Source organism: Deinococcus rubellus (genome assembly GCF_025244745.1).
Classification (GTDB): domain Bacteria; phylum Deinococcota; class Deinococci; order Deinococcales; family Deinococcaceae; genus Deinococcus; species Deinococcus rubellus.
Genome location: NZ_CP104213.1, coordinates 865,377 through 1,091,122, shown reverse-complemented (window position 1 = coordinate 1,091,122; position 225,746 = coordinate 865,377). Strand labels below are relative to the sequence as shown.

Here is a 225,746-nt window from a genome sequence, read left to right as displayed (position 1 = left end):
CCAGATGTTCCTTCTCCTTGACGACCCAGGCATACGGGCTGCTGAGCGGGTGAATGGTGTCGGAAAATTCATGCCCGTAGAGCGGAAAGCCCGCTTCCAGCCGCAAAGTATCACGTGCGCCCAGGCCCGCCGGAACCAGCCCGATGCCCAGCAGCTTGTCCCACATCTTCTCGGCCTCATCCGCCGCCACAAAGATTTCAAAGCCGTCCTCGCCGGTATAGCCGGTGCGGGCCAGCCACACGTCGAAGCCGAACAGTCGGGCGGCAAAATAACTGTTCTTCTTGGCCGCGCTCAAATCTGTAGCGGTGTGCGGCTGCAACTTCTCCTCGCTGAGCGGTCCCTGCACCGCAATCAGCCCCCAGGCGTCCGATTCGTCGGTGAGCTGGGCGTGGTGCTGGCCGAGTTGAGCCTGAAGGTGCGCCCAATCTTTAGCGATGTTGGAGGCGTTGACCACCATAAAAAACTCCTCGGCACCCACGCGGTAGATGTAGATGTCGTCCACCAGGCCGCCCGATTCGCCCGGCAACCAGTTGTAGTGGGCGCGGCCAGCTTTGAGTTTGCTCACATCGTTGGTCGTCACATGCTGGAGGAACTTCTCGGCGTCCGGCCCCGTCACCCGGAATTCGCCCATGTGCGACACGTCGAACATCCCAGCTTGCTCGCGCACTGCCTGATGCTCGGCCTTGAGTCCGGCGTACTGGACCGGCATGTCCCAGCCGCCGAACTCCACCATCCTGGCCCCGGCCCGCAGGTGGGCGGCGTGCAGGGGTGTGCGCTTGAGAACCGGTTGAGCCGCTTGTTGGGCATTGTCCATAGCGCCATGCTAGCGCCGCCAACGGCTTAGTCCACGTTCAGGGGTGGGCGCTATGCTACTTCTCATATGCGCGTTTTCCTCAGAATCCTAACGCTGCTGCTGGTGCTCACCGGCCTGGCGGGAGCCGGGATGTGGTACGCCTGGGGCCGCGACCTGCCCAGCGTGAACGACCTCGACATGCTGGAATTCAGCGGCACCACCCGCGTCTATGACCGCCAGAACAAGCTGGTCGCCACCCTGACACCCACCCTGAGTAGCGGCCAGAGCGTCAACCGCGACCTGCTGCCGCTCACGCAGATCAGCTCCTGGGCACGCTGGGCAGTTATCACCAGCGAGGACCGGAGATTTTACGATCACGGCGGCGTGGACCTCATCGGCATCGGGCGCGGCCTCCTGAAAGGGCTTCTCCAGAACGACCTGGAAGGCGGATCGAGCATCACCCAGCAGGTTGTCAAGAACACCCTGCTGAGTAACCTCAAGAGCGCCCGCACGCCAGAGCGCAAGTTCAAGGAAGCCGTGCTCGCCTACCAGCTCGAAAACCAGTTCACCAAGGACCAGATTCTCAACGCCTACCTCAACGTCATCTACTGGGGCGACGGCGGCAAGACCGACATCATCGGTATCGGAACGGCGGCGCAGGCGTACTTTCGCAAGAGCGCCGTGCAGCTCAACCTGGCCGAGAGTGTGTACCTGGCGACCCTGATCCCTGCGCCCAACACCCGCTACAAGGACTTTCTCGGCTACCGCCCGCTGATGAAAGACTTGCTGGAGCGCATGGTGCAAGATGGCCGCGCCACCCAGTCGCAGGCCGACGCGGCGTGGCGGCAACCGATCTATCCCTCGGGCTGGCGCATCAACTGGGGAAAGAATGGTCAGGTGCTCTCGGCCAGTCTGGAGCGGCCCCAGAGCCTTGCCGACAACACCCCGGCAGCGCCGCTTCCCCCTGCCTTTCACTTCATGCAGGCACTGGAGCAGGAACTCATCCAGCAGATTGGCCGCAAAGCGCTCTACGGCGGCGGCAAGGTGTACGCCACCATTGATCTCACCGACCAGCAGGCCGCCGAGCGTGCCAGCCTCAACGCCCAGCTGCCCGACGGCGCGACATTGGGCATTGCCCTGCTCGACCCGAGTAGCGGCGAGGTGCGCGCGCTGGTGGGTCAGAAACTGACCGGCAGCCGCCCCTCCGACTGGAACAACGCGGTGCAGGCGCGGCGGCAGGTCGGAAGCAGCATCAAGCCGCTCCTCTACACGCTGGCGCTCTCGCAGGGCTGGCAGCAGTCGGACACGGTACTGGACTCGCCACTGACCGGGGAATACCAGCCCCAGAACTACGACAGGCACTGGACCGGGCAGCAGGTCACGCTTCGGTATGCCCTCGACCATTCATTGAACCTGCCCACCGTGCGGCTGGGGCAGCAGGTCGGCATGGACAAGTTCATGGACAAGCTGCGCGCCCTCGGCATGACGCCGCCCACCGACGCCGGACTCTCGCTGAGCATCGGCACGCTGGAAGCCAGCCCGCTGCAAATGGCCGCCGCCTACGCCCCGTTCGCCAATGGAGGCAACTACTTCGCGCCGAGCCTGGTGCGCCGGGTGGAAGACGCGCGCGGCGCGGTCCTCTATTCCCGCCCCGCACCGACGCCTGTGCGGGTCTGGGATGCCCAGAGCGCCTGGCTGGGCCTGGACATGATCCGGGGCGTGGTGAACGACCTCAACCGCTTTCAGGGCGGCCTCGGCTACAACGCCCGCATCGAGGGCCGTCAGGTGGCGGGCAAAACTGGCACCACCAACGACATCAAGGATCTGTGGTTCGTCGGTACCACGCCCACCCTCACCGGAGCCGTCTGGGTCGGCAAGCAGGCGGGCGGCTCGCTCCCGGCCTGGGCCTACAGCGGCACCATTCCCGCACCCATCTGGCAGCAGGCAGTCGCCGGGTCACTGGAAGGCACCCCCGCCGCCACCTTCAAGGAGCCGCCGGGCATCAAGTACGACGTGGTGCGGCGCATCAATATGGCCTTCCGGACGCAGCCGGTGGCAAAGCAGGACGCCCAGCAGCAGCCAGCCCCAGCGCCGACCGTCCAGCCCCAGCAACCCGCAACACAGCAACCCGCCCAGACCGAACCCAACACCGCCGCCAGCCCCCAGACCCAGCAGGCCTACCCGCAGCCCGAAGACCTCGTGCCCGCGACCCCGGACGGCACAGCCGGTCCGGGCGTGGACTTCCAGGGCAACCAGGGCGAGGTGCAGATCGTGCCGCAAACCCAACCCGGCCCGCCCGAGACGACACCAGCTCAGGACAATTCCACCCAGGGTGACCCGAATCAGAGTGCCCCAGTTCAGGGGGCTTCGGCCACCCAGGACCAGCCTGCTCCGGTGGCCCCGCCGGAAGCGCCGCCCAGCAACTGACCTGCCGAACTGACCGTCCTATATCAGCTCCCTCAGCACTGCCGCAGGGCCAGCCCGCGAACCCAGCAGCGGCACCCCACTGTTGACAAGCACCGCCGCCACCCGGCCCGTGTCGGGCGAGAAGCCCAGCGCCGCCCGCGTGCCCCGCGCCACACCGTCGTGCCACCACACCGCTTCCCGCTGCCAGCGCACCACGAACCAGCCGCCTGCCACGCCCAGCAAGTCAGGCGGCAACCCCGGCGGACGACTCAGGCTGCCCCAACCGCGCACCTGACTGCCGAGGTGCGCCTCCCCGAAGCTCAGCAGATCGTGGCCGGTGCTGTAGAGGCCGCCCGCTCCCAGCAGGCCACCGAACCCGCTGACCCGACCACCACCCAGCAAACCATGCGGGGTGGCCAGCGGGGTTAGCGGGCTGAAGCCGGTGTGACGCAGGGCCAGGGGTTTGAGCACCCACGCTTGCAGCGCAGCCGGATACGCTCCGCCCGCCGCCTCTGCAAGTGCCAGGGCCAGCAGCCCGTAACCGAGATTGGAATAGGCGAGCCGCCCCGCTCGCTCACGCCCCAGCCAGCTCCACCGGCGGCCCGAGGCCAGCACCGCCGCCGCACTGAGACGGCCATACGGATCATGAAAATCGCGCAGGGTGCCGAGCGAGCCGCGCAGTGGTTGCAGCGGTAGCCCCGCCGTGTGCGTCAGTAGCGCGCGGGCAGTCAGATGCGGCGGGTAGCCACGGAAACTGGCGAGCTGGCGCGAGAGCGGAGCGTCAAGATCGAGGCGGCCCTGTTCGGCCAGAGCGAAGGCCAGGGCCGCCGTGAACGGCTTGGTCACGCTGGCGATCTCGAAGCTTTGCCCAGGCTGCTGATGCAGGCCCAGCACCAGCCGCGCCCGGCCCTGCGAGATGGCCACCACCCCGCCTGGCCGCAGCACCCGCCGCAGCGCCGCAGCCAGGCGGCGGGTGTCCAGATCAGCAAACGTCTGGGCCAATTGTTGGGCCACCCGACTGGCCTCGTCGGAGTGCAGCACGGTTCAGCGCCGGGAAAACAGGTGGGGAGCTTCGAGCGGCGCAGGTCGGCGGTCTTCCATGCCATCAGCATAAACGGCGCGGGCAGCCCCCATCAGAGCAATTCTGACAGGCCAAAAAAATCCGCCCTCGTCAGGCGGTTATAAAAAGAGCATAGCGCGGTATGCGGGCGAAGTCAAATTCATGCACTGCGTGTTTCGGAGGCGGCGCTCCATACCCGGTGTGAGACAGATGTCTGGAGTCTGGGGTTCAATCAACCCATGCAAGTCGACCCCAGACATCTGACCGTTCTCGCTGTCGGGCCAGTCCGCAGCGCCGAGAAAGGCGGTGAATACCTGGAGTGCGAAACCTCGCTGGGCAAAGTCGCCATCCTGGGATCTGAGCGCAGCCACTGGAACATCGGCGTGGTGCAGCCGGAGGGGCTACCCTTCGAGGCGGTGATGTTCTGTGTGCCCGGCACAGACGCCGCACACGCCTACTGGGTGCTGGAAGACACCAGACTGCTTTTTCCGGCGCTCTGAGGAATGGACCAGCAGGCCGACTCAGAACCAGTCTTTCTTGCCGATCAGGTAAGTCTGGTTGAATTCCTCGTCGCTGCGGGTCAGGTAGACAACGCCTTCGATCAGGCCGACGATGCACAGCGCCGAGGCCACCAGCCCCATCAGCGGCACCAGAATGATGGCCCCCAGACCCAGCGTGAGGATGCTCAGCACCAGCGTCACGAACCAGCCGCCGAGGTGGGTCAGCAAGACGATCAGGCCCGGCGTGGTGCGGCCCAGGTAGAATTTGTGCGCTCCGAACGCACCCAGGAAAATTGCCAGCAGTCCGGCCACCAGCTTACGGGTACCGATTTCGCCCTGCGGCACGATGCTGAGGGGCAAGGCGTCGCCAGTCACGCGTGCGGCAGGCTGGCGGGCGTTGAAGTCGGGCTGCGGCTCAGGCACGCGGGGCAAAGGTGTTGGCGAGGTCTGGGTCTGCCGGGTCGCCTCGTCCACCCAGTTCGGCACGTCATGGGACTGCGCCTGGGTGTGGGGCGGGTCGATACGCAGTTCGTTGGACGGGTCTGACTTGTTGAGGTTGATACCGTTACCTTCGGAATCAGGCTGGGTCATGGTGGAGCCTCCTTATGCAAGAAGGTTAGTGGAAGCTCCTGCACGCCGCGTCCATCCAAAGTTGCAGCTTCTAGAGTGGCACGGACCTGCCGGATACGGGCGGTCAGCTCTCCCCCGACTTCGTGGGAACGAACGCCCCGCGTCGCCATATCCTGCATGATGAACGCCTGCTGAACGGTGCGAACCTCGGTATTGCTGCGCCAGCCGTCCTGCTCGTGCGCTAAATCGTCAGCACACAGAAAGGTGTGAGAGTAACGACACCTGGCATCGTCGGCCAGGGCATGCAGTTCGGGCAGGGCCGTGCGGCACAGCAGATACGACCACATCAGGGTGGTGGCGGCGGTGGTGTCCACGAACAGGTAGCGGTTCAGGCCCGGCATGCGGGCGGCCTCGTCTTCCAGGGCGCGGTGGCTGAGGGCAATTTCCAGAAAATGTTCAGGCGTCAGTTTGCCGTCCTCGCGCTCGTAAACCTCGCGGCCATATTCGCGGACGAAATGGGTGCCGAAGTCGCCTGCCAGCACTGCTGTCAGGGTGCTCTTTCCCGTGCTTTCCGCGCCGACCAGGGCGACCCGCTCGACGAAATGCGCGTAGACCAGCGGGTTCAGGAAGTGGCGCGAAGCGTGAATGTCGGCGCGAATGGCCGTGCCGCTGATCGGCGTCTGGCGGCGTTCGGGGTCGAATGGAAGGTGGGCAATGTTGAGGCGCTCGGCCAGCAGGGGGCCATAGGCTTCGCTGGTCACCACCACGTCGGGGCGCACATTCCAGGCGTCCAGCACAGTCTTGACATACTGCTGATGCTCGGCGTCGGGCGCATTGTTGAGGGGCGGATTGGGCGCGTCGGGGAGCAGGATCAGTTGCGGGAACAGGTGGGCCGGGAACACCTCGCGCAGCCAGTTGCGGCGCACAGGCGAGGGCATGGCCGGGAAGTCGGGGCGGCTGTAGACCCACACGCTGACCCGTTCGCAGCGCGACAAGGCAAAGCGGATCAGCGCTTCGTGTCCGGCGTGCAGCGGGGCGAACTTGCCGACGATCAGGCCGTGGCGGAAGTGTTGAGACTCAGGCAAACTCGACCACGCGCCTTTCGTCTTTCCTCCAGGCAAAGTAGCCGTAGACGCTCATGGCTCCCAGAATAAATTGCAGGCCGAACAGGGCCCAGTACGCCGTGTGGAAAAAGTAAATCGCCTGCACCGCGTTGACCGTGACCCACACCGGCCAGCTCCAGGCCCATTTGCGGGTGGTGGCGAAGTTGGCGATGAGGGCCAGCGTGACCGCCGCGAACTGCACCCAGTTCCAGGATTCTGCAAAGTCGGTGGCGATGGTGGTGTAGGCGAAGATGGCGAGGCTCGCCACCCAGGTCACGCCGTACCACAGCGGCTCGTTGAAGGTCAGCTCTCCCCTGTCGCGCCGCGCCTCCAAGTGCCAGAGATAGAGGCCGTGAATGCCGAACAGCAGATACGTGACTTGCAAGCCCGCCAGCATCCACTGGCCGCCGCCGACAAACAGCAGGAAGTACGGCAGCAGCGAGGCGTTTGACCAGTGCCAGTACGCCCGCGCCTTGGCGAAGAGAAAGTAGAGGGAGACGAGAACGGCTGCCGCACCGGAAAGGTCAAGGAGGAGGGGCGGGAGAGTGGTGAGCCAGTTGATATTCACGATTCCTCAAATCCCACGCGGCTCAGTGTGGCAACCTGCCGCGCTAAGCCTGTGAGTTGCCACGCGAAACCTTTACCCGCTGAAACTTCTGGACTAAACCAGTCGCCATCGCGATCAGTAACACGTTGCATCGTGAAGAGCCCCAGCTGCTTTAGCCCCATCAGAGCGCCAATGAACTCATGCCGAGTGATATTAGGAATGGACACCTGACTATCAACTGGAATTAAATCTCGGTAAGGGTCAATAGGGTCGAGAATCTTGAAATACTCAATAAACACCCGTCGTTCCCGATCTGACATGCTCTCAATAATCCGCATCGTTTGAAACTTATCCAGTTGAGGGCGCGGAAAACTCAGCGAGCATCCAGCCAGAGCGCGGGCAATAAACCGCAACTTATCTTCCGTCTCGGCAACTTCTGCGGCCCTGACAGCTTGAATGACATTGGCCGTGAAGGAGTCGGATTTGACATATTCCCTGTCCAGAGTGAGCTGCCCAGCCATAACTTTCTGATTGAGCAGGCCAACTTCATATCTCAATGCCCCCTCAAGCTGTTCTATTTTCTTCTGGCTGGCAGCAATGTAAACGCCTTGAAGAATCGTCACGGGAATGTTGACGCCGGGAATGGTTGACAGGATTGGCAAAAGCCGCTCCAGGTGTTGACTCACGCCCGCCCCCTCACCACATCCAACGTCTCTTCCACCAGCAGTTCGCCGTCGCGGTACACCACACGCATCACGCTGTCTGGGTACTCGGTGTCGAAGGTCTGGTACTGCCTGGTCACCAGGCGCTGGCCTTCGCGCACCAGATCGAGCACGCCGTCCTTGCTGCGCTTGCCGGGGTCGGTCACCGGGTCTTTGTAAATCGGCTGGAAGTACTGCCCGTCAGGGCCGTCGATCAGCGCGGCGCTGGCCTTGTAAGCAAAGCGCTGGGTGTCGCGGTCCACCTTTTGCAGCAGCGCACCGCCCATGCCGAAGGTGACGTTCTCGGTGCTGAAGCCGTCCACGATCAGGTTCTGCAAAATCTCGCGGATAGAGTTTTCGTCCACGCCGTCGCCCTGAATGACCCGCACATGATTCAGAAGCATGAAGCCCTTACTGTTGGTGGTCGTGCCGAATTTGGCCGCCAGAGCGCGAACCGCCAGACGCACCATCGAGGCTGGGTCGCCGCTGTCGGGCCGCACCACCAGGGTTCCGCCGCTGTCGATGACCTGCTGGCGCAAGGTTTCGCCCCAGTGCACGTTGATGGCGTATTTGAGGTCGTAACTGTCGCTCACCACCGCGTAGACGCCGCCGGGCTTGCCGAACTTTTCCACCATGTTGCGGTAGGCGTTGACCTCGTGTTCCTTGCCCCAACTGGTGATGGTGCTGTGCTCGGCGGCGGGAATGGAGAAGGCGGCAATGTCGGCCCCGTAATAGTTGCGCCCGGTGCGGAGGGCTTCCAGCGTGTCGCTGCCCTGAAAGTTGATCAGGTGCGCCAGCCCGCCCAGGCCCGCGCTCTCGCGGCTGCTCACGCCACGGCTGCCGAAGTCGTGCAGTTTGAACGGCAGTTCCTCGGCGGCCCGGTCGGAGGTCTGCTCCAGGGCAGCTTTCAGAATCTCGCGCAGGAAGTAACTCTGGGTGGCGACAGTGGTGGTGTACCAGACGCGCATCAGTGACGTTTCAAACCAGCCGGGCAGCCAGGGCACGGCGGGGTCAGTGTTGGTGACAGTCATCAGGGCGTTATGAACGGGGACGAGCATCCCTTCCGGCACGGCGCGAATCTCCAGCGGCAAGCGCCCGCCGTGCGCGGTGACGATGTGCATCCAGCCGTCATACGGAAACGGCTCGCCGTGCGCGGTGATGAGCGCTCTGGCCTCCTCCACCATCTCGGCGGTGACGCGCACGCTCAGGTAACGCTTGAGGATGTACTGCAACCCGAAAAACCGGGTGGCCGGATAGCGCCCACCGCGCGATTCCAGGTAGGAAAACAGTTTGCGGGTACCGGGAGGGTACTGCAAGAAGTGGCTGGACTTGTAGCTGTCGGTGTCCAGAATAATGTTGTTGTCGTTTAAGAGGTTCATGGTGTGACTCCTTATTCATGTTGTGGATTATGAAGAGAGCGGACAGGTTCCCTGATGTTCAAACGCTGAAGTTCTGCACGTATTCCTGTAGCTATTTCAGTTGCTTGACTTCAAACGCCGCCGAGCAGCGCCTCAACTCTTCTGCGTACTCAATCTGCCCTCGCCACTGCGCCGGAAACGCCCCCAGCCCCAGGTAAGCCCCGGCAAACGCTCCGGCGAGACAGGCCAGCGAGTCGCTGTCGCCCTTCGTGACGGCAGCACGGCGCAGGCTTTCTACCGGGTCAGTCGGCGTCAGCAGGAAGCACAGCAGCCCGGTGGCGAACGCTTCCTCGGCAATCCAGCCTTCCCCGGTCAAGTCGCAGGGGTCGGCGTCGTCATGAATGTCGGAAGTGAGCGCGGCCTCCAGGCGGCCCAGCACGCCCAGGCACTCGTCCCAGCCTTCCGAGATGTAGTGTTGCGGATCAGACGCGCCGTAATACTGCCAGACATCGCCCAGCCAGTCGGCACGGTAGACCTCGCGCTGGGCCTGGGCGTGGGCGGTCAGTGCCTGGGCCAACTGCGGCGGCGCAGTGCCCGAAATCAGCAACCAGATCGCCTGTGCGGTCAGGTCGGCGGCGGCCAGAGCGGTGGGGTGGCCGTGCGTCAGGGCGGCTTGCAGTTGGGCTGCGCCCGCACGGGTGGCGTCGTCAGCGATCAAGCCCACCGGCTGCACGCGCATGTTCGCCCCGCAGCCCTTGCTCCGGGTCACGGTGGCCGCCTGCCAAGCGCCGCCCCGCTGCAAGTTCCGGCAGGCGGTCAGGCAGGTGTGGCCGGGGGCGCGGTTGTTTTCGGGGTCGTGGAGCCACAAGGTGAATTCAGCCCTCAGCGTGGTTTCCAGCGCCGCCGGGATGAGTTCCGGTGCGTCCAGCAGGGCGCGGGCCACCGTCAGCATCATCTGGGTATCGTCGGTGACGCGGCCCCCGTGAAGGTCAGTCGGGCCGTTCGGCGCAAACGACTGCCGGATGTACGCCAGGCTGTGTATGAACTCGGTGGGCGCGGCCAGCGCGTCGCCGTAGGCCGAGCCGAAGAGAACACCGCCGATCTGATCTGGGGTGGGCGAAGTGAACATAAAGCCTCCTGGGATGAACCTGTCGTGTGTGGCCTGCGGCGAATGGGCGGGGGCGTTTATCCCCGCAGCTATCCCCGCATCAAGAAGTGCTCGATGATGGCGTGGTGGTCTTCGAAGAACAGCTCCGGTGAAGCCAGCGCTTCGCTGAGCGGCAACCAGAAGGCGTCGGCAGCATCACTGCCCGGCCTCAGCACCGGCAGTTGCCCGATGCCCAGATCGAACTGGAAGGCGTGAGAGACGGTGCGTCCGCGCAGGCTGCGTCCCGGATAATCGAACACCGCCTGCGAGCGCTGATACGCCGCCAGATCGCTGATTTGCAGCCCGGTTTCCTCCACCACCTCGCGGATACAGGAAGCCAGCAGCGTTTCGGCAGTGTTCAGGAATCCGCCCGGCATTGCCAGCCGCCCGCGTCCCGGATGCTCGGCGCGGCGCACCACCAGCACGTGCCCGCTGCGAATCACCACCGCGTCGGTGGTCACGAACACCACCGGATACGGCGTGCCCTGCCAGGCCGACCGGTAGTCCTGCACATAGCGGTACTCGGCCTGCAACTCGGCGAAGTCGGGGGTCTGCCGGAAGCGCTCCAGAAACACCCACACGGCGGGCGGCACGATGCTTCGCACCCGTTCCAGATCGTCTTCGAAATAGGCGCGGCGCACCTCGGTGGCGCTGAGATTGCTGACCACATGCGTCGGCAGGAATTCCCAGGCCGGAAACGATCTCAGGTAATAACTGCTCTCGTCCTTGAGATGCCCGATCAGCGCCACGTCGCTGCTGCCGTGGGTGTGGGCCGCCACGCCGCGCTGCACCTCGCTGAGCCACAGCGATTCGTTGTAGTAGTAATCGCGCACATGCACGAACAGCACCCGGCTGGATTTGATGCCCGCCTCGCGCAGCAGGTCCAGAATGACCGCCTGGCGCTCCTCGGCAGTGAACGGGTTCTTGGCGTTGCGCGCCGCCCTGGCCGAGCCGATCACCACGATCAGCTTCTGCACCTGCATCAGCGCTTCTCGCATCACTTCCAGGTGCGCGGCGTGGGGCGGCTCAAAGCGCCCGATATAGACACCAAAGGTGCGTCTGCGGGTCCGGTTGATCGGCTCTGGCTGAGACATACTCATAAACTACGCTTGAGTTTATTAGATTAATGAGTCCGTTCGGATGATTCCACGTCCGGCCCTCTGCCATCTGGCGCATTCTGCCCTGACCTAAATTTGATAGCCTGATCGGATGCAAAGGCCCAGAGCCGCCCTGACCTTCATCCTCATCACCGCGCTGATCGACATCATGGGCATCGGGTTGATCATTCCGGTGCTGCCGCTGCTGATCAAGGAACTGGCCGGGTCGGCGGCGGCGGGGGCGCGCTATATCGGGATTTTTACCGCCATCTACGCGGTGATGCAGTTTGTCTTCGCGCCGATTCTGGGCACCCTTTCAGACCGCTATGGCCGCCGCCCGGTGCTGCTGCTGAGCCTACTGGGCATCGGGCTGGATTACCTCTTGCTGGCGTTTGCACCCACGCTGTGGTGGCTCTTTCTGGGCCGGGTCATCGCCGGGATCACCGGGGCCAGCCTGACCGTCGCCAACGCCTACATCGCCGACGTCTCCGCACCCGAGGACCGCGCCAAGAACTTCGGCAAGCTGGGCGCGACCTTCGGGGTCGGCTTCATTCTGGGACCGGCGCTGGGCGGCCTGCTGGGCGACTACGGACTGCGGGTGCCGTTCATGTTCGCCGCCGGACTGGCGCTGCTCAACATGTTCTACGGCTATTTTGTGCTGCCGGAATCGCTGCCGCCCGAGTTGCGCGGCGTCCGGCTCAGCCGCCAGGACCTCAATCCGTTCAGGCCACTCGCGGCGCTGGCCCGCTACCCGCTGATTCTGAAAATGGCCGGTGCTTTGATCGCGCTGGGGCTGGCCGGACAGGTCATCTTCTCCACCTGGGTGCTGTACACCGAGGGCGTGCTGGGCTGGACCCCCCTGCAAAACGGCCTGGCGCTGGCGGTCTTCGGCCTGATGACGGCCATCGTGCAGGGCGGCCTGATCAGCATTTCGGTCAGGTGGCTGGGCGAGCGCCGGGCCATCCTGCTGGGCCTGACGATGGGCCTGATCGAGATGCTGGTGCTGGCCTTCGCCAAAACCTCGCTGCTGCTCTACATCTCGCTGGTGGCAGGCGCGTTCGGCGGGCTGGCTGGCCCCACCTTGCAGGGCATCATCAGCCGCCAGGTCAGCGAATCCGAGCAGGGCAAGGTGCAGGGGGCACTCACCGCCGTCAACAGCCTGGTCGGCGTCGTCGGGCCGCTGCTGGCCACCTGGATCTACGCCTACTTCAACGGCGGCGGCGCGAGCATCAAGCTGCCGGGCGCGGCGTTTCTGATGGGCGCGGTCTTCTCATTGATCGGGGTGTTGCTGGCCTGGAACGCCCTGCGGAACATCCCCGCCCAGCCAGTCACAGTGGGCACCGAGGCCGCCCCTGCCAACACGGTCTAACGCGGGTGAAGCGGCGGCGGCTTCTCATGGCCGCGCCCTACACTCAGCCCCGATGACCCGCTTCTGGCGCACCCGCTTCTGGAAGGAGGCTGCCCTGCCGCTGCTGGTGTTGTGGTTCCTGTCCACCTTCGGCCTGACGATTGCCCGCGTGGACGGCAACAGCATGAACCCCAGCCTGCATACGGGGCAGGTCATGTTGCTGCTCAAATTCCCGCGCTGGGGCCACGCCTGGCATCTGACGGCCCTGCCCTACCGGCGCGGCGACGTGGTGATCTTCAAGGCCCCGCCCGAGAGCGAGTACGCCTGGGAAACGCTGAACGTGCTGGGCCTGGGCCTGCGCCACCGACCCTACAACATCAAGCGGGTGGTGGGTCTGCCCGGCGACGTAGTGGAACTTCGCGGGGGCCAGTTACGCGTGAACGGGCAGGCGGTGGCCGACCCCCACGCCAGTGGCCCCGCCGCGCAGGACGAGCCGCCCAGCCAGGTGCCGCCGAACACGGTCTATGTGCTGGGCGACAACAGGGTGCTGGCCGAGAGCGTGGACTCGCGCTTCTACGGGCCAGTGTACGTGGGCGATGTGGCGGGCACGGCGAATATCAGTCTGTGGCCTCCAGAGCGGGTGGGCGGGCCGTAACCCAGCGCCTCAGCTTGAGCCGCCCGAACTGGCCGCCGCCGCGTCGTTCTGCTCGTCTTCCAGCGCCTTGTAAGCGCAGGCTGCCGCCAGTGCTGCCAGGGCGAGTGGCACGCTGCCGACCTCAATGTTCACGTCCTTGCCGTCGAAGGTGCCGCCGATGCGCCCGGTCAGGTGCTGGCCGCTGAGGGTCAGGTCCAGGTCCTTGCCGTTCAGGCGGCCCGAGAAGCGGCCCTGGGCGCGGTTGCCGCTGATATCGAGCCGCACGTCGTCGCCGTTGATGCGCCCGCCGAGCCGCACCTGCACATACGAAGCGCTCACCTCACCGTCGGCATCGAAGCCGCCGAAATGACCGCCAATGCGCCCGCTGACCTGATCACCCTTGAGCCGCAAATCAATATCCTTGCCGTTGAAGGTGCCGCCGATGCGCCCGTGCAGTCGCTCATCCTGCCAGTCGGCGTGAATGTCGTAGCCCGCCGTGATTCCGCCGATGCGTCCGTTGAAGTCTGCCATGCCCGCAGTCTGTCAAGCGGCAGGCTCCGGCAGGGAAGGAGGACCTGAAGCGAGTCTGAATCGTCGCGCCGCCAGCGGGCAAAACCTGTCAGCGGGCAAAACTCAGCGGTGGGTACGGCACCACCTCGGCAATGCCCTGCTCGTCGAGACGGGTGATGAAACCCGCGCCGGGGATATAGGCCATCGCACTGTCAATGTCGAGACACAGCCGACCCGCGTAGGGCAGCGGCGCACCGGGTTCCTCGCCCTGGGTGCCGAGCAGCAGGTTAATGGGCGTGTGGCCATGCACGATCCGCTCACTGCCGAAGGTGTCCAGCGCTCGCCGGATGAGCGGGCCGCCGTCCTGGCTGGCGAAGGCGAGGCGCGCGGCGAAGGCGCTCAGGAATTCCTGCCAGACTTTCGGATCGTTGGAGGCGAGTTTGGCCGCCACCCTGGCATTGACTTCCGGCACGCTGCTGCCCAGTTTGAGGTACATGGCGCTGTCGGCGTGCTGCATCAGCCAGGGACCGACCCGCAGCATGGCCGGGCGCTCGGCGAGCCAGCCCAGGTCGCTGGGTTCGATCAGGGCCATATCGCGCGGCTGGCCGCCGTTGCTGTGCCAATAATCGTAAAAGCCCAGATCGTCGCGGCGGTCTTTTTGGCGAAACAGCAGCGCCGCCAGAAACATCACCTCATGGTTGCCCAGCAGCGCGTCCACCCGGCCCCCCACCAGCGGAGCCTGACGCTGCAAGGTGCGGACCAGCCGCAGCACACCCGCACCGTCCTCGCCCCGGTCGAGGTAATCGCCCAGAAACACCAGATGGGCCTTGCCACCGCGCCAGGAGCCGTCGAAATCGGTGAGGCCCGCCCGTAGCAGCAGCAGCCTAAGCTTGCCGAGTGCGCCGTGAATATCGCCCACCACCCAGAGGGTCTGCGACATCGGCAGGAGGTTGGGCGGTCTGGTCACGGTCATCTTCTAGTCACTGGCGTCTTCCGGCCCGGAAGGGGCAGGCAGCTCACGCCAGCGGGTCATACGCTCGGTGATGTCCTGCTGAATGTCGGCGATGCGGTGCTCCAGGCGGCCCCGGTTGGCGTCGAGTTCAAAGCGCAGCCGCATGATCTCCTCGACGCCCGCCAAATTGACGCCGAGTTCCTGGGTCAGGCGGCGGATCTCGCGCAGGTGCTCGATATCGCGCTCGGAGTACAGCCGGGTCTTGCCGCTGCTGCGCCCCGGACGAATCAGTCCCTTGCGCTCGTAGAGCCGCAACGTCTGCGGGTGCATGTCCACCAGTTCGGCGGCAATGCTGATCACATACACGGGCCGGTCCTGGGCGCTCAGCACTTGGCCCGGCGCAGGCAGTGGCTGGGCCACCTGGGCGCGGATCTCGTTCTCAATGCGCTCGATCTCCTGCTCAAACTCGTCTTGCATGTCGTCGAGCTCGTGTTGAAGCCGCATGACTTCTTCCACACCCGCCAGGTTGACGCCGAGTTCCTGGGTTAGGCGGCGGATCTCGCGCAGGTGCTCGATATCGCGCTCGGAGTACAGCCGGGTCTTGCCGCTGCTGCGCCCCGGACGAATCAGTCCCTTGCGCTCGTAGAGCCGCAACGTCTGCGGGTGCATGTCCACCAGTTCGGCGGCAATGCTGATCACATACACGGGACGCTGCTTGGTGTCGGAGGCCATCGGTTCCTTGAGTATACGTCAGGCAGATTCTGTGATTGGGACGAAGTGTGTCATCTGCCGGTGGGGGGGATGGGCCGGGCCGGGCCGCTAGACTGCCCACATGATCGGAATCATTGGCGCGATGCAGGAAGAGGTGGCGCTGCTCATCAGCGACCTGGAAGACCACCGGCAGCAGATTTCGCCGGGCGTGACGCTGCACAGCGGCGTGCTGGACGGCCATCCGGTGCTGATCACCGAGGGCGGCATCGGCAAGGTCAACGCGGCCATGACGACGGCGGCACTCATCGCGGCGGGGGCCAGCCAGGTCATCTTCACCGGCGTGGCGGGCGGCGTGCACCCCGAGTTGCGGGTGGGCGACATCGTGGTGAGTACCGATTGCCTCCAGCACGACGTGGACGTGACGGCGCTGGGCTACGAGCTGGGCGTGGTGCCGGGCGAGTCGCTGAGCTGGGCCGCGGACGCCGCCCTGCGCGACCTGGCACTGGAAGCCGCCCGCGAACTGGAGGGCATCCGGGCGGTGGAGGGGCGCATTGCCAGCGGCGATCAGTTCGTGGCCTCGCGCGAAAAGGTGCAGTGGCTGTGGCAGACCTTCGGGGCCGCCTGCGCCGAGATGGAGGGTGCGGCGGTGGCCCAGGTCTGCGCCAAGCACGGCGTGCCATTCGTGGTGATCCGCTCGGTGAGCGACACTGCCGACCACGACGCCCAGGTGGATTACCGCGAGTTCATGCCGCTGGTGGCCCGTCACGCCAAGCAGGTGGTACGCGGCATGCTTGCGCGCCTGAGCGTTCAGTCGAGCGCTTGAGCGGCCCGCAGTCGCCGGTACCGCTCAGCCAGGCTCCCGCCCTCCCACCGCTGGCCGCCTGGCTGCTGGGACTGGGCCTGCTGCTGGGTTTTTCGGCGCTGGGCGAGGGCCTGGCCCGGCTCCTCAGGTTGCCGGTGCCCGGCTCGGTGCTGGGGCTGCTGCTGCTGTGGCTCGCGCTGGGGCTGGGGGTGGTGCGGCTGAGCTGGCTGGAGCGGGCGGCAGATCACCTGCTGGGGGTGCTGGGGCTGCTGTTTGTTCCGGCGACGGTGGGCTTTACCAATTACCTTAGCGCCGGAGCGGCCTGGGGGCTGTGGCTGCTGGTGATGCTGGCCGGGCTGCTGGCCGGGGCGGGCGTCACCGGGCTGATCGCCTCGCGCTGGCTCCGGCCGGAGCACCCGGCGTGAGCTGGCTGGCCCTGACCATTACAGCGTTCGTGCTGGGCCTGTGGGCGCAGACCCGTTACCGCAATTCGCTGATCAACCCCACCCTGATCGCCACCCTGATCGTCGCCCTGGCGCTGCTGCTCAGCCGCACGCCCTACGCCGAGTACAGGGCGCAGGCCCGGCCCCTCTCGCTGCTACTGTCTCCAGCAGTGGTCGCGCTGGCCGTGCCGCTCTACCGCCAGCGGGCGCTGCTGGCCCGCCAGGGACCGGCACTGATTCTCGGTAGCCTGGCCGGAACGCTGACAGCAGTGGGGCTGGACATTCTGCTGCCGCGCCTGCTGCACCTGAGCACCGAGGCGCAGCGGGCGCTGATCACCGCGCCCGCGACCAGTGCGGTGGCGGTGGGGCTGGCCGAGTACACCAGAGCGCCGCCCACCCTGGCCGCCACCCTGGCGGTGCTCTCGGGCCTGATGGGCGCGGTGGTGCTGCCACCCTTCCTGACGTTGCTCGGGGTGCGCCGTCCGCTGGCACGCGGCATCGCCCTGGGCAGCGTGGCGCACGGCATCGGCACCGCCCGTGCCCGCGAGGAGAGCGAGCAGGTGGGCGTGGCCAGCAGCATCGGCATGGGCCTGGCGGCGCTGCTGGTCAGCTTGCTGGTGGCGCTGCTGAGCTGATCAAGGAGCCGTTCAAAGTTGCGCCCGCCTTGAAGTCTCCTTTAACCGCTTCCAATCTTTTCCAGACCCGGTCTGCCGGGCCAGCGCACTAGCTTACGGCTCATGAAGATTGCAGTGATCGGAGCGGCGGGCGGCGTGGGGCGGCATGTGGTGAGTCAACTGAGTCAGGCGGGCCACGAGGTCCGGGCGCTGGTGCGAACCCAGGAACAGGCCGACATGCTCACCCTGCACGGTGCGAACCCGGTGATGGGCGACCTGACGGGCGAGTGGACGCAGGTCCTGGACGGTGCGGACGCGGTGGTGTGGGCGGCGGGCGCGGGCACCAGCGGCAACTACCAGGCGATTGACGGCGACGCCCTGAAGAACGTGGCCGACACCCTGGCCCAGCAGGGACCGAAGCGCTTTGTGGTGGTGTCGAGCATGGGCGTGGACCGCCCCGAGCAGATGCCGCCGTTTCTGATTCAGGTACTCAAGGTCAAGGCCGTCTCAGACGCCCACGTGCAAAAAAGCGGGCTGGACTTCACCATCGTGCGCCCCGGCGGGCTGAGTAACCAGCCGGGCAGCGGGCAGATCACCCTCGGCCGTCAGGTTCAGGGCGGCCAGATTCCCCGTGAGGACGTGGCCCGCGTGGTCGTGGCCGCTCTAAACGAGCCGCGCAGCATCGGTCAGACCTTCGAGATCATTGGCGGTCAGACCTCGGTGGGCGAGGCGGTGGCGTCGCTCCCAGTCTCCTCCTAAACTGGGCACATGCCCTCGCCGCTCATCAGCCCACTCGTCAACGCGACCGAACTGCTCCAGCGCCTCGGTGATCCGGCCCTGCGCGTTCTCGACACCCGTTACGCCCTGGCCGACCCACTCTCCGGGCGGCTGGCTTACCTGGGCGGGCATGTGCCGGGAGCCGTCTTCGCCGATCTGGAAACCGACCTCAGCGGAGAGGCGCAGCCCAACGGAGCAGGGGGCCGTCACCCCTTGCCCGACCCTGAGACGCTGGCCCGCTGGCTGGGCGAGCAGGGCATCGGAAATGGACACACAGTGGTGGTGTACGACGACCCCAGCACCGGCCAGGGCTTTTACGCCGCGCACGCCTGGTGGCTGCTCAGATGGCTGGGGCACGAACGGGTGCAGGTGCTCGACGGCGGCTGGCCCGCGTATCTGGCAGCGGGGGGCGAGGCCACTACCAACGAAGCCGTGGCCTCGCCCGCCACTTTCACGCCCCAGGTGCAGGAAGGCTGGCTGACGAGTGCCGACGAGGTGGCCGCCCTGCCCGAGACGGTTTCCCTGATCGACTCGCGCGCAGCTGGCCGCTACCGGGGCGAGACGGAACCCATCGACAGAAAAGCTGGCCACATTCCCGGCGCAGGCAACCTCGACTGGGTGGGCAGCCTGAATCCGGACGGCACCTTCAGGGCAGCAGCTGAGCAGGCCGGGCGCTTTCCGGCAGGCGACGTGGTGCTCTACTGCGGCAGCGGCGTCTCGGCCTCGGCCAATCTGTTGGCGCTGGCACTGGCCGGGCGAGAACCGGGGCCGGGTACGCGCCTCTACGCCGGGTCGTGGAGCGACTGGGTCAGCGACGATACGCGGCCTGTGGCAACAGGTGAGAGCTGACTTTCGCCGGGCCTTACTGCCAGCTTTCCAGCACTGCCCGCAGGGCCCCGGCCACCTCCACCGGGCGGCGCGTCTGCCGGTCTACGTAGACATGCACGAAATGGGCCGCTGCCGAGGCCGTCTCCTCACCCTCGCGGAATACCGCCAGTTCGTATCGCACGCTGCTGCGGCCCAGATGGGCCACCCGCAGGCCCACGTTGAGCAGGTCCGGAAAAGCCGCCGCCTGAAAGTAGGTGCAGCCGGTCTCCACGACCAGCCCGATGGTGGTCCCCGTCTGGATATCCAGCACCCCGGCCCCGATCAGGTGGGCGTTGACCGCCGTGTCGAAATAGTTGTAATAGGTGGCGTTGTTGACATGACCGTACACGTCGTTGTCGGCCCAACGGGTCTGGACCGCTGTGAACACCCGGTAATCAGCGCGGCTGGGCGGTGGGCGAGTTGGCATGGCTGGAGTCTAATCCGCCGCGCACCTGACAGCCCGGTGAGAAAACAGCCGGGGCGGCCTGCATCCGGCCCCGAACTGCCCGCCACCCGGCGCGTGCTACTCCTGAAGGGTGACGCGCCCCAGCTTCCTCCTCACCGCCCTGCTGTTCGTGACTGGCTGGCTGCCTGGCGTGCTCGCCTCCAACCTGCCACCCGCCTCAGCCAATACCAGCGCCGCCAGCGATTCGCCGCTCTCCGGTGTGCCGACGCCCGCCGACATTGACGCTGCTGCCACGAAGGTGGCTGAAACCCTCGACGGCGTGCTGCGAAACTGCCCCGCCGCCTACGCCGCCATCGGCACGCCGGGCAAGCGCTGCGTAGGCGCGGCGGGCGATGTGGAGACGGTACGCTCCCAGCTCGGTGCGGCCCTGAGTGCAGACCTCTACGGCGTCTGGCGCAGCCGCGACGACCAGCGCACAGTCTTTAACTGGATCAAGATGCCAAGCGGCACGGTCTACCTGCGAATTGCCAGCGACGAGGCGGCCAGCGGGCGCAGTCTGGTCTACCTCGATGCGCCCACCGTGCCCGCTGCCGCCATAACCACCCAAACGACGGCCCAGACAACAACCCAAACGACAACACAGACGACGACCCCAGCCCCGGCAGCAGCCAGTCCCAGTCAGTCCATACCCGCCAGATCTGCCAGCCCCACTGCGCCGCCAGCGGCCAAAACGCCCACCTTTCAAGCCGCCTCGCCCAGCGCCGACGGCACTGCTCTTAGCAGGAGCGTACCTGCGCCCTCCACTGCCAGTGGCCCGGCTTTCAGCCGCACGCTGCAACTGGCGGCCCCGCGCCTGAACGGCCCCGACGTGCGGGCTGCCCAGAACCGCTTGATCGCCCTGACGCTCGGCGGCCAGGGCGGCCAGGGCGACGGCTGGTACGGCCCCAACACTGCCAAGACAGTGCGCGATTTTCAGATCGCCAACAAACTCAAGGCGACGGGCATCATTGACCGCGCCACCTGGAGCGCCCTCTTCTCGCCGGACGCCAGGAAGTTCAGGGCAGCAGGGAAGTAACACCGGAGCGCTTGGCCTGACGGCCCGGCACAGGTGCGCTACACTCCCTTTCCGATGTTCAAGCCTTCTTCAACTCCCCGCAGCCAGCCGCAGCCGGGCCACCGCTACGACGTGGCCGTTGTCGGCGCGGGCCTGGCAGGCACCGAACTGAGCTGGCGACTGGCAAACGCGGGCCGCGACGTGCTGCTGGTCTCGCAGGCGCTCGACCACCTCGGCAATCTGTATCAGCCGGACGTGGCCGCCGCCGTCTTTCCGGCGGGCAGTTTGTTTGGCCAGGTGCAGCAGGCGATGGATCCCGACACCGACGGCTGGATCTTTCACCGTCGCCTCAAGGCCGAGATCGAGGGCACGTCCGGCATTCACCTGCTGCAGTCCTGCGTCACCGAACTCAACGAGGTGCCGGGCGAGATGCAGCTCTCCACCTGGGAGGGGCCGGGGCTGCGGGCCGGGGCGGTGGTGCTGGCCGTGGGCGCGTTTCTCAAGGGCCGCTTGCTGATCGGTGAGACGATGGAGGAAGCCGGGCGGCTCAGCGAGGTGGCCTACGACTTTCTGGCCGACGATCTGGCCGCCCACGGCATTTACCTGACCTACGCTTCCGGCGAGGCCCAGGGGAAGGGAGACGCGCCCGGCTACGAGGTGAGGTTCCAGATTCTCGCGCCGGGTGAGCTGGACGGCTTCCGGGTGCGGCGCATCGACAACGCGTATGCGCTGGGCCGCTGCACGCCGGGCGACCACAGCTACGCCTCGGTGCTGGAAGATGCGGCGCGGCTGGCCGCCGAGCTGCTGCGGGGTGGGCCGTGATCATGCGTCTGGGTGAGTTCCAGTTTCCCGACGCGGCCCGCCGACTGTATCCCGAGACGCCGACTCTGCCCTGGGTGCTGGAAATCGGCTTCGGCGACGGGCGTTTCTGGCCCGAGTACGCCCGCACCTTTGGGAGCGTGCCGAATTACCTGGGGGCCGAACTCAGCGGCCAGAGCTTGCTGAAGGCGGCGCGGCGACTGCGGCAGGCCAACCTCGGCAACGCCCACCTCACCAAGCTGCCTGCCCTGCCGCTGCTGCGCGAGGTCGTTCCGGCGGGCGCACTCAGCTCCATCATCGTCAACTTCCCCGATCCCTGGCCCAAGGCCGAACACGAGGACCACCGATTGCTGCGCGCCGGATTTTTCCGTCTGGCCGCCAGCCGCCTGAAACCCGGCGGGGCCGTGCTGCTGACCACCGACCACGACGAGTATTTCGACTTCGCCGTGCGGGAAGCCCAGGCCAGCGGCGTGATGCGCCCGGAGCAGGGCGAGCCGCCCGCCGCCGCCCTGCACACCAAGTACGCCCTCAAGTGGCAGGGGCTGGGGTTGCGCGCGCAGCACGTCCGCTTCGTGGCGACGGCCCAGCCGGACGTGCCGCACGGCGACCTCACCCACTTTCCCCAGGACCCGTTGTCTCAGGACCTGCCCCACTCCCCGGAGGACGCCCGCGTGCCCCACGCCATTCTAGAAAGCCTGCCTGTCGGCACCGACTTCAGCGCCCTTTTCGCCACCTTCGAGCGCCGGGCGGTGCGCGGCCCCGAGGCCGCCACCGCCGTCCTGCTCGACGCCTACCGCAGCCTCAGACGCGACGAATTCACGGTGCTGGCACACGTGGTGGAAGGCGAGCTGACCCAGGAAGTGCTGATCAACGTGACGCTGCGTGGTGACGGCTCGGTGCTGGTGCGACTCGGCAAATTCGGCGGCCCGATCATCACCCCCGGCGTCAAGGCGGCGGTGGGCGCGCTCACCGACTGGCTGGTGGAGCAGGGCAGCGTGGTACGGCACCTGGGGTACTGAGTCGCCGGATGATTGCTCCGGCTTTAGGTTCAATCAGATTCAGGTATACTGATTCTGTGATCAGCTTAGCGCCGTCCGGTTCACCGATTCTCCCCTGCCCCTCCAGCCGGAAGCGCTCCGCATGACAGAGGCCAAAGTCAGCAGCGAAAAAAGCCAATCCAGGCGTCCGGCCCGGCCCCGCTCCAAGCAGGCTGATACGGCGGCGGGCGCAGTCCAGACAGCAGAGCCGAAAGCCCCTGGCCCGTCCAGAGCGAAGGGGGTGAAGGCGGCGGCTTCCAGCCCGTCTTCCCCGGCGGGCACACGGCCCAGATCGGCCAGCGCCAAACAAGCCAGCCGCAGCCGCGCCGCCACCGGCCCTGGCCTGAGCGACTGGCTGAGCCTGGGCCTGACCCTGCTGCTGGTCACGGCTGCCGCCGCGCTCTACCAGTGGCGGGGCGAGGCGCGGCTGAGTCCTGTGCCAGCGGCCCACAGCCAGCCAGCCCCCGGCACACGGTGAGGCGCGAGTCTGCCTTCCCTCACTGCGCTGCCCACCCCAAGCGCCGTAAGCTAAACGCGTGAGCGCCATTTATCAGCGGGCCAGACCCATCAACTGGGAACAGGTGGTGGGCCAGGAACATGTCAAGGACGTGCTGCGCTCGGCGCTGGAAGCGGGCCGGGTCGGGCACGCCTACCTGTTCTCGGGGCCGCGCGGCGTGGGCAAGACCACCACCGCCCGCCTGATCGCCATGACCGCCAATTGCCAGAGCAGCGGCAAGAAGCCCTGCGGCGAGTGCGAGAGCTGCCTGAGTGTGCGGGCCGGGAACCATCCCGATGTGCTGGAAATCGACGCGGCCAGCAACAACAGCGTGGACGACGTGCGTGATCTGCGCGAGAAGGTAAACCTGAGCGCCATGCGCGGCGGCAAGAAGATCTACATCCTCGATGAAGCGCACATGATGTCGCGGGCCGCTTTCAACGCCCTGCTCAAGACGCTGGAGGAGCCGCCCGAACACGTCGTCTTCATTCTGGCGACCACCGAGCCGGAAAAGATCATCCCGACCATTCTGTCGCGCTGCCAGCACTACCGCTTTCGCCGCCTGACCGCCGAGGAGATCGCCGGGAAGCTGGCCGGACTGGTGGTGCAGGAAGGCGCGCAGGCCGACCCCGACGCCCTGAACCTGATCGGGCGGCTGGCCGACGGGGCCATGCGCGACGGCGAGAGCCTGCTGGAACGGATGCTGGCTGCCGGGCAGTCCATTACCCGCAGCGGGGTGGAGGCGGCGCTGGGCCTGCCGCCTTCCGAGCGGGTGCGCGAGATGACCCGCTCACTGATCAACCTCGACGCCGGGCCGCTGCTGTCGGGTGCGGCGGCGCTCTACCGCGACGGCTACGCGGCCCGCACGGTGGTCGAGGGCCTGGTCGCGGCGCTGGGCGAGGCCCTGCACGCCGAACTGGGACTGGGTGGTGAGCAGTTGGAGGGAGCCGAGGTGCCGCGCCTGCTGAGACTCCAGGCCGCGCTGGACGCCCAGGAAGCCAGATTTAGCCGGGGAGCCGACCTGCTCAGCCTGGAACTGGCACTGACCCACGCCCTGATCGCGGGCGAGGGGAGCCAGGGCAGCGCCGCGCCAGTGGCCCAGGCCAGAAGCAACGTAACCGGACTCACCACCGCCGACGTGGCCCGCCTCTCCCGGCTCGAACAGGAGGTTCGGGCGCTACAGGCGGGCGGGATCAGTACTGCGAGCCGCACGCCGCTGGCCGACTCACCAGAGTCGAGTTCGGGCAGCCGCGCGCCCGCTTCTCCTGGCCCTTCAGCCCCAGTTGCGGCCCGCACCCCCGTGCCCAGTCTCCCAGCTTCACCCGCCGCGCCGGGGGGCGGCAACTGGGCCGATGTGATTAACCTCGCCAAGCTGCAGATGCGGGCCTTTCTCAAGCCCGCCCGGATGCATGCCGAGGCTGGATATGTCAGCCTCAGCTACGACACGCGCGGCAAGTTTCACGCCACCCAGGTCTACCAGAAGTTCGACGAGGTCGGCGCGCTGGTCTTGCGTGTGTTTGGCCCGGTGGTCTTCGAGTTGATCTCACCCGACCACAACCGCAAACTGAAATTGGGCGGGCCGGACAGTCAGGCGGTTCAGCAGACGGCCAGTGCTGCTCCTGAAAGTGCCGTGCCCGCCGCCCAGCGCCCCTTGTCTGCCGAAACCCTGCCGGACGACATTCCCGACTTCGCGCCCAGCGGACGCCGCAGCCCTGCCGCGAGCACCCGCAGCGCCACGCTGACCGCACCCGAGCCAACCGTGCAGGCCGACCCGGTTCCTGATCTGCCCGACTTCGAGCCGAGCGCCCGCGCCCCGCGCCCCGCACCCGCCAAGGCCGAAATCGCCCGGCCTGATCCGGTCCGCCCCGAACCCTTCCCGCCCTCGCCGGACGACGCCGCCCCCGCACCGCTGCCGGACCCGGCCCGGCCCACCCAGCACCATGCCGCCGACCCAGTGGCCGCGCCGCGCCGCACCAATCCCCTGCCAGAAACGGCAGCGCCCGGACGCGAACTCTACATTCCGCTGGAGCCGATCAGCCAGGAACCCGACTGGGACGATCTGGGCGGACCCACCGGGCCGACCGCCCAGGCCAGCGCGGCAGTTCAGCCCGCCGCCCAGCCTGCCACCTGGTCCCAGCCGACACAGCAACTCCAGCCAGCCCAGACCGTTCGGGCGGCCCAACCAACCCAGGCCGCACCTGAACGCACCACCGCGCCCACCCGAGCGGCGGCCAGCGCCCCGGCGGGCGACGTACGTGCCCACCCCAACTACCTGGAGGTCACGCGACTCTTTTCAGGGCGGGTCAAGGAGATCGGCAAGGTCAAGAAGGTGACGGTGGCCGAGAATGACGCCGGGAGCGAGGACGCGGTGGACGAGGCGGACGACGTTCCAGGCACGGCGGGAAGCACGGCGCAGGCTTGAAACAATGATTCGGGCAGAGTCCGGCCCCCTTCATTTCCTCTTGGTCTGTGCCGGTTTGTGTGCTTTCCTCGCCCTTCCCTCATCGCCCGGCGTCGTACCGTGGGGGCATGACGTTTCCGCCTGAGTCGCCTGCCCCCACCGCTTCTCTCACGGCCCGCTCGGACGCCCTCTTCAAGCGCGCCCAGCAGGTCATTCCCGGCGGGGTCAACTCGCCGGTGAGGGCCTTCAAATCGGTGGGCGGCAGTCCGCGCTTCATCGCCCGCGCCGACGGCGCAACGCTGACGGACGCCGACGGCCAGAATTACCTCGACTACATCGGCTCATGGGGACCGATGATCCTGGGCCACAACCACCCGGCAGTGCGCCAGGCCATTCAGGACGCCCTGCCCTTCGGGACCAGCTTCGGCGCACCGAACGAGCGCGAGGTGCTGCTGGCCGAACTCGTCACCCGCCTGACCGGCACCGAGAAGGTCCGGTTTGTCAGCAGCGGCACCGAGGCGACCATGAGCGCTTTGCGGCTGGCGCGCGGCTTCGTCGGTCAGACCGAGCCAGGGCGCAAATACACCCTCAAGTTCCGGGGCAACTATCACGGTCACGCCGACGCCCTGCTGGTGGAGGCGGGCAGCGGCCTGATGACCAATGCGACTTCGCTGGGCGGGGCCGCACCGAGCAGCGCCGGGGTGCCACCCGAGTACGCCGCACTGACCCTGGTGGCCGAATATAACGACGCGGCGGGCCTGGACGACCTGATGGCCCAGCGCGGCCATGAAATCGCTGCCGTGATCTTCGAGCCGGTGGTGGGCAACGCGGGCGTCCTGATTCCCAGCGCCGACTTTCTGGCGGCCCTGCACAGGGTCAGGGGAGCGGGCGCGCTGCTAATCGCCGACGAGGTGATGACCGGCTTCCGGCTCTCGCTGAGCGGCGCGACAGGGCTACTGGGTCTGGAGCCGGACCTGACCTGCTGGGGCAAGATCATCGGCGGCGGCCTCCCGGTGGGTGCGTACGGCGGCAGAAGCGAGATCATGGACTTCGTTTCTCCCCTCGGCCCGGTGTATCAGGCAGGCACGCTGAGCGGCAACCCGCTGGCGATGGCAGCGGGGCTGGCCACCCTGACCGAGCTGGAGCGCGACCCCGGCATCTACACCCAGCTGGAGCGCTACACCGCCGCGCTGGGCGCTGGGCTGAGCGACCTGGCGGCGCAGGCGGGCGTGCCGATCACTGTCAATACCATCGGCAGCATGCTCACCGCCTTTTTTCTGGAAGGCGACGTGCAGCACTACGGGCAGGCGGCCCGCGCCGACACTGCCGCCTTCAGCCAGTGGTTCCGGGCCATGCTCGCCGGTGGCGTCTACTGGGCACCCTCGCAGTTCGAGAGCATCTTCGTCTCGGCGGCCCACACCCCCGCCGACCTCGACTTCACGCTGAGTGCTGCCCAGAGTGCCTTCACCCATCTCAAGGAGCCTGCATGACCATCCTGACCGACCCCAAAGACATCGTGCGGGTCCTGGAAGAAAGCAAGTCGGTGGCCGTCATCGGCTTTCACCCTGACGAGGTGAAGGCGGCCCACTACGTCCCAGAGTACCTGGACCGTCAGGGCTACAAGGTCTACGGCGTCAATCCGGCGCTGGCCTCGCGCCGCGTCTCGGCCTTCGGGCATCCGGTGGTCGGCAGCCTCGCCGAGCTGAACGTGCCGGTGGACGTGGTGGAAGTGTTCCGCCGCAGCGACAAGGTGCGCGAACACCTGCCGGACATTCTGAGCATGAACCCGCTGCCCAGAACGGTCTGGTTGCAACTTGGCATCCGCGACGACGCGGTGGCCGCTGAGCTGAGCGCGCGCGGCATCACGGTGATTCAGGACCGGTGCATGCTGAGCGACCACCGACAGTATTTGTAGCGCTTGGACGGCGCGGTGCAGCCAGCTCAGAGCAGCCCGGTGCGCGTACCTTTGGCCCGGCGGTAGAGCTGCGCCGGGCGGCCCACCCCGCTGCGGCGCTCGCCGCTGGGCGTCAGGATGCCCTGGGCCAGCAGGCGCTTGCGGAAGTTACGCTTGTCGAGTGCCTTGTCCAGAATCGCCTCGTGGACGCCCTGCAACTCCGGCAGGGTGAAGGTTTCCGGCAGAAATTCCAGCGCCAGATTGGCGTACTCCAGCCTGAGTTGCAGCCGCTTGATGGCCCGGCCCAGAATGACCGCGTGATCAAAAGCCAGCGGCGGCGGCGCGTGGGCCGGAAACCAGTCGGCGTGCAGGGTGGTGGCCCCGCCCATCACGTGCACGGTGCCGTGCGGCAGCACCGCCAGATGCGCCACGCTGACGATGCGCCCGCGCGGGTCGCGGCCAATCGCCCCGAAGGTGTAGAACTGCTCGAGGTGGCGCGGCTCCAGCTCGATGCTGGTCTCGTCGCGCAACTCGCGTAGGGCCGCCTCGTGCAGTTCCTCGCCGACATGCACAAAACCGCCGGGCAGCGCCCAGGTTTGCATATGCGGCAGGGTGGCGCGCTCGATGAGCAGGGCGTGCAGGCTACCCTCATGGATGGCGAAGGCCGCCACGTCCACCGCCAGCCCGACCTGGGTGGCCTGCGGCGGCAGACTCAGTGTCACGGCCCGTCCGGGGGCGGCGCGAACTGAACGGCGGGCCGGGCCTGCGGCGCAGCGAGGATAAGTGTATCCATGACACCTTCACTCTAGACGCCCGGACGCGGCACGTCAAACCTCAGCCGCGTCTGAGCGGACAAGTCGGCGGGCTAGGTCAGCGGCTCAATCACGTCTGGGTCTTCCACGCTCAGGGCCGGGGTGGGCAAAAGTGGCGGTCTGGGTACCCGGGAAGCCGGAGCCGGAAGGTCAAAACCCGTCAGCGCAGGCATGATCAAGCTCGGGTCGTCCTGTAACGTGGGCGGCAGGGGGCTGGCAGGGAGTTCGTCCGCCGCGTCCACTGGCCCAGTCAGGCTCAGCCCCCGCACTTCCGGGAACGTCCCCAGCAAGCCTGCCGACCCCAGCAGTCCGGCACTCAGACCAGACGGACCGAGGCTGGAGCCGCCGATGACGCCGCCCGGCGGCAGGCTGGTGGGTCGGGCGTTGCTGGCGCGGGGCGAGCGGCGCGGGGTGGGCGTGGCCACTGTCGGTAGACCTGCCGGACCGATCCCCACCGGACCTGGAGCGGGAAGCGGACCGGGGCCAGCGTCTTCAGTCCGCATACTCAGGTCCCTGGGCACGCTGAGAGCGCGCTCGGCCCGGCTGACGGCGATGTGGGCGCGCAGCAGCTCGGCCACGCTCCACGCCTGGAATGGGCAGCCGCCCGGCGTCAGGTCGGCAGGACTGATCACCTCGCTGACCGATCCCAGCCCCGCTTCCCAGAGGTGGCCGCGCAGCCCGCTGAGCGCAGCGCGCGCCTCGGCCACCCGACCCCGCGCCAGCAGCAGATCGGTGTAGGCCCCCATCAACCAGGGCCAGACGCTGCCCTGGTGGTAGGCCGCGTCGCGCACCAGCTGGTCGCCACCGTAGTTGGCGAGGTAGGCCGGGTCGAGCGGACTGAGGGTCCGCAGCCCCAGTGGAGTCAGCAGTTCGCGGGCCGCCACGTCCAGTGCCGCGTCCATCTGAGCCGGGGTGGCCGGGGTGTCGCGCAGGGCCAGAGCGATCAGCGCGTTGGGCCGCACCTGGGCATTTGAATCGGGACCGCCCAGCCCATCACCCAGGACATCGTAGAGGTAACCATTTGCGGTGTTCCAGAACGCCGAGAACGATGAGCGGGCCAGGCCCAGCACTTCCCCGAACTGGGCCGCCTCGCCCAGCGAGCGCGACAGCCGGGACTCCGCGCCGAGGGCCGCCAGCCACAGCGCCTGAATCTCGACGGCCTTGCCGTGCCGGGGCGTCACCACCCAGTCGTGAATCTTGACGTCCATCCAGGTGAGCTGGGTGCCGGGCAGGCCCGCTAGCAGCAGGCCGTCTTCCCGGTCCAGAGCGATGCCGTACTCGGTGCCGCGCGCGTACTCGCCCACCACCGTGCGGATAATGCCCAGCGCCAGCCGGGTCAGGTCGGCGTTTGCGGCGCGGCGCACCAGCTTTTCCAGGCTGACAATCAGCCACAGCGCGCCGTCCACGGTGTTGTAGTCCGCGCCCTGCCCGTCGTCGAAGAAATTATTGGGAGTCAGGCCGCCGCGCAGCGACGCCGCGAAGGTATCGAGCACGCCCAGCCCTTCCTCGATGCGCCCGGTGCTGAGCATCAGGCCCGGCAGGGCGATCAGGCTGTCGCGGCCCCAGTCGGCGAACCAGGGATACCCGGCGATCACGCTGAGGCTGTCAGTGCTGGCCCGGCGCACCACAAAGGCGTCAGCGGCCACCGCCAGGGTCGCCACCACCTCGTCGGTCACGCCGGACGCCTGCCAGGCCTGCTCGACCAGCCCGGCGCGGCGCTGCGCCTCGGCGGCGTAGGCGGCCCAGGGGTCGTCAATCTGGGTCTCCAGCCCCTCAACGACCAGCGCCAGTCGGTTGAGGCCGGGCCGCAGCCCGATCTCCCAGAAGTCGGTGCGCACCGCCCGCTCGGTGTCGGGCGCGCCGCGCGCTGTATCGAGCCGGAAGTGCAGACGCTGCGGCAGCGGATGCGGGGTCAGGGCGGTCACGGCTGCGCCCCCGGCATGCAGGCGCAGCCGGGTCTGGTGGGCCTCGCCGCGCACCCGCACCTCGTGGCCCAGGCACTCGAATCCAAGTTCGGGGGTCCGGGTATGCACCTGGTGCATGTCGCGGTCCACCAGCACCCCGCCGAGGGTCAGGGTCGCCGTCTGGCCTTCCCGGAGGTGCGGGGCGTCAATCTCGTAGAGCAGCACCAGCGCACCGGAATGCCGGGGCACCAGGCTGCGCCGCCGGATAGTCATTCCCAGGACCAGCTGCTCGCGCTCAGGCAGCAGGTCACGCAGGGTCACGCCGCTGAGCACGCTCAGGCCCTGGCCCTCCAGTGTGCCGGGAGCCACCTCGAAAGCGTGCAGGTCGCTGCGCTGCTCGTCCACCTGAAGGCCTTCCAGGGCCGTCACGAACATCACGCGGCGCTCGCCCGGCGGGCGGTGCGAGACGCTCAGGCCCGAGTAGCAACGGGTCGGCACCCCGGCGGGGCTGCTGAGGGCGAATCCGCCCAGGCCATCGGGCAGCAGCACCTCGCGCGAAAGGTCACGGGCCGCCTGTGGTCCCAGCCGGTAGGTAAAGCGGGGAGCAGTCTCGGCCATCAGTGCGACCAGAGTAGCGCGGAAGGCGCGAGCGGATGTCGGAACCGCCGCCGAAGCGTGGGTTACCTCGCTGCGCTCCGGTAGCGCCGTGCTAAAATAAGGCGTCTGATGAGTCTTCGTGGTTGCCTGGGTGATGATGTCGCCCACACGACGAGACCACCGTTTCAAGACAAGCCGCCCCGCTCGCCACGCAGACAGCGCGGAAGGTAGCAGGGCGCGGCGGAGGTGATGCGCTATAGCGAAAGATCATAAAGTCAACGACCAGATCCGGGTTCGCCAGATTCGCCTGATTGGGGCCGAGGGAGAGCAGATCGGCATCATCGACACCAGAGAAGCCGTGACCATGGCGCGCGAGCAGAATTTAGACCTGGTGATGGTCAGTCCTCAGGCCGTGCCGCCCGTCTGCAAGTTGCTCGACTATGGTCGCTTCCGCTTCGAGCAGCAGCAAAACGAGAAAGACACCCGCAAGCGCGCCCGCTCGCAGGAAGTCAAGGCCATCAAGTTCCGCGTCAAGATCGATGCCAACGATTTCAAGACCAAGACCAACCACGTCAAGCGCTTCCTCGAGGAAGGCCACAAGGTCAAGGTCACGATCATGTTCCGTGGCCGCGAGCGCACCCACCCGGAGCTGGGCGAGCGCATCCTGCACCGGGTCGCCGACACCCTCGCGGAAGTCGGGCAGCCGGAAAGCCCCCCCAACATGATGGGCATGGACATGAACATGATCATGATTCCCAAGGTGGTTCGCAAACCTCTTGAGACTGCTGATCATGAGACGGAGCAGGCCGCTCCAGTAGCTACCGATATGTTGGCTACCGATACGGTCGCCGCCGACATGACTCTCACCAACCCGGCCCCCGCCGAGAACGTGGCCGCACCCGAGCCAGTGAATACTGCACCCGAGCCGGTCACCACCGCGCCCGCCAACGCCTGATTCACACAACCAAGTGAGGTTACAGAAGTCCATCCTGCGGGGTGGGCTTTTTTAGTGGCCTGACTGCGCGGCGGGGGTCTGGAGCAGCACGCTTCTCCCTGACCCCCGCCGTGCGCCTACACCTCCAGCGGCACGTCCACACCCAGTTCGGCCAGCACCGTGCGAATGGCCTGGGCGTCCATGCCCGACAGCGCGTGCACCCGCTCCACGCTGGCGTGTTCCTGGAACTCGTCGGGCACGCCCAGCACCCGCACCGGCACACTGAGGTTCAGGCGGCTGAGTTCTTCCAGCACCGCCGCGCCGAAGCCGCCGACCACGCTGTTGTCCTCCACCGTGATGATGGCGCGGGCCGACATCGCCACCTCGCGCAGCATGGCGGTGTCGAGCGGCTTGACGAAGCGGGCGTTGATCAGGCCCACGTCCGGCAAGTCCTTGAGGGCGCTCTGGGCATACTCCAGTGCCTTGCCCGCCGCCAGCACCACCACTTCATTGCCGCCCTGCAAGCGCTCCCAGGTGCCCCAGGCCAGATCGGGCCAGGTGCCTTCCGGCACGCAGGGGGTGTTGCCGCGCGGGTAGCGGATCGCCACCGGGCCGCCCACCCGCACCGCTTCCTTGAGCATCCCGCGCAGCTCGAAAGCGTCTTTGGGCAGGCCAATCTTCATGCCCGGAATGCTGCGCAGAAACGACAGGTCAAACACACCGTTGTGGGTGGCCCCGTCTGCGCCGACCACGCCTGCCCGGTCAATGGCGAAGATGACCGGCACGTGCTCGATGGCGACGTCGTGCACAACCTGATCGTAGGCCCGCTGGAGAAAGCTGGAGTAAATCGCCACGATGGGCCGCAGCCCCTGAAGGCCCATGCCCGCCGCCGCCGTGACCGCCACTTCCTCGGCAATACCGACGTCGAGGTAGCGCTTGGGATGAACGCGGCTGTATTCCACCAGCCCCGAGCCTTCGCGCATAGCCGGGGTAATCACAAAAATGCGCGGGTCCTGGCTGGCCAGCTCGGTGGCGGCGTCACCGAAAGCATTGCTCCACGAATAGGTTTTCTTGCCTGCCGCGAACTCGTGCGTTACCGGATCGAACTTGGCCGGACCGTGCCACTTGATCGGGTCGGCCTCGGCAAAATCCAAGCCCTTGCCTTTCTTGGTCACCACGTGCAGCAGGGTGGGGCCGTCGAGGTCGAGCAGCTTTTCCATCAGCCAGGCCATTTCGATGACGTCGTGGCCGTCCACTGGCCCCACATAACGCAGCCCCATCGCCGCGAACGGGTTGATGCTGGCCGGGTCGAAGAAATGCCGGGTGCTGCTCTTGGCACGGCTCATCAGCTCGGCCAGCGGCTTGCTGATGGCGCTGACCGCTTTCTTGCCCGCGCCCTCGCCCTCCTGAAACCACTTCTGGACTTGCAGGCCACGCATGAAGCGGTTAATGGCCCCGACATTCTCCGAGATGCTCATCTCGTTGTCGTTGAGCACGATCAGCATGTCGGGTTGTTTGTCGCCGATGGTATTGAGTGCCGCCAGCGCCATGCCGCCAGTCAGCGCGCCGTCACCGATCACGGCGGCCACCTTGTAGTCCTGTCCCAGCGCGTCGCGGGCCATCGCCATGCCCAGCGCGTTGGCCAGACTGGTGCTGGCATGTCCCACCGTGATGGCGTCGTGCGGCGACTCGGACACGCGGGTAAAGCCGGACAGCCCACCTTCTTTTTTGAGGGTATGCATCAGGTGGCGGCGTCCGGTCAGAATCTTGTGGGCGTAGGCCTGGTGGCCCACGTCGAACAGCAACTTGTCGCGCGGCGAGTCGAGCACATAGTGCAGGGCCACGATCAGGTCAGTGGCTCCCAGCGAGGAGGCCAGGTGCAACCCGCCCACGCTGCACACCCGCACGATCTCGTCTCTGAGTTCCTGGGTGAGCTGCGGGAGATGATCCATACTCAGACGCTTGAGGTCTTCAGGCGAAGACACCATGTCGAGCAGCGGCGTGGCGCTGCCCACCGGACCACTCCCTGCCGGACGCAGCCCGGCCAGCGTTGCGGACGCTTTGATCGTCCGGTTCAGCTCGGCGCGGCTGATACCAGAACCGGGCAGCGGGCGCGGCGACTGCAAAGACTGGGGCGACTGGGGGTGGGGCAATTGAAAACTGGGTTTTCTGGCGCTCATCTTGGCCCTCCTGCGGCTAGCCGCCATCAGTTGTTCTTGAAGTTGCGTCCGGTCAGCAGCAGCGCCTCGGCGGTTCGCACGTCGCCCACGTAGGGCGTAAACCAGATGGTCTCAGACGCCGGAAACAGCCCGCCGAGGGTGTCACTGATCTGGCGGTTGACCACCCAGACGCGGTAGGCCTGCCCCGCCACCGTGACCTGGCGCTGGTCGAGCACCTCATAACGGTAAGTAATGGTGCCGGACTGATCGACGGTGCCGTCGTCCGAGCGCAGACGGGCCGTGGTGGTTCCGTTCCAGCTCAACCCCAGTTTCCAGGCGCTCTCGGCGGGCCATTCCTGCCAGGCGGGCGCGAGGGTAACGTTGAGGCCGGGTTTGCGAAAGCCCAGCAGTTTCTGACCGCTGGCGTCGATCTGGCGGTAGGAGGTCTGCTGCGCGCCGCGCCCGGTCAGCTCGAAAGCCGAGACCGGCGCGTCACCGAACACCGTGGGGCCGAGCGCCCTCAGACTGTAGGGCACGCCGCCACTCTCACCTTCCGGCAGGTAGCTCCAGGCCAGCCCGGTTTCCTTCGGGTAAAACGACACGCTGCTGACCGGCGTCTGGGCCGTGATGGGAGCTGCCGCCACCGTCTGCCGGGGCGCGCAACTGCTAAGCAGCGCCCCGGTCAGCAGCGGCGCGAGAATGAAGAGGGGTGGGCGCATCATGCCCTCTAGCATAGCGGGGCCAGCGGCAGCCATTTGTCAGGGTTGTTGAGATATTCTCAAGGCCTCAGACCCAGGGTCGAGATCACCCAGCCCTCCGCCTTCCAGCAGTTCGGGCGGCAGCGGGGGCCAGTCCAGGGTCTGCTCAGCTTGCCCGGCCCAGTTTTCCTTGCCGCTCCACCGCTCGATCCTGAGGGCATAGACGCTGGTGCGCGCGAGTTGCTCGTCGCTGATCGGCTGCATCTCGGCTCCGGGGCGGACCCTGGGAAAGATATGGGCGCACAGACGGTAGAGGGCCTGCCTGGCCTCCTCGCCTTCCAGTTGCCGCGCCTCACCGAACGCAATCACGCTGCGGTACTGCACGCTGAATTCCAGCGGATCGTTGCTCGGCAGAAAACGCCCTATTTCTGAGGTCTCGAAGGTGGCGCGCGCCGAGTTTTCGGTGTTGGCCCTGAGCCGTCCGGCCAGGTTGGAGTGGTAGACGATGTCATGCGTCTCGGGCCGGTAAACGAAACTGGTGGGATTGATAAAGGGAAACGCCTCGCCGTCCTCACCCACCCACAGCGTGCTGATCCGGCAGAGCTGGAGGCGCGCGAGCAGGGCGCGAATCCATTCGTCGTCCCGGCGGTTGAGCGGGCGGCGGCTGGTGGCCGGGTCGCGGACACGCGGGTCGTAGTAAGTCACAGCAGACTCCGGGCGAAATGGTGCGCCGTGATGTCCATACCGGTGCCCAGATACAGCCGGTGGGCCGGGAACCGCTGCACGCCCGAATCGAGGTGCAGGCTCTCGCAGCCGAGCCGCCGCGCCTCGGCCTCAGCCCAGGCCAGCAGGGCGCGGGCATGGCCCCGGCCCCGTGCGGCGGGCACAGTACTCAGATCGTCGATGTAAAGCTGGCGGCCCGAATATAAGAAGTTCAGCACCCGGAAACCACACACCGCCTGCGCCTCCCCTGTCCCGTCGAACGAGGCGGCCAGACGGTAGCCCTGACTGGCCTGTTCGCTCACCCAGGCCTGAAAGCTCTCCGGTGAGGCGAGCGGCGGGCGCTGGCCGCGCAGCTCGAACATGGCGGCGTAGCTGAGTCGAATATCGTTGCCCTGAAGTTCACGAATCGTCATGCGGCAAGTATGGGGTTTGACCAGATCGGAGGTTCAGCCGCCCGGATCGCCGACCAGCCCACAGCTTACCGCCCACGCATCCGCCATCATCGGAGCATGACGTCTTCACCCCGCACGGCCAATGTGGTGGGCAGCGGCCCCAATGGGCTGGCTGCCGCCATCCTGCTGGCCCAAGCTGGCCTGCGCGTGCGCCTGTGGGAAGGCGCGAACACGGCGGGCGGCTCGGTTCGCAACGCTGCACTTACCCTGCCGGGCTTCACCCACGACCTGGGCAGCGCCATTCACCCGCTGGCCGTCAGCAGTCCGTTTTTCCAGACCCTGCCGCTGCACGCCTTCGGGCTGCGCTGGATACAGCCGGAGTTGCCGCTGGCCCATCCGCTGCCCGCTGGGGCGGCGCTGCTTCACCGCAGCCTCGACGAGACTGCCGAGAGCCTGGGCGTCGACGGCCCGCTGTACCACCGCCTGATGGCTCCGCTGGTTGAGCACTGGGACGACCTGATGGGCGAATTTCTCAGGCCGCTGCTGCACCTGCCAGCCCACCCGGTGTTGCTGGCCCGCTTCGGCATTCGCGCTTTGCCGCCCGTGACACTGCTGGCACACCTTTTCCAGACTGAGAAGGCCCGCGCCCTGCTGGGTGGACTGGCGGCCCACAGCGCCCTGCCGCTGACGAGTCCGGCCACCACCGCCTTCGCGCTGATGCTGGGCGGCGCGGCCCACGCGCGCGGCTGGCCGTTTCCGCAGGGCGGGGCACAGTCGCTCGCGGACGCGCTGACCGGGTATTTCAAGTTTCTGGGCGGCGAGGTCACGCTGAACCATCCCGTTCATCACCTGCGCGAGTTACCACCCACCGACCTGACCCTGCTGGACGTAGGGCCGAGAGCGCTGCTGGGCCTGGCCGACTGGCCGGAGCAGTATGCCCGGCGGCTAACTCAGTTTCGCTCCGGCCCCGGAGCCTTCAAGGTGGACTACGCCCTCAGCGGCCCGCTGCCCTGGACCGACCCGCTGGTGGGCCGCGCCGGAACGGTGCATCTGGGCGGCGACCTCGCCAGCCTCACCCGCGCCGAGGCCGCGCCGGGGCAGGGCCGGGTGGCGGCTGAGCCCTATGTGCTGCTGGCCCAGCACACCCCCTTCGACCCCAGCCGCGCCCCGGCGGGCCAGCACACCGTCTGGGCCTACACGCATGTGCCCAACGCCAGCACCGCTGACGCCCTGCCGCAGCTCGAAGCCCAGATCGAGCGTACGGCCCCCGGCTTCTCACGGCTGATCCTGAAGCGGGCCGTCAGTACCCCGGCCACCTTGCAGGCCTGGAATCCCAATCTGGTCGGCGGCGACGTGGGCGGCGGTGCCAACGACCTCTGGCAACTGCTGGCCCGCCCGGTGCTGAGCGCCCAGCCGTACCGCACGCCGGTCAGGGGCGTTTACCTGTGTAGCGCCAGCACCCCGCCGGGCGGGGGCGTTCACGGTATGGCCGGGTACTGGGCGGCGCGGCTGGCGCTGCGGGAACTGCGTTAAGTAGAACAACGTTTATCTTTAGACCCGGTTTAGGGGTTGAGAAAGCGCCAGTTGTGTGCAAGGACAGTCAGAGCCACCTTGAGGCGGAGTGAGGTGAGCGTTTTGATCTGTCCCCAGCGAATTCCAGCGCGCGTCAACGAGGAAAAAACCGTCTCGATCATGTTCCGCGCGGCCCCATATTCCTTCTTCCAGCGCGGGTCGAGTGTTCTGGCATTTTTCTTGGGTGGGGTGAGGTTGACCCCATCCAGGTCGGCTTTGTCCCCGATGATTCTGGGTGCGCCGTAGGCGACCCAGTCAGCGTTGAGGTCATAGCCCGCGATCAGATCATGCTGGTTGGCTGGACGAATGACGTACTGCGCCAGTTTGCCGTTCAGTGTGCTCCAGGCATGACATTTGAATCCGTAGACGCTGCCTTGCGTCCCAAAGCCCATGGTGGCTTCCCGCACCTTGCAACGGGACGCTCGCTTTGATCGACAGACGGGGAGTGGCAGCGAATCAATCAGGCAGAAGTCGAGGTCTTCAACCTCGACGCACACGGCCTCAATGGTAGGGAGGAGCCGATTGAGCCGAACGCTGGCCTGCGTCAAACTCGGGAGATGGCCACAGAAGTTGAGCTTGACAAAGCGCCACCAACAACTGAAGTACAGCTGATGATGGAATTTTTGCAGGACGGCAATCGACACCAGTTCGGCGTCACTGGCTTTTTCGTTGGGCTGCCGAACTTTGGGCGGCATCTTTGGGTCGAGCCACTTCTGGAGGACGTGCAGCGCCTCTGAGACGGGTAATAATCTGAGGTCGGGGCGGCTCATTGCATCGTCCCTCTATCATTTTCCGCGCTCTCCAGCAACCCCTAGAGCATTTGTCACAATAGAATCTGGGGATGGGCGTGTTTAAACCAGTGTTCGATCTCTAACCGCTTCACGGCGTCCAGGGCGTTGCCAATGGCATTGAGAAGATCTTGGACGACCCGCCAGGCACCACCGCGCACCAGGGCTTTCATTTTGGAGAACATCAGCTCAATCGGGTTGAAATCTGGACTGTACGGTGAGGTGAACAGCATCTCGCAGCCCTGGGCTTCGATGAGCGTCCGAATGGACGCTCGGTGGTGCGAGGAGAGGTTGTCCAGCACCACGACCTGTCCCTTTTGAAGTGTGGGGCAGAGGATGTCTCTGACGTACCACTCGAACGTTGCCCCATCCAAAGCGCCATCGATCACGATGGCGGCTTGCGGCCCGGCCAAGCTCAGTGCGCAGATCAAGGTTTGATTTCGCCCATGATTTCTCGGCACTTGATCAACGGCACGCTCATGGCTGGGGGCACGCCCATACCTCCGCGTCATCGCGATGTGAAAGCCGCTCTCGTCGAGAAACACCAGACGCTCAGGACGTTGGAGATAGGGTGCAAGGTCATTGAGGAACTGCTTACGTCGTTCCTCACAGCGTTCTCTGGCGACCAGCGTTTTTTTTATGGGTGATCTTGTGACGGCGAAACACCCGGTCGACTGTTTTGAAACTGACCCTCAGCCCGGTGGCGGCTTCCAGCAGGTCCGCGTGCTCTTGCAGGGTCGCGTCTTGGTGTGTTTCAAGCTGCGCTAAGAGCTGTTGCTCATGGTGGGTCGTCACCGTGCGGTGACGACCCGTCGGCCGAGCCACGACGTGCAGAGTGTTCTGGCGATGCCGCTCCAGATAGCTTTTGACCGTGTCGACATGCACAGAAAAGTGCTTTGCCGCTTCGTTCGGCGAAGCGCCGCCCAGGACCAGCGCGACAATCCGAGTCCGAAGCTCCAAGCTGTACCCACGTACCCCGGCTGTATTCACGAATTTATTATGGCAAATGCTCTAAACCAGGTTTTAGGTAAACCGAGCGGAGCGAGAAGGTGCAAAAGTACGGCCAGACTGCCGTTTCGGGATTGCGCAAAAAACGCTTCATCCCTACACTCTCGTCTGGCCGTACTTAGCCGAGTTGCCGAATCTGGTCGCGCAGTCCGCTGAGGTCCAACGGTTCCGTCAGCAGCTCCATGTACACCTCGTCGAAGCGCTCCTGGCCCAACCGAACCGCTCCGCTGCGACGCCCAATCTCACGGAAGCCCACCTTCTGATACGCCCGGATGGCCCGCTCGTTGAAGGCAAAGACCTTGAGCATGATGTTAAAGAGGCCCAGGTGGAACGTGCCGTACTGACAGATCAGCCGGGTGGCCCCGGAGCCGTAGCCCTGGCCCCACAGGGCCGAATCGTAGACGGCGACGCCCAGTTCGGCAGTGCCGCTGCGGTGGTCGATATCGCGCAGGACCACGCTGCCGATCAGGGTTTCGGCCGCGTTATAGATGCCGAACATCACCTGGGTGGGTGTGTCCCTGAGATTGGCCTCCAGCCACTCGGCCTGCTCGACCTCGCTGGCACTGAAGCCGAAGCCGCGCAGATAGGTGGTCAATTCCAGGTTGTGAAACGCCTCGACGATCTGCGGCAGGTCCTGGCGGCGCAGGCGCGACAGCACGAAGGGCGCTCCGCTGGCCGCCACGCCGGACATCACGGGAAAAAGGGTCATGCTTCCGAGGATAGAGGCCCGGCCACCCCCCGCAGCCACAGGTCGCGCTCACGCGGACTTCGCAGCCGGACGACCCGCAGGTGTGGATACCGGGCGAGCAGGTGCGGGGTGGTGCGTCGGCGCTGCCAGTGGGTCTTGAAAAACCACAGCAGAATATTATTGCCGCTCAGGAAGGTGCGCCAGGTTTCACGGTTGCCGTTCCAGAGTTCCTCGCGGCTGGACATTCGCCGCAGCGTACGCCGCAGCAGTTGCCAGAACACCACGCCCGCCGAATAGTCCAGCCAGATCAGGGTGTCGGCCCGCGCCAGGCTGAGATCCTGGGCCTTGGTGTAATTACCGTCCAGCACCCAGGCGGGACCGGCGGTGAAGGCGTCCACTTGCGCCCGGAACTCCTTCAGCGGGGCTTCCTGCCAGCCGGGGAGGTGGTTCCAGGCGTCCTGCTCGGCGTGCGGCACACCCAGGCGGGCGGCGACGGCGCGGGCCAACGTGGTCTTGCCGCAGCCGGTGGTGCCGATGACAAGGGTGCGCTGAAACATGCAAGCGGGCATTGACCCAGCCTGCCGCCCACGCCCCGCTTTGACATCCGCTGAATGACGTACCCCAGACCCCGGCGCGGCATACTACTTTCATGACCCTTCCATTAAGCTCCGCACCGGGAGCCGGGCTGCCCCAGCCCAGGTTGCCGAGTCCCTGGACCCTCTCGGCGTTCTGGTTCGGCACGGCCTTCATGTGGCTGCTGCTGCTGCTGATTCTGATGCCCGCCGAGGTGGTGCGCTTCGTGGGCGACGCCGACAAGGGCAAATACCTGGGCCTGCTGGGCGGCATCGGGGCGATTGTGGCGCTGGTCTTGCCACCGATTATCGGCAATTACTCGGACCGCATCGGCAAGCGGCTGCCACTGATCCGGCTGGGTCTGATCGTCAATCTGGCGGGCCTGGCCGTCATGGGCTACGCGGCGGCAGCCATGGGCGGCCTGGCCGGATTCTGGGTCTACGTGATCGGCTTTCTGCTGGTGCAGTTCGGCAACAACTACGCCACCGCGCCTTACAGCGCCCTGGTGCCGGAACTGGTGCCCACCGAGCAGCGCGGGCGCTACAGCGGCGTCATGGGCATGCTCCAGGCGGGTGGGCAACTGCTCGGCGGCGTGGGGGCACTCGTCATCGGCCTGCTGAAGTTGCCGGACGTCCTGAGCTACGGCCTGATCGCGGGCGTGCTGCTGATCAGTGCCCTGATTACCCTACGCGGTGTGCCGGAAACCCAGATCAAACCCAACCCGGAAGCGCGTGCCCAGCGGCCCAGCATTGCCCAACTGTTCGCCTACCAACCGTTTCTGTGGGTCTTCGTCACGCGGGCGCTGTTTGCGCTGGGCCAGTACAGCGTGCAGCCGTTCTTGCAGTTCTACGCGGGCGACGTCCTGAAGCAGGCCAACCCCGGCACCGCCACCAGTATTCTGCTGATGGCGATCATCGCCGCGTCCATCGTCACGGCGCTGATCGGCGGGCGGGTCTCGGACCGGATCGGGCGCAAGCCGGTGATCTATCTGGCGGGCACCATCATGGCGGTCATGGCGATTGCCCTGCTGTTCGCCCCGAATTTTTACGTGGCGGTGGGCATCGCACTTGTCTTTGGGCTGGGCTTCGGGGCCTTTTCCAGCGTGGACTGGGCGCTGGGCAGCGACGCCATGCCGAGCAGCAGCAGCTACGCCCGCGACATGGGCATCTGGCATGTGGCCTTCGTGGGGCCGCAACTCATCGAGACGCCGCAGGGCGCGCTGCTCGACTGGGGCAACCACCAGGGCGGCAATCTGGGCTACTCGCTGGTGTTCGGCATCGCCGCCGCCTGCTTCGTACTGGGCGTGTTGCTGGTCCGCAATGTGCCGGAAACGGTAAGAGCTGTTCGCAGTAAAGCCGTTACCTAGTCTGAACGCGGCCTGAAGCGGACCTTTATCCGGTGGGCCAGCTTGCAAAGTCAGCCGCCGCGCAGAGGCCAGAATCGGTCCATGACCACTTCACAAAACGATCAGGGCCACAATCAGCCGAGCCGCGAGGAAGGCATCAAGACGATTGCCAAGCTCATCAAGGGCATCAAATTCGCCATGATGACCTTTACCACCGAGTCGGGCCACCTGCACTCGCAGCCGATGACCACCCAGGAGCAGGACTTCGGCGGTGACGTGTGGTTTATCGGCAGCAAGGCGTCCGATCTGGTGCGCAGTGTCGCCAAAAAGGCGCAGGTCAACCTGTCGTATTCCGAGTCCGGCAAGGGCTACGTCAGTCTGTACGGCGACGCCGAACTGATTGAGGACGCGGCCAAGCTCGACGAGTTGTGGAGCGACTTCTACAAGGCGTACTTCCCGCAGGGCAAGACCGACCCCAACATCCAGCTGATCAAAGTAGAGGCCAACGGCGCGCACTACTGGGAGAGCGACGGCAAGTTGCAGGGCCTCTTTCAGATGGCCAAGGCCGCCGTCACAGGCAGCCAGCCCAACCACGGCGACAGCGACAGCGTCAAGTTGTAATACCGCACCAGTCAACGAAAAAGCCCCGCTTGCACTGGCCGGGGCTTTTTCGTTGACTGGCGGCAGTTTAGGCCAGGCCTGCCTGACTCAAAAAGGCGTTCATCTTGACGATGGAGAATCCACTGAGGCTGGCGGCGGTGTCACCGTAAACCAGGGTGGGCACGCTGCGCTTGCCGCCGTTGACACGCATCACGATTTCAGCGGCGTTCTCGACTTCCTCGATGTTGACTTCGGTGTAGGGCAGTCCCTTGCTGTCGAGGGCGCGCTTGGCGGCCTTGCAATCAGGGCACCAGGTGGTCGTGTACATGGTGATCGGGGTGGAGGGAATGGTCATGACCTGACTCTAGAGGCTCACGGCCCAGCGTGTAAGGACAGCCCTTACAAAGAGGGGGGCGTCTGCTGCTGATAGGCCCGCCACTTGATCAACAGCTGAGGCAGCTCGGCGCGCATGAATTCAAAGAACTGCCGCGTCTCTTCCAGGCGTTGGCCCGCCGACGACGCCTCACCCAGCGCCGCGATGCCCTCGCCGAGCGCGTCGATCCAGCGCGTCAACTGCTCCTCGCGGTTGGTCATCGGCTCATACCACAGATCATTCTGCACCCGGTAATGGTCGCGTCGCTGGCCCGGTTCACGCTCCCGGACGACCAGGCCGACCTGCGTCAGGTAACGCACTGCGCCCGAAATGGCCGCCGGGCTGACCTTGAGCTGCTCGCTGAGTTCGGCTGCCGTGAGCTGCCCCTGCGGTGAGACCAGCAACCCGACAAAAATCCGGGCGGGCATTCTGGGTACGCCCGCCTCGCTGAAAATCAGGGCGAAGCGCTCCACGAAACGGGCGACGGCAGCGGGGGGCAGCTCAGCTTGATCCGGCATCTGCACGGCAGTATAGCGGCTTCGGGGGCTGGGCATTTACAAGTTTCACAAAGTTGTGAAAAGAGTGTAGAGTCTGGATATGGACGCCGCGATTGAAGTGTCGGACCTGCACAAGTGGTTTGGCCGCGTTCCCGCGCTGGTGGGCCTTGATCTGCGCGTAGAGCGCGGCGAGGTTCACGGTTTTCTGGGGCCGAACGGCGCGGGCAAAACCACCACGCTGCGGGTGCTGCTGGGCCTACTCCGGGCAGACCGGGGCCGGGTCAGGCTGCTGGGCGGCGATCCCTGGACAGACGCGGTGGCCCTGCACCGCCGCCTCGCCTACGTTCCCGGTGACGTGACGCTGTGGCCGAACCTGACCGGCGGCGAAACCATTGATCTGCTCGGCAAACTGCACGGCGGCCTCGCCAGCGCCAAACGCAAAGTCTTGCTGGAGCGCTTCGAGCTTGATCCACGCAAATACGGGCGAAGTTATTCCAGGGGCAACCGCCAGAAAGTCGCTTTGATCGCCGCGCTCGCCAGTGACGCCGAGTTGCTGCTGCTCGACGAACCCACGGCGGGTCTCGACCCTCTGATGGAAGCCGAATTTCAGCACTGCATCCAGGAGGAGCAGCGCTCCGGGCGCACCGTGCTGCTTTCCAGCCATATTCTGGCCGAGGTGGAGGCGCTGTGCGACCGCCTCAGCATCATCCGGGCGGGCCGCACGGTGGAAACCGGCACACTGGCCGGGCTGCGCCACCTGACCCGCACGGCTGTTCAGGCCGAGCTGACCTGCGCGCCCGACACGCTCATTCACGATCTGGCCCAGCTCGGCGGCGTGACCGACCTCAAGCTGGACGGCCTGACGCTGACCTGCCAGGTGGAAGGCGAGCAGGTGGGGCCGCTTCTCTCGGCGCTGACGCCGCTGGGCCTGCGGGCGCTGACCGCCCAGCCGCCCACGCTGGAAGCGCTGTTCTTGCGGCACTACCAGACCGACCAGACCCAGCGCGGGGAGCGTCCGGCATGAACGGGTTGGGGGTGCTGCTGAAACTGATGCTGCGCCGCGAACGGCTGGCCCTGCCGCTGTGGCTGCTGGCCTTTCCACTGGTCATGGTCGCCAACCTGATGAGCACCCACAAGCTGTACGCTACGCCCGAAGCGCTGGCCGCCCTGGCCGCGCAGATCAACGGCTCGCCCGCCGAGGTGGCGCTCTACGGACAGGTCTGGACCCCGACGCTGGCAGGCCTGGCGGAGTGGAAACTGAGCGGCACCCTGGGCGTGCTGGCGGGTCTGCTGAACCTGCTGCTGGTCACGCGCCACACCAGGGGCGAGGAGGAAGACGGGCGCAGCGAGCTGCTGCTTTCCGGCGCGGTGGGCCGCTCAGTGCCACTGGGGGCGGCGCTGCTGCTGGTCCTGGGTGTCAATGCGCTCCTGGCGCTCCTGCTGTTCACGGCGCAGGTGTCGCAGGGTCTGGAGGCGGGCGGGGCACTGGCCCTCAGCCTCGGCGTGGCGGGCAACGGTCTGGTCTTCGCGGGCGCGGGAGCGCTGCTCTCGCAGGTGTTCCCGAATGCCCGCACCGTCAATCTGCTGGGCGGCGGGCTGCTGGGCCTGGCCTTTGCGCTGCGGGTACTGGGCAATGCTGGGGCAGCAGCGCTGGGCTGGCTCTCGCCGCTGACCTGGGGCCACGCACTGAGGCCATTTGCAGACGAACGGTGGAGCGTGCTGCTCCTGTTCGTTTTGCTCAGCGCCGTTTTGATGGCACTGGCAGTAGGGCTGAATCGGCGGCGCGATCTGGGCGCAGGACTGCTGCCTGCCCGACTTGGCCCAGCACAGGCTTCGGCAGGGCTGGGTGGACTTTGGGCGCTGGCCTGGCGCACCCAGCGCGGGCTGATCTGGTTCTGGACAGTGGCGCTGGGATTGCTCGGCGCGTTGCTGGGCGGCGTGGCGGTGAGCGCCGCCGGGCAGATTCCGCTGGGTCAGGTCTTCGCTGCTCAGGGCGCAGGCCCGCTGCCCCCCGCCACCGACATTCTGCTCACACTCTCGCTGGTCATTTTCGGCGGCCTGGTTCCAGCGGCGCTGGCCCTGCAACTGGCGCTGCGCCCCCGCCGCGAGGAGGTCAGCGGCCTCGCCGAGACGCTGCTGAGCCTGCCCGTCGCGCGGCAGCGCTGGCTTGCCCCCCACCTGACACTGATGCTGCTCGGCCCCGCGCTGGCCCTCAGCGCTTTTGCGCTGGCGGCTGGCCTGACAGGCGGCGACAACTGGACGCACATGCAGCGGCTGTGGCTGGCGGCACTCGCCTACCTGCCCGCCGTGTGGCTGCTGGGCGCAGCGGCGCTGGCTCTGTTCGGCTGGTGGCCGCACCTCGCCGGGCTGAGCTGGGTCCTGCTGGGACTGACAGCGCTGGCCGAGGTGCTCGGCGACCTGCATGTCTTCGGCGCGGCGCTCACCCTCTCGCCATTTGCCTACGTTCCCAAACTGCTGCTGGGCGAACAACCGGGTGCGGCGCTCTGGACCGAACTGGCACTGGCCACTGCGTTAATCGGGGCCACTTTCGCCGGGCTGCGGCGGCGCGACGTGAGAGAATGACCGGGAGAGCTGGTGTTGCGGGACTTACACCCGCACCGTCACCCGCGCCCCGTCGTCTTCCAGATGCACCGAGTCGATGAAGCGCACCACGCGGGTGGCGTAGCCCATCACCAGGGTATGGGTGCGCGCCCCACCGCCGAAGCGCCGCACGCCGCTGAGCAGTTCGCCGTGCGTGATGCCGGTACCGGAAAAGACAATTTGCTTTCCCGGCGCGAGTTCCTCGGTCTTGTAGACCCGGCCTTCCTCAACGCCCATCAATTTGAAGCGCTCACGCTGCTCGTCGTTCTCGGCGATCAAGCGGCCCTGAATTTCCGCGCCCAGGCATTTCATGGCCGCCGCCGTGATGACCCCTTCCGGCGCGCCACCCAGCCCCATCAGCGCGTGAATGCCAGTGCCGCGCACACCCACCGCCAAGCTGGAAATCACGTCGCCGCTGGTGATCAGGTTGACCCTTGCCCCGGCCCGCCGCACCCGTGCGATCAACTCGGCGTGGCGCTCACGGTCAAGAATGCTGATCAGCAAATCGCCGGGCTTGCGGCTCAGTGCCTGGGCCAGCGCGGCGATATTGGCCTCCACCGGCCAGTCGAGATGCACCCGTCCGGCGGCAGGCGGCGGCACCACGAGTTTCTCCATGTAGCAGTCGGGGGCCTTCATCAACCCGCCCTTCTCGCTGAGCGCGATGACGGCCAGGCCGTTGGGCAGGCCGTTGGCCGTGACCTCGGTGCCCTCCACCGGATCGACGGCGATATCGACCTGATACTGCCCGTGCCCGAGTTGCTCGCCGATGTAGAGCATCGGGGCCTCATCCATCTCGCCCTCACCGATCACGACCTCGCCCTGAATATCCATTTCATTGAGCACGTCGCGCATGGCCTGGGTGCCCGCATCGTCCACGGCGTGCTTGTCGCCCATGCCGACAAAGCGGCTGGCGGCCAGCGCGGCGGCCTCGGTAACGCGGGCCGTTTCCAGCACCAGGGCGTGTTCCAGGTTCGACTGCTGTCGGGTGAGGGTCATATCTTGCACCGTAGCATAGAACTTAGACGTCTAAGTATTGGGAGCGCTTCCAACCAACGCCGGGGCGGTTTGCCTGAACGCCCTTATTTATTTGAACACCCCGGCCCACAGCAGCAGCAAGTACAGCACCAGCGGAATGGCCACCACGCCCCCGATCAGCTTGAAGAGCCGCCACCAGTAATCCCAGAACTCGCGCATGGGTTCAGGCTAACAAACCTCCACGCGGCGCTTTGGATGCAGGCTGACAACAGCAAGGAGAGGAGGCCCCCTGAAGACTCTCCTCAACCCGAACGGAAGCTGACCCCGTTAAACTGAGGCACGGAGGCACCACATGGCGATTTCTGAACTGGCGGGCAAGCTGGCCCCCGAGGCAATCCTGACCAACATCCCGCTGCTGCTGACCCGCTACTACGAGGTCGCGCCCGACATGAGCGACCCGGCCCAGCAGGTCAGTTTCGGCACCAGCGGCCACCGGGGCAGTAGTCTCGACGGCTCGTTTACCCAGGCGCATATCTTTGCCATCTCGCAGGCGGTGGCCGAGTACCGCGCCTCAGCGGGCATTCACGGACCGCTGTTTATCGGGGCCGATACCCACGCCCTCAGCGAACCGGCGCTGGCCTCGGCGCTGCGGGTGCTGGTGGCCAACGGCGTGGACGTGCGCCGCAGCCAGGGCGGGGCCTACACGCCCACGCCGCTGATCAGCCGCGCCATTCTGGACTACAACCGGGGCGAGGAGCACCACATCGGCCAGGCCGACGGCATCGTCATCACGCCCAGCCACAACCCCCCGCAGGACGGCGGCTTCAAGTACAACCCCCCCAGCGGCGGCCCCGCCGACACCGACATCACCAGAGGGGTGCAGAACCGTGCCAACGAACTGCTGCGGGAAGGAAATAAAAGCGTCAAGAAAGTCAGCTACGTCGAAGCCTTGCAGCAGGCTGCTGAGTTCGACTTCATCACGCCTTACGTGGAGGGTCTGCCCGGCATCGTCGATCTGGACGCCATCCGGGAAGCGGGCGTCGACATCGGCGTCGATCCGCTGGGCGGCAGCAGTTTGCCGGTCTGGGAAGCCATTCAGGAAAGATGGAACCTCAAGCTGACCATCGTGAACCGCAAGGTGGACCCGATGTTCGCCTTCATGACCGTCGACAAGGACGGCAAGATCAGGATGGACTGCTCCAGCCCCTACGCGATGGCGAGCTTGCTGGCCCTCAAGGATGATTTCGACGTGGCCATCGGCAACGACCCCGACGCGGACCGGCACGGCATCGTGACCCCAGACGGCCTGATGAACCCCAACCACTACCTGGCCGTCGCCATCAGCTACCTGTTCGCCCACCGCCCCCACTGGCCGACCTCTGCGGGCGTGGGCAAGACGCTGGTCAGCAGCAGCCTGATCGACAAGGTGGCGCAGGATCTGGGACGCAAACTGGTGGAAGTCCCGGTGGGCTTCAAGTACTTCGTGGAGGGTCTGCTGACCGGCACGCTGGGCTTCGGCGGCGAAGAATCGGCGGGCGCGAGCTTTCTGAAAATGGACGGCAGTCCCTGGAGCACCGATAAGGACGGCGTGATCATGGGCCTGCTGGCCGCCGAGATCACGGCGAAAACCGGCAAGACGCCCAGCCAGCACTTCGCCGACCTGAGCCAGAAGTTCGGCGTCAGCGCCTACAGCCGCGCCGACGCTCCGGCCAGCGCAGCGGCCAAGAAGGTCCTCTCCAACCTCAGTCCCGAGCAGGTCACGGCGAAGACGCTGGCGGGCGACCCGATCACCGCCAAGCTGACCCGCGCGCCCGGCAACGACGAGCCGATCGGCGGCCTGAAGGTGACGACGGACTTCGCCTGGTTCGCGGCCCGGCCCAGCGGTACCGAGGACATCTACAAAATCTACGCCGAGAGCTGGAAGGGCGAGGCACACCTTCAGGAAGTCATGCGCGAGGCCGAGCAGGTGGTCAACGCCGCGCTGGGAGCCGGGCAGTGACTGAGACCGTTCAACACACCATCATCACGCGGGAGGAAATCCGGGGGGTGGAGTTCGACTGGTTTGCCCGCGACGAAGCCGGGCACATCGCTCAGTTTCTGGCGGCGGGCGACGATACCGTGCCGTCAGCGGCGCTCGCCAGCGAGGAACTGCTCGAAGCCCTGCACGTCTCCATCGACACCCTGCCGGAGAGCGAGCCGGTCAACGCTCCGGCGGGCGGCTTCGACGCGCATCTGGCCGGGCCACAGCAGCGCGGGGCCTTCGTGTACGACGCGGTGCCGGGCGAGGCAGGCTTGTACCGCCTGGCCGCCCTGCCAGTCAGGCCGCTGAAGGTGGACACACTGCCGGAGCGGTTGCAGGTCTACCTGGGCACCCTGATCCTGACTGCGCCGCTGGGGTCGCCGCTGCTCCGGATTGACCCGCAGGGACAGGCGGCGGCCGAATAGCGCGAGCAGTCCAGATGAGCGCGCGTGAGCAACTGCATTGCATCTCACCAAAAGGCCGCCCATAGTGACCTCGGCCAACCGGTCAAGGACAGCGGCCCCCGCTTGAATCGTCCGTCCGCCGCACCGTGTGTCAAGCGTCCTCAAGGAGTTCCTTTGAAACGCACCCTGACCAGACCTGCCGCCGCGTTGCTCACCGTCCTGGCTGCCGCCCTCACCCCGGTGGCGCTGGCCCAGCAGATGACGCCCGCGCAACTGATGGCCGACCAGCAGAAGATGATGGCCCCACTTTCGTGGATGAACGGCGAGTGGCGCGGCCCGGCGACCATTCTCCTGCCAGATGGTAAAACCCACATCATCACCCAGCCGGAGAAGATCGGTCCGATGCAAGACGGCACATTAAAAATTCTGCATGGCCGTGGGTATGAGGCTGACGGCACGGCCAGCTTTGATGCGTTTGCCGTCGTTGCTTACGACTCTTATGACAAGACCTTCAATATCACGTCGTTCTCGGGGGGCAACGCGGGCAAGTTCACGTTCAAGCCAACCGCTGACGGCTACATCTGGGACGTTCCAGAAGGGCCAGTGACCCTGCGCTACACCGCCGTATTCAAGGACGGCACCTGGACAGAAACCGGCGAGAACATCGCCGAAGGCAAGCCACCAGTGAAGAACTTTCAGATGGTCCTGAATCGTATCGGCGACACCGACTGGCCCAATGCCGATCTGGTGCCGATGAAATGACCTGATGAAGTGGCACTGACGCAACCAGGAAGTGCCCGCCTCCCCTGTTTGGAAGGCGGGGGCTCCTGGTGATAAGGGGCAGTCATCCCAGAAATCAGTCGCCCCGGAAGATCTTGCCGATCTTGTCGAAGAAGCCGTGCTGCTCCGGCACTTCCTCACCGGTGGCGCGGGCATAGGCAGCCAGCGCCTCACGGGCCTCGGGCGCGATGGTCTTGGGCACCACCACCTCGTAGACAACCACCAGATCGCCCGTGCCGCTGCCCTGGAGCCTCGGCATGCCCTGGCCGCGCAGGCGGTGGAGTTCGCCGTGCTGGGTGCCGGGCTTGACGTCCACCGTCTGCGGGCCGTCTAAAGTCGGCACCGTGATCTGGCCGCCCAGCGCCGCCCTGGGAAAGCTGATCTTGGCTGGGAAGATCAGATGCTCGGCCTCGCGCTGGAGGTCACTGTGCTTGGCCATCTCGATATGCACGTAGAGGTCGCCTGCGCCGCCCGGTCCCTCGTGGCCCATGCCCGCCACCCGGATGCGGTAGCCCTCGTCGATGCCCTTGGGCAAGGCCACCTTCACCACTTCGGACTTGAGGGTGCGCCCGCGTCCCCGGCAGACCTTGCAGGGTTCCTCGATGAGCTGTCCCTCGCCCCGGCAGGTGGGGCAGGGCTGCTGGGTCATGATATTGCCGAAAATGGTGCGTGCCTGGGCCTGCACCTGCCCGGCCCCCTTGCAGGTGGGGCAGGTCTTGGGCGGCTTGCCGCCGGGTTCGGACTTCTGGCCGTGGCAGTGCTCGCACTCGCTGAGGCGGTCGACCTGTACCGGCACCTCCGCGCCGACGCGGGCCTGCTCCAGCGTGACGGTGATCTCGGTTTCGATGTCGTCGCCGCGTGCCGGACCCCGGCGGCCACCGCGCCCGCCCACCGCACCGCCGAAGAGCTGCTCGAAGATGTCCATCGGGTCGAAGCCCGCGCCGCCGAACGGATCGCCGCCGGGCATCCCCGAGGCACTCGGCGCGCTGCCGAAGCGGTCATAGTGGGCGCGCTTGTCGGCGTCACTCAGTACCGCGTAGGCCTCGTTGATCCTGGCAAACTGGTGGGCCGCACCCTCTTCCTTGTTGCGGTCCGGGTGAAACTTCAGGGCCAGCTTGCGGTAGGAACTCTTGATCTCATCGCCGCTGGCGCTGCGCGTAACCTCCAGCAGTTCGTAATAATCCACGTTCATAGCACCTCGTTCATATCATTTCAGGCCAACACAAAATTTGCGGGGCCAGGTCTGAAAAGGGCCGCCGCGTTGCCCATAATCCTAACACGGGGGCACTCAGGAAAGGTGACTTGTTTGGGGAAGTCGCCTCTTCCAGGACCGACTCTCTAGACTGACACCATTCCCGACCTGCACCCCGGTGAGAAGCGCCTCCTGACCCAGACCCAGCTTAAGTTGCGTGTGCAACACGACCTGCCGGGCCTCGATCTGAGCCTCTTCGCGCTGGACGGCGAGCGCCAGATGGCCACAGACGAGAGCATCGTCTTCCATAACAACCCGGCCCTGCCCGGCAGCGGGGTCACAGGCCGCTTCAGCCAGTACGAGGCGCAGTTCAGCATTGACCTGGCCTGGCTCGGCAACGTCGAGCGCCTGATGTCGACGGCCAGCCACGACGAGTGGCCGCTCAAGCGGGCGGGGCGGCTGCGGGCCGAGGTCGCGGGCCTGGCTTTCGAGCCGCTCTCCGCTCTCCAGAGCGAGAAGGCCGCCATGCTGCTGGAGTTCTACCGCTACCGGGGCGAGTGGCGCGTCGCCGCCGTCGGGCAGGGGTTTGCAGGCGGGCTGGCCGAGCTGATCGCCCTGTTCGGCAGCGAGGTGGCCCAGCCCCCACATCTGCGCCCACACCTGCCACTGCCCGTTCCATCGCCATACCCACCCCCGCAGCGCCCACCAGTCTCAGTCCTGCCAACATCAGTCTGGTCAAAGTGGTCAGCCTCAACCAGTCACTGAGCCTAGAGAAAGGCGAGCGGGTTTCGCTGCACAAGGAGGACGGCGCACCCGAACTCCGCCGCGTCAGCATGGGCCTCGGCTGGGACGCGGCCAGCGGCAGGAGCATCGATCTGGACGCGGGCTGCCTGCTGTTCGACAGGCAGTTCAAGCACCTGGAAACCGTCTTTTTCATGCACCTGAGCAGCAGCGATCAATCGGTCAAGCACTCCGGCGACAACCTGACCGGCGAGGGCGAGGGCGACGACGAGGTGATCGAGGTTGACCTGACGGGTGTGCCGCAGAGGGCCGCCCACCTGGTCTTCGTGGTCAATTCGTTTTCGGGCCACAAGTTCAGCGACGTGAAGCAGGCCTGTGCCGCCTGTTCGTCAGCGGATCGGGGCAGGAACTCGCCCGCTTCGACCTCAGCGGATTCGAGGCCACCACCAACATGCTGATGGTCCGCCTGAGCCGCTCAAGCACCAGCGGGAAGTCCGGGGGCTGGCAGATGACCGCGCTGGGCCTCAGTGCGCCGGGCATGACCGCCCGAGGCAGCATCAAACGGGCGCAGCAGGAACTGCGAGGCCCAGCACTTGTAGCGCTCCTCAGCGGCTGGCCCACAGTTCCACCAGCCCGCGTAGGGTCAGGGTGTCGTCGTAGTGATTGATCTCGGTGCAGATCCCCTCGACAGTGCGGGCAAAGCCGCCGGTGGCCACTGTCACGGCAGGAGACGGTAACTCGGCGCGGATGCGGCGCAGCAGGCCGTCCACCATCTCGGCGTAACCGAACACCAGGCCCGATTGCAGGGCGTGGACCGTGTTCTTGCCGATGGCGCTCGCAGGCGCTTGCAGATTGATGCGCGGCAACTTGGCAGCGCGGGCAAACAGCGCGTCCGCCGACACCTGAGCGCCTGTCGCCAGCACCCCACCGACAAAGCGCCGACCGCGCCCGATCACGTCAAAATTGGTGCTGGTGCCGAAATCCACGACCACGGCGTATTCGCTCGTGCCGAGGTAGCGCTCGGCCCCGAAGAGGTTACACAGCCGGTCCGCGCCCAGACTGCCCGGCTGGTCGAGTTCCACAGTCACGTCCGGCAGGTTGGCGGTGCTGACCTCGAACGGCTCAATACCGAAGTGGTGGCGCAGCGCCAGCAGATAGTTCTCACCCACCGGCGGGGCCACGCTGCTCAGCACCGCGCTGCGCGGCCAGCGCTGGTCACCCGGCCCAAGCTGGGCACCCAGACCAAACAGCCCGCTCAGTTGCAAGGCCAGATCGTCGGGGAGCAGTTCACGGTTGGTCCGCACCCGCCAGGTCCGGACCAGTCTCAGGGTCTCGTCGGCCAGACCCAGCACCGTGCTGGTGTTGCCGATGTCGATGGCCAGCAGCGGAAAGCGGGCGGTCTGAAGCACAGAGAGCATGCAGGCAGTCTAGAGCCGCTGGCGCAGGGTCACACGGGGGCCATCAGGCCGCGAAAGAAGTTTCGGCATATCCCTCCCAGCTGATCTCAAGAGAGACGTGACCGCTCCAGGTTATTGTCCGCCGGACCTTTCGATACTGCGCTTGCCCTCGCGGCGCGGGTGCTCGTTGAGACGCGTCCAGAACTCGGAGGTGGCACTGAGGGTACTCAGGAACTGCTCGAATTCGACGGGCTTGACCACGTAGGCGCTCGCGCCGCGCGCATAGCAGGCGCGGATGTCGCGCTCCTCACGGCTGGTCGAGAGAATCACCACCGGCAGTCCGGCCAGATGCGGCTGCTCGCGGATGGCTTCCAGCACTGCCAGGCCGTCCATATGCGGCATGTTGAGGTCGAGCAGCACCACGTCCGGCAACTGCTCGCTGGTGACCTGCCCCAGGAGCCGCATGGCTTCCTGACCGCTACGGGCCACCGTCACCTCCGGCGAGCGCCCGGCCTTCTCGAAGGCGATCAGGGCCAGTTCCAGATCATTTGGATTGTCGTCCACCAGTAAAATTCGTCCACGCCCCTGCATCGTCCCCCCACTCCGCTCGGTTCCCTGGTTTCTCACCAACCTTCACGTGTCCTTAAAGTTTAGCTGACCTTTATGATGAAAATGTACCTGCCTATCACTCTCTGCAATCTGATGGGCCTTCGGAACCGCTGCAGATCAGCCTGGAGATGAGGCTGTAGGCAGGTGGGCAGCACGCCAGCGGCTGAATAGACAAGCGCGGCGCAGCAGCAAGCCGAACCGGGGGCCGCCGCACGCTGGGGCAGTTGTCCGTTGCCATTGATGTAGAACAGCGCTCCACCAATTCCACTGTCTTGGATAGAACGGACGCCGATGAGGACGCCTGCCCGCTTCCATCTCCTCCAGCACATGTTTCGCCCACTCTCCTCAATCATAAAAACCCTGCGATTTTTATGACGAATGCTTTAGACTCTGGAGATGCTTGCCAAACGCATCATTCCCTGCCTGGATGTTCAGAATGGCCGGGTGGTCAAGAACGTCCGGTTTTTCGAGGACCACCGCGACGCGGGCGACCCCCTGGTGCTGGCCCAGCGCTACGAGGCCCAGCAGGCCGACGAACTGGTCTTCTACGACATCACCGCCAGCCATGAGGGCCGCCAGCTGATGCTGGACGTGGCTGCCCGCGTGGCCGAGCAGGTCATGATGCCGCTGACGGTGGGCGGCGGGGTCAGCACCCTGGGCGACTTCCGGCAGTTGCTGCTGGCCGGGGCCGACAAGATCAGCGTCAACAGCGCTGCTGTCCGCACGCCGCAGCTGATCCGCGAGGCCAGCGACCACCACGGCGCGCAGTGCGTGATGCTCAGCATCGATGCCAAGCGCCGCCCAGACCATTCCGGCTGGAATGTCTTCGTGGGCGGCGGGCGCGTCGATACTGGCCTCGACCTGCTGCGCTGGGCCGAGGAAGGGCAGCGACTGGGTGCGGGCGAGATCTGTCTGAACGTGATGGACGCCGACGGCACCCGCGCGGGCTTCGATCTGGCCGCGACCCGCGCGGTGGCGCAGATCGTAGACCTGCCGGTGATCGCCTCGGGCGGGGCGGGAAGCCTCGAAGACTTCCGCGACGTGCTGCTGGGCGGCGTGGCGGGCGGGCAGGCCGACGCCGCGCTGGCGGCCAGCGTGTTTCACTTCGGCGAACTGAGCGTGCCGCAGGTCAAGGCTTATTTGCATGCCCAGGGCATCGCGGTGCGCCCCGAATGGCATGACCCCGCGTTGCAGGGCGGGGGAGCAGCATGATGACCGAAACATTGAACCTGGACGCCGTGAAGTTCGGTTCCGATGGGCTGGTGCCGGTGGTGGTGCAAGACGCCCAGACCGGCGCAGTGCTGATGCAGGCGTATGCCGACCGGGCAGCCCTTGAACACGCGCTGGCCACCCGGCAGGGCACCTACTTCTCGCGCTCACGCGGCGAGCAGTGGATCAAGGGGCTGACCAGTGGCCACCTCCAGCACATCGAGAGCGTGTCCCTCGACTGTGACGGTGACAGCGTGCTCTACCGGGTGCAGCAGACGGGCCCGGCCTGCCATACCGGCGAGTACAGCTGCTTTCACCGGCCCCTGCTGACAGAAACGCAGACCGCCGTTTCAGAGGAAAATGGTCTGGACGGCACGCTGGAGCGGGTCTACGCCACCATCCGCGAGCGGCTCACGACCCTGCCGGAGCAGAGCTACGTGGCGCGGCTGCACGCGGGCGGCCTGGACCGGGTGCTCAAGAAGATCAGCGAGGAGGCCGGGGAAGTGCTGCTGGCCGCCAAGAACGGAGACCGGGCCGAACTCGCCACCGAGACCGCCGATCTGCTGTTTCATACCCTGTTCGCGCTGGCCGAGGTCGGTGTGACGCCCGGCGACGTGGCCCGCGTGTTGCAGGCGCGCGAGGGCCGCACCGGGTTGAAGGGACCCAAGGAGATCGGCTGAGTAGAAATGAGTCTGACCCCTGGTGTCACCCACCGGGGAACGCTGAACCAGTTGATGCTCGGATCCCACGTTTCCTGGCCCGGCCCGCTTACAATAAGCCAGCACTCACCCGCCGCCCACTGGCCCTTTGCCCGGTATTCCGTCTCCCGGAGGACTTCTTCCATGCCAATTAACCGTGGGCCTTTGATGGTCTTTTCCGGTCAGAGTAACCGCCCTCTCGCGCAGGCCATCTGCGACAACCTGGGCATTCCGCTGGGCCACTCCAAGACCGAGAAATTCACCAACGAGAACATCATCGTTCATTTCGAGGATTCGCTGCGCGAGGGCGACGTGTTTATCGTGCAGAGCTTCTCAAACCCGGTCAGCGACTCGATTCTGGAACTCTTCTTGATGCTCGACGCCGCCAAGAGCGCCTCTGCCGGGCGCGTCACCGCCGTGATTCCGTATTACAGCTACGCTCGCAGCGACAAGAAGGACGCGCCGCGCATCAGCATCGCCGGGCGGCTGATGGCTGACCTCTTGCAGGAAGCCGGAGCGGACCGGGTGCTGACCATGACCCTGCACTCGCCGCAGGTTCACGGCTTTTTCAAGGTGCCGGTGGACCACCTCTCGGCGGACGTGGTGATCAGCGAGCACCTCAAGTCGCGGGTGCCCAATGCCCACGAGGGCGTGGTGCTGGCTCCCGACGCGGGCAGCATCAAGCGGGCCTCGGCGATTGCCCGCCGCCTGGACTCGGGCCTGGCCTTCATCGACAAGCAGCGCGTCTCCGACACCGCCGTCGATCCGCGCGCCCTGATCGGCGACGTGGCGGGCAAGACGGTCTTTATCGTGGACGACGAAATCGCCACCGCTGGCTCACTGGTGGAGGCCGTCAATTTCTCCAAGAACATGGGCGCGAAAGAAGTCTACGTGGCCGTTTCGCACGGCGTTTACAGCGGCCCGGCCATCGAGCGCATCGCGGGCCTGGACGCGGTGGAGGTCGCCAGCACCAACACCGTCTACGTCTCGGAGGACAAGATCGCGCGGGCGAACGGTAAGCTGGCCCTGCTGAACGTGGCCCCGCTGTTCGCCAACGCCATCAGCAACATCCACACCGGCGAGAGCGTCAGCACGCTGTTCGAGTAAATCCAGACAAAGACGAGACGTGAGCGGCCCCCCTGCCCGGGGACCGCTCACGTCTTTTGCGCTGCATCAGGCTCAAGCTTTCAGGCTTTGACTTCCACACCTTTCCAAAACGCCAGATGATCGGTGATCTCCCTGGCGGCGTCCTTGGGCTGCGGGTAGTACCAGGCGGCGTCGGGGTTGTTCTTGCCGCCCACTGTCAGGGTGTAGTAGCTGGCCGTGCCTTTCCAGGGGCACACCGAATGCGTCTGGCTGCTGGTCAAGTACTCGCTCTTGACGCTGCTGCGTGGAAAGTAATGGTTGCCTTCCACGACCACCGTATTGTCACTCTCGGCAATGACCTGATTGTTCCAGATGGCTTTCATACGGCTCAGTCTAGGAGCGTGGGGCTGCCGGGTGTGTCGGGAAGCAGACGGTTGAGCGCGCTCACTGACCGGGCTGCTCGATCACGTTGGGGAACTCCCTGACGGGCCGGATCGGCAGCAGCCCCGGCAGATCGAGCTTGAAGCTGAGCGCCGCCTGGTTGCCGAGTTGCAGGCTGTAGACCCCAGCGACGTACCGGTTGACGCCCGCCACGCCCCCGACCTTGAGGCGCTCCAGATCGGCCAGGGCCAGCCAGGCACCGCGCTGGGGGCCGCTGCCCAGCCAGTGCAGCGGCAGGGTACTGGTGTCCTTGCCCCGCTGCACCGTGACACTGCGCGGCGTCTGCACCATGACGCTGGCCCCCAGTGCGCCCAGCACTTCCGGCAGCGGCACAACGATCTGGCCGTGATCGGCTATGGCCCGCGCACCCGCTGCCTGGGCCAGCGCGTCGGGATCGGGAGCGGGCGGCGGCTTGACGGCGACGGGTGTGGACGGTTTGACTGGAGCAGTCACGGGCGGGGTCGGCGCTTGGACAGGCGACTGGGCGACTGGTTGTTGAGCGGCTGGGGACTGTGCAACGGGCGGCTTGACCGCAGGGGACTGTCCAGCAGGGGATTGTCCAGCGGGTGCCTGGGCCACCACCGCCTGCTGAGCGGCCACCGCCAGCGCTTTCAGGGCGGCGGGGCGCTTGAGGACCGTCAGGCGGGCGGCCTCCGTCTCGCTGAGGCGGCGGCCCGCGCCCGAGGCAATACTGCGGTAGTAGGTCCAGGGGCCGTCAGCCAGCGGCGCGAGGCCCGATACCGCGCTGAGCTGGCCACTGGCGGTGGCAAAGTACAGCGTTCCGGCTGGGCTGGCATTCACGCTGGTGTCCATCCGCTCGCCCACCTTGAGGGTCCACAGCGCCTGACCATTCGGGCCGATGGCGTGGAGGTTGCCGCCCATATCGCCCACCAGCAGCGTGCCGCCTGCGAGTTCGGCGACCGGGGCCGCCACCGCCGCGCCCGCCGGATACACCCAGGCGTCCTTGCCCTCGGTGCTCAGGGCATAGACGTTACCGTCGTAGCTGCCCACCACCACCAGGTTCTGCGAGGTGATGATCGGGCTGGCATTCACGAACGAGGCGGTGGCCCGCGACCACCTCAGCTCGCCACCGGGGGTCAGGCTATAGATTTTCTTGTCGCCAGAGCCGAAATACAGGTTACCCGCCGCGTCCAGCGCAGGGCTGCTGAACACCGTGCCGCCGGTACGGAAGCGCCAGCTCAACTGACCGTCTGCTGTCAGGGCCACGACCTGGTTGCCCTGGGTACCGAACACGACGCTGCCGTCCGGGGTGATGACCGGCGAACTGAAGACCGGCGCGCCGACCTTGTACTTCCAGAGCTGGCCACCCTGGGCGTTCAGGGCATACACCGTGCCGCCGCTGCTGGCCACAATGATGCTGCCGTCACTACGCAGGGTGGGCGAGGCGTAGAGGTCACCGTCGAGGCGCACGCTCCAGAGCTTCTGGCCTTTCGGGTCAATGGCATAGACGGTGTCGTCGTAGGCCACTGCCAGCGTCACGTCCTGCATCGTGATGACCGGCGCAGCACGGCCAATGTCGCCGAGCGCGAAGGCCCACAACTCCTTGCCAGTGCTGTCAAAGCGGTGCAGCTTGGCGTCCGAGCCGATCAGAAGCACGTCGCCGTTGTCGGCCACGCTCAGCGCACCGAGGGCCTTGACATTTCTGGACCAGCTCAGGGTCGGCGCGGCGGCCTGGGCGGCAGGCAGCGCGGCGGCAGCGATCAGCAGCGATGAGAACAGCAGCACGCGGGGTGCAAAACGGGTCAGCAACAAAATGGATTCTCCTTTACATTCTCTTAAAGCAGCCGCCTCACACATGGCAAATCGTAGACGCCCGCACACTAGCGTCTTAAGATGGGCATTGATATGAAAAAGATTCTCATCTTGACCGCTTTTGCTCTGGCTGGTCTGGCCGCCGCGCAAGATACCACCACCGACACCATGACCGGCAACGCCCCGATGACGGCGGCCGACCACTTCACCCGCGCCAGCGAGCTGGCCGTGCAGGCCGACGTGGCCTACCCCGCCGCCTTCTATGACCGCACCCTCTGGAAAGCGGCTGTGGATCAGGCCTACACCGCCTCGACCCTGAGCACGGACCGCGCCTACGGCGCTTACCTGGCGCAGCTCTACACCAAGACCCAGTGGTGGATCAACGCCTACAACGGCTGGTCGAACCTCAACGACCTGAGCGACACCGAGAAGCAGTGGGCCTCGCTGAGTGCGGCCAAGCTGGCCTACATCGCCCTGCAACGCGGTGACCGCGACAGCGCCATGACCTACGCGCAGGCTGGGATGGCCTGGGCCGACTCGCAGAGCCTGCAAGACATCATGAAGCGCTTGCAGTAAGCGCCACCGCACGAAGATACCCAAACGAACAGAAGCCGCCCGAATCATCCGGGCGGCCCATTTTATTTGGCCTGTTTTATTTGAAGGTTACTTGAGGCTGCTCAGGCGCAGCTTGGTGTATTTGCCGTCCTGAATGAACCCGGCCAGTACGTCGGCGTCCATGTGGCCCTGGGCCGTCACGCTCTTGAGGCTGTAGACGGTCTTGTTGCGCGGCAGCGAAGTGGCCGCCTGGCCCAGCTTGGCGCGAATCGCCATTGGGTCGTCGGTGGTTCCAGCCAGTTCCATCGCCTTGGCGACCACGTTCATGCCCATGTAGTTGAGGGCCGCCTCGCTGGTGGGAATTTTCTTGTAGAGGCGCTGGTACTGGGCACTGAAGACCTGGGTGCCGGGGAATTCAGCCACCGGCATCACCCCGACCGAGCCGTTGAGGTACGAGATGGGGATGATGCTGCCCATCTGCTCAAACTTGGCCTGATCCATCACGATGAAGCCGCCCTTGAAGCCCTGTTCGCGGGCCGCTTTGATGACCAGCGCAGTGGGCTGCGACGGCCCGCCGATAAACAGCACATCGGGCTTCTCCGAGAGCGCTTTGGTGACAGCGCTGGAGTAGTCCACGGTGGTGCCGTAATCCACGCCGTTGTTGGTGCCGATGGTGCCGCCCTGCTTTTTCCACTCTGCCGACACCACGTCGCCCCAGGCTTTGCCGTAAGCCGAGGTCGTGCCGACCATGCCCAGCTTCTTGCCGAAGGTGGTCATTTCCTTTTTCACGAACGGCGCGACGTACACGTCGTAGCGCGGCGGCAGCATGAAGGTGAGCGGGTTGTTGGCCTCCAGGATCTTGGGTTCGGAGGAGTAGGCCACCAGCAAGAACTGCGGATCGCGGGTGTTGAGGGCCTGCGCCACCTGAATACCACCGGCGTGCGGCACGACAATCACGTCAATCCCCTGTGAGGTCAGGCGCTTGACGTTGGTGCCGGTCTCGTTGGGCAGGTACTTGTCGTCAAGAGCCGCCAGCTTGAAGGTGACCTTCTCGCCCTTGACCGTGATGCCGCCCGCCTTGTTGATCTCATCAATCGCCATGTCCAGACCCGACTGCACGTCCTTGCCGTAGAATGCTGCGCCGCCGGAAAGGGGGCCACTGTAACCGATGCTGACCACCTTATCGGCCAGAGCCGCGCCGAGCAGGGAGAAACCGAGGAGCGCGAGGGTGGTGGAGCGAAGTCGCTGATTCATAAGGAACCTCCAAAGAAAAAACTCACCCGCCGCTCCCAGAAACCCTGAACAGAAAACGGCGATATTGAACGATGTGGGTGAGTCATGGTGGCACGCGCGCCGCACCCTGTCAAATCACCAGGTTACGGAAGCTCGACACCGTGCTAGACGGAATTTTTTTGTTGCACAATAAGGGAGACGGGGTTCCTGCTCAGTCACCGTTTTCGTGGGCCGTCTCAAGCGCTCGCAATTCGGCGGCAATCTGCGCAGCCACCACCGCATTGTTCTTGACCAGGGCGATATTGGCCGTCAGGCTGCGGCCCCCGGTGATCTCCACGATGCGGCCCAGCAGGTACGGGGTAGTGTCTTTCCCCTTGATGCCCTGCGCGGCCATATCGGCGAGGGCCTGCTCAATGACCGGGTCAATCTCGGCACGGCCGATCTCAGCTTCCTGAGGAATGGGATTGGCGATCAGCGCGCCGCCCGCCGTCCGGCCCGGCAGGGACAGCGACCACTGGGCGAAGAGGGCGCGGGCCACTGCCAGAGCGCTCTCGGCCACCAGCGGCGCGGCGAAGCCCGACTCGCGGCTGTAGAAGGCGGGGAACCCAGCCGCGCCGAAGCCGATGACCGGCACGCCCTGGGTCTCCAGGTATTCCAGCGTCAGACTGATGTCGAGAATGCTCTTGACCCCGGCGCTGACCACCGCGACGGGCGTGCGGGCCAGTTCCATCAGGTCGGCACTGATGTCGAAGGTCTGCCCGGCCCCCCGGTGCACCCCCCCGGTGCCGCCGGTGGCAAACACCCGGATACCTGCCAGCGCCGCAATCCGCATGGTGGTGGCGACGGTGGTCGCACCGTGTCCGCCTGTCGCCACCGTCATGGGCAGATCGCGCACGCTGATCTTCTGCACGGACTTGTCGGTGCCGAGGATTTCGAGTTCGTCATCACTCAGGCCCGCCTTGAGCCGCCCACCGATCACGGCGATGGTGGCGGGCACGGCCCCGGCCAGGCGAATCAGGCTTTCGACCTCGCGGGCCGTCTCGACGTTTTGCGGGTAAGGCATACCGTGACTGATGATGGTGCTTTCCAGGGCCACCAGCGGGCGGCGGTCCTGAATGGCCTGGGCCACTTCGGGCGCAAAATCGAGCAGGGGATGAGACATGCTGCCCAGGGTAACGGGTTTGCGGGACCGAGAGGCTAGAAGGCTGAGGAGAGCAAAAGCACGGGGCGGCCCCACTCAGCCAGCAGCCGTTCCGACGACAGGTCAGCGCGCACCGCCCCCAGCGCTTCGATGGTCAGGGCGGCGCAGAGATGGGCCTGTCTGAGCGCGTCGGGCCAGCCCTGGCCGTACCAGCGGGCGGCGATCAGCCCGGCGAGCAGGGCGTCTCCGGCCCCGGTCACGTCGAGCACCTGCGCCTGCCGGGCGGGCGTGTGAATGGGAAGCCCCTCCCCCACCAGCCAGCTGCCGCGCTGGCCGAGGGTGATCAGCACGAAGTCAGCCCCGCGCTGCCGGAGTTGCTGGGCTGCATCCAGGAGGGCAGCGTCGTCAGCCGCAGTCAGGTTCTGTTCCGTCAGTGCGGCGAGTTCGGCCCGGTCTGGGCTGAGCAGCCACACCGGACGCGCAGGTGAGAGCAGCGGGCGCAGTCGCCCAGCTTTGGGCGCGCTGACCGGCTCCAGCACACTGGGCACGCCGCGCCGGGCCGCCTCGTCCAGCAGCCGGGCCACCACCTCGGGCGGCAGGTTGGCGTCCACAATCAGGGCGCTGGCGGTGTCCAGATGCCCGGCCCAGCGCTGCGCCTCAGCGTCCGTCAGGGCAGCGGTCAGGGCCATGCTGCTCAGCCCCGCGTGAAGTTCACCGTCCTCAGTCAGCACCGCCAGATAGCTGCCGCTGGGGCCCGCCCGCCGCAGCACCCCTGACACGTCCACCCCGCTGGCGGCGGTCAGGTTCAGCAGACTCTCGCCGAAGGCGTCGTCGCCCACCACCCCCAGCAGCCGGGTGGGCACGCCGAGCTGAGCCAGATTCTGGGCCAGGTTGCGGCCCACCCCGCCGGGCGAGAAGGTCGTGTGGGCGGGGTTGCTGGTGCCCAGCCGCAGCGGCGCGGGCAGGCGACTGAGAATGTCGGTGTTGAGGCCGCCTGCCACCACCACCGGCCCCGACTTCATTGCCTGTCTCCTAACATCATCTGTCTCATATTCTGCGCGGCAGCCACCGCCGCACAATACAGGGATGAAGCTGCCCGACGCCCTTGCCCGTGAGATCATCAGCTCGCACCAGCAGCGCCCGCGCAATGTCGGCACGCTGCCGGACGCTGCCCACGCCGAGCGCCAGAATCCCGGCTGCGGCGATCAGATCACGGTCTGGGTGCAGCTCAGCGGCGAACACCTCCGGCTGAGCTTTGAGGGCAAAGGCTGCGCCATCTCACAGGCCAGCGCCAGCCTCATGACCGAGCGTCTCGGCGGCCTGACCCGTCAGGAAGCGGCAGACGTGGCTGCGCAGTTCCGGGCGATGGTGCAGGGTGAGCCGCCCGCCGAGACGCTGGGCGAACTGGCAGCCCTGGCAGGCGTCAGCAAGCTGCTGGCCCGCCGCCGCTGCGCCCTGCTGGCCTGGGACGCGCTGCAAGAAGCACTGGACTGAGTCGGTTGAGTCTAGAACCAAACACGCTCAGACCTACACTTCCCTCCCCTATTTCGTAAATAGCAGAATTGAGCTACACTGGAACCATGTCGCAGTCCGAGAACACCGACGCCGCCCTGCGGCCCAAGACCCTGGCCGAATACGTGGGGCAGGTCAAGCTCAAAGACAAGCTGAGCGTCTATCTCCAGGCTGCCAGGGGCCGCCGCGAGGCGCTCGACCATACCCTGCTGTTCGGGCCGCCGGGTCTGGGCAAAACCACCCTGGCGCACATTATCGCTTATGAGCTCGGCGTCAATATCCGGGTCACGTCCGGCCCGGCCATCGAGAAACCCGGTGACCTGGCTGCCATTCTGACCAACAGTCTGGAAGAGGGCGACGTGCTGTTTATCGACGAGATTCACCGCCTGGGCCGCGTCGCCGAGGAGCACCTCTATCCGGCGATGGAGGACTACAAACTCGACATCGTGCTGGGGCAGGGACCGGCGGCGCGCACCATCGAGCTGCCGCTGCCGCGCTTTACCCTGGTCGGCGCGACCACCCGCCCCGGTCTGATCAGCGCGCCGATGCGCAGCCGCTTCGGGATCATGGAGCATCTGGAGTACTACACGCCGCAGGAAATCGCCATCAACCTGCTGCGCGACGCCCGGCTGTTGGGCTTCGGACTGGAAGAGGAAGCGGCCCTGGAAATCGGCGCACGCTCACGCGGCACCATGCGGATCGCCAAGAGACTGCTGCGGCGGGTGCGCGACTACGCCGAGGTGGCGGGCGAGAAGGTCATCGGCCTGGAGCGCACCTTCAGCGCCCTCGACAAGCTCGGCCTCGACGCGGCAGGCCTGGATGACCGCGACAAGAAGTACCTGGAGACCCTGATTCACCGCTTCGCAGGCGGCCCAGTGGGCGTGGACACCCTGGCCACCGCCATCAGCGAGGATGGACTGACCCTGGAAGACGTGTACGAGCCGTACCTGATCCAGCTCGGCTTCATCAAGCGCACGCCCAGGGGCCGGGTCGCCACCGCGCACGCCTATCAGCACCTGGGCCTGCCCATCTCGGGCCACCCGGACGACGAGCTGCCACTGTTTATCAACTAAATTGAACCAATAAAACGGGCCGCCTCGGTTAAGAAGCGGCCCGTTTTATTGTGAAGATCAGGCGCTGGGAATCTTGATGACCTGCCCCGCCTGAATAGCGTCAGGGTCGGAGATGTTATTGAAGTGAGCGATGTCCTTATAGCGCATGGCGTCTCCGAAATACTTCTCGGCGATGGCGCTGAGAGTATCGCCCGACTTGATGGTGTAAGTGGCGTCACCACTCTTCTCGTCGCGGTCCTTGTGCATTTCCTTGGCCTGAGCGACCACCTTGAGGCCGCTCACGTCCACGCCCGCCACGCCCGCCACGCCGCGCGCGACCTGCTCGGCCAGACGCTGCTCATGGTCGCTGTCCACCGCGCCGCGCAGAATGACGCTCTTGCCGCTTTGCAGCACGTCGATCGGGTCGTCGGCGAGTTCGCCGTTGCTGCGGATGGCATGGTAGACCGCCTTGGCGATCTTGCTGCTTTCCACGGCCTGGGCGATGGCGTCGTCGGCGCTTGTACTGGCCGGGCTGGGAACAGGATCACTCTGCATCACGCTGCCGCCCTGCGAGCCGGTCTCGGTGACGCTGCTGGCATCGTCTTGCGAGCCACCGACCTCAACGCTGGGTGTGGGCGCACTGACCTGCACCTCGGCGGGTGCCTGGGCCACCAGCCCACTGATATCCACGTTCTTGACGCCGTTGATGCCTTCGGCGATCACCGTGACAAGCTGGCCGTAGCGGTCATTGGGCACCATGCCCGCCACCGTGACGTTGCCGCCGCTTTCGCTGACCTGCAAGCCCAGGTCCTTGAGCTGCGGCTGAGCGTTGAGGGCTTCCTTAACACGGTCTGCTGTCGATTTTCCAAAGGGCCACATGTGTTCAAGGGTACCGCCCCGGCAGCTCAAAATGTAAGCAAATTACTTTTAATGAAGGATTTGTCGAGGCGCTCCTCATCTCACCGGGTTCAGGGCACGATGAAATCCAGAAGACTCCTTCTGGTGAAATATGCGACTTGCTTCTCATCTGATAACCATTCTGCCTTGTTCTGAAGGAGCGAGTCGGCAGCTAGAAACCACGACTGCAGCCAGCAACAGATGAGAAAAGTCAGGATTTTCCGGACATTCTGAAAAAAGGAGCTTGCCATTCTGCCCAAGGCATAATACAATCGACAAAGTTATGACGTATGCCCTTCAGACTGCGGCCCGCCAGCACATCGAAAGTCGGTTCCGGGCCGCCATTGATCGCGATATCAGCGGGGTGGCCGCCGACGAGTGCCTGCGGCGCGAACTGATGACGCCCGACGGCACCCCGGCGGCGCGGCTGTGCCTGGGCAGCCACCCCGCTGTGGCCGACCTGCTGTTCCGTCGGCTGGCCTTCGACTGGGACACGGTGGTCTATGTCTATGACGGCACGCGCGGCGAGCAGTCGCGCTACCTCAAGGCCAAGCTCGACCTCACGGTGGCGCTGGCCGAGAGCGGCGACGAGCTGACGGCCGCCGTCGAGCATCGCCTGGACGCAGCACACCAGGCGCTGGAACAATTGTGGCGGGCGTGGGCCGGGTATCAGGCGACCACCACCGACGATCTGGCGCAGGCGGTGGACGAGTTCGGGGGAGTGGGCTAACTGGGAAAGAAGTTCAGCTTCACAGCCCGAAGCGCCCGTAGATGTGGTCCACCTCGCGCAGATACCAGGCCAGATCGAAGGCCTCACCGAGTTCCTGGTCACTCAGCGGGTTCTCGGGGTCGGCGGCCAGCAGCTCGCGCAGGCCCTCGCCAGTTTCCCAGCTCCGCAGGGCACTACGCTGCACGATCTCGTAGGCGGCCTCGCGGGAGAGCTGCTTGTCGTCGATCAAGAGGTGCAGCACCCGCTGGCTGAAGACCAGCCCGCCCAGATCATTGAGGTTTTTCAGCATCCGGTCGGGGAACACCACCAGGTCCTCCAGCACCCCGGCCAGGCGGCGGGTGGCGTAACTGGCGAGCGCGGTGGCGTCCGGCAGAATGACGCGCTCGGCGCTCGAATGGCTGATGTCGCGCTCGTGCCACAGCGGCACATTCTCCAGCGCCGTCACCAGGTAGCCGCGCAGCAGCCGGGCCATGCCGGTCACGTTCTCGGTCAGGATCGGGTTTTTCTTGTGGGGCATGGACGAGCTGCCTTTCTGGCCCTTGCCGAACGGCTCCATCGCCTCGCGCACTTCCGAGCGCTGAAGGTGACGGATTTCCACTGAGATCTTTTCCAGGGTGGTGCCGAAAATCGCCAGGGCCGACAGCACCTCGGCGTGGCGGTCACGGGCCAGCGTCTGGTTGGTGACCGGGGCGGGCTGCCAGCCCCAGGCCGCCGCCACCTGTTCTTCCACCTGCGGGCTGACGTGGGCGTAGGTGCCCACCGAGCCGGAGAGCATCACCACCCGCACCCGTCCACGGGCCGCACTCAGGCGCTCCAGATCGCGGTCCAGGGTGGTCATCCAGTTGAGAAACTTGAGGCCGAAGGTCATCGGCTCGGCGTGAATGCCGTGGGTGCGGCCAATCGTGGGCGTGTGTTTGTAGGTCACGGCCTGGGCGCGGCAGACAGCCCGCAGTGCCTCGGCGTCAGCCATGACGGTGGTCAGCGCCTCGTCGAGCAGCAGGTTCTGGGCGGTGTCTACCACGTCGGTGCTGGTCAGACCGTGGTGAATGAAGCGGGCCGGGTCGCCGTAGCGTTCGGTCAGGGCGGTGGTAAAGGCCACGATGTCGTGGCGGGTCACGCTCTCGATCTCGGCCACCCGCACGGCGAAGGCTTCGTCGAGCGGGTCGGCCTCACTCAGCGGCAGCAAATCTTGGTAAGCGCTGGGCGGCACCTCGCCGATCTCAGCCTGCACCCTGAGGGCGCTCAGCTCGACCTTGAGCCAGGCCCGGTAACGGCTGGCCTCGCTCCACAACTCTTTCATGTCGGGGGTCAGGTAACGGTCAATCATCAGTGCTCAGCCTACACGTTGAACCCGGCCCCAGCAGGTCTAAGTACGTCTTTGACACCATTTCAGGCTTTCGCGTCTTGGGCAGAGCGGCTTCTTGACCAAGACAGCGCCGATGACGATGCTTGGTCGCAGCTATCGGACCTGCCCGCAAAAAGAGCTCCATCCCTATCGTCGTGAGCAGCACCTGTATCGGGCCATTCCTCCCCTTGAGGACGCCACTCCTCCACTCTCGCCACGACGTACTTTCTTCATGACTCGCTGTGCTCGGTGAAACTCAAACTTTCCAAGGAGATACTCAATACTCAGGCCCTGGCCGCCTCGTTGACGCCCACCCACAACACCCTGACGCCCGGCACCTTGAGGGCATCAGACGGCAACAGGGCGTTCCAGGCTGCATTGAACGGCACCGCGTCGGGCAGCCCCAGCGTCCGCTGCAAGTCGTTCTGGTAATCCGAGCAGTAGCTGGCATTGGGCGCGCCGCTGAGGCTATACATCTGGCCCTTGAGCTGCTGCACCCTGGTTTCCAGCGCCGCGAACTGGGCGGGCCGCACGCCCACGTCCAGCACGATCACGGCGTAGCGGGGCAGCAACGAGTCGGTGGGGCGCGTTCCCGCCACCTGGGTAATGCCCGGCTGATCGGCCATCTGGCCCGGCCCCAGCTTACGGGCCAGGTGCGAGCACGGTCCCCAGAAGTTGGTGAGGCTGGTGGTGCGCCAGCAGGGCAGCAGCAGACTCCCCTCCGGCGCGCGCGCCAGCGCCTCGGGAATGCTCACGAGTTTGTCCGCAGGCACCAGGCCACTTTCCAGCAGATCGGCGGGCCGGAGTTCGCTCCCCGCCGGGGCTACCCGGAAATCGAGGGTGCGCGGCAAGATGGCCGGGAGACGCAGGCAGCTGGAGAGTAGAAGTCCCAGGAGCGGCAGGGCGAGCAGGCGGGCAGCGGGCATGGCTCAGTCTGGGGGCAGGCCCGTCAGGGGAAAGTGAAGCCGTGCGCCGTCTCTGCCTCGCCGCCTACTTTTCAGTGGTGGGGCAGCGGCGGCTACACTGAGCGGCATGACCCTGCCGCCCACCGCTTTCTCCCCCGCCGACCTGACCACCTTTCTGGATACGGCCACCACCGCCGCCCTGGCCGCCGGGGCGATTCAGCTTGCCCGCACCGACCTGCTGCACGAGGTGCGCGCCAAGTCCACCTTCAGCGACCTGGTAACCGAGGTGGACGCACTGTGCGAGGCCGAGATCCGGCGCATCATCCTGGCCGCCTACCCGGCGCACGCGGTGCTGGGCGAGGAGGAGGGCCAGGCCGGGGAAGGCGAATACCTGTGGATCGTCGATCCACTGGACGGCACCGTCAACTACGCGCGCGGCTACCCGGTCTACTGCGCCTCGGTGGCGCTGGAAGTGCGCGGCGTGCGGGTGGTGGGAGCCGTCTACGACCCGAGTCGGCGCGAACTGTTCACCGCCTCACTGGGCAGTGGGGCTTTTCTCAACGGCGCGCGCATCCAGCCCTCCACCACCCCCCGGCTGCAAAGCCCAGCGCTGATCTCCACTGGATTCCCCTACAGCGTGGCCGACGACGCCAGCAACCTGACTTACCTGGGCAAGCTGCTGGCCCTGGGCGTACCGGTACGGCGGCCCGGCGCGGCAGCACTCGATCTGTGCAACGTGGCCTGCGGGCGCATGGACGGCTACTGGGAACTGGGCCTCAAGCGGTGGGACTCGGCGGCAGGCAGCCTGATCATCGAGGAGGCGGGCGGCGTCGTCAGTGATATGGACGGCTTGCCGACCCCCTACGGCCCGGGCATCGTGGCGGCCAATCCTGCTCTGCACCCCGAACTGCTCACGGTGCTGAGCGGTGGGGTCCTGGGGAGCAGTGTGAGGGGCAGCCCAGACCAGCCTCGGTGAACAACCGCGTCGTGGGCCTGATGGTGGCCCTGCTGGTGCTGCTCAACGTGGGCGGCGTCATCGTGGTGATGCTGAGCCTGGGGCGCGGCGACTGGCGTGGGCTGGGCACCCTGGCCTGGGTGCTGGGGCTGGACCTGGCCGGGTTCTGGCTGCTGCGCCAGCTCAGAAAATAGCCAGTTAGGGCAGTTGCGGAAACTGCTGGGGCGTAACGCCCAGGGCGACCAGCACCAGCGCCGCCACGAAGCCCGCGCAGATGAGCGCGATCAAGAGCATGGCCCCGCCCAGCAGCACGCTCAGCGCCGATTTGAGCAGGGTCAGGCGCTGCGCGGCGGCCAGCGACTGCACCAGCAGCAGCAGCGTCCAGCCGCTGAGCAGCAGACTCAGACTGCTCAGCAGCGCTGCGCCCACCGATTCCCCGTTCATCAGCGGGGCAAGCAGGTAGGAGACGATGACTGGCAAGCTGCTCCAGGCCGCCGCCAGCCGCGAGGCCCGCAGGCTGCCCTGGCCGCCCAGAAGCCGGGCCGCGCCCTGCAACATCAGTGGCCAGCCCAGCGCTTGCAAGGTTCCCAGCACCAGCCCGCTGATAACCGCCACATTCAGCACGTTGGTGCCCGCCGGGAGAAGCTGGGCCAGCGCTTCGCGGACCTGCGGTGCAAGCGATGAGAGCAGCCCCGCACCGAGCAGCAGTGGCCGTGCCCAGGTGTCGCCCTGGCCGAACTGGAGCATGTTGAGCAGGGTGGGGGCCGGGGCCGTCCACATGCGCTGCCAGGGATTGACCGGACCGGAGGACGGCGCGGGAGCAGAGGGAGAAACGGGCATCCGGATATTTTGACACGGCCCACCGCCCGGCCAACGTCAGGGGCTGCCGACCCGCTGTGCGGCGCTGAGCGGCGAGGCTACCCCCGCAAAACGCAGCGACCCGGCCAGCGGCCCCGCCAGCGTTCGCAGCGCAGCGGGCGACAGCACCGCGTCCTGAAAGGCCTGAACCAGCGGGTGCCGACTGGCCTGCATCGTCGCCACGCTGCCGATCCAGCGCCACAGTGGGGTGGGCAGCGAATAGGCTTGTAGGCCCGGCGGCAGCGGCCACACCACCGAGCTGGTCAGCACCGTGAAGCCGTGTCCCTCGGCCACCATCCCCAGCGCCACCTGCGCGTCTTTGAGGCGCACAGCGGGCGCGGGCGGACGCGAATGAAGGGCGATGTGGGCCGCGATATAAGGCGCGCAGTCTTCCTCGCAGACGATGTAGGCGGCGCGGTGAAAGGCGTTCCAGGTCTTCAGGCGCAGTTGCCCGGCGGCGGCGACGATCAGGTACTCGTCGGCAAACAGCGGCTGGCTGCACAGATCGGGGCGCATCGGCAGGCGGCCCAGCCCCAGGTCGGCCTCGCCAGAAGCCACCATCCGCTCGATATCGTCGTGCTCACCGCTGGTGTCGTGCAAGATGACCTGCGCCTGCGGGTAGCGGCGCTGAAAGCCGCCCAGGGCCGGGGTCAGGAAATGCCGGATGACGCTGCGGCACGACACGACATGGAGCGGCCCCGAGAGCACCCCGGACGACCCGCCTCCTGCCGGGTCTCCTGCCAGCGTCATGCCCCGCAGTGCGGCGGCAGCGAGGCGGGCCTGCTCCAACACCCGCCGCCCAGCGGGAGTCAGGAACGCGCCGTGACGGCCCCGTTCAAAGAGGCGCACGCCGAGTTCCTTTTCCGCCGCCTGCACCGCCTGGCTGACAGTGGACTGCGCCACACCCAGCCGCAGGGCCGCCTCACTGAAGCTGCCGGTGTCGGCCACCCCGATCAGCGCGGCCAGATGGCTGCTGCCCAGCGCAGGCAAGCGCCCCGGCAAGGGTCCGGCTCTGGCTTCGGGCGCGGGCAGACCCAACCGCAGCATGCCTGGCCCAGACGCGGTATCGGGCACGGCACCAGGCCCGGACAGCGAAACAACTTGGAGGTCAACGCTCACCACCTCAGTCTAGTGCCCGGCGTCCATAGACAGAACCGATATAACCCCACTCCTCGCATCGGCCCCGTGCTTTGTTTCTCTGGAGAAAGCGGGCCAGAATGGCTGCAGGACCCATTTGCAACTCTCCGCACCAAAAGGAAGGCCCCATGCGCCAAGACCGCCGACCCGATGACCACCCCTCAGACACTGGCCGCCAACATCTCCAACGCGGTCCGCTTCCCGGCCTGACCGCCTGGCTCCTGGTGAAGCTGAGCGGGGCGCTGCTCACCGGCCTGCTGCTCTCTGCGGCGCTGGCAGGCGGAGCCGCTGGACCGCCGCTACCCAGGGCCGCTGCCCTTTCTGCGCCTGCAAATCTGACCCAGCCGGTGCGCGAACTGCAACTCGCCGCCACCCCGGACGGCAGCCTGGTGCTGGCGGCACTCAGCGACTCGGGCGAGTTTTTCAGCGGGCGCGGCTGGTTCACGGGCCGCAACCTGACGGCCTGGAGCTACGGCAGCGGCGCGTGGCAGCAACTCGGCGGGGTGCTCAACTACGACGTGCCGCGCCCCGCCTCCACCCTCAACCTGGCACTCGACGAGCAGGGTCAGCCGCTGCTGGTCTGGAACGAGAACTACGGCGACAACGATGTGGTGGTGATGCGGGCCTTCCTGGGCGGCGCGTGGACCAACTGGCACATTCGCTACCTGGGCGACGACCTGCCCTATGCCGCCCGCACCAGGGCCGTGGCCATGCACAGTGGAGAGCCGCAGATCGCCTGGGGCGAGTACCTCCGCAAGCCGTATGGCAGCCGCCTGACCGTGCGCAACTGGGACGGGAAAACGTCGTGGGTACGCAGCCCAGCCTTCAACGACATCAATGCCTTCTCGCGCACGCCCGCGCTGGTGCTGAACGCTGAAGGGCAACCCACGGTGGCGTGGCTACAAGGCGAGGTGCTGGGTAGTAACGTCTACGCCTCACGCTGGACCGGCACGGGCTGGCAGGCGCTGGGGGCTTCGCTCAACCGCCATCCCAACAGCTACGTGGCCTCCACCCAGATGGTTATGGACAATAGAGGACACCCCAGCGTCGCCTGGCTGGAAGACCTGGGCGGGCAGGACACCCTCTACGCCTCGCACTGGAACGGCCAGCAGTGGCAGGCGCTGGGCGGCCCTGTCAACCAGCATTTCGCCTCGGCCCCCAGCCTGGCCCTCAGCCCTGACGGTCATCCGGTGCTGGCCTGGGTGGAGGAGCGCGGCGGTCTCGGTCAGATCCGGCTCGCCCGCTGGACGGGCGCGGCGTGGCAAGATTTCGGGGTGCAGAACCTCAGTGCCCGCAAAGACGCCCGCTCGCCCACCGTGGCAGTAAAACCGGACGGCACGCTGGCGCTGGCCTGGCGCGAGGATGTGAACGGGATTTATCAGGTGCAGGTACGTCAGTTCGGGCCGTGAGTCGGTAAGCCAGTCAACTGAAGTCCAGATCAATTGCCCTTTTTATGCAAGCCTGTATCGCCGATTTCAAACTTCGCCGGATCGATCTTAAAATTGATCAGTAACTTGCTGACATAATCTTTGACCGCGTCCATCGTGTATCCCTTGGCTCCTGCCCTGGCCTGAGTCACGTCGTTGTCTTCAAAAGCGGCCATCCACATCAGCGATTCGGCGGCTTTTTGCTTCCTGGCATCGGTCAATTTGACGACCTCAGGCGAGTTGCTGTAGGCCACCTGAAGCTGCTTGAGCAACGCGTTGTTCTGGATGTCCGTATTGAGCTGACCATCGTTCATGATCTGAAACGAAACGGCCACCCACAGCGCGGTGGCGGTTGCCAGGCTGTTCATCTTGTAGCCCTTGGGTTCAAGTTGCGCCCCCCAGAGCTTGACCACATCGGCCTTGTCAAACGCGGCTCGGAGTTGCTTTTCTTTGTCAGGCGTCATCATCCCCCTGGCCTGACCCTGTTTGACCAGTTCATTGATGAATAGGGTTCTGGTATCGCTGCTGACCCTGGCCGACGGCGTGTACTCAAAGGCTTTCAGGGTGACCGGGCCGTTTGCTGGTGCGTTGACTGCCTTGGCTGCCGCCGCGCCGATGGTACTGGTGTCCACGCTGGAAAACAGGCTGGCAAAACTATCGTCCGCCGAAGCAATGGAGGCGAGCAGCAACAGGGTGCTGAGGACAGCAGACAGCAAAAACTTGTTCATGGTTGCACCTTTCACCTTTCATGAATGCCTTCAAGGGACGCACATCAATCTTTACTTGTCTACCGCATAGCGGTTGCCCAGCAGATAGAACGCACCCCCATTCGGATCTAGAAGAAACGAGTAGCGCAGCTTGAGACCCGTATTGAAGCTCAGCACGATGCTGTAGCCACTCAGCGTGTACGTTCCGGCATTGGGATTTTGACCCTTAAACACAGCAGTGGTGAAATTCCCCATCCCACTCACAGCCAGATAACTGTCTTTGGAGAAGCTGAACTTACCGTCTTTGCTCAGAATCAGGCGCTGGGTTCCACTCGCGGAACTGCCGCCGCTGAAATTGCTCCACGAATAACTGTAACTGCCGTCCAGCCACACATTTTTCATGGGCGTAATCGGCACGTACACGCTGTCGCCCCAGACCAGTTCGCCATTGGAACGCTTCTGGAAGAACAGGGTTTTCGGCTCCTTGCCTCTATTCAAGGTCACAGTCTGCCCTTTGATCTGGTAGGTGCCGCACTTCTGGAGTGGCCCGCCCGGCAGCCCAACCCGGCTGCAATCCAGCGTGTCAAAGCCCCAGCGCCAGCCATCCGAGACATAGCCTGTTTTGCTCAGGTACAGCGGGCTGTCTCCCAGATAGACCCCGGAGAGGCCGCCCGAACCTGCTGGAGGCGGCGCGGCCTTCACGGCTCTTGGTTGCAGGTACGTTTCGGCGTTCTCGGCGATCTGCATCATCTGGGTGGGCGTCTTGCGGGCATTGACCCCCCGACGTGAACACTCGATCTTGGTGGTGGAAAATCCGCCGTCCTCGGCGTTGAGGACGATCACCGGATTCCCGCTCTTGCCGATCACGTAATAGGTCGGGCGATCTGTGGTCTCTATATAATCGTAGGATTTGGGATCTATTTTGCCCGTGTACTGGGTATAGTCACCCGTTTGCCAGTCAATCTGATTGAGTCTGGCATCCTGATTATAATACATGGCATAGCGCCCCATCGTTTTCGGCCAATCCAGAATGTTGCTGGGCAAAGAGATTGTCGACTTGGTTTCGTAAGAATACTCGCCATTTTCAAACAAGTCCATACTTCCCCAGTCTTCCTGGGTGTCTTTCCAACCGAATTGTTTCTTATCGGCTTCACTATTGTAATTTTTATACTTCGTACAGCCGTATGTACCAGGTTCGAGTTTGAATGCACCCTGGGGAGGCGCAGACGCAGTTGGGTTTGCCGCAGTGGGCTTGGCCGTCATCAGCGATAGCATCTGGGAAATTTCAGTCTTGTACTTCTGACCAACCTGCGTAGCCGGGTTCTTGAGCAGAGCCGGAAATTCACCACAGAACTTGGTTTCCTGGCCTGCTGCTGAGGCCCGAATCTGCCCCAGAATAGAAGTTTTCACTTTATCCAGCGCTGCCTGAACATTGGGCTGCTTCTGCACAAAGAACCTGGTTATCTGTTCGATCTGCGTGATGTTGTTTGCCGCCTTCCAGGTGTCCAACGCGGCGGTGCTGGCGGCTTTGCTGGCGGGCACGGCATTATCACAGAACCCCTTCTCCGTCGCCACATAGCTCACCACAAGAAACACTTTGGTGAAATTGCCAGAGATGAGCACAGGATCTGGAGTGTTCTGGGCCTGAGCAAACGATGTTGCGGCCAGCAGCAAACTGGAGGTGCAGCGCATTGCCTTCATGGAAGTCGCTCCCTGTAAGGCAACCTGAGCCGATGTCGACTCATCGCCCGTTCGCTGTATTGAAGCCGGATATAGGTCGCACCAACATCAATCGGCGAAAAGTTGACCCGCAGCAAAACGCTCCACGTTGAAGTCACCGCAGTTTGCAAATCACGAAACATAGACAGCCTCCTGTCTGGGATTGATGTTTCACTCTCTGACCGGACGGCTTTGATCTTAAGCCTCGACGCAAGGCCTGTCCAGAAAGTGGTGCATCCAGGCGCAGACGTACCTCAGCAAGCCAGCTTCCAGCACAGGATTTCGGCAGCCTGTTTCTCTCCTCTTCATCCGACTGCTAAGCTCCCCCAATGTCTCCTACGCCGCCCGAAGAGTGGTTCCAGATTCCCACCCTGAGCGGTGAGGTCGTGCGGCTGGAAGCCCTCACCACCGCCCACGCCGCTGGCATCACCCGCCACGCCACACCTGAAACAGTGGCCTTTCTGTCGCGTGGCGGGCCAGCCGAGAACACGCCGCAGGAGTGGGCCGCTTACATCGAGCACCTCAATGCCCTGCCCAACCGCCTCAATTTCGCGGTGCTGGTCGGCAGTGAAGTGGCGGGCCGAATCAGTTACAGCGAAGTCAGGCCCGCTGATCTGTGGGTGGAGATCGGCACCATGCTGACCCCACCGTTTCAGGGCACGGCGGCCAATCCGGGGGCCAAATTGCTGCTGCTCACGCGGGCCTTCGAGGTACTGGGCGCAAACCGGGTCCACTTCAAGGTGGATGAGCGCAACGCCCGCAGTTTGAGGGCGCTTGAGAAACTCGGAGCCGTGCGGGAAGGCACCCTACGCCAGTATCAGATGCGGCCCGACGGCTACGCCCGCGACAGCGTGATGTTCAGCATTCTGCGCAGCGAGTGGCCAGATGTGCGGGCGGGGCTCACCAAACATCTAGAAGCGCTCACGCCGCAGCCGTTAAGCTAGAGCCATGCGCCTTTCGATTGCCCGTCTGCTGACCTCCTGCGCCCTGCTCAGCGGCGCGGCGTTCGCTCTCACACCGCCGACAGGCTGGGTGCAGGCTGGCCCCAACTTCTGGCGCGATACCAGCGGCGCGTGCGTGCTGCGCGAGCAGGCGTATCCGCAGGACTTCGCGCCGATTCAGAGTCAGCAAGACGCCCTGAGCCTCGGTAACAAGCTGCAAAAGACCCTCGCCAAGGAGGGCATGACCAGTCTCAGCATGCAGCCGGTGTCGCAGCAGAGCGACTGGAGCGTACTGCTGGCCTACACCTACACCCAGAGCGGCGTGAAGTACCAGATCGCCCAGCTTTACCTGTCGCAGGGCGGCAAGCTGCACACCATCAGCGGCAGCAACGCCGAGGGCGAGGCCAGCCCCTGCGTGGGCGTGATGCGGAATTTTCTGAAGGGAAAGTAACCCAGAAGGTGAGTTGATCGGCAAGGGGGCTACGCCGAGCCTCTAAGCTGGACCGAGATGCCACCCCGCGCCTTGCCTGCACCCACCCGCGCCGCTGACGCCCTGCGCGATCTGGCGCTGGATCTCGGCTTCGACGTGGCGGGCTGGGCCTCCGGGCAGGTGCCGAGGGATGCCTGGCACAACTACGGCGAGTGGCTGGCCAGCGGAAGGCAAGCGGGCATGACCTACCTGGAAACCGGCGCGTGGCGGCGGGCCGACCTCTCCGCGTCGCTGCGAGCCGCGCCGCGCGTGGGCCGGGTGCTGGCGCTGGGTATCAGCCACGCCTTCGGGGAGATGACGGTGCCTGCGGGCGGTCTGCGGGCCGGGCGGGTGGCCCGCTACGCCTGGACGCCGGATTACCACGCCCAGATCGAGCCGCTGCTGGCCCGGCTGGTGAGTGAGGCCGCCTCGCTGGGCCTCCGGGCGCGCGGCTACGTTGATCACGGCCCCATCATGGAGCGCGATCTGGGCGGGCGGGCTTTTCTGGGCTGGCACGCCAAGTCGGGAATGCTGGTCAGCACCGAGCTGGGCGCGTTCGTGACGCTGGCCGCCGTGCTCACCGATTTACCCGACGAGCCGGACGGCCCGGTTCACCCTGACCGCTGCGGCACATGTATGCGCTGCGTTTCGGCCTGCCCCACCGGGGCGATTGACGCTGACCGGGCTATCGACGCCCGCAAGTGCGTGTCGTACTTGACCATTGAGCACCGGGGGCCAGTGGACTGGGCGATGCGCCCCGGCATCGGGGAGTGGTTGCTGGGCTGCGACGTGTGCTGCGCGGTGTGTCCCTGGAGCGTGAAGGCGGGAGCGCTGGCCCGGAGTCTCAATCCCGACCCAGAGCTGGCCCACCCCGATCTGCTGGGCTTCTTCGGCGTCTCGGAGCGCGAATTTCTGCGGCGCTACGGCCATGCTGCCCACGCCCGCCCGCGCCGCAAGGGCATGGCCCGCAACGCCGTCACGCTGGCCGGGAACCTCCGAGAAGACCGGCTGCGCCCCGTCCTTGATCTGGCGCTCAGCGATCCGGTCTGGGAAGTCCGCGAGGCCGCCGCCTACGCCCTGCGGTGTTGGGAAGACCGCCCAGGGCTGGACCGCTTGCGCCGCGACCCACATCCCGAAGTCCGGGCCGGGGCCGAACGCGGACTGGCCGAACTGGGTTAGAACGGGGCAATTGCGAGCCGCCGGGCCAACCGCCTGCACCCGACCCACTAGAATGCCCCACGTGCGCCTCGCCTTTATCGCTGACATTCACGGCAATCAGGACGCTCTGGAAGCGGTGCTCGGTGATCTTCAGGAGCAGGGGGCCGAGCGGCTCTACGTCAACGGCGACGTGGTCAACCGGGGGCCGGACAGCGTGCAGGCCCTGGAAACGCTGCTGGCCCTGACGCCGCAGCCGACCTTTGTGCTGGGCAACCACGACGACCTGATGCGGCTGTGGCTGACCCGCGACGGTGCGCTGCCCGGCGACTGGTTCGAGGACCCCTTCTGGGCCGCCACCGCCTGGAGCGCTGGGCAGCTCGATCAGGCCGGGCTGCTTGACGCCATCCTGAGCTGGCCGCTGACGCAGCGCCTGCGCTGGGGCGGGCTGCCCACCATCGAGCTGGCGCACGGCACCGCCGCCCATTACCGCGAGAGCCTCAGCCCCCACACCCCCGAGAGCCGCCTCACCGAGCTGCTCGACGAATCGGGCGCGGGCCTGCTGATCGGCTCGCACACCCACAAACCGATGGTGCGGGCGGTGGAGGGCGGGCGGCTGGTCCTCAATACCGGCGCAGTGGGCGCACCCTTCAATGAGGACCCACGCGCCCAGTATCTGCTGCTCGACAGTGCCCAGGGCCGCTGGGAAGCCACCTTGCGCGCCGTGCCGTATGACCGCTCGGGGGTGCTTGCCCGCTTCGAAAGCAGCGGCCTACTCGACAGGGGCGGCGTGAGCGCCGAGATCTTCCGCGAGGAAGTGAGGCTGGCCCGCAGCCTGTACACGCCCTACTGGATGTGGACCGAGGACGCCGGAAAACCCCGCACGCCGGAAACCTGGGGCCAGTTTCGGGCCGAGTTTCCCGAACGCTTCATGTAAGGGCGCTCAGGAGTTCCTGTAGGCGACGGGAACCGATAAACACCTGCTGGCCGCCCACGAGTTCGAGCTGAACGCCCGCCGTGCCGTCTACCAGATAAACGCGCTTGTTGCCGGGCGCGAGGCGAAAGCCCCAGCCACCGTATTCTGCAAATGGATCGCTGGTTCTGACCGACGCCCGCAAAATCTGCGCTCTGGGCACCCTGCGGCGCGGCAGCAGCCCGAAGGCGAGGCGCACGCCCTGAGCATCCACTTCCGTTTTCAGCGAGGTCAGCAGCAGCAGGGCGGGCAGGGCCACGCCGACGCCGAGCCACAGCAGCAGCGTCACCACATTTGAAACGGGCCGGGTGCCCACGGGCAGCCCCAGGACGAGTTGCATGAACGCCAGTACCCAGAACAGCAGGGCGAAGGGAACGATCAGCCACACCGCCGGATTGCGCCGGAGCGGCTGGAGTTCTCTGAAGACGGTTCGGTTCACGCGCTCCTGCACGCTCACTCCTTTATTCCAGCACGTAGCGCAATCCTTCCTCGAAGCCCACCTTGGCCCACTCCCCCCTACTCAGCACCACGTTGCGCCGCCAGGGCATCCACTCGGTCTGTCCGGTTACCGACCGTAGGAATCCGCGTAGGCCGATCTCGATGCGGGTCGCGTCACCACTCTCCAGCAGGGCGCGGAGCTGCTCAGATGCCAGCCCGCGCTCCACCTGCCCAGTGACGCGCGCGCCGCGCACTTCCTCGGTGCCGTACGGCTCGACGTGAGCGCTGAAACCGCGCAGTAAACTCCGCACCTCCCCAGCAGGGCGCGGACGGCTGAGCGTGATGTGGGCGTCGAACTCGAAGCCCCGCACCCCTTTGGAGGGCGGCTCAGTGCTCAAGCGCCAACCTCCACAATACCAGTCTCGGGCGTGCCAGCCTCGAGCATGCTGAGGCCCACGTCCAGCAGCTTGCGGTGGTGGCGAACGTGATAAGCCGCCATCCGGAGCCAGTCGAGCGCCGTCAGCTCGCCCATCGCGCCATGCCAGAATTTGCGCTCGGAACCGTCCTGTGCCCGCAACGCCGCACTTTGCAGAGCGGATAGCGAAGCCGTGTAGCGCGGTTCCAGTTCCGTCCAGGCCTGTCCCCCGCCGGGCACGGTGCCGGGGGGAGCCTGGCGGCGGCCCTGCGCGTCAGGTTCAATCACCTGCTGCGGCGTGGGCCTCAGCGGCTTGTCGGAGAGCAGCAACGCGGCCACCTTGGCACTGCCCTCGCTCACTAGGATGGTGTGCTCGACTTCCTGCGCGGGCGTCCAAGTGCGCTCCGGCAACTGGGTGTGCCAGTGCGGCTGGGCGCGGGCCACCACCGCCGTGAATAGGCTGGACTCGTGCTCCAGGCGCTCGGACACTTCCGCAGGCGTCTTGCCGAAAGCCCGCAGCCAGGCGAGGCGCTGATCGTATTCGGTCTGGGTCATGCGGGCAGTCTAGAGCAGTTCACCGCTGCCAGACTTACTTCTGGGGCCGTCACCCCTGGTCGCGGGCCGCGCGCTTGGCCGCATACATCCGCCCGTCGGCTTGCCGCAGGCCGTTGAGTAATACGAATTCCGATTGGATCGTGTTCAGCATCTGTGTGCTGGACGCGATCTAATCCGACCAACGTGAGTAGGACAAGATACTGGTTCTGAGTTGTGGAAGTGCATCCCGCGCTTTTTGCGGGGTGTACTGAAATTAAGCGGAATCAGTATAAGGTCTCACCCCTGGGCCTGAAGGTCGGTGTCGCCCAGGCGTTGCCCCAGACCGAGCTGCTCTTTCAGGCATCTGCTGGACCGCTCCGCCTGACCGATGTCCGCGCAGGTGACGCTCAGCATATTGAGGGTGCGGGCCAGCCATCCGCAGCGCCCAGGCAGACTCGGCCCGCTGCGGAGACGCTCGCTGGGCCAGCGGTCGAGCGGGGCTCTTCGTCACTTGCCAGCAAATATTGCCGCTGCCGCCTGACAGAAGATGAACAACTGCGAGGTAGACCGTGCCGACCAGGCAATACCCCCGACCACCGAAAGGGCAACCAGGGACAGACCCTCGCTGTGCTGTTCGTTCAGTCTCATCCCGACTCCGATTGAACGGTAACGCAACGGTTTCGGGGGGAGGCCCGCAGCCATAAGCGCAATTCTTTGCGACAAAGCAAAGCGCAGGCTCAGCCCGCGCTCCCTTACCGCTTCTTAAATTGTGATGCTCAGGCTGGAACGGCTCTAGGGGTCTGTCTGGCTGAGTTTTCAGAGCCAGAGGACAATGCACGCAACGTGTACAACGGCTAAAAACTGATGTCCACGTTTTTCGTAGCGGGTGGCGAGTGCTCTAAAATCCTTGAGCCGATTGATGTTGCATTCCACCACCTGGCGGCCCTTGTCGGCTTCAGCGTCGAATTTCGGGGGCCGACCTCCACGACTGCCCTTCTTCAACCGCGCTTTCTTGGCATCCTTGCGTTCAGGACAAACACAGACGATCTTGCGGCTCCGCAGTTGCTGACGGTACTTCCGTGCACCGTACGCACGATCTACGCGCACCATCGGCAGACGCTTCCGAGGGCGGCCCGGACCGGGCCGCCGGATGCAGACCTCGTCAAGGAGGGGAAGCAGGTAGGTCGGGTCGCTGGCCTGACCCTCCGACACCAGCACGGCCAACGGGCGGCGTTTTCCCTCGGTCAGCACGTGGATCTTGCTGTTTCGTCCTCCACGGCTGATGCCGAGCCACTCATCGTTGAGTGCCCCCTTTTTTCCAGCTTAGCTGGCTGTTTTCGTGCGCCCACCGCAGCGCGGTGGGCTTTACAACTGGTGCTATCCAGGGACGCGCCGTCCCAATCAATCTTTCCCTGAGCATCTTCCTTGACCTGGAGGGCCACGAGGACGCGTTTCCAGGTGCCATCGCGTGACCAGCGGGTGAAGCGATCCCAACACGTTTCCCAGGGGCCATACCGTTCTGGGATGTCCCGCCACGGTGCTCCCGTCTTCAGCCGCCAGAGAATGCCATTGATGACCGGCAGATGCGGCTTGTAGGCATGTCCGTGCCGGGGGTTACCTGGCCATTCAGGCTCCAGTTTTGCCCATTGTTCCGGCGTGAGATCTGTTCTGCCCATGACAGACGACTCTATCAAACTTAGCCAGACAGACCCTAGCGGCGTCCGGCAGGCACGTAGAGTTCGGCGGGCGAGGCCAGGAACCGGCCCAGCAGGCCACCGAGCACACCGCCGACAAGCGGGGCGACGATATACAGCAGACCGTGACTCACGCTGATCAGGCCGCCGAACATGAGTGACAGGGCGATGGCCGGATTGAGGACACCGCCGCTGAAGGCCCCAGCCACGCCAATTCCAATCGCCAGTGCCAGCCCGATGGCCAGGGCTGCCGCCGCGTCTGTGGCTTTGCTGACCACCACCCGCGTGACGGTGAAGGTGAGGATCAAGGCCCCCAGCAGTTCGGCCAGCCAGTACCCCGTGTTGGCGGGCACCGCACCTGCCGGATGGCCCAGGCCCCTCAGCAAGCTGGTCTGGAGCAGCATGGCCAGCGTGGCACCGATAATCTGCGCCACCATGTATTGCAGCCCGTCTCGCAGTGGAAACTGACGGGCGACAATCAATGCGGTGGTCACGGCAGGATTGATCTGCGCGCCCGAGACCTTGCCGATGGCAATGACCATCACGCCCAACGTCAGGCCGACGACGGCGAAGGTGGTGCCAGCGGGCGCGAGCAGCGCCGAGGTGACCAGCAGGAAAGTGCCGATGGCCTCGGCAGTGAGGCGCTGAAGGAGTGTATGCGCGGCATCTGGCAGTTGTTCGGTGGTCATCGGTTCGGTGGTCATCCGTCTCCTCGTATGGCTCCAGGCGAGCGCCTTTGGGTTGATGGTGCCGACTTGCGTGAAGAGTCCTTCGTTTTATGCGTGGTGGCCCAGAACGCCAAGCTATAAAGACGCTTTCTTCCACTCATCCCATCCACTCTAGCAGAATTATTTAGCCATCTAATTAACTACCGGCCCTCGTCTGACCTTCCCACTCAACTCAGCCCTTGACCAGCTCGATGTCCGCCAGCTCGTCCACCTTGAGGCCCCAGCGGTTCATCTCGGCCACGAACGGATCGGGGTCGAACTCCTCGACGTTGTGAACGCCAACTTTTTTCCAGACGCCTGTGAGCATCAGCGCCGCGCCGATCATGGCCGGAACGCCCGTGGTGTAGCTGACGCCCTGGGCCTGCACTTCCTTGTAGGTCTCGGCATGGTCACAGACGTTGTAGACGAAATGGACCTTCGGCTGGCCGTCGAGCCCCAGTCCTTTGGCCTGCACGCCGATGCAGGTCTGCCCGGTGTAGTTCTCGGCCAGCGATTCGGGGACAGGCAGCACGGCCTTGAGGAACTCGATCGGCGCGATTTTCTGGCCCCGGAAGTCGATCGGCACGATGCTGGTCATGCCGATCCCTTCCAGCACGCTCAGGTGCTTGATGTAGCTCTCGCCGAAGGTCATCCAGAAGCGGGCGCGCTTGATGGTCGGGAAGTTGAGCACCAGCGATTCGAGTTCCTCGTGATACAGCACGAAGCTTTTGCGGGTGGCGACTTTGGGGTAATAGATGTCCTGCGAGATTTCCAGCGGGGCCGTCTCGACCCACTCGCCGTTCTCGTAGTAGCGCCCGTTGGCTGTGATCTCACGGATGTTGATTTCCGGGTTGAAGTTGGTAGCGAACGCCTTACCATGATCGCCGTTGTTGCAGTCCACGATATCCAGGTAGTGAATCTCGGAGAAGTGGTGCTTGGCGTGCCAGGCGGTGAACACGTTGGTCGCGCCGGGATCGAAGCCGCAGCCGAGCAGCGCCATCAGCCCGGCTTCCTCGAAGCGCTGGCGGTAGGCCCACTGCCAGGAATACTCGAACTTGGCCACGTCCAGCGGCTCGTAGTTGGCGGTGTCGAGGTAATGCACGCCGGTTTCCAGGCAGGCGTCCATGATGGTGAGGTCTTGGTAGGGCAGCGCCACATTGATGACCAGTTCGGGCTTGAATGCATTAAACAGTTCCACCAGCGCCGGAACATTGTCGGCGTCCACGCTGACGGTGCTGAAGCGGGTCTGCGAGTTCGGCAGATGCTGGTGAATCTCGGCCACGATCTTGTCGGCCTTGCTGACAGTGCGGGTGGCGATCAGCACTTCGGTAAACACGCTGTCGTTCTGGGCGCACTTCTTGGCGACGACGTTGCCCACGCCGCCCGCGCCGATGATGATGATTCTGCTCATGCCAGGCAGTCTAAGGGATTCTGGAAGAATGGACGACCCGTCAATCAAGCAAAACGCCCCCGCCGAGGGGAGCGCCATGCTGAGCTGATTTCTGCTGGGCTGATTTCTGACGTGCCGTTACTTGCTGAGATTCAGGCCCACCAGCACCGGGTCGTGGTCGCTGGCGCGGAAGGGGCCGGGACCGTAGAGGTCCTGACCGGTGCAGGTGTTGCCCTTGGGCGTGTTGAGGGCGCAGCCGGGGACGCTCTTGAACTCGAAGTTGTAGTCGGCCACCGTCGGCTCGTCACTGTTGATGTGCCACTCGGTGATGCCGGTCACCTGGGCGCTCAGGCTGGTGCTGGCGAGCGCGTGGTCGAGGTAGCCAAACTGTCCGCTGAACTGGTAGCTGTAGCGGTCAGCGGCGGGAATGCGCTTGTTGAGGCTCTCGAAGCCGCCCTGGGTCAGCGCCTGAACCGGGTCCTCGTTGCCGTAGGCGTTGAGATCGCCCATCACCAGCACGTCGGGGTCACCGCTGAGGGTCTTGAGTCTGTCCACGAAGGCCAGCAGCGCTGTGGCCTGCTGCACCCGCAGCTTGTTCCAGCAGCCCTGGCCCAGATCGGGGTCGGACTTGTCGCAACTGCCCTTGCTCTTGAAATGGTTGGCGATAACCGTCAGCACGCCGCCCTGGGTGTCCTTGAAAGTCTGGGCCACCGGGGGGCGCGAGTAGACCGGGTTGGTGTCGATCTGGACTGCGCCCTGCGGGGTCACGCGGGCGGGCTTGTAGATGATGGCGACGTGGATGGCGTCGCTGCCGACGGTGCCGGTCTTGATGGAGTCGTAGGTGCCCGCCCCGACCTCTCTGTTGAGGGCCGCCACCAGCGCACTGAGCGCCGTGTCGCCGTTGTTCTGGACTTCCATCAGGGTCACGATGTCGGCATTGAGGCCCTTCAGGGACGCCACGATCTTGACCTGCTGGCGCTCGAACTCGCCCGCCGAGTTGGCCCCGCGCGGCCCGCTGCTGCCGTAGGTGGGGTTGAGGTCGGTGAAATAGTTGAGCACGTTCGCGCCCGCCACCTTGAGGCTACCGCCCACCGCCGCAGGCATATCCGGGCGCGGGTTGGCCGCCGTGAACACCGGCACTTCGACGGGTTCGAGCTGGTAGCCGCCCGCGTTCTGCACCCACACGCCGCTGACGCCCGAAACCGTGTCGCCGGTTCGCCGCGTCTGCTGACCATTCGTCTGGGTACCTAAGTAAGGCAGGGCCGCCGGATTCTGGGCGCTCACGCCGTCGTCGATGACAATTTTGCGCTGGTCATTGCTGGCCTGGGTTGAGGTGTCGTTGCCGTTGGTGGGATTGAACAACCGCCCGCCCGCGCTGAGGCCGAGCTGCCCGTAGCGGCCATAGCCGTAGTTGTCGGTCACGGTCAGGGTCTGCGGAAAGCTCAGGCGCATGCCCTCGTACTTCTCCCAGCCGCCGCTGTAAGGCAGGGTCACAGTGACTGCTTTGGGCAGCGGCTGATTCGGGGCCACCACTGTCTGGGCCGTCACGCTGTCGAGCTGGGTGCCCTTGGCAAATTCTTTGACGGTGCCGCTCACCTTCACCCGGTCCCCGATTTTGACTCCTCCGCAAGTGGCCGTGGTGTTGGAAGCGGCGATGCCGCAGAACACGAACAGCCCCTCGGAGGTATTGGGATCGCTATCGGCCACACTGTCAGCGTCTTGCATGGCGTAGCCGCCGAGGCCGGGAAAGACCCCCACCACGATGCTCTCGATACTGACCTGCTCGCCGACCTTGGGTGAGGCCACATCGGCGTCGGGCGTCGCGCCCTGAATGTTGTGAATGCGGGTGCCGCCGTAGGACAACTCCGGCGTGACGGGTTCGGCGCAGGCTCCCAGGCCCAGGGTCAGCAGGGCCAGGGCAACGGTAGAAAAGGATTTCATGAGCATGGATTCTCCTGAAAAGCAGGTGGGAAGAAACTGGCGGGTGAATTTACCGTCCACCTTAAGCGAAAAGCGTCAGCAGAGGCCAGCCGTTGATGGTCGCCCGTTCATGAGAAGGAGCACTGAGCTAGCCTGCGGGTGTGACTTCGACCACACCGCTTCCACTGGCCGCCATCATCACCGCTGGCGGCGCGTCCCGGCGCTTCGGCCGCGACAAGGCACTGGCCGTACTGGACGGGCACACACTGCTGGAGCGGGTGGCCCTGAGCCTGTCCGTCTGCTCGCCCCGCCTGCTCGTCGCGCCGCCGGGAAAGTACGTGCTGGGCGGCTGGCAATCCGTGCCCGACACCCGCCCCACCGAGGGGCCGCTGGCCGGGCTGGAGGCCGGGCTGGGCGCGCTGAACCCCGGCATCTGGGCCGCCTTCAGCGCAGTGGACCTGCCGCACCTGACGCCCGGATTCTGGCTCCGACTCTCGGCATTTATCCAGCCCGGCACTCAGGCGGTCATCGGCCTGAGCGCGGACGGGCGCAGGCAACCGCTGGCGGCGCTGTACCACACCTCGGCACTGGGGCAGGTCACGGCGCTGCTGAACGCGGGCGAGCGGCGGATACTGGCCCTGCTGGAGCGGCTGAGCGTCACGGAAGTCAGTTGGGCCGAGCTGGAAGAAGTCGCGCCGAGGGCTTACCGGAACGTGAACCGGGTAGAAGACCTGGGGTAAACCTTGGGGCTAGACCTTCTGGAACAGGCGACTGGGAACGTAGGCCCGCCGGGCAGGCACACTGACCAGCTCGCGCTCCGGGTAGCGCAGGGCCGTCAGCGCGCCGCCGTAGACGCAGCCGGTATCGAGGTTGAGGGCCTCTCCCGTGCCGCGCTGGCCAGACCAGGTGGGCTGACGCACCGGGCTGTGGCCGCTGACGATCAGATGCGGACCGCTGTGCAGCGCCGCCCAGTCCTCACGCCGCAGATGGCCGAAGGCGGCCAGCTCGCCGCAGTCCTGGCCATGCACGTTGTACTCACCCCGCTGGCTGCCGCCGAGGTCAGCCCGGTCCCCGGCGTGGGCGACGAGCAGGCGGCCCCCGTCCAGCATCAGGCGCGGCGGCAGGCCCAGCAGGAAGGTGGCGGCGCGGCGGCGAAAGGTCGGCGACTCGCCCGAAAGTTGCTCCAGACTCTGCGTCAGGCGCGGGCTCGGCTTGCGGATGTGGCCGCCCGACAGCGCCTGGCCCAGCCGCTCGTCGTGGTTGCCACACACCGACAGGGCTTGACCCGCCGACACGGCTTCCATCACCAGCTTCAAGACGCCCGGCGTATCCGGCCCCCGGTCGACCAGATCACCCACGAAAACGAGACGGCGGCCAGCAGGCGCGGTGAGACGCAGGTCTGCTGCCCCCGTGTAGCCCAGCCTGGTGAGGAGGGTCAGCAATTCGGGCAGGCAACCGTGAACGTCGCCAATCACATCAAATCCACTGGCCATCAAACCACTGGGCATCAAAAGAGCTGCCCGCCCTCGCGCAGCAGCATGGGCGCGCCGAAGGACCCTTCCGGCACGTCCGGCGACATCACAATGACCTGCGGCGGGCAGGAAGCAGCGCAGGCCCGGCAGCCCGTGCAGGAGGTCAGATCGAGGTGCAGGGTGATGCGCCCGTCCGGCTCCACCTCGCGCTCAATCGCCTCGGTGGGGCAGACATTGGTGCATACCGGGCAGTCGATGCAGCCCTCCCCGATACGCGGCGAGGCCCAGGCCACCAGCGTGTCCGGTGCGGGGGTGGGTTTGAGTGCCCGCCGACGCCACAGCCACTCGGCGGGGCGGCGCTCCTCCGGCACACTCCAGTCCACGAACGGCAGCGGGCTTTCAGGAATGACCTGGGCCACCACCCGGCCCGCACCGCGTGCCAGCGCGCCGAACATGCCCCGGCGCGAGACCTGCGGCCCCTTGAGCTGCTCGCCCGACGCCTTGCGGATGGTGACGCGGGCCAGCCGCCCCGTCGCGGCCCTGAGCTGCTGGGCCTCAGCGACCACCGCCGAGAGGCGCTCCGGCACGTCCGGGCGGCCCACCACGCAGGTTGGGCAGTCACCATGCAGCAGGGTCAGCTCAATGCCCCAGGCAGCGCTGGCAACCACCGCGCTGGGCGTCACCCGGCCCAGACAGGGCAGGCTCTGACCGCCCGCGCCGCTCTGCGAGCAGGTCAGGGTGGCTCCACTTTCTCCGTGCGCCTTGATGGCCCCCAGGGTGGCGGTCACGTCATATTCGAGTGCGCCGGTAGGACACACCTGCACGCACAGCCCACAACTGGTGCATTTGACCGGATCGATACTCACGCCGCGCTCGATGCTCACGGCCTCGTGCGGGCAGGCTTGCTGGCACAGATCGCAGCCGCCCACTGCCATCCGCTCGACCAGACAGCGCTGACCGGTGTAGCGCGGCACGGGGTTGCCGTACTCGCCGAGCAATTTGAACATCCCTTCTAACATGGGCAAAGTATGCACTGCGCCGGGCCGCCCGGATGTATGGCCAGGGCAGATGCGGGGTCAGCTCAGGTTCGGGCCTCTCTTACGGCGCGTTTCCGGCGAAGTATGGGTTGTCGCGTGTCAGGGCGGCCACAGCGGGCCGGGCGGCGGGCAGCAAAGCAAAGCGGCTGCCGCTGAAGGTGTAGCTCAGGCGGTAGATTCGGCTGGGCGCAGCGCTCAGCTTGCCTGCACACGGATCGTGCGCCTTGGTGTCGCCCTGGGCGCGGGTGAAGGTCGCCGATTTGATGCTGACCTCCAGACCCGAAACATTCGACCCAGCAGCGCCGCCCCGCCCCGGCAGCAGCTTCCAGTCCACGATGTGCTGAATGCTGCCGGTGGGTGAGCAGGCTTCGGCGGTGTCGTAGGTGCTGAAGAAATTCTGGGTCAGCACGTCCGGTTGTGCCAGGTCCAGCAGTACCAGATTCTCAACCACGGTGCCCATGCCGCCGTAATTGCCCTGACACAGCAGCAGGTCGCGCCCCCCTGCGGCAGGAACCTTCAGGCACTGACCCGTGCGAATCCCTTGAACATAGCGCAGCAGCTTCCAGCTCGTCAGACCCTGCCAGCGCAGCAGCAGGCTGCCCCCGAAGTTATTGACGTGCGGTTCACAGCCGTCCATATCGACCAGCGCGTCAGTCAGCCTGGAACCAGTGAAGTGTCCATAGCTGACAGCGGTAGGGGTCAGTCCCTCTCCCGTATTGTCATGAAATGAGGTAAACGCCGGGCAGGGCGTGCAGGCTCCCGTTGCGGCCCCGCTGGAGCAGACTGGAGCCAGCAGTTCGCGGGCCACCCTGGGCGTGATTTTCTGGGTCTTCTGGCTGCCTGCACCTGCCGGGGCTGCCTGGGCCGTCAGCACGGCCAGCGCCAGCAGCACGGTCTGAGCACCCATTCTCATTTGCCGCACCTCATTTGTAGTCCGGCCAGCCCGCCGCCTTGAAGGTCACGTCGTTCCACTTGGGATGCATGCCCTCGTCTTCCTGCAAGCTGGTCAGCTTGGCCCTGGCGCAGGCCTGGTACTTGAGAAGCTGCTGACGTTTTTCGGGCGTCTTGAAATTGCGGGTCACCAGCAGGCTCTGCACACTGTAGGTGTCCACCGCCGCGCCGAAATCCGGGTAGATCAGCTTGGCTTTCTGATAAAAGCCGCCCACCTTGTCGGGGCTGATGTCCAGGGGCAGCAGGTTGTACTGCTGCGGGTTGAGGGCCTTGACCCAGTCGGCGGGCTGGCCCACCACCGCCAGCACGGCGTCCACCTGCCCATTGCCCAGGGCAGCGAGGGCGGCGTCGCGGGTGGGGTAGGCGCTGACCTCGAAGTTCACACCCGACTTGGCCCGCAGCACGTTGGCCGTGACCACGCTGCCGCCCCAGGCCCCCACCTTCTTCCTGGCGAGTTCGCTGAATTTGGTCACGCCGCTGACACGCCCCAGGAATCCCTTGGTCGGCTTCCTGGCGATCAGATGGACTTCTTCCTGGTGCAGCGGCAGCAGGGTGCGAATCTCCTTGGCGCGGGGGTCGCCGTCGATCTGGTCGCGGGCCTTGAGCACGTCGAGCTGCACGAAAGCCAGCGACACCTGGTTGCTGAGCAGCAGGTCCACGCTCTCCACGCTGCCGGAGGTCTGACGCTCGCGCAGCCACGACGCCGAGGTGCAGATGTCGCCGAGGTTCTTGTACATGGTGGCGTAGGTGCCGCCCTTGCTGCCGGTGGCGACGTTCAGCACGCTGCTGGTCTGGGCCAGCGCCGGGCCGCCGAGGCCCAGCAGCACTGCGCTGCTCAGGGCCAGAGGATTCAAAATCGAGCGCTTCATTTCAGGCCTCCGTAAGGATCGTTGGTGGTGCCGGAACCGGACGAGCCGGAATGGGTCGGGCCAGGACCAAACGAACTCGACGTTCCCGCGCCGCCCAGCGCTCCGGTCTGGTCGAGGTAGATCAGGCCCGCACACAGCAGCAAGATGACCAGCAGCAGCAGGGTCAGCAGGCCGGGGCGTCTCACGGCTTGTCTGTCCTGATGCTGAGCGGCTCTGCGCTGATGGACTCACAGCCGAGGCTGGCCGACAGATCCGGCAGGGGCACGCCGCCCCGGCGCTGCTGATTGGTCGCCTGGGTCAGCAGCGCGGCGTCGAGCAGTTCGGCAGTGCGCCCGGAGCGGCGGGTGATTTCCGACAGGGCCGCCTCGGTGGTGTGCTGCTCCGCAACGCTGAGGCGGGCCACCTGCAAGGCACCGGCCACATTGCCGCGCGCCTCAGCCAGCCGCATGTCGATGCGGGCCTTCTTGATGACCAGATCGAACTCGCGCAGATCGTCTTGCATGGTCGCGTAGTAGGTCTGGGCCTGGGCGAAGGCGGCGTTGCTGGCACCGAGTTCGTTTTGCCAGTTGGCAATGTCGGCTTCCGGCAACTGGCCCCGGCTCTCGTCGATGACCCGCTTGAAGTCTTGCAGGTAGCCGCGCGCGTTGGCGAGCTGCTGGCCCTTCTGCGCGATCAGCTTTTCCATGTCGCCGCGCTTGGCAATTAATGTTTCGATGGGCAGGGCGCGGGCCACCGTTTCCTCGACCTTGGTGCGGGTCGCCCGCAGGCCCAGCAGAATGGCGGGCCACAGCACCACGAAGGCCACGACGGCAATGATGAAAGCGGCAATGGTCACGGTGGTCAGCGCCACGTTGAACACGGCGATGGCCGCGCCTGCAATGGCCGCCAGCACCAGCACCCCGAGAATGGTCGTGACGATGATGCTCGGCCCCGATCTGGTGGTCTGGATATTCTGCGTGCCGGGTTTCTCGATCATGACATTCCTCCCCATTCACTCGGTCTCTCCACAGACTTGGCCTACTTTGGTTCAGAATACGCGGCCCGGCTGCCTAACGTTTCAACCCGCACACGGGCAAACCAAAAAAACGCCCACCCACTGGGGGCAGGCGCACGGACACAGCGGCAGGGCTAGGCACTCAGGTACTGCGAATAGCTCTTGCGGAACTTGATCACCTTGGGAGTGATGACCGCCGCGCAATACGGCTGGGTGGGGTTGTTGGCGAAATACTGCTGGTGGTAGTCCTCGGCCACATAAAACTGACTGGCCGGTTCCAGGGTGGTCACGATGGCCCTGTCATAGACGTGCTGGGCGCTCAGGTCGTCAATGAAGGCCTGCACCTCGGCCTTCTCGGCTTCCGACTGGTAGAACACGGCGGAGCGGTACTGGGTGCCCACGTCGTGGCCCTGGCGGTTGAGCTGGGTAGGGTCATGGGTGGCGAAGAAGATGCCCAGCACATCCTTGTAAGGAATGACGCTGGGATCAAAGGTCAGGCGCACTGCCTCGGCGTGGCCGGTTCTGCCGGTGCAGACCTGGGCGTAGCTGGGACTGGCGACCTCGCCGCCGATGTATCCGCTCTCGACTTTGTGAACGCCCTTGACGTTCTCGAACACTGCCTCGGTACACCAGAAGCAGCCGCTGGCGAGGATGGCCGTTTGAAGGTTGGGTGAATCAGTCATGGAATCAGTCTGCCGCGCCGGGGAGGGCGACAAGGCGGGAAGTGGCACCTTTGGAGCTTGAGGAAACTTTAGTCAATTCGGCTGAGCGAGGCTACCCGGTAAACCGGCCCAGCACATCCGCTCAGTGAATCAACAGACGCGCCGACACCAGCAGCACGATCAGGGCGTAAATCACCTTGATGAAGGCCGAGCCGCGCAGCATCGCCAGGCGCGCGCCCACATAAGCGCCCAGGGCGTTGGCCGCGCCCATCGGCAGCCCGATCCAGAAGATCATCTTGCCGCCCAGCAAAAAGAAGATGAACGCACCCACGTTGGTGGCGAAATTGATGGCCTTGGCGTTGCCCGACGAGCGGATCAGATTGAAGCCCGAGAGCGTGAACAGGAACATCAGAAACGTGCCGGTGCCAGGGCCGATGAAGCCGTCGTAGAGGCCAACGACCAGCGTGCCGGGCAGGGTCAAAGCCAGTACCTTGCCGGTCAGACCAGGGTAGCGGTCTTCTAATCCGAACTTCTTATTGACGATCACCAGCACGCCCACGCCCAGGATGACCACCGCCACCAGATTCTTAAAGACATTGGGGTCGACGAAATGCACCAGATACGCGCCCAGCGCACTGCCGACAAGGGCCAGCGGAATCAGGCGCAGGATCAGCGGCCACTCGATATGCCCGGCCCGTCCGTACTGGAGCGTGGCGCTGCCCGAGCCAAAAATCGCCAGCAGTTTGTTGGTCGCCACTGCCTGCGCGGGCGGCAGGCCCATAAAAAACAGTGTGGGCAGCGTGATGGTGCCGCCGCCGCCCGCCACCGCATCGATAAATCCAGCGAGGAAGGCCAGCGGCAGGCCATAGAGGAGAACGGTCCAGTCGGGCATCCGCAGGAGTATAGGGGCGGCGGCACACTGAAAGCCGTGACCTCAGCAGGAACAGCCAGCACCCGCCTGACCGTGCTGCGCGGCAATTCGGAGTCGGGTGAGGGTTCAGCGGCCAGGGCTTTGCGCAAGCAGTTGAGCCGCCGCCTGGCCGGGGTGGAGCAGGCTGGCTTGCAGCGCACCGTACCGAGAGAACTCGGCGTGGCGGGCGGCGTCATGCTCAGTCTGATCGAGCAAACCGTGAAATCTGCTCCCGATTACATCCACCTCGTCGTGCGGAAAGGCAGGCTGAACGCCGGGCACTGTACGCTGACGCGGCATCGGGCGTCACGGGGCATCTCCTTCTCACGCCTGACCGGGACACTGAACCATGAACCGATTGCGCCTGGGCTTATTCGCAGGTATGTCGACGCTGAGCACCCTGACCTTCGCCGCGCCCTACCAGGCCAGCAGCGGCCAGGTTACCTTCGCTTACCGGGTCATCATCGTGCCCGTTCAGGGCAAGACCGCCCAAGTCAGCGCCGCACTGGACATCGATCCCGACGACCTCGCCAGTGCTGGCGGCACGGTGAGGGTGAATGTGGCTTCACTCAAAACCGGCAACACTCTGCGCGACGACCACATGGCCGGAGCGCTGGGAGCGGCCCAGTTCAGGGACGCCGTGTTCACGCTGACGAATGTGCAGGGGCTGGGACGTTTGCCCGAAGGCCAGGCGGTCAGCAGCACCGTCAATGGACAGTTGAGCCTCAAAGGAGTCACTCAGCCGCTGAGCGCCCCGGTCAAGCTGACACGCCAGGGCAACAGCATCGCCGTGGCGACCCAGTTCAAGTTCAATCCGCACGACTTCGGCGTCAATTACCTCGGCGGTGCGAGCAGCATCGCGGTGAATATCAGTTTCAAGTTACAGACACCGTAAAGGGACGCAGAAGCGGTGCGGCCCTCAGCGCCCGGCAATCTTGATGCGCCGCTCCAGCTGATCGGTAAACAGGGTCATGACGGTGGTGAGGGCCAGGTACACGGCGGCCACAGTGGTCAGCACCGGGATCGGCTGGAAGGTCTCGCTGCTGACCCGCGTTCCGGCCAATGTCAGTTCGACCAGCGCGATGGCTGAGGCCAGCGAGGAGTCTTTGAGCAGGGCCACCAGGTTGTTGACCAGCGGCGGCACCACCACCCGCAGTGCCTGCGGCAAGATGATGCTGGTCATGGTCTGCGCGCCGCTGAGGCCCAGGCTGCGCGCCGCCTCGCCCTGGCCCCTGGGAATCGCCTGGATGCCCGCCCGGATGACCTCGGCGTTGTAGGCCCCCACGTTGAGCGAGAGCGCGACCACCGCCGACCAGAACTCGTTGAGCTGCACATTGATGCCGATGGTTTGCAGTAAGGGCGGCAGCGCGTTGTAGACGAACAGAATCTGGACCAGCAGCGGCGTGCCGCGCACCAGCCAGATGAAAACCCCCGCTGGGGCACGCACCCAGCCGCTGTCACTCGTCCGCATCAGGCCCGCCAGCAGGCCCACCGCCAGCCCGATCAGGCCCGAAACGACGGTCAGCAGCAGGGTGATCCGCGCGCCGTCCACGAACAGGCTGGCCCGCGAACCGATGGGTTCAGGCATGATCCGCAGCACGGCACTGATCAGCAAAAACAGCAGGTAAAAAGCGACGCCCGCGCCGAGCAGCCACAGCAGCAGCGTCCAGCCGCCTAGCGGTTGAGACCTCGGTACGGCGGGTTTGGGGGCCGGGGCGCTCAAGGCTGTCTCCAGCCGCTCGAATCCATTCTGGTCTGGTCCTGACGCCCGCAGTCGTTGTGCATTCGGGATACTATCTCACAATTTGCCGATGCAAACGAAAAACGCCCGACTTCCTGAATGCGGAAGCGGGCGCGGGCGCGGCCTGACGCTCAGGCCAGGAACTTCAGCTCAGCGGCAACGAATGTCCTGGCCGAAGTACTGGTTGCTCAGCTTGGCGTAGGTGCCGTTGTTTTCGAGCTTGGCCAGGCTGGCGTTGAGTTCCTTGACCAGGCTCTCGTTGCCCTTCTTGACGGCCATGGCGATTTTTTCCTGGAACAGCAGATCGCCCTGCACCAGCTTGCCAGGCATGGACTTGACGGCGTCCAGACCCAGGAACTTGTCGCTCACCCAGGCGTCAGCGCGGCCCGCCATCAGCGCGGCCTCGGCGTCGGTGTCCTTGGGGAAGGTCTTGACCTCCTTGACGCCCTTGATCTTGCTGACGTTATCGAGGTAAGTGGTACCAACCTGCACCGCCACTGTCTTGCCCACCAGATCAGCCGCCGTCTTGGGACCGCCGGGCTTGCTGATAATGGCCCCGCCAGTGCAGTAGTGCGGGTCGGAAAAGTCCACGGCCTTGGCGCGCTCGGGGGTGATGCCGTGCGAGGCGATGACAAAATCGTAGCGGTCCTGGCCCAGCCCGATCAGCAGGTTGTCGAACGGCTGGGTGATCCACTCGACCTTGACGCCGAGCTGCTTGGCGATGGCCGTGCCCAGATCGACCTCGAAGCCGGTCAGCTTCTTGCCCTCGAAGTAGTTGAACGGCTTGAACGCGCCCTCGGTGGCAATCTTGATGGTACCCGAAGCCTTGATCTGGTCCCAGGTGCGGGCCTGGGCGGCGGCGGCGAGAAGCGTCAGGGTGGTCAGGGCGAGGATGGTTCGTTTCATAGTGGGCCTCCTGAGTAAGACCGGAGCGGCTCGGCGACCCGCAGGGTCAGTCGTGGGAATGATGACAATTTAGCGCATGGCGGTGAGGAGCAGGCGCAGTCGGGCGTCAGGGGAGGGTCAGGCCGGACCACGCCGGAGTCGGGGCAGCCGCAGCACAGAGCGATCACACCATAAAAAAAGCCGACCCCGATGAAGGGGCCAGCATTTTCGGCGCTCAGGCCAGAGAGGTGGCCAGATGCTTCAGTCGTCCGCCGAGACGACGACGGTTTCCTTGGCCATGTTGACCTGATTCCCGGCGCGGCCCGCAACACCCTCGTTGCTGTCGGCCTGACCACGGGTGCCCATCGGCTTGCCCCGGTCAATCGCCAGTTCGGTGCTGGTGTCGAAGGCGTGCAGGCGGGCATTGTCCACGAGAATGTCTACCACGTCGCCGGGCTTGATGTGGGCGTGGCCCTCGACCTTGGCCACCATCGTCTGCCCGTTAATTTCGAGCATGAAATCGGTCTGCGCGCCCAGCGGCTCGACGACCAGCACCTTGCCCTGAAGGAAGTTCTCGCCCTCGGGGATGTTGCTCATGCCGCGCACGCCGATATGCTCAGGACGAATGCCCATGAACACTTCCTTGCCCTCGTAGGCCTTGATGCTCTCGGCCAGCGGCCCGCGCGGGGCCACTTTGGAGCTGCCCACGACAAACTGGCCGCCGGTCACGCGGGCGGTCAGGAAGTTCATCGAGGGGCTGCCGATAAAGCCCGCCACGAACTTGTTCTGGGGGTAATCGTAGAGGTTCAGCGGAGAATCGACTTGCATCATCACGCCGTCTTTCATGACCACGATGCGGTTGCCGAGCGTCATGGCCTCGACCTGATCGTGCGTCACGTAGATGATGGTGGTGCCGAGGCGCTGGTGAATCTGGCTGATCTGCGACCGCACTTCCACGCGCAGCTTGGCATCGAGGTTGGAGAGCGGCTCGTCCATCAGGAAGACTTTCGGCTCGCGCACGATGGCGCGTCCCATCGCCACGCGCTGACGCTGACCGCCGGAAAGTTCTTTCGGCTTGCGGCCCAGCAGATGCTCGATCTGCAAAATCTTGGCGGCGTCGCGCACCCGCTTGTCGATTTCGTCTTTGGGGGTCTTGCGGAGCTTCAGGCCGAAAGCCATGTTCTCGTACACGTTCATGTGCGGGTAGAGCGCGTAGTTCTGAAACACCATGGCGATGTCGCGGTCTTTGGGCGGCACATCGTTGACCACCCGGTCACCAATCTTGAGCACGCCGTCCGAGATGTCTTCCAGGCCCGCGATCATCCGCAGGGTGGTGGACTTGCCGCAGCCCGACGGCCCGACGAACACCATGAACTCGCCGTCCACGACGTCCAGGTTAAAATCCGCCACCGCAACGTTCTTGGCGCTGTAGCGCTTGTATACGTGTTCCAGAGTCACTTCTGCCATGATTGCGCCTACCTTTAGCCCCGTCTCTGCGCCGTGAGCATCCTCGGCGAATTGGGGTACATGAAGAGAATGCCTATTGCTTTTTCCTGGGCCAACCGGACATTGAGAGTATACGGCGGGGCTGAGGGTGTGACAAGAGTGTGACAGACGAATGCAGGCGGCCTGACCTGCCAAAGGCAGCGCCCCGAACGGGAAGTGTTCGGGGCGCTTGACCTGCTGGCGCTGCTCTCCGTGTGCTGGCTTCAGCCCGCCTGCATCCGGAAGATGAACTTGCTGACCTCGGCCTTGAGGGTATCCACCATCTCGTTGAACATGTTGGTGGCCTCAAACTTGTACTCGGTGAACGGATCGCGCTGGCCGTAGCCGCGCAGGCCGATGCCCTGCCTCAGCACGTCCATGCCGTGCAGGTGCTCCTTCCAGTGCTGATCGACCACTTGCAGCAGCACGTAGCGCGAGAGCTGGTTGAGGGTCGCTGCGCCCATCTCGGCCTTGCGGGCGTCAAAGGCGTCGGCGGTGGCTTCCAGCAGGGCGCGGTGGGCTTCCTCGGGCGGGCGCTGCTGCATGCTGGCAAAGTCAAAGCCCTCCAGCTGCGGCACGGCGTCGAGCAGGGCGGCTTGCAGGCCCTCCATGTCCCAGTCGTCGTGGTCGGATTCCAGCGGCGCGAACTCGGCCAGCTGCATTTCCACGAAATCGGCGATCATACCCTCGATGCTTTCTTCCACTTCCTCGTCCGGCCCCAGCAGCACTTCGCGGCGCTGCGAGTAGACGGTCTCGCGCTGCTTACTCATCACGTTGTCGAATTCCAGCAGTTGCTTGCGGGTCGAGAAGTTGCGGTCCTCGACGCGGGCCTGGGCTTTCTCGATGGCCCCGGTGACCATCCGCGCCTCAATCGGCTGGGTGTCGTCCATGCCGAGGCGGTCCATCATGCCGACCACCCGGTCATTGGCGAACAGCCGCATCAGTTCATCTTCAAATGACACGAAAAACCGGCTGGAACCGGGATCGCCCTGCCGCCCGGCACGTCCACGCAACTGGTTGTCGATGCGGCGCGACTCGTGGCGCTCGGTGCCGATGATGTGCAGGCCGCCGAGCTGCTGCACCTTGATGTGGTCGGCCTCGATATCGTCCTGAAGTTGCTGGGCCTGCTGCACGAAATCGTCGGTCACGCCGGGAATCGCCCGGCCGAGTTCCAGCACCTGCGGGTCTTTGCGAACAATCGCCGTCATGAAGTTCTCGGCTTCCGGCGAGAACCGGCTGACGCCGAAATTCTGCTCCAGCGCCTCGCCCAGCAGAAATTCAGCGTTGCCGCCCAGCTTGATGTCGGTGCCGCGCCCGGCCATGTTGGTGGCAATCGTGACCTGCTTGCTGCGCCCGGCCTGCGCCACGATGCTGGCTTCCTGCGCCTCGTACTTGGCGTTGAGGACGTTGTGCGGAATCCCGGCTTCCTTGAGCATCTCCGAGAGCAGTTCAGACGTTTCGATGCTCACTGTGCCGATCAGAATTGGGCGCTCAGTCTGGTAGAGCTCCTTGACCTCGTTGACCACGTTCACGAATTTGCCGTGGCGGGTGCGGTAGATCAGGTCGTCGGCGTCGGTGCGGATGACGGGCCGGTTGGTCGGCACCACCAGCACGTCGGAGCCGTAGATGTCGAGGAATTCCTTCTCCTCGGTCTTGGCCGTGCCGGTCATGCCCGCGAACTTCTTATATAAGCGGAAGAAGTTCTGATAGGTGATGGTCGCCAGCGTCTGATTCTCGTTTTCGATCTTGACGTTTTCCTTGGCCTCAATCGCCTGATGCAGCCCCTCGCCGTAGCGGCGGCCCGCCATGCTGCGCCCGGTGAACTCGTCGATGATGACCACCTCACCCTCGGCGTTGACGATGTAGTCGGTGTCTTTCTGGTACATGTCCTTGGCCCGCAGCGCCTGGGTGATCATGTGGGCCTTTTCCATCTGCTCGGGGCTGTAGAGGTCGTCAATGGACAGAAGCCGCTCCAGCTTGGAAATGCCGCCCTCGGTCAGGTGCACGCCCTTGCTCTTCTCGTCCACGGTGTAGTCGCCGGTCGGCTCGGTGCGCTTGCCGGGGTCGGCGGGCTCACCCTTGACCAGGCGCTTGACCAGTTTGGCCATCACGTAGTACTGATCGGTGGCCTTCTCGGCGGCCCCCGAGATGATCAGCGGGGTGCGCGCCTCGTCCACCAGAATGCTGTCGACCTCGTCCACGATGGCGTAGTGCAGCGGCGTAGCGGCCCGCAGCACCAGCTGCTCCCTGGCCTGCGACATGTTGTCGCGCAGATAATCGAAGCCCAGTTCGGAGTTGGTGACGTAGGTGATATCGCAGCCGTAGGCGGCCTGACGCTGCGTGGGGGTCATATCGCGCTGAATGACGCCCACGGTGAGGCCCAGCGCCCGGTAAAGCAGGGCCATTTCCTCGGCCCCCACCCGCACCAGGTAATCGTTGACGGTGACCAGGTGCGCGCCCTTGCCCTCGAGCGCATTGAAGGCCAGTGCCAGGGTCGCCACCAGGGTCTTGCCCTCGCCGGTGCGCATCTCGGCAATCCGGCCCTGGTGCAGCGCCGCGCCGCCGATGAGCTGCACATCGTAGTGGCGCTTGCCGATGGCGCGGCGGCTGGCCTCGCGTATCAGAGCGAAGGCGGGCACCATCACGTCGTCGAGGCTCTCGCCGCCCTCGATGACCCGCGTTCTGAGGGCCATGAAGGCTTCGGCCAGGTTCTCAATTTTCTGGGTTTCTTCCTCCAGCGCATTGACCGGCTGCACCACCGTCTTGATGAGCCGCGCGACATCGCGCTGGTTGTTATCGAACATTTTGTTGAGGACACGAAACATGACATCAGAGTATAGCCTGACGGCGCGGCGCGAGTGAAGCGGATATTAGCGGAGAGGGCACAAGCGATCTGAGTGGGGCAGACTCAAGAGATCGGGGCCGAGTTAGACGTTTGCCAGCGGCGCATACGCCGTCGCCCCGTCGGCCAGCCCGCCCGGCTCGCGGCCTGCCCGGATCGCCGCCGCCCCCGCCAGGGCGATCATCGCGCCGTTGTCGGTGTTGAGACCCTTGCCAGGGAAAACGGCCCGCAGGCCCGACGCACCGAACGCTTCCCGCAACGCCTGATTGGCCGCCACCCCCCCCGACACCACCACCGTCCGGCGGCCCAGATCGTGTGCCGCCCGCAAGGTGACTTTCAGCAGGTGCTTGACCGCCACCGCCTGAAAGCTGGCCGCCAGGTCTTCCCCGCCCGCTCCAGCGCGGTGCGCCAGCAGGGCCGCCGTCTTGAGGCCGCTGAAGCTGAAGTCGTAGCCGCTCTGGCCGGTCATCGGTTCCTTAAACGTGACGCCCTTGGGATTGCCACGCCTGGCCGCCTCCGCGATGGCCGGGCCGCCCGGATAGCCCAGACCCGAGAGCCGGGCGATCTTGTCGAAGGCCTCGCCCGCCGCATCGTCACGGGTCGCGCCGATCAGTCGGTACTCGCCTTCCCGCACCACGTCGAACAGATGGGTATGACCGCCGGAGACCACCAGCGCCAGATATGGCGGCTGCAATTCCGCTTCGCCTGCCGCTGCGAAGATGTGGCCTTCCAGGTGGTGCGCGGCGTAAAACGGAATGCCCAGACCCTGCGCCAGCCCCTTGCCGTACATCAACCCCACCAGCAGCGCCCCCACCAGGCCGGGGCCGGAGGTGGCCGCCACCGCGCCGAGGTCGGCCACGCCGATGCCCGCTTCCTCCAGTGCGTCCTGCATCACCGCGTCGATGCGCTCCACATGTTCGCGGCTGGCGAGTTCCGGCATCACGCCGCCGTAAGCCGCGTGCACCGTCTGACTCCAGATGCGGTTGGCCCGCACCTCCACCTGCCCGCCGGGCTGCAGCGCCACCACGCCCACGCCGGTGTCGTCGCAGGACGTGTCGATGCCCAGAATCAGCAGGGGTTCGTTCGGCGGCTCAGCTTTCACGGGCGGCAGTGTAGCAGAGGTGTTGGCGCGAATTGTTTTTAAAAGGCCGGGGCCGCACCCTGAACGCTGGCGCGGCCCCACTGACCTGTACTACTGTCTGGCGGAGAGGGTGGGATTCGAACCCACGGTACAGTTGCCCATACTTCAGTTTTCGAGACTGACCCATTCAACCGCTCTGGCACCTCTCCAGCGCCGCCCGTACAAAAGCCCTACCCAAAGTCTGCGCGTGAGCGAGGCGAAGTGTAGCACGCGCCCACAGCGCCTTCAAGAGCCGACCCCGGCGGCGCTGCCCCCCACTCCTCCTCCATTCATCGGCGTCAAAGTCGGCGGCGCTACAGTACACGGATGCTCCGCCTCCTTTCGCTGCTGGCCCGCTTCTCCGGCCCCCACCGGCAGCCATGACGACGCCCGAAACCGCCGACACGCCCGCTTCCGAGGCCACCCTTCCGCCTGCCCCGGTGCCCCGCTCGGCCACCCGCAACACCCTGATCGTGATGGCTGGAACGCTCGGCTCGCGCTTATCGGGCGTGGTGAGACAGCAGCTCATCAACGGCTTCGGCAACGAACTGCTCGACGCCTTCACCATCGCCTCGAGGGTGCCCAACCTGTTTCGTGAACTGCTGGCCGAGGGCGCGCTGGTCAACTCTTTTATTCCGGTCTACAAATCGCTCTCTCCCGGCGAGAAAAGCCAGCTGGCCCGCGCCTTTTCCGGTGCCCTGATCGGCCTGAACCTGATCCTGATGGTGGCGGGCATCCTGGCCGCGCCCTGGATCGTCAGTTTGCTGGTCGCCACCAACGCCAACGTGGACATTGGGCTGGCCGTCTACATGACCCGGCTGATGATGCCCTTCCTGACCCTGATCAGCCTGGCCTCGATTGCCATGGGCCTGCTCAACGCCGACGAGCATTTCCGCGAGTCGAGCTTCGCGCCGATTGCCTTCAACGCCGTGTCAATCGTTATTTTGCTGGTTGCCACCGTCCTCTTTCCGCACTCGGCAACCTGGCTGGCGCTCAGCTGGCTCCTGGGCGGGCTGGCGCAACTGCTGGTGCAGCTCCCAGCGCTGGGCAAATACGGCCTACTGCCCACGCCGCAACTGATGACCCACCCGGCGCTGGGGCGGGTGCTGGTGCAGATGGCTCCCTTCACCCTGACCACTGGAGCACGCCAGATTCTCAACATCTATGTGCAGCGGCTGCTGACCAACGCGGCCCACTTTCCGCCGGGCACCGCCTTCGCCTACAGTAACGCCGAAACCCTGTTCACGATGGTCAACGGGCTGTTCGTGGTGAGTCCGGCGCTGGCCCTCTTCCCGCGCTTCTCGCAACTGGCCGCCGACGCCGACTGGACCGCCTTCAAGGCGCTGACCTACAGCACCCTGCGCACCGTGACCTTTCTGGCCGCCCCGGCAAGCGCGCTGCTGGTGGCGCTGGGCGGCTACGCCATCGGCATCTTCGACTTGCGCGGCAACATGCCGCTCGACCGCTTTACTTCCGGCACCCTGATCCTGACCGGCTGGGCGCTGGCGCTGGTGCCCTGGGCCATCAACACCGTGCTGCTGAGGACCTTCTATGCCCGGCAGCGCACCCGCGAGGCGGTGATGGTCAGCGCGGTGGGTTTCCTGCTGGAAGTGCTGCTCTACAACCTGATCGTGCCCCGGTGGGGCCTGATCGGCTTCGGCATCTCCACGACCATCTCGGGCCTGGGGGTAGGCGTCTCACTGATCTACCTCTACGGACGGCAACTCAGCTTCTCGGTGCCGCCGCTGGCGACGTATCTGGCCCGCGTGGTGGGACTGGCCGTCATCGCGGGGATCGTGGCCAAGCTGGTGTCGCTGCCGTTTCCCGCGCCCGGCCCCGGCCAACTGCTGCTGAGTGTGCTGGTGCTGGCACTCGCGGGCGGCGCAGGTCTGCTGAGCTACCTGGGGCTGGCAGCGGCACTCAACGTGGGCCAGGCCAGGGGGCTGATCAGCAGCGTCCGACGGCGAATGGGGCGCTGATCTGCTCAGCACTGCCAGTACGGGGTCCATGAAATGCGGTGGGGAGGCTGAACTTGAAGTGGCTTCCCCTTATTTTTGATTTGGCTCAACTCAACCGGGCAACTTGCCGTGCTTGACTCAGGGTTGTCGATCCGAAGGGCGCAACCATACTCACCTGTAGGCTTTTGTGCATATTGAGCATCTGAGCAGGATCATGGTAGGCTCAACTGGATTCGTGCGGGCTGAGCAGGCCCCGGCACCCCCCGCTCTGTCTCAGGAGAGAAATGCCCAAGAAGGAACGCAAGCGGCTACAAGTGGTGATCAGCGAGGAGCAGGACGCGCTGCTGACCAGAACCGCCTATGAACTCTCCAGCCCCGAGCGCCTCATCTCGAAAAGTGAGGTGGTCCGGTTGGCCATCGAGAAGATTGCCAAGGAACTCGGCGACGGCGAGCAGTTCGACGAGTACCGCGCCCTGCTGGAAGCCGACAACCTGCGAGACGACTGACCTCCTCGGCTGAACCGGGCACACAAGCTGACCTCCCGCACCGGGCAAGCTACACTCAGGCCCTATGCCGCTGACCGGAGGCCGGACCCTGAGCGGGCGCTACCTGCTACATGAACCTATTGGCGAGGGCGGCAGCGCGCAGGTGTTCCGGGCCACCGATTTGCACCTGGGGCGCGACGTGGCCCTCAAGGTGCTGCACGAGCAGGTGCATTTCCTTGACCGCGAACGCTTTTTGCGGGAAGTCAGGATTCTGGCGCGGCTCTCGCACCCTGGCGTGGTGGCCATTCACGATCTGGGCCAGGACGACGGGCGCGATTTTTTCACCATGCCGCTGCTGACCGGCGGGCCAATCAGCTCTTTAGGGCCGCTGGAAGACGCGCCGCAGAGCCTGGAGCGATTCCTCGACGCCGCTGCCTTCGTGTCCAGCGCGCTGGGTCACATCCATCAGGAAGGGCTGGTCCACCGCGACCTGACGCCCGGCAACGTGCTGCTGGGCGAGGACGGGTTGCCGCGCATCATGGATTTCGGGCTGGTCTCGATGAGTGAGCACACCCGCCACCTGACCCGCAGCGGCGTCACGCTGGGCACGCCGCAGTACATGGCCCCCGAACAAGCGCGCGGCAGCGGCGTGGGACCGAGCAGCGACCTCTATGCACTGGGCGCAGTGCTCTACCGGGTGGCCTGCGGCTCGCCGCCGTTTGTCGGCGACAACGACCAGAGCGTTTTGTTTCAGCATGTCTATGAGCAGGTGCCTGACCCGCGCGTCCTCAACCCGGCCATTCCCGACCACATGGCCGAGATCTTGCTGCACCTGCTGGCCAAGAAACCCGAGAACCGCCCGCCCAGCGCGCAGGCGTTGGCCGATTTGTGGGTGCAGGCCAGGGCCGACGCCCGCGCCGGAGCCGCCGCCCAGTACCGGGGCGGACGCACCCGCAGCGGCGCGCAGGCCAGTGGTCCGGCCTGGCCCGCCGAACTGCGCGCCCGCTGGAAGGTGGCGCTGCCCGGCGAGGTCACCTGGCCCTCGGCAGTGGTGGCGCACCAGGGTCTGCTGGCCGTCGGCACCCGCAGCGGCCACCTGGCGCTGGTGAGCAGCAGCGGCGACCTGCACGCCAGCCTTCCAGCGGGCGACGAGGTGACGGCCCCGGCGACCCTGCTGGGCGACAGTGTCATCTACGGCGCGTGGGACGGCGCACTGCGGCGCTCCAGCGTGGACGGCGTGGCCCAGTGGACCCACCAGACCCGCGCCGAGCTGACCGGCGCACCGACCCTGTGGGGAGAGCGGGTGCTGGTCACCTCGCGTGACGGCCACCTGCACGCCGTCAACGCCAGCAGCGGCGAACTGGCCTGGGCCTACCGCACCGACGGGCCGATTGCCGCCTCGCCGCTAATCTGGGGCGGGGCCGCCCTGATCGCCGACGAGAACGGCTGGTTGCACGCCCTGGACGCCGTGAGCGGCACCCAGCTCTGGAAAGTGGAAGTGGGCGTCACCCACGCTACCCCCGCACTGATGCCGCTGGGCAACGGACACAGGCAGCGCGGCGAGGCGGCCCTGATCATCGCCACCTGGAAAGGCGAGGTCCACGCCCTGCATCTGCAAATCAAGGGCGGGCGGGCCAGCCTCGCGCCGGAAGCGGTGCTGTGGAGTTACGACCTCGAAGACGAGGTGTGGGCCGCTCCAGCCGTGCAGGGCGAGACAGTCGTGGTGGCGGGCTGGGGTGGGCAGGTGCGGGCGCTGAGCCTGGAAAGCGGCGACGATGTGTGGGCGCACCGGCTGGAAGGCCGGGTCACAGCCAGCCCGGTCATCAGCGGCGCGCATGTTTATCTGGCGTCCGAGGTGGGCGAACTGTGCGCGCTGAATCTGCACACGGGCCGGGTCGTCTGGCAGCAGCGCGAGAGCGGCGGCGTGCAGGCCACCCCACTGGCCGACGGTGGCAGCCTTTACGTCGCCTTCATGGACGGCACTTTGCGGGCCTACCGCTGACCGTCTCACATCCAGGCGGCCCCGGAGCGCGTATATCTGGATGTACAGTCTTCCGGATCTGCCGCCCAGTGTAATCGCCCAGCGCAAACGCCGCTCTTTCATCTGGAACCAAATTTCATTTGGAGCACAGTCGCCCGGTCTCACTCAAACGAGTAGACCCAACCGTACACGAGATCCAACCCCCCTGTACCTGGAGGAGACCCCTGATGCCCAACCTAGGAATGCCCGAAATTCTCCTGATTCTGGTGGCCGCCCTGCTGATCTTCGGCCCCAAGAAGCTTCCCGACCTGGGCCGCAGCCTCGGCAACGGCATTCGCGAGTTCCGCAAGGGCACCCAGGGCCTCAAGGACGAGCTGGAAGGGAGCTTCAAGGAGGAGAGTGCCCCGGTGGTCGCCGCCGCCAACGCCCAGACCATCCTGGCTCCTGCCGCACCCGCCGCCGTCGTGAACGCGGTTGCGCCAGTGACTGATCCTGTTGCGGCCGCTCCCGTCAACCTGCACAAGGAAGGCGAGGCGCACCAGGCCTGATCACTTCAACTCAACAAGGGGCCGCGCCGATCTGGCTGGCCCCTTTTTTGATGTCCAGGGTTTACTTCACTGTGAAGGGCAGGCTATAGAGCGTCGGGTTGGGGCTGGTCTGCTCGCTGGAGTAGCGTAGCTCGTACTGGCCTGGCTGATCAGGCAGGCTCAGGCTGCCGGGGTTGCCGCTCTGGGTGTAGAAGTACTGGGTGTAGGTGCCCACCGGATCGCCTTTCTTGACGATGGTCACGTAGTCGCCAGGGTTGTTCGGCCCGGTCCACTTGATCTGCACACTGCCGCCGTGCGGGCCGCTGGCGGGGGCTTCGAGCTTGTAGCTGCTGGCGGTCAGGGTGATGGGCCGGGTAAACAGGGTCGGGTTGGGCGAGGTGCCCTCGGTGGAGTAGCGCAGTTCGTACTCGCCGGGCGCGGGCGGCGTCTGGAGGCTGCCGGGGTTGCCGCCCTTGGTATAGAAGTACTGGGTGTAGGTGCCCACCGGATCGCCTTTCTTGACGATGGTCACGTAGTTGCCGGGGTTGTTCGGCCCGGTCCACTTGATGCTGAGCTTGCTGCCTGCCGGAGCGGTGGCGGGCGCATCGAGATTGTAGGCGCTGGCCGTCAGGGTGATCGGCACGCTGGCGAGCGTGGGGTTGGGGCTGACCCCCTCGGTGGAGTAGCGCACCTCATACTCGCCCGCCGCCGAGGGCGTCAGGAGCGCGTGGGGGTTGCCGTCACGGGTGTAGAAATACTGGGTGTAGACACCGACGGGCGTTCCCTTAGGCACGATGGTCACGTAGTTGCCCGCATTGTTGGGGCCGGTCCACTTCACCTGAATCTGGCTGCCCGCCGGGGCCGTCTGCGGCACTTCGAGGGCGTAGCTGGCCGCCGTCACCTGAAGGGCGCGGCTGGCAAAGGTACGCGGAGAATTGTCGCTGGAGTATCTGAGTTCGTAGTCGCCCGGCGTGAGCGGCACATCCAGCTTGCCAGGGTTGGCCTCTTTGGTGTAGAAGTACGAGGTGTAAGTGCCCTCGGCAGCCCCTTTGGGCACAACGGTCACGTAGTCGCGGTCATTGTTGGGACCGGTCCACTTCACCTGAATCTGGCTGCCGCCGACCGCGCTGGCCGGGCCGTCCAGGCTGGTTGCCGTCCGCTGGGGCGTGAACGGTGCGCTGCGGCCCACCACCCGCGTGCTGCCGTCGGGGTTGGCGAGCAGGTAGCGGGCCTCGTACTCGATTTGCTCATCCGGCACCGTGAGTTGCAGGCTGCCCGACGCGCCCGTCACATACTGGTAATCGAGGTAGGCGCTGTCGGGGTCGGTCTTCTGGGCAATGGTGACCCAGTTGCGCGCGCCCGCCGGGGCCGCCGAGAAATTGATGGTCACCTTGCCGCCCGCCACTGGGGGGATGGGCGACACGTCGAGTTTGACGGCCCCCACCTTGCCGACTTCGAAGGTAAAGGCGTTGGGTGAACCGACGGCCACGCTCAGGCCGCCGAACTGCTGCGTGCCCGATTCGGCGCTTTCCACCTGCGCCGAGTAGAGGCCCGGCATCAGCGACCCGCCGTAGCTGCCGCCGCTGGCCGTGAGCGCCGTGGCCGGGCCGCCCAATACTGCCTGGAAGCTGACTTTGGCCCCCAGCGTGAGCGGAGCGCCGCCGGAGGTCAGCTTAACCGTCACCGGCAGCAGCGCCGACACCGGCTTGACGACCTGCTGGGTGGCGCGGCCCAGTGCCGAGGCGAGTTGCGCGCCCGACTGCACGTTCTCGAAGGTGCCGATACCCGCAAAACTCTTCCTGGCCGTGTCGCTGAGGTCGATGCCGATGATCCGCAGATCAACCTCGATGCCGCGCTGCTTGAAGGCGTCCAGCACGCTGCCGAGTTTGCCGCCACAGGATTCCTGGCCGTCGGTGACCAGCACGATCAGTTTCTTGCTGGCGTCGTTGGGAAAGTCGAGCGCCGCCTGCTGAAGCGAGTAGGCAATCGGGGTGGCTCCCCTGGGCCGGGTCTGGGCGACCTGGGCTTGCAGGGCCGCCCGGTTGACGCCCTGCATCGGCAGCACCAGGACCGAGTCGGTGCAGGCCGCCGCACCGGAGGCCACCTGCGCGCCGTAGATTCTCAGGCCCACATTCAGACCGGGGTCGTCCGGCAACCCGGCAATGAAGCTCTGCAACACGTCCTTGGCGACGTTGATACGGCTCTGGCCGTCCGGCAGGCGGCTGAACATGCTGCCTGAGGCGTCCAGGATGAGCTGAACCGAGGTGGCGACCTGCGCCTGCGCCAGGCCGAGGCCCAGCGTCAGCGTCGTGAGGGCCAGCGAAACGAGGAAGCGTGAGCGCATGAGGAGACCTCCAGAACACTGCAGAGTGGGGGCGGAGTTCAGCGGCCAGGCACAGCTCAGAGAACAGCTCAAATGTAAGTTTAATGACCACCTTAACACTTCTAAGGTTTGGTCGGCAGCCCCGATGTAGGCGATACTGACCGGATGCTCTCTCGGCCCGCTTCCACACAACCTCCCGGCCCTTCCCGGCCCTTACCGCTCTCGACCCAGGCCGCGCCGCTGTCGGGCAGCTTGCTGCGCTGGCTGGAGCAGACCGGACAGCGGCTGAACGACGCAGGCAACGCGGACCTTCAGACCCTGGTATTCGTGCTGCGGCTGCACCCCCACCGCCGGGGCCGCGCGGTGCTGGCCGTGCAGGTGCGCCGGGCGGTGCGCGAGGGAGCAGACTTCCGGCTGGGCAGCATCTTCAAATTGCCTTACGCCCTCAGATACGACCTTTCCGGCAGCGCCCGCGACCTGCCGATTTATGCCCGTCGCGATCACGCCGCCCTGCGCCTGCTGGCCAGCAGCGCCGTCAGCGGCCTGATTGGCAGCGAGGAAGCGCTGTTTCTGGACGACACACCGCTGGGTAGCGTGATTCTGGACACGCTGCTGGCCAGCGGACGGCTCCTATGGGAAGAGACCCTGGGGGTCTTCTCGCCCGGCCCGGCCCTCACCAACACACTCGGCTGGCAGTTTGACAGCGAGGGCGTGCAGCGGCCCGTGCAGCAGCTTCCGCCGGGCGCGCAGGTACTGCCGGTGGAGCCGCCCTGGTACCGCCGCGAGCAGCAACTGGGCCGCATCGTGACCTCGCTGCCCGCCGAGTTGGAGAGCGCCTTCCTGGGCAGCCCGCCGGTGGTGGCGCAGGAGGCCGACGCGCTGGGCCGCGCCATCCGCGAGCAGTTCGGCGCTCAGTTGCCCGCGCCGCGCCCGGTGGAGGTCCGCTCGGCAGCGCAGCCCTATCAGGCCCTGCTGCGGCTGGGGTACCGACCGCTGTCCGCCCAGCGCAAGCACGCCTACGGCCCGATGCCCAGCAAGCAGCCGCAGGGCGTGGCCGAACTGCTGCACCTCTACGGCAATTCTCCCTGGCAGATGGCCCGGCCCCGCTTCGAGCTGGGTGAGGATGGCAGCGGTGTTCTGACGGTCTCTGCCCGCGACCTGGGGGCCGAGCGCCGCGCCACCCAGGCCCTGACCCGCGCCGGGCTGAAGAAGCTGGGCAAACTGCTGCCGCCCAACCAGAAACTGCTGTTCAGTGCCGACGCCAGCGTGCTGGGCTTTGCCAGCGAGTCCGAGTGGCTCACCTTCATGCGTGAGCAACTGCCGTTCCTAGAAGAGAAAGGCATCCGGGTGGAGATCGGCCCCGAGTTTCCCTATCACCTGGCCGAGATCGAGGACTGGTACGGCGAAACCGAGCAGGACGGCGGCTGGTTCACGCTCGATCTGGGCGTCATCGTGGGCGGCGAGCGCCTGAGCCTGTTGCCTATTCTGGTGAATCTCATTGCCACCCGCAGCGACCTGCTCAGCAGCGAGGCCCTCGCCGCACTACCCGACGACGAACTGCTGTTCGCGGCCCTGCCGGACGGCCGCAGGTTGCCGCTGCCCGCCGGACGGGTCAAGACCATTCTGGGCGTGCTGGTCGAGCTGAATCTGCGCGAGTTGCCGGAAGGCCCCCTACGGCTGCCGCTCCTCGACGCGGCCCGGCTCTCACAGCTCGAAGAAGCACTCAGGGGACGCTGGGTCGGGGCGGAGCAGCTTCTGGCACTCGGACGGCGGCTGCGCGACTTCTCCGGCATCGCGCCCGTGAGCGCCCCGGCTGGCCTGCGGGCCGAGCTGCGGCCCTACCAGCTCCAGGGCCTGGCCTGGCTACAATTTCTGCGCGAGTACGATCTGGGCGGCATTCTGGCCGACGATATGGGGCTGGGCAAGACGGTTCAGGCGCTGGCCCACCTCCTGACCGAGAAGAATGCAGGCCGCGCCGACCGCCCCAGCCTGGTCGTCGCGCCGACCTCAGTGCTGGACAACTGGCGTAGCGAGGCCGCCCGCTTCGCACCGGAGCTGAGGGTGCTGACCCTGCACGGCCCGCAGCGCAGGGCCGACTTCGAGCGTATTCCCGACTTCGATCTGGTGCTGAGCACCTATCCCCTGCTGCCGCGTGACGTGGACGCGCTGGGAGCACACGAATACCATCTGATCATCCTGGACGAAGCGCAGAACATCAAGAACGCCCGCACGGCAGCCACCAAAGCGGCGGGCAGCCTGAGGGCGCGTCACCGTCTGTGCCTCACCGGCACGCCGCTGGAAAACCACCTGGGCGAGCTGTGGTCGCAGTTCAACTTCCTGATGCCGGGCCTGCTCTATTCCGAGAAAGTCTTCGGGCAGCTCTACCGCACGCCTGTCGAGAAGCAGGGCGATCTGCACCGCAGAGCCGCGCTGGCCGCCCGCGTGAGGCCCTTCCTCCTGAGGCGCGAGAAGAGCGAGGTGGCCCGCGAACTCCCGCCCAAGACCGAGATTCCGGTGCGCCTCTCGCTCGAGAACGACCAGCGTGATCTCTACGAGACGGTGCGGATGACCATGCAGGACAAAGTGCGAGAGGAACTCGCCGCGCGTGGCCTGGCGCGCAGCACCATCGCGGTGCTGGACGCACTGCTCAAACTCAGGCAGGCCGTCACCGATCCGAGGCTGGTCAAGCTCGACGCGGCCCGAAAGGTCAGGAGCAACGCCAAGCTCGACTGGCTGCGGGTCAATCTGCCGCAGATGGTCGAGGAGGGCCGCCGGGTGCTGATCTTCAGCGCCTTTGCCAGCCTGCTGGGCTTACTGGAAGACACCCTGAGCGAGCTTGCTCTCCCCTACGCCAAGCTGACCGGGCAGACCAAGAACCGCGCCGCGCAGATCGAGTCGTTTCAGGGCGGCGAGAAAGCGGTGTTTCTGATCAGTCTCAAGGCGGGCGGCGTGGGCCTGAACCTGACAGCCGCCGACACAGTCATCCACTACGACCCCTGGTGGAACCCCGCCGCCGAGAACCAGGCCACAGACCGGGCCTACCGCATCGGGCAGGACAAACCCGTCTTCGTCTACAAGCTGATCGCGGCAGGCAGCGTCGAGGAGCGCATTCTGGAGATGCAGTCTCGCAAGGCCGCGCTCTCGCAGGGCATCCTCGGCACGGGTCTGAGCGACGCGAGTCAACTCAGCACCAGGGACCTGGACAACCTGTTCGCCCCGCTGCAAGACGCGGACGCGGCTGAGGAAGGTCAGCCGGACTGAGGAGTCGCCCAGCCGGGGTCCAGGTGACAGTGAAGCCAGGCCTACCCTGGCCGGGGGCCGACGCCCCGTAGACTCCTCGGCATGACCCAGATTGCTCCCCCCACTTCCCCACCCACCCGCCAGCAGACGCCCGAGCAAGTGCGCGCCTTTTTTGACGCCCACCGCACCGTGCGCCAGTATCAGCCATACGCCATGCCCGCAGAGCACCTCGACACCATTCTGTACGCCGCCCAGCGTGCGCCCACCGACGCCACCGCCCAGCTCTACTCGTTCGTGCGGCTGACCGGCGAGACCAAAGCGAAAGTCGCCGAGCTGACCACCAACGCCCACATCGCCTCGGCTGCCGAGAGCTTCGTCATCTGTCTGGACACCCGGCGGGTGCGCAAGCTGATTGAGGTGGCCGGGTACACACCGGGGGAATCGCCCGCCATCGATGTTCACTTCGGCATTGGCGACGCGGTACTGGCGGGCCAGAACATGCTGACGGCTGCTGAGATGCTGGGCTACCAGGGCTGCTGGATCGGCGGCGTGATGAACGGACTGGCCGAGATCGTCGGGTTGCTGAAGCTGCCGGAAATGGTCTTACCGTTCGCCGCCCTGACGATTGGCCGCAGCGCCGAAGAGACCCCGCACCGCCCCCGACTGCCCCGCGCACTGGTCATTCATGAGAACACCTACCAGGACGGCACGCCGGGCGAACTCGCAGCCGCCACCGCGCAGATGAATCCCATCGCCGCAAGGCCCGGCAAGGACGGCGACTGGGCGCGGCTCCTGAACGCTTACTTCGGCGTGGGCGGCAGCATGGAGAAGCGCGAGGTGGCGCTGCGAGAAGTCCTGAAAGCGCAGAACTTGTGGGCCGGGGAGTAGCGGCCAAACAGATCGGACACAAGGGACGTTCCCTTGAGCGAAATGGCACCAGAACAATGTGGGCCGGTGTTAGGGTTGGCTGATATCGGTGGCCTCTGCACGCCGCCGGAGGAGGCCCACATGCAATCTGAATTCATCCAGCATCTGTTCGACCTCAGCGGCAAGGTGGCTGTCGTGACCGGCGGGGGCAACGGCATTGGCCGGGCCTGTTGCCTGACGCTGGCCCAGGCCGGAGCGGCGGTGGCCATCGCCGACCTCAAGCTGGCCGACGCGCAGGCAGTGGCCGCCGAGATCACCGCGCAGGGGGGCCGGGCCATCGCGGTGGCCTGCAACGTGACCGTCGACGCAGACCTGGTAGCGCTCGTGGAGCGCACGGTGGCTGAGCTGGGCGGCCTGCACATCCTGGTCAACAACGCCGGGGGCGGCGGGGCGGGACGCGAAAATCCTTTCAAGATCAGCGTGGACGACTTCGCAAAGGTCTTCGCGCTCAATGTGTTCAGCGCCTGGCGACTGGCGCAACTGTGCGTGCCCCACATGAAGGAGGCAGGCTACGGCTCGGTCGTCAACATCACCTCGATGGCGAGCATCAACCGCAGCGCCAACATCAGCGCCTACGCCTCCTCCAAGGCGGCCATCAACCATATGACGGCCAACCTGGCGATGGATTTTGGCCCCGAGGTCCGCATCAACGCCGTCGGCCCCGGCGCGACCCGCACCCAAGCCCTGTCCACGGTCCTGACACCCGAGATCGAGGCGCGGATGCTGGCCCACACGCCGATCAAGCGCCTGGGCGAACCGGACGATATTGCCGGGGCAGTGCTGTATTTCGCCGCGCCCATTTCAAGCTGGGTCAGTGGGCAAACGCTGTTCGTCAACGGCGGCGGTGTTCAGACGCTGGACTGAGGCGCTAGCTTAGGGGGGTGACCCATTCCGACTACGACCTGACCACCCTGGCCGCCCGCTCCGGCGAGGAAGCCCGCCCCAACGCCTCCGTTCCGCTGGCCGAGCCGATCTACCAGTCGACGGTCTACGCCTACCCCGACCTGGACGCGCTGGAAGAGAGCATGAGCGGGCGGCAGCCCAGCAGCTTCTATTACCGCAACGGCACGCCCAATGCGGGCACACTGGAGCGGGCGCTGGCGGTGCTGGAGAACACCGAGGCGGCGCTGGTGGCGGCCAGCGGCATGGCGGCCATCTCAGCGGCGCTGCTGGGCGTGCTCAAGGCAGGCGACCACATCATCACCGACGCCCGCGTGTATGGGGTCAGCTACGCGCTACTGGCCGAGGAATTTCCGCGCCTGGGCATCGAGACCAGTTTCGTGGACGCCTGTAACCTGGACGAGGTCGAGGCCGCCATCAAGGCCAACACCAAGGTCATTCACGTGGAAAGCCTGACCAACCCGCTGCTCACCGTGCCGGACGTGCCCGCGCTGGCCGAACTTGCCCACCGCCACGGCGCGGTGCTAAGCGTGGACAACACCTTCGCCAGCCCCGCTGTGTTCCGGCCCGCCGATCACGGGGCCGATCTGGTGACCCACTCGGTCAGCAAGTACCTCAGCGGCCACAGCACGGCCTTCGGCGGCGTCGCCTGCGGGCGGGCCGACCTGATCGCCCTGGCCCGCACCCGGCTGCTGCGGCTGGGCGGTACCATCAGCGCCTTCGACGCCTGGATGACCATGCAGGGCCTGAAAACCCTGGGCCTGCGGATGCGGGCGCACTCCGGCAACGCCCAGGCGGTGGCCGACGTACTGTCCAACCACCCGCGCGTCAGCCGGGTCTACCATCCGGGCCTGAGCAGCCACCCGCAGTTCGTGCGCGCCGCTGAACTCTTCCCGCACGGCTTCGGCGGCATGCTCAGCGCCGACATCGACGACGCGCCAGGCTTCGTCAAGGCGCTGGCCGGGAAAATTCCGCTGGCCCCAAGCCTGGCCGACGTGCAGAGCACACTCTCGTGGCCCTGGGGCACCTCGCACCGGGCGCTGAGCGAGCAGGAACGCCGCCGACTGGGCATCACGCCGGGGCTGCTGCGAATCTCGATCGGCATTGAGGACGTGAACGACATTCTCAGCGACCTCGAGGGCGCACTGGGGTAGGCAACTTCTGGAAACGGCGCGGTCAAGTCGCTACCCGTCACTCTCCCCACACGGCAGCCGCACCGTGAACTCGGCTCCGCCCTGCGGATGATTGCGCGCCTCGATCTGCCCGCCCTGCGCTTCGGTGAGGGCGCGGGCAATCGCCAGTCCCAGGCCGCTGCCGCGCTGCCCGGCGGGGTCGCGGCTGCGGCTGGCGTCGGCCCGGAAGAAGCGCTCGAAGGCCCGTGACAGGTCGTCCGGCTGGAAACCAGGCCCGTGATCGCGGACTTGCAGCACAGCCCACTCGCCTTGCCGCCCGGCGCTGAGGTCCACTTCACCCGGCGCGGCGTAGCGCAGGGCATTGCCGATCAGGTTGTGCAGCACCAGGGTCAGGCGGTCCGGGTCGGCGTAGATCGGCACCGGCTGGGGCGCGTCCAGGTGCAAGGTCACAGCGGCGGCCTGGGCCTGCGGCGCATATGCGGCGGCGACCCCGCCGAGCAGAGCGGCGGCGTCAAGGCGCTGCGGATGAAAGTCCATCGCGCCGCTCTCGGCCAGGCTGAGCGTTCGCAGGTCGGTGACCAGCCGGGCGAGCAGCAGCACTTCGCCGTGCAGCCGCGAGAGTCCAGCGTCGTCGGCGGGATTGACGCCGTCCTGCATGGCCTCAATCTCGGATCTGAGCACCGAGAGTGGAGTCCGTAGGTCGTGGGCGATGTCGGCCATCAGGCTTCTGCGCCAGGCTTCCTGACGGGCCAGACTGGTGGTCAAGGTATTGAAGGTCAGGGTGAGGTCGCGCACCTCATCCCGGCGGCGCGGCACCGGCAACTGCACGTCGCGCTCGCCCGCTTCCAGCCGCAGCGCCGCGTCGGCCAGCCGCGAGAGGGGCCGGGTGATCTGCCGGGTGACGGTGGCCGCCGCAATAAAGGCGACCACGAAGCTGATCAGCGCGGCGGTCAGGGCGCTGCGACGCAATTCGGCTCCTGCCGCGCGGCTGACCTCGCCCCAGCGCTGCGCATTGGCGGTTTCCTGCGGGCTGGGCGGGGTTTGGTCTGCGGAATCACCCCTCTGAAGCCCGAAATGAAAAGGTCGGGACCACGCGGGCAAGCCGCTCAGACCGAGTTCAGGCATGATCGTGTTGATGGTCCGAACCGCCGCGCCCACCGTCAGTATGGAAGTCAGGACCACCGAGAACAGTGCCAGCAGCGCGAACACCCGGGTCAGCCGCCGCCGCAGACCCACGCCGCGTCCCCCCTTTTCCAGACGTCTGTGCTGCCGACCTCCGGGCCGCCTGCGCCGCTCCACTAGGCCCTCAGCCGGTAGCCGACACCGCGCACCGTTTCCAGACTCTCGCCGCAACTCCCGAGCTTGCGCCGCAGGTTCTTGACGTGGGCGTCCACCGTGCGCTCGTCAGTCCCGCGCTCCAGCCCGCCCAGCGCGAAGAGCAGTTCCGGGCGCGACCTGACCGCGCCCGCCGCCTGGGCCAGCGAGGCGAGCAGTCTGAGTTCGGCCACCGTCAGGTCGAGCACCGTCTCGCCGCAGCGGGCCTCGAAGGCGGCGGGGTCCACCGTCAGCGCGCCGACGTGCAGCGCAGCCGACGCGGGCGCAGCACTCTGACTGCGGCGCAGCACCGCCCGCACCCGCGCCACCACCTCGCGCGGGCTGTAAGGCTTGACCACGTAGTCGTCGGCCCCGATACCCAGCCCCACCAGCCGGTCCACTTCCTCGTCACGGGCAGTCAGCATGATGATCGGCAACTCGGACTCGGCCCGCACCCGCCGCGCCACTTCCAGGCCGTCCATGCCCGGCAGCATCAGGTCGAGCAGCATCAGGGCCGGACGCGCCGCCCGCCACAGTTCCAGCGCGCGCGGCCCGGTCATGGCCCGCTCGGTGTGGTAGCCCTCGCGGCGCAGATACTGCTCCAGAATGTCGCCGAGGCGGATTTCATCTTCTACGATCAGGATGGTGGCCGACATGCTCGCCTCTACTATGGCCCACCGCCACATCAAAAAGTGCCCAGCCGCCAGCGGAGCGCACTTGAACTTCAGATGATGTCGGGTGGGGTGTTCTTGTCCATGTTGACGCGGCTTCGGAAAGCCTGTTCGCCGCTGAGCGCCCCGGCGATGGCCTGATACTCATCCGCGTTGATCTCGCCTCTGGCGTAGCGTTCGCGGGCGATCTCGATGGCCCCGTCGCTCATGAAGCGCTGCCTGCCGCGCCTGAAGTTCTCGCGGATGTCGTCCACGAAGTCGGGGGTGCCCGGCTGGGTTTCGGGCATGCCGGGGCCGCCCGCGCCCTGCCAGCGGCGCATCATCTGGCGGCGGCGCTTGTTGCGGCTGCGAAAAAAGAGGAAGCCGCCGATGAGCAGCAGCGGCAGCAAAAAGCCGGGGCCGCCGTGATGGTCCCGGTATTCGCTGTAACCGGGGCCGTAGCCGGAGGGCGTCTGGGTGACCGGGGCGTACTGCACCTGCGGCTGGGTGAACTGGGACTGGCTGGCGGGGTTGTTGATAATGACATCCATGTTCGTTTCTCCTTGTTCGGCGCGGCGCAGCGTGCGCTCTTTCGCCTGAAGACAAGGTAGATCCGGGAACGTGAACGGCGCGGGGAGGGCGTGTGAACAGGGTGTGAACGAATTCATTGCACCGCTCCTGCACCGGAAGCAAAAATCCCCCACCACTCGGGTAGGGGATTTGCCGTACTGAACGTGGTGCACTCGACTGGAATCGAACCAGTGGCCTGCCCCTTAGGAGGACGTGACACGGCTTCTAGGGGCTGCTGGGCGTTTCTAAGCGCCGCCTCTTTCTCGCGTCTGACACGGTGTTCTAGCGTTTGACAGTCGAGAGCAGGAACCTGTAGAAATACCCAGTTTTGGGCCACTACTACGCCATTACTACGCCAAAAGTCACGGCAGCTAAACACTGCTGTAGACGCTAGAAACGGGTAGAATTAAAACAGAAAACCGCCCCGGTAGGAGCGGGCCGAACCTGGCGGGCTGGCCCATCCAATTTAGCACTTGGGCGTTTAGAGGCGTATGAAACAGAGCAATCTGCTACTGACCCTAGACAATCAAGCCGCGCCATTACGGTGGCGTCTCTTGGAAGAGATAGCCCGCCGGTACCCGGCGAAGATGGAAAGTATTCGCCACATTGCCGAAGCACTTGAGCGTGAAATCTATTTGAACTCTAGACCAGAAAAAGAGCGGCCTACGATCATTCGTGCAATGGCTATGCAGCTCTTCAATCATGAAGAACTTTGCGTGGCTCTGAACGCTTGGGGGGCCAGCATCGGCCTCGACTCAGAATCCCAGATTACTGACGACTTCAAACAATGGTTTGCACAAGCAGCCTTGCAGTGCGCTTCACATCCTGAAGCTAAAACCACGCCTTCAAAAGCAGTTAAAGAGACGGCCCAAGAAGAGAGGGTTTTTGTCGAACGAAGTTATGAGGGAAATAAAGAGGACTCTCTCCCTGAGCCGCCGACATACAACCCGCTTATGCAAAGATCTGAAGATTTCCTCAAAACGATTAAAAACTATATGGATCTCACTGCTTTGTGGTACGAGAAGCGCGCCGCACCTATGTATATGCAACGCCGAACCCTCGACAGGCATCTCATCTGGCTAACTTGGGCGTTGGTGGAAGGGCTGAACGGGCGAGAGATAGCCGACCTTGACCACAAGACCAGGGACGTATCTAGTCGACAAGCCGACGGCGGAAGGGTACTCAGCACAGATGCGGCAGGCATTGAGTCTGTCACTGAGCAAAACGTCAACAAAGTTCTATGGACTAGCAAAAATGCACTAGCACGAATCATCGGCTTAAGGCGAAACCCGGCGTAGTACAAACCAAGTTTCACCCAACAAGGTCACCCCGGCAGATGCTCTGAGCATGCCAAACACACAGACGCTGTTAGGGATCAATGGCCTTCGCGAGGAGTATTCATTCGGGCGTGACCTTGCAACCCAGCTCGCAGAGCTGATGCCGCACATTGTGGCGGGCCGTGCCGGAAGGGGGCCGCGCCGCCTGGTGCACCGTGCCGACCTCGAGCGCCTTCTAGCCCATGCTCGCGCCGACCAAGTGGATTTGTGGGCATTGGTCAAGCAGCCCGACGCGCGGACGGTCATTCAAAACTGGCTCACCCCAAAGGCGGCAAACTAAATGCCTCGCTGTGACGGCAGCGAGGCGGCGCAGGGGGGCGCTGCTGGCAGCTCAGCAGAAGGCAGTGTGCTGGGTTTCCCGCATTCCAACGGAATACCCATCACCCTCGCAGACTGCTATCAACTTTCTCAGCGTCTTCGAGAAGAGAACACCAAACTAGCTGAAGAGATTGGGGCGCTGCTTTGGGATTTCACCGGCAGTCATGAAGATGCTGGGCTGATTGCTGAGCTACGCCAGGAAGCACAGGTCAATGAAGCCTGCATCACGGCATGGCTGGCAATTGCCAACGTGTTTGAGGTAGCGCAATGAAGCTGCGCGACCTTCAGGCAGACGTCAATCTACCCGACCTGATCGCCGAGCTTGCCGGTGGTGAGGCCGTGCATCGCCTGAGCCGTGAGCGCGGCGGCGAGATGTGCGACCCGCGCCCCGCCTGCGAGGAACGCCATGAATCCTTCAGCGTGTACCTGAAAGGTGGCGCGTGGAAGTGGAAGCGGCACGGCGGCGACGAAGCAGGCGGCACGGCATACGATCTGCTGCTGCACTTTGGCTACTCCGATGAGCAGGCGCGGGAGAAGCTGGCCCAGCTCGCGGGCATGTCACTCAGTGGCCAGGGTTCGGTGAAGTCGCGGCCTGCCCCTGCGCCCCGTGATCCGCTGGCGGAAGCGCGGCGGGCGGCTGCGCTGCTGGCCCCGATCCAGGCCAGCGACCCGGCGGGCGTCAACCTGGCGGCACTTGGCTTGCTGGGCTGGCTGGACGCGAACAAGATTCGGCGCGACTTTACGGCACCGGACGGGCGGCTGCTCGCGTGGGCTGGTGCCCTGGCCTTCATGGTGCGCGGGCCGGACGGTCAGCCCTGCGGCCTCAAGGTCAGGAACACCGGCACGGCAGAAGAATTGCAGGCAGCAGGGCTGGCCCGCTACGTGTACCGGATCGGGGGGCATGGTGCGCCCGCGTGGTGCTCGCCGGGCTACGGACAAGGTAAAGCGCTGCTGATCGTAGAAGGCGAGCTGAACGGCGCGGCGGCGGCGCGGGCCGCTGAGGTGGTCGGGCTAGGTCTGGACGTGCAGGGGATGGCCGGGGCCGGTGGAACACCCTTCCTCGAAGGCGTGGCCGGACGCCCGGTGTACCTGTATGCCGACCCGGACGACGCGGGCACGGCCTGTCTGGAACGGGTGGCCGCACTGGTAAGGGCGGCGGACGCAGCGGAAGTGCGAATACTCGCCCCGCTGGTGTCCGGGGATTTTTGCGATTTGGCCGGATCGGATGGCCCGGCGGCGCTGGGCGCACGGCTGCTCGATCTGATCGCCGGGGCCGCTGTATGGGAACCGACGGCGGCCAGCAGTGCGGCCCAAGCGGAAGGGGCAGCCGCACGCCCAGACAATGAGGACGGCAAGGAGAAGCGCTCCTCAGCCAGCAGCCGGGTCATGGAATACGTCAAGGCAGACGGGGCGGAACTCTGGCACGACCAAGGCGGGGCCGCTTACCTGACAGCCACCACCAGCGGGCACCGGGAACACTACCGCCTGCCCTCGACGCCCGCGCGCGACTACCTGCAAGCCCTCTACTATGCCCGCGAGCAGCGCGCCCTCAATGCCCAGGCTCAAGGGGAAGCGGTGGCGCTGATGCAAGCCCTGGCGCGGCGTGAAGGCCCAGAACATCGGACGGCGGTGAGGGTCACGCATCTGGACGGCTGCACCTACCTGGATCTGGGCAGGCCCGACTGGAAGGCGGTGGAAGTTGGGCGCGGGTACTGGAAGATCATTGGCCCCCATGACTGCCCGGTGCGCTTCACGCGCCCCGGCGGGCTGCTCCCTCTGCCCACCCCAGAAAACGGCGGGAACCTGGGCGAGCTGCGCGAGTTTCTGAACACCGATGACCGGGGCTTCGTGATGGTGGTCGCGTGGCTGCTGGGCGCGGTGTCGGGCCTGTCGCCCTACCCCGTCCTGGCCCTGAGCGGGGAGCAAGGCACCGGCAAGAGTACGGCGGCTTCCGTCGCCCGTAACCTGCTCGATCCGCACGAGGCTGACCGGCGGCGTACTCCGAAAGAGGAACGTGATCTATTTATTGCGGCGCTGGCCGCCCATGTGCTGAGTTACGACAATATCTCCAGCATTCCCGGCTGCCTGAGTGACGCGCTGTGCGTCCTCTCGACGGGCGGCGCGTTCACGGCCCGCACCCTCTACAGCGACGGGGAAGAGACGATTCTGAAGGCGGTGCGGCCCGTGATCGTGAACGGGATTCCTGATCTGCTGGCCCGGCCCGATTTGGCAGAGCGGGCGCTGACCGTGACCCTCTACCGAATTGCCCCCCACAAGCGCACCCCGGAGAAGGTGTTCTGGGCCAGGTACGAGCGGGCACGGCCCCGGCTGCTGGGCGCGTTGCTCACGGCGCTGGCCGAAGGGCTGCGGCATCTGGACAGCACCCACCTGGAACACGCCCCGCGCCTCGCCGACTTCGCCCGGCTGATCGTGGCTGCCGAAAGTGCCCTGCCCTGGGAGCCGGGTGCATTCCTGGCTGCCTACGGGCAGATGCAGAGTGAGGCGGCGGGCACGGTACTTGACGGAGAGCCGGTGGCCGAAGCCCTGCGCGCCCTGGTGGATGACGGCGCTGAATGGCTGGGTACGGTCAAGGCGCTGCTGCTGACCCTCAATGAGCAGGAAGGCTACCCGGACGACCACCGGCCCCCGCAGAGCTGGCCCCGGACACCCCGCGCGCTGGGCGGCAGTCTGCGGCGACTGGCCCCGGCCCTGAGCAAAACCGGCTACATGGTCACGCCGGAAGGCCGCTCGCGGGATGGCGAACGCTACCGCCTCGCTAAAGAACTGGAATCAACCTTCACCACCTGCACAACGTACACCGACCCGCGCCCAGACGACAAAAACGTGGGTGTACTTGGGGAAAAGCAACGTACACACGGGGCCGCCAATGTACACACGCCAGAACCGGGTGTGAACATTGGACCCGCTGGTGTGTACATTGAAACGAGCGAAGTACACCTAGAAAACGCCGTCCAGCACGGCGTGAGTGTAGGTGGTGTAGGTGATGCACGTTCAGCGCCTTCTCTTGGAGATAGGGCGAACGTGGAGCCGAGTTGGGACGGTGAGGAGCTATGACCCTGCCTGAGTTGCGGCACGCCCTGAGCCAGTACGGTGTCAGCCTGACGCTGACATCTGAGGGGCGGCTGAAGGTCAACGCCCAGCAGCAGCCCCCGGCGGATCTGATGGCCGCACTTCGCCTGCACCGTGACGCCCTGATCTGTGACCTTCAGCCGCCTGCGCTGCCAGGTGCCGAACCTCTGCCCGGCCACTTGGCCGCCTTGGTCGACGTGGCACGGGCGGGCCAGTCGCCCAGAGGCGCAGTCAAGCTGGCAAGCGGCCTCGTCACCGATCTGGCGGGCTACGTGCTGGCCTGGGCTGAGTGCTGGCCCCGTGACCGGGCGCATATCCTCCAGCGGCTGGAAGAGGCGCGCGCGGCAGTAAACCTGTGACCGGCTTGCAGTGGGCCGTATTACAAGCCTACGCCCGCACTCTGCCGCTGGGTATAGAGCGCTTCCGGCTGCGCTCCCTGACCTACGCCCAGCGCCCTGCACGTATGGGAGTTGCGTTGGTACAGGCTGCTGCACTGGGCTACCTCAAGAACGGGCACCTGACGCTCTCTGGGATGCGGGCGGCCTGGGTGTACCTCGATGTTATGGCGCGGGACATGGAACGGGCAGCGCGTGAAAGGAGCCGCACTGGTCAGCGAGAGTGAGGAAGATAGCTTCACCCATGCGCGAACGTGAAAGGAGCCAGGCCGCCCCAGCGGGCAAGCCTGGTTCCTTTTCTCCCTGCCGCTAGCCTTCCAGTGTGCGGTGTTCGTGGATGCGGCTGAGCCGCTCCGCTTGGACGGCGCGGATTTGATCGCGCACGTCCAGGGCCACTTGCACCTGCTGGTGCACGCTCACGGTCTGCTCGATCTTCAGATGCGGGGAGTACTTGGGACGATTCCAGGCCTGAAGCAAGAACGCTCCCGCCTTCGCCGCCGCGTTTGCCATCTTCGGATCTTCGCTGGTGGCGATTTTGTACAGGCTCTCGATCACACGCTGCTCTCTGACGCCCTCGGTGAAGTTCAGCACGGCGGTGTCGAAGGCGGGGTACTCTTTGCGCCATCTCCACACGGTGGTGTCATGCACCCCACTGGCCAGGCACGCGGCGCTGATGCTGCCGTGCTCATGTAGCGCTCTAAGGAAGGCGGCCTTCCGCCTGCTGCGCTGGCGTTGTGCAGGTGTCCATGTGCGCGCGTTGGCCCCCTGCTTTTCTTGCGTAGCTTCGGCGGGACTGTGCCTCTGCTGGTCAGTGTTTAAGGTCATATCTCCATGATGAAGTGAAGAGAGAAGTAGCATGGCACAGGGCGAGCGGGGCCGTATACCGTCAATTTTTTGGCGGTGAGGAGAGAAAGGGTTTCTTGTGGTCAGGGCACGGCGTCGGGGGCAAAGCTGCCGGTACCCCGGTGGGGAGGTCTACCTGGGAGCCGGGGTACGTCCCTTCGCAATGAGGAAGACAGCCCCTCCTGCGGTGGCCAGTGCTGCAAGCCGGGGACAAACCGGAGGGCACTTGCGAGCGCTGTGGCTCTGGTCAGTGGGGTGATGGTGAGGACAAAGCACAGATTTTCAGGGGAGAGCCCACAACTGGGACACGGCCTGTTTCGTGTCGCGCGGTAGATCAGTCACCAAGATGGTAATACGCCTTGACCGCGTTGTAATCGCTGAGGTCCGGGCCGTGCAACGAGAGCGGAGTGACTTTCGTGGCAGGGATGATGACGACTTTGAAGCTATTAAAACCTGGTTCTTCAATCGGTGTCCCAGTCGGATCGGTCCTCTTAACTTCTATCTCTAGACTTGTGATAACAATTTTCATTGCAATGAACGATGCGTAAGGTCCTGGTACTGGAGTCCAAGTGCCATTCAACTCACCGTAGCAAAGCACAACGCTCGACTCGAGCTGTGTTTGCGTGATCCCTGGCACATAATAGAAAGCATCGTATTTGTCGATTCGCGCATTCAGTGAGTTGGGGGCGAACGTGTACATCTGTACATTGGCGTTGCCTGTCGGGCCTGGTGCGCCCTGTGGCCCTGGCGCGCCGTTCGCCCCGGTCGTGCCCGGTGTGCCTTGGGAACCCGTCGGGCCGGTCGCGCCAGCTGGGCCACTGGCCCCGGTCGCTCCGGTCGGTCCCGCTACGCCGGTCGCCCCGTTGGTCCCCTGAGCGCCGTCAGGTCCGGCTGGTCCCTGAGAGCCGGTGCAAGCGGTAAGCAGTAGGGCGACGGTGAGCAGTGAAATCAACATTTTGGGCATATGGTCTCCGTTGACCCAGGCCTCGGCCCGGTTAGTGCGCTGAAAAGGCAAGTGGTGGCCTTGTGTTAGGAGGTGAGGCTGCCGTCCGCGAGGCGTTATCGAGTGGACTATTGGTGCTTCACCAAAAAATTCTAGAGGCCAGGGTGTCAAATAATTGTTAAATACAGGAAGTCAGTTGCCCGCTTGTCGCGGTCCTCAGAGGTTGTAACACTCGGTTAGAACCTCATGCAGCGTGCTGCCGGGCGCTGGGGTAGCAGCGGCACAGATGCGCCCAGACCCGGCGGGCTTCCTGCTCGGTGAGGCTGGCCAGCGAATCCAGCGGGAACGGCTCACACAGGGCAGCGGCGGCCAGGCCGTAGTGCTGGAAGCTGGGCAGCCCAACCCGGCCCATGATGCTGTGCAGCCGGGCGGCGCGGGCCTTGCCGATGATCTGGGGGGCCAGGGTCTCATCCATCACGGTCACGGTGTCGGCATTCCTGAGCAGGCTCACGGCGCGCTCCAGTTCGACGGCTAGGCCGTTGACAGTGGCGCTCAGCGCGCCGCTCAGCTCCACGCGGCTCAGGGTGACGGTGGCGCGGGCGACTTCGACCACCACACCGCACTCGCGGTAAGTGGTGACGGTCTGCTAGGTACGGCTCAGGGCGTGGCGTTTGGTATCGTTCATGGTGCTCCTTTCGGTCTTGCGCTGTAGGGGAGTCAGGAAGGGCGGGGCTTTCTTAGCGGGAAACCCGTCCTTTCTGTTGCTTGCAATTGTATCAGTTTATGATACTATGTGTCAAGAGGTGATACTGTGAAAGGAATGAATGAGCAAGTGAGGCAAGCCGTCAGGGAGCGCATGAAGCAGCAGGCCATTACCCATGAGAAGCTTGCTGAGCTGACCAGTATCCAGCGGCCAAACGTCACCCGGCTTCTGACTGGGCAGAGTGGGGCCATCCCTGAAAACTGGCAGAAGGTCTTGGACGCGCTGGGCCTGGAGCTAGTAGCCCAGCCTAAGCAGGAAGGCTAAGCCGTGACCGGCGATAAGAAGCCCAAGGTTCGCGGCAACGGTCAAGGCACAGTGCGCCAAGTTGGCAAGAAATGGCGCTGGGAAATCACACTGGGCTTCCGCTCAAGCGGCTCGCGCATCTCAAAGTCAAGGTATGCCGAGACGAAAGGCAAGGCAGAAGCGGCAAAGAATGCAGCCCTGACCGACTACTCACGCGGCCTGATCGGTGAGCCTGACAAAGTGACGGTGGCAGACTTCGCGGCCCGCTGGCTGCGCCGTCAGCATGACGTGACCCCGCGCACAGCGAAGAAGTACGGGCAGGAACTGGACTACGCTTTAGAGCACATCGGCTCGATGCGCCTTCAAGACGTGCGCCCGCATCACCTCAAGGACGTGGTAGGCCAGGTCGCCGCCCGCGAGATGCGGAACGATACGCGCATGTCCAGAAGTACGCTGGGCCGTACCCTGACCCGGCTGCGCTCGATGTTCAAAGAAGCAGTGGCCGACCAGATTATTTATGTCAATCCGATGGACGGCGTGAAGCTGCCCAAGATCAGCGTCAATGAAACAGCGTCGATCAAGGCGCTGAACCCGGATCAGGCAGCGCGACTGCACATCATCGGCTCAGCGCTTTATGACGCGGGCCTATGCCGGTTGTGGCCTGCCCTCTTCCTCTCGCTGGGCATGGGACTAAGGCGCGGCGAAGTGATGGGCCTCAAGTGGGCAGACGTTGACCTAGCGCGGGGCACGCTACGGATTCGGCAGACCCGCGTGATGGACGTGCAGGGCATCGTCACCGGCAACCCCAAGACCACCAACTCACGGCGCGAGCTGCACTTACCGGCCAGCGTGACCACCCTACTCAAGCGGCACCGCGCCGCCCAGGACACTGAACGGGCAGCAGCTGGCCCAGCCTGGCAGGACGGCGGTGTGCTGTTCGCTACGGCGCTGGGAGAGTGGACACACCCCGACAACCTGAACCGCGCTTTGAGTGCCGTGCTGGGCTGGACAGAGCCGACGCGGGCCGCACAGGACGGACGGGGCAGCGTGTGGACCCGCGTCCCCCGTGAACTGCGGCCCGCCCTCAAGGTGGCAGCGCTGGCTGGTGAACGGCTGCCCGACATTTCCCCCCATGATCTGCGGCACACCTACGCGACCCTGGCCCTCCGGCATGGTGTCCCGGTGGAAGTGGTGTCGAAGAACCTGGGGCACGGTAGCCCGGCCATTACCTTCACGGTGTACCGGCATGTCCTCGACGATGAGCTACGGGCAACGGTGGTCGACCTGTTCCCCACCCTGCCAACAGTGCCCAGCACGGCAACGGCGGTGTTGAATTGAACGCTACTACGCCATTACTACGCCAAATAGCAAAAACCCCCACCGACTGGGTAGGGGTTTTTGCTGTGCTAGACGTGGTGCACTCGACTGGAATCGAACCAGTGGCCTGCCCCTTAGGAGGGGGCCGCTCTATCCGACTGAGCTACGAGTGCCGAGCGCAGGCTTGGGCCTCTACAAAATCCTGCGCGGCGCAGTATAGAGCATTTTTCCGCCGTCTCCCACCGAATGGCAGCCTTACAGGTGTGCGGTTCTCAATGTGTGGTTCTTGACTTCGGCTGCATACCACGCTATGATCTTCCTATCAGTCAAACGAAAACAGCCGCCTGCGAGGCGGATTTTTTATGCCTATTCGCCGCGTGTCTGTTGAGTATCTGCCCACTCACCAGCCTAGCTGCCTCATGGCGTCGAGTTCTTCAAGCTGGCGCAGGGTACTCAGGGTATCACCGCCTTGGCTGTGCAGGCCGCAGCCGCCGATGGTGCCGCGCGGCAGGCACATCACGTCCAGGCTCCGGCTGATGCCGCCGCTGAGCAGCTTGACATTTTTCAGCACGATCACCTCACCAAGCTGCGGCAGGGCGTCCACCACCCGTCCCGCTTCCTCGCCGCTGAGGAGTTCACCCTCGACCAGCACGCCCTGAACGAGCAACACGACTTTGGACATGCAGGCAGTCTACCCGGCAGGACACCGGCCCCGGCGTGCCAGCGGGACTTATCACCCCCCCTCACCACCATCAGCTGACTGAGCGGCTCGGCGACCCCGGCCATCTGCTCGAGCTCGGCGCGGGCGGCGGGCAATTCGCGGTGGCCGCGCTCTCCAGACTCACACGGTCACGGCGCTGGAGCGGCGCGAGAGGGTTCGGCGCATACCCTTGAGCTGACCGCCCAACACAGCGTGAAGGTAGAGACGCTGACCGGCGATTTCTGCACCATTGATTCCGGTAGCCCCTAAGACGCCGTGTGCTACTGGAACGGCTTCGGCATCGGTTCCGACACTGAGCAGTAGCGATTGCCGGAGCGCATCGGCGGCTGGCTGAAACCGGGCGGCACGGCCTACGTTGACGTGTACACGCTCTGGTACTGGACACAGCACGCGAGCTTCGCCCGTGAGTTGACCCATCTTCCCAGCCTGATTCAGACCTACGATTCCGATGCCGACGACTGCCGCCCGACCGACACCTACATTCCAGCAAGTGAACCCGCCCAGACCCTGATCTGACACCCAAAAGTGCCGCTGGGCGAGGCGCAGCGCTTCGTGGCCGTGCTGCGCCACCGGCTTTGACACCCGTTTGACGCCCTCCTCTTTATCCTCTGGCCATGACCGGAATGAGCTGCCTGATCACGTCGATCCTCACCCTCGGCCTTCTCGTGCCCGCCTCGGCCCAGACCCTGATTCTCAACGGCAAGGTGTCCACCGACAAAACGGTGGTCGTGGGCGGCAAAACTTATGTTCCGCTAAGCGCCCTCCCCGGCCTGGGCATTCAGGTCAGTACTGGCAGCGGCGTCACCAGCCTGAGCAGCGGCAAGGCGGGCGCGGTGACGACCAGCACCCCTCCTACGGCCAACAACGGGGCGGGGGGAGCCAATCAGAAGGCCAGCGTCTCGGGATGCATCAATGAATGGCTCTTTAACGGTATATGGCGGATGCGCGTCACCAAAGTTCAGCCCATCAAGGATGAGGGCGGCTACAACTATGGAAGCGGTTGGGGCATTTCCGTAGAAATGAAAAACGGCACGGCGCAGACGATAAGGCTGGCCGATACCGGCATTGTTTATAATGGAGCCATGAATCTGGCCTTCGCGGACGGCGATAGCTGGGCCAAAGATACGCGCGACGGCTGGCAAGACAAGACCTATGCCAAGTTGCCCCAGGGTTCAGGCTTTCTCTATACCTTCCGCATGTACCCGGATGTCAAGACAGCCGACGCGGATGTGCTGGCCAAGCCGCCGCAGAAATTCTTGTTGGAGGATCTGAAAAAGGTGGACCCGGATCTGAAGAACGTCGGATTTACTGTGCCCGATCCCAGCTTCCGGGTGGACCTTACCTGCAAGAAGTGAGGGCTTAAACAAAACTCCTGAACGCAAAAAGCCGGAGCGCGTGGCCCCGGCCTTCTTGTTGCAGATTTTGAGACGGTTTCTTTGCGTGCCGATGCTTTACTTCCGCATGTTGGGTTCGAGAATCTTCTTGCGCAGCCGGATGCTCTTGGGCGTAATTTCCACCAGTTCGTCGTCGCCGATGTACTCTAGGGCGTCTTCGAGCGTCAGCTTCTTGATGGGCGTGAGCGAGAGAGCGTCGTCCGCGCCACTGGAGCGCACGTTCGTCAGCTTCTTGTTCTTGGTGACGTTGACGTCCATGTCTTTCTCACGGGCGTTTTCACCGACGATCATGCCGACATACACCTCGGTGGCGGGCAGGATAAAGAAGTTCCCCCGGTCTTGCAGTTTCCAGATCGAGTAGGCAAACGAGTTGCCCGCTTCCATCGCCACCAGCGAACCGTTCTGGCGGGTCTTGAGCTCACCGGCCCACGGCGCGTAGCCGTCGAAGATGTGGCTCATGATGCCCTCGCCCTGCGTCATGCTCAGGAACTGGGTACGGAAACCGAACAGCGCGCGCGAGGGAATCTTGAACTCCACGCGGGTGCGGTTGCCCTGCGGCTCCATGTTCACGAGCTGGCCCTTGCGGCTGGTGATCGCGCCGATGACGGTGCTGGAGTGATACTCGGGCACGTCCACGACCAGATGCTCAATCGGCTCGGACTTCTCACCGTCGACCATCCGGGTAATGACCTGCGGTGCGCCGACCTGAAGCTCGTAGCCCTCACGGCGCATGGTTTCCAGAAGAATCGAGAGGTGCAGCTCACCGCGCCCGCTGACCACGAACTCGTCGGGGCGCAGTTCCTCGACCTTGAGCGACACGTTGGTCATGACTTCCTTTTTCAGGCGGTCATTCAGGTGGCGCGAGGTGACGTACTTGCCTTCGCGCCCGGCAAACGGGCCGTTGTTGGGCTGGAAGGTCATGCTGACGGTGGGTTCATCCACGGTGATGATCGGCAGGGCCACGGGATCGGCCAGATCGGCCACCGTTTCACCGATCTGGGCGTCCTCCAGGCCGGAGAGCGCCACGATGTCGCCCGCGCCCACCACGTCAGCCTCGATGCGGTTGAGACCGAAGTGGGTAAACGGCTGGACGATCTTGGCCTTGGTCATGGTGCCGTCTTTGTGCATCAATTGCACGTACTCGCCCTTCTTGACCTGTCCGCGCTGTACCCGGCCCAGCACGATGCGGCCCAGGTATTCGGAGTAGTCGAGGTTGGTCACCAGCATCTGAAACGGCTCGTCGAGCTCGACTGGTGGTGGTGGAATGTACTCCAGCACCATCTCGAACAGCTCGTGCATGTCTTCCTGGGGATTGTCGAGGTCCTTGTAGGCCTTGCCGTCGCGGGCCACGGCGTACAGGATCGGGAAGTCGAGCTGATCGTCGCTCGCGCCGAGTTCAGCCATCAGGTCGAAGGTCAGGTTGACGACTTCCTCGATGCGGGCGTCCTGGCGGTCGATCTTATTGATGACCACCACGATCTTCAGTCCCAGCTCAATGGCCTTTCGAAGCACAAAGCGGGTCTGGGGCATCGGGCCTTCGGCCGCGTCCACCAGCACCAGCGCACCGTCCACCATGCCCAGCACGCGCTCGACCTCGCCGCCGAAATCGGCGTGTCCGGGGGTGTCCACGATATTGATCTTGACGCCCTTGTACTCGACTGCCGTGTTCTTGGCCAGAATGGTGATGCCACGCTCTTTTTCGAGGTCGTTGCTGTCCATCGCCCGCTCGGCGATTTCCTCACCATGCTTGAGCTTGAGGGTCTGCTTGAGAAGGCCGTCCACCAGGGTGGTCTTGCCGTGATCGACGTGCGCGATAATCGCGATGTTGCGGTATTCCATGTGCGTTTTCTCCTTGCTGGGGCCGCTCCCCCACTCAGGAAGGAGGCCACAAAAACGCCCGCGCACTTGACTACTTCTCGCCGTGGCGGGCCGTCCAAACGTGGATTCTAACAGATCATGGGCCAGGAAAGTCAGGGCGGTGTCACGGTTCGGGGGGCAGGTCGGAATCACGGACGTGGGCAAGCGCAATCCCGCAGCCTGTCTCCCCCGGCTTCCTCCTCTAAACTGACCGGGTGATTGCTTTTCTTTCCGGCGTGGTGCGCGAGCTGCGCGAACACAGCGCCATTCTCCTGACCGGCGGCGTGGGCTACGAGGTGCTGTGCCCGGCCTCGACCCTGGGCAAGCTGAGCGTGGGGTCGCCCGCCGAACTCCACACCCGATTGGTGGTGCGCGAGGACGCCTGGACGCTGTTCGGGTTTCATGACACTGACAGCCTCAAACTCTTCGAGCTGCTGACCAGCGTGACCGGCGTGGGGCCGAAGCTGGGGCTGGCGCTGCTGTCGGGCATGTCGCCCCCGGCGCTGGCCCAGGGCCTGCTCAGCGGCGACAGCAAACTACTCAGCAGCGTGTCGGGGGTGGGCAAGCGCACCGCCGAGCGCCTGGTGCTCGAACTCCAGGGCAAGGTGCCGGAACATCTGGCTGCGCCCACGGCGGGCGGCGCGCGCTTCAGGGTGGTCAGCACGGCGGGGCAGGACGCGGTGGACGCGCTGCTGGCACTCGGCTTCCGCGACGCCCAGGTGCGGGCCGCCGTCTCGGAACTGCTCTCGCAGGACCCCGAACAGAGCGCCGATCAACTGATCCGCAAGAGCCTGGGCCGCCTGCGTTGAGCGCCGCCCACCCGGCAGCCGGAGGGCCGGAGACTGGTCAGGCAAAGGCCGATCAGGAAGCCAAGCTGCCCAACCAGGAGCAGCGGGCCACCTGGCTGGAACTGTTCTTCGATCTGGTGTTCGTCACGGCCCTCGCCCAGCTGGCGCGGCGCTTCACCGATGACACCACGCTGCGGGGCTTCAGCATCTTCGCGCTGATGTTCGTCTCGGTGTGGTGGGCCTGGGTCGGCAACACTCTGTTTGCCGGGCGCTACGGCAACGAGGGGCGGCCCTACCGCTGGGGCACGGCGCTGCAACTGCTCAGCGTGGGTGGCCTGGCGCTGGGCGTGCTGGGCGACCTAAAAGACGTGGGGGGATTTTTCAGCGTGCTGTTTGCGGTCAACCGCTTCGTGCTGGTGGGGATGTACGCCGCGCAGATCAAAGATGCCCCCAGTCCCGAACTGGCCCGCGCCCAGTTTCGTACCTTCGGGCTGAGTGCCCTGATCTGGCTGGGCTCGGCCTGGCTGCCGCTCGGCTGGCAGCAGGTCGCCTGGGGCTGCGCCGTGGGCGTGGACGCGGTGGCCTCGATGGTCTCGCGGCGGGTCCAGGCCCAGAATCTGCCGCACCCCGAGCATCTGCCGGAGCGCGTCGGGCTGCTGACCATCATCTCGCTGGGGGCCATCATCACCGAGATCGTGGGCGGCGCGGGCAACCAGAAACTCACCCTGATCGGGCAGTTGCCCGCCGGGCTCTCACTGCTGATCACCCTGGTGCTCTTCAAGCTGTACTTCGACGAGGCCCGCGACCTGCCAGTGCTGCTGGCCCACCGCGACGGACGGGTGGGCACGCTGCTGCTGTGGCTCTACACCCACCTGCCGCTGACCCTGGCCCTCACTGCCCTGGGGGTCGGCATCGGGCACGGCATCGCGAATCAGGGGCCAGAAGCCGACCAGCACGAGCGGGTCATCGTGGCCCTGTCGCTGACGACCATTTTCCTGAACCTGGCCGCGCTGCGCCTCGTGACTCAGCACGCGCTGGGTAAACTGCGAATGGACCTGAGCATCTGGGCGCTGCTGCTGGGCGGCGCGGCGATGCTGGGGCTGATGTTCGTTCCGCTGGGCACCCTCCCCTACCAGGCAGCGACCCTGGCCGTCTGCGGCCTGGCGCTGCTGGCCGTCTGGCGCGATCCGGCCCGGCAGTTTCTGTCGCGCACCGAGGAGGCCGTGGCCGAGGAAACCCACGCTGACGAAAGTGCCGCTGACGACGGCTCGTCCGGGCATTCATCCAATCAGGGCCGTTCCGCCCAGGCCACGACGCCCGAAACCTGAAGTCCACCCCTTCCGAAGTCCTGCTTTCTCTGAAGCAATGGTGAATACGGGTCACCAGACCGGCCAGAAGCGCCTCTGGAGCGCTCTCCGGAGCTGCGGCCCCCCGCTCTGCCCCAGTGCCAAACTCCACCTCCGCCGCCCGGACCCGCTACCGTAGACCCATGACCAATCCAGCCACCTTGCCCGATACTTTCCGCGCCATGCTACTGACCAAAGACGGCGACGCCGTGAGTGCAAACCTGACCGACGTACCCAGTCGCGACCTGCCCGCAGGCGAGGTGACCGTGCGGGTGCAGGCGTCCGATCTCAACTACAAAGACGGGCTGGCCATTCTGGGCAAGCTGGGCATCCGCACATATCCGATGGTGCCAGGCATTGATTTCGCCGGAACCGTGCTGGACAGCTCGGATGCCCGCTATAAAGCTGGCGACGCCGTGACTCTGACCGGCTGGGGCGTGGGCGAGCGCTACTGGGGCGGCTACGCCGAACTGGCCCGCGCAAAGGCCGACTGGCTGGTCAAGACACCTGGGCGGTTCAGCGCCGCCGAGGCGATGGCGGTGGGCACGGCAGGCCTCACCGCCATGCTGTGCGTGATGGCGCTGGAAGACGCGGGCCTGACCCCCGACCAGGGCGGCGAGGTGCTGGTCACGGGCGCGGCGGGCGGCGTGGGCAGTGTGGCGGTGAGCCTGCTCTCAGCACGCGGCTACCGCGTCACGGCGGCCACCGGGCGCGTGGCGAGCGAGGGCGACTACCTGCGGAGTCTGGGCGCGGCAGAACTGATGGACCGGGCCGAGCTGAGCGCCCTCAAGAAGCCGCTGGAAAAGGAGCGCTGGGCCGCCGCCGTGGACGTGGCGGGCGGCGCAACGCTGACAGGCGTGCTGGCGAGTACCTGCTACGGCGGCCACGTCGCAGCCTGCGGCCTGGCCGACAGCGCCGCCCTGATGACCTCGGTGCTGCCCTTTATCCTGCGAAACGTCACCCTGCACGGTGTGGACAGTGTGCAGTGCCCGGCCCCCACCCGCCAGCGCGCCTGGGACCGCCTGGCCGCCGAACTGCCGGACCAGCTCCTCCAGAGCGGTGTACAGACGGCCCGGCTGGAAGACCTGCCGCGCCTCGCCGGGGAGATTCTGGCCGGGCAGGTGCGCGGGCGCACGGTGGTCGACCTCACTTAAGAACGAAACCCTACGGTCTGGCCGTGCCAAACGTGATGGATTGAGCGCATGACCACGCTCATTCTCGGCGCAACCGGCGGTATCGGCTCGACCCTCACGCGGCTCTGGACACAGGACGAGCTGTGGCTCAGCGGGCGCGACGGGGACAAGTTGCAGGTATTGGCTGACGGGCGTCAGGCCAACATTCTGAAGGCCGACGTGGGCTTCGAGAGTCAGGTCAGCCGCCTCTTCGAGCAGCTTCCAGGCACGCTGGACACCATCGTCTACGCGGCGGGGTCGGCTCACCCCGAGGCGCTGGCCCAGGCCAAGGCCGAGAACGTGCGGCAGGTCTGGAACGCCAACTATTTCGGGCTGCTGTGGACGCTCAAGTACGGGCTGCCCAAGTTGGCGGCGGGCGGGCGATTGTACGTCGTCGGGGCGCGCGAGGACCTGACCACCGCACGGGGCTTCTCGCAGTACGCGGCCAGCAAGGCGGCGGTCGCCCGGCTGCTCAGCATTGCCCGGCTGGAAGCGCGCGGCAAAATGCTGACGCTGGTGCTGCCGCCTGCCGTCGACACCGGACTGTGGGCGCAGGTGGGCAAGGTACCGAAAGGGGCCGTGTCGCCAGATGTGGTGGCGCAGGCCATCATGGATGACCGGGGCGGCGCAGGGCAGGAGGAGTTGCGCATCTGAAGTGAGGTCAGACCTCAGCGCCTTTGCCGCTGGACGACAGCTTCAGGCCGATCAAGGCCGCGACCAGCACGCCCAGCAGGGCCAGACGCACCAGGCTGAGACCCTCGCCGAACAGCAGGCTGCCCACCGCGACTGCACCCACCGAGCCGATGCCCGTCCAGACGGCGTAGGCCGTGCCCAGCGGAATGGTCTTGAGGGCGCGCGCGAGAAAGTCGAAGCTGAAGTAGGCGCACACCAGAAACACATAGAGAAACTGCGGGCGGGTCTGCTCCAGCTTCAGGGCGGTGGCGAAGCCGATTTCCAGCAGCCCGGCCAGCGCCAGCCAGTGCCAGCCGGTCCAGCGCGGGTCACTCACGGCACAACCCGCAGCCCGATGATCGCCAGCACAACCGTGCCCAGCAGCCCCAGCCGCAGCGGCGTGGCTTCCTCCCGAAAGAACAGGAACCCAATCAAAGCCGTGCCCACCGCGCCGATGCCGGTCCAGACCGCGTAGACCGTGCCGAGCGGCAGCGTCTTGAGCGCCTGACTCATCAGCCCAAAGCTGGCGACGGTGAACACCAGAAACAGCAGGCTGGGCCAGCGTTTCTTGAATCCGTCGCTGAGTTTCAGACAGGTCGTGAACCCGATCTCGCACAACCCGGCGAGCAGCAATATCGTCCATCCCATGAAAGCCTCCTCTTTTTTAGCGAGCACTCGCTAAAACCTCAGCACTCAATAGCACGCCCGTGCTAAAAAGGCAAAATGCCCCGCATCGTCGATCACGATCAGCGCCGCCGCGAACTGGCCGAAACCGTCTGGGCACTCATCCGCGAGCACGGCGTAGAGGGCGTCAATCTGCGCCTGATCACGGTGCGGTCCGGCTGGTCGAGCGGGGCGATCCGGCACTACTTGCCGCACCGGGAAGCGGTCCTGACTTTTGCCGCCGAACACATGGCCCGGCGGATCGAAGCCCGGTTCCAGGGCATCTCCCCAACGGACGACCCGCTGAGCGACTTTCTGAAGTTGGTGTGGGAAGTCTTGCCGCTGGACGACGAGCGCCGCGCCGAGTCTCAGGTCTGGCTGGCCTTTGTCGGGCTGAGTGTCAGCGATCCGGGCATCGCCGATACCCAGGGCGTGGCGTATCAGGCGCTGAATGAAGCTCTTCGGCACATTTTTGAAGGGTTCTCGCGGCTGGGCTGGCTGCGTCATCAAACGCCAGAAACCGCTGCCTGCGAGATTCAGGCGTTGATTGACGGCCTGAATCTTCACCTGCTGCTGGGACAGATCACGCCAGGTGCCGCTTGGACAGCCGTCGAGGGCCGCGTTCGCCAGCTCATCGGGCCGCCTTGACTACTGGCCTGCCGTCTCCATCACGGCTTTCCTCGCCCGCACCGGCCAGTTGGCAACCAGCACGCCCAGCAAGGTCAGCGCCGCCGCGCCCAGCTCGCCGGAGGTAAACCGCTCACCCAGCAGCCAGATCGCCAGCGCGAACCCCAGCAGCGGCGAGAGATTCTGCCAGATGCTGGTGCGGGCCGCGCCCAGCACCTGAGCGCCGTTGGCCCAAGCCAGGTAGGCGAACACGTTGGCGAGCAGCCCCGACAGCGCGGCCAGCCCCCAGGCCCACAGCGGCGCGGACAGCTGGCCCAACGTGGGCAGCACCGGGACGATCAGCGGCAGGGTGCCGATCAGGGTGGCGAACCCGACGAACGGGAGCAGCCCCAGCCGCGCCACCAGGGGCCGGTTGGCCAGGGTATAGAGAGCCCAGGCCAGCGCCGACAACCCCAGAAACCCCAGCCCCGTCAGACTGAGCGAACTGCCCGGCTCCAGGGTCTGTCCGAACAGCCACAGCATGCCGCCGAGCGAGATCAGCACGCCCATGACCTGCGGGCGACTGGGCCGCTGGCCCACCAGACCGCCGAGCAGCACCACCACAATCGGCACCACCGCGTTGGCCAGCCCGGAAATCCCGGCAGGTGAGCGGTGGATGCCCGCCACCGAGAAGTTCTGAAACAGGGTCGTGCCGAGTAGCCCCGCACCCGCGACCCACAGCCAGTCCCGGAAACTCCAGCGCGGCCAGCCGCCCCGCCACAGCGCCAGCCCCAGCAAGACAATGGACGCCACTCCCAGGCGCAGACCGATGGTCTGGGCCTGAGTAAACGAGTTGAGGAGCACCTTGACGGCCACCACATTGCCGCCCCAGATCAGCACCGTGAGAATGACCCCGGTGTAAGCGAGGACGATCACCGAGGGCCGGAGAAATAGGCCACCGGATTCAGCGCCAACAGACTCAGCCCGCCGCTCAACACCCGGCAGCTGCTCAGAACACCACCGTCTTGTTGCCCGACACCAGCACCCGGTCTTCCACGTGGGCCTTGACGGCGCGGGCCAGCACCTGGCGCTCCACATCGCGTCCCAGCCGCATCAGGGTGTCGGGCGTCTCGCGGTGGGTCACGCGGGCCACGTCCTGCTCGATGATCGGCCCGGCGTCGAGTTCCTCGGTGACGTAGTGGGCGGTGGCCCCCACCAGCTTGACGCCGCGCTGAAACGCCGCCCGGTAAGGATTGGCCCCGACGAAAGCGGGCAGAAACGAGTGGTGGATATTGATGACCGGCACCCTCAGCCCGCGCAGCAGCTCGCCCGACAGAATCTGCATGTAGCGCGCCAACACCACGAAGTCCACGCCCGCCTCGTGAAAGAGGCGAATCTGCTCCTGCTCGGCCTCGGCCTTGGTCTCTTTGGTCACCTTGACCTGGGCAAACGGCACGCCGAACATCTCCGCGTCGCCGCGCAGGGCGTCGTGGTTACTGATGACCAGCGGAATCTCCACATCGAGTTCGCCCCGGCGCTTGCGAACCAGCAAATCCAGAAAACAGTGGTCGTACTTGCTGACCATGATGCCCATGCGCTTGGGCTGGGCGGTGTACCAAACCCGCCAGTTCATTTCGAACGGCTCGGCCACCACCTGACCGAACGCCCGCTCGAACTGCTCTTTGGCAAGGTCCAGACCGTCAAGGTGAAACTCCATCCGCATAAAGAACTGCCCGCCCTGGGGATCGGTGGAGTGCTGGTCAGAGTGGATGATGTTCGCACCGTGGTTGTGCAGAAACTGCGACACCGCCGCCACGATGCCCTTACGGTCCGGGCAACTGATGGTCAATCGGGCGGTGTGGCGGGGGTCGAGGTCCAGCGTCATATCGGCTGAGTGTAGCTCAAAGTGCGCTTTTACCGCCCGGCACGCGGCCCTGAACGCCGGCCTGCACTGACCTGAATTCTTGAAGCTAATTCCAGTGGGGGGGGTTAGTTCGTCCGGTTGACAAACAAAACCTGAACGTGTAACTTCATGAAAGTTTCACAACTTCTCATCTAGACCGTTCCTCCGATCTGTTCCAGGCCCTCTAGCACCGCCTTCAGGAGTGTTTATCCCTATGACGCCGTCCACCGAACACGTCGCCTTCGATCAGGCGGCCATTCGCAGCCGCCACCTGCTGCAACTGCTCTCGCGGTTGTGGACGGGTGATCTGGCACGGGTGGATCTGGCGCGCGAACTGCACCTGTCGCGCAGCGCGGTGTCGTCACTGGTCAGCGAGCTTCTGGAAGCGGGGCTGGTGCAGGAAAGCGGCGTGCGGGCGGGCCAGAGCGGCTCTCAGACTGGACGGCCCCAGACGGGACGGCGGGCCACCCTGCTATCACTCAACGCCCAGGCTGCTTTCCTGCTGGCGGTGGACCTGGGGGCCAGTCACCTGCGGGTGGACCTGCTCGATCTGCGCTGCCAGCCGCTGGCCAGCCGTCAGATTCCGCACGACGTGACCGCCGGGCCGCAGGCCACCTACGCCCGCATCGTCAAACTGAGCCGGGCGGTGCTCAGAGATGCGGGCGTCAGCCAGGCGCAGGTGGCGCTGGCGGGGGTCAGTGTGCCGGGGCCAGTGGACCTCAGCAGCGGGCAGGTCATGGCCCAGCACATTCCCGGCTGGAACGGGGTCGCTGTGGCGAGCGAACTCGGCGCGCGACTGGGGCTGCCCACGCTGGTCGAGAACGATGCCAATCTGGGCGTGCTGGCCGAGCACCGCTTCGGTGCCCACCAAGGTCAGCCGGACCTGCTGTACCTCAAGCTCGCCACCGGCATCGGTGCGGGCATCATCTGCGGCGGGCAACTCTACCGGGGATCGTGCGGCGGCGCGGGCGAGATCGGCCACATCGCCATCAACGAGCAGGGGCCGGTGGGCCGCAGCGGCGGTCCCGGCTCGCTGGAGAGCTACGCGGCGGCACAGGTACTGCTGCCGCTGGCCGCCGAGCGCCGCGCTGCCGGACAGATCACTGGTCTGCCCGAGCGCTTTACCCTGAGTGATCTGTTCGCCTCGCCGGACGACGTGCTGGTCCGGGAGCTGTGGCGCGAGGTCGGCCACCACCTGGGGGTCGCCATCTCCACGGCGCTCAACCTGTTTAACCCCGGCGCGGTGGTACTGGGCGGGCGGCTGACCCAGGCGGGCGAGGCGCTGCTGAGCGCCGTGCGTGAGAGCGCCGCGCTGCGCACCATGCAGATCAACCACGCCCACGTCCATATTGACTACTCGCAGCTCGGAGCCGATGTGGGCGTACTGGGCGTGGGGGCCATGCTGCTGGGCGAACTGCTGACGCCGCGCGGCTTGCTGCACCTGGGCCAGGTGTCGCGCCGCAACGCCGAGCAGCATCCTGCCAGCGCCAGCCGGGCACCGCCTGACCTGCCGATTCGCCCGCCCCGCCTGACCCCGCATTTTCCCGAAGCGCCCAGCGCTTCCTCTAAAGGAGTGGTATGAAAAAAAGCATCAAGAACGCCCTCGTGATCACCGCCGCCCTCGGCCTCACCGCCCAGGCCCTCGCCGCCAATAAGATCGAGATCTTCTCGTGGTGGGCCGGTGACGAGGGCCCCGCCCTGGCCGCCCTGATCAAGCTCTACGAGGCCAAGTACCCGGCCGTCAAGGTGGACAACGCCACCGTCACGGGCGGCGCGGGCACCAACGCCAAGGCCGTGCTGAAAACCCGTATGCTCGGCGGCGATCCGCCCGACAGCTTCCAGGCGCACGCCGGACAGGAGCTCACCGGCACCTGGGTGGTCGCCAACCGGATGGAAGACCTGAGCAGTCTCTACAAGTCCGAGGGCTGGAATAACAAATTTCCCAAAGCCGTCATTGACCTGATCTCCTACAAGGGCGGCATCTACAGCGTACCGGTGGACGTTCACCGCTCCAACGTGATGTGGTACGTCCCGGCCAACCTGAAGAAGTGGGGCGTGAGTGCGCCAAAGACCTGGCACGATATGCTCACCGCCTGCACCACCCTGAAGGCCAAGGGCGTGGCCACGCCCCTCGTGATGGGCGAGAACTGGACCCAGCAGATGATCTGGGAGTCTATTGCCACTGCCATGCTGGGACCGAAGGGTTGGAACGACCTGTGGAGCGGCAAACTCAAGTTCACCGATCCCAAAGTCGTGTCTACCTTCTCGATGTACGGCAACGTTCTCGACTGCGCCAACAAGGACGCCAGCGGCCTGAGCTGGCAGCAGGCCACCGACCGCATGCTCGCGGGCCAGGCCGCCTTCAATATCATGGGTGACTGGGCCGCTGGCTATATGACCACCACCAAGAAGCTCAAGCCCGGCACCGATTTTGCCTGGAGCCCCAGCCCCAGCACCAGCGGCACCTTCATCATGCTGGCCGACAGCTTCGGGCTGCCCAAGGGAGCCAAGGACCGCCCCGAGGTCATCAACTGGCTCAAGCTGCTGGGCAGCAAGCAGGGCCAGGACACCTTCAACCCGCTCAAGGGCAGCATCGCCGCCCGCACCGATTCCGACCTGAGCAAGTACGGCGCGTACTCGCAGTCGGCGGCCAGCGACTGGAAGAAGAACACCATCGTCGGCAGCATGGTTCACGGCGCAGCCGCCCCCGAGAGCTTTACCAGCGGCTTTGGCAGCATCAACGACGCCTTTGTCAGCAACCACGACGCCAGGGCCGCCGCCCAGTCGTCACAGGATCTGGCCGACAAGTCGCGCATCGGGATGTAAAGCCTGAGCTTGGGTGCGTTGCCCGGCGCGGCGCGCTCCCCAACTGCATGACCGCCAGTTGACAACCCGCATCACTTTCCGAGAGACGGCGACCCCAGTGCCGTCTCTCGCCCTGAAAGGAGGGCGACATTGAAACGCCTGTCCACTGACCGCCTGTGGGCGATTGCGGTGCTCACGCCGTCGATCATCTTGCTGGCGATCTTCGTTTACGGCTTTATCTTCCGCACGGCCTACACCAGCCTGACTGACTGGGGCAACGATCCGGCCCAGGCGTTCAGCCTCACGCCAATCATCCGCTTTATCGGGCTGCAAAATTACCACGACCTGTTTACCAGCGGCCTCAACGTCCGCTTCCGGCAGGATCTGGTCAGCACCTTATTTTTCACCATCTTTTTTATCGCTGGATGCCTGGGGCTGGGGCTGGCGATGGCACTGCTCCTCGACCGCAACCCCAAGGCCGAGGGGCTGTGGCGCACCATTTTCCTGTTTCCGATGAGCCTGTCGTTTATCGTCACCGGCACCATCTGGCGCTGGATGCTGCAACCCCAGGGTGGCCTCAACCAGCTCTTTCACCTCAATCCGGCCAGCAACGGCTGGCTGACCAGTCGGGATTCGGTGTGGAGCTTCGACTGGAACAAGATCCCGCTGGTGACGGCTGTCCTGGTGGGCCTCATCTTGCTGTGGACCGGCTGGCAGGCGCTGCGAAACGCTCAGCGCACCCGCATGTGGGTGGCCCTGGGCTGCGCGGCGCTGCTGCTACTCTGGGCATTTGTTATCGGGCCGAATGTAAAACTCCTTCCCGCACCCGAGCTGCACGGCTTCAACATCGCCTTTATCGGCATTATCATCGCCGCCATCTGGCAGATGAGCGGCTACACCATGGCGCTGTACCTGGCTGGGCTGCGCGGCATTCCCGAGGAGTTACGCGAGGCCTCACGGGTGGACGGGGCCACCGAGTGGAACACCTACCGCCACGTGATCTTTCCGCTGCTGGCACCGATTACCCTGTCGGCCATGATCATTCTCGGCCACATCAGCCTCAAGATCTTTGATCTGGTGTTCGCCATGACTGGCCCCGACAACGGTCCCACCGACGTTCCAGCCCTGCTAATGTACATCACGTCCTTCCGGCAAAATGCGCTGGCGGTCGGCGCGGCCATCGGCACGGTGCTGCTGCTGCTGGTGGCCATCATCATCATTCCCTACCTCGCCAGCCAGTTCCGCAGCCAGGAGGGCCACGCATGACCAGCACGCCGCTGAGTTCGGCCAGTGTGCCCAGCGTCCACAAATCGGCGCGCTTCTCGCTGTCCAGGGTCTTGATGTATCTAGGCCTGGTCATCGCTGCGCTGTTTTTCCTGCTGCCGATCTACCTGCTGGTCGTGACCGCCTTCAAGACGCCCGACGCCATCAACCTGGCGACCACCTGGCAACTGCCCAAATTTCTGAACTGGGCCAGCTTCTCGGATGCCTGGGCCAAGGTCGGCGGCAACATGGGCAACAGCCTCTTTCTGGCGGTCGTCGCCACCGCCATCAGCGCCATGCTGGGCAGCCTCAACGGCTACGCGCTGAGCAAGTGGAGATTCAAGGGCGCGAATACCCTGTTCGCGCTGATGCTGTTTGGCATGTTCATCCCCTACCAATCGGTGCTGATTCCGCTGTTTCAGTTCATCAAGTCGCTGGGGCTGTACGGCAGCATCTGGGGCCTGATCCTGGCGCACGTCGTCTACGGCATTCCGATCACCACCCTGATCTTCCGCAACTTCTACGCCGACGTGCCGGACGCGCTGGTGGAGGCGGCCACCATCGACGGCGCGGGCTTCTGGGGCATTTACGCCAGGGTCATTTTCCCCATCAGCATTCCCGGCTTCGTGGTGGTCATCATCTGGCAGTTCACCCAGGTCTGGAACGAGTTTCTGTTTGCGGCCACGCTCACCTCGTCCGGCAGCCAGCCGGTGACCTACGCTCTCTCGCAACTGGCGGGCGGACAGGCGGTGTCGTGGAACCTGCCGATGGCGGGCGCGATTCTGGCGGCCATCCCGACCCTGCTGGTCTACATCGTGCTGGGCCGCTATTTCGTACGCGGTCTGCTGGCGGGCAGCGTCAAGGGCTGAAGCTCTTCCCCATTCAAAACGGCCCGCTGTCTTCGGATGGCGGGCCGTTTTCCTATCATTTCAGCGCAAGGCCCGCCGCACCTGACCGGGCAGCGCCAGCAAATCCCCCACCCCATCCACACCCGCGAACACATCGAGGTGGGGCAGCGCCGCCGCCATCCCGCGTGCCAGCGGCAGGTAGCCGGTCTGGGCCGCCAGCGGGTTGAGCCAGACCACACCGCCGACGCGGGCGCGCAGCTTTTTCAGCGCTTCCACGAGTTGCGGCGGCTCCCCGGTGTCCAGGCCGTCACTCAGAATCACCAGCAGGGTGTCGGGACGCAGGTGGGCGCGGCCCAGCCGCAGCAGCCGCGCCAGATTCTCGCCGATGCGGGTGCCGCCGCCCCAGCTCTCGCCGCTGCTGGCACCCAGCCCGGCGCGCAGCAGGGGAGTCAGGCGCTCCAGCGAGGTGCTGAACGAATACACCTCGACCTTGCGGCTGCGGGCCGAGAGTGCGGCAGCGTAGCGCAGCAGGAGTGCAGCGTAAGGGGCCATGCTGCGGCTGCCGTCGAGCAGCAGCAGCACGCGCGGCGGGCGGGGCGGGCGCAGGCGGTAGCGCAGGTTGAGCGGCTCGCCCCCGGTGCGGCGGGCGGCTTGCAGGGTGGCGCGCACGTCCACCTGGGGGCCGCTCATCCCCACCCGCCGCCGCCGCGAGCGGCCCAGCCGCACACCGCCCAGCAGGGCGCGGGCCGCCTCGGCGTACAGCGCCGTCTCGCCCAGGGCCAGGCGGGGTGGCGCACCCTGCCCGGCGTGCGGACTCAGGCGGGTCTGAAGGAGCTGGCCCGGTTCGTCCGCTTCGTCTGGTGCATCCTCGCCCGGCGTGGGGCGCTCACTTCCCGCGACAGAAGATTCGGCCAAGCTCTCGGCATCCTCATCCGCGTCTTCAGCGCTCTCAGTGGGCGGCTCAGTCGGCTCGGTCTCGTTTCTGGCCGGATCGGGACTGGGCCGCTCGGGCGCGTCGGGGGGCGTCGGGAAATACGCCCGGAAGAGAACTGGGAAAGCCTTCGCCTGCTCGCGGGTCCGGGCGAAAATGACACCCCAGGCGGCTTCCAGCACACCGAAATCCAGCAGCCCCAGCCCCTCGGCGGCCCGCAGCGCGTCCGCGAGGTCGCCGGGGCCGACGCTGAACCCGGCGCGGCGCAGGTGGACCGCGAAGGTCGTGAGGTCCGGCAGCAGCGCTCGGGTCACGGCTTCAGGCGCGCTTGGCCCGCTTGACGGTCTCGATGCGGGCGTCACTTTCCAGCACCGACACGTAGAGCTGATAGGTGTCCAGCGCCTGTTGCGGCGGCACCAGGTTGGCGAAACGGAAATAGGCGGCGTGGCCCTGCGGCAGCACGAAGGTCGGCGTGCCGAAGACGCCCAGCTCGGCAGCAGCAGCCAGATCAGCCCGGAGATCGGCGCGGCTCTGGTCGTCCTGACGGTCTGTGTCGAAGCGGGCCAGATCCAGCCCCGCCGTCTGCGCCGCCGCCTGGAGGGTGGCCTCGTTCAGCTCGGCCTTTCCCTGATGAACCGCCCGGAACAGCGCGAGCGCGAAGGCCCACCTCGCCTCCTCGCCCTGCTTTGCCGCCGCCTGATCGGCCAGGAAAGCCCGCAGGCTGCCCGACTGCGCAGCGCTGCCCCCATCCGACGCCTGATCGGTCAGCCACCATATCGGCACATGGCGGCTGGCAGCGTTCTCGGGATGGTTGCCCTGCACCAGACTGAAGTGGCGCAGCTCAAAGGTCTGGGCGTGATCTCGACGCAGCACGTCGGCCAGCTCTAGGCCGCGCCAGGCGTAGGGGCACAGGAAATCGAAGTAGATGGTGGTGGGCGTCATGCCGGGAGGCTAACACGCACACCCACCCGCCAATTGCAAGCCGGGTCAGGCCCCCGGCAGCGCCGCCTGCATCCGTACCGGACGGTCCTCGGCGCGAAACTGCAACTCGTAGAGGTCTTTGTAGAGGCCGCCCTCGGCGAGCAGCTCAGCATGCGTGCCGCGCTGCACGATGCGTCCGGCGTCCATCACCACGATCAGGTCCGCGCCGCGAATGGTGCTAAGGCGGTGGGCGATGACGAAGGTCGTGCGGCCCACCATCAGCTTTTCCAGGGCGTCCTGCACCAGCGCTTCCGATTCGTTGTCCAGGGCGCTGGTGGCCTCGTCCAGAATCAGGACGCGGGGATTTTTCAATATGGCCCTGGCAATGGCGACGCGCTGGCGCTGCCCGCCCGACAGCTTGACGCCGCGCTCGCCCACCGCCGTGTCAAACCCCTGCGGCAACTTCAGAATGAACTCCTCGGCGTTGGCGGCCCGCGCCGCTGCCCTGACTTCCTGCGGGTCGGCGTCCTGGCGTCCATACAGGATGTTCTCGGCCACGCTGCCGGAAAACAGCAATGTTTCCTGCGGCACCAGTCCCACCTGGGCGCGCAGCTCCTCCAGATCAGCCTGGCGCACATCCACCCCGTCCACCGTCAGCGCGCCGCCGGTCACGTCGTAGAAGCGCGGCAGCAAGCTGACCAGGGTGGACTTCCCAGCCCCGCTTGGCCCGACCAGCGCCACCGTCTGCCCCGGCAACACGTCCAGATCGAGGCCGGAGAGGGTCGGCCCTCCCACCTCGTCACCGTACCCGAACGACACGTCCTCGAAACGCACCCGCCCGCTGAGGCGGCACAGTGGGGTGGGTACGGCGGGCAGCGGCAAATCGCTGCGGGTATCGAGCAGCTCGAACAGGCGCGAGGACGCCCCCAGCGCTTCCTGCACCTGAGAAAAGACGCCGGTCAGGCCGCCCACGCCGAGGCCGACTTGCAGGGCGTAAAACAGAAAACTCACCAGCTTGCCCGGTGTCAACTCGCCGCCCAGCACCTGCCGTCCGCCGTACCACAGCACCCCAGCCAGGCTGCCGAACGCCAGAAAGGTCATGATGCCCGCCAGCGACGACGAGAGCCGGATGCGCCGCAGCGACGCCTGAAACGAGGCCTCGACGCCCTGGCCGTAGCGCCCGCGCTCCAGATCCTCGGCGGTGAAACTCTGCACCACCCGCACGCCACTGATGGCCTCCTCGGCGCTGGCGTTGGCGGCAGCCACTTTGTCCTGCACGTCACGGGCCGCCCGGCGAATTCGCAGGCCGATCACGATGGCCGTGCCGATGATCAGCGGAATGACGCCCAGGGTAAACAGGCTCAACCGGAAACTGGTCAGCACCATCAGCGTGACGCCGCCGATCAGGGTGACGATCTGACTGAGGAGTTGCGCCAGGGCGCTGCTCACCACCGTCTGCACGGTGGACACGTCGCTGGTGAGGCGACTGGTGAGTTCGCCGGTACGCCGCGAGGCGAAAAAGCGCGGGCTGAGGCTCAGCAGGTGCGCGAACACCGCCCGGCGCAGATCGGCCACCACCCGCACGCCCACCCGCGAGATCAGAAAGGTTTGCAGCGCGGTAAACACCGCCACCACCGCGAAGACGCCCAGCAGCAGCAGCACGATCCTATCGAGCGGCCCGGTGTCGGCCACCCCGCCCGGCGCGCGCTTGAGAAACGAGGCGTCGATCAGGTTGCCGAACAGTTTGGGGAACACCAGGCTCAGGCCCGCTGAGAGCAGGGTCGTCAGAATGCCCAGCAGCAGCCAGCCCAGGTAAGGCCGGACGTAGCGCAGCAGCCGCAGCAAGCTGGCCGGATCAGGGCGGGAAGCCTGCGGATCGTCTGGAGCGGAAGAGCGGGCAGCGGGACGCGAGAACATGCTCCAGGGTAGCGCCAAGCGGTGCCCGGTATTGACCTGCCCAAAGCAGTACCGTTCAGATTCGTGAAAATAGGTACCCGTTTCTGTCAATCTTTGAAAATAATCTCCTCTTTGAAGACGCGCAGGCACTGCCCTCTTAACTCAGGGCAGCTTCACAAAAAGGCGGCAGATTTCGTTTTATGTGAAGCCAATCGCTTAGAATGACTTTCAGCTATGTTCCGCCTCCAGAAGCCGAAGCCGGGCGTGCCACTTGAAACCCTCAACCTGCTGCGGCGGCAGGGGTTCGGCTTGCTGGCTCCACTCAGCGCGCTGGCAGCGCTGCTGGCCCTCGTGTTTCAGCGCGGCAACGTTGACCCGCTCGACAAAATGGCCCTGCCACTGATCGCGGTGCTGATGCTGGGCCTGGAACTGAGTCTGCGGCGGCACTGGCTTAAGCTCGAACGGGCGCTCAACCTGACATATGGGGTGTGCAGCGCGTACCTGCTGGCACTCTTTTATCATCAGTTTTCCTCGTTCGTACCCAGGTACGGGATGCTCAGCGAGGGCGTGCTGTGGTTTCCGGTGCTCTACATGATGGCGTTTATTCTCTGGACGCCCCGGCGGGCAGCGCAGGTGGTAGGCACCCAGATCGGCCTCACGCTGCTGATCACCTTTGCCCAGACGGTGCCGCTGTGGCAGAGCGGGCGACTCGGTGACCGGCTGCTGGCCTCGCTCGCTCAGTTCTTTCTCTCGGGCATATTGATTGCGCTGGTTCAGTATGTGGTGGGCAGCGCCCGGCAGCAGTACGAGGACATGCGCCGCCTGGCCTACGTGGACACCCTCACCGGCCTGCCCAACCGCCGCGCTGCACAGAGCCTGCTCGACCGGCTGGACAGCGGGCAGCAGCCCTACGCCCTGGTGCTGTTCGACCTCGACTACTTCAAGCAGGTCAATGACCGCTACGGCCACGCCGAGGGCGATATGGTGCTGACCCAGACCGCGCAGCTGTGCGGGCAGCACCTCGCTGCGCCAAATTTACTGGCACGCTGGGGCGGCGAGGAATTTCTGATGATCCTGCCGAATGTCAGCGCCGAGGCGGCCCGCGCTGCCGCCGAGCGCGCCCGCAGCAACCTGGCCGCCTACAGCTTCGCGTCGGGGCCAGTAACCGCCTCGTTCGGTGTGGCCCAGACCGCCGCTGAGGGCGGACACAGCCCACATGAGCAGGTGCTGGAAATCGCCGATCTGGCGCTACGCCAGGCCAAGGCCAGCGGACGCAACCAGGTGCGGGCAGCGGGCGACGGACCCGACCCGCTGATCCATCTCAGCGACCCCCGAAAAACCAGATTCGGTTGAACTGCCGGGCCAGTGAGTGGGCCACCCAAAGACTCACAGACGGCTGGCCCTGGCCGCCGCAACCAGCGCCGAGGCCGCCGCCTCAACTTCTTGCGGGGTGGTCGCGGCCCCGAAACTCAGGCGCACGGTGGCGAGGGCGTCAGCGTCATTCAGGCCCAGCGCCAGGAGCACGTGGCTGGGCTGCATGGTGCCCGCCGAGCAGGCGCTGCCCGCCGAGACGCACACCCCGGCGAAATCCAGATTCATCAGCAGCGCCTCGCCGTCTGCGCCCTGCGCCGTGAACGAGGCCACCTTGGGGCTGCCCGCCGGGGTGTGGTTGGCGTGCAGGTCCGCCTCGCCCGAGAGCCGCGCCGTGAGCTGGTCGTTGAGGGCGCGCAGATGGGCGTGCGTCTGCGGCTGGGCTGCCACCGCCGCTTGCAGACTCAGGCCCGCCGCGTAGAGGCCCGGCGCGTTCTGGGTACCGCTGCGCAGGCCGCGCTCCTGCCCGCCGCCCAGCAGCAGCGGCGGCAATTCGAGGCCGCGCCGGACATACAGCAGGCCCACCCCCAGCGGCCCGCCCCATTTGTGGGCGCTGAAGCTGGCGTAGTCCACGCCCCAGCCCAGCAAGTCGAGCGCCGCGACGCCCGGCGACTGCACCGCGTCGGTGTGAAACTTCGCGCCGCCCGTGTGGGCCACCTCGGCCAGCGCGGCGACGTCTTGCAGCGCGCCGATCTCGTTGTTGGCATGGTGCAGACTGACCAGCCGGGTACCGGGGCGCAGCGCCTCACGGAGTTGCTGCGGATCAATCAGGCCACCGGGCTGCGGTTCGAGAAAGGTGACGGCCACCCCGCGCGCCGCCAGCGCCCTGGCCGGAGCCAGCACTGCCGAATGCTCGATGCTGGAGGTAATCAGGTGGCCCTGGCCGCCTCCTTCCCAGGCTTCAGGAAAGCTGCCGAGCAGCACCTGGTTGTCGGCCTCGGTGCCGCCGCTGAGCGCCGTGAGGGTCAGCGGCGAGACCCCCAGCGCCGCCGCCGCTGCTGCCCGACCTTCCTCCAGCAATTCGCGGGCGGCCTGCCCGGCGACGTGAATGCTGGCCGGGTTGCCCGGCACGGCGGCGGCGCGCTGATAAGCCGCGAGTGCCAGCGGGGTCAGCGGGTGGGTGGCAGCGTAATCGAGGTAGATCACCGGGTCTTGCCGCCGCTCACGGCCCGAAAGTCGCGTAGTCCTGACCATTGACCCGCACCGTGAAGGTGTAGTTGCCGCGCACACTCACGTCGTCGCGCCGGGCCACCGCGCCCCGGAGCTGGGCGCTGTCTGTGGCGGGCAGAATGACCCGCTCGCCGTCCTCATCGCGCACCACGATCTCCGTGGTGCCGTCCGGCAGATTGCCGGGAAAAGTGTAGGTCATCGGCACGGTCCGCACGGCGGTGGGCGGCGGCGCGGCAGGGGTCGTCGACGTTGGCGACTCCGGCGTGGCAGGTGTTGGGCTGGTGGGTGGCGGAGTCGTGGGCGTCTCCGGAACTGGCGTGGCAGGCACCACTGGAGTCGAGGTGGCTGGCGGCGAGCCGGTGGGCGTTGAGGGGGTCGGCGTCGAGGGAACTGGAGTCGCGGGCGAGGTGTCGCCCGGCGTGGTCGGCGCGAATTCCGGCTGTGCTGCCGGAGAGCCGCTGTCCACACCGCCGGAGCCAGGTGTCTGGTCGGGGGTGGGCAACGCGGGCGGCAGTGGCAACGGCGGCACCGGCAGCGGCGGCGGGCTGACCACCGGGGCCTGGTAGCGGGTCTGGGCCACCACCAGCGTCACCGGCGAGCCGCTGTCGACCTTGGTAAAGGCGGCGGGCGACTGGCGCAGCACGGTGTTTTGCGCCGAGTCCGAGCTCTCCGGCTTGACGGTGGTGACCGTCAGCCCGGCGCGGCGCACCAGGTCGCGGGCGTCGTCAAACGGCAGGCCACGCAGATCCGGCAGCCAGGTCTGCTGCACCGAGACGCCGGTGCTGATCAGCAGCCGCACGCTCTGGCCGCGCCGGATCACCGCGCCAGGGGCAGGCAACTGGGCCACCACACGGCCCTTGGGGGTGCCGCTGAGCGCGCCGTCCACGCTGGACACGCTTCCCAGCTTGAGGAAGTTCTCGCCCAGCGCCGCCTTGGCCTGATCGAGCGTCTGCTCCTCCAAGCGCGGGACCGTCAGGGTCGGGGGGTTGTTGACGGTCAGGGTAATCAGCCTTCCCAGGTGCAGGGTGCTGCCGCCGCCGGGTTCCTGGGCGATGACGGCCCCCAGCGCCGCGCCGCGCTCATCCCCCTCGGCGTACTGCACCCGGTAACCCAGGGTCGCCAGCCTGTCCGCCGCCGCCTGGGCCGGTTGCCCCAGCACGGCGGGCACGTCGGCCACCGGCGGGTTGAGGTAAATCTGGGCAGCCTGGGCACCGAAATACGCCGCCCCCACCAGGCAGGCCAGCCCCGGTATCCAGGTCCAGACGCTGCGCGGCGGGCGCTGACGGCGCACCTTGCCCTGATTGATCGGGGTCAGTGCCGCCGCGCTCAGCGACTCGGCCTCCTGCGGGGTACGGGTCGCGGGCGTCAGAAAAGCGATCTGGGGTGTGTCTCCGTCCATCACGATGTCGGCGTCCATGAGCGCGAAACCCTGGACAGCCAGCCGGGCGGCCAGATCGCGCAGGGCGCTGAGCGCCGCCTCGTTCTTGACCGGCTGCATCTGAAAAGCCGCCAGCGGCGTGCCCGGCACCTCGCGCCAGACGGCGTAGTACGCACCGGGGCGGGCCACCACGTCGGCCAGGCCCGCCGGGGCCAGCGCCTTGAGGGCCGTGCGGTAGCGGTGAAAGGCGTTGCGCTCGTCGGGCGCAGCGACCTCGAACCACGACAGCCGCAGCAGTTCGCCGACCTCAGCTCCCGGCAGCGCGTCGGCCCGCACGCTGTAGATCGTCTGGCCGCCGCTTTGCGAGCGCTCCTCTACCACTTCGTATTTGCCGTCTATCCGCGCCATTCGCACCGAAGTATAGAGTGGGCCGCGCCCAGAGACCGCTCATCTGGATTGGGTGCGCTCAGGCATGCTCCTCAAGCGTCGCCAGCGCCTGCCCCACCGTCTGGCCGGTGACGGGATGGGCGAAGTCGGGGGCCACCTCCGAGAGCGGCCTCAGCACGAACGCACGCTGCCAGGCGCGGGGATGCGGCAGGGTCAGGTCGGGCGTGTCGAGCACCAGCGCGCCGTAAGCGATCAGATCGAGATCGAGGAGACGCGCCCCCCAGCGCTCGCGGCGCACCCGTCCGAAGCGGGTTTCAATGTCCAGCAGTGCTGCGAGCAATGGCGGTGCAGGCAGCCGCGTTTGCAACCTGGCAGCGGCGTTGAGATAGTCCGGCTGGCCCGGCGGTCCACCCACCGGAGCGGTGCGGTGAAAACCTGAGACGGCCTGCACTTCGCCCAGCGCCGCCAGCTCCTTCAGCGCCCAGTGCAGCGCTGCCGCCGGATCGCCCAGGTTGGCCCCCAGCGCAATGAGAGCGACCTCGACCGCCGCTTCAGGCATCGGTAGGCGGGCCAGCCGGACCGGGGCGGCTCAGGTGCAGCTCGGCGTACACGTCTTCAAAGACCCCCGGCAGCGGCGCGTGCGGCTTGTGCACGCGAACCGTCACGGCGCTGAGGCGCGGCTGGTCACTGAGCAGGGCGCGGGCCAGCCGCGCCGAGAGCGCTTCGAGCAGTTGCCAGCGCTCTCCGGTGACGATGCGGGCGATCAGGTCATAGACGGCGGCGTAGTTGACGGCCTGGGCCAGCTCATCGGCAATATCGGCGAAGTCGTAGTGCAGTTCGGCGTCCACGACGAAGCGCGCCCCGAAGACCGCCTCCTCCTGATAAACGCCGTGCCGCCCGTGAAAGGCCAGGCCCTTCAGGACGACCTTGCCCGGCCCATTGCCCAGACTGCCCGCCAGATGCTCATCTCGCTCGTCCATACCGCGCCCGATTATGCGCTCTCCAGCGCCGAGAAGACCCGCAGCGCCAGCACGTGCGCTCGCACGTCGTGGGCCCGGACCATCGCCGCACCCGCCCGCGCCGCGTGGAGGTGCAGCGCCAGGCTGGCGGCGTCGCGGGTGTCGGCCTGGCCCTGCGGCTCGCCCGAGAGTGCGGCCAGGAATTTCTTGCGGCTGCCGCCCACCAGCACCGGCCAGGGCTGCGATGTCAGCTCCGGCAGGGCACGCAGCAGGGCCAGGTTGTGGTGGGACGTCTTGCCGAAGCCGATGCCGGGATCGAGCAGCACGCCCGGCACGCCCGCTGCCAGGGCCAGAGCCGCCTGGGCAGCCAGAAACCCGAGCACCTCAGCCACCACGTCGCCGTAGTGCGGAGAAACCTGCATGGTGCGCGGCCCACCCTGCATGTGCATGATGCAGGCGGGTGCCCCGCGCTCGGCACAGACGGTCAGCATCTGCGGGTTCCTCAGGCCCGACACGTCATTGACCAGATGCGCTCCGGCGGCCAGTGCGGCGGCGGCAACCTCCGGCTTCAGGGTGTCGACGCTGATGACGGCCCCGCTCCCGACCAGCCCGCGAATGACCGGGAGTATCCGGTCCAGTTCGGTGGCCGCGTCCACTGCCTGCGCGCCGGGCCGGGTGCTCTCGCCGCCAATGTCGAGAATCAGCGCGCCGTCCCGGTGGAGTTGCCGGGCATGAATCAGGGCTGCCTCCACGCCGCGCCCACCATCCGAGAACGAATCGGGCGTCACGTTGACGATGCCCATGACGGCGCAGCCTTGCCAGCTCAATTGCCAGCCGTCCGCTACCCACACACTGCCGGGCACAGGAAAGCCGAACCTCAGATTGAAGTCGGCCACCGCCTACTGCCCGAAGCCCACCGGCGACGCACCCTCCCAGCCGCCCAGAATGTGAATGTGGGTATGAAAGACCTCCTGCCCGCCGCCCCGGCCCGCGTTCACGACCAGCCGGTAATCGCCGAGATGCTCCCTGGCCACCTTCGTCGCCGTGAGCCACAGCCGCCCCATCTCGCCCGCATCGGTGATCTCGTCAATGCGGGTGCTGACCCGCTTGGGAATGACCAGCAGGTGAACCGGCGCTTTGGGGGCAATATCCCGAATGGCGATGTAGTCGTCGTCCTCGTAGACGATCTGGGCTGGAATCTGGCGGGCAACGATGCGCTCGAACAGGGTCGGGGCGGCGGGGTCGGCATTGGTCATGTCTTCACTCTAAAGGCCCGCGCCGCCGAGTTCACGCAGACTGGGGCCATGAAGCCTGTGCTCGGCAGTCGCGGCGGCGTTCGCCTCATGTCCATGTTTGGTAGCAGTCCCAGCAAGCGTTCGGGGAAGCGGCGGCGCAGGGGCAGCAAACGCGCCCTGCTACTCAGCGCCGTCCTGCTCGTCGCGGTGCGCCGGGTCATGATCCCGCCGTACCCGCTGGCCGGAAAATCAGTGCTGATTACCGGCGGCTCGCGTGGCCTGGGGCTGGCCCTGGCGCGTGAACTGCTGCGCTACGGCGCGAACCTGACGCTGCTGGCCCGCGACGAGGCCGAGTTGCGCCGCGCCGAGGCCGATCTGAAGGCGCGGGCGCTGGGCATCTCGCCGCCGCCACAAATTCAGATCGTGGCAGGCGACGTGACCGTCAAGGCCGATCTGGAGCGGGCCGTGGAGGCGGCCATCAGCGCCTACGGGCGGCTCGACGTGGTCGCCAACGTCGCCGGGATCATCCAGAGCGGGCCGCTCGACAACGTGACCGACGAGGAGTTCACGCAGAGCATGGCCGTCAACGCCTTCGCGCCGCTGCACCTGACCCGCGCCGCCCTGCCTTATCTGCGGGCCAGCGGTGGGCGGGTGCTGATCGTGGCGTCGCTGGCCGGAAAAGTCGCCGTGCCGCACCTGAGTAGTTACAGTGTCAGCAAATTTGCCGCCGTCGGGCTGGGCCAGTCACTGCGTGCCGAACTCGCCCAGGACGGCGTCAGCGTCACCACCGTTTGCCCCGGCCTGATGCGGACCGGCAGCCCCCGCCACGCCCAGATCAAGGGCCAGCACCGACGCGAATACGCCCTGTTCGCCACCCTCGACAACCTGCCGCTCATCTCGCTCGACGCCGATAAAGCCGCCCAGCGTATCGTGCAGGCGCTGATTCGCGGCGAGGCCGAGGTAATGATCGGCGGCCCCGCCAGGCTGCTCAATTTGTTTCAGTCGCTCGCACCGCAGCTCAGCGCCGATGTGCTCTCGCTGCTCAACCGCCTGTTGCCGGGGCCGGGCAGCAGCGACGCCGCCCTGCCGGGGCGGGATGCCGAGAGCCGTCTGACCCGCGCCAACCTGGTCAAACGCGCGGCGGAGCAGTCACTCAACGAAAGCTGAGACCCGCCCGCACGCCAGGCCACTGGATTACTTCAAATCCTCCGCGTTCACCGTCTGAATCTTGGCCATCTTGGGCTGGTACATCTCATCGTATTTCATGATCAGGAGGCGTGAGCGCTGGCGCTCCCCGTTGGGCGAGAAGGCCAGCGCCCCGGTGATGGTCACGCAGTCCTTCTTATCGTTCGAAAAGCAGGCGGGCAGATTGACCTTGCGAACGGCGGCGCTGATCTGGGCGCGGCTGGGGGCAGATCCGCTGGCCTTGAGGGCTGAGATCAGCGCGTTGGTGGCGTCGTAGGCGTAGATGGCCACGCCGCTGGGTTCACTTTTGTAGGCTGCACGGTAGGCCGCCGAGAAGTCCACCGAGTTGGAAAAGGTGTTGACCGGGCCGAAGACCGTGGTGTAGATGACCCCGACGGCGGCCTTGCCCGCCCGCTGAAGGAAGCTGGGCGAGTCGAGCGCGTCGCCGCCCATGATCACGGCCTTGACGCCCGCGTCACGCAGCCCCTGCATCAGTTGGCCGCCGGTATCGTCGGTGCCGCCGAAGTACACCACCTGCGGATTGCTGATCTTGATCTGCTTGATGACGCCCGCGATCTGGGCCGGGCTGGACGCACCCACATAGGCGACCACCCCCACCTTGCGTGCCTTGAGGTTGCCGATCAGGCTCTTGCTCAGGCCATTGCCGTAGGCGGTGTTGTCCGACACCACGAAGACCGATTTGGCCGAGAGCGTGTCGGCCAGGTAGGCAGCAGCGGCCACGCTCTGCGCCTGGTCTGGGGCCACCACCCGGCTGAAGTTGCTCCATTTGTGCCCGGTCAGGGCGTCGTTGGTGCTGGAAGGCGAGATCAGGGCCAGATCACTCGCCGCAAAGCTCTCGCCCAGTACGTTGGTCACGCTGGAATTGAGCGCACCGACCACGCCGAGAATGCTCTTGTCGGCCAGAATCGTCTGGGCGATCTGCCCCCCCGGGTGGCCGAGGCCTGATCGTCGAACGACACCAGCGACACGTCGAGGCCCGCCGCCTTGAGTTCGGCGGCGCGGTCCTGAAAGGCCAGTTGCGCGCCGCGCTTGACCTCGCTGCCAATGGCGGTGAGGCTGCCGCTGAGCGGGCTGACGGTGGCAATTTTGTAGCTGGCAGCCTGGGCAGCACTGAGGGCAACGAGGAGGGTCAGGGCTGCCGGAAGCAAGCGGGTGGGTCTAAGCATGCTCAACGGTAGGCAGGGATACATAACGCCGGTCTTACATGCGTCTTGTTTTTCGCAGCTCACTTGTCGTGAAGATATGCACATTTTCACGACTGAGCCGAGTAAGTAAAATACATACCAGAGCAGGATGTGGTGTTTATCTCTCGTTCGACCTGCTGACCCTGAGCGGAAGCTCAGCCCACCTCGCGCCGCAGCTTGCCCGCCAGCGCGAACCACTCGCGCTCCTGGCCCTTGTAGAGGCGGCTGGCCCGCTGTTCGGTCTTGGCCAGCGTTTCCAGCTCGCGCTTCGCCTCGTCAGGCCGGTGCTGGGCGATCAGGTAAGCGGCGTAGCGCACGCGGGGTTCCTCGCTGGTCGCGCCGGTCATGGCCTGCTGGTAGGTCGCCTCCGCCTCGGCCAGCCCTGATTCGGCCTGCGCCCGCGCCAGCAAAGTCAGGGTCCGGGTGCGAATCGAGGCGCTGGTCTTGAGGTCGACCTGCTTGAGCTGCGCCGCCGCCGAGGCCGGGTCCTGCCGGGCCATCGCCAGCTCAGCGCTGGTCAGCAGCACCAGCGGATCGTCGGCGTAGATGTTGCTCTGCAGAAGCGGTTGCAGCACCGCCTGGGCCTCGTCCTCGCGGCCCGCGCGGGCCAGGAGCGCGGCCAGTTCGGTGCGGTGCTGCAAGGTGTCACTCTCCTCGATCTGTTCCCTGGCCTCGCGGATGCGGGTTTCCAGCGGGCGCAGATTCTCCAGGGCCGGTTGCAGGCGGGTGCCGACCTGCCGGGACGTGCCGCGCCAGCCAGGCAGCAACTCCAGAAACAGGTAGGCCACTACGCCGATGTAGCTGCCGAACAGCAGGATGAAAAACCAGTAGGTGTTGCGCCGGGTGCTGACGGCGTGAATCAGAAAGATGATCTGGAGCGCGCCTGAGAGGTAACCGAGCCAGGGATAATGACCCAGGAAGCCGAAGAGGTTCATCTCCCCATGCTAGAGGCTGAGCGTGAACGGATTCGGAACAAAAAGCATGCTTGCCGATCAGGTTTCCCTTACCGTAGAGCCGTGCGACGTGCCCTCTCCCCCGCCCCGCTGTTCGGCTGGCTGATCGCCCTGCCCGCGCTGGCTTTTCTGGCCGTCTTTCTGATCTGGCCGCTGGTTCAGGTCATGCGGGTGGGCGGCGTCAATTTGAGCGTCTGGACCGATCCCTACTTCCTGGGCCGTCTGGGCTGGACGCTGGCTCAGGCAGGTGTCACGGTGCTGCTGGGCGCGCTGATCGCCTGGCCGCTGGCGTACCTGCTCGCGCGCCACGCCGTGCCGGGCAAGCGCGGGCTGCTTCGGCTGCTGCTGCTGCCGTTCGTGACGCCCACGCTGGTGGCCGTGCTGGGCCTCACCGCCCTGCTGGGGCCGCGCGGCTGGCTCACCCAGCTGACAGGCCTTGACCTTTCCGAAAGTCCGGTGCTGATCATTCTGGGCAACCTGTTCTTCAATCTGCCGATCATGCTGCGGCTGGCCTACGGCGGCTTTGCCCGCGTACCGCCGAGCCTGACCGGAGCGGCCCGCACGCTGGGAGCCAGCAACCTGCGGGCCGCACTGACGGTGGCGCTGCCGCTGGCACTGCCGGGACTCGCGGCGGGCGCGATTCTGGTGTTTCTCTACAGCGCTCTGTCGTTCGGCCTGCCGCTGACGCTGGGCGGCGAACGGTACGCCACGCTGGAAGTCGAAATTTATACCTTGACCGCCTACGAACTCAAGCTGCCGGAAGCCAGCGCCCTGATTCTGGGCCAACTGCTGGTCACGCTGGCAGCGACCCTGCTGTATACCCGCCTGACCGGCGGCGCGGTGCCGGAAGCGGCCCGCAGCCTGCCCAGAGCGCGCGGCATGGCGGCGCTGGCCCTCTACGCGCTGCTGGCGCTGACCCTGCTGATCTGCTTCTCGCCGCTGCTGGCCGTCGCCGTGCGGAGCGTGACGGGCGCGGCAGGCCCGACCCTGGCCTTCTGGCGCGGCGTGCTGGCTCCGGACAACGATCCGCCGCTGAGCCTGCTGCTGGGCAATACCCTGCGCTTCGCGGGCCTGACCCTCTGCGGAGCGGTGCTGCTCGGCGCGTCGCACGCCCTGGGAGCCTACCTGAGCCGCTCACGCCCGCTCGACGCCCTGTCACTGCTGCCGCTGATGCTCTCGCCGGTCAGCGTGGGGGTGGGCTATCTGCTGAGCTACCCCGGCTGGGCGGCGCAACTTGGTCTCTTGATTGCCGCCTATACCCTGATCGCCTCGCCACTGATCACCCGCAGTCTGCTGCCCGCCCTGCGCGCCCTGCCACTACGCGCGCTGGAAGCCGCCCGCACGCTGGGGGCCAGCCCGCTCACGGCGGCGCGCACGGTGGCCCTGCCACTGGTGTGGCCTGCTTTGCGCGGCGGCGCGGCCCTGTCGCTGGCGACAGTGCTGGGCGAGTTCGGCGCGACCCTGGTGCTGACCCGCCCGGAGTGGGCCACCCTCAGCACCGGCCTGTATGAGCGCTTGGGGCGACCCGGCGCGCAGAACCTGGGCGAAGCCTGCGCCCTGGCGACCATCCTGCTGGGCCTGGCACTGGGGGCCTTCACCGTGCTGGACGGGGGTGAAGGAGAAGTCACCTGAGATGAGCACGCTACACTGACAGGCGATGAAATGGCTGTGGATTTGCCTGGTCCTGTGCGGCGCGGCCCAGGCCGACTCGGTGCCGGTGTTCGTGACACTGCCCACACCCGACCTGCCGCCTTCCAATCTGACCGCGCCCATCAGCCTGCCGCCTGTACCCACCTGCGGCGCGACCACCGCCGTATCCGCGCCGAGCAGGCCACTACCGCCAGCCGTCACCGGACGGGTGGGCTTTTACGCAGCCCTCTATGACCCTCAGTTCAGACCGATCAGGGCGCTCGGCCTGGGACAGGTCAACGCCCTCTTCGCGCTGGGCAGCGCCTTCAAGCCGCAGGTGGTGCGGGCCGCCTTGCAGGAGGTGGACGCCGGACGGCTGAACCTGGCGGCCCTGATCACCACCACGCCCGGCAAACGCAGCATCGAGGCCTACCCGCCGGGGCAGAACACTGTGGCAAAACTCGCGCAGTGGGCGCTGGAGCGCAGCGACAACACCGCCTCCGACCTGCTGCAACTCGGTCTCGGGCCGCCGAAAATCGCGCGGGCGGTGCAAGCGCTCAGCCCGTGTACCAGCATTCTGCACACCACCAAGGCCTGGTGGGCGGCGCAGGCGGGACTGATGCCCGATATCTTTCCCAATCTGGTGACGGACGCCGTGAACGCTTCGATCTTGCCCTTCGAGGCGCGCCTGAAGTTGGCCGAGCGCCTCAACGCCCGCGCCCAGGACTTCACAGGGCCCCAGGTGGAGGCGGCGCTGGACACCTACTTTCATGGCCCCGCGTACGCTCCAGCACTGGAACTGGCGCTGCAAAACACCAGCACCCCACAGGGCTACGCCGACCTGCTGGCCCGCACACTGGGCGGCAACGGCCTGAAACCCGCCACCCGCGCCCTCTTTCGCCAGTGGCTCGCCGCGTCGTGCTGCCAGCCCAGACGCCCGGCACTCAAGACCTTTTACTGGGGCCACAAGGCCGGGAGTGGCTGGCGACTGCTGACCCTGACCGGCTCCGCCGAACTGCCGGGCGGGCGGCGGCTGGCCTATGCTTACTTCAACGACGGCTCGAACACGCTCGAATCCGAGGACATGGAGCGCCAGATTCCGGCGCTGGTGGCCTGGATCGACGCCGCACTGGTCGAGCTGGCACGCTAGGACACCGCTGCTCCGTCAGGCGCTACCCTGAGCCCCGTGCTTCCCGCCCTTCAGACCCTTGGTCTCAGCCGCCATTACGGCGCAGTCTCCGCCGCCGAAGGGGTCAGCCTGAGCCTCGCGCCGGGCGAAACGCTGGCCCTGCTGGGACCGTCGGGCAGCGGCAAGAGCACGGTGCTGAGAATGATCGCGGGCCTGGAGCGCCCCGACGCCGGCAGTGTGAGCGTGGCGGGCCGCGACGTGACCCGGCTGCCGCCCGAAGCGCGCTGCCTCGGCCTGGTCTTTCAGGACTACGCCCTCTTTCCGCACCTGGACGTGATGGGCAACGTGGCCTACGGCCCCCGCAGGCGCGGCGCGAACCAAGTGCAGGCACAGCAGCAGGCCCGAGAAGCGCTCGACCTGGTCGGGCTGGCTGATCTGGCCGCTCGGCGCATCGGGGCGCTGTCAGGCGGGCAGCAGCAGCGCGTCGCCCTGGCCCGCGCCCTCGCGCCGCACCCACCACTGCTGCTGCTCGACGAGCCGCTGAGCAACCTCGACGAGCAGCTTCGCGCCCGTTTGCGTACTGAGCTACGCGCGCTCTTCGACATGCTCGGCACCGCCGTGCTGATCGTCACCCACGACCAGCGCGAGGCCCTGGCCCTGGCAGGTCAGGTGGCGCTGATGCGGGCCGGGCGGGTGGTGCAGATCGGCGCGGCGGCTGGCGTATTCGGCCAGCCCGCAACGGCCTGGGTGGCCGAATTTCTGGGACAGCCGAACGTATTTGCGCGGGGCGGGCAGGTTGTTCTGGTGCCGGAAAGTGCAGTCATTCTGGGCGAGGGGGAGGCCCACAGCGTCACCTTCCGCCAGCCCGACGAACACGGCGAAACCGTCAAGGCCGCCCACGAACTCGGCGAACTCACCCTGCACCTGAGCCGCCGCGAGGCCACGCTGATTGGCAGAGACACTTTGAAGTTGCGGTTGGACGAAAGTCAGTTGCGCGAGGTGCCCGATGACCGGGCCGTGCCTTGACGACCTTTTGACGCCGCTGCCTCTAAAATGAATGACAGGTCAGTCATCTGAAAGCAGCACCATTCCGGAGGGCACAGCATGAAGCACACCCGTTTCAAGGTCAGTTTTCGGCTGCTCAGCATCGGTTTCGGACTCCTCGGCGCAGTACAGGCCCAGCAGACCCCGGCCTACAGCGGCCCGCAGGCGGTGGTCTACATCGGTGACAACTATTGCAGCGGCGGCTACTGCGGCTACAGCGCTTGGTCGTCGTTCGACAGCGCCATCACCCAGGCCCTCAAGGCCAGCGGCTATGTGCGCCCGGTACGTCAACAGGACGGGGCCAACCTGATCATGAAGGCGGGCATCACCGACATCACTGGGGGCGGCGGCGTGTGCCTGCCGATTGTCGGCTGCCTGAATGCCAAGACGGTGAAGGCCAGCTTCGAGATCGACGATGCCAAGACTGGCACGGTGATCTGGCAGGACACCTGCGACGGCACCAGCGCTGGGTACAGCTCGTGGTACTGGTGGAGCGGCGTCAGCTTTAGCAGTGACGAGAGCAAGGCCGCCGCCGACTGTGCGGGCAAACTGGTGCAGAAGTTCAATGGCAGCGCGGCGATCAAACCCTACCTGACGGTGGCGGCGGGCGCGCCGCTGGGCACGGCGGCCACCGTAACCACCACCGTCAGCAGCGTCACCACCACCTCCAACACACCCAGCTCCAACGCAGGCAGCCCCAGCGAGGCGCAGTCCGCCAGTATGGTGCAGCTTCTCGGCGGGGCCATGCAGGCGCTGAGCTTCAGTGACGTCAACGCGCTGTTCAGCAGCGATCCGCTGAACCCGGTCAGCGTCAAGGCGCTCAACGCGGCGGCCACGGCACAGACGCTCAGCGACGCGGCCCGGATGAAGTTCAGCGTGACGCCCGGCGAGGACGCGGGCGCGTACCGGCTCATCGGCCTGAGCTACACCCTGCCCGGCGGCAGCGAGAAGTTCGTGCAACTGGCAGTGGCCGCTGAAGGACCACTCAATACCCGCAGCGGAGCGCGCATCGTCTACCTGTCGGCCTTCAACCCGGCCCGCACCGCAACACCCGCGCTCGACGGCCTGAGCAAGAATGTCGAAACGCTGCTGGCGGACGTGCGGGCGGCACTGAACCTACCGTAAGCCGCCGGGGGCGCTACAGTGGCCGCCATGCTCGCCTGGATTCTGGTGGGTGGGCGGCTGACCGATGCGCCTGCACTCGCCGCGCTGCCGCGCCCTGACCTGGTCATCGCCGCCGACGGGGGCGCGCGCCACGCCGCCCTGCTGGGCGTCAAGATTGATTTGTGGGTGGGCGATTTCGATTCGTCTGAGGGGCTGAATGTGGACGCACCGCGCGAGCAGCATCCGACGGCCAAGGACAGCACCGACTTCGAGCTGGCCGTCAACGTGGCCCGGCAGCGCGGCGCAGGCGAACTCCTCATCCTGGGGGCCTTTGGGGGCCGCTTCGACCACGCCTTCGCCCTGGCACTGGGGGCCTGCCGCCTGGCCAGGGAGGGTCTGAAGGTCAGCCTGCACAGCGGTGACGAGGCCGGGTATCCGCTGCTGCCGAAGGTTCCAGTCAGGCTCGACTTGCAAGCGGGGCAGATTTTTAGTGTGCTGGCCGCCTCCGAGTTGCGGGGCCTGACGTTGCGCGGCGCACGCTGGCCGCTGACTGACAGCAACGTGCCACTGGGCAGCGGTTTCACCGTCAGCAACGAGGCGGCAGGTGGGATGCTGGAAGCCGAACTCATGGGAGGAGTGGCGCTGCTGACCGTACTGGAAGAAATGAGGCGGGCGTGAACGTCTGTCGACCGGGCGGTTGAACTGCGGCTTATTCCGGGGCCCTACCCTGAACGTATGTGTATGTCCAGCTTCAAAACGTTCGTGCTGCTCTCGGTTCTCCTTGTGGGGGCCGGGACGGTGTCGGCCCAGTCGGAACCAGCGCCCAAGACGCCGCCCGCCGCTTCTGCGAACAGCAGCGTGCAATCGCCCGTGACCAGAGCCGATCTCCAGAAGTTCATGGCCGTCCGGGCCGACGAGAAGACCGCGCTGGGCGACAGTTTCTCCAGCCTTCAGACCATCTTTGACGACGTCAGGAAGGGAAACAATCCCAGCTTCTTGCAGGTCACCGGAGCGCTGCGCCAGATCGGCGGTTCGGTGGGCGACGCCAGAGCCGCACAGAAAACGGCACTGGGTCAGCAAAATCTCAGCAGCGCCCGCTTCCGATTCATTCGCAGTCAGATCAACAGGGCGCTGGGCATTCCCAGTTTTGACTTGAATAAAGTGCTGAGCAAACTCAAGGGGGGCGACTTCTCCGACCTGGGCAGCACCGTCAGCACCGACGCCGACCCTCAGACCAAGGCATTGATCGAGCCGAGCCGCAGCGACCTGCTGGAAACGGCCCCATTGGGATTGCTGGGCCTCTGAGCGCTGGGCCTGACTGCTTAAGGTTAGGAGAGAAGCAGTCCGGCAGCCCTGGCGGAACTTTCCTCACCGTTTGCCCGTATCCAGGGGCATGAACGCCAGACGTGGATGTGGTTGCGGCTGCGGGGGCTTTGTGGTGCTGCTCCTGGCCCTGCTTGCGGCGGGCTACTTCCTGGTCTACCGCCCGGTGACGGTCTTTCTGAGTGGCTGGCGGATACCTGCCCAATCGGCACAGATTCCAGCGGCCAGCGGCAACGTACAGTCTCCCCTCACCCGCAGCGACGTGCAGAAGTTCGTGCGAATTCGCCGTGACGAGCGCGCTGCCCTGGGCAGCAGCTTCACCAGCGTCCAGAACACCTTCCAGAGCATTCAGAACGGCCAGACGCCGACCTTCTGGCAGGTGACGGGCGTGCTGCGCGACCTGGGCAGCTCAGTGGGTCAGGCCCGCGCCGCCCAGGTGCAGGGACTGGTGCGCGAACAGCTCAGCCGCGAGCGCTACAACGTCGTCCGGGACGGCGTGAACCGCTCACTGGGCGTGCCAGATATCGACTTCGGCAAAATCGCCAGTGAGTTGCAGGGCGGCAAGGTGCCCGATTTCGGCAACACCGTCAAACTCGACGCCAGCCCCCAGACGACTGCCCTCATTCAGCCGTTCAAGACCGAGCTGACGGCGACGGCAGCGCTGGGGCTGCTGGGCCTCTGAGCTTCTGGACACCGGAGATGCCTTCCCTGCGCCCGCCCCGCTGGCGGCTGTTCTGGAGTCTGGTCGCCTTCGCCGGATTCATCGCCGCCGTCTTCAGTTTGCTGTGGGCGCTCGGGTGGCTGGCCCGCACCTTCGGCTACCAGAGCAACGACGCCAACCTGCCCATCACCCTGATCATTTCGCTCGCTGTTTTCGCCGCCGCCGGATGGCTGTGGCCCGGCGCGGCCAGCCAACATCTGCGCCAGCGCCTGCGTGAGTGGTGGCGCGGCGAGCGCTGAGCAGCGACCTCCCCTGCCCTACCCCTATGGTTTACCCAGTACCCACCATCTTCTGGAGCATCCATCATGCAAAAAATTCCGTCCGCCGTTCCACTCCGTTCCACCTCGCCGCTGACGCCTTACCTGCGCTGGGGCGGGTTGCTGCTCGTCATCATCGTGGTGGTGAGCGTGCTGAGCAGCAGCGTTCAGGTCATCGGCCCCGGGCAGATCGGCCTGAAGTTCAACAAAGCGGGCAGTTCGCGCGGCCTGTCGCAGACCAACGTGGTGTCGGGCTACGTGCTGGTCAACCCCATCACCACCGAGATCGTGACCTACCCACGCGCCCAGCAGAGCTACTCGTGGACAAAGAGCGCCAGCGAGGGCAGCCCCGGCGACGAGTCGTTTACCTTCAATACCGCCGATCAGGTGACGCTCAACGGCGACGTGAACTTCGGCTACCAGATTGACCCCAAGGCGGCCCCCGCCATCTACATCCGCTTCGGGCCGGACGTGGACACCATCACCCGCACCTACATCCGCAGCGTGGTCAGAAACGCCATCACCCGTCAGGCGTCGGGCTACACCGCCGAGCAACTGCTGGGCAAGGGCCGAAGCGCCTTTGAAGACGCTTCCGAGCGGGAAGTGGTGACAGAACTCACGCCCTCGGGATTCCTGGTTCGCAATTTCAGCTTCATCGGCGAACTGCGCGCCCCAGAAGCCGTCGTGCAGAGCATCAACGCCAAGTTCTCGGCCCAGCAGGCAGCCATTCAGGCTGAGAACAAGGTGGTGCAGAGCAAGGCCGAGGCCCAGCAGGCGGTCGCCCTGGCGGAGGGCGACGCCCAGGCCATTCTGGTGCGGGCCGAGGCGCAGGCCAAGGCCAACAAGGTGCTGGCCGCCTCGCTGACGCCGGAGCTGATTCAGAACAAGCAAATCGAAAAGTGGAACGGCGCGCTACCGACCGTATCGGGCGGCTCCGGCAGCGGCTTTCTGATCAACCTGCCCGCCAAGGTCCAACCTGCTCCCACCAAGAGCGGGAGCGCCCAGCCGTAAGCGGCGTTCCTCACTCGTCGTGAACGGACGCGCTGTCTTGGACAGAGCGGCACCCGTATGGGGCCTGTCCGCCTGGGCACGCCACTCCTCACCGGGTTTCCTTTTCGCCCGCAGGGCAGACGGTAGACTCATGGGCATGGAGACTTACGACGTTCTAGTGATTGGCGGCGGCCCCGGCGGCTACGTGGCGGCCATCCGCGCCGCGCAACTCGGTTTCAGCGTGGCCTGCGTGGACGCTTTTACCCGTGACGGCAAGCCCTCGCTGGGCGGCACTTGCCTCAACATCGGCTGCATTCCCAGCAAAGCCCTCCTCGACAGCAGTGAAAAGTTTGAGCTGCTCGAACGCGAGTTCGCCGATCACGGCATCACGGTGGAGGGCGCGAAAATCGACCTCGCCAGGATGCTGGGCCGCAAGGCGGGTGTAGTGGACAAGCTGACCGGCGGCGTGGCGTATTTGTTCAAGAAGAACAAGATCAAGAGCTATCACGGCTACGGCAAGCTGACGCGCCAGGACGGAGACGGCTGGGTCATTCAGATCGGGTTTGAAGGCGAGGCTAGCAGTGAGATCAAGGCCAAGCACGTGATCGTGGCGACGGGCAGCAATCCCCGTGCCCTGCCGCTGGCCCCGTTCGGCGGCAACGTCGTGGAGAACAGCGGCGCGCTGGAATTCAGCGAAGTGCCCAAACGACTTGGCGTGATCGGTGCGGGCGTCATCGGCGTGGAGCTGGGCAGCGTCTGGCGGCGACTGGGTGCTCAGGTGACGGTGCTCGAAGCCCTGCCAGGCTTTCTGCTGCCCGCCGACCCCGCCGTCAGCAGGGAAGCGCTCAAGCAGTTTCAGAAGCAGGGCCTGGACTTTCACTTCAGCGTCAACATCACTGAGGTCAAGGACAACGGCACCTCGGTCAGCGTGACCTACACCGAGAAGGACCAGAGCGTGACCGCCGAGTTCGACAAGCTGATCGTCAGCATCGGGCGGGTGCCAAACACCTCCGGCCTGGGCAGCGGGAATGTGGGCCTGGAACTCGACGAGCGCGGCTTTGTCAAGATCGACGCCCACTACCGCACCAACCTGGCGAACGTGTACGCCGTCGGCGACGTGGTGGGCGGCGCGATGCTGGCGCACAAGGCCGAGGACGAGGGCGTGGCGGTGGCCGAGCTGATCGCCGGGCAGGCCGGGCACGTCAACTACGATGTGATTCCCTGGGTCATCTACACCTCGCCGGAGATCGCTTGGGCGGGCCTCACCGAGCAGGCCGCCAAAGAGAAAGGCCTGAACGTCAAGACCGGGCAGTTTCCCTTCAGCGCCAACGGACGTGCCCTCGGGCACGGCGACCCGCGCGGTTTTATCAAGGTGGTTGCCGACGCCGACACCGACCGAGTGCTGGGCGTGCATATGGTCGGCCCCAACGTGTCTGAGCTGATCGCCGAGGCCGTGACCCTGATGGAATTCGGCGGCAGCGCCGAGGACCTGGGCCGCACCGTTCACGCCCACCCGACGCTGAGCGAGGCGCTCAAGGAAGCGGCGATGGGTGTCGGCAAAATGGCGATTCATATGTGAAAGAGGAGTGGTGGGCGGCGCGAACCTGCCCACCCCACACTCTTCCGGCCCCGAGGGGGTGGGCAGCCCCCCTTCCAACCCCTACACTGATTCCAACCCGCGCTCCGGCGCGCAAGGAGGCCACATGACGACAACGAGCAGCAAATGGCTGGACGCGGAAGTACGCTACGACAGCGGCGTGTACAACAAGCATCAGGTCGTGATGGTGCGTGGCCTGGGCGCAACCGTCTGGGACGAGACGGGGCGCAGCTATATCGACTGTGTGGCAGGCTACGGCGTTGCCAACATCGGCCATAGCCACCCCGACGTGGTGCGGGCCATCAAGGACCAGGCCGAGCGCCTGATCGTGATGCCCCAGACCCTGCCCAACGACAAACGCGCCGAATTCTTGCAGGAGCTCGTGGGCGTGCTGCCCGCTGGCCTGGACCGGGTTTTCCTGTGCAACTCCGGCACCGAGGCGGTGGAGGCGGCCAAGAAGTTCGCCATCACAGCGACGGGCCGCAAAAAGTTCATCAGCATGAAGCGCGGCTTCGCGGGGCGAACGCTGGGCGCGCTGGCCTTCACCTGGGAACCCAAGTACCGTGAACCGTTCGGCGACGCGGTGGACAGCAAGAACGTCAGCTTCGTGACCTACGGCAATATCGAGGAACTCAGGGCCGCCGTCACGGGCGAGATCGCCGCCGTGATCATCGAGCCGGTCCAGGGCGAGGGCGGGGTGCGTCCGGCCAGCCTAGAGTTCATTCAGGCCGCCCGGCAATTTACCCAGGAGAAGGGCGCGCTGCTGATCATGGACGAGATTCAGACCGGATTTTGCCGCACCGGCAAGATGTTCGCCACCGAGCATTTCGGTGTGACGCCCGACGGCATGACGCTGGCCAAGGCGATGGCAGGCGGCGTGCCCATCGGTGCGTTTGCCATGACCGCCGAGGTGGCCGACCGGATGCCAGCGGGCGGACACGGCACCACCTTCGGCGGCAATCCGCTGGCGATGGCGGCCGGGGTGGCCGCCATCCGCGCCATGAAACGCGAGAACATGGCCGAGCAGGCCCGCGAGAAAGGCCAGTACTTCATGGAGCAGCTCAGGGCCATCGACTCCTCCAAAATCCGCGAGGTGCGCGGCATGGGCCTGATGATCGGCATGGAACTCAAGGAAAAGAGTGCGCCGTACATTGCTGCCCTGGAACACGACGAGAGCGTGCTGACGTTGGCCGCCACGCCGCTGGTGATCCGTTTCCTGCCGCCCGTGACCATCAGCAAGGAGCAGATCGATCAGGTGGTGGCGTCAGTGGCAAAAGTGCTGAAGACCGTCAACCCGCGTGAGGTGCCCGCCGCCGAGGTCAAGGAAAACAAGCAGACCGAGTAAAGTCGCGCTTTTGTCGCATCCGCCCCGGCCTTGATCCGGGGCGGTTTTTATTGGGCGCTCTTCCTCCGGGTGCCTTGCCCTAGACTGCGTCACGAATGCGCCCGCGCCCCCACCACCCCGCGACCCGCAGCCTGACCCAGTTTCTGCTGCTGCCCCTGCTGCTGCCCCTGCTGCTGCTGCTGGCCGTCACCGCAGCGGTGGTGTGGGGCATTGACCGCAACGCCCGGCAGGTCGAGCTGCTCAACACCTCGCAGGTGCGCCTCAACCTGATCAATCTGCTGGCCCGCGACATCGTCGATATGGAAACCGGGATGCGAGGCTTCGTACTGGTCGGCCAGGATTCGTTTCTGGACCCGTACCGCCAGGGCCAGCGCAACGTCAGTGAACGCCTCGGAAAGCTGCAACAGCTCAGCGTCAGTGATTTTCAGCGCCGCAACCTCGCCCAGGTCCGGGTGCTGGTGCGGCGCTGGGATCAGCAGGTGGCGGCCCCCGCCATCGCGGCCCGGCAAATCTCACCGGCGGCGGCGACCATGCTCATCACCCGGCAGACCCAGGGCAAACGGCTCATCGACACGGTGCGCGGCGTGCTGACCACCCTGGAGCGCAATGAGATGCTGCGGCGTGAGGCGGCGGCCAGCGCCAGCTCAGGCACGCTGCGCCTGACCCGCGCCCTGACCATCGCCGGACTGCTGAGCGCCCTGCTGCTGCTGATCTTCATTGCCCAGCGCGCCGCCCGCACCCTGGCGCGTGGTCTGGAGACGCTCAACGCCGGGGCCGGACGGATTGCCCAGGGCCACTACGGCGAGGTGCTGCTGGACGTGCCGGTGCGGGAAGTGCAGGCCCTGCGCAGCCAGTTTTACGTGATGGCCGACGCCGTCGAGCAGCGCGAGGCCACCCTCAAGACGGCCCAGGCCGTGCTGGAGCGCACCAACCGTGATTTGGAACGCAGCAACCGTGAGCTGGAGCAGTTCGCCTACGTCGCCAGCCACGACCTCCAGGAACCGCTCAGGACCATCGGCAGCTACACCGAACTGCTCGCCAGGCGCTACCAGGGCAAGCTCGACGACCGGGCCGACCAGTACATCCAGTTCACCCTCAGCGCCACCCTGCGCCTCAAGGGGCTGATTCAGGACCTACTGCTCTACTCGCGGGTGCGCCAGCAGGGCCAGGCCAGCGCCATGTTCAGCACCCAGGCGGTGGTGCAGGGCGTACTCGACGATTTTCAGGACCTGATAGGGCGCAGCGGGGCCAGCCTGACGGTGGGCGAGTTGCCCGAGGTGTGGGGCAACCCCGAGTTGCTGCGCCACGTCTTTCAGAACCTGATCGGCAACGCCCTGAAGTTCCGCGACCCGGCCCGGCCTCCCGAGGTCACGGTCTTTGCCACCGCGCTGCCCGACGCCTGGCAGTTTTCCGTGACGGACAACGGCATCGGCATCGAGGCGGCCTACTTCGAGCGGATTTTCGGGGTCTTCCAGCGGCTGCACGGAATCGGCACCTTCGAGGGCAGCGGCATCGGGCTGGCCGTGGTCAAGAACGTGGTGGAGCGCCACGGCGGACAACTCGCCATTAAAAGTGCGCTGGGCTGTGGAAGCACCTTCTCGTTTACCCTACCTTACCCGAATATGCCGGGACTGAATGCTGTGCCGGACCATCAGCCGACTGTCCATGCCGAACACGCCGGACCCGAAGGACATCCATGAGAAAGATCGAAATTCTGCTGGTCGAAGACAATCCTGCCGACGTGATGCTGACCGAGGAAGCCTTCGAGGAAGCCCGCATCGCCAACCGACTGCATGTGGCCCGCGACGGCGTGGACGCCCTTGAGTTTTTGCACCGGCAGGGCCGCTACGCCGACACCCCGACGCCCGACGTGATCCTGCTCGACGTGAACATGCCGCGCATGAACGGACTGGAACTGCTGGCGGTTCTGAAGGCCGACCCGGAGTTGCGGCGCATCCCGGTCATCATGCTGACCACCTCGCGGGCCGAGCAGGACGTGTGGCGCAGCTACGACCTGCACGTCAACGCTTACATCCCCAAGCCGGTCAGCGTGGGCGAATTCTTCGATGTGGTGCGGACCTTCGAGACCTTCTGGCTGGCCATCGTGGCCCTGCCGCCGCACGCCGCACCGTAGAGATACGGGAAAAAGGGTTGAAGGGGGCCGCGCGAACGTTCCCCCTTCAACCCGACTGCCGCCGCTAGAGCTTCTTGGCCTGCGGGTACTTCATGATGGCCTCATCCTCGCTGAGGAATTCGCCCTCAGCGTCAGGGCTCCAGACCACCTCGGCTCGGATCAGATCACCGGGGCCGACGGCGGAAATGGCCTGAAGAGCGGCGCGCACTTCGGCAGCGTCGGTGGTTCCGGCAGGCGGCAACTGGGCCAAAACGTGCGCCGCAGCGCCCAGGGTGACGGCCAGGTAGAGGTCGCCCACGTCGTTTTTGGACTTAGGACCGTCCTTGTGCTGGTACCCGGTGCGCGGGTCGCGGTTCTGGTAATTGCTGGTGGTCTGGTCAGTGAAGGCAGCCCTGGCCTGGGTCGCCCACGCGCCGAGCTGGGCGTCGGCGCTGCTGGCACTGCCCTGGGCGCGCTGCACGTCGCCGTAGACCCAGCGCTCGGGGTGGCGCAGCACCACCAGGGCCGCTTCCTGAAGCATCTGGGCCAGACCCTCGTCGGTGTCGGGGTCGCCGCTCTGGGCCACCGCTTGCAGGGCGCGTTTCACATCGTCACCCTCGGCCATGATGACCTGCACCATCACTGCCTGGGCGTTGCCGGTAAAGCTCCCGAGCAGCCCGCTGCCCGCGCCGCCCCGCCCCGAAGCGGCGCTGCGGCGCATTACCAGAAACACCGCCAGCACCACCGCGCCGATCAGGAGCAGAGGAATCAGACTCAGGCCGCCGCCCCCGCCGTAGCCGTAGCCGCCACCGTATCCCCCACCGTAGCCGCCGTTATTGATGATGACCGGCCCCCGGTAGCCGCCGCCCGAATACCCGCCCCCGCTATAACCGCCCCCCCGACTGCTCGAGCCGCCAAAACTGCCACCCGAACTGCCGCCGCTGGAGCGCCCGCCGAAGCCGCCGCCCGACTGCGCCCAGGCCAGACCGAGAAGAGTGAGCAGCCCCAGTAGGGCCGTGATTTTGAGCAGCCGTCTGAAACCAAGCGCCAGGGCGCGAGCGGAATTGAACATAGCTAGCAGTTTAGGGGAGTCGGGGGCCACAGGCACGCAGACGGGAAGCGGACCCAACCGTGACAACCTTCAGTAGAGCGCTCCGGTTTCGGCAGGACCAAGTGCGAAGTCGCTGAACACCACCTCGAAGCCGCCGCCCTGGGGACTGCAAGCGTAGACACCCACGCTGGCAGCCAGGTCCGGCGGCAGATAAGCCAGCCGCAGCAGCGACCAGTCGGCGTCCGGTAGTCGGCTGTGCACGCTCAGGGCGTCTCCCTGGCGGGTCATCTTGAGGTCGAAGAAGGCGGGACTTCCCACCGGGCACACGCTCCAGTCGCTGAAACCGTGCGTGACCACCGCGCTGAGCTGCTGCTGGCCCACGAACTCCACCCCGGCCTTGATCCAGTGCTCAGCGCCCGCCCGCAACATCAGCCCGGCCTGATCGTAGAGCGCCGTGTATGCGCCGCGCACCCGCACCTGCGCCGTGAAGGTCTGCTGCGCCGGTAATCCGAGAAAGTGGCCGCTGTCGTGCGTGAAGCCGTAGTGGGTCCGCCGCCAGAAATCGGTGTCCTGCGCCGTCCACAGGCGCAGGACCCGCTGATCAGCAGACCAGCGGGGCGGTTCGTTGAGCCAGGTCATACCGTGCCAGTCAGTCATAGGTGCGCCCAGCATAGCGGCGCGCAGACTAGACTGCACCCCATGAACCGCATCTCCTGCTTCACTTGGACACCGCATGGAACTTGACCTGACTCCCGAGGCGTTCAGTACCCTGCTCGCCCGCCTCTACGAGCGCGACAATCGCCTGGAGTTTCGCCAGCCGGGCGAGACCTACCCGCGCAGCGAGACGGTGGACGCCTACGTGCTGAGCGGCCACGCTGAGGCCCTGCTGAGCGAGGAGTTCGAGGGGGACGTGTGGGGCACCCTAGAAGACATCGACGAGACGGCGGCCAGCGAGGAGGAAGCCTGGGCCAAAATCCGGGCCTTTTACCTGGACCGGGGCAATGTGCTGCTGCGGCCCGGCCCCGGCGAGGAGTGGATTTTCACCGAGGCGCTGGCGCGGCGGCTGGAACTGCTGGGTTAGGGGAGCTGAAGCTAGGTCAAGTCCATCTGAACGCCTGCTCATCCGCAAGATGAGAGGGCAGGGGTAGTGTGGCCGTATGTTTGAACGCAATGAACGCCGCTTTCCCGTGAAACGCTTTGTCCTGCTGGGCGTGCTGATCGGCGCAGGCGCGTACTACCTCAGCCGTGAGCAGAATCGCCGCGCCCTCGATCAGAAACTGGCCGAACTCGGCATCAAGGACGCTGCCCAGGACGTTGCCAGCGCCACCTCCAGGGGCTTCGAGCAGGTCAAAGACGCCGCCAAGGATGCCGGGGCCGTCATCGCCGACAAGGCCGCTGAAGTCAAGGACGCCGCCCAGCGCAGCCCCGAGGAAGGTAAGGCCGCCGTCAAGGACGCTGTACAGGACGTAGCCAAAGCTGTGCAGGACGCCGCCAGCAAAACCCGCGAGGCCGCCAGCGACCTGGGCGCGCAGGTCAAGGACAGCGTGCAGAGCACCGCCCCGCAGGTCAAGGATGCCGTCAAAGACGCGGGCGCGGCCATCGCCGACAAAACGGCCCAGGCCAAGGATCAGGTGCAGGGTGCCGCCAGCGCCGCCGCCGACACAGCCAAAGCCAAGGCTGGAGATAAAGCTGAGGACTTCAAGGCCGAAGTGAAGGACGCCGCTCAGGCCACCCAGGCCAAGGCCCAGGACGTTGCTCAGGACACCAAGAACACCGTCGAGCAGGCTGGTGCGGAGGCCAAGGACAAGGTGCAGGACGCCAAGGCCGAGGCCCAAGACACCGGCAAGGCCATTCGCAACAACATCCAGAACGTGGTGCAGGCGACCAAGGAAAAGGCCCAGGACCCCAAGGACGAGACCAAGGATCAGGCGCGCAAGAGCTGAAACTCAAGTCAGTAACCGAAGACCGCGAAAGAGGAGCCGGACGACTGGCTCCTCTTTTTTCGTCCTCGTTTTCCTTCCTGCCGGATCAGCGCGCCACGTTTGGCACAGGCTGCGGGGTCAGGGTCGGGCCGGTCGTGGTGACCAGGGTCCCGGCGAAATTCACCCTGTCCAGCCGCAGGCTCCGGTAGCCTGACTGATCGCCGATCTTGCCCGCCGTCCAGGCGTGGTACACCAGCCAGGTCTGGCCGCCGGCGTCGGCGAACACCGACTGATGGCCCGGCCCCGCCACCGCACCCCGGCTGACCAGCAGCGGGGCGGCAGCCTTCTGATACGGCCCGCTGAGGTGCGGGCTGGTGGCGTAGCCCACCGCGTAGCCGTCACTGTCGTAGGCCCCGCCGGAGTAGAGCAGGTAATAGAGGCCGCCCTGACGGTGCAGCGTCGGCGCTTCCACCACCCGGCCCTCCCAGGGCAGGTCGTTCTGGATCAGAACGCTGAACTGCCCCGTCAGACTCAGGCCCCCCTTGCTCAGCGGCTGGATATAGAGCCGGGTCGGCAGGTTGCAGCAGTTGCCGTCGTTTTTCCACAGCAGATAAGCGCGGCCGTCTCCGTCCACGAAGGGGCTGGGGTCGATGCTGCCGCCCAGCTTGTCCTGGCAGACGATGGGACCATTGCCCACCGGCACAAAGGGGCCAGCCGGAGTGCGCGACACCGCCACACCGATGCACTGCCGGTCACTGGCGATGTCGTGGGTCGTGTAGTAGAGCAGATACTGGCCGCCCAGGTGAGCGACTTCGGGTGCCCAGGTCAGGCCCGGCAAGGCCCAGTCCGGCAGGGTCGGCAGCGCGTCTTTGCCCTCGGTCCAGTGGATCAGATCGCGGCTCTCGGCGTACTGCACATTGCTGCCGCCGCCGTTGGTGGCGTAGGCGTGGTAGGTGTTGCCCACCCGCAGGATGAAGGGGTCAGGGAAGTTAATGTCGAGCACCGGGTTGCGGAAGGTCTTGGTAAAGACGCTGCCTGTACTGGACTGAGCTGAGCCGGACTGGACTGGGCTGGACTGGACTGGGCTGGACTGAATCGGCGCTGGCACAGTGGTGCTGCGGGCCGGGCTGGCATTGGGGCCTGCACCGCCCGCCAGTGCCGGGCCAAACAGGAGTGGGGCCAGCAGCGAGACACTCAGGAGTGGGGCCATGATGCGGAAGGTCATCGGCATGGGAAGGTCTCCTCCTGGCGCTCAGGGAAGGAAGGCGGGGCGGCTGACCTGATCCGACCAGGATACTCCAGCTCCTGGGCTGGCTACTGAACTGGCTCATCTGTCAGGTGCTCGCCCAAGGAAAATCGCTCGTCCTCCGCGTCACTACCCAGCTCACCGTCCGCAACGTGCAGGCGCAGCCAGCTTGAGCTGTAGCCGAGCGGGTTGTGGGGCTTGCGGGCATGGCCCAGCGTGGCGGCAGCCAGCTTGGCGAGGTCGGCCTTGGGGGTGCGGTCCATGCGGGTCAGCCCGTTGATTTCCTGATAGGTGTCGGTGAGCTGGGTATAGCAGAATCCCGCCAGTCCCTGGCAGGCGTGGACGGCCTTCATCAGCGCGGCGTAGTGGGTCAGAAATGCTTTGGCGTTGGGCGCTTCGCTGTAACCCCAGCCTGGTTGCTTCTTGCCGCCGCTGCGGTAGGCGACGCCGCCAAACTCGCTCAGCACGGCGGGGGCCGTCAGGTTGGTGAATTCCGGCAGGGTCAGGGCGCGGCCCGCCGAGCGGAAGCTGTGCAGGCTGCGCGCCACCGCCTGCGAATCACCGTAGCGCTCCAGCAGTTTCTGGGGATCATCCGTATAGTCATGGATGGTCAGCAGGTCGCTCACCACATGCTCCCAACCGTCGTTGCCGATCACCAGGCGGCTGGTGTCGAGGCTGCGGGTCAGCGAGTAAAAGCTCTGGACCAGGGCGCGCTGCTCAGCCCGCAGTGGCAGGTCCGGCACGCCCCACGACTCGTTGAACACCACCCACACCACGATGCAGGGGTGCGAGGCGTCGCGCCGCAGCACCTCCAGCCAGGTCTGGGTCAAGCGCTCGATGCCGTGCGGGCTGTAGGCGTAGACGCTGGGCAACTCCTCCCAGACCAGCAGGCCCAGCCGGTCACACCAGGTCAGCCACTGCGGACTCTCGATCTTCTGGTGCTTGCGAACGCCATTGAAGCCCAGCTTTTTGGCGAGTTCCACGTCGGCGCGGTACTCGTCGTCCGTCGCCGTCATGCCGCCCTCCAGCCAGTAGCCCTGGTCGAGCGCCAGCCGCAGCGGGTAGGGGTGGCCATTGAGCAAAAACCTTCCGGCAGCGCTGCCCACACTCCGCAGCGCCGTGTAGCTGTGCACCTCGTCGAGCACCTCGCCCTCAGCGCTGAGCACTTCCAGGGTAGCGTCAAGCAGCTGCGGATGCTCGGGCGACCACAGATAGACGGCGCGGGCGTCGTCAATGCCGGGGTCGGGCAGTCGCAGGACGCGGCTCAGCGCCGGGCCGTTCAGGCCATAGGTGTCGCGCATCAGCACTTCTTCGCCGCAGCGCAGGGTCACGCGGAGTTGAGCACCTGTCTCCTGCGGCGTCACCTCGGCGTCCAGCCGCAGCGAGAAATCGGCCACATCCGGCGTCCAGCACAGGTGCGAGAGCCGGGCGGCAGGCACCCGTTCCAGCCAGACCGTCTGCCAGATGCCGCTGGTGCGCGGATACCAGATGCCGTGGCCCTGACCGCTCGCCTGCCAGTCCTGCTTGCCGCGCGGCTGCGCCAGGTCGTGCGGGTCGTCGCTGGCGCGCACCGTGATGGTCAGGGTCTGTTCAGTCAGCGCCTGGCCTGAGAGCGCTGGGGTCACGTCGAAGGTGAAGGGGGTATAGCCTCCCCGGTGCTCACCGAGGAAGTGCCCGTTGGCCCACACCCGCGCTTCCCAGTCCACGGCCCCGAAGTGCAGCAGCAGTTGCTCACCCGCGCTGGGCAGGTCGTCGCCGCTGAGCGTGAAGGTTTGCTGGTACCACACCACCGGATGAAGACCCAGGTCGTGAACGCCGCTGCGGGGCGACTCCGGCGCGTAAGGCACCTGAACCGTCTGATCGAAGTTGACCTTCTGTGGGTCTGGGCTGCCGGAAAAGGCCAGTTGCCAGGCACCGTCGAGCGCTCTCCAGTGGGCGCGCCGCAGCAGGGGGCGGGGATAGGTCATCGGTTCTCCTTCTGTGTGGGTGTCAGGACTTCATGGGACTTCACGGGCCAGACTTCTCTTCGCTCAAGCATGCCGATTCGGCGCTGAGCAGAGTTTAGCAAGTGGCCCATTTTGGTTAGCCGAACTGTTTGCAGCGTGGGGGGAGTCGCCGGGCCGCACCGACTGCCGGGCGCAGGCGAAGCTGATCTAGACTGGGCGGCATGAGCGCACCCGCGTCCCGGCTGGCCATCATTCACACGGGCGGCACCATCGCCAGTCGCCCCGACCCCGGCGGCGCGGGTTTGACGCCGCAGCAGGCCCCGCCGGTTCCCGACCTCGGCCCCGGCTTCGCAACGGTGGAGGCCGAGAACATCCAGGCGTTCAATCTGCCCAGCCCGCACATCACGCCTGCACACATGGAGAGCCTGCGCGGGCTGATCGAGGATCTCGCGCCGGATTACGGCGGCATGGTGCTGACGCACGGCACCGACACGCTGGAAGAAACGGCCTTTTTCTTGCACCTGACGCTCGGCACGCCTGCTGGGGTGGTCCTGACCGGCAGCATGCGCCACGCCGAGGAGCCGAGCTGGGACGGCCCCGGCAATCTCTACGACGCGGCGCAGGTGGCCCTGAGCGCCCAGACGCGGGGGCGCGGCCCACTGGTGGTGTTCGGCGGCGACATCTTCGACGCCCGCACCGTGACCAAGGTGCACACCACGGCGGTGGACGCCTTCGGGGGCTACCCCGGCCCGATTGGGCGCATCGATCACGGGCCAGCCGGGGCGGCGCTGCACTACTTCGCCCGCCCCGAACCGCGCCCGCTTTACCGCCCCGTGCGGGTGGACGCCCGCGTGGAGGTACTCTACGCCTACGCCGGATGGCAGGGCGAGGGCTACACGGAAGCCGCCGAGCGCGCCGACGGGCTGGTGATCGCCGCGCTGGGCACCGGCAACCTGCCCGCCGAACTGCTGGCGCTGATCGAGCAGACCTGCACCCGCACGCAAAAACCCGTCGTCATCGCCACGCGCACCCACGCCGGGCCGGTGCTGCCGATCTACGGCTATCCGGGCGGCGGGGCCACACTGCTGCGGGCCGGGGCAATTCCTGCCAGCTTCCTCAACGCCCACAAGGCCCGCATTCTGCTGATCGTGCTGCTGGGCCTGGGCCTGAACCGGGCCGAGATCGCCGAGGTGTTCGGGCGGGGAGCGTTTTGAGGGACGAAGAGCCAGCAAGTGCCCCGGCCAGAGTCCAGGGCCGGAGCGCTTTTGAGGGGAGGTTCAGGGCATCAGGTAAGTGACGACCAATTGAGCTTTTTTATCATTATTGTTAAATTTGATAAAGTCGTCTTTGCTATCGGCATTGGTATCAATCGGAAAACGCACTCGCACTTCCAGCAGGTTATTGCGGGTAGCACGGTTAATCAGATCATCCTTAAGCCATGAATTGAGATCGCTGGCATTCCAACCGAGAGTAGTGTTTTTGAAAATGCAGATCAACACGCCGCCACAAGGACTCTCATCGGTTAGACCACGCGAATCGTTTGATAAGGGATTGGCATTATAGGCTGAGGCAATTAGGGTATTTCCATAGAACATATGCTCAAGAACAACACTTTTTCCGGTAATCAAGCAAATACTAACACTACATTGTGGTGGAAAGAGTTTAGTAAATGGAGACCCAACAATCTGATTAACGTAAACTCTAAGACGGGCAGCCAAGATATTATTAGGATCGAGCTCCATAGGCAGACTTGAAAGGTCAAATCCGAGGAAAGTCCGTCTGCTGGTATTATCTGCGAAATCGCCTGCGAAAATATCGCTATATCCAGAAAGAACTTGGGTGCTATTGCTGATCTCCCCCACCGTGCTGGCTTTAAGCGCCAAAGTGGCCGAGAGTTGCCGGAACGTCTTGAACGCCGTGCTGCTGGGGTTGCTCAGCTTGTTGCCTTTAAGGTCGGTGGCGGTGTCGGTGATCTGGAAGCTGTAGGTTTTGCCAGTGCTGGTGTATGCCAGATCCGCATTGGGATTGACGGTCATGACCTGGCCCGCCGCGTCCCAGGAAATGGTGCTGGCTCCCAGGTCCGCCGACTGAAAGGCCGCCTGGGCACTGGCCTGGTTCATCGCCTCGGAAAAGGTCACGACGATGTTGGTGTCCTTGGCGACTCCGCTGGCATCGCCCGCAGGCGTCACCGAAACGATGCTTGGCGGGGTGGTGTCGGTGGGATCGGGTGGGGGCGGAGCGGGCGTTGAACCGCTGCAAGCTGTGAGGCTCAAGCTGACCAATACCAGCGCGGCGGCGGTCTGCATCATCTGGCGTCGCATATATCCTCCCTTCTGGACGGCTTCCAGCTTCGGAAACGGCCCATGCTCAAGCGTTCTGGTCACGTCTCTGCGGACGCGCGCTTGCCAGGCCCTCCGGTGTCATCGGCCTGGATACTGAGCACTGTAAAAGGAGGGGCGTCAAATCCCCGTCAAACTTTGAAGTCGGCGCACCGCACGCCGCGAAACAGAGCAGTGACGCTCACGCCAGCAGCAGTGCCCGCAACTTCACGGGGGAATCGCTGTTCGCCGCTTCATGAAGTTGCGGCGCGCGGTGCAAAATCAGCACATCGAGCTGGGCGTCCGGCACCAAAAACGGCAGCCAGCTCTGGGCCAGGTAGCCCAGAGCCTGACGCGCCTGGGCCTGCAACATCACGTCGCCGCCGCCCCCGAAGCGGTCCAGGCCACGCAGCACCAGCACTGCCCGCTCGCCGCCGCCGGTTTCCCAGACGTCGGCCTGACCCAGCCGGTCAACGCCCGCCGCATCGCGGTATTCAAATTCATGGGCCTGCCGAATGAGTCGCACGCTGCTCTGACCGCCTCCCCTCGCCGATCCTGATTGAACTGATCTGTGGTTAAAAGCAAACTACAGCCTTGAGGGCGGTACACATGACCCTCAAGAGAGTATGAAGTGTATCTTCAGACCCGGTCAGCTCCGGTCAGGTAAGAGTCAGCTTGGGCAACTTCAGCTCAGCTTGGCCTTGAACTGGTCGTAACCGAACTCACGCACGATCTGATACTCGCCGCTCGCGTGCCAGATGCCGATGTCGGGGTGCTTGACGCCGTTGAAGAAACTGGTCTTGACCATCGTGTAATGAATCATGTCGTCGAAGATGACCCGTTCGCCGACTTCCAGCAGGTGGTCGAACGAGTATTCGTCGATCACGTCGCCTGCCAGACAGGTGGTGCCGCCCAGCAGGTAGTCGTGCGGCAACTCGCCCGGCAGCCCGGCCCCCAGCACGTTCGGACGGTAGGGCATCTCCAGCACATCGGGCATGTGGGCACTGACCGACACGTCCATCAGGGCGGTCTGCTTGCCGTTCTCCACCACGTCCAGCACAGTGCTGACCAGCCAGCCGGTCCGCCAGCCGAAGGCCGACCCCGGTTCCAGAATCACGTCCACCTGCCACTTCTGGCGGAAGTCACGGACCAGCCGGATCAGCCGGTCGGTGTCGTAGCCTTCGCGGGTCATCAGGTGGCCGCCGCCGAAGTTGACCCACTGCATCTGCGGCAAAAACTCGCCAAAATTGCGCTCCACAACTTCCAGGGTGCGCTCCAGGGTGTCGGAATCCTTCTCGCAGAGGGTGTGGAAATGCAGGCCGTCCACGCCCTCTAACAGGTCGGAGCGGAAGTTGCTACGGGTCACGCCCAGGCGTGAGAACGGCCCCGCCGGGTTGTAGAGATCGGTCTCGACCTCGGCATATTCGGGGTTGATGCGGATACCGATGCTGACCTGTTTGCCCCCGGCGCGGGCGGCCACAACCTGGGGCCTGAACCGCTCCCACTGCGAGAACGAGTTGAAGGTGAGATGGTCGGCCAGGACCAGCAGTGCTGGAAATTCGCCGTCACTATAGGCTGGTGCGTAGACGTGCACCTCGCCGCGCATTTCCTGCTTGGCGAGCAGCGCTTCGTTCAGGCTGCTGGCGGTGGCCCCGGTGACGCCGTATTCGCGCAGCCAGGGAAAGGTACTGAACATCGAGAATCCCTTGAAGGCCACGATGATCTGCGCGCCGCTGAGCGATTGCACCTGCGAGATCAGCGCCAGGTTGCGCCGCAGCCGCGATTCGTCCAGCACGAAGGCGGGGCTGGGAATGGTGTCCCAGGGAATGGCGTCGGCGGGATACACGTCGGGCAGGGTGATAGGAAACTCAGGGGCAACAGCAGTCATAAAACCCAGGGTACACAATGCGCGGGTGGGCCTTTGTGCCGATTCCGACGCCCCGGATTGGCGCTACACTTCCCCCCATGTCACGGGTCTTTTCAGGAATCCAGCCCACCGGGGAGCCGCATATCGGCAACCTGTTCGGGGCGATGTTCAACTATGTCAAATTGGGCGAGCAATACGGCAAGAACGCCATCTACTGCATCGTCGATCTGCACGCGCCGACCAATCCTCTGGCCTACGATAAAGGCACCCTCAGCCGCCTGACCTACGAGATGGCGCTGGCGAACATGGCGGTGGGGCTCGACCCCGAACAGGTCATTTTCTTCGTGCAGTCGCATGTGCGCGAGCACGCCGAGCTGAGCTGGCTATTCACGGTGCAGACTCCCGTGGGCGAACTGGAGCGCATGACCCAGTACAAGGACAAGGCGGGCAAGCTGGAGAGCGTCCCGGCAGGGCTGCTGATGTACCCGGTGCTGATGGCCGCCGACATCCTGCTCTACAAGGCCGACACCGTGCCGGTGGGCGAGGACCAGGTCCAGCACATCGAGCTGACCCGCGAGATCGCCCGGCGGTTCAACCACACCTTCGGCGACACTTTTCCCGAGCCGCGCGCGGTGCTGACCCAGGACGCCCTGCGGGTGCCGGGTGTGGACGGGAACGGCAAGATGGGCAAGAGCAAAGGGCCGACCAGCACCATCGGCGTGCTGGAAGACTTCGGCAGCATCTGGCAGAAGTTGCGGGTGGCCCCCACCGACCCCGCCCGCGTGCGCCGCACCGATCCCGGCAATCCCGACATCTGCCTGATTTTCGATTACCACAAGCTGTTTTCCGATTTGCCGACCATCGAGATGGTAGACGTGGAGTGCCGCCGCGCCGGAATCGGCTGCATCGACTGCAAGAAGGCGCTGCTGAGCGGCATCGAGCGCACCCTGATGCCCATTCAGGAACGCGCCGCCGAGCTGAACCAGCAGCCGGAACGGGTGTATGCCGCGCTGGCGCACGGAGCCGAACAGGCCCGCGCCATCGCCGCGCCGGTGATGGGAGAGGTGCGGGAGAAGATGGGGTTCATCAAGCTGTGATGGTTTGTGACCCTCACACTTGATCCCCCACCAGCAGCCCATTTTTCCCTCTTCACTTTTCCCGGCTTTTCCGGCACGCTGCTCGAACTGGCCGCCACACTGCGCGCTGGGCGGCTCTTGCCGGGCGAGGTGCCGCTGCTGCGCCTCACCCGCGAGCTGCTCGGCAGAATCACGGCGCAGCGGCTCTCGCCTGACGAGCATGCCGAAGCGCTGCCGGTGCTGGCAAGCGTCATCGCCCTCAAGGTGCGGCTGCTGCTGCCCCAGCCCGACACAGCCCCCACTACAGACTTTGACGACGACAGCGGGCTAGACGGGGTGCTGGAGAGCGTGGAAGCGCTGGCCGAGCTCGGTGAACTGGTGTCGTTTCTGGCGCAGCGGCGCTTGGAGCGGGCTGGCCTGATCGCGGCGCGGCCCCTCGAAATTGAGTGGCCGCGCCGGGTCAGGCCAGCGGTGGGCCGCAGCGGACTCGAAAAGCTGGTCAAAGCCGCCCAGAGCACGGTGCGCGAGGTGCAGGTGCCGCTGCTGTCGCGCGAGCGCCTCACCCTGGCGGGCGCTCTGCGGGCGCTGCGGGCCTTTGGTGCCCGGCTGCGCACCTTCACCTTTCTGAGCGTGCCGGTGGCCGACTGGGGCGAGCGGGCCACCTATTTCTCGGCGCTGCTCGAAGGCGTCAAGGAGGGCAGCTTCAGCGCCGAGCAGGCCGAGGTGTTCGGGGATATCGAGGTGCGTCAGTTGGGCGAGGAGGTTTGACTTGGTACTCTCCGCCACCTCAGCCCATTCCTATTAAGGAAAAGGGGGGAGTGCAGCGAATATCCCAGACCTCCCCAGGACGCCTGACCCTCTCAGACCTGGCTGCTAGACGCCCCGCCCACCCTCAAATACCTCAATCCAGCCGGAATAATTGCGGGCGATCTCGGCGCTGGCCTGCTCGGCACTGATCTCGCCTGCCCGCCAGCGCTTGAGGGCGTCCCAGAAGGTCGTGCGGCCCACCGCGAAGCCGATGAATCCCGGCACTCCAGCGGCCACTTCCAGCCACCGCTTCACCTGGGCGTCGTCCGCGCCGCGTCCCAGCAAAATCAGGGCCGCATCGTCACGCCTACCGCGCCGCGCCGCCTGCACCAGCGCCTCAGCGTCCTCGCGCCGCCCGACGCCCTCCACCTTCCAGAGCTGGGCCTCCACACCTGCGTCCTGAAGCTCGTGAATGGCCTGCACCATCAGGCCGGGGCGGGTCTGCGCGTCGTAGTCCGCTTGCGGCTGATCGGCAACGTCCGGGACCAACAGCTCGAACATCAGCGGTCGCTGGGTCTGTTGCAAATACTTCGAGAGTCCGGCCAGTGTGGAGGCTTGCCGGGCATTCAGCGCCGCATCACCCGCCGGGTTGTAGCGCACCAGTACCTTGACCCAGGTGGGATTCATGGCCTCGATGTGCGCCTGATACTCACTGCCGTACTCGAAGTCGAACTCGTCCTGGCCGCTCTTCTCGGCGGGGCAGGCAGTCAGGACGCCGCGTGCATGGGCGTCCTGCAAAATCTCGGACCCGAACTGCTCATCAACCAGAATGCCGCCCGAATCGAGCGACACGCCCGCCTGCACAAAGCCCTGATACACCACCTGCTTGGCCGCCTTGACCTGCTTGGTCTGCTCGGCGCTCAGCGGCGGCGAGAAGCCGAACAGCCCATGCTCAAACGAATCGCGGTGGTCAAACGGCAGGATGTACAGCGCAGCGGGAGTGTTCATCGGGTCAGGCGTCATGCGGCTACCGTACACCCCAACTGGCGGCGTCCGGATGAATTTCTGCCCAAGTCGGCTGAGCGGCCAGGCTGCAAACTCCCGCATCCCAATCTTGCCTTTGGACGCCTCACACAAAGCGGGCTGGGCTCTAGCCGGGCTTGATCTCGCGCGCTTATGCTCAGCGGCACAGTGACAAGCAGGCACGCAGAGGAGAAACACATGACCGAGAAAGTGCGCAGAGACGACGTGATCCAGGGCGCAGTAGACGACGCAAGCTTGCAAAACAGCAACGAAAAGCACAGCGGGCAAACGCCACTGCCGCACTTTTATGCTGGCGTGACCGGCACTGCCGGGCAGCCCGACGCGGGGCCGCTGCGGGGCGGTGAAGCGGTCAGTCTCCAGATCGACGGCGGAACCTTCGGCGCTCAGGCAGGCGAACTGCTCATCGACGCCATCAACCGCGCCCAGATCGACGTGGCGCAGGTGTGTTACCACCCGCAACTCGGCAGCATCCAGACCTGCGACACCTGCATCGTGGAGGTCGGCGGTCAGCTCGTGCGCGCCTGCGCCACCCCGGTGCGTGAGGGCCTGGTCGTCCGCACCCAGACCAACGCCGCCAGAGCCGCCCAGCGCGAGGGCATGGACCGCATCCTGGCCAACCACGACCTCTACTGCACCATCTGCGACAACAACAACGGCAACTGCACCGTTCACAACACCGTCGAGCTGCTCGGCATCGAGCATCAGGCGCGGCCCTACCAGCCCAAGCCCTACGAGATCGACAACTCCAATCCCTTTTACCGCTACGACCCCGACCAGTGCATTTTGTGTGGCCGCTGCGTGGAGGCTTGCCAGAACTTGCAGGTCAACGAAACGCTGAGCATCAACTGGGAAGACACCAACCCCCGTGTGCTGTGGGACGGCGGGCAGCCGATTGGCGACAGCAGCTGCGTGAGCTGCGGCCACTGCGTCTCGGTTTGCCCCTGCAACGCCCTGATGGAAACCTCGATGGTGCATGAAGCGGGCGTGTTCACTGGCATTCCGCTGACCGTGTTCGACGCGGCGGTGGGCGTGGTCAAGGGCACCGAGGCCAGCAGCGGGTACGGCCCCATCTTCAAGATTTCGGAAATCGAGTCGGCCATTCGTGAGGGCTACGTCGAGCGCACCAAGACGGTGTGTACCTACTGCGGGGTGGGCTGCTCGTTTGACGTGTGGACCAAGGACCGCCAGATTCTCAAGGTGGAGCCGCTCAACGGCGCGGCCAACGGCGTCAGCACCTGCGTGAAGGGCAAGTTCGGCTGGGACTACACCAACAGCCCCGAACGCCTCAAGGCCCCCTTAATCCGCGAGCACGACGGCAACCAGCCTTATTTCCGCGAGGCCAGCTGGGACGAGGCGCTCGACCTGATCGCCTGGCGCATGAACGAGATCAAAGCGCAGCACGGCCCCGACGCCCTGGCCTTCGTGGCGTCGAGCAAGGCCACCAACGAGGAAGCCTACCTGGTGCAAAAGCTCGCCCGCGCGGTGGTCGGCACCAACAACGTCGACAACTGCTCGCGCTACTGCCAGTCGCCCGCCACCCAGGGCCTGTGGCGCACGGTGGGCTACGGCGGCGACTCCGGCACCATCAAGGACCTGGAAGTGGCCCGGCTAATCCTGACGGTGGGCACCAACACCACCGAGTCGCACCCGGTGCTGGCGACCCGCATCAAGCGCGCCCACAAACTGCACGGCCAGCAACTCATCGTGGCCGACATCCGCAAGCACGAACTGGCCGAGCGCGCTGACGTGTTCCTGCACCCCAACCCCGGCACCGATTTCGTGTGGCTCTCGGCGCTGAGTAAGCACATTCTCGACACCGGCCGCGCCGCCCAGAGCTTTCTGGATGAGCACGTCAACGGGCTGGGAGACTACCGGGCCAGCCTCCAGGACTTCACGCTCGAATTTGCCGAGGCTGAAACCGGGCTGAGCCAGGACACGCTGCGGCAGGTGGCCAACATGCTGGTGGCCGCCTCCGATCAGACGCAGGACGGCGGCGTGTGCATCTGCTGGGCCATGGGCGTCACCCAGCAGATGGGCGGCTCGGAAACCAGCACCGCCATCTCGAACCTGCTGCTGGTCACCGGCAACTACATGCGCCCCGGCACCGGCGCTTACCCGCTGCGCGGCCACAACAACGTGCAGGGCGCGTCCGACTTCGGCGCGATGCCCAACATGCTGCCCGGCTACGAGAAGATCAGCAGCGCCGACACCATGGCCAAGTGGGAAGCCGGCTGGGGCGTGAAACTCAGCCGCGAAAAGGGCCTGGACAACACCCAGATGATCGACGCCATGCTCGACGGCCGGCTGCACTTCCTGTACCTCAACGGCGAAGACATGGGCCTGACCGACGCCAACAGCAACCACGCCCAGGAAGCCTTCGGGCAGCTCAGCTTCATGGTGGTGCAGGACATCACCATGTCCGACACCGCCAAGTTTGCCGACGTGGTGCTGCCCGCCTCGCCCGCGCTGGAAAAAGACGGCACCTTTACCAACACCGAGCGCCGGATTCAGCGGCTGTATCAGGCGATGTCGCCCTACGAGGACAGCAAACCCGACTGGGAAATCTTGCAGCTGGTCGCCAACCGCCTCGGCGCGAACTGGTCTTACGCGCACCCCTCGGAGATCATGCTGGAGGCCGCCTCGCTGACCGAACTGTTTGCCGGCGTGACCTACGAGCGGCTGGAAGGCTACAAGACCCTGTGCTGGCCGGTTCAGGCCGACGGCAGCGACACCCCGCTGCTCTACACCGAGAAATTTCACACTGCCGACGGCAAGGCCCTGCTCTACCCGGCGGTGTACCAGCCGCGCGCCCACGCGCCGACAGCTGAGTACGATTTGCACCTCAACACGGGCCGGATGCTGGAGCATTTCCACGAGGGCAACATGACCTTTCACGTGCCGGGCATCGCCGCGCAGGTGCCGGACAGCTTCGTAGAGGTCAGCCCCGAACTGGCCGCCGAGCGCGGCATTCAGGACGGCAGCGCAGTGAGATTGGTGTCGAGCGTGGGCGCAGTTCGCTTGAGGGCACTGATCACCGAGCGGGTGCAGGGCAAGGAACTGTACGTGCCGCTGAACATCCGCAACGCCGTGGACGCCGTCAACCGCCTCACCGGGTCCAACAAAGACACCAACACCAACACCCCGGCCTACAAGGACACCGCCGTGCGGCTTGAAGTGCTGGGCGAAGACTGCGCCGCGCCGCTGCCGCGCAGCAACCACCGCTACCACAAAGCCACCCCGCAAAAGGGCGTGGAAGTGCAGCGCAAGTGGGCGCGGCCCGATTACACCTTTCCCGGCAGCAGTCTGCCGCTTTCCGGTGACAGCCTGAACGCCCGGGCCGACGCCATCGGCGGAGACGACTGAGACGACTGAGCAGAAGAAACGGGTGAGCGCCGTCAGCCGCCCACCCACTTCTCCTCCTCTTCACACACCCCAGCGAGGCAGCCCACATGGCCAACTACATCCAGTACACTCCCAAGCCCAAGACCCCCCAGGAAAAACACGCCGACGCCGAGTTCGAAAGCGCCGAGGCCCGCACCGAGTCGCTGAAACTGCTGCGCGAGCTGCACGAGGCGGGCGTGCTCGACGTGCTGAGCAAACTGGTGCGCGGCGGCGAGGGCCTGACTTCCTCTGTGTTTCACACGCTCAGCGGCGACACCACCCTGGCGGCCATCCGCACCCTTGCCGAACTGGGCAAAACCCTGGGCAGCCTCAACCCGCAGGCAGTGGGCCAGCTCGGCGCAGCGGTGGAAGCCGGCGTCAGCGAGGGCGCGCGCCGGGTGGCCCAGGGCAAGGGCGTGGGCCTGGCTGATCTGCTGAAGCTGCTCAACGACAAGGACGTGCAACTGGCGCTGGGGGCCGTCCTCGGGCTGCTTCAGGGGGCTGGGCGCTCGCTCAGGGAAGCGCGGGGCGACACCACCAACACGCCGAACCAGGGCGAGTTTGACCGCCACGACCAGATTCAGCCCACGCCCAATACCCCCAAGCGCCCGGCCCAGCCGCTCCGCCGCCGCTAGCGCATGCCCGTCGGGAGCGCCACTTCTCCGGTGGAGACATACCGGAATGCTGAATTCAGCGCTGAGAGCGACCTGCTGGCGGTGGAGGAGCCGCTGGAACTGCGGGTCGGCGGTGATGAGGGGGGGGCCGAAGAAGCGTTCACCCTCAGCGTGATGATGCGGACGCCCGGCCAGGACCGCGAACTCGTCACCGGCTGGCTGTGGGCCGAGGGGTTGACCGACGCGGTGGACGACCTGGCCTTCAGCGCCGACACGCCCAATGTCGTGACCTTGCAGGGCGACAGCGGGCGGCTGCGCGGCGCGGCGCGGGCGACCCTGACCTCGGCGGCCTGCGGCGTGTGCGGGTCGGGCAGCGTGGAGCGTCTGAGCGTGCGGGCCGCGCCGCCGGTCTGGACGGCAGGAACGCTTGACCCGGCGCTGATTCTGGCGTTGCCGGAGAGACTGCTCAGCGACCAGCCGGGCTTTGCAGCCACCGGCGGCCTGCACGCGGCGGGGCTGTTCACACCGGACGGCACGTTGCTATGCATCTTCGAGGACGTGGGCCGCCACAACGCCGTGGACAAGGTGGTGGGCTGGGCAGCCCGGCACGGTGGGTTGCCGCTGTCTGACCGCATCCTGGTGACCAGCAGCCGCGCCGGATTCGAGATCGTGCAGAAGTCGGCGCTGGCAGGCGTGGCCGTCACGGTCACGGTGGGGGCAGCGTCCAGCCTCGCCGCCGACACTGCCGGGGCGCTGGGGCTGACTCTGGTGGGCTTTGTGCGGGCCGGGCGCTTCAACGTGTACGCGGGCGCGCAGCGGATGAAGCGTATTTAGCCTTCCAATACCTCTTCCTCCAATGGTCCCCGGCGTTTCCAGCGCCACCATGCCAGCGCCGCCGCGATCACCGCCGCGCCGATCAGGTAAGGCAGCGCCTGCCCCTGAAGCTGCCCGAACTGCTCCAGAATCTGTGGGCCAAAGCGCCAGATCAGCGTCTGCCAGATGCCCACGTGGAGCGCCGCGCCCAAGGCGCTCCAGCCCAGGTAGGCGGGCCAGGCGTAGCCACTCGCCCCGGCATACAACGTGACCGGTGTGCGGAGCGAGCCGATGGTGCGGCTGACCACCACCAGTAGCCCGCCGTAGCGCTGCATCAGCCGGGCGGTGCGCTTGCTGCGGGCCAGGCGTTGCCAGCTCTGGGGCAAGCAGGTCAGCAGCGAGGCGGCCAGACGGTAGCCCATCAAACTGCCCAGCCAGTTGCCCAGCGTGCCCGACAGCAGCGCTTCCCAGAGCGTGGTCTGCGCGGCATGGATAGACTCCGAGAGCGCCAGCATCGGCAGAAAACCGGGAATGCCGGGAATGCCCATGCCTTCCAGAAACATCAACGCGAAGCTGGAGAGGTGGAGCCAGAACGGATTGAGGGAGTCTAACCAGGCGAGCACGGCCCCGAGTGTAGGTCAAGTGGATGGGCAAAGGGTACGGGTTTTCAACCGGCGGCCACGATTACTGCCCCAGCACGAAGCCGCGCACCGCGTCCACGATCCGCGCCTCGGTGTCCTCGCGGGTGGCTGTGGGGGTACCGTCGCCCGCCTGATCGCCGTAGCGGCCAAAGTAAGCGTGGACGGCCCCCGGCAGTTTGACGAGTTGGGTGCTTTCCGGCAGGCGCTTGAGGCCGTCCTCCACCTTGGCGGGCGTGCTCAGGCCGTCGTTCTCGGCTTCCAGGTCGAGCACCCTGAGATCCTGGCCGCGCAGGTTCACGTTGTCGGCAGGATACGACCCCAGCAAAATCAGGCCCGAGACGCGGCCCTTATGGGTCTCCAGATACTGCGCCGCCGCCACGCCGCCGAGGCTGTGGCCCGCCAGATAGACCTGTTCCCCGGCGGGCAGGGCGGCCAGCACCTCGTCGGCACGGTTGGGGGCAAAAAAAGCCAGGTCCATCGGAAATCCGAGGATGACGGTTTGAACGCCGGAGGGAGCCAGCGCCTCACCCAACCAGCGGTAGGCTCCAGATTTGACCTTGCCGCCCGAGTAGACGATCAGGGTGGCCTTGCGTTCGCCAACGGCGGGCACGGTCACGGCGTTGTTGAGCGTCACCGATTGGCTGGGGCCAATGACAGTAACAGGCTGAGCGGCGGGGGCACAGGCAGCCAGGCCCAGCGGGAGGGTAAGCGCCAGAGCAAACAGCACCGAACGTTTCAAGACAGGCATGCTCCTAGCATGGCGCGTTGCATCGGCCCATGCCCAGCGTGAAGATTGCCTAAATCCGGACTGCATCAAGTCAGACAGGTCAGGCCGGTCGTTTCAAAGTACAAAGAGTGCAGAGCGTTAAAAGACCGAGAGCTTCGGCCAATCGCAACCAAGAGAAGGCAGATTCTTTATCAGCCCGGCCAGATTCAATCTGACTGGCGTCCTGCTTTGTCCCTTCGTCCCATATTCCAAGGAGAAACCATGACCAGATTCAACAAGTCCGTCCTGATCGCCGCCGCCCTGATGCTCAGCGTGTCGGCCTCCGCCCAGATGAGCGACGCCTACGTGCGGGTCGTTCACGCCGTGGCGGACGCCCCCAATGTAGACGTGTACGTGGACGGCACCAAGACCGTCTCGAACGCTCCTTTCAAGGCCATTACCCCCTACGGCAACGTGCCCGCCGGAAGCCACGAGGTCAAGATCACAGCGGCAGGCGACGCCAACACGGTGGTCTTCGACGGCAAGCTCGACCTCAAGGCCGGAACCTACTACACCGTCGCGGCTGTGGGCTACCTCGCCAACCTCAAGCCCAAGATCTTCACGGCCGACGGCCTCAACACCGATCCGGGCCGCGCCGAGATCAATGTCTACCACCTGTCGCCCGACGGCCCGCGCGTACAGGCCATCGCAGTAGACCTCAACAATGCGGCGCTGCTGCCCAAGGGTCTGTCCTACGGCAATATGGCCACCCTGATGGTCGCCCCGATGGCCGTCAACCTCAACATCGTGCCGTTCGGCGCGACCACCCCGGTGGTCAAGAACGTCGCGGGCCTGAGTGTGGCAGGCGGCAAGACCTACAGCCTGTTCGCGCTGGGCACCCTGGGCGGCAAGAGCTTCGACGTGGTCGCCACCGAGGACAAGCTGGAGACGGGCAGCATGAGCGGCAAGTAAAGCCAGACTTGCACTGGGTTAAGGACTGATACGAACAACCGGCAGACCGACAATCGCGCCTCGGTCTGCCGGTTGTTCACCGGCTGCGCTGGACCAGTCGCCGCCTTCCATAAGGGTTCACTAAAGCCCCGTAACAGCCAGACCAACATCTGAAGCCCCACTCCCCGGCATACAACATCAGTGAAGCCCAGCAGCGCAGCCTGCCTGCGCCCAACCCCAAAGGAGCACCCCATGATCAAGTCCAAGATGACCGCCCTGATCGCCGCCGCCCTCACCCTCAGCGTGTCCGCCTCCGCACAGAGCATGAATATGAAAAGCGCCTACGTGCGCATCGTTCACGCTGTGTCGGACGCGCCCGCCGTGGACGTCTACGTGGACGGCACCCGCACCGTCGCCAACGCGCCCTTCAAGGCCGTGACCCCTTACGGCGAAGTGCCCGCCGGAATGCACAAGGTCATGATCACGGCGGCAGGCAACATGAAGGCCGTCGTCTTCAGCGGCAGCGTGAACCTCAAGCCGGGCGTGTACTACACCGTCGCAGCAGCGGGCTACCTCAAGAAAGTCACCCCGATCATCTTCTACACCAGCGGCCTCAACAAGAACAAGGCCAAGGCCGAGATCACCGTCTACCACCTGGCCCCCGACGCCCCGCCCGTTCAGGCGCTGGCCGTGGACATGATGAAGGCCCCGCTGCTCAAGGGCGGCCTCAAGTACGGCTATGACCGCACCCTGCTGGTCAACCCGATGGGCGTCAACCTCGACATCGTGCCCTACGGCAAAACGATGCCGGTGGTCAAGAACGTCTCGGGCATCAGCGTGGCGGGCGGCAAGACCTACAGCCTGTTCGCGGTGGGCACCCTCAAGAACAAGAACTTCGACATCATCGTGACCGAGGACAAGCTGGAGATGGGCAGCATGGGCAAGAAGTAAGCCCCACCCTCTTTCACTGAAGTGGGCGCGTGGCTGACTCAGCCGCGCGCCCACTTCCTGTTTCTTCGGACACCCTACACTCAAGACACCTTCAACCAAGGAGAGGCCGCATGACCAGCACTCGACCATCCCGGCGACCCCGGCCGCCCCGGTACGCGGCAGGCTCTTTCTGGTGGCGGTTGCTGCGCGCCTGGATCGCCGCCGTGCTGCTCAGTGCCCTCGGCTACGCGGCGCTGATCTGGGCGGGCTGGGCCTACCCGCCGATCACCCTCTACGGCACGCTGACGCAGTGGCTGGGGGTGCCCGCCATCTTTCAGTTGCTGCACCGCTTGCTGGGCCTCGGCCAGAACGCCAAACTGCTGGCCTTCAGTGGTGTGGCCGTGCTGTGGCTGGGCGGCCTGAGCCTGCTCGGCACCCTGGAGCGGCCCCTGATCGCCGGAATCTCGCTGGCGATTCTGTGCATTCTGGGGCTGGGGGCGCTGGGCTGGTGGATGCCCCTCGTCTACGGGCTGGTGTTCTGGGCACTCCTGGAAGGTGTGAACCGGCTGCTGGCCCCGGCACCTATGAGCGCGCAATCCACGGCGGCACAGCCTGATCAGACCCGCCGCACCACCACCCTGGGCTTGGCCGCCGGAGGACTGCTGGCGGCGGGCGGCGGTCTCACGGCCCTGTTCAAGCCGGGAAGCGCCGCAACCACCACTGCTGCCCTCGCGCCCGGCGACCCGCTGCCGTTCGGCGTGACCCCGGTGTCGCAGTTTTACTACGTGTCCAAGAATCTCGAAGCCTTCGATCCGCGCCTGAGCGCCGAGAAGTGGACGCTGACGGTGGACGGCCTGGTCCAGAATCCGCGCACCTTCAGCCTGACCGATCTCAAGCAGTTTGCGCCCGTCACCAGTGAACGCACCCTCTCGTGCATCTCCAACCCGGTGGGCGGCCCGCTGATCTCCAACGGCATCTGGAGCGGCTTCCGCCTCTCGGAGTTGCTGCGCGAGGTCGGCCTGCAAAAGAAAGCCCGGTTCGTGCTGTGGGAGGCTGCCGACGGCTACACCGAGTCGCTGCCGCTGGGCGAGGCGCTCGACCCCGAGATTTTGCTGGTCACCCAGCTCAACAGCCAGCCGCTCAACACCAAGCACGGCTTTCCGCTGCGGGTCCTGATTCCGGGCCGCTACGGGATGAAGCAGCCCAGGTGGATCACCAGGATCACGCTCAGCGCCGAAGATCAGCCAGGCTACTGGGTCAAGCGCGACTGGTCGAAGACGGCGCGGGTCGAGCTGATGAGCCGCATCGATCAGCCGCCAGAAATCAGCCCCAATGTCAAGGCCGGAGCACCCACTTTTATCCGGGGCGTGGCCTTCTACAGCCAGCCGGTCACCAGAGTCGAGGTCAGCACCGACGGTGAGACGACCTGGCGCGAGGCCGAGCTGGTCAAGCCGCGCAGCGTCTACGCCTGGACGCCCTGGCAACTCGCCTGGACGCCGCAGACCGGGAGCCACATGCTATCGGTGCGGGCCTTCTCAGGCGAGGTCGTACAGAAGACAGCCCAGAAAGACGCCCTGCCGGAGGGGGCGACGGGCCACCACACCTTCGAGGTACAAGCCAGCTAGACTCTGTAGACACCACGCTGATTCAAGGCAAGATAAAGAGAGGACGGCCATTTTGGTGGATTTTATACGGCAAAATCAGAAATTAACTCACCTTTAATAAAGAGAGAGGTTCTAGTCATGACTTCCACCGCTTTCGCAATCCCAGTTGATGTTTTTCTCATCTGGATTTGGCGAGGCCACTTCAAACTGTAAGCTATGAAACATCTTCTATTTCCTACGGTGGCCCAGGCTGACGCCTTCGTTCAAGACCTGCAGTCGCAGAACCTAATTCAGGCGGATATGGGTCAGACCTCGGTCAACCGCCAGTCCAGCATGGGCACGGCAGACACCATGAGCAGTGGCGTGGCCGTCAACGACCCTGCCTATACCGACGGCGGCACAGCTGAGGACGCGGGCGAGGGTGCGGTCAAGGGCACCGGCGTCGGCCTGATCGCGGGCGCAGTGGCCGGTGTGATTGCCACTGCCACCACCGTCGCCACCGGCGGACTGGCCCTGCCGGTCATTCTCGGCATGGCGGCGCTGGGTTCGGGCGTCGGCGCGGGCGTGGGAGCCATCGGCGGCGCGGCGGGCGTGGACGAGACCGGTTACAACAACAGCTACGGGGTGAGCGACGAGCACTATGACCGTATGGACCAGACCGTCAACAGCGGTGGCCGCGCCATCGCCGTTGAGGACTCTGTGCCGATGGCCGCTGTGCAGGCCGCCGCCGACCGTCACGGTGGACAGTTCGTCGGCTAAAGCCAACTGAGTGAACGAAGGGCGGCCTCGTCATGGAGCCGCCCTTTCGCTTGCCCTGCTGCATTCGCATACCCGATGTTCAGGCCGGAGCGGCGTCCTCGCTTACACCGCCGTCCTTGTCGGGCTTGGCGAAGATCATCCGGCCCACGTTGGTCTGCACATTGTTGACGACCACCACGCGAGCGGCGCGGCCCCGCAGTTTCTGGCCATCCTCGACCACGATCATGGTCCCGTCGTCCAGATACGCCACGCCCTGCCCGGCCTGCTGACCGCCCTTGGTGACGGTGACGGTCAGCACGTCGCCCGGCTGGAGTTGTGGGCGCAAGGCGACCGCCGCCTCATTGAGGCTCAGCACAGTCAGGCCGTGCAGCTTGGCAATCTTGCTGAGGTTGGAATCGTTGGTCATCAACCTGGCCCCAGTTTCGCGGGCCAGCCGCACCAGCTTGTCGTCCACGGTGCTGAGGTCTGGGGTGTCCCAGTCCTCGACGCGCAGGCTGGTGACCTGACGCAACTCCTCAAGGACGTTCAGGCCGCGCTTGCCGCGCGTGCGCTTTTGTGCGTCGCCGTGATCGGCCAGCAATTGCAGCTCTCTGAGCACGAAGCCCGGCACGATCAGCTCGCCCTCGACGAACCCGGCGCGCGCCAGATCGACGATGCGCCCGTCGATGATCACGTTGCTGTCGAGCAACTTGCCGCCCTGCTTCTTGCGCGGTGCGGGGCCAAAACCGCTGAAGGCGTCGGCGTTTCTGACGGCAAAGGTGACGAAGAAGGCGGCCAGCACTCCGGTGATGATCACGTTCCACCACCAGCGGTAGACCGGCACACCGCCGAGCAGATTGCTCAGCAGCACGCTCACCAGCAGGGCGATGACTAGCCCGAACGTCGCCGCCGTGACGGTGCGCGGCGAGACCCCGGCATACCAGGCCTGTACTCTCTCGGCAGCGCCGACCCAGCGGCGCTCGATGCGGAAAACGATCAGGAAGGAGGCCAGCATCCCGGCCAGCATCAGTGACAGGGTATTGGTGAGCTGAGCGCTGGGCGAGGCCGCCGCAGGCAGCCAGCGGCCCGCCACCCAGCCGAGCAGCAGTCCCACCAGCAGGGTCAAAGCGCGAACAGCAGACATTCAACTTCCAGTCTACACGCCGCGCTGCGTTCTGGCAGCCTGCCACACCACACCGAGCGCGTCCTCGACGCTCCGCACGCCGCCGCCCCGGCGCTCACCTTCCAGGCCCGGCGGCACCACCAGGCGGTCATAGCCGGTGCGGCGGGCTTCCTCGGCGCGGCGCTGCTGGCCGGTCACGGCGCGCACCTCTCCGGCCAGCCCGACCTCACCGAACACTGCCACGTCGCCGGGCAGCGCCTTACCGACTACGGCTGAATACACCGCGATGGCCACCGCCAAGTCGAGGCCGGGATCGAGCACCTTGAGGCCGCCCGCCAGGTTGACATAGATGTCCAGCCCACCCAGGTTGAGATCCAGACGCCGCTCCAGCACAGCCAGCACCACGTCCACCCGGCGCGGGTCAAGGCCGACGACCACCCGGCGCGGGTTGGGGTAAGGCGTCTTGGCCGCCAGCGCCTGCACTTCCAGCAGCATCGGGCGGTGGCCATCTAAGGTCGCCGCGACCACGCTGCCCGGCACGCCGACAGGCCGCTCGGCCAGGAACGCGGCGCTAGGGTTGTCCACGGCGATCAGACCCTCACCGCGCATCTCGAAGACGCCCAGTTCGCCCGCCTGCCCAAAGCGGTTTTTCACCGACCTGAGCAGCCGGTACTGGCCCACCGATTCCAGAAAGACGGTGGTGTCCACGATATGTTCCATCACCTTCGGCCCGGCCACCGTGCCGTCCTTGGTGACGTGGCCGACCAGCACCGTGGCGGTGCCGGATTCCTTGGCCGCGCGGGTCAGTAAGCTGGTGGCCTCGCGCACCTGGGCCACCCCACCCGCCGCACCGTCACCCTCGATCTGCACCGTCTGGATGCTGTCCACAATGCACAGGGCGGGTTTATGTTCCTGCATCAAAGCGGCGATGTGCTCGGCCCTGGTGTCGCGGGTGAGCTGGATATCGGAGGTGACGCCCAGCCGGTCGGCACGTAGGCGGATCTGCTCCAGCGATTCCTCGCCCGCCACGTACAGCACCGTTCGGCCCGTGTGCGCGAGCTGATGCGCCACCTGAAGCAGCAAGGTGGATTTGCCGATGCCGGGTTCGCCGCCGATCAGGGTGACGCCGCCCGCCACCAGACCGCCGCCCAGCACCCGGTCGAGTTCGGCCAGCCCGCTGGTGAGCCGGGGTTCCTCACGCCGCCCGACACTGGCCAGACCCGTGAGTTTGCCTCCCGTGACGCCACCATACGCGCCGCCGATCGCCTTGCCCTTGCTGCTCAGGGCGGGTGTCTCTTCCTCGAAGCTGTTCCAGGCCTGGCAGTTCGGGCAGCGGCCCAGCGGCCCCGACGCCTGATACCCACACGACTGGCAGACGTACTTGGTCTGAACGCGGGCCATTACTTGAGCGGTAGTTTGTGCAGCGCCGCCTCAGCCTGCCGGGTGGGCAGGGTGGCCGAGCCGGTGGGACGGCTCCCAGCTTTCCAGAACTGCTCACCGTCGGTCATCAGGTAGTCGCCCTCCACGAGTTCGCGGCTCAGCACCGACACGTCTTCCAGGGTGGTGTGGTCGTGCAGGAAGGTGTCCAAGTCAGCGGCGCTGTAGAGGTGCCCGCCTTCGAGCTGGGCGGAAAGGTGGCTGAGTACAGCGAGCTGGTGGGCACGGCGGCGGTCGCTGGGCCAGGTGGTCACGCGCCCGCGTTCGTCTTGAAAGGCGGCAATGCTTTTCGTCATGCTTTGAATGCTAGCGGGTTTGGGGCCAGGAGACTGGAAGTTGAGGTGCTGGGAGTGGTATCCAGGAAGCGCTGACCCGTCTCAAAGCGTGTCTGGGGCGATATTCGCTGCCCTTACTTCCCCCGGCCCAGGTTCTGCCGCTCGAGGGCGGAGGGGAAAAGCAAACCGTATGTAACTACTCAGCGAGGTAGCTCAGTCTCCTTGCTACAGTTGGACATCTGCGAAGTTCCCTGTCCCAACTGTGAGCGCCTTGAGGCCCGGATTCGTGAACTCGAAGCGCAGGTGGCTCAGTTGCTCGGACGGCTCCGGGACCTCGAGGCCCGGTTGGCACAGGACAGCACGACGTCCAGTCAACCACCGAGCAAAGACAAGCCGTGGGTACCCAAGAGTGAGCGCCAGAAGACCGGCCGGTCTTCTGGCGCTCAACGTGGTCATGTCGGTAAGACCCTCAAGATGGCGGAGCACGTGGATGAGGTCGTCTCCTTACCGTTGACCGGATATTGCGCCTGTGGACACGCGTGGGAGAGCGTCAGTGCCCAAGGGCACGTAGCACGGCAGGTCATGGACCTGCCAGAGCTGCGTTTGCAGGTGACCGAGTACCGCGCGGACGTCAAGGTCTGCCCAGGGTGTCGGCACCGCCAGCACGCATCCTTCCCTGACGACGTTCCCGGCCGGGTTCAGTACGGGTCTCGGGTTCATGGGCTGGCGGTCTCCCTGAATGCGGCACACTTCATACCGCTGGAACGCACCACGGAGATCCTCGAAGCGTTGTGTGGAGCGCATCCCAGTGAAGGCACCATTGTCCTGAACCTCCAATTGGCTGCTGACCGCCTCATCGACTTCGAGACACAGCTCAAAGCCGCGCTGCTCAATCAACCCGTCCTGCACGCCGATGAGACCGGCAGCAAGGTCAACGGCAAGCTGCAGTGGATGCATGTCGTGAGCTGCGCGCAGCTCACCCTGGATGGCCAGCATTCCCAGCGGGGCTTCGCCGCGCTGGAAGCCATGAATGTCCTGCCGCAGTTCAAGGGCATCCTGATGCACGACGCCTGGAGCACGTCTTTCAAGCTCTCCGCGAAACACGCACTCTGCGGGGCACACCTGCTGCGCGAACTGCGTGGCCTCGCCGAGCATCACGCTCAAGTATGGGCGGGAGAGCTGCGAGACGCGCTGCGCCTGGTGTACCACCAGCAGAAGGATGGGACGATCACTCCCGACCTCGTGATCGCCTTCGAACAGCAGTTCGATGCCCTGCTGGACGCTGGACTGAAGGCCAATCCTCCAGCACCTCCGGTCCCTGGGAGACGAGGCCGAACGAAACAGACACCAGGCCGCAACCTGGCCCTGAGGTGCCAGCAGCACCGCGAGGCGGTGCTGCGCTTCCTCCACGACGAAGGTGTGCCTTTTGACAACAATCAGGCCGAACGGGACATCAGGCCGTGGTGCGTTAAACGCAAGGTCTCTGGGGGCTTCCGATCCAAGGAGGGCGGCCAGCACTTCGCCCGTATCCGGAGTGACATCTCGACGCTCCACAAGCAGGGATTGAACGTCTGGCATGGCCTCGTCAGCGTGTTTCGCAGTGAAATCATTATGCCTAGTTTTTGCTGCTGAGTAGTTACAACCGTATTTCGTCTTCCGACTTCACTGGCCGGGCAGATCTTCGGCACAGCGTCCACTCCAGAAGCACACGACCGTCTGGAATGTTGACGCAGACACCCGCTAGAGGCGTGGGAAGCTCCATCCCGAGTGGAGCGATAAGCTCCCCTCTCCCACTCCAGAGCGCAAAAACAAAGCTGGCCCCCACTCTCTCCCCGCCGCACCCGCTAAGATCAGAAGCTGCGGTGCGCGCAAGTGACTAGACCTCATCTTCCGGCACTGTCACCCCCGGAGGAGTTTTGAGCTACTGGCGTACCCAAATCAAACCGCTGCTGGACGCCGAAACCGGCACCATGTTCAAACAGGCCCCTATCCGTGTGTCGCTGGTCTTCCCTAACCGCTACTCGGTGGGCATGGCGAGCCTCGGCTTTCAGGTCATCTACCGGATGTTCAACAACGAGGAGGGCGTCGCCTGCGAGCGGGCCTTTCTGCCCGACGACGTGGAGCAATTCGAGAAGCAGAACCAGTCACTGCCCACCGTCGAGAGTGGCAAGGACGCGGGCGACTGCGAACTGTTCGCCATGAGCGTGAGTTTTGAACTTGATCTGACCAACATCATCCGCACCCTCGATCTGGCCGGGCTGCGGCCCCTGCGCAGCGAGCGAAACGACACCGACGCCATCGTGATGATCGGCGGCCCGCTGACCAGTTCCAACCCGTACCCGCTGACCCCCTTTGCCGACCTGATCGTGATCGGTGACGGCGAGCAGATCGTGCCAATGGTGAGCGAGGCGCTGCGGGCTTCCGATACCCGTGAGGACTTCTACGACCTCGTTGACGGGATGCCGGGGATTTTCCTTCCGGCCCGTCACAGCGTCGAGCCAAACTGGGCCACCGCGCCCAAAGAACTGCTGCCTGCCTACTCGCAGATCGTGACCCCGCACAGCGAACTCTCCAATATGTTCCTGATCGAGGCGCAGCGCGGTTGCCCGCGCCCCTGCACCTTCTGCCTGGCGCGCACCATGTACGGCCCCAACCGCAACAACGGCGGCGACGAACTGCTGGAGCACATTCCCGACTGGGCGCAGAAGGTCGGCTTGGTGGGCGCGGCGCTCTCCGACTTTCCGCACACCAAGTACGTGGGGCGCACCCTGACCCAGCGCGGCGTCAAGCTGGGCGTGTCCAGCATCCGCGCCGACACGGTGGACGAGGAACTGGCCGAGATCTTGAAGGCGGGCGGCCTGCGTACCTTCACGGTGGCCTCCGACGCGCCGTCCGAGAGGTTGCGCCGCTGGTTGAAGAAGGGCATCACCACTGAAGACCTGCTCAAGACCGCGCAAATCAGCCGCGACCTCAAGTTCTCGGGCCTCAAGGTCTACATGATGATCGGGCTGGGTCCGGAGACCGACGAAGACATTAGTGAGCTGATCTCGTTTACCAAAGAGCTGGCCGCCATCAACCGCATCGCGCTGGGGATTTCACCGTTCGTGCCCAAGCGCCACACGCCGCACTTTCAGGACAGTTTCGCGGGCGTGAAGCTGATCGAGGGCCGCCTCAAGCGCATCCAGAAAGAACTGAGAACCACCGCCGAGCTTCGCAACGTGTCGGCCAAGTGGGCCTGGGTGGAGAGCGTCATCGCGCGCGGCGGGCCGGAAATCGGCATGGCGGCGTACCAGATTTACCGAAACGAGAGCATCGGGGCCTGGAAGAAGGCGCTGGAAGAAGTGGGCTGGAGCGACGAGTTCGAGGCCAACGAGAGCCGCATCGAGCTTCCGGCGGGCCAGATCGTGCGCGGCGCGAGCGGGCAGCACGAGGGGCTGGCCGTCTAGCATTCAGCGAAAGGAAAAGGCGCGGCGTTCCGTTAGAGGAGCCGCGCCTTTTACTGAGCACTCAACCGCGCACGCTGCCGACTGGCTCCGGATGCGGGTCGTGCCTGTAGTCCAGATACGACAGGTACGTCAGCCAGCCGAAGCCGCCGAACAGGGTCAGCATGAATGCCAGCGGCATCACCCACGGAAAGAGCCACGCGCCAGGAATGAGTAAGCCGACAACCAGACTCAGCAGGCCGTAGCAGACCAGAAAAACGCCGCTACGGCGCTGGCTCTGGTACCAGGCCCGCTTGCTCAGAAAGGTCCAGCGGGTCCGAAAGCCCACCCACCGACTCGGTTCTACCTTGCCCATGACATTACCGAGCAGCATGAAGAAGAAGCCGAGGCCCACCAGGACGGCCCGTTCAGGGGTCCACCCCAGAGCGTACTGGGCGGTGAACATCAAACCGAGCAGTGCCAGACCCACCCGCACCACCCGCATCACCGCGCTGTTGTTCGGGGTCCATCTCTGGGCAACCCACATCACCCCGATGATGGCCAGCAAGATCAGCGGTACCAGCGCCAGCGCCTCGAAGCGCCCACCGTAGCGGTCCACCTCGCCCTGAAGGTTCCAGTGGACCGGCACCCGTTCGGGGATACGGTTCCAGGTCCAGACGATCAGGGCCGCGTTGACGGCCAGCGCCAGCAGGGTCGGCCATTCTCGTTTCAGGGACATCGTTTCTGGAGAAACCGGGTCGTTCATGGTTTTGCCTCCCTCTTGTGCGGAACCGTCTCCGGCTCGCCGAACAGTCCCAGCAGGCCACTCAGCACATCCTGAAACACGGTGGTATTCAGACGGTAGAGAACGGACGTGCCGCGCTTCTCGGTCTGAACCAGATCGGCGGCCTTGAGCACGGCGAAGTGGCCACTGAGGGTGCTTTTGGTTAGTGGAAACAGCTCGGCCAGTTCGCCCGCCGTGCGCTCACCACCGCGCAATTCACGCAGAATCTCGCGGCGGGTAGGATCGGCCAGGGCTTTGAAGACTTCGTTCACCTCTCCTCCTATTTTGTTAATTCGCCAATTACCGAAATACTAAGCCTTCATCTGGAGCATGTCAAGCTCGGTGGGTCTATCCTGAAGGCATGACCCTGACTTCTCCGTTGAGCCTGGAGCAGATTCGCCAGCAGTTTCCGCCGCTCCAGCACGGCCTGATCTACTTCGATAACGCGGCGGGCGGGTTGCTGCCAGAGCGCAGCATCGCGGCCATCACCGACCACCTGACCCGCTACGGCGCGACCAATTCCACGCCGGGGCACGCCGCCGGGGCCGAGATCATGGCGCTGAAGGTGCGGGCCCGGGAAGCGACTGCCGCCTTCATCAACGCTAAGCCGGGCGAGGTTGCACTGGCCCAGAGCAGCACCGCGCTGAACTTCCGGCTGGCCGCCGCCTTTGCCCGCCTGTGGGGGCCGGGCGACGAGATCGTCATCTCCGAGCTGGAGCACGAGGCCGACGCCAGCCCCTGGCGTGAGCTGGAGCGGATGGGCGTGAAGGTGAGCATCTGGCGCGCGCAGGGCGACATGACGCTGGATGTGGCCGGTCTGGAGGCGCTGCTGACCCCGCGCACCCGGCTGGTGGCAGTGACAGCGGCCAGTAACGCGCTGGGCATCACGGTGGACATTCCCGCTGTCAGCCGGGCGGTTCACGCGGCAGGCAGCTGGCTGATGGTGGACGCCGTCCACGCCGCACCGCACATGTTGATTGACGTGAAGGCCTGGGGCTGCGACTTCCTGTGCTTCAGTCCCTACAAAGTCTGGGGGCCGCACCTGGGGGCGCTGTACGTACGCGGCGAGTTGCTGGCCGGGTTGCCGGTGCCCAAGCTGGAATTCGTGGCCGAGGACGACATCGCCAAACTGGAACACGGCACGCCGCAATACGAGCTGCTGGCCGGATGGCTCGGCACACTGGACTATCTGGCCGAGCTGGGCGGAGAGCAGACCTTCAGCCGCGCCGCGCTGGAAGCCGCTTACCGCCGCATTCACGAGCTGGAGTCTCCCCTGCTCTCGCAACTGCTCAGCGGTTTGCAGAGCGCCAGGGGCGTCACCGTCTACGGCCCGGCCACCCCTGAACACCGGGTCGGCACGCTGGGCTTCCGGGTTGCGGGCGAGTCGCCCCTTCAGACCGCCGAGCGCTTGATGAACGCGGGCATCAGCGTGGCCGCCGGTCACTTCTACGCCGTGATGCCGATCACCCGCCTGGGCCTCTACCCGGACGGTGTGGTGCGGGCGAGTCTGGCGCATTACACCTCGGCGGCGGACGTGGACGCACTGCTGGCGGCGGTGGAAACGGGCCACTGATGGTTCGTTGGGTCCAGGGGGCCAGGCAACCGAAATTCCCTGTCCCCCTGGACCCTCAGCCTCCCGTTACTCCCATATCTCGCCCAGCACTTCGTCCGGCAATGCCTCGTCCAGCGGCACCTGATCGGCCCACACCTTCATATTGGTGAGGCGGGCCGCACCGAAGGTGGTGGTAAAGGCCACGTCGGCGGCGTCGCGCCCGGTGGCGATCAGAATCCGGCCAATCCGGGGATGGTTGTGGCGGGCGTCGAAGTTGCGCCACTCGCCGCCCAGATACGCCTGAAACCAGGCGTGGAAATCCATCGGCACACCGTCGGGCGGTATCCCGATGTCGCCCAGATAGCCGCAGACGTAGCGGGCCGGAATGTTGAGCGCCCGGCAAAATGCCACGCCCATGTGCGCAAAATCGCGGCAGACCGCCTTGCCGGAGCTGTACGCCTGCTGGGCGGTGGTGGTGGAGTTGCTGCCCACGCCGTAGATGCACGAGCCGTAAAGGTGGTCACTGATGGCCTGCACCTGCGCCCAGCCGCCCTGAATGTGCCCGAATCTCTCCCAGGCTTCACTGGCCAGCAAGTCGGAATCAGCGTAACGGCTGGGCAGCAAAAATCTCAGGGTGTCGTCGGGCAGTTCTTCCACCGGAGTCTTGGGCAACTCGGGCGACTGCGGATCGGGCAGGCCGGACACGTCCACCAGCATGTCGTGGCTGACGACCACGGTGCCGGGCTGGGCCAGCATTCGCCACACCACGTTGCCGTGGGCGTCGTCATAGCGGTGCAGGTGGGTGACGCCGCTTCGCGGCTCGACGGCGCGGCGGGCCTGGATGATGTGCTGGCCGGGGCGCTCGGTGGGTTCGACGACAAACAGCATCGGGGTTGGAAACGGCACTTCGAAAGTGAGTGCGAAGCCTACGCGGACGCGGATGATTTCGGTCAGGGGCAGAGCGGGCGCAGACATGGCTTATCTTTTCACAGATTGTCCAGATCGCAAGGTAGAGCGGCCCGACACCCCACCCCGGACCGCATCCTGAGCCGCCGCTGCCGGACAATACGCAGCCGCGCCCTGACTTTCGCCTACCCTGGGAGCATGAACCGACTTGCCAGTGAGTCCAGCCCATATCTGCGCCAGCATGCCGAGAACCCGGTGGACTGGTATCCCTGGGGCGAGGAAGCCTTTGCTGCCGCGCGCGCACGCGACGTGCCGCTGCTGCTGAGCGTGGGCTACTCGACCTGCCACTGGTGTCACGTGATGGCCCACGAGAGCTTCGAGAACGAGCAGATTGCCGCCTTCATGAACGCCCATTTCGTGAACATCAAGATCGACCGTGAGGAGCGCCCCGACGTGGACGGCGTCTACATGAGCGCGGTGCAGGCCATGACCGGATCGGGCGGCTGGCCGATGACGGTGTTCGCGCTGCCCAGCGGCGAGCCGTTTTATGCCGGAACCTACTTTCCGCCGACGGATCGCCAGGGTCTGCCGGGTTTTGCCCGCCTGCTGAGCAGCCTCGCCTCGACCTGGCAAACCGAGCGGGAGAAGGTACTGGGCAACGCGGCGTCCATCACCGCGCACCTCAGAGCGCAGACGCCGCAGGAAGGGGAGCCTGACCCGCTGCCTGCAGACTTTCTGGAGCGCAGTATGGACAATCTCAACCGCGCCTACGACACCCGTTTCGGGGGGTTCGGCCACGCACCCAAGTTTCCCGCGCCCACCACACTCAGCTTTCTGCTGACGCAGCCGCAGGGCCGCGAGATGGCGCTCACGACCCTGCGCAAGATGGGCCAGGGCGGTATCTACGACCAGCTCGGCGGCGGCTGGCACCGCTACAGCGTGGACGAGCGGTGGCTGGTGCCGCATTTCGAGAAGATGCTCTACGACAACGCCCAACTCGCCCGGACACTGCTCAGCGCTTATCAGGCCAGCGGCGACACCGACCTGCTGCGGCTGGCCCGCTCAACCCTGGGCTATCTGGAGCGCGAGATGCTCAGCCCTGAGGGCGGCTTCTACAGCGCCCAGGACGCCGATCAGGACGGCATCGAGGGCAAGTTCTTCGTCTGGACGCCACAGGAGTTCGAGGAACTGGGCGAGGACGCCGGGTGGATACAGCGGTACTTCGGCGTGACGCCTGGGGGCAACTTCCTTGACCCGCACCACCCCGAGTTCGGGCGGCGCAGCGTGCTGAGTGTGCCCCAGCCGCTGCCAGAACTGGCCACCGAGCTGGGCCAGAATGAGGCCGAACTGTGCCAGCGGCTGGAGCGGGCCAGGGGCACCCTCTTTGCCGAACGCCAGAAGCGCACGCCCCCCGGCACCGACGACAAGGTGCTGACCTCGTGGAACGGACTGGCCCTGGCCGCCTTCGCCGACGCTGCTCGCCTCACCGGGGAAGCGCGCTACCTCGACATCGCCCGGCGCAACGCCGACTTCGTCTGGGCCAACCTCCGCGACCCGGACGGCGGGCTGCTGCACACCTTTCACGGCGGCGCAGCCAGGGTGCGCGGCTTGCTGGAAGACCAGGCACTCTACGGGCTGGGGCTGGTGGCGCTCTATCAGGCGGGCGGCGATTTGGCACACCTGCACTGGGCGCGGGAATTGTGGCAGCTCTGCGCCGGGCAGTACTGGGACGAGGACGCAGGGCTGTTCTACTCGACAGGCGGCCCCGCCGAGGCCCTGCTGACCCGCCAGGCCCAGGCCTTCGACTCTGCCGTGCTAAGCGACAACGCCGCCGCCGCGCTGCTGGGCGTGTGGATCTCACGTTACTTCTCACAGGAAAGTGAGGGCGAGCGGCTGGCCCGGCGAACGGTGCAGACCTTCCAGCGCGAGATGCTGGCCGCCGCAGCGGGTTTCGGCGGGCTGTGGCAGGTGGCGGCCTTTTTGCAAGCGCCGCACACCGAGATCGCGCTGCTCGGCACACCGCAGGAACGCGCTCCGCTGGAAGCCGAACTCGCGCGCCACTTCCTGCCGTTCACGGCGCTGGCCTTCAGTGAATCGGGCGGCGGGCTGGAGCTGCTGGAGAACCGGGGCGGCGCGGGCGTGGCCTATGTGTGCGTCAACCGGGCCTGCGAATTGCCGACCTCGAAGCTGGACGTGTTCGCCGGGCAGTTGGAGCGGATCGGCGGGTCCGCGTGATCAGGTCTGCATGATCGGATCTGCTTGATCTGGCACCGCGCCCACCGACATGCCCAGGCCGGTCATCCTCAAGGAAGCCAGAAGCGCTCCTCAGCCGCCGTCCACCTCGGGGGTTCAGACTGTCTTTATCTCACGCCCGCAGGAGGTTTTCTATGACCAAGCGAGACGATCCGCACAACGACCTCAGCACGCCGCACGATCCCAAGGACGACCACGAGTCGCACTACACCACCGCACCCGCCGAGGACCGGGTGGGCACCCAGGACCGGAGCATCGGCGGCATTCAGAACCAGGAAGACCACCCTTCCGGTGAGGGCGCGCAGACCTTCAAGGGTCTCAATTCGCTGGTGACCCGCGATCCAGAGGCCTTCGAGCACGCGCCGCAGGACCCGGCCTATGCGGGCGCGGACGCCCCGGTGGGCACGCTGGGGGGCATGCCGCCAGCCATCAGCATGCCCGGTGAGCTGTCTGCCGGTGTGGCCAGTGTCGCGACCATGGGGTTGTTGCCGGGCGGCACCATCGGCGGGGTGATGATGCCGGATTCCTTTCTGGCCCGCGATATCGACCCCAACCCGTCCTACACGCCGCCCAGCGAGGAAGTGCCCCCCCACCCCAACGAGGGAGCTGCTGGCGTGCCTGCCGGTGCGCCGGGCGAAGCGTATCTGGAGCGCAACCTCAACGATACGGTCAGCACCGACAAGGACCGGTCGTGACCGATCCCAACAGCATGAACGGCAGTGATTTTCCGACGGTGAACAACCCGACGGGCGTGCCGGACTACAGCGGCAGCGATCTGCCCACCAACGAGGAAATGGGCGGCCTCAGCAGCAGCGTGGGCGGAATGAGCCGTGCGCCCCGCGTAGACGATTCCATCGTGGACGAGATTGGTGGCACGGGCGAGGCAGGCCTCAGCCGCGACCCCGACGACGCGGCGGGTGCACCGGTCCATGAAGTGTCGGGCAAGAAGACCAACCAGGTGCCGTAAAGCAGCCTGATTGTTCTGGAGCGTGGCCCAGGATGAGGAGCAGCACCTTCAGCCTGGGCCGCTCTTTTTGAAAGCGGCTTCGATCTACAGCGGCAACACGTACACCACGCCGTCTTCAACTTCAGTCCTGAAAATCTTGACTGGCTTGACGGCGGGCAAAGCCTTGGCCTTGCCGGTGGCGAGTTCAAACCTGGCCCCGTGCTTCTCGCAGGTGATCCGGCCATTGTCCACGTCGCCGCCGACCAGCGGGAAGTCCTTGTGGGTGCAGTTGTTTTTGAGAGCGTAGTACTGGCCCTCGTAATTGACGACCACCACCGACTGGCCGCCCACCTTCACCTCGGTCTGGCTGCCTTCGGGAAGATCGTCCGCCGCGCCGACCTGGACGCGCTCAAGTTGCACTTGCTCACTCATACCCGGCAGTCTAGCGAACCCGGCCCGCCGCAATTGGCGACCAATGGTCAGACGCCGCAGCCGGTCCCCGCCCTTCTTTCAGACCCGGCGCGGCTGCCCAAGTCCAGATGGCGAGGGTGAAGCCCCGGTAGTACGACTCAGAGGCGAGAGGTTCCATCCGCGCCGTCGGCGAGAGGAGACCGAAGGCCGCCAGCAGCCGTGGTCTGGACCTTCCTCAGCTCCAGCCTCAGTTTTCCAGTTTCATCCGCTTGCCTTGCCGCGCCGAGGCAAACAGGGCGTCGAGCACGCGGGCCTGCTTCACGGCGTCGTCCGGCAGATAGCGCAGCGCTTCCTCGCCCCGCGCGGCCCGCTGAAAGTGCTCCACCATCCGGGTATAGCCGTTGCTGGGCGCAAAGCGCTCCTCCTGTCCGTTGAGGTGCAGGGTCGGGGTCGTCTGGCGAAACTCGCTGTTGGACTCGAACGGCTGCTCCATCTCCAGACTGCCGGCCGTGCCGTGAACGACCAGACGCGGCGTGCCCACCCAGTCGAAGGCGCAGTTGACGCTGGCCAGCGCCCCACCGTCGTTCAGTCCTGAATAATCCAGCGCCGCCGACAACCCCAGGTCCACCCCCTGCTTCGTCCAGCGGGCCTGGGCCTGAAGGCTGCGGGGTTCACCCAGCAGCAGGCGCATCAGGTTGACCGGATAGCAGCCCACGTCGTAGAGCGCGCCGCCGCCCATCTCGGGCTGCCAGCGGAAGTCCTCGGGGTTACTCAGCGTGAAGCCGTAACTGCTCTGGTAGCTGCGGACAGTGCCGAGTTCGCCGCCCTGCACGATCTGGCACAGCCGCTCCACATGCGGCTGAAAGCGGTAGGCGAACGCTTCCAGCGACACGCGTCCGGTCTCGGCGGCCACGTCCGCGAACTGCTGGGCCTCGCCCGCGTTGAGGCTCAGCGGCTTCTCAGTCAGGGCGTGCTTGCCCGCGCGCATGGCAGCGGCGCTCCAGGGCAGGTGCAGGTGGTTGGGCAGCGGATTGTACACCGCGTCGATATCGGCGTCCACCACGTCCTGATAGCTGCCGATTTTGGGAATCTGCCACTCGGCGGCAAAGCGGCGGGCGTGTTCGGAAGACGGGTCACGCACGCCGACGATCTCGATGGTGCCGCCACTCTCACGGATCGCCGGAATCAGGGCGCGGGCGATGCGGGCCGCGCCGAACAAACCCCAGCGCAGGCCGGGGGCGAAAGCTGAATCGGTCATGGCCCGAGTTTAGAGGAACGGGACCAGGGGAAGCGGCAGGCCTCGCGGCGGCTCAACTTTCTCAGCTTAGCAAGCGGGCCGCCTGACGGTGCTGTGACGAATCTCAACGCGGGCTTGGGCGTCGGCTGACAGAAGGCTGAAGCGGCGGACGGACCATCGGGGCAGAAGCGAACACGACCCTTCACCCACCGCACCGGAGGCCCAGCATGACCACGTTCCGCCTTCAGACTGCTGCCCAGCAACCCGCCTTCCCAAGCATTCCCAGCTTTGAGACCCTGGCCAGTCACCTGCTGGCCTACGACTTCCCCGCTGGATTCGCCGAGCGCCTGGCCGGGGAGGAGGGCTGGACGCTGGCCTTCGCGCTGGATGTGCTGAACGAGTACCGCCGCTTCCTGGTGCTGGCCGCCACCGCCGGGCAGAGCGTGACACCGAGCCGGGCGGTGGACGCGGCCTGGCACCTGCACCTGATGCACACCCGCGATTACTGGCTGCGCCTGACGCCGCTGCTGCCTGCCGCACTACACCACGATCCGTCGGGCGGCTCCATCAGTGAGGCGGCCAGTTTTGCCCGGCAGTATCTGGAGACGCTGGCGCTCTACCGCGCCCGGTTCGGTGAAGCGCCGCCGCTGATCTGGCCCGGCCCCAGCACCACCGCGCCGCGCCGGATTGGCTGGGCCAAGCGCCGCTTCCCGCGCTGGCTGGCGCTCCTGACCCTGTGGGTGGTGGGCGGTGCGGCGCTGATGCGCTTCGGCATCTGGGCGGTGGCGGGGCTGGTGGTGCTGGGCTTCGTGCTGCTGGCCGCCAGACCGGGTGCGAAGAAACGGCGCGGCTCGGGAGAGGGCGGCGCAGGCGACGGAAACGGCACTGGCCTCTTCAGCATTCCGAGCGACTTCAGTTTTGGCAACCTCGGGGGCGACACCTGCGACGCGTCCGGCAGTGAGGGTGGCAGTAACGACGGCAGTTGTAGTGACGGTGCTGGCAGCGACGGAGGCGGGGGCAGCAGTTGCGGCTCGGGCTGCGCACGCTGAGCAGCGTCAGGCCTGAACCGTGAACGGCAGCGCCAAAGCAACTGGCGCGGCGGGGTAAACTGAGCGCAACGGTGGGCAGGTCAGCAGGCTTGACCCACACTCTTCAAGGAGACACACACGACCATGGACATGCGAAAGCTGATGAAGCAGATGCAGCAGGCCCAGACAGCGGCCAGCAAAATTCAGGAACAGCTCGCCGCCCAGACGGTGGAGGGCAGTGCCAGCGGCCTGGTCACAGTGACAGCCAACGGCCACGGCAAGGTGCAGAGCCTCAAGATCAAGCCCGAGGCGGTGGACCCGGACGACGTGGAAGCTTTGGAAGACCTGATTCTGGTGGCGATTCAGGAGGCGACGGGCAAGGCTGACGAGTTGCAGCGGCAGGCCACCCAGGCGCTCGGGCTGCCAGGCGGCATGTTCTGATCTGGTTGACGCCGGAGAGCGCATGAAGTACCCGCCCAGCCTCATCGCCCTGATCCGCGAACTCTCGCGCCTGCCGGGCATCGGCCCGAAAAGTGCCCAGCGTCTGGCGTTCTACCTCTTCGAGCAGCCACGAGAGGATATCGAGCGCCTGGCGGGGGTGCTACTGGAAGCCAAGCGCGATCTGCACACCTGCCCCATCTGTTTCAACATCACCGACGCCGACGTGTGCGACGTGTGCGCCGATCCGGCCAGGGCACAGAACCTGATCTGTGTGGTCGAGGAACCCGGCGACGTGATCGCCATCGAGAAGAGCGGAGAGTACAACGGTCTGTACCACGTCCTGCACGGCGTCATCAGCCCGATGAACGGCGTCGGGCCGGACAAGCTGCACCTCAAGCCGCTGCTGCCCCGGCTCCAGGACGGCATGGAAGTCATCCTAGCCACCGGCACCACCGTCGAGGGTGAGGCCACCGCCATGTACCTCCAGCGCCTCATCGAGCCGCTGGGCGTCGTGGTGTCGCGTATCGCCTACGGCCTCCCGGTGGGCGGCGCGCTCGAATACGCCGACGAGGTGACGCTGGGCCGGGCACTCAGCGGGCGGCAGCGGGTGACCAAGTAACCAACTTCTCTGTTGCGACTACCCCCGTCAGGGCGGTTTTTTCACACTCGGGGGCAGTTTGGTGACGTCCGGGTGAGATCAAAACGAGTATGATGAGTTACGATGCTTGCTGCCCTTAAACAATTGGTCACAGATGTAGACGGTGCCTGGGCCGCTGCCCTCGGCGGTCTTGACGGCCTGCTGGTGGACGGCCACAGCGAGGCCGACGTCGACCTGACCCTGCTGGTCGCCGAACACGCCGGGCTGCTGCGTGCCGCCAAACAAGCCTACGAACACACCCTGTCGGGCGGCGTGCCGAACGAGTGGTTCTTGCGCGGCGAAACCCTCAGCGCCTACCTGCTGCCGATTCAGGATTTCTTCCTGCTGCTCATTCTCGACGGCCACGGCAATCTGGGTCAGGCGCGGGTCTACGGCCAGCAGACCCTCAAGCAACTGGAGACGTACTTATGAGCGCGCACCTGGGCGAGGTCATCGACCTGCCGGGCGTGGAGGGCGCAGTGCTGAGCAGCGCCGACGGCCTGAGCCTGGAGAGCTACGGCCACTACACCGAACTGCTGGCTGCCGAGCTGAGCGCGCTGCGGGCCGTTTTCGAGCGGGCCTCGCGCCAGGGCGGACTGGGCCAGATGTCGCGCGCCAGCATCACCGCCGAGACGCTGGAAATCGTGATGGTGACCGCCGGGCCTTATCTGGCGGCGGTGGCCCTGACGCGCGGTATCGACACCCGCGCTGCCCAGCAGGCACTGGCCCGCCTGGCACTGAACCTGTCGCTGCCGGGAGCCAACAATGCCCGCTGAGCCGCCGCTGCCCACCGAGCTGATGAACCGGCTGCTGGACACCAAGGGAGTGCGTTTCGCCGCGCTGATCGGCTCCGACAGCCAGGTGCTGAGCAGCGCGGGCAGCCCGGTAGCCGACGCCAGTTTTGTGCAGGCCGCCCGCGCCGTGGCCCAGAGCCTGAGCGCCACGGTGGGCGGGCAGCCACTCAGGGATCTGCTGATGGATTTTGCCGATGGTCCGGTCCTGCTGACTCCCACCGCCAAGTCCGATCACCTGCTGGTGGTGGGCTTCGACGACGTGGGCAATCTGGGCCGGGTCAGGTTTGCGGTCAAGCGGGAAATCGGCAAGTTGTAGCGCTGAAGAACAGGCCGGGCCGCAAAAGAAAGCAAGCGAGGACCGATTATCTCCGGTCCTCGCCCGCTTTTGGCTCCTCTGTTCAGTCCGCTGCGTCACCCTGGGCATACTGGAGGCGGTGCAACCGGGCGTAGTAGCCATTTTGCGAGAGCAGTTCGCGGTGGCTGCCCTCCTCCACCACCTGACCCCGGCGCATCACCACGATGCGGTCGCAGTGCTCGATGGTGCTCAGGCGGTGGGCGATGATGACGCTGGTACGGCCCTGCATCACCTTGGCCAGCGCGTCTTGAATGCGCATCTCGGTCTCGGTGTCCACGCTGGCGGTGGCCTCGTCGAGCACCAGCAGAATATCGGGATTCTGAATCAGGGCGCGGGCGAATGCCAATAGCTGCTTCTGGCCAGTGCTGAGAGTCGCCCCGCGCTCACGGACCTCGGTGTTGTAGCCCTCCGGCAGCTCCATGATGAACTCGTGGACGCCCACGTACTTGCACGACTGAATGACCCGCTCGTGGGGAATGTCGGGATTGCCGAGGGTCAGGTTGGTTTCCATCGTTCCAGCAAACAGGAAAACGTCTTGCAAGACCACCCCGATGTGGCGGCGCAGATCATACTGGGCCAGATCCTTGACGTCCACGCCGTCCACATCCACCGAGCCGCGTTGCACGTCGTAGAAACGGCTCACCAGCGAGGTGATGCTGGTCTTGCCCGCACCCGTCGCCCCGACCAGGGCCACGCTCTCGCCGGGGCGGATATGCAGGTCGATGCCGCGCAATGTCCAGCGCGGGTCATCGTCGGGCGTATCAGAGGTCACGGCAGGATCGTAAGAGAACCAGACCTTGTTGAGATCGACGCGGCCCTCGAAGTGCTCCAGGGTCTTCGCACCTGGTTTGTCCTGAATGGTCACGGGTTCGTCAAGCACCCCGAAAATGCGCTCGGCGGACGCCATCGCCGCCTGAAGATTGTTCATCACGTCGGCCAGATCCTGAATCGGCTGAAAAAGCTGACCGACGAAGCTGTTGAAGGCGACCAGGGTGCCCAGGGTAACGCCGCTGGCAGCCAGGAAGGCGTCAGGGTTGCCCACGCCCGCCTTGATCAGGATGCTGCGCCCGGCGAACCACAGCACCAGCGCGCTCGCCACCGCACCCAGCACGCTGACCGTCGGTTGGAACAGCGAGAACCAGCTCACCGAGTTGATGGTGGCCCCCAGCAGCCGCCGGTTGGAGCGGTCGAAGTCCTGGGCGTTGTGGTTTTCGCGGCCAAACAGCTGCACCGTCAGCATTCCGGTGATGTTCTCGTTGAGCTTGGTGTTGACGATGGCCTGCTGGATGCGGGTGTCGCGGAAAGCGTAGCGGATCTTGGTGCGGAAAAACGCCGAGGCGTAGAACAGAATCGGCAGCACCAGAAAGCTGATGATCGCCAGCGGCCACGACACGCTGAGCATGATGACCACGTAGGCGATGATCAGAAAGGTACTGGTGATCAAGCTGACCAGCCCTGCCGTGATGAACTGGTTGATGGCGTCCACGTCCGAGGTGACGCGGGTAATCAGGCGGCCCACCGGGTTGGCGTCGAAGAAAGCCAGCGGCAAGCGCTGCAACTTGGTGAAGATATCGCTGCGGATGTCGTAGAGCACCTTCTGGCCCAGCAAGCTGATGACGTAGGTGGCGAGGTAGCGCAGCAAAAAATCGAACAGCCGCAGCCCCAGGAACAGCAGGGCCGCCTTGAGCAGGATCTGAAACAGCGCCTGCCGGGTGGCCAGATCGCTGCCCGCCGTCAGCACGTTCGGCCCCAGCGCGTGGTCGATGGCGTAACGCTGAATCAGGCCGTAGAGCGGCGCGGCCACCGAGAACAGCAGGGTGGCGACCAGGCCCAGGGCCGCCAGTTTTCGGTAGGGGCGCAGGTATTTCAGAATCCGGCGGGTGATGCCCGCGTCGAACTCCTTGAGGAAGGTTTCGTCGGGCTGGGTCATGCGTTCACCTTATTTTTGGTTGGGCTGTTCGTATCAGGGCTCCGGGCGGGCGCAGCCTTCGAGAGTTGCGTCTCGTCCTCGCCGCTGAAGTCGCCCTCCAGACGCTGCTGGCGGTCCAGTTCGGTGTAGCGTCCGCCCAGGGCCAGCAGGTCGTCGTGGCTGCCCTGCTCCATGATCTGGCCGCGCTCCATCACGATGATGTGGTCGGCGTGGCGCAATGTGCTGACCCGGTGGCCGATCAGCAGCACGGTGCGGCCTTCCTGCACCTGGCGCAGCCCACTGAGGATGCGGCTCTCGGTCTCGGTGTCCACCGCGCTCATGGCGTCGTCGAGCACCAGGATGCGCGGCTCACGGGCCACCGCGCGGGCCAGGGCCGTGCGCTGGCGCTGTCCACCCGACAGGGTCACGCCGCGCTCACCGAGGATGGTGTCGTAGCCCTGCGGGAAGCGCTCGATCTCCCCGTCCAGGCCCGCGATCTGGGCGGCGGCGCGCACCCGGTTCATGTCGGGCTGGCGCTCGTCGGGCGGCGGCGCTTTCGATTTCAGCACGCTGATCCGGGTGGACACCGGCCCGTAGCCCGCGTTGCCCAGACCGAAGGCCACGTTGGCCGCGATGGTGTCGGAAAACAGAAACGGCTCCTGCGGCACCACTGCCACGTTCTCGCGCAGCACCTTCAGCGGCATCCGGCGCACATCGTGGCCGTCCACCCGCACCGTGCCGGATGAGGCGTCCATCAACCGGGTCACCAGATTGCCCAGCACCGTCTTGCCGCTGCCGGTCGGCCCGGTGATGCCCAGGGTCTGCCCGGCGGGAATCTTCAGCGAGACGTCTTTGAGTACTTGCTGGCCGTCGAAGCTGAGGCTTACCTTGTCGAACTCGATCTCGCCGTTCACCGTCTTGATGCTGGAGTCGGTGCGCCCATCGTCCCTGATCATCGGCTGGGCCACGAACAGTTCCTGCAAGCGCCCCCACGACGCCGAGCCGCGCTGGAGCATATTGGTGATCATGCCGATGCTGAGCATGGGCCAGGCCAGCCGGTCAAGTACCAGCGCGAACTGGGTAAACTGCCCCAGCGTCAGCGGGCTGTTCGGCACCAGGCCCAGAATCATCCGCCCGCCGTAGATCAGCACCGTCACATAGGCCAGACCCATCAACAGGCTCATCGAGGCTTGCAGCGGGCCTTCCACGGTGGTCAGGCGCAGGGCGCGGCGAATCAGTTCGGCGTTCATGGTCTTGTATTCACCGATCTCGCGGTCTTCAATCGCGTAGCCCTTGACCACCCGCGCGCCCGAAAAGTTTTCCTGGGCCTTGGCGGCGATCACGCTGTTTTGCTCCTGCATTGCCACGTAGCGGGCGCTGATCAGCCGCGCCAGCACGAACAGGGTCCCGATGATCACCGGGAAAATCAGCAGCACCGCCAGGGTGAGCTGCCACGACAAACTAAGAAACCAGAAGAAGCTGACCACGAAGCTGGCGATCACACTGGCGACCTGCCAACTGCCGAAGCCGATCATCTCGCGCACCGCCGAGAGGTCGCCGGTCAGGCGGTTCATCAAATCACCGGTACGCGCACGGTCAAAGTAATATTTGTCGAGGGTCGAGAGGTGGCCGAACAGATCGCGCCGCACCTCATATTCGATCTGGCGGCTGGCGTAGACGATCTGGCGGCGCACCATCACCATCAGCCCGCCGGAAAACACCACCGAGATGACGGCCAGCAGCGCATAGATGGCCACCTGCCCCGCCGAGATCCCTCCCGCCGAGACAGCTTGGCCAGGCGACGCCCCCGACACCGTGGCCCGCGTCAGGCCGTCGATGACCAGGCGGGTAAAGTAAGCGGGCAACGTCACAGCCCAGCTCGCGCCAAACACCGCCAGGGTACCGACAAAAAACTGGCGCTGGTGCAATTTCAGGTAGGGCCAAAGGGTAGACAGGGTATTCAAGAGCGACCTCAGCAAATGAAAATCGGAGACGAGAGTGTTGGCCAAAAATGGAAAAAGTGTAGCGCCAGAGCGGGCCAGAGCAGGCAAGAGGCTCAGTCTACGCCCGCAGGCCGCCAGCCAACTAAGCCATTTGGCGCAGTTGGCTTGAGCCGGAGTTCAGAGTTTGGGCCGTACCCCGCCCTCACCTTTCTCCAGGCACCCCCCCAAATTCCCCGCCCGCGCAGCTTGACACTCCTTTATGGGCGGTGCTAGTATCTCCAACCGGAAGTGAGACGGGCGGCACCTGCCGTTTGGACGAGCAACCGCGCTCAGCAGACCTCTTGACTGAAGGTGAGCAAAAGAGGTGCCACCCTAGCTCAATCTGGTAGAGCACCCGATTTGTAATCGGAAGGTTAGGAGTTCGATTCTCCTGGGTGGCTCCAAGCCTGATTCGCAAGAAGCAGGAAGTGAGGTCGCCCCGCGCCGAGAGGCGACGCGGTGACCAAGCCAAGAACGCATCTGGGGAACATGTTTGGGCAGGTGGCCGAGTGGTTAAAGGCGACAGACTGTAAATCTGTTCACGTAAGTGTACGGTGGTTCGAACCCACCCCTGCCCACCATCTGCGGGAGTAGCTCAGCTGGTAGAGCGTCAGCTTCCCAAGCTGAATGTCGCGAGTTCGAGTCTCGTTTCCCGCTTATGTGCTCTTGTAGCTCAGTGGTAGAGCACTCCCTTGGTAAGGGAGAGGTCGTCAGTTCAATCCTGACCAAGAGCTCCAACATGAATGATAAGGCCCGCCACTTCACTCGAAAGAGCTTAGCTGCGGGCCGCATTCACATGAACCAAAACGCCTGGCCTAAAGAGCGGCCAGCGGAAAGCACGGAGGAAACGGCAATGGCAAAAGGAACGTTCGAGCGCACCAAGCCCCACGTCAACATCGGCACCATCGGTCACGTCGATCACGGCAAGACCACTTTGACGGCGGCCATCACCTACACCGCCGCCTCGATTGACGCCAGCATCGAGACCATGCGTTACGACCAGATCGACAAGGCCCCCGAGGAAAAGGCGCGCGGCATCACCATCAACACCGCCCACGTCGAGTACTCCACTGCCGCGCGTCACTACTCCCACGTCGACTGCCCTGGCCACGCCGACTACGTCAAGAACATGATCACCGGTGCCGCCCAGATGGACGGCGCGATTCTGGTCGTGTCGAGCGCTGACGGCCCCATGCCCCAGACCCGCGAGCACATCCTGCTCGCCAAGCAGGTCGGCGTGCCCCACATCGTCGTCTTCATGAACAAGGTCGACATGGTCGACGATGAGGAGCTCCTCGAGCTCGTCGAGATGGAAGTTCGCGAGTTGCTGGGCCGCTATGATTTCCCTGGTGATGACGTGCCGGTCGTCAAGGGCAGCGCCCTGCGCGCCCTCGAAGCCCTGACCGCCACCCCCAAAATGGCGCGCGGCACCGACAAGTGGGTCGACAACGTCTGGGAGCTCCTCGACGCCGTCGATTCCTACATCCCCACCCCTGAGCGTGACACCGACAAGGCCTTCCTGATGCCGGTCGAGGACGTCTTCACCATCACCGGACGTGGCACGGTCGCCACCGGGCGCGTCGAGCGCGGCATCGTCAAGGTCCAGGACGACGTCGAGATCATCGGCCTGCGCGATCTGCGCAAGACCACCGTCACCGGCATCGAGATGCACCGCAAGTTGCTCGACTCCGGTATGGCCGGCGACAACGTGGGCGTGCTGCTGCGCGGCGTCGCCCGCGACGACGTGGAGCGCGGTCAGGTGCTGGCCAAGCCCGGGTCGATCAAGCCGCACACCAAGTTCGAGGCCAGCGTGTACGTGCTGAGCAAGGACGAGGGCGGGCGTCACTCGGCGTTCTTCGGCGGCTACCGTCCGCAGTTCTACTTCCGCACGACGGACGTGACGGGCGTGGTGGAACTGTCCGAGGGCGTGGAAATGGTGATGCCCGGCGATAACGTGACCTTTACCGTGGACCTGATCAAGCCGATTGCCATGGAAGAGGGCCTCAGATTCGCCATCCGCGAAGGTGGCCGCACCGTCGGCGCGGGCGTCGTCACCAAGATCGTGGAGTAAGACAAAACTGGAGCATTTGCCATGATTGGCAGGCAGGCCTCTGGTTTCGCCTGCCTTTTCGTGGATTTTTCCCGTGCTGTTGTGCTTCCCGTGGATGACCTCAGTTAGAGAACGGGTCGGCCCTGAACGTTTGCAACGGCTCGGCGTCAATCACCTGACCTTGCCGATGAATGCTCCCATCCAGCCCTGGCTGCCGATTGCTCCATTCGACCGAGTGTCTGGCAGAGGTGCTGCAACAAGCCTGTCCTGAACCGATCAATTGAGCGCGTTCTGGTCGAAGGTCAGGCGTCCACCTCAAAGATCAGCGCCTGACCCAAGACCAACTGAAGCCCTCAGTGCCGCCGACCTGATGGCATACCGGTAGGCCCACGATTTGCTGCATCCCAGCTGGCCCGACCTTCGGCTCCTGGTAACCGCTGGCGCTGAGGGCCGCTCTAAACTGGGCGCATGGCCAAACGTCTGAGTGCGATCAGTCCGCAGTTGCAAGCCTTCATCGAGCAGCAGTTGGTCTTCTTCGTCGGCACGGCGGCCCCGGATGGCCGGGTCAATATCTCGCCCAAGGGCCTGGACAGCCTGCGCGTGCTGGGGCCGAATGAGGTGGCCTGGCTGAGTGTCACCGGCAGCGGCAATGAGACGGCGGCCCATCTGCACCAGTCGCCGCGCATGACGTTGATGTTCTGCGCCTTCACGGGCGCGCCGCTGATCCTGCGTCTCTACGGCCAGGCCCGCATGGTGCAGCCGGGCGACGCCGGGTGGGCACATGCGGCGGCCCTATTCCCGGCGCTGCCTGGCGCGCGGCAGGTGTATTTGCTCGACATTGATCTGGTGCAGACCTCCTGCGGCATGGCCGTACCGCTGATGGACTTCCAAGCCGAGCGGAGTGAGCTGAACACCTGGACGGCAGCCAAATCACCCGACGCCCTGCACGCCTATCAGCTTGAGAAGAATGCGCTGAGCATCGACGGCTTTCCCACCGGTCTTCCGGAAACGCTCAGCGTCGACTGAGGGTGGGCAACCCAAACAGTTTGGCAACACTTGACAACTGCGCAAACATAGCGTAGACTTTGAGGTCGCTGGCCATGATGGGCTGGTCTGAGGAGTCGTTTGCGTCAGCCCGTACTCCACAATTGAGACGTTTGATGAACCGGAGAGGGGCTTTGTCCCGTCTCCCCCGTGTCGTGTCAGGGCTTTGCAAAGCAGACCACACGGGACGCCACTGCGCTTGAGGACCTAAGCCCGCAGCGCAGCATTCAAGACATGAGGTCGGCATGAAACCACAACCACGTATCGAACGGTTCGGCGAGATTCAGGAAGTTATCAAGTTGCCTGCTCTGACGGAAGTGCAGGTTAATTCGTTCAAAACTTTTTTGCAAGACGGCACCCCCATCAATCAGCGGGCCAATGCAGGCTTGCAGGGCGCGTTCCGGGAAGTCTTCCCGATTGACGAGACCGAGAAGGGCCGCAGCACCGGCCTGGTGCTCGATTACCTGGAATACCGCCTGGGCGACCCGGTGTACACGCCGGAAGAATGCCGCGAAAAAGATTTGACTTATCAGGCCCCGCTCTACGCCAAGCTGCAACTCATTCACAAAGACAGCGGCCTGATCAAGGAAGATCAGGTGTTCCTGGGCGACCTGCCGCTGATGACCGGCGACGGCTCATTCGTCATCAACGGTGCGGACCGCGTGGTCATCTCGCAGATTCACCGCAGCCCCGGCGTGTACTTCACGACCAATTACAAGGGCCTGAAAAAATACTACACGGCGGCCATCATCCCGATGCCCAAGCGTGGTCCCTGGATCGAGCTGGAATTTGCGGGCGGCATTCTGGAAATGAAGGTCAACAAGCGTAAATTCCCAGTGGCCATGCTGCTGCGCGTCCTCGGCTACGACGACGCCAGCCTGAAGTCGCTGTTTACCGAGTTCGAGCCGAACCTGGAACTGCCCGAAGACAAGACCGCTGGCATGGGCGCGGACGAGGCCCTACTGCGCCTGTTCACTGTGCTGCGTCCCGGCGACCCACCCAAGCGCGACAAAGCCACCCAGTATCTCTACGGCCTGCTGGCCGACCCCAAACGCTACGACCTCGGTGCGCCGGGCCGCTTCAAGATGAACACCAAGCTGGGCATCAAGCGCGAAGACAGCACGCTGCTCAACTTTGTGGACGGCAAGTTCACCGACGCGGGCCTGATCGACACCATCCGCTACCTGATGGCGCTGACCAACGGCCTGACCGAAACCACCGTGGGCGCGGACGCTGACGGCGTGGCCATTACCGTGCCAGTCGGCCCCGACGACATTGACCACCTCGGCAACCGCCGCGTCCGCACCGTGGGCGAACTGCTGGCCGATCAGCTCCGGGTGGGCCTGGGCCGCATGGCACGCGGCGTGCGCGAGCGGATGCTGCTTGGCAACCCCGACGCGGCCACCCCCACCAAGCTGGTCAACAACCGCCCCATCGTGGCGGCCATGCGCGAGTTCTTCGGACGCAGCCAGCTCAGCCAGTTCAAGGACCAGACCAACCCCCTATCGGATTTGCGCCACAAGCGCCGTATCTCCGCGCTGGGGCCGGGCGGGCTGACCCGCGAGCGCGCGGGCTTCGACGTGCGCGACGTTCACCGCACCCACTACGGGCGCATCTGCCCGATCGAGACGCCGGAAGGCGCGAACATCGGCCTGATTTCCAGCTTGGCGAGCTACGCCAAGGTCAATCCGCTGGGCTTCATTGAGGCACCGTATCGCCGGGTTGAGAAGGGCCGCGTCACCGACGACGTGCGCTACATGACCGCCGACATCGAGGACCGTTATGCGATTGCCCAGGCCAATACCAAGCTCAACAGTGATGGTACCTTCGCCGAGGAGCGGGTGCTGTGCCGCAAGAAGGGTGACCCGAACTTCTACGAGCACGCCGACGTGCAGTACATGGACGTGTCTCCCAAGCAGATCGTCAGCATCAACACCTCGCTGATTCCCTTTCTGGAGCACGACGACGCCAACCGCGCTTTGATGGGATCGAACATGCAATCGCAGGCCGTGCCGCTGATCCGCGCCGAGAGTCCCGCCGTGGGCACCGGCGTCGAGGAGCGCGTCATCACCGATTCCGGCACCAGCGTCGTGAGCGACGTGACCGGCAAGGTGACCTACGTGGACGCCCGCAACATTCAGATCACGCTCAGCGAGGACGCCCCGGCCATCGGTTACGTGACCGGCAACGTCCGCACCTTCGAGCTGGTCCGCTTTACCCGCTCCAACCAGGGCACCAACCTCGACCAGCATCCCACCATCGCCACCGGCGACGACGTGGTGGCCGGACAGGTCATCGCCGACGGCCCCGCTTCCGAGATGGGCCGCCTGGCACTGGGCCAGAACATCACCATCGCCATCATGCCCTTTGACGGCTTCAACTTCGAAGACGCCATCTGCATCAGCGAAGGGCTGATCCGCAAGGATTTCTATACCTCAGTCCACATTGAGAAGGACGAGGTTGAGGCCCGCGACACCAAGCTGGGGCCGGAGAAGATCACCCGCGACATTCCTGGTCTGTCGGAAGCCGCCCTGCGCGATCTCGACGAGGACGGCATCGTGCGCGTCGGTGCGGAAGTCAAACCCGGCGATATTCTGGTCGGCAAGACCAGCTTCAAGGGCGAGTCGGAACCCACTCCGGAAGAGCGGCTCCTGCGCTCGATCTTCGGTGAGAAAGCGAGGGAAGTGAAAGACACCTCGCTGCGGGTGCAGTCGGGCCAGGGCGGCGTGGTCGTCAAGACCGTGCGTTTCCGGCGCGGCGACGAGGGCGTGGACCTCAAGCCCGGCGTGCGCGAAGTGGTGCGCGTCTACGTGGCCCAGAAGCGCCAGCTCCAGGTGGGCGATAAGGTCGCCAACCGCCACGGCAACAAGGGCGTCGTCAGTAAGATTCTGCCGCCCGAGGACATGCCCTACCTGGAAGACGGCACCCCCGTCGATCTGGTATTCAACCCGCTGGGCGTGCCCTCGCGCATGAACCTGGGCCAGATTCTGGAAACCCACCTCGGCGAGGTGGCCCGCCTGACCAACCAGAAGTTCGTGACTCCGGTGTTCGACTCGGCCACCGAGATCGCCATCAAGGAAATGCTGGAAGTCGCTGCCGCCGAGAGATTGCAGGCCCGCAAAGACGACGGCTTCGACTTCGACAAGCGAGAGCAGGAAGTGCTGGACCGCGCCGGGAAGCTGGGCGTGATCGCTCAGCCCGCTGGCGAGTACGAAAAAGCCCAGATGCAGCTCGCACGCACCGGCAAGAGCATTCTGTTCGACGGGCGCAGTGGTGAGGCGATCAGCGGCCCCGTCGTGGTCGGCACCATGTACGTGATGAAGCTCTACCACATGGTGGAAGACAAGCTGCACGCCCGCAGCACCGGCCCCTACTCGCTGATCACCCAGCAGCCGCTGGGCGGCAAGGCGCAGTTCGGCGGCCAGCGCTTCGGCGAGATGGAAGTCTGGGCGTTGGAAGCCTACGGCGCGGCCCACACCCTCCAGGAAATGCTGACCATCAAGTCCGACGACATCGACGGACGCGACGCGGCCTACCAGAGCATTGTCAAGGGCGAAGAAGTGTCGGGCAGCACCATTCCCGAATCGTTCAAGGTACTGGTCAAGGAACTCCACTCGCTCGGTCTGGACGTGGAAGTGCTCGACAGATTTGACAAGAACGTGGACATTTTCGAGGGCATGTTGCCCAAGAGGTAAGCCGTTCGCGGTGCTCACCACCCCATCTCCCCTAAAGAGGGAGAAAGTCAAAAGCAAAAAGCTTCTGATCTTTGAGCCCCTCTCCCTTGAGGGAAACGACACGCGGAAGTGTGGAGGCCAGGAGGGCTAAGTGAGCGCCAGCGAATGTCCCCCAGTCCAACCAAGCCCCTTTCATATAGGAGCCACTGCTTTGAAAGATTTCAGCAAAGTCAAGATTGCCATCGCCAGCCCCGCGAAGATTCGCGAGTGGAGCTTCGGCGAGGTCGAAAAACCCGAAACCATCAACTACCGCACCCTCAAGCCCGAGCGCGAGGGGCTGTTCGACGAGCGTATCTTCGGGCCGATCAAGGACTACGAGTGCGCCTGCGGCAAGTACAAGCGCCAGCGTTACGAGGGCAAGGTCTGCGAGCGCTGTGGGGTGGAAGTCACCAGCAGCAAGGTGCGGCGCTACCGGATGGGTCACATTGACCTGGCGACGCCTGCCGCGCACATCTGGTACGTCAAGGACAGCCCCAGCAAGATCGGCACATTGCTTGATCTGACGGCAGCGCAACTCGAAAAAGTGCTGTACTTCTCCAGCTATCTGGTCACCGATGCCCGCAACGCCCAGAAAGATGGCCGCCCCCTCAAGCGCGGCGAACTGCTGAGTGACGACGAGTACCGCGAGCTTCGCAATGGCCGTCAGGAAACCTACACCCTCCAGGGCGGCATCGACGCGGCCATCCGTGACGGCGAGTACGTAACGCGCGGTCAGACGCTGGGCGGCAACGTGGTCGCCAAGATGGATGGCCTGGCCCAGTACCGCTTCCCGCGCCGCGCCGAGATCGCCTACTCGGAAGTGGCCGAAGCGGCCCTGCCGGTTTCCAGCGACATGCTGGTCGAGCAGGAGACCTTCCGGGCCGGTGAGATTCTGGGAGAACTGGAAGCCGCCGTGGAGATCAAGGCCCCGATCAGCGCCACCGCCTTCCTGCTCGATCTGGGCGAGGACTCGGTGATGGTGGAACTGCGCGAGAGTGCAGACGCAGACGCCAGCAGCGACGACGAAGGTGGCGAGGCGGAAGCCGAAACCATCAAGCCCGGCGCGGTGCTGTCGCGCGTTTACATCCCGCAGGGCATGGACGTGCTGGTGGCCCACGGCGAGATCGTCGAGGCCGGAGCCGTGCTGGCCCGCGCCGAGGCAGGTGCACGGCTGCGCGTCAGCCGCGACAGCAAGCTCAGCGCCGTGTCGCTGCCCAAGAAGGGCGACGCCAAGGTCACGGTCCACTGGACCCGCACCGCCGAGTACCCGGTCAACCCCACCATGCACGTGCTGGTCGGCGACGGCAGCCCGGTCAAGAAGGGACAGAAAGTCGTCGGCGCGATTGACAAGGAAGAGGAGATCATCGCCCAGGCCGACGGCGTGATCACCCTGCACGCCCCGGCCAGCATCATCGTCAGCAAGGCCAAGGTGTACACCTACACCGACGAGCCGCTGGTGGTCAACCTGGACCGCGTGGAACCCGGCGACGAACTGGCCGACTCCGGCAACCTCAAGAGCGAGATTTCCGGGCGCATCGAAATTGACCTGGTGCGCAAGCAGGTCCGCGTGATCGAGTCCTACGATTTCGACGCCAAGATGGGCGCGGAAGCGGTCAAGGAACTGCTCGACGACCTCGACTTGCCCACGCTGGAAGCCGAACTCGGCGAGATGATGAAGGACAACAGCCGCCACAAGCGTGCCAAGGCCCGCAAACGTCTGGAAGTGACCCGCAGCTTTATTTCCAGCGGCAACCATCCCTCCTGGATGATCATGGCCACTGTGCCGGTGATGCCGCCCGATCTGCGCCCGATGGTGCAGGTGGACGGCGGACGCTTCGCCACCTCCGACCTCAACGATCTCTACCGCCGCCTGATCAACCGCAACAACCGCCTCAAGAAGCTGATGGGCCAGGGCGCTCCCGACATGATCATCCGCAACGAAAAGCGGATGCTTCAGGAAGCCGTGGACGCCTTGATCGACAACGGACGGCGCGGCAGCCCCGTGACCAACCCCGGCTCGGATCGTGCTTTGCGTTCGCTGACCGACCTGCTCGGCGGCAAACAGGGCCGTTTTCGCCAGAACCTGCTGGGCAAGCGCGTGGACTACTCGGGCCGCTCGGTCATCGTGGTCGGCCCGCAGCTCAAGCTGCACCAGTGCGGTGTGCCCAAGCGCATGGCGCTCGAACTCTTCAAGCCCTTCTTGTTCAAGGTGCTAGAAGAGAAGGGTGAGGTCACCAACATCAAGCAGGCCCGCAAGATGCTGGAGCGCTACCGCGACACCCGCGATAGCGTCTGGGACGCCCTGGAAGAAGTGATTGAGGATAAGGTCGTGCTGCTCAACCGCGCCCCGACACTCCACAGATTGGGCATTCAGGCGTTTGAGCCGATTTTGGTGGAAGGCCAGTCCATTCAGCTTCACCCGCTGGTCTGTGAGGCGTTCAACGCCGACTTCGACGGCGACCAGATGGCGATTCACGTCCCGCTGTCGGCCCAGGCTCAAGCTGAGGCCCGCATTCAGATGCTCTCGTCGCACAACCTGCTCTCACCCGCCAACGGTGAGCCGAACGTCAAGCCCAGCCGCGACATCATTCTCGGCATCTTCACCCTGACCCAGCTCCGCAAGGACAACCTCGGCATGGGCACGGCCTTTACCGGCGAGCAGGACGTGCTGGACGCACTGGAAAGCGGCAAGGTGGCCCTCAACAGCCACGTGACCCTCAACGGCGCACCCATCACACCCGGCCTGATCAAGTACCAGTTCTCCAGCCCCGACGAAGCGATTCTGGCCGTTGAGCGCGGCGGCATCGATTATCAGGACCACGTGCGGATTCAGCTCAATGGCGTCCTGTACGACACCTCCGCCGGGCGCGTGATGTTCCGCCGGATCGTACAGGAAGCGCTCGGAACGCAGGGCCACCTGATCGATCAGCTGGTCAACCTCCAGACCGCCTACGAGAAAGACTCGCTGCGCGACATGATCATGACCTGCTTCAAGGAGCTTGGGGTGGAAGCCACCGCCAAACTGCTCGACGCCCTCAAGGACAGCGGCTTCAAGCTCTCCACCACCTCGGGCATCACCATCGGCATCGACGACATCGTGATTCCGCCTGCCAAGGACGCCATCCTGGCCGACGCCGATCTCAAGCTGAGGGAAATCGAGCAGAACTACGAGTTCGGCTTCATGACCGAGGAAGAGCGCTACAAGCAGGTCGTGACGCTCTGGAACGACACCACCGACGAGGTCAAGAACGAGGTCTTCAAAAACTTCGAGGCCAACTACCCGTTCAACCCGCTGTGGATCATGTCGCAGTCGGGTGCCCGTGGCAACCCGCAGCAGATTCGCCAGCTGGCCGGAATGCGCGGGTTGATGGCCCGCCCCGACGGCAGCACCATCGAGGTGCCGATCAAGGCCAGCTTCCGCGAGGGCCTGACCGTGCTGGAGTACTTCATCAGCACCCACGGCGCGCGTAAGGGCGGCGCGGACACAGCACTCAGAACCGCCGACTCCGGCTACCTGACCCGCAAGCTGGTTGACGTGGCCCACGAAGTCGTGGTGCGCGACGTGGACTGCGGAAGCACCGATTACACCCACATTCCGCTGGGCCATGTGGATGAGCGCAGCGGCGAGTGGCGTGCCCGTAAGGCCAGCGAGATCGAGACCAGCATCTACGGCCGCACCCTGACGGCGGACGTGGACGTGGACGGCACGGTCATTCCCGAAGGCCACATGCTCAGCCTGGAAGACGTCAAGCTGATCACCAAGAATGCCAAGGCCGTGAATGAGGTCTACGTCCGCACGCCGCTCAACTGCAAGGTCAAGGCGGGCGTGTGCCAGAAGTGCTACGGCTACGATCTCTCGCAGGCCAAGCCGGTCAGTATGGGCGAGGCGGTGGGCGTGGTCGCGGCGGAAAGTATCGGTGAACCCGGTACCCAGCTCACCATGCGCACCTTCCACACCGGCGGCGTGGCGGGCAGCGGGGACATCACCATGGGTCTGCCGCGCGTGATCGAGCTGTTCGAGGGCCGCAAGCCCAAGTCGCAGGCGGTGGTCGCTGACCGTGACGGCATCATCCGCATCGAAGAGGAAGATGAGCGCTACCTGATTCGCATCGACGCCGACGACGAGCAGTACAGCTCCAAGACCGCCACCAAGATCGGCAAGGCGCTGCGCATGATCGTCAAGGACGGCGACCGGGTGGAAGCCGGGCAGCCGATCACGCGCGGCGCGATCAACCCCCACGACCTGCTGATGTACAAGGACACCGACGCCGCCCAGCGCTACCTGGTGGAAGAAGTGCAGCGCGTCTACCGCTCGCAGGGCGTGAAGGTTCACGACAAGCACATCGAAGTCATCGTTCGCCAGATGCTGCGCTACGTCGAGATTGTGGACGGCGGCGACACCACCCTGCTCGAAGGCCAGACCGTCGAGCGCTGGGAAGTCGATCTGGCCAACGCGGCCCTCGCCGAAGACAAGGTTCAAAGCTCCTGGAAGCCCGTTCTGCTGGGCATCACCAAGAGCAGCCTGACCACCAAGTCCTGGCTGTCGGCGGCCAGCTTCCAGCACACCACCCACGTGCTGACCGAGGCCAGCATGAAGGGCCAGGTAGACGAGCTGATCGGCCTCAAGGAAAATGTCATTCTCGGCAAGCTGATTCCGGCGGGCACGGGTCTGGACATCGTCCGCAACATGCAGGTGGCCGACCCCCGCACGCTGGAGAAGTACGGCGAGGACGTGGAGCCGGTGTCGTCTCCGCGCCCCGAGTCGTTCAACTATCCGGTGCAGCCGGGAGCCAGCGACTGAGCCGGTAAACCCCAAGCCAAAGCCCCCGCCCATTCACAGGGCGGGGGCTTTTTATTGATCTGGATTGTCTGACGCCGCTTACTTCTCCCGCAGCAGGTCCCCGGCGATAATCAGTTTCTGAATCTCCGAAGTGCCCTCGTAGATTCTGAGCAGGCGCTGATCGCGGTAGAAGCGCTCGAACGGGGCGTCCTTCATGTAGCCGACGCCGCCCGCGATCTGCACCGCCTTGTCGGCCACCTTTGAAAGCGCCTCGGTGGCGTGGTACTTGGCGACGCTGGCCATGCGGCGCACATCCTGGCCCTGGTCCACCATCCAGGCGACTTTCTGCCACAGCACCCTTGAGGTCTGAATATCCACTTCCATCTCGGCCAGCATGAATTGCACCGCCTGAAAAGTGCTGATCGGTGCGCCGAACTGCTCGCGTCCCTGCGCGTGGGCCACGCTGAGGTCGAGCAGGCGCTGCATCGCCCCGGTGCTGCGGGCGGCGATGCCGACCCGGC

220 protein-coding genes, 6 tRNA genes and 2 pseudogenes (2 of these 228 cut by a window edge) are annotated in these 225,746 nt (G+C 65.5%); 117 read left to right on the top strand and 111 right to left on the bottom strand.

Annotated features, from left to right (window positions below; genetic code table 11):
- Positions 1–814: the 5' portion of a glycine cleavage system aminomethyltransferase GcvT gene (gene gcvT, locus N0D28_RS05755; RefSeq protein WP_260561418.1), read on the bottom strand. 275 nt of this gene lie to the left of the window's left edge; only the first 814 of its 1,089 coding nucleotides appear in the window; it begins with the start codon at positions 812–814; its stop codon lies beyond the left edge, outside the window.
- Positions 815–880: 66 nt separating this feature from the next.
- On the opposite strand from gcvT, the gene N0D28_RS05750 reads away from it, so the two are divergent.
- Complete coding sequence (locus tag N0D28_RS05750) at positions 881–3,220, top strand: transglycosylase domain-containing protein (protein ID WP_260561417.1); 2,340 nt, start codon at positions 881–883, stop codon at positions 3,218–3,220.
- 18 nt (positions 3,221–3,238) lie between these two features.
- Here the strand turns inward: N0D28_RS05750 and N0D28_RS05745 are convergent, their stop codons facing one another.
- A complete protein-coding gene (locus tag N0D28_RS05745) occupies positions 3,239–4,240 on the bottom strand; it encodes a serine hydrolase domain-containing protein (protein WP_260561416.1) in 1,002 nt (333 codons plus the stop codon).
- A 258-nt stretch (positions 4,241–4,498) separates the two neighbouring features.
- On the opposite strand from N0D28_RS05745, the gene N0D28_RS05740 reads away from it, so the two are divergent.
- Entirely contained in the window at positions 4,499–4,759 is a 261-nt protein-coding gene (locus N0D28_RS05740) for a hypothetical protein (protein WP_260561415.1), read from the top strand.
- A gap of 21 nt (positions 4,760–4,780) precedes the next feature.
- On the opposite strand, the gene N0D28_RS05735 is transcribed toward N0D28_RS05740, so the two are convergent.
- From N0D28_RS05735 to N0D28_RS05705, 7 genes are all read right to left on the bottom strand, one after another.
- Positions 4,781–5,350 (bottom strand): TM2 domain-containing protein, encoded by a 570-nt coding sequence (locus N0D28_RS05735; protein ID WP_260561414.1) that lies wholly within the window; start codon positions 5,348–5,350, stop codon positions 4,781–4,783.
- Positions 5,347–6,414: an AAA family ATPase gene (locus tag N0D28_RS05730; protein ID WP_260561413.1), complete on the bottom strand. Its 1,068-nt coding sequence runs from the start codon at positions 6,412–6,414 to the stop codon at positions 5,347–5,349. The genes N0D28_RS05735 and N0D28_RS05730 overlap by 4 nt, the downstream gene beginning before the upstream one ends.
- Positions 6,407–7,000, bottom strand: coding sequence for a nicotinamide mononucleotide transporter family protein (locus tag N0D28_RS05725; RefSeq protein ID WP_260561412.1), 594 nt, complete (start codon positions 6,998–7,000; stop codon positions 6,407–6,409). Before N0D28_RS05725 ends, N0D28_RS05730 begins: the two co-directional genes overlap by 8 nt.
- A complete protein-coding gene (locus N0D28_RS05720) occupies positions 6,997–7,665 on the bottom strand; it encodes a hypothetical protein (protein ID WP_260561411.1) in 669 nt (222 codons plus the stop codon). The genes N0D28_RS05725 and N0D28_RS05720 overlap by 4 nt, the downstream gene beginning before the upstream one ends.
- Entirely contained in the window at positions 7,662–9,059 is a 1,398-nt protein-coding gene (locus N0D28_RS05715; protein ID WP_260561410.1) for a nicotinate phosphoribosyltransferase, read from the bottom strand. The genes N0D28_RS05720 and N0D28_RS05715 overlap by 4 nt, the downstream gene beginning before the upstream one ends.
- Before the next feature lie 91 nt (positions 9,060–9,150).
- Entirely contained in the window at positions 9,151–10,167 is a 1,017-nt protein-coding gene (locus N0D28_RS05710; protein WP_260561409.1) for an ADP-ribosylglycohydrolase family protein, read from the bottom strand.
- A 68-nt stretch (positions 10,168–10,235) separates the two neighbouring features.
- Positions 10,236–11,285 (bottom strand): bifunctional nicotinamide-nucleotide adenylyltransferase/Nudix hydroxylase, encoded by a 1,050-nt coding sequence (locus N0D28_RS05705; protein WP_260561408.1) that lies wholly within the window; start codon positions 11,283–11,285, stop codon positions 10,236–10,238.
- A 109-nt stretch (positions 11,286–11,394) separates the two neighbouring features.
- On the opposite strand from N0D28_RS05705, the gene N0D28_RS05700 reads away from it, so the two are divergent.
- Positions 11,395–12,651 (top strand): TCR/Tet family MFS transporter, encoded by a 1,257-nt coding sequence (locus N0D28_RS05700; RefSeq protein ID WP_260561407.1) that lies wholly within the window; start codon positions 11,395–11,397, stop codon positions 12,649–12,651.
- Positions 12,652–12,703: 52 nt separating this feature from the next.
- A complete protein-coding gene (lepB, locus tag N0D28_RS05695) occupies positions 12,704–13,285 on the top strand; it encodes a signal peptidase I (RefSeq protein ID WP_260561406.1) in 582 nt (193 codons plus the stop codon).
- Positions 13,286–13,294: 9 nt separating this feature from the next.
- Here lepB and N0D28_RS05690 read toward each other — a convergent pair whose 3' ends face one another.
- The 3 genes from N0D28_RS05690 to hspR all read right to left on the bottom strand — a co-directional run bounded on the left by N0D28_RS05690 (position 13,295) and on the right by hspR (position 15,458).
- Positions 13,295–13,795, bottom strand: a complete 501-nt coding sequence (locus N0D28_RS05690; RefSeq protein WP_260561405.1) for a hypothetical protein — start codon at positions 13,793–13,795, stop codon at positions 13,295–13,297.
- Between the two features lie 88 nt (positions 13,796–13,883).
- Entirely contained in the window at positions 13,884–14,747 is an 864-nt protein-coding gene (locus tag N0D28_RS05685; protein ID WP_260561404.1) for a metallophosphoesterase, read from the bottom strand.
- 3 nt (positions 14,748–14,750) lie between these two features.
- The gene (gene hspR / locus N0D28_RS05680) at positions 14,751–15,458 is read right to left on the bottom strand and encodes a heat shock protein transcriptional repressor HspR, fused homodimer type (protein WP_260561403.1); all 708 of its coding nucleotides are present in this window, start codon (positions 15,456–15,458) and stop codon (positions 14,751–14,753) included.
- A gap of 100 nt (positions 15,459–15,558) precedes the next feature.
- Between hspR and N0D28_RS05675 the strand changes: the two genes are divergently transcribed.
- From N0D28_RS05675 to N0D28_RS05655, 5 genes are all read left to right on the top strand, one after another.
- A complete protein-coding gene (locus N0D28_RS05675; RefSeq protein ID WP_260561402.1) occupies positions 15,559–16,260 on the top strand; it encodes a 5'-methylthioadenosine/adenosylhomocysteine nucleosidase in 702 nt (233 codons plus the stop codon).
- Positions 16,257–16,664 (top strand): CidA/LrgA family protein, encoded by a 408-nt coding sequence (locus tag N0D28_RS05670; RefSeq protein WP_376777656.1) that lies wholly within the window; start codon positions 16,257–16,259, stop codon positions 16,662–16,664. Before N0D28_RS05675 ends, N0D28_RS05670 begins: the two co-directional genes overlap by 4 nt.
- Complete coding sequence (locus N0D28_RS05665; protein WP_260561401.1) at positions 16,661–17,317, top strand: LrgB family protein; 657 nt, start codon at positions 16,661–16,663, stop codon at positions 17,315–17,317. Before N0D28_RS05670 ends, N0D28_RS05665 begins: the two co-directional genes overlap by 4 nt.
- Before the next feature lie 102 nt (positions 17,318–17,419).
- Positions 17,420–18,055: an SDR family oxidoreductase gene (locus tag N0D28_RS05660; RefSeq protein WP_260561400.1), complete on the top strand. Its 636-nt coding sequence runs from the start codon at positions 17,420–17,422 to the stop codon at positions 18,053–18,055.
- 9 nt (positions 18,056–18,064) lie between these two features.
- Complete coding sequence (locus N0D28_RS05655) at positions 18,065–18,922, top strand: sulfurtransferase (RefSeq protein ID WP_260561399.1); 858 nt, start codon at positions 18,065–18,067, stop codon at positions 18,920–18,922.
- Positions 18,923–18,935: 13 nt separating this feature from the next.
- Here N0D28_RS05655 and N0D28_RS05650 read toward each other — a convergent pair whose 3' ends face one another.
- Positions 18,936–19,367: an acyl-CoA thioesterase gene (locus tag N0D28_RS05650; protein WP_260561398.1), complete on the bottom strand. Its 432-nt coding sequence runs from the start codon at positions 19,365–19,367 to the stop codon at positions 18,936–18,938.
- A 109-nt stretch (positions 19,368–19,476) separates the two neighbouring features.
- On the opposite strand from N0D28_RS05650, the gene N0D28_RS05645 reads away from it, so the two are divergent.
- From N0D28_RS05645 to N0D28_RS05615, 7 genes are all read left to right on the top strand, one after another.
- Positions 19,477–20,421, top strand: coding sequence for a peptidoglycan-binding domain-containing protein (locus tag N0D28_RS05645; RefSeq protein WP_260561397.1), 945 nt, complete (start codon positions 19,477–19,479; stop codon positions 20,419–20,421).
- Positions 20,422–20,475: 54 nt separating this feature from the next.
- A complete protein-coding gene (locus N0D28_RS05640) occupies positions 20,476–21,222 on the top strand; it encodes an FAD-dependent oxidoreductase (protein WP_260561396.1) in 747 nt (248 codons plus the stop codon).
- Positions 21,219–22,238, top strand: coding sequence for a tRNA (guanine(46)-N(7))-methyltransferase TrmB (trmB, locus tag N0D28_RS05635; RefSeq protein WP_260561395.1), 1,020 nt, complete (start codon positions 21,219–21,221; stop codon positions 22,236–22,238). The genes N0D28_RS05640 and trmB overlap by 4 nt, the downstream gene beginning before the upstream one ends.
- A gap of 121 nt (positions 22,239–22,359) precedes the next feature.
- On the top strand, positions 22,360–22,734 hold the full coding sequence (locus N0D28_RS05630) for a hypothetical protein (RefSeq protein WP_260561394.1): 375 nt from the start codon (positions 22,360–22,362) through the stop codon (positions 22,732–22,734).
- Positions 22,735–22,792: 58 nt separating this feature from the next.
- Positions 22,793–25,174: a DNA polymerase III subunit gamma/tau gene (dnaX, locus tag N0D28_RS05625; RefSeq protein ID WP_260561393.1), complete on the top strand. Its 2,382-nt coding sequence runs from the start codon at positions 22,793–22,795 to the stop codon at positions 25,172–25,174.
- Between the two features lie 107 nt (positions 25,175–25,281).
- Positions 25,282–26,643: a glutamate-1-semialdehyde 2,1-aminomutase gene (gene hemL, locus N0D28_RS05620; RefSeq protein ID WP_260561392.1), complete on the top strand. Its 1,362-nt coding sequence runs from the start codon at positions 25,282–25,284 to the stop codon at positions 26,641–26,643.
- Complete coding sequence (locus N0D28_RS05615; RefSeq protein ID WP_260561391.1) at positions 26,640–27,068, top strand: CoA-binding protein; 429 nt, start codon at positions 26,640–26,642, stop codon at positions 27,066–27,068. The genes hemL and N0D28_RS05615 overlap by 4 nt, the downstream gene beginning before the upstream one ends.
- A gap of 26 nt (positions 27,069–27,094) precedes the next feature.
- Here N0D28_RS05615 and N0D28_RS05610 read toward each other — a convergent pair whose 3' ends face one another.
- Together N0D28_RS05610 and N0D28_RS05605 are read right to left on the bottom strand one after the other, a co-directional pair.
- On the bottom strand, positions 27,095–27,769 hold the full coding sequence (locus N0D28_RS05610; protein ID WP_260561390.1) for an NUDIX hydrolase: 675 nt from the start codon (positions 27,767–27,769) through the stop codon (positions 27,095–27,097).
- A 143-nt stretch (positions 27,770–27,912) separates the two neighbouring features.
- A complete protein-coding gene (locus tag N0D28_RS05605) occupies positions 27,913–30,381 on the bottom strand; it encodes an amylo-alpha-1,6-glucosidase (RefSeq protein WP_260561389.1) in 2,469 nt (822 codons plus the stop codon).
- A 235-nt stretch (positions 30,382–30,616) separates the two neighbouring features.
- On the opposite strand from N0D28_RS05605, the pseudogene infC reads away from it, so the two are divergent.
- A pseudogene (infC, locus tag N0D28_RS05600) lies at positions 30,617–31,171 on the top strand (translation initiation factor IF-3); the annotation flags it as partial.
- Between the two features lie 260 nt (positions 31,172–31,431).
- Here the strand turns inward: infC and dxs are convergent.
- From dxs to N0D28_RS05580, 4 genes are all read right to left on the bottom strand, one after another.
- Entirely contained in the window at positions 31,432–33,282 is a 1,851-nt protein-coding gene (dxs, locus tag N0D28_RS05595) for a 1-deoxy-D-xylulose-5-phosphate synthase (RefSeq protein ID WP_260561840.1), read from the bottom strand.
- Between the two features lie 218 nt (positions 33,283–33,500).
- Positions 33,501–34,175 (bottom strand): hypothetical protein, encoded by a 675-nt coding sequence (locus N0D28_RS05590; RefSeq protein ID WP_260561388.1) that lies wholly within the window; start codon positions 34,173–34,175, stop codon positions 33,501–33,503.
- A 36-nt stretch (positions 34,176–34,211) separates the two neighbouring features.
- Positions 34,212–34,856: a pyridoxamine 5'-phosphate oxidase family protein gene (locus tag N0D28_RS05585; RefSeq protein WP_260561387.1), complete on the bottom strand. Its 645-nt coding sequence runs from the start codon at positions 34,854–34,856 to the stop codon at positions 34,212–34,214.
- Entirely contained in the window at positions 34,853–35,287 is a 435-nt protein-coding gene (locus N0D28_RS05580; RefSeq protein WP_260561386.1) for a GNAT family N-acetyltransferase, read from the bottom strand. Before N0D28_RS05580 ends, N0D28_RS05585 begins: the two co-directional genes overlap by 4 nt.
- Positions 35,288–35,383: 96 nt before the next feature.
- Between N0D28_RS05580 and N0D28_RS05575 the strand changes: the two genes are divergently transcribed.
- Positions 35,384–36,799, top strand: a complete 1,416-nt coding sequence (locus tag N0D28_RS05575; RefSeq protein ID WP_260561385.1) for a phytoene desaturase family protein — start codon at positions 35,384–35,386, stop codon at positions 36,797–36,799.
- A gap of 29 nt (positions 36,800–36,828) precedes the next feature.
- Here N0D28_RS05575 and N0D28_RS05570 read toward each other — a convergent pair whose 3' ends face one another.
- From N0D28_RS05570 to N0D28_RS05555, 4 genes are all read right to left on the bottom strand, one after another.
- Positions 36,829–37,608: an IS982 family transposase gene (locus N0D28_RS05570; RefSeq protein ID WP_260561384.1), complete on the bottom strand. Its 780-nt coding sequence runs from the start codon at positions 37,606–37,608 to the stop codon at positions 36,829–36,831.
- A 53-nt stretch (positions 37,609–37,661) separates the two neighbouring features.
- Positions 37,662–38,616 (bottom strand): IS630 family transposase gene (locus N0D28_RS05565; protein ID WP_260559855.1). Its coding sequence is split into 2 segments (ribosomal slippage): positions 37,662–38,264 and positions 38,266–38,616, totalling 954 coding nucleotides; the frame shifts between segments, so codons are not numbered across the junction.
- Positions 38,617–38,752: 136 nt separating this feature from the next.
- Positions 38,753–39,343, bottom strand: a complete 591-nt coding sequence (locus N0D28_RS05560) for a GNAT family N-acetyltransferase (RefSeq protein WP_260561383.1) — start codon at positions 39,341–39,343, stop codon at positions 38,753–38,755.
- Positions 39,340–39,891 carry an AAA family ATPase gene (locus tag N0D28_RS05555; RefSeq protein ID WP_260561382.1) on the bottom strand — a complete coding sequence of 184 codons (552 nt, stop codon included), beginning with the start codon at positions 39,889–39,891 and terminating at the stop codon, positions 39,340–39,342. Before N0D28_RS05555 ends, N0D28_RS05560 begins: the two co-directional genes overlap by 4 nt.
- 80 nt (positions 39,892–39,971) lie before the next feature.
- On the opposite strand from N0D28_RS05555, the gene N0D28_RS05550 reads away from it, so the two are divergent.
- Together N0D28_RS05550 and N0D28_RS05545 are read left to right on the top strand one after the other, a co-directional pair.
- A complete protein-coding gene (locus N0D28_RS05550; protein ID WP_260561381.1) occupies positions 39,972–41,261 on the top strand; it encodes an MFS transporter in 1,290 nt (429 codons plus the stop codon).
- An 81-nt stretch (positions 41,262–41,342) separates the two neighbouring features.
- Positions 41,343–41,861 (top strand): pyridoxamine 5'-phosphate oxidase family protein, encoded by a 519-nt coding sequence (locus N0D28_RS05545; protein ID WP_260561380.1) that lies wholly within the window; start codon positions 41,343–41,345, stop codon positions 41,859–41,861.
- A 67-nt stretch (positions 41,862–41,928) separates the two neighbouring features.
- On the opposite strand, the gene N0D28_RS05540 is transcribed toward N0D28_RS05545, so the two are convergent.
- Positions 41,929–42,195: a glutaredoxin family protein gene (locus N0D28_RS05540; RefSeq protein WP_260561379.1), complete on the bottom strand. Its 267-nt coding sequence runs from the start codon at positions 42,193–42,195 to the stop codon at positions 41,929–41,931.
- 44 nt (positions 42,196–42,239) lie between these two features.
- Entirely contained in the window at positions 42,240–42,731 is a 492-nt protein-coding gene (locus N0D28_RS05535) for a GbsR/MarR family transcriptional regulator (protein WP_260561378.1), read from the bottom strand.
- Positions 42,732–42,810: 79 nt separating this feature from the next.
- Between N0D28_RS05535 and N0D28_RS05530 the strand changes: the two genes are divergently transcribed.
- Complete coding sequence (locus N0D28_RS05530) at positions 42,811–43,734, top strand: ABC transporter ATP-binding protein (protein ID WP_260561377.1); 924 nt, start codon at positions 42,811–42,813, stop codon at positions 43,732–43,734.
- Entirely contained in the window at positions 43,731–45,293 is a 1,563-nt protein-coding gene (locus N0D28_RS05525; RefSeq protein WP_260561376.1) for an ABC transporter permease, read from the top strand. Before N0D28_RS05530 ends, N0D28_RS05525 begins: the two co-directional genes overlap by 4 nt.
- A 24-nt stretch (positions 45,294–45,317) precedes the next feature.
- Here the strand turns inward: N0D28_RS05525 and glpX are convergent, their stop codons facing one another.
- Entirely contained in the window at positions 45,318–46,307 is a 990-nt protein-coding gene (gene glpX / locus N0D28_RS05520; protein ID WP_260561375.1) for a class II fructose-bisphosphatase, read from the bottom strand.
- Between the two features lie 331 nt (positions 46,308–46,638).
- Here glpX and pgm point away from each other — a divergent pair, with 331 nt between their 5' ends.
- From pgm to N0D28_RS05505, 3 genes are all read left to right on the top strand, one after another.
- Entirely contained in the window at positions 46,639–48,285 is a 1,647-nt protein-coding gene (gene pgm, locus N0D28_RS05515) for a phosphoglucomutase (alpha-D-glucose-1,6-bisphosphate-dependent) (RefSeq protein WP_260561374.1), read from the top strand.
- Positions 48,282–48,731, top strand: a complete 450-nt coding sequence (locus tag N0D28_RS05510) for a hypothetical protein (protein WP_260561373.1) — start codon at positions 48,282–48,284, stop codon at positions 48,729–48,731. Before pgm ends, N0D28_RS05510 begins: the two co-directional genes overlap by 4 nt.
- Positions 48,732–48,884: 153 nt before the next feature.
- Positions 48,885–49,472, top strand: coding sequence for a hypothetical protein (locus tag N0D28_RS05505; RefSeq protein WP_260561372.1), 588 nt, complete (start codon positions 48,885–48,887; stop codon positions 49,470–49,472).
- Positions 49,473–49,566: 94 nt separating this feature from the next.
- Here N0D28_RS05505 and dnaJ read toward each other — a convergent pair whose 3' ends face one another.
- On the bottom strand, positions 49,567–50,676 hold the full coding sequence (gene dnaJ / locus N0D28_RS05500; RefSeq protein ID WP_260561839.1) for a molecular chaperone DnaJ: 1,110 nt from the start codon (positions 50,674–50,676) through the stop codon (positions 49,567–49,569).
- 225 nt (positions 50,677–50,901) lie between these two features.
- Here dnaJ and N0D28_RS05495 point away from each other — a divergent pair, with 225 nt between their 5' ends.
- Together N0D28_RS05495 and N0D28_RS05490 are read left to right on the top strand one after the other, a co-directional pair.
- Positions 50,902–51,447 carry a TerD family protein gene (locus N0D28_RS05495; RefSeq protein ID WP_260561371.1) on the top strand — a complete coding sequence of 182 codons (546 nt, stop codon included), beginning with the start codon at positions 50,902–50,904 and terminating at the stop codon, positions 51,445–51,447.
- Positions 51,423–51,881: a TerD family protein gene (locus N0D28_RS05490; protein ID WP_260561370.1), complete on the top strand. Its 459-nt coding sequence runs from the start codon at positions 51,423–51,425 to the stop codon at positions 51,879–51,881. Before N0D28_RS05495 ends, N0D28_RS05490 begins: the two co-directional genes overlap by 25 nt.
- Positions 51,882–52,028: 147 nt before the next feature.
- Here the strand turns inward: N0D28_RS05490 and N0D28_RS05485 are convergent, their stop codons facing one another.
- Both N0D28_RS05485 and N0D28_RS05480 read right to left on the bottom strand, forming a co-directional pair.
- On the bottom strand, positions 52,029–52,841 hold the full coding sequence (locus tag N0D28_RS05485) for a type III pantothenate kinase (protein WP_260561369.1): 813 nt from the start codon (positions 52,839–52,841) through the stop codon (positions 52,029–52,031).
- Between the two features lie 111 nt (positions 52,842–52,952).
- Positions 52,953–53,411 carry a response regulator gene (locus N0D28_RS05480; RefSeq protein ID WP_260561368.1) on the bottom strand — a complete coding sequence of 153 codons (459 nt, stop codon included), beginning with the start codon at positions 53,409–53,411 and terminating at the stop codon, positions 52,953–52,955.
- 414 nt (positions 53,412–53,825) lie between these two features.
- Here N0D28_RS05480 and hisF point away from each other — a divergent pair, with 414 nt between their 5' ends.
- The 3 genes from hisF (at position 53,826) to N0D28_RS05465 (ending at position 56,443) form a co-directional block, all read left to right on the top strand.
- Positions 53,826–54,641 (top strand): imidazole glycerol phosphate synthase subunit HisF, encoded by an 816-nt coding sequence (gene hisF / locus N0D28_RS05475; protein WP_260561367.1) that lies wholly within the window; start codon positions 53,826–53,828, stop codon positions 54,639–54,641.
- Positions 54,641–55,318 (top strand): bifunctional phosphoribosyl-AMP cyclohydrolase/phosphoribosyl-ATP diphosphatase HisIE, encoded by a 678-nt coding sequence (gene hisIE / locus N0D28_RS05470; protein ID WP_260561366.1) that lies wholly within the window; start codon positions 54,641–54,643, stop codon positions 55,316–55,318. The genes hisF and hisIE overlap by 1 nt, the downstream gene beginning before the upstream one ends.
- Positions 55,319–55,480: 162 nt before the next feature.
- Complete coding sequence (locus N0D28_RS05465) at positions 55,481–56,443, top strand: ribose-phosphate diphosphokinase (protein WP_260561365.1); 963 nt, start codon at positions 55,481–55,483, stop codon at positions 56,441–56,443.
- 80 nt (positions 56,444–56,523) lie between these two features.
- On the opposite strand, the gene N0D28_RS05460 is transcribed toward N0D28_RS05465, so the two are convergent.
- Both N0D28_RS05460 and N0D28_RS05455 read right to left on the bottom strand, forming a co-directional pair.
- Positions 56,524–56,805 (bottom strand): DUF427 domain-containing protein, encoded by a 282-nt coding sequence (locus N0D28_RS05460; protein ID WP_260561364.1) that lies wholly within the window; start codon positions 56,803–56,805, stop codon positions 56,524–56,526.
- A 61-nt stretch (positions 56,806–56,866) separates the two neighbouring features.
- Positions 56,867–58,636, bottom strand: coding sequence for an outer membrane protein assembly factor BamB family protein (locus tag N0D28_RS05455; protein ID WP_260561363.1), 1,770 nt, complete (start codon positions 58,634–58,636; stop codon positions 56,867–56,869).
- A gap of 93 nt (positions 58,637–58,729) precedes the next feature.
- Here N0D28_RS05455 and N0D28_RS05450 point away from each other — a divergent pair, with 93 nt between their 5' ends.
- Complete coding sequence (locus N0D28_RS05450) at positions 58,730–59,212, top strand: hypothetical protein (protein ID WP_260561362.1); 483 nt, start codon at positions 58,730–58,732, stop codon at positions 59,210–59,212.
- A gap of 87 nt (positions 59,213–59,299) precedes the next feature.
- Here N0D28_RS05450 and N0D28_RS05445 read toward each other — a convergent pair whose 3' ends face one another.
- From N0D28_RS05445 to N0D28_RS05435, 3 genes are all read right to left on the bottom strand, one after another.
- Entirely contained in the window at positions 59,300–60,445 is a 1,146-nt protein-coding gene (locus N0D28_RS05445) for an ABC transporter substrate-binding protein (protein ID WP_260561361.1), read from the bottom strand.
- 190 nt (positions 60,446–60,635) lie between these two features.
- A complete protein-coding gene (locus N0D28_RS05440; protein ID WP_260561360.1) occupies positions 60,636–61,586 on the bottom strand; it encodes a pseudouridine-5'-phosphate glycosidase in 951 nt (316 codons plus the stop codon).
- 35 nt (positions 61,587–61,621) lie between these two features.
- Positions 61,622–62,587 (bottom strand): carbohydrate kinase family protein, encoded by a 966-nt coding sequence (locus N0D28_RS05435; RefSeq protein ID WP_260561359.1) that lies wholly within the window; start codon positions 62,585–62,587, stop codon positions 61,622–61,624.
- Between the two features lie 64 nt (positions 62,588–62,651).
- On the opposite strand from N0D28_RS05435, the gene sufU reads away from it, so the two are divergent.
- Positions 62,652–63,059, top strand: a complete 408-nt coding sequence (gene sufU / locus N0D28_RS05430) for a Fe-S cluster assembly sulfur transfer protein SufU (protein WP_260561358.1) — start codon at positions 62,652–62,654, stop codon at positions 63,057–63,059.
- Between the two features lie 86 nt (positions 63,060–63,145).
- On the top strand, positions 63,146–64,150 hold the full coding sequence (gene ruvB, locus N0D28_RS05425; protein WP_260561357.1) for a Holliday junction branch migration DNA helicase RuvB: 1,005 nt from the start codon (positions 63,146–63,148) through the stop codon (positions 64,148–64,150).
- A gap of 57 nt (positions 64,151–64,207) precedes the next feature.
- Here the strand turns inward: ruvB and N0D28_RS05420 are convergent, their stop codons facing one another.
- The gene (locus tag N0D28_RS05420; RefSeq protein ID WP_260561356.1) at positions 64,208–65,008 is read right to left on the bottom strand and encodes a BON domain-containing protein; all 801 of its coding nucleotides are present in this window, start codon (positions 65,006–65,008) and stop codon (positions 64,208–64,210) included.
- A 301-nt stretch (positions 65,009–65,309) separates the two neighbouring features.
- Between N0D28_RS05420 and N0D28_RS05415 the strand changes: the two genes are divergently transcribed.
- A complete protein-coding gene (locus N0D28_RS05415) occupies positions 65,310–65,756 on the top strand; it encodes a hypothetical protein (protein WP_260561355.1) in 447 nt (148 codons plus the stop codon).
- 19 nt (positions 65,757–65,775) lie between these two features.
- Here N0D28_RS05415 and purB read toward each other — a convergent pair whose 3' ends face one another.
- Together purB and N0D28_RS05405 are read right to left on the bottom strand one after the other, a co-directional pair.
- On the bottom strand, positions 65,776–67,083 hold the full coding sequence (gene purB, locus N0D28_RS05410) for an adenylosuccinate lyase (RefSeq protein WP_260561354.1): 1,308 nt from the start codon (positions 67,081–67,083) through the stop codon (positions 65,776–65,778).
- A gap of 302 nt (positions 67,084–67,385) precedes the next feature.
- A complete protein-coding gene (locus N0D28_RS05405; RefSeq protein ID WP_260561353.1) occupies positions 67,386–68,027 on the bottom strand; it encodes a hypothetical protein in 642 nt (213 codons plus the stop codon).
- A 106-nt stretch (positions 68,028–68,133) separates the two neighbouring features.
- Between N0D28_RS05405 and N0D28_RS05400 the strand changes: the two genes are divergently transcribed.
- On the top strand, positions 68,134–68,982 hold the full coding sequence (locus N0D28_RS05400) for an inositol monophosphatase family protein (RefSeq protein WP_260561352.1): 849 nt from the start codon (positions 68,134–68,136) through the stop codon (positions 68,980–68,982).
- The gene (locus N0D28_RS05395; RefSeq protein WP_260561351.1) at positions 68,979–69,155 is read left to right on the top strand and encodes a hypothetical protein; all 177 of its coding nucleotides are present in this window, start codon (positions 68,979–68,981) and stop codon (positions 69,153–69,155) included. The genes N0D28_RS05400 and N0D28_RS05395 overlap by 4 nt, the downstream gene beginning before the upstream one ends.
- 4 nt (positions 69,156–69,159) lie before the next feature.
- On the opposite strand, the gene N0D28_RS05390 is transcribed toward N0D28_RS05395, so the two are convergent.
- Positions 69,160–69,801 carry a hypothetical protein gene (locus N0D28_RS05390; RefSeq protein WP_260561350.1) on the bottom strand — a complete coding sequence of 214 codons (642 nt, stop codon included), beginning with the start codon at positions 69,799–69,801 and terminating at the stop codon, positions 69,160–69,162.
- 36 nt (positions 69,802–69,837) lie between these two features.
- On the bottom strand, positions 69,838–70,938 hold the full coding sequence (locus tag N0D28_RS05385; protein ID WP_260561349.1) for a LysR family transcriptional regulator: 1,101 nt from the start codon (positions 70,936–70,938) through the stop codon (positions 69,838–69,840).
- Between the two features lie 146 nt (positions 70,939–71,084).
- Between N0D28_RS05385 and N0D28_RS05380 the strand changes: the two genes are divergently transcribed.
- Positions 71,085–72,365, top strand: a complete 1,281-nt coding sequence (locus N0D28_RS05380) for a hypothetical protein (RefSeq protein ID WP_260561348.1) — start codon at positions 71,085–71,087, stop codon at positions 72,363–72,365.
- A gap of 29 nt (positions 72,366–72,394) precedes the next feature.
- On the opposite strand, the gene N0D28_RS05375 is transcribed toward N0D28_RS05380, so the two are convergent.
- Positions 72,395–73,111, bottom strand: coding sequence for a DUF6683 family protein (locus N0D28_RS05375; protein ID WP_260561347.1), 717 nt, complete (start codon positions 73,109–73,111; stop codon positions 72,395–72,397).
- 51 nt (positions 73,112–73,162) lie between these two features.
- Positions 73,163–74,791, bottom strand: a complete 1,629-nt coding sequence (locus N0D28_RS05370) for a hypothetical protein (RefSeq protein ID WP_260561346.1) — start codon at positions 74,789–74,791, stop codon at positions 73,163–73,165.
- Between the two features lie 347 nt (positions 74,792–75,138).
- On the opposite strand from N0D28_RS05370, the gene N0D28_RS05365 reads away from it, so the two are divergent.
- Genes N0D28_RS05365 through N0D28_RS05350 form a run of 4 tightly spaced genes read left to right on the top strand, consistent with a single transcriptional unit; the run spans position 75,139 to position 78,311 of the window.
- A complete protein-coding gene (locus tag N0D28_RS05365; RefSeq protein WP_260561345.1) occupies positions 75,139–75,753 on the top strand; it encodes a GNAT family N-acetyltransferase in 615 nt (204 codons plus the stop codon).
- 4 nt (positions 75,754–75,757) lie between these two features.
- A complete protein-coding gene (locus N0D28_RS05360; RefSeq protein WP_260561344.1) occupies positions 75,758–76,201 on the top strand; it encodes a hypothetical protein in 444 nt (147 codons plus the stop codon).
- 57 nt (positions 76,202–76,258) lie between these two features.
- Positions 76,259–77,398 (top strand): tRNA epoxyqueuosine(34) reductase QueG, encoded by a 1,140-nt coding sequence (queG, locus tag N0D28_RS05355; RefSeq protein ID WP_260561343.1) that lies wholly within the window; start codon positions 76,259–76,261, stop codon positions 77,396–77,398.
- A 52-nt stretch (positions 77,399–77,450) separates the two neighbouring features.
- Positions 77,451–78,311, top strand: coding sequence for a metallophosphoesterase family protein (locus N0D28_RS05350; RefSeq protein WP_260561342.1), 861 nt, complete (start codon positions 77,451–77,453; stop codon positions 78,309–78,311).
- On the opposite strand, the gene N0D28_RS05345 is transcribed toward N0D28_RS05350, so the two are convergent.
- The 7 genes from N0D28_RS05345 to N0D28_RS05315 all read right to left on the bottom strand — a co-directional run bounded on the left by N0D28_RS05345 (position 78,304) and on the right by N0D28_RS05315 (position 85,472).
- A complete protein-coding gene (locus N0D28_RS05345) occupies positions 78,304–78,786 on the bottom strand; it encodes a DUF6141 family protein (RefSeq protein WP_260561341.1) in 483 nt (160 codons plus the stop codon). The two genes, N0D28_RS05350 and N0D28_RS05345, sit on opposite strands and share 8 nt — an antisense overlap.
- A gap of 22 nt (positions 78,787–78,808) precedes the next feature.
- Positions 78,809–79,183, bottom strand: a complete 375-nt coding sequence (locus N0D28_RS05340; RefSeq protein ID WP_260561340.1) for a hypothetical protein — start codon at positions 79,181–79,183, stop codon at positions 78,809–78,811.
- Positions 79,180–79,755 carry a DinB family protein gene (locus N0D28_RS05335; RefSeq protein ID WP_260561339.1) on the bottom strand — a complete coding sequence of 192 codons (576 nt, stop codon included), beginning with the start codon at positions 79,753–79,755 and terminating at the stop codon, positions 79,180–79,182. Before N0D28_RS05335 ends, N0D28_RS05340 begins: the two co-directional genes overlap by 4 nt.
- A gap of 795 nt (positions 79,756–80,550) precedes the next feature.
- Positions 80,551–81,410 (bottom strand): IS5 family transposase gene (locus tag N0D28_RS05330; RefSeq protein WP_260561338.1). Its coding sequence is split into 2 segments (ribosomal slippage): positions 80,551–81,053 and positions 81,053–81,410, totalling 861 coding nucleotides; the frame shifts between segments, so codons are not numbered across the junction.
- 35 nt (positions 81,411–81,445) lie between these two features.
- Entirely contained in the window at positions 81,446–82,132 is a 687-nt protein-coding gene (locus N0D28_RS05325) for an aquaporin (RefSeq protein WP_260561337.1), read from the bottom strand.
- A gap of 196 nt (positions 82,133–82,328) precedes the next feature.
- A complete protein-coding gene (locus N0D28_RS05320; protein ID WP_260561336.1) occupies positions 82,329–83,546 on the bottom strand; it encodes a saccharopine dehydrogenase family protein in 1,218 nt (405 codons plus the stop codon).
- A gap of 117 nt (positions 83,547–83,663) precedes the next feature.
- Entirely contained in the window at positions 83,664–85,472 is a 1,809-nt protein-coding gene (locus N0D28_RS05315) for an ExeM/NucH family extracellular endonuclease (RefSeq protein WP_260561335.1), read from the bottom strand.
- A gap of 134 nt (positions 85,473–85,606) precedes the next feature.
- Here N0D28_RS05315 and N0D28_RS05310 point away from each other — a divergent pair, with 134 nt between their 5' ends.
- A complete protein-coding gene (locus tag N0D28_RS05310) occupies positions 85,607–86,185 on the top strand; it encodes a molybdenum cofactor guanylyltransferase (RefSeq protein ID WP_260561334.1) in 579 nt (192 codons plus the stop codon).
- A gap of 9 nt (positions 86,186–86,194) precedes the next feature.
- On the opposite strand, the gene N0D28_RS05305 is transcribed toward N0D28_RS05310, so the two are convergent.
- The 9 genes from N0D28_RS05305 to N0D28_RS05265 form a co-directional block, all read right to left on the bottom strand.
- The gene (locus N0D28_RS05305; protein ID WP_260561333.1) at positions 86,195–86,938 is read right to left on the bottom strand and encodes a metallophosphoesterase; all 744 of its coding nucleotides are present in this window, start codon (positions 86,936–86,938) and stop codon (positions 86,195–86,197) included.
- 14 nt (positions 86,939–86,952) lie between these two features.
- Positions 86,953–87,936 (bottom strand): 4Fe-4S dicluster domain-containing protein, encoded by a 984-nt coding sequence (locus N0D28_RS05300; RefSeq protein WP_260561332.1) that lies wholly within the window; start codon positions 87,934–87,936, stop codon positions 86,953–86,955.
- 79 nt (positions 87,937–88,015) lie between these two features.
- Positions 88,016–88,867, bottom strand: coding sequence for a hypothetical protein (locus N0D28_RS05295; protein ID WP_260561331.1), 852 nt, complete (start codon positions 88,865–88,867; stop codon positions 88,016–88,018).
- Positions 88,868–88,877: 10 nt separating this feature from the next.
- On the bottom strand, positions 88,878–89,774 hold the full coding sequence (locus N0D28_RS05290; protein WP_260561330.1) for a TAXI family TRAP transporter solute-binding subunit: 897 nt from the start codon (positions 89,772–89,774) through the stop codon (positions 88,878–88,880).
- Positions 89,771–89,959: a hypothetical protein gene (locus N0D28_RS05285; protein ID WP_260561329.1), complete on the bottom strand. Its 189-nt coding sequence runs from the start codon at positions 89,957–89,959 to the stop codon at positions 89,771–89,773. Before N0D28_RS05285 ends, N0D28_RS05290 begins: the two co-directional genes overlap by 4 nt.
- Positions 89,956–90,750 (bottom strand): hypothetical protein, encoded by a 795-nt coding sequence (locus N0D28_RS05280; RefSeq protein WP_260561328.1) that lies wholly within the window; start codon positions 90,748–90,750, stop codon positions 89,956–89,958. The genes N0D28_RS05285 and N0D28_RS05280 overlap by 4 nt, the downstream gene beginning before the upstream one ends.
- 152 nt (positions 90,751–90,902) lie before the next feature.
- Positions 90,903–91,451 (bottom strand): peptide-methionine (S)-S-oxide reductase MsrA, encoded by a 549-nt coding sequence (gene msrA, locus N0D28_RS05275; protein ID WP_260561327.1) that lies wholly within the window; start codon positions 91,449–91,451, stop codon positions 90,903–90,905.
- Between the two features lie 121 nt (positions 91,452–91,572).
- Entirely contained in the window at positions 91,573–92,322 is a 750-nt protein-coding gene (locus tag N0D28_RS05270) for a TSUP family transporter (RefSeq protein ID WP_260561326.1), read from the bottom strand.
- 105 nt (positions 92,323–92,427) lie between these two features.
- Positions 92,428–92,640 (bottom strand): hypothetical protein, encoded by a 213-nt coding sequence (locus N0D28_RS05265; RefSeq protein WP_260561325.1) that lies wholly within the window; start codon positions 92,638–92,640, stop codon positions 92,428–92,430.
- A gap of 49 nt (positions 92,641–92,689) precedes the next feature.
- On the opposite strand from N0D28_RS05265, the gene N0D28_RS05260 reads away from it, so the two are divergent.
- Positions 92,690–93,235, top strand: a complete 546-nt coding sequence (locus N0D28_RS05260; RefSeq protein WP_260561324.1) for a YceI family protein — start codon at positions 92,690–92,692, stop codon at positions 93,233–93,235.
- 24 nt (positions 93,236–93,259) lie between these two features.
- Here the strand turns inward: N0D28_RS05260 and N0D28_RS05255 are convergent, their stop codons facing one another.
- The 6 genes from N0D28_RS05255 to N0D28_RS05230 form a co-directional block, all read right to left on the bottom strand.
- Positions 93,260–94,063 carry an amino acid ABC transporter permease gene (locus tag N0D28_RS05255; protein WP_260561323.1) on the bottom strand — a complete coding sequence of 268 codons (804 nt, stop codon included), beginning with the start codon at positions 94,061–94,063 and terminating at the stop codon, positions 93,260–93,262.
- 168 nt (positions 94,064–94,231) lie between these two features.
- The gene (locus tag N0D28_RS05250; RefSeq protein ID WP_260561322.1) at positions 94,232–94,987 is read right to left on the bottom strand and encodes an ABC transporter substrate-binding protein; all 756 of its coding nucleotides are present in this window, start codon (positions 94,985–94,987) and stop codon (positions 94,232–94,234) included.
- A 240-nt stretch (positions 94,988–95,227) separates the two neighbouring features.
- Positions 95,228–96,433, bottom strand: a complete 1,206-nt coding sequence (locus N0D28_RS05245) for an ABC transporter ATP-binding protein (RefSeq protein WP_260561321.1) — start codon at positions 96,431–96,433, stop codon at positions 95,228–95,230.
- A 242-nt stretch (positions 96,434–96,675) separates the two neighbouring features.
- Positions 96,676–99,276 carry a preprotein translocase subunit SecA gene (secA, locus tag N0D28_RS05240; protein WP_260561320.1) on the bottom strand — a complete coding sequence of 867 codons (2,601 nt, stop codon included), beginning with the start codon at positions 99,274–99,276 and terminating at the stop codon, positions 96,676–96,678.
- Between the two features lie 102 nt (positions 99,277–99,378).
- Positions 99,379–100,395 carry a tRNA (adenosine(37)-N6)-threonylcarbamoyltransferase complex transferase subunit TsaD gene (tsaD, locus tag N0D28_RS05235; RefSeq protein ID WP_260561319.1) on the bottom strand — a complete coding sequence of 339 codons (1,017 nt, stop codon included), beginning with the start codon at positions 100,393–100,395 and terminating at the stop codon, positions 99,379–99,381.
- A gap of 98 nt (positions 100,396–100,493) precedes the next feature.
- A tRNA-Ser gene (locus N0D28_RS05230) sits at positions 100,494–100,583 on the bottom strand.
- 210 nt (positions 100,584–100,793) lie between these two features.
- Between N0D28_RS05230 and murJ the strand changes: the two genes are divergently transcribed.
- From murJ to tatA, 4 genes are all read left to right on the top strand, one after another.
- Positions 100,794–102,392, top strand: a complete 1,599-nt coding sequence (gene murJ, locus N0D28_RS05225; protein ID WP_260561318.1) for a murein biosynthesis integral membrane protein MurJ — start codon at positions 100,794–100,796, stop codon at positions 102,390–102,392.
- A 263-nt stretch (positions 102,393–102,655) separates the two neighbouring features.
- Positions 102,656–102,877, top strand: a complete 222-nt coding sequence (locus tag N0D28_RS05220; RefSeq protein ID WP_260561317.1) for a transcriptional regulator — start codon at positions 102,656–102,658, stop codon at positions 102,875–102,877.
- A gap of 64 nt (positions 102,878–102,941) precedes the next feature.
- The gene (locus tag N0D28_RS05215) at positions 102,942–104,858 is read left to right on the top strand and encodes a serine/threonine-protein kinase (protein WP_260561316.1); all 1,917 of its coding nucleotides are present in this window, start codon (positions 102,942–102,944) and stop codon (positions 104,856–104,858) included.
- Positions 104,859–105,064: 206 nt separating this feature from the next.
- Complete coding sequence (tatA, locus tag N0D28_RS05210; protein ID WP_260561315.1) at positions 105,065–105,385, top strand: twin-arginine translocase TatA/TatE family subunit; 321 nt, start codon at positions 105,065–105,067, stop codon at positions 105,383–105,385.
- Between the two features lie 61 nt (positions 105,386–105,446).
- Here tatA and N0D28_RS05205 read toward each other — a convergent pair whose 3' ends face one another.
- Complete coding sequence (locus N0D28_RS05205) at positions 105,447–107,708, bottom strand: vWA domain-containing protein (RefSeq protein WP_260561314.1); 2,262 nt, start codon at positions 107,706–107,708, stop codon at positions 105,447–105,449.
- Positions 107,709–107,852: 144 nt separating this feature from the next.
- On the opposite strand from N0D28_RS05205, the gene N0D28_RS05200 reads away from it, so the two are divergent.
- From N0D28_RS05200 to N0D28_RS05185, 4 genes are all read left to right on the top strand, one after another.
- Positions 107,853–110,948 carry a DEAD/DEAH box helicase gene (locus N0D28_RS05200; RefSeq protein WP_260561313.1) on the top strand — a complete coding sequence of 1,032 codons (3,096 nt, stop codon included), beginning with the start codon at positions 107,853–107,855 and terminating at the stop codon, positions 110,946–110,948.
- Between the two features lie 81 nt (positions 110,949–111,029).
- Positions 111,030–111,815 (top strand): nitroreductase family protein, encoded by a 786-nt coding sequence (locus N0D28_RS05195; RefSeq protein ID WP_260561312.1) that lies wholly within the window; start codon positions 111,030–111,032, stop codon positions 111,813–111,815.
- Between the two features lie 120 nt (positions 111,816–111,935).
- The gene (locus N0D28_RS05190) at positions 111,936–112,718 is read left to right on the top strand and encodes a glucose 1-dehydrogenase (RefSeq protein WP_260561311.1); all 783 of its coding nucleotides are present in this window, start codon (positions 111,936–111,938) and stop codon (positions 112,716–112,718) included.
- Between the two features lie 17 nt (positions 112,719–112,735).
- Complete coding sequence (locus N0D28_RS05185) at positions 112,736–113,908, top strand: trans-sulfuration enzyme family protein (protein WP_260561310.1); 1,173 nt, start codon at positions 112,736–112,738, stop codon at positions 113,906–113,908.
- A gap of 30 nt (positions 113,909–113,938) precedes the next feature.
- On the opposite strand, the gene N0D28_RS05180 is transcribed toward N0D28_RS05185, so the two are convergent.
- The 3 genes from N0D28_RS05180 to N0D28_RS05170 form a co-directional block, all read right to left on the bottom strand.
- Complete coding sequence (locus tag N0D28_RS05180; protein ID WP_260561309.1) at positions 113,939–115,123, bottom strand: sensor histidine kinase; 1,185 nt, start codon at positions 115,121–115,123, stop codon at positions 113,939–113,941.
- 62 nt (positions 115,124–115,185) lie between these two features.
- The gene (locus tag N0D28_RS05175) at positions 115,186–115,857 is read right to left on the bottom strand and encodes a response regulator (protein WP_260561308.1); all 672 of its coding nucleotides are present in this window, start codon (positions 115,855–115,857) and stop codon (positions 115,186–115,188) included.
- A gap of 68 nt (positions 115,858–115,925) precedes the next feature.
- Entirely contained in the window at positions 115,926–116,402 is a 477-nt protein-coding gene (locus tag N0D28_RS05170; protein ID WP_260561307.1) for an SHOCT domain-containing protein, read from the bottom strand.
- A 606-nt stretch (positions 116,403–117,008) separates the two neighbouring features.
- Here N0D28_RS05170 and N0D28_RS05165 point away from each other — a divergent pair.
- The 6 genes from N0D28_RS05165 to N0D28_RS05140 are packed head-to-tail and all read left to right on the top strand — an operon-like array spanning position 117,009 to position 121,788.
- On the top strand, positions 117,009–117,719 hold the full coding sequence (locus N0D28_RS05165) for a hypothetical protein (RefSeq protein ID WP_260561306.1): 711 nt from the start codon (positions 117,009–117,011) through the stop codon (positions 117,717–117,719).
- Positions 117,720–117,768: 49 nt separating this feature from the next.
- Positions 117,769–118,038 (top strand): hypothetical protein, encoded by a 270-nt coding sequence (locus tag N0D28_RS05160; RefSeq protein WP_260561305.1) that lies wholly within the window; start codon positions 117,769–117,771, stop codon positions 118,036–118,038.
- Positions 118,039–118,347 (top strand): hypothetical protein, encoded by a 309-nt coding sequence (locus tag N0D28_RS05155; protein ID WP_260561304.1) that lies wholly within the window; start codon positions 118,039–118,041, stop codon positions 118,345–118,347. It abuts the gene before it with no gap.
- The gene (locus N0D28_RS05150) at positions 118,344–121,151 is read left to right on the top strand and encodes an AICE element replication initiation protein (RefSeq protein ID WP_260561303.1); all 2,808 of its coding nucleotides are present in this window, start codon (positions 118,344–118,346) and stop codon (positions 121,149–121,151) included. Before N0D28_RS05155 ends, N0D28_RS05150 begins: the two co-directional genes overlap by 4 nt.
- Entirely contained in the window at positions 121,148–121,525 is a 378-nt protein-coding gene (locus N0D28_RS05145; RefSeq protein ID WP_260561302.1) for a hypothetical protein, read from the top strand. The genes N0D28_RS05150 and N0D28_RS05145 overlap by 4 nt, the downstream gene beginning before the upstream one ends.
- Positions 121,522–121,788, top strand: coding sequence for a hypothetical protein (locus N0D28_RS05140; RefSeq protein WP_260561301.1), 267 nt, complete (start codon positions 121,522–121,524; stop codon positions 121,786–121,788). The genes N0D28_RS05145 and N0D28_RS05140 overlap by 4 nt, the downstream gene beginning before the upstream one ends.
- 82 nt (positions 121,789–121,870) lie before the next feature.
- Here the strand turns inward: N0D28_RS05140 and N0D28_RS05135 are convergent, their stop codons facing one another.
- From N0D28_RS05135 to N0D28_RS05125, 4 genes and pseudogenes are all read right to left on the bottom strand, one after another.
- A complete protein-coding gene (locus tag N0D28_RS05135; protein ID WP_260561300.1) occupies positions 121,871–122,209 on the bottom strand; it encodes a hypothetical protein in 339 nt (112 codons plus the stop codon).
- A gap of 18 nt (positions 122,210–122,227) precedes the next feature.
- A pseudogene (locus N0D28_RS15650) lies at positions 122,228–122,386 on the bottom strand (hypothetical protein); the annotation flags it as partial.
- Positions 122,387–122,738: 352 nt separating this feature from the next.
- Positions 122,739–123,368, bottom strand: a complete 630-nt coding sequence (locus N0D28_RS15555) for a hypothetical protein (RefSeq protein WP_312846434.1) — start codon at positions 123,366–123,368, stop codon at positions 122,739–122,741.
- A 223-nt stretch (positions 123,369–123,591) separates the two neighbouring features.
- A complete protein-coding gene (locus N0D28_RS05125; RefSeq protein WP_260561299.1) occupies positions 123,592–123,963 on the bottom strand; it encodes a hypothetical protein in 372 nt (123 codons plus the stop codon).
- Between the two features lie 240 nt (positions 123,964–124,203).
- Here N0D28_RS05125 and N0D28_RS05120 point away from each other — a divergent pair, with 240 nt between their 5' ends.
- Together N0D28_RS05120 and N0D28_RS05115 are read left to right on the top strand one after the other, a co-directional pair.
- Positions 124,204–124,374, top strand: coding sequence for a helix-turn-helix domain-containing protein (locus N0D28_RS05120; protein ID WP_260561298.1), 171 nt, complete (start codon positions 124,204–124,206; stop codon positions 124,372–124,374).
- Positions 124,375–124,377: 3 nt separating this feature from the next.
- Entirely contained in the window at positions 124,378–125,691 is a 1,314-nt protein-coding gene (locus N0D28_RS05115; protein WP_260561297.1) for a tyrosine-type recombinase/integrase, read from the top strand.
- Between the two features lie 75 nt (positions 125,692–125,766).
- On the opposite strand, the gene N0D28_RS05110 is transcribed toward N0D28_RS05115, so the two are convergent.
- Together N0D28_RS05110 and N0D28_RS05105 are read right to left on the bottom strand one after the other, a co-directional pair.
- A tRNA-Arg gene (locus tag N0D28_RS05110) sits at positions 125,767–125,843 on the bottom strand.
- Positions 125,844–126,070: 227 nt separating this feature from the next.
- Positions 126,071–126,352 carry a hypothetical protein gene (locus N0D28_RS05105; protein WP_260561296.1) on the bottom strand — a complete coding sequence of 94 codons (282 nt, stop codon included), beginning with the start codon at positions 126,350–126,352 and terminating at the stop codon, positions 126,071–126,073.
- 345 nt (positions 126,353–126,697) lie between these two features.
- Here N0D28_RS05105 and N0D28_RS05100 point away from each other — a divergent pair, with 345 nt between their 5' ends.
- Positions 126,698–126,907, top strand: a complete 210-nt coding sequence (locus N0D28_RS05100) for a hypothetical protein (protein WP_260561295.1) — start codon at positions 126,698–126,700, stop codon at positions 126,905–126,907.
- Between the two features lie 98 nt (positions 126,908–127,005).
- On the top strand, positions 127,006–127,746 hold the full coding sequence (locus N0D28_RS05095; protein ID WP_260561294.1) for a hypothetical protein: 741 nt from the start codon (positions 127,006–127,008) through the stop codon (positions 127,744–127,746).
- A 96-nt stretch (positions 127,747–127,842) separates the two neighbouring features.
- On the opposite strand, the gene typA is transcribed toward N0D28_RS05095, so the two are convergent.
- Complete coding sequence (typA, locus tag N0D28_RS05090) at positions 127,843–129,624, bottom strand: translational GTPase TypA (protein WP_260561293.1); 1,782 nt, start codon at positions 129,622–129,624, stop codon at positions 127,843–127,845.
- Positions 129,625–129,857: 233 nt separating this feature from the next.
- On the opposite strand from typA, the gene ruvA reads away from it, so the two are divergent.
- The 4 genes from ruvA to N0D28_RS05070 all read left to right on the top strand — a co-directional run bounded on the left by ruvA (position 129,858) and on the right by N0D28_RS05070 (position 133,602).
- Positions 129,858–130,451, top strand: coding sequence for a Holliday junction branch migration protein RuvA (gene ruvA, locus N0D28_RS05085; protein ID WP_260561292.1), 594 nt, complete (start codon positions 129,858–129,860; stop codon positions 130,449–130,451).
- Positions 130,448–131,758, top strand: coding sequence for a low temperature requirement protein A (locus N0D28_RS05080; protein ID WP_260561291.1), 1,311 nt, complete (start codon positions 130,448–130,450; stop codon positions 131,756–131,758). Before ruvA ends, N0D28_RS05080 begins: the two co-directional genes overlap by 4 nt.
- A gap of 161 nt (positions 131,759–131,919) precedes the next feature.
- A complete protein-coding gene (locus N0D28_RS05075) occupies positions 131,920–132,930 on the top strand; it encodes an MDR family oxidoreductase (RefSeq protein ID WP_260561290.1) in 1,011 nt (336 codons plus the stop codon).
- Between the two features lie 48 nt (positions 132,931–132,978).
- Positions 132,979–133,602 carry an SDR family NAD(P)-dependent oxidoreductase gene (locus N0D28_RS05070; RefSeq protein WP_260561289.1) on the top strand — a complete coding sequence of 208 codons (624 nt, stop codon included), beginning with the start codon at positions 132,979–132,981 and terminating at the stop codon, positions 133,600–133,602.
- A 7-nt stretch (positions 133,603–133,609) separates the two neighbouring features.
- Here the strand turns inward: N0D28_RS05070 and N0D28_RS05065 are convergent, their stop codons facing one another.
- Entirely contained in the window at positions 133,610–133,957 is a 348-nt protein-coding gene (locus N0D28_RS05065; RefSeq protein ID WP_260561288.1) for a DMT family transporter, read from the bottom strand.
- Positions 133,954–134,268: a DMT family transporter gene (locus N0D28_RS05060; protein WP_260561287.1), complete on the bottom strand. Its 315-nt coding sequence runs from the start codon at positions 134,266–134,268 to the stop codon at positions 133,954–133,956. The genes N0D28_RS05065 and N0D28_RS05060 overlap by 4 nt, the downstream gene beginning before the upstream one ends.
- A 75-nt stretch (positions 134,269–134,343) precedes the next feature.
- On the opposite strand from N0D28_RS05060, the gene N0D28_RS05055 reads away from it, so the two are divergent.
- A complete protein-coding gene (locus N0D28_RS05055) occupies positions 134,344–134,931 on the top strand; it encodes a TetR/AcrR family transcriptional regulator (protein ID WP_260561286.1) in 588 nt (195 codons plus the stop codon).
- Here the strand turns inward: N0D28_RS05055 and N0D28_RS05050 are convergent, their stop codons facing one another.
- On the bottom strand, positions 134,932–135,825 hold the full coding sequence (locus tag N0D28_RS05050; RefSeq protein WP_260561285.1) for a DMT family transporter: 894 nt from the start codon (positions 135,823–135,825) through the stop codon (positions 134,932–134,934).
- A gap of 73 nt (positions 135,826–135,898) precedes the next feature.
- Positions 135,899–136,774, bottom strand: a complete 876-nt coding sequence (gene purU, locus N0D28_RS05045) for a formyltetrahydrofolate deformylase (RefSeq protein ID WP_260561284.1) — start codon at positions 136,772–136,774, stop codon at positions 135,899–135,901.
- 232 nt (positions 136,775–137,006) lie between these two features.
- On the opposite strand from purU, the gene N0D28_RS05040 reads away from it, so the two are divergent.
- From N0D28_RS05040 to N0D28_RS05025, 4 genes are all read left to right on the top strand, one after another.
- Positions 137,007–138,374, top strand: a complete 1,368-nt coding sequence (locus N0D28_RS05040) for an ROK family transcriptional regulator (protein ID WP_260561283.1) — start codon at positions 137,007–137,009, stop codon at positions 138,372–138,374.
- Complete coding sequence (locus N0D28_RS05035; protein ID WP_260561282.1) at positions 138,371–139,618, top strand: ABC transporter substrate-binding protein; 1,248 nt, start codon at positions 138,371–138,373, stop codon at positions 139,616–139,618. Before N0D28_RS05040 ends, N0D28_RS05035 begins: the two co-directional genes overlap by 4 nt.
- Positions 139,619–139,747: 129 nt before the next feature.
- The gene (locus N0D28_RS05030) at positions 139,748–140,863 is read left to right on the top strand and encodes a carbohydrate ABC transporter permease (protein ID WP_260561281.1); all 1,116 of its coding nucleotides are present in this window, start codon (positions 139,748–139,750) and stop codon (positions 140,861–140,863) included.
- Between the two features lie 74 nt (positions 140,864–140,937).
- A complete protein-coding gene (locus N0D28_RS05025) occupies positions 140,938–141,729 on the top strand; it encodes a carbohydrate ABC transporter permease (RefSeq protein WP_376777667.1) in 792 nt (263 codons plus the stop codon).
- Positions 141,730–141,789: 60 nt separating this feature from the next.
- Here the strand turns inward: N0D28_RS05025 and N0D28_RS05020 are convergent, their stop codons facing one another.
- Genes N0D28_RS05020 through N0D28_RS05010 form a run of 3 tightly spaced genes read right to left on the bottom strand, consistent with a single transcriptional unit; the run spans position 141,790 to position 145,477 of the window.
- Positions 141,790–142,953 (bottom strand): VWA domain-containing protein, encoded by a 1,164-nt coding sequence (locus N0D28_RS05020; protein WP_260561279.1) that lies wholly within the window; start codon positions 142,951–142,953, stop codon positions 141,790–141,792.
- Between the two features lie 4 nt (positions 142,954–142,957).
- Positions 142,958–143,581, bottom strand: a complete 624-nt coding sequence (locus N0D28_RS05015) for a DsbA family protein (protein WP_260561278.1) — start codon at positions 143,579–143,581, stop codon at positions 142,958–142,960.
- A 45-nt stretch (positions 143,582–143,626) separates the two neighbouring features.
- Complete coding sequence (locus tag N0D28_RS05010; protein ID WP_260561277.1) at positions 143,627–145,477, bottom strand: ABC transporter ATP-binding protein; 1,851 nt, start codon at positions 145,475–145,477, stop codon at positions 143,627–143,629.
- Positions 145,478–145,690: 213 nt separating this feature from the next.
- On the opposite strand from N0D28_RS05010, the gene N0D28_RS05005 reads away from it, so the two are divergent.
- A complete protein-coding gene (locus N0D28_RS05005; RefSeq protein WP_260561276.1) occupies positions 145,691–146,809 on the top strand; it encodes a GGDEF domain-containing protein in 1,119 nt (372 codons plus the stop codon).
- A 33-nt stretch (positions 146,810–146,842) separates the two neighbouring features.
- Here N0D28_RS05005 and N0D28_RS05000 read toward each other — a convergent pair whose 3' ends face one another.
- The 6 genes from N0D28_RS05000 to N0D28_RS04975 are packed head-to-tail and all read right to left on the bottom strand — an operon-like array spanning position 146,843 to position 151,977.
- Positions 146,843–148,021, bottom strand: coding sequence for a cysteine desulfurase family protein (locus N0D28_RS05000; protein ID WP_260561275.1), 1,179 nt, complete (start codon positions 148,019–148,021; stop codon positions 146,843–146,845).
- The gene (locus N0D28_RS04995; protein ID WP_260561274.1) at positions 147,990–149,783 is read right to left on the bottom strand and encodes a PASTA domain-containing protein; all 1,794 of its coding nucleotides are present in this window, start codon (positions 149,781–149,783) and stop codon (positions 147,990–147,992) included. The genes N0D28_RS05000 and N0D28_RS04995 overlap by 32 nt, the downstream gene beginning before the upstream one ends.
- 58 nt (positions 149,784–149,841) lie before the next feature.
- Complete coding sequence (gene folK, locus N0D28_RS04990) at positions 149,842–150,321, bottom strand: 2-amino-4-hydroxy-6-hydroxymethyldihydropteridine diphosphokinase (RefSeq protein WP_260561273.1); 480 nt, start codon at positions 150,319–150,321, stop codon at positions 149,842–149,844.
- Positions 150,314–150,742, bottom strand: coding sequence for a dihydroneopterin aldolase (gene folB, locus N0D28_RS04985; protein WP_260561272.1), 429 nt, complete (start codon positions 150,740–150,742; stop codon positions 150,314–150,316). Before folB ends, folK begins: the two co-directional genes overlap by 8 nt.
- Positions 150,743–150,753: 11 nt before the next feature.
- Positions 150,754–151,617: a dihydropteroate synthase gene (folP, locus tag N0D28_RS04980; RefSeq protein ID WP_260561271.1), complete on the bottom strand. Its 864-nt coding sequence runs from the start codon at positions 151,615–151,617 to the stop codon at positions 150,754–150,756.
- A 3-nt stretch (positions 151,618–151,620) separates the two neighbouring features.
- A complete protein-coding gene (locus N0D28_RS04975) occupies positions 151,621–151,977 on the bottom strand; it encodes a histidine triad nucleotide-binding protein (protein WP_260561270.1) in 357 nt (118 codons plus the stop codon).
- Between the two features lie 48 nt (positions 151,978–152,025).
- Here N0D28_RS04975 and N0D28_RS04970 point away from each other — a divergent pair, with 48 nt between their 5' ends.
- Positions 152,026–153,123, top strand: coding sequence for an SDR family NAD(P)-dependent oxidoreductase (locus N0D28_RS04970; protein ID WP_312846433.1), 1,098 nt, complete (start codon positions 152,026–152,028; stop codon positions 153,121–153,123).
- A 27-nt stretch (positions 153,124–153,150) separates the two neighbouring features.
- On the opposite strand, the gene N0D28_RS04965 is transcribed toward N0D28_RS04970, so the two are convergent.
- The 3 genes from N0D28_RS04965 to N0D28_RS04955 form a co-directional block, all read right to left on the bottom strand.
- Positions 153,151–154,041, bottom strand: a complete 891-nt coding sequence (locus N0D28_RS04965; protein ID WP_260561269.1) for a branched-chain amino acid ABC transporter substrate-binding protein — start codon at positions 154,039–154,041, stop codon at positions 153,151–153,153.
- Complete coding sequence (locus tag N0D28_RS04960; protein ID WP_260561268.1) at positions 154,014–154,328, bottom strand: hypothetical protein; 315 nt, start codon at positions 154,326–154,328, stop codon at positions 154,014–154,016. The genes N0D28_RS04965 and N0D28_RS04960 overlap by 28 nt, the downstream gene beginning before the upstream one ends.
- A 173-nt stretch (positions 154,329–154,501) precedes the next feature.
- Positions 154,502–155,281: a hypothetical protein gene (locus N0D28_RS04955; RefSeq protein WP_260561267.1), complete on the bottom strand. Its 780-nt coding sequence runs from the start codon at positions 155,279–155,281 to the stop codon at positions 154,502–154,504.
- A 183-nt stretch (positions 155,282–155,464) separates the two neighbouring features.
- On the opposite strand from N0D28_RS04955, the gene N0D28_RS04950 reads away from it, so the two are divergent.
- The 13 genes from N0D28_RS04950 to N0D28_RS04890 all read left to right on the top strand — a co-directional run bounded on the left by N0D28_RS04950 (position 155,465) and on the right by N0D28_RS04890 (position 168,572).
- Complete coding sequence (locus N0D28_RS04950) at positions 155,465–156,931, top strand: ABC transporter permease (RefSeq protein WP_260561837.1); 1,467 nt, start codon at positions 155,465–155,467, stop codon at positions 156,929–156,931.
- Positions 156,932–156,956: 25 nt separating this feature from the next.
- Positions 156,957–158,078 carry a serine hydrolase gene (locus tag N0D28_RS04945; RefSeq protein WP_260561266.1) on the top strand — a complete coding sequence of 374 codons (1,122 nt, stop codon included), beginning with the start codon at positions 156,957–156,959 and terminating at the stop codon, positions 158,076–158,078.
- 27 nt (positions 158,079–158,105) lie between these two features.
- On the top strand, positions 158,106–159,083 hold the full coding sequence (locus tag N0D28_RS04940; RefSeq protein WP_260561836.1) for an ABC transporter ATP-binding protein: 978 nt from the start codon (positions 158,106–158,108) through the stop codon (positions 159,081–159,083).
- Between the two features lie 78 nt (positions 159,084–159,161).
- On the top strand, positions 159,162–160,226 hold the full coding sequence (locus N0D28_RS04935) for a hypothetical protein (RefSeq protein WP_260561265.1): 1,065 nt from the start codon (positions 159,162–159,164) through the stop codon (positions 160,224–160,226).
- Between the two features lie 27 nt (positions 160,227–160,253).
- Positions 160,254–160,883, top strand: coding sequence for a thiamine diphosphokinase (locus tag N0D28_RS04930; protein ID WP_260561264.1), 630 nt, complete (start codon positions 160,254–160,256; stop codon positions 160,881–160,883).
- A 63-nt stretch (positions 160,884–160,946) separates the two neighbouring features.
- Complete coding sequence (locus N0D28_RS04925; RefSeq protein ID WP_260561263.1) at positions 160,947–161,510, top strand: hypothetical protein; 564 nt, start codon at positions 160,947–160,949, stop codon at positions 161,508–161,510.
- 130 nt (positions 161,511–161,640) lie between these two features.
- The gene (locus tag N0D28_RS04920; protein ID WP_260561262.1) at positions 161,641–162,210 is read left to right on the top strand and encodes a hypothetical protein; all 570 of its coding nucleotides are present in this window, start codon (positions 161,641–161,643) and stop codon (positions 162,208–162,210) included.
- 17 nt (positions 162,211–162,227) lie between these two features.
- Positions 162,228–162,488: a hypothetical protein gene (locus tag N0D28_RS04915; protein WP_260561261.1), complete on the top strand. Its 261-nt coding sequence runs from the start codon at positions 162,228–162,230 to the stop codon at positions 162,486–162,488.
- A gap of 66 nt (positions 162,489–162,554) precedes the next feature.
- Positions 162,555–163,517: an SPFH domain-containing protein gene (locus N0D28_RS04910; protein ID WP_260561260.1), complete on the top strand. Its 963-nt coding sequence runs from the start codon at positions 162,555–162,557 to the stop codon at positions 163,515–163,517.
- 136 nt (positions 163,518–163,653) lie between these two features.
- A complete protein-coding gene (gene lpdA, locus N0D28_RS04905; protein ID WP_260561259.1) occupies positions 163,654–165,075 on the top strand; it encodes a dihydrolipoyl dehydrogenase in 1,422 nt (473 codons plus the stop codon).
- 124 nt (positions 165,076–165,199) lie between these two features.
- Positions 165,200–166,438 carry an aspartate aminotransferase family protein gene (locus tag N0D28_RS04900; protein WP_260561258.1) on the top strand — a complete coding sequence of 413 codons (1,239 nt, stop codon included), beginning with the start codon at positions 165,200–165,202 and terminating at the stop codon, positions 166,436–166,438.
- Positions 166,439–166,533: 95 nt separating this feature from the next.
- A complete protein-coding gene (locus N0D28_RS04895; protein WP_260561257.1) occupies positions 166,534–168,138 on the top strand; it encodes a sensor histidine kinase in 1,605 nt (534 codons plus the stop codon).
- Complete coding sequence (locus N0D28_RS04890) at positions 168,135–168,572, top strand: response regulator (protein ID WP_260561256.1); 438 nt, start codon at positions 168,135–168,137, stop codon at positions 168,570–168,572. The genes N0D28_RS04895 and N0D28_RS04890 overlap by 4 nt, the downstream gene beginning before the upstream one ends.
- Before the next feature lie 64 nt (positions 168,573–168,636).
- On the opposite strand, the gene N0D28_RS04885 is transcribed toward N0D28_RS04890, so the two are convergent.
- Complete coding sequence (locus N0D28_RS04885; protein ID WP_260561255.1) at positions 168,637–169,623, bottom strand: DUF1517 domain-containing protein; 987 nt, start codon at positions 169,621–169,623, stop codon at positions 168,637–168,639.
- 69 nt (positions 169,624–169,692) lie between these two features.
- Complete coding sequence (locus tag N0D28_RS04880) at positions 169,693–170,259, bottom strand: DUF1349 domain-containing protein (RefSeq protein WP_260561254.1); 567 nt, start codon at positions 170,257–170,259, stop codon at positions 169,693–169,695.
- A 76-nt stretch (positions 170,260–170,335) separates the two neighbouring features.
- On the opposite strand from N0D28_RS04880, the gene N0D28_RS04875 reads away from it, so the two are divergent.
- Together N0D28_RS04875 and N0D28_RS04870 are read left to right on the top strand one after the other, a co-directional pair.
- Positions 170,336–170,683, top strand: a complete 348-nt coding sequence (locus tag N0D28_RS04875) for a hypothetical protein (protein WP_260561253.1) — start codon at positions 170,336–170,338, stop codon at positions 170,681–170,683.
- Between the two features lie 76 nt (positions 170,684–170,759).
- Positions 170,760–171,545, top strand: a complete 786-nt coding sequence (locus N0D28_RS04870; RefSeq protein ID WP_260561252.1) for a hypothetical protein — start codon at positions 170,760–170,762, stop codon at positions 171,543–171,545.
- Positions 171,546–171,630: 85 nt separating this feature from the next.
- Here the strand turns inward: N0D28_RS04870 and N0D28_RS04865 are convergent, their stop codons facing one another.
- Together N0D28_RS04865 and N0D28_RS04860 are read right to left on the bottom strand one after the other, a co-directional pair.
- Positions 171,631–172,755, bottom strand: a complete 1,125-nt coding sequence (locus N0D28_RS04865) for a glycoside hydrolase family 43 protein (protein ID WP_260561251.1) — start codon at positions 172,753–172,755, stop codon at positions 171,631–171,633.
- 83 nt (positions 172,756–172,838) lie between these two features.
- Positions 172,839–174,737, bottom strand: a complete 1,899-nt coding sequence (locus N0D28_RS04860; RefSeq protein WP_260561250.1) for a glycoside hydrolase family 2 protein — start codon at positions 174,735–174,737, stop codon at positions 172,839–172,841.
- Positions 174,738–174,937: 200 nt separating this feature from the next.
- Between N0D28_RS04860 and N0D28_RS04855 the strand changes: the two genes are divergently transcribed.
- On the top strand, positions 174,938–175,930 hold the full coding sequence (locus N0D28_RS04855; RefSeq protein WP_260561249.1) for an asparaginase: 993 nt from the start codon (positions 174,938–174,940) through the stop codon (positions 175,928–175,930).
- 63 nt (positions 175,931–175,993) lie between these two features.
- On the opposite strand, the gene N0D28_RS04850 is transcribed toward N0D28_RS04855, so the two are convergent.
- The 3 genes from N0D28_RS04850 to nspC form a co-directional block, all read right to left on the bottom strand.
- On the bottom strand, positions 175,994–177,100 hold the full coding sequence (locus N0D28_RS04850) for an Ig-like domain-containing protein (protein WP_260561248.1): 1,107 nt from the start codon (positions 177,098–177,100) through the stop codon (positions 175,994–175,996).
- A gap of 136 nt (positions 177,101–177,236) precedes the next feature.
- Positions 177,237–177,560, bottom strand: a complete 324-nt coding sequence (locus N0D28_RS04845) for a hypothetical protein (RefSeq protein WP_260561247.1) — start codon at positions 177,558–177,560, stop codon at positions 177,237–177,239.
- Between the two features lie 159 nt (positions 177,561–177,719).
- Positions 177,720–178,922, bottom strand: coding sequence for a carboxynorspermidine decarboxylase (gene nspC, locus N0D28_RS04840; RefSeq protein WP_260561246.1), 1,203 nt, complete (start codon positions 178,920–178,922; stop codon positions 177,720–177,722).
- A 77-nt stretch (positions 178,923–178,999) separates the two neighbouring features.
- Here nspC and trpS point away from each other — a divergent pair, with 77 nt between their 5' ends.
- Positions 179,000–179,998 carry a tryptophan--tRNA ligase gene (gene trpS, locus N0D28_RS04835; protein WP_260561245.1) on the top strand — a complete coding sequence of 333 codons (999 nt, stop codon included), beginning with the start codon at positions 179,000–179,002 and terminating at the stop codon, positions 179,996–179,998.
- A 6-nt stretch (positions 179,999–180,004) separates the two neighbouring features.
- Positions 180,005–180,745, top strand: coding sequence for a segregation/condensation protein A (locus N0D28_RS04830; protein ID WP_260561244.1), 741 nt, complete (start codon positions 180,005–180,007; stop codon positions 180,743–180,745).
- 105 nt (positions 180,746–180,850) lie between these two features.
- Here the strand turns inward: N0D28_RS04830 and N0D28_RS04825 are convergent, their stop codons facing one another.
- Positions 180,851–181,747, bottom strand: a complete 897-nt coding sequence (locus tag N0D28_RS04825) for a 2-deoxy-5-keto-D-gluconate 6-phosphate aldolase domain-containing protein (protein WP_260561243.1) — start codon at positions 181,745–181,747, stop codon at positions 180,851–180,853.
- Between the two features lie 198 nt (positions 181,748–181,945).
- Here N0D28_RS04825 and fdhF point away from each other — a divergent pair, with 198 nt between their 5' ends.
- From fdhF to fdhD, 3 genes are all read left to right on the top strand, one after another.
- Positions 181,946–185,131, top strand: a complete 3,186-nt coding sequence (fdhF, locus tag N0D28_RS04820) for a formate dehydrogenase subunit alpha (protein WP_260561242.1) — start codon at positions 181,946–181,948, stop codon at positions 185,129–185,131.
- 86 nt (positions 185,132–185,217) lie between these two features.
- Positions 185,218–185,784, top strand: coding sequence for a helical membrane plugin domain-containing protein (locus tag N0D28_RS04815; RefSeq protein ID WP_260561241.1), 567 nt, complete (start codon positions 185,218–185,220; stop codon positions 185,782–185,784).
- A gap of 3 nt (positions 185,785–185,787) precedes the next feature.
- On the top strand, positions 185,788–186,597 hold the full coding sequence (gene fdhD / locus N0D28_RS04810) for a formate dehydrogenase accessory sulfurtransferase FdhD (RefSeq protein WP_260561240.1): 810 nt from the start codon (positions 185,788–185,790) through the stop codon (positions 186,595–186,597).
- Here fdhD and N0D28_RS04805 read toward each other — a convergent pair.
- Together N0D28_RS04805 and N0D28_RS04800 are read right to left on the bottom strand one after the other, a co-directional pair.
- Entirely contained in the window at positions 186,594–187,199 is a 606-nt protein-coding gene (locus tag N0D28_RS04805; RefSeq protein WP_260561239.1) for a DedA family protein, read from the bottom strand. The two genes, fdhD and N0D28_RS04805, sit on opposite strands and share 4 nt — an antisense overlap.
- Before the next feature lie 61 nt (positions 187,200–187,260).
- Positions 187,261–187,965 carry an alpha/beta fold hydrolase gene (locus N0D28_RS04800; protein ID WP_260561238.1) on the bottom strand — a complete coding sequence of 235 codons (705 nt, stop codon included), beginning with the start codon at positions 187,963–187,965 and terminating at the stop codon, positions 187,261–187,263.
- A gap of 240 nt (positions 187,966–188,205) precedes the next feature.
- Between N0D28_RS04800 and N0D28_RS04795 the strand changes: the two genes are divergently transcribed.
- The 4 genes from N0D28_RS04795 to N0D28_RS04780 all read left to right on the top strand — a co-directional run bounded on the left by N0D28_RS04795 (position 188,206) and on the right by N0D28_RS04780 (position 192,167).
- A complete protein-coding gene (locus tag N0D28_RS04795; RefSeq protein WP_260561237.1) occupies positions 188,206–188,895 on the top strand; it encodes a DUF4397 domain-containing protein in 690 nt (229 codons plus the stop codon).
- 231 nt (positions 188,896–189,126) lie between these two features.
- Positions 189,127–189,825 (top strand): DUF4397 domain-containing protein, encoded by a 699-nt coding sequence (locus tag N0D28_RS04790; RefSeq protein WP_260561236.1) that lies wholly within the window; start codon positions 189,127–189,129, stop codon positions 189,823–189,825.
- 110 nt (positions 189,826–189,935) lie between these two features.
- Positions 189,936–191,429 (top strand): molybdopterin-dependent oxidoreductase, encoded by a 1,494-nt coding sequence (locus N0D28_RS04785; protein ID WP_260561235.1) that lies wholly within the window; start codon positions 189,936–189,938, stop codon positions 191,427–191,429.
- Between the two features lie 195 nt (positions 191,430–191,624).
- On the top strand, positions 191,625–192,167 hold the full coding sequence (locus N0D28_RS04780; protein WP_260561234.1) for a hypothetical protein: 543 nt from the start codon (positions 191,625–191,627) through the stop codon (positions 192,165–192,167).
- A gap of 79 nt (positions 192,168–192,246) precedes the next feature.
- Here the strand turns inward: N0D28_RS04780 and N0D28_RS04775 are convergent, their stop codons facing one another.
- The 3 genes from N0D28_RS04775 to N0D28_RS04765 are packed head-to-tail and all read right to left on the bottom strand — an operon-like array spanning position 192,247 to position 195,002.
- Positions 192,247–193,290, bottom strand: coding sequence for a PIN/TRAM domain-containing protein (locus tag N0D28_RS04775; RefSeq protein WP_260561233.1), 1,044 nt, complete (start codon positions 193,288–193,290; stop codon positions 192,247–192,249).
- Positions 193,291–193,302: 12 nt separating this feature from the next.
- Positions 193,303–194,670, bottom strand: coding sequence for a DNA repair protein RadA (gene radA, locus N0D28_RS04770; RefSeq protein WP_260561232.1), 1,368 nt, complete (start codon positions 194,668–194,670; stop codon positions 193,303–193,305).
- Positions 194,670–195,002 (bottom strand): DUF2087 domain-containing protein, encoded by a 333-nt coding sequence (locus tag N0D28_RS04765; protein ID WP_260561231.1) that lies wholly within the window; start codon positions 195,000–195,002, stop codon positions 194,670–194,672. Before N0D28_RS04765 ends, radA begins: the two co-directional genes overlap by 1 nt.
- A 261-nt stretch (positions 195,003–195,263) precedes the next feature.
- On the opposite strand from N0D28_RS04765, the gene tnpC reads away from it, so the two are divergent.
- Both tnpC and N0D28_RS04755 read left to right on the top strand, forming a co-directional pair.
- The gene (tnpC, locus tag N0D28_RS04760; protein ID WP_260561822.1) at positions 195,264–196,613 is read left to right on the top strand and encodes an IS66 family transposase; all 1,350 of its coding nucleotides are present in this window, start codon (positions 195,264–195,266) and stop codon (positions 196,611–196,613) included.
- A 284-nt stretch (positions 196,614–196,897) separates the two neighbouring features.
- Complete coding sequence (locus tag N0D28_RS04755; RefSeq protein WP_260561230.1) at positions 196,898–198,427, top strand: B12-binding domain-containing radical SAM protein; 1,530 nt, start codon at positions 196,898–196,900, stop codon at positions 198,425–198,427.
- 61 nt (positions 198,428–198,488) lie between these two features.
- Here N0D28_RS04755 and N0D28_RS04750 read toward each other — a convergent pair whose 3' ends face one another.
- On the bottom strand, positions 198,489–199,169 hold the full coding sequence (locus N0D28_RS04750) for a DUF1648 domain-containing protein (RefSeq protein ID WP_260561229.1): 681 nt from the start codon (positions 199,167–199,169) through the stop codon (positions 198,489–198,491).
- Entirely contained in the window at positions 199,166–199,459 is a 294-nt protein-coding gene (locus N0D28_RS04745) for an autorepressor SdpR family transcription factor (protein WP_260561228.1), read from the bottom strand. Before N0D28_RS04745 ends, N0D28_RS04750 begins: the two co-directional genes overlap by 4 nt.
- Before the next feature lie 89 nt (positions 199,460–199,548).
- Here N0D28_RS04745 and N0D28_RS04740 point away from each other — a divergent pair, with 89 nt between their 5' ends.
- Entirely contained in the window at positions 199,549–200,760 is a 1,212-nt protein-coding gene (locus N0D28_RS04740; RefSeq protein WP_260561227.1) for a cysteine desulfurase-like protein, read from the top strand.
- Positions 200,761–200,826: 66 nt separating this feature from the next.
- Here N0D28_RS04740 and N0D28_RS04735 read toward each other — a convergent pair whose 3' ends face one another.
- Positions 200,827–201,714, bottom strand: a complete 888-nt coding sequence (locus N0D28_RS04735) for a transglutaminase-like domain-containing protein (protein ID WP_260561226.1) — start codon at positions 201,712–201,714, stop codon at positions 200,827–200,829.
- 129 nt (positions 201,715–201,843) lie between these two features.
- Between N0D28_RS04735 and N0D28_RS04730 the strand changes: the two genes are divergently transcribed.
- The 3 genes from N0D28_RS04730 to N0D28_RS04720 all read left to right on the top strand — a co-directional run bounded on the left by N0D28_RS04730 (position 201,844) and on the right by N0D28_RS04720 (position 204,865).
- Positions 201,844–203,880 (top strand): thioredoxin domain-containing protein, encoded by a 2,037-nt coding sequence (locus N0D28_RS04730; RefSeq protein WP_260561225.1) that lies wholly within the window; start codon positions 201,844–201,846, stop codon positions 203,878–203,880.
- A gap of 152 nt (positions 203,881–204,032) precedes the next feature.
- Entirely contained in the window at positions 204,033–204,593 is a 561-nt protein-coding gene (locus N0D28_RS04725; protein WP_260561224.1) for a hypothetical protein, read from the top strand.
- Complete coding sequence (locus tag N0D28_RS04720; RefSeq protein WP_260561223.1) at positions 204,590–204,865, top strand: hypothetical protein; 276 nt, start codon at positions 204,590–204,592, stop codon at positions 204,863–204,865. Before N0D28_RS04725 ends, N0D28_RS04720 begins: the two co-directional genes overlap by 4 nt.
- Before the next feature lie 84 nt (positions 204,866–204,949).
- Here the strand turns inward: N0D28_RS04720 and N0D28_RS04715 are convergent, their stop codons facing one another.
- Together N0D28_RS04715 and N0D28_RS04710 are read right to left on the bottom strand one after the other, a co-directional pair.
- Positions 204,950–205,276, bottom strand: a complete 327-nt coding sequence (locus N0D28_RS04715) for a non-heme iron oxygenase ferredoxin subunit (RefSeq protein WP_260561222.1) — start codon at positions 205,274–205,276, stop codon at positions 204,950–204,952.
- A 226-nt stretch (positions 205,277–205,502) separates the two neighbouring features.
- Positions 205,503–206,513 (bottom strand): Gfo/Idh/MocA family protein, encoded by a 1,011-nt coding sequence (locus N0D28_RS04710; protein WP_260561221.1) that lies wholly within the window; start codon positions 206,511–206,513, stop codon positions 205,503–205,505.
- 206 nt (positions 206,514–206,719) lie between these two features.
- On the opposite strand from N0D28_RS04710, the gene N0D28_RS04705 reads away from it, so the two are divergent.
- The 6 genes from N0D28_RS04705 (at position 206,720) to N0D28_RS04680 (ending at position 209,708) form a co-directional block, all read left to right on the top strand.
- Complete coding sequence (locus N0D28_RS04705) at positions 206,720–207,541, top strand: glycine-rich domain-containing protein (RefSeq protein WP_260561220.1); 822 nt, start codon at positions 206,720–206,722, stop codon at positions 207,539–207,541.
- 123 nt (positions 207,542–207,664) lie between these two features.
- A complete protein-coding gene (locus N0D28_RS04700) occupies positions 207,665–207,961 on the top strand; it encodes a YbaB/EbfC family nucleoid-associated protein (RefSeq protein WP_260561219.1) in 297 nt (98 codons plus the stop codon).
- A 22-nt stretch (positions 207,962–207,983) separates the two neighbouring features.
- Positions 207,984–208,580, top strand: a complete 597-nt coding sequence (gene recR, locus N0D28_RS04695; RefSeq protein ID WP_260561218.1) for a recombination mediator RecR — start codon at positions 207,984–207,986, stop codon at positions 208,578–208,580.
- 102 nt (positions 208,581–208,682) lie between these two features.
- Positions 208,683–209,030: a roadblock/LC7 domain-containing protein gene (locus N0D28_RS04690; RefSeq protein ID WP_260561217.1), complete on the top strand. Its 348-nt coding sequence runs from the start codon at positions 208,683–208,685 to the stop codon at positions 209,028–209,030.
- On the top strand, positions 209,027–209,374 hold the full coding sequence (locus N0D28_RS04685) for a roadblock/LC7 domain-containing protein (RefSeq protein WP_260561216.1): 348 nt from the start codon (positions 209,027–209,029) through the stop codon (positions 209,372–209,374). The genes N0D28_RS04690 and N0D28_RS04685 overlap by 4 nt, the downstream gene beginning before the upstream one ends.
- The gene (locus N0D28_RS04680) at positions 209,364–209,708 is read left to right on the top strand and encodes a roadblock/LC7 domain-containing protein (protein ID WP_260561215.1); all 345 of its coding nucleotides are present in this window, start codon (positions 209,364–209,366) and stop codon (positions 209,706–209,708) included. Before N0D28_RS04685 ends, N0D28_RS04680 begins: the two co-directional genes overlap by 11 nt.
- Before the next feature lie 82 nt (positions 209,709–209,790).
- On the opposite strand, the gene N0D28_RS04675 is transcribed toward N0D28_RS04680, so the two are convergent.
- Positions 209,791–211,677, bottom strand: a complete 1,887-nt coding sequence (locus N0D28_RS04675) for an ABC transporter ATP-binding protein (RefSeq protein WP_260561214.1) — start codon at positions 211,675–211,677, stop codon at positions 209,791–209,793.
- Positions 211,674–213,620 (bottom strand): ABC transporter ATP-binding protein, encoded by a 1,947-nt coding sequence (locus tag N0D28_RS04670; protein WP_260561213.1) that lies wholly within the window; start codon positions 213,618–213,620, stop codon positions 211,674–211,676. Before N0D28_RS04670 ends, N0D28_RS04675 begins: the two co-directional genes overlap by 4 nt.
- 345 nt (positions 213,621–213,965) lie before the next feature.
- Between N0D28_RS04670 and N0D28_RS04665 the strand changes: the two genes are divergently transcribed.
- The 8 genes from N0D28_RS04665 to rpoC all read left to right on the top strand — a co-directional run bounded on the left by N0D28_RS04665 (position 213,966) and on the right by rpoC (position 225,246).
- Positions 213,966–214,042, top strand: a tRNA-Thr gene (locus N0D28_RS04665).
- A 91-nt stretch (positions 214,043–214,133) separates the two neighbouring features.
- Positions 214,134–214,219 (top strand) — tRNA-Tyr (locus tag N0D28_RS04660).
- 3 nt (positions 214,220–214,222) lie between these two features.
- Positions 214,223–214,295, top strand: a tRNA-Gly gene (locus N0D28_RS04655).
- A 5-nt stretch (positions 214,296–214,300) separates the two neighbouring features.
- Positions 214,301–214,375: transfer RNA gene (locus tag N0D28_RS04650), tRNA-Thr, on the top strand.
- A gap of 116 nt (positions 214,376–214,491) precedes the next feature.
- Positions 214,492–215,709: an elongation factor Tu gene (gene tuf / locus N0D28_RS04645; RefSeq protein ID WP_260561212.1), complete on the top strand. Its 1,218-nt coding sequence runs from the start codon at positions 214,492–214,494 to the stop codon at positions 215,707–215,709.
- Between the two features lie 447 nt (positions 215,710–216,156).
- Entirely contained in the window at positions 216,157–216,714 is a 558-nt protein-coding gene (locus N0D28_RS04640; RefSeq protein ID WP_260561211.1) for a pyridoxamine 5'-phosphate oxidase family protein, read from the top strand.
- A gap of 263 nt (positions 216,715–216,977) precedes the next feature.
- The gene (rpoB, locus tag N0D28_RS04635) at positions 216,978–220,427 is read left to right on the top strand and encodes a DNA-directed RNA polymerase subunit beta (RefSeq protein ID WP_260561210.1); all 3,450 of its coding nucleotides are present in this window, start codon (positions 216,978–216,980) and stop codon (positions 220,425–220,427) included.
- Positions 220,428–220,617: 190 nt separating this feature from the next.
- Entirely contained in the window at positions 220,618–225,246 is a 4,629-nt protein-coding gene (rpoC, locus tag N0D28_RS04630) for a DNA-directed RNA polymerase subunit beta' (protein WP_260561209.1), read from the top strand.
- A gap of 78 nt (positions 225,247–225,324) precedes the next feature.
- Here the strand turns inward: rpoC and N0D28_RS04625 are convergent, their stop codons facing one another.
- Positions 225,325–225,746: the 3' end of an acyl-CoA dehydrogenase family protein gene (locus tag N0D28_RS04625; protein ID WP_260561208.1), read on the bottom strand. 724 nt of this gene lie beyond the right edge of the window; 422 of the gene's 1,146 nt are visible here — the last part of the coding sequence; the start codon falls outside the window, past its right edge — the gene reads right to left on this strand; it ends in the stop codon at positions 225,325–225,327.

Coding starts and splice junctions, on each gene's coding strand:
- N0D28_RS05750 (WP_260561417.1), top strand. CDS start 881: ATGCGCGTTTTCCTCAGAATCCTAACGCTGCTGCTGGTGCTCACCGGC.
- N0D28_RS05740 (WP_260561415.1), top strand. CDS start 4,499: ATGCAAGTCGACCCCAGACATCTGACCGTTCTCGCTGTCGGGCCAGTC.
- N0D28_RS05735 (WP_260561414.1), bottom strand. CDS start 5,350: ATGACCCAGCCTGATTCCGAAGGTAACGGTATCAACCTCAACAAGTCA.
- N0D28_RS05715 (WP_260561410.1), bottom strand. CDS start 9,059: ATGAACCTCTTAAACGACAACAACATTATTCTGGACACCGACAGCTAC.
- N0D28_RS05710 (WP_260561409.1), bottom strand. CDS start 10,167: ATGTTCACTTCGCCCACCCCAGATCAGATCGGCGGTGTTCTCTTCGGC.
- N0D28_RS05705 (WP_260561408.1), bottom strand. CDS start 11,285: ATGAGTATGTCTCAGCCAGAGCCGATCAACCGGACCCGCAGACGCACC.
- N0D28_RS05700 (WP_260561407.1), top strand. CDS start 11,395: ATGCAAAGGCCCAGAGCCGCCCTGACCTTCATCCTCATCACCGCGCTG.
- lepB (WP_260561406.1), top strand. CDS start 12,704: ATGACCCGCTTCTGGCGCACCCGCTTCTGGAAGGAGGCTGCCCTGCCG.
- N0D28_RS05690 (WP_260561405.1), bottom strand. CDS start 13,795: ATGGCAGACTTCAACGGACGCATCGGCGGAATCACGGCGGGCTACGAC.
- N0D28_RS05685 (WP_260561404.1), bottom strand. CDS start 14,747: ATGACCGTGACCAGACCGCCCAACCTCCTGCCGATGTCGCAGACCCTC.
- hspR (WP_260561403.1), bottom strand. CDS start 15,458: ATGGCCTCCGACACCAAGCAGCGTCCCGTGTATGTGATCAGCATTGCC.
- N0D28_RS05675 (WP_260561402.1), top strand. CDS start 15,559: ATGATCGGAATCATTGGCGCGATGCAGGAAGAGGTGGCGCTGCTCATC.
- N0D28_RS05660 (WP_260561400.1), top strand. CDS start 17,420: ATGAAGATTGCAGTGATCGGAGCGGCGGGCGGCGTGGGGCGGCATGTG.
- N0D28_RS05655 (WP_260561399.1), top strand. CDS start 18,065: ATGCCCTCGCCGCTCATCAGCCCACTCGTCAACGCGACCGAACTGCTC.
- N0D28_RS05650 (WP_260561398.1), bottom strand. CDS start 19,367: ATGCCAACTCGCCCACCGCCCAGCCGCGCTGATTACCGGGTGTTCACA.
- N0D28_RS05640 (WP_260561396.1), top strand. CDS start 20,476: ATGTTCAAGCCTTCTTCAACTCCCCGCAGCCAGCCGCAGCCGGGCCAC.
- N0D28_RS05630 (WP_260561394.1), top strand. CDS start 22,360: ATGACAGAGGCCAAAGTCAGCAGCGAAAAAAGCCAATCCAGGCGTCCG.
- hemL (WP_260561392.1), top strand. CDS start 25,282: ATGACGTTTCCGCCTGAGTCGCCTGCCCCCACCGCTTCTCTCACGGCC.
- N0D28_RS05615 (WP_260561391.1), top strand. CDS start 26,640: ATGACCATCCTGACCGACCCCAAAGACATCGTGCGGGTCCTGGAAGAA.
- N0D28_RS05605 (WP_260561389.1), bottom strand. CDS start 30,381: ATGGCCGAGACTGCTCCCCGCTTTACCTACCGGCTGGGACCACAGGCG.
- dxs (WP_260561840.1), bottom strand. CDS start 33,282: ATGGTGTCTTCGCCTGAAGACCTCAAGCGTCTGAGTATGGATCATCTC.
- N0D28_RS05590 (WP_260561388.1), bottom strand. CDS start 34,175: ATGATGCGCCCACCCCTCTTCATTCTCGCGCCGCTGCTGACCGGGGCG.
- N0D28_RS05580 (WP_260561386.1), bottom strand. CDS start 35,287: ATGACGATTCGTGAACTTCAGGGCAACGATATTCGACTCAGCTACGCC.
- N0D28_RS05575 (WP_260561385.1), top strand. CDS start 35,384: ATGACGTCTTCACCCCGCACGGCCAATGTGGTGGGCAGCGGCCCCAAT.
- N0D28_RS05570 (WP_260561384.1), bottom strand. CDS start 37,608: ATGAGCCGCCCCGACCTCAGATTATTACCCGTCTCAGAGGCGCTGCAC.
- N0D28_RS05560 (WP_260561383.1), bottom strand. CDS start 39,343: ATGACCCTTTTTCCCGTGATGTCCGGCGTGGCGGCCAGCGGAGCGCCC.
- N0D28_RS05555 (WP_260561382.1), bottom strand. CDS start 39,891: ATGCCCGCTTGCATGTTTCAGCGCACCCTTGTCATCGGCACCACCGGC.
- N0D28_RS05550 (WP_260561381.1), top strand. CDS start 39,972: ATGACCCTTCCATTAAGCTCCGCACCGGGAGCCGGGCTGCCCCAGCCC.
- N0D28_RS05545 (WP_260561380.1), top strand. CDS start 41,343: ATGACCACTTCACAAAACGATCAGGGCCACAATCAGCCGAGCCGCGAG.
- N0D28_RS05540 (WP_260561379.1), bottom strand. CDS start 42,195: ATGACCATTCCCTCCACCCCGATCACCATGTACACGACCACCTGGTGC.
- N0D28_RS05535 (WP_260561378.1), bottom strand. CDS start 42,731: ATGCCGGATCAAGCTGAGCTGCCCCCCGCTGCCGTCGCCCGTTTCGTG.
- N0D28_RS05530 (WP_260561377.1), top strand. CDS start 42,811: ATGGACGCCGCGATTGAAGTGTCGGACCTGCACAAGTGGTTTGGCCGC.
- N0D28_RS05525 (WP_260561376.1), top strand. CDS start 43,731: ATGAACGGGTTGGGGGTGCTGCTGAAACTGATGCTGCGCCGCGAACGG.
- glpX (WP_260561375.1), bottom strand. CDS start 46,307: ATGACCCTCACCCGACAGCAGTCGAACCTGGAACACGCCCTGGTGCTG.
- pgm (WP_260561374.1), top strand. CDS start 46,639: ATGGCGATTTCTGAACTGGCGGGCAAGCTGGCCCCCGAGGCAATCCTG.
- N0D28_RS05485 (WP_260561369.1), bottom strand. CDS start 52,841: ATGCTCTCTGTGCTTCAGACCGCCCGCTTTCCGCTGCTGGCCATCGAC.
- N0D28_RS05480 (WP_260561368.1), bottom strand. CDS start 53,411: ATGCAGGGGCGTGGACGAATTTTACTGGTGGACGACAATCCAAATGAT.
- hisF (WP_260561367.1), top strand. CDS start 53,826: ATGCTTGCCAAACGCATCATTCCCTGCCTGGATGTTCAGAATGGCCGG.
- hisIE (WP_260561366.1), top strand. CDS start 54,641: ATGACCGAAACATTGAACCTGGACGCCGTGAAGTTCGGTTCCGATGGG.
- N0D28_RS05465 (WP_260561365.1), top strand. CDS start 55,481: ATGCCAATTAACCGTGGGCCTTTGATGGTCTTTTCCGGTCAGAGTAAC.
- N0D28_RS05460 (WP_260561364.1), bottom strand. CDS start 56,805: ATGAAAGCCATCTGGAACAATCAGGTCATTGCCGAGAGTGACAATACG.
- N0D28_RS05450 (WP_260561362.1), top strand. CDS start 58,730: ATGAAAAAGATTCTCATCTTGACCGCTTTTGCTCTGGCTGGTCTGGCC.
- N0D28_RS05445 (WP_260561361.1), bottom strand. CDS start 60,445: ATGAATCAGCGACTTCGCTCCACCACCCTCGCGCTCCTCGGTTTCTCC.
- N0D28_RS05440 (WP_260561360.1), bottom strand. CDS start 61,586: ATGTCTCATCCCCTGCTCGATTTTGCGCCCGAAGTGGCCCAGGCCATT.
- N0D28_RS05435 (WP_260561359.1), bottom strand. CDS start 62,587: ATGAAGTCGGGGCCGGTGGTGGTGGCAGGCGGCCTCAACACCGACATT.
- sufU (WP_260561358.1), top strand. CDS start 62,652: ATGAAGCTGCCCGACGCCCTTGCCCGTGAGATCATCAGCTCGCACCAG.
- ruvB (WP_260561357.1), top strand. CDS start 63,146: ATGTCGCAGTCCGAGAACACCGACGCCGCCCTGCGGCCCAAGACCCTG.
- N0D28_RS05420 (WP_260561356.1), bottom strand. CDS start 65,008: ATGTGGCCCTTTGGAAAATCGACAGCAGACCGTGTTAAGGAAGCCCTC.
- N0D28_RS05415 (WP_260561355.1), top strand. CDS start 65,310: ATGACGTATGCCCTTCAGACTGCGGCCCGCCAGCACATCGAAAGTCGG.
- purB (WP_260561354.1), bottom strand. CDS start 67,083: ATGATTGACCGTTACCTGACCCCCGACATGAAAGAGTTGTGGAGCGAG.
- N0D28_RS05405 (WP_260561353.1), bottom strand. CDS start 68,027: ATGCCCGCTGCCCGCCTGCTCGCCCTGCCGCTCCTGGGACTTCTACTC.
- N0D28_RS05400 (WP_260561352.1), top strand. CDS start 68,134: ATGACCCTGCCGCCCACCGCTTTCTCCCCCGCCGACCTGACCACCTTT.
- N0D28_RS05390 (WP_260561350.1), bottom strand. CDS start 69,801: ATGCCCGTTTCTCCCTCTGCTCCCGCGCCGTCCTCCGGTCCGGTCAAT.
- N0D28_RS05380 (WP_260561348.1), top strand. CDS start 71,085: ATGCGCCAAGACCGCCGACCCGATGACCACCCCTCAGACACTGGCCGC.
- N0D28_RS05375 (WP_260561347.1), bottom strand. CDS start 73,111: ATGAACAAGTTTTTGCTGTCTGCTGTCCTCAGCACCCTGTTGCTGCTC.
- N0D28_RS05370 (WP_260561346.1), bottom strand. CDS start 74,791: ATGAAGGCAATGCGCTGCACCTCCAGTTTGCTGCTGGCCGCAACATCG.
- N0D28_RS05365 (WP_260561345.1), top strand. CDS start 75,139: ATGTCTCCTACGCCGCCCGAAGAGTGGTTCCAGATTCCCACCCTGAGC.
- N0D28_RS05360 (WP_260561344.1), top strand. CDS start 75,758: ATGCGCCTTTCGATTGCCCGTCTGCTGACCTCCTGCGCCCTGCTCAGC.
- queG (WP_260561343.1), top strand. CDS start 76,259: ATGCCACCCCGCGCCTTGCCTGCACCCACCCGCGCCGCTGACGCCCTG.
- N0D28_RS05350 (WP_260561342.1), top strand. CDS start 77,451: ATGCCCCACGTGCGCCTCGCCTTTATCGCTGACATTCACGGCAATCAG.
- N0D28_RS05335 (WP_260561339.1), bottom strand. CDS start 79,755: ATGACCCAGACCGAATACGATCAGCGCCTCGCCTGGCTGCGGGCTTTC.
- N0D28_RS05325 (WP_260561337.1), bottom strand. CDS start 82,132: ATGACCACCGAACCGATGACCACCGAACAACTGCCAGATGCCGCGCAT.
- N0D28_RS05320 (WP_260561336.1), bottom strand. CDS start 83,546: ATGAGCAGAATCATCATCATCGGCGCGGGCGGCGTGGGCAACGTCGTC.
- N0D28_RS05315 (WP_260561335.1), bottom strand. CDS start 85,472: ATGCTCATGAAATCCTTTTCTACCGTTGCCCTGGCCCTGCTGACCCTG.
- N0D28_RS05305 (WP_260561333.1), bottom strand. CDS start 86,938: ATGGCCAGTGGATTTGATGTGATTGGCGACGTTCACGGTTGCCTGCCC.
- N0D28_RS05300 (WP_260561332.1), bottom strand. CDS start 87,936: ATGTTAGAAGGGATGTTCAAATTGCTCGGCGAGTACGGCAACCCCGTG.
- N0D28_RS05295 (WP_260561331.1), bottom strand. CDS start 88,867: ATGAGAATGGGTGCTCAGACCGTGCTGCTGGCGCTGGCCGTGCTGACG.
- N0D28_RS05290 (WP_260561330.1), bottom strand. CDS start 89,774: ATGAAGCGCTCGATTTTGAATCCTCTGGCCCTGAGCAGCGCAGTGCTG.
- N0D28_RS05280 (WP_260561328.1), bottom strand. CDS start 90,750: ATGATCGAGAAACCCGGCACGCAGAATATCCAGACCACCAGATCGGGG.
- msrA (WP_260561327.1), bottom strand. CDS start 91,451: ATGACTGATTCACCCAACCTTCAAACGGCCATCCTCGCCAGCGGCTGC.
- N0D28_RS05270 (WP_260561326.1), bottom strand. CDS start 92,322: ATGCCCGACTGGACCGTTCTCCTCTATGGCCTGCCGCTGGCCTTCCTC.
- N0D28_RS05265 (WP_260561325.1), bottom strand. CDS start 92,640: ATGCCGCGTCAGCGTACAGTGCCCGGCGTTCAGCCTGCCTTTCCGCAC.
- N0D28_RS05260 (WP_260561324.1), top strand. CDS start 92,690: ATGAACCGATTGCGCCTGGGCTTATTCGCAGGTATGTCGACGCTGAGC.
- N0D28_RS05250 (WP_260561322.1), bottom strand. CDS start 94,987: ATGAAACGAACCATCCTCGCCCTGACCACCCTGACGCTTCTCGCCGCC.
- N0D28_RS05245 (WP_260561321.1), bottom strand. CDS start 96,433: ATGGCAGAAGTGACTCTGGAACACGTATACAAGCGCTACAGCGCCAAG.
- secA (WP_260561320.1), bottom strand. CDS start 99,276: ATGTTTCGTGTCCTCAACAAAATGTTCGATAACAACCAGCGCGATGTC.
- murJ (WP_260561318.1), top strand. CDS start 100,794: ATGACGACGCCCGAAACCGCCGACACGCCCGCTTCCGAGGCCACCCTT.
- N0D28_RS05220 (WP_260561317.1), top strand. CDS start 102,656: ATGCCCAAGAAGGAACGCAAGCGGCTACAAGTGGTGATCAGCGAGGAG.
- N0D28_RS05215 (WP_260561316.1), top strand. CDS start 102,942: ATGCCGCTGACCGGAGGCCGGACCCTGAGCGGGCGCTACCTGCTACAT.
- tatA (WP_260561315.1), top strand. CDS start 105,065: ATGCCCAACCTAGGAATGCCCGAAATTCTCCTGATTCTGGTGGCCGCC.
- N0D28_RS05205 (WP_260561314.1), bottom strand. CDS start 107,708: ATGCGCTCACGCTTCCTCGTTTCGCTGGCCCTCACGACGCTGACGCTG.
- N0D28_RS05200 (WP_260561313.1), top strand. CDS start 107,853: ATGCTCTCTCGGCCCGCTTCCACACAACCTCCCGGCCCTTCCCGGCCC.
- N0D28_RS05195 (WP_260561312.1), top strand. CDS start 111,030: ATGACCCAGATTGCTCCCCCCACTTCCCCACCCACCCGCCAGCAGACG.
- N0D28_RS05190 (WP_260561311.1), top strand. CDS start 111,936: ATGCAATCTGAATTCATCCAGCATCTGTTCGACCTCAGCGGCAAGGTG.
- N0D28_RS05175 (WP_260561308.1), bottom strand. CDS start 115,857: ATGTCGGCCACCATCCTGATCGTAGAAGATGAAATCCGCCTCGGCGAC.
- N0D28_RS05170 (WP_260561307.1), bottom strand. CDS start 116,402: ATGGATGTCATTATCAACAACCCCGCCAGCCAGTCCCAGTTCACCCAG.
- N0D28_RS05165 (WP_260561306.1), top strand. CDS start 117,009: ATGGAAAGTATTCGCCACATTGCCGAAGCACTTGAGCGTGAAATCTAT.
- N0D28_RS05160 (WP_260561305.1), top strand. CDS start 117,769: ATGCCAAACACACAGACGCTGTTAGGGATCAATGGCCTTCGCGAGGAG.
- N0D28_RS05155 (WP_260561304.1), top strand. CDS start 118,039: ATGCCTCGCTGTGACGGCAGCGAGGCGGCGCAGGGGGGCGCTGCTGGC.
- N0D28_RS05150 (WP_260561303.1), top strand. CDS start 118,344: ATGAAGCTGCGCGACCTTCAGGCAGACGTCAATCTACCCGACCTGATC.
- N0D28_RS05145 (WP_260561302.1), top strand. CDS start 121,148: ATGACCCTGCCTGAGTTGCGGCACGCCCTGAGCCAGTACGGTGTCAGC.
- N0D28_RS15555 (WP_312846434.1), bottom strand. CDS start 123,368: ATGCCCAAAATGTTGATTTCACTGCTCACCGTCGCCCTACTGCTTACC.
- N0D28_RS05120 (WP_260561298.1), top strand. CDS start 124,204: ATGAAGCAGCAGGCCATTACCCATGAGAAGCTTGCTGAGCTGACCAGT.
- N0D28_RS05105 (WP_260561296.1), bottom strand. CDS start 126,352: ATGTCCAAAGTCGTGTTGCTCGTTCAGGGCGTGCTGGTCGAGGGTGAA.
- N0D28_RS05095 (WP_260561294.1), top strand. CDS start 127,006: ATGACCGGAATGAGCTGCCTGATCACGTCGATCCTCACCCTCGGCCTT.
- typA (WP_260561293.1), bottom strand. CDS start 129,624: ATGGAATACCGCAACATCGCGATTATCGCGCACGTCGATCACGGCAAG.
- N0D28_RS05075 (WP_260561290.1), top strand. CDS start 131,920: ATGACCAATCCAGCCACCTTGCCCGATACTTTCCGCGCCATGCTACTG.
- N0D28_RS05070 (WP_260561289.1), top strand. CDS start 132,979: ATGACCACGCTCATTCTCGGCGCAACCGGCGGTATCGGCTCGACCCTC.
- N0D28_RS05060 (WP_260561287.1), bottom strand. CDS start 134,268: ATGGGATGGACGATATTGCTGCTCGCCGGGTTGTGCGAGATCGGGTTC.
- N0D28_RS05055 (WP_260561286.1), top strand. CDS start 134,344: ATGCCCCGCATCGTCGATCACGATCAGCGCCGCCGCGAACTGGCCGAA.
- purU (WP_260561284.1), bottom strand. CDS start 136,774: ATGACGCTGGACCTCGACCCCCGCCACACCGCCCGATTGACCATCAGT.
- N0D28_RS05040 (WP_260561283.1), top strand. CDS start 137,007: ATGACGCCGTCCACCGAACACGTCGCCTTCGATCAGGCGGCCATTCGC.
- N0D28_RS05035 (WP_260561282.1), top strand. CDS start 138,371: ATGAAAAAAAGCATCAAGAACGCCCTCGTGATCACCGCCGCCCTCGGC.
- N0D28_RS05025 (WP_376777667.1), top strand. CDS start 140,938: ATGTATCTAGGCCTGGTCATCGCTGCGCTGTTTTTCCTGCTGCCGATC.
- N0D28_RS05015 (WP_260561278.1), bottom strand. CDS start 143,581: ATGACGCCCACCACCATCTACTTCGATTTCCTGTGCCCCTACGCCTGG.
- N0D28_RS05010 (WP_260561277.1), bottom strand. CDS start 145,477: ATGTTCTCGCGTCCCGCTGCCCGCTCTTCCGCTCCAGACGATCCGCAG.
- N0D28_RS05005 (WP_260561276.1), top strand. CDS start 145,691: ATGTTCCGCCTCCAGAAGCCGAAGCCGGGCGTGCCACTTGAAACCCTC.
- N0D28_RS05000 (WP_260561275.1), bottom strand. CDS start 148,021: ATGGTCAGGACTACGCGACTTTCGGGCCGTGAGCGGCGGCAAGACCCG.
- N0D28_RS04995 (WP_260561274.1), bottom strand. CDS start 149,783: ATGGCGCGGATAGACGGCAAATACGAAGTGGTAGAGGAGCGCTCGCAA.
- folK (WP_260561273.1), bottom strand. CDS start 150,321: ATGCCTGAAGCGGCGGTCGAGGTCGCTCTCATTGCGCTGGGGGCCAAC.
- folB (WP_260561272.1), bottom strand. CDS start 150,742: ATGGACGAGCGAGATGAGCATCTGGCGGGCAGTCTGGGCAATGGGCCG.
- N0D28_RS04975 (WP_260561270.1), bottom strand. CDS start 151,977: ATGACCAATGCCGACCCCGCCGCCCCGACCCTGTTCGAGCGCATCGTT.
- N0D28_RS04970 (WP_312846433.1), top strand. CDS start 152,026: ATGAAGCCTGTGCTCGGCAGTCGCGGCGGCGTTCGCCTCATGTCCATG.
- N0D28_RS04960 (WP_260561268.1), bottom strand. CDS start 154,328: ATGCTTAGACCCACCCGCTTGCTTCCGGCAGCCCTGACCCTCCTCGTT.
- N0D28_RS04955 (WP_260561267.1), bottom strand. CDS start 155,281: ATGAACCTCTTCGGCTTCCTGGGTCATTATCCCTGGCTCGGTTACCTC.
- N0D28_RS04950 (WP_260561837.1), top strand. CDS start 155,465: ATGCGGGTGGGCGGCGTCAATTTGAGCGTCTGGACCGATCCCTACTTC.
- N0D28_RS04945 (WP_260561266.1), top strand. CDS start 156,957: ATGAAATGGCTGTGGATTTGCCTGGTCCTGTGCGGCGCGGCCCAGGCC.
- N0D28_RS04935 (WP_260561265.1), top strand. CDS start 159,162: ATGAAGCACACCCGTTTCAAGGTCAGTTTTCGGCTGCTCAGCATCGGT.
- N0D28_RS04930 (WP_260561264.1), top strand. CDS start 160,254: ATGCTCGCCTGGATTCTGGTGGGTGGGCGGCTGACCGATGCGCCTGCA.
- N0D28_RS04925 (WP_260561263.1), top strand. CDS start 160,947: ATGTCCAGCTTCAAAACGTTCGTGCTGCTCTCGGTTCTCCTTGTGGGG.
- N0D28_RS04915 (WP_260561261.1), top strand. CDS start 162,228: ATGCCTTCCCTGCGCCCGCCCCGCTGGCGGCTGTTCTGGAGTCTGGTC.
- N0D28_RS04910 (WP_260561260.1), top strand. CDS start 162,555: ATGCAAAAAATTCCGTCCGCCGTTCCACTCCGTTCCACCTCGCCGCTG.
- lpdA (WP_260561259.1), top strand. CDS start 163,654: ATGGAGACTTACGACGTTCTAGTGATTGGCGGCGGCCCCGGCGGCTAC.
- N0D28_RS04900 (WP_260561258.1), top strand. CDS start 165,200: ATGACGACAACGAGCAGCAAATGGCTGGACGCGGAAGTACGCTACGAC.
- N0D28_RS04895 (WP_260561257.1), top strand. CDS start 166,534: ATGCGCCCGCGCCCCCACCACCCCGCGACCCGCAGCCTGACCCAGTTT.
- N0D28_RS04890 (WP_260561256.1), top strand. CDS start 168,135: ATGAGAAAGATCGAAATTCTGCTGGTCGAAGACAATCCTGCCGACGTG.
- N0D28_RS04885 (WP_260561255.1), bottom strand. CDS start 169,623: ATGTTCAATTCCGCTCGCGCCCTGGCGCTTGGTTTCAGACGGCTGCTC.
- N0D28_RS04880 (WP_260561254.1), bottom strand. CDS start 170,259: ATGACTGACTGGCACGGTATGACCTGGCTCAACGAACCGCCCCGCTGG.
- N0D28_RS04875 (WP_260561253.1), top strand. CDS start 170,336: ATGGAACTTGACCTGACTCCCGAGGCGTTCAGTACCCTGCTCGCCCGC.
- N0D28_RS04870 (WP_260561252.1), top strand. CDS start 170,760: ATGTTTGAACGCAATGAACGCCGCTTTCCCGTGAAACGCTTTGTCCTG.
- N0D28_RS04865 (WP_260561251.1), bottom strand. CDS start 172,755: ATGCCGATGACCTTCCGCATCATGGCCCCACTCCTGAGTGTCTCGCTG.
- N0D28_RS04860 (WP_260561250.1), bottom strand. CDS start 174,737: ATGACCTATCCCCGCCCCCTGCTGCGGCGCGCCCACTGGAGAGCGCTC.
- N0D28_RS04855 (WP_260561249.1), top strand. CDS start 174,938: ATGAGCGCACCCGCGTCCCGGCTGGCCATCATTCACACGGGCGGCACC.
- nspC (WP_260561246.1), bottom strand. CDS start 178,922: ATGACTGCTGTTGCCCCTGAGTTTCCTATCACCCTGCCCGACGTGTAT.
- trpS (WP_260561245.1), top strand. CDS start 179,000: ATGTCACGGGTCTTTTCAGGAATCCAGCCCACCGGGGAGCCGCATATC.
- N0D28_RS04825 (WP_260561243.1), bottom strand. CDS start 181,747: ATGACGCCTGACCCGATGAACACTCCCGCTGCGCTGTACATCCTGCCG.
- fdhF (WP_260561242.1), top strand. CDS start 181,946: ATGACCGAGAAAGTGCGCAGAGACGACGTGATCCAGGGCGCAGTAGAC.
- N0D28_RS04815 (WP_260561241.1), top strand. CDS start 185,218: ATGGCCAACTACATCCAGTACACTCCCAAGCCCAAGACCCCCCAGGAA.
- fdhD (WP_260561240.1), top strand. CDS start 185,788: ATGCCCGTCGGGAGCGCCACTTCTCCGGTGGAGACATACCGGAATGCT.
- N0D28_RS04800 (WP_260561238.1), bottom strand. CDS start 187,965: ATGCCTGTCTTGAAACGTTCGGTGCTGTTTGCTCTGGCGCTTACCCTC.
- N0D28_RS04795 (WP_260561237.1), top strand. CDS start 188,206: ATGACCAGATTCAACAAGTCCGTCCTGATCGCCGCCGCCCTGATGCTC.
- N0D28_RS04790 (WP_260561236.1), top strand. CDS start 189,127: ATGATCAAGTCCAAGATGACCGCCCTGATCGCCGCCGCCCTCACCCTC.
- N0D28_RS04785 (WP_260561235.1), top strand. CDS start 189,936: ATGACCAGCACTCGACCATCCCGGCGACCCCGGCCGCCCCGGTACGCG.
- N0D28_RS04780 (WP_260561234.1), top strand. CDS start 191,625: ATGAAACATCTTCTATTTCCTACGGTGGCCCAGGCTGACGCCTTCGTT.
- N0D28_RS04775 (WP_260561233.1), bottom strand. CDS start 193,290: ATGTCTGCTGTTCGCGCTTTGACCCTGCTGGTGGGACTGCTGCTCGGC.
- radA (WP_260561232.1), bottom strand. CDS start 194,670: ATGGCCCGCGTTCAGACCAAGTACGTCTGCCAGTCGTGTGGGTATCAG.
- N0D28_RS04765 (WP_260561231.1), bottom strand. CDS start 195,002: ATGACGAAAAGCATTGCCGCCTTTCAAGACGAACGCGGGCGCGTGACC.
- N0D28_RS04750 (WP_260561229.1), bottom strand. CDS start 199,169: ATGAACGACCCGGTTTCTCCAGAAACGATGTCCCTGAAACGAGAATGG.
- N0D28_RS04740 (WP_260561227.1), top strand. CDS start 199,549: ATGACCCTGACTTCTCCGTTGAGCCTGGAGCAGATTCGCCAGCAGTTT.
- N0D28_RS04735 (WP_260561226.1), bottom strand. CDS start 201,714: ATGTCTGCGCCCGCTCTGCCCCTGACCGAAATCATCCGCGTCCGCGTA.
- N0D28_RS04730 (WP_260561225.1), top strand. CDS start 201,844: ATGAACCGACTTGCCAGTGAGTCCAGCCCATATCTGCGCCAGCATGCC.
- N0D28_RS04725 (WP_260561224.1), top strand. CDS start 204,033: ATGACCAAGCGAGACGATCCGCACAACGACCTCAGCACGCCGCACGAT.
- N0D28_RS04715 (WP_260561222.1), bottom strand. CDS start 205,276: ATGAGTGAGCAAGTGCAACTTGAGCGCGTCCAGGTCGGCGCGGCGGAC.
- N0D28_RS04710 (WP_260561221.1), bottom strand. CDS start 206,513: ATGACCGATTCAGCTTTCGCCCCCGGCCTGCGCTGGGGTTTGTTCGGC.
- N0D28_RS04705 (WP_260561220.1), top strand. CDS start 206,720: ATGACCACGTTCCGCCTTCAGACTGCTGCCCAGCAACCCGCCTTCCCA.
- N0D28_RS04700 (WP_260561219.1), top strand. CDS start 207,665: ATGGACATGCGAAAGCTGATGAAGCAGATGCAGCAGGCCCAGACAGCG.
- recR (WP_260561218.1), top strand. CDS start 207,984: ATGAAGTACCCGCCCAGCCTCATCGCCCTGATCCGCGAACTCTCGCGC.
- N0D28_RS04690 (WP_260561217.1), top strand. CDS start 208,683: ATGCTTGCTGCCCTTAAACAATTGGTCACAGATGTAGACGGTGCCTGG.
- N0D28_RS04685 (WP_260561216.1), top strand. CDS start 209,027: ATGAGCGCGCACCTGGGCGAGGTCATCGACCTGCCGGGCGTGGAGGGC.
- N0D28_RS04680 (WP_260561215.1), top strand. CDS start 209,364: ATGCCCGCTGAGCCGCCGCTGCCCACCGAGCTGATGAACCGGCTGCTG.
- N0D28_RS04675 (WP_260561214.1), bottom strand. CDS start 211,677: ATGACCCAGCCCGACGAAACCTTCCTCAAGGAGTTCGACGCGGGCATC.
- tuf (WP_260561212.1), top strand. CDS start 214,492: ATGGCAAAAGGAACGTTCGAGCGCACCAAGCCCCACGTCAACATCGGC.
- N0D28_RS04640 (WP_260561211.1), top strand. CDS start 216,157: ATGGCCAAACGTCTGAGTGCGATCAGTCCGCAGTTGCAAGCCTTCATC.
- rpoB (WP_260561210.1), top strand. CDS start 216,978: ATGAAACCACAACCACGTATCGAACGGTTCGGCGAGATTCAGGAAGTT.